Annotated in this window: 203 protein-coding genes and 3 tRNA genes; 90 read left to right on the forward strand and 116 right to left on the reverse strand. The window is 51.3% G+C overall.

Features of this window, described 5'->3' with window-relative positions; genetic code table 11:
- Positions 1–730: 730 nt before the first annotated feature.
- A complete protein-coding gene (locus PsAD26_RS15400) occupies positions 731–1753 on the reverse strand; it encodes a prolyl oligopeptidase family serine peptidase (protein ID WP_063311162.1) in 1023 nt (340 codons plus the stop codon).
- A gap of 520 nt (positions 1754–2273) precedes the next feature.
- Positions 2274–3233, reverse strand: coding sequence for a DMT family transporter (locus tag PsAD26_RS15405; protein WP_063311302.1), 960 nt, complete (start codon positions 3231–3233; stop codon positions 2274–2276).
- 65 nt (positions 3234–3298) lie between these two features.
- Here PsAD26_RS15405 and PsAD26_RS15410 point away from each other — a divergent pair, with 65 nt between their 5' ends.
- From PsAD26_RS15410 to PsAD26_RS15440, 7 genes are all read left to right on the forward strand, one after another.
- Positions 3299–4120, forward strand: coding sequence for a helix-turn-helix transcriptional regulator (locus PsAD26_RS15410; RefSeq protein WP_084403693.1), 822 nt, complete (start codon positions 3299–3301; stop codon positions 4118–4120).
- A gap of 446 nt (positions 4121–4566) precedes the next feature.
- A complete protein-coding gene (locus PsAD26_RS15415; protein ID WP_063311163.1) occupies positions 4567–4845 on the forward strand; it encodes a hypothetical protein in 279 nt (92 codons plus the stop codon).
- Complete coding sequence (locus PsAD26_RS15420) at positions 4845–5354, forward strand: hypothetical protein (protein ID WP_063311164.1); 510 nt, start codon at positions 4845–4847, stop codon at positions 5352–5354. The genes PsAD26_RS15415 and PsAD26_RS15420 overlap by 1 nt, the downstream gene beginning before the upstream one ends.
- Positions 5355–5460: 106 nt before the next feature.
- Positions 5461–5685 (forward strand): helix-turn-helix domain-containing protein, encoded by a 225-nt coding sequence (locus PsAD26_RS15425; protein WP_193757811.1) that lies wholly within the window; start codon positions 5461–5463, stop codon positions 5683–5685.
- On the forward strand, positions 5682–5999 hold the full coding sequence (locus tag PsAD26_RS15430; protein ID WP_063311165.1) for a hypothetical protein: 318 nt from the start codon (positions 5682–5684) through the stop codon (positions 5997–5999). Before PsAD26_RS15425 ends, PsAD26_RS15430 begins: the two co-directional genes overlap by 4 nt.
- A complete protein-coding gene (locus PsAD26_RS15435) occupies positions 5992–8106 on the forward strand; it encodes a DUF6371 domain-containing protein (RefSeq protein ID WP_063311166.1) in 2115 nt (704 codons plus the stop codon). The genes PsAD26_RS15430 and PsAD26_RS15435 overlap by 8 nt, the downstream gene beginning before the upstream one ends.
- 471 nt (positions 8107–8577) lie before the next feature.
- Positions 8578–8844: a hypothetical protein gene (locus PsAD26_RS15440; RefSeq protein WP_063311167.1), complete on the forward strand. Its 267-nt coding sequence runs from the start codon at positions 8578–8580 to the stop codon at positions 8842–8844.
- 78 nt (positions 8845–8922) lie between these two features.
- On the opposite strand, the gene PsAD26_RS15445 is transcribed toward PsAD26_RS15440, so the two are convergent.
- Both PsAD26_RS15445 and PsAD26_RS15450 read right to left on the reverse strand, forming a co-directional pair.
- Positions 8923–9969: a hypothetical protein gene (locus PsAD26_RS15445; RefSeq protein WP_063311168.1), complete on the reverse strand. Its 1047-nt coding sequence runs from the start codon at positions 9967–9969 to the stop codon at positions 8923–8925.
- 842 nt (positions 9970–10811) lie between these two features.
- Positions 10812–10887 (reverse strand) — tRNA-Lys (locus PsAD26_RS15450).
- 596 nt (positions 10888–11483) lie between these two features.
- Here PsAD26_RS15450 and PsAD26_RS15455 point away from each other — a divergent pair.
- The 6 genes from PsAD26_RS15455 to PsAD26_RS15480 are packed head-to-tail and all read left to right on the forward strand — an operon-like array spanning position 11484 to position 19198.
- Positions 11484–13691 carry a NosR/NirI family protein gene (locus tag PsAD26_RS15455; RefSeq protein ID WP_063311169.1) on the forward strand — a complete coding sequence of 736 codons (2208 nt, stop codon included), beginning with the start codon at positions 11484–11486 and terminating at the stop codon, positions 13689–13691.
- 35 nt (positions 13692–13726) lie between these two features.
- Complete coding sequence (gene nosZ / locus PsAD26_RS15460) at positions 13727–15634, forward strand: TAT-dependent nitrous-oxide reductase (RefSeq protein WP_057463908.1); 1908 nt, start codon at positions 13727–13729, stop codon at positions 15632–15634.
- A gap of 13 nt (positions 15635–15647) precedes the next feature.
- Complete coding sequence (locus PsAD26_RS15465; RefSeq protein WP_063311170.1) at positions 15648–16922, forward strand: nitrous oxide reductase family maturation protein NosD; 1275 nt, start codon at positions 15648–15650, stop codon at positions 16920–16922.
- A complete protein-coding gene (locus PsAD26_RS15470) occupies positions 16919–17839 on the forward strand; it encodes an ABC transporter ATP-binding protein (protein WP_063311171.1) in 921 nt (306 codons plus the stop codon). The genes PsAD26_RS15465 and PsAD26_RS15470 overlap by 4 nt, the downstream gene beginning before the upstream one ends.
- A gap of 4 nt (positions 17840–17843) precedes the next feature.
- Positions 17844–18674, forward strand: a complete 831-nt coding sequence (locus PsAD26_RS15475; RefSeq protein WP_063311172.1) for an ABC transporter permease subunit — start codon at positions 17844–17846, stop codon at positions 18672–18674.
- On the forward strand, positions 18671–19198 hold the full coding sequence (locus tag PsAD26_RS15480) for a nitrous oxide reductase accessory protein NosL (RefSeq protein WP_063311173.1): 528 nt from the start codon (positions 18671–18673) through the stop codon (positions 19196–19198). Before PsAD26_RS15475 ends, PsAD26_RS15480 begins: the two co-directional genes overlap by 4 nt.
- An 88-nt stretch (positions 19199–19286) precedes the next feature.
- On the opposite strand, the gene PsAD26_RS15485 is transcribed toward PsAD26_RS15480, so the two are convergent.
- Both PsAD26_RS15485 and PsAD26_RS15490 read right to left on the reverse strand, forming a co-directional pair.
- The gene (locus PsAD26_RS15485; RefSeq protein WP_153041511.1) at positions 19287–19583 is read right to left on the reverse strand and encodes a hypothetical protein; all 297 of its coding nucleotides are present in this window, start codon (positions 19581–19583) and stop codon (positions 19287–19289) included.
- Between the two features lie 676 nt (positions 19584–20259).
- Positions 20260–20679, reverse strand: a complete 420-nt coding sequence (locus PsAD26_RS15490) for a helix-turn-helix transcriptional regulator (protein ID WP_063311175.1) — start codon at positions 20677–20679, stop codon at positions 20260–20262.
- A gap of 339 nt (positions 20680–21018) precedes the next feature.
- Here PsAD26_RS15490 and speA point away from each other — a divergent pair, with 339 nt between their 5' ends.
- The 4 genes from speA to speB are packed head-to-tail and all read left to right on the forward strand — an operon-like array spanning position 21019 to position 26191.
- Positions 21019–22908: a biosynthetic arginine decarboxylase gene (gene speA, locus PsAD26_RS15495; protein ID WP_084403694.1), complete on the forward strand. Its 1890-nt coding sequence runs from the start codon at positions 21019–21021 to the stop codon at positions 22906–22908.
- Positions 22909–22929: 21 nt separating this feature from the next.
- A complete protein-coding gene (locus PsAD26_RS15500; RefSeq protein WP_063311177.1) occupies positions 22930–24141 on the forward strand; it encodes a saccharopine dehydrogenase family protein in 1212 nt (403 codons plus the stop codon).
- Complete coding sequence (gene nspC / locus PsAD26_RS15505) at positions 24086–25321, forward strand: carboxynorspermidine decarboxylase (protein WP_208985718.1); 1236 nt, start codon at positions 24086–24088, stop codon at positions 25319–25321. The genes PsAD26_RS15500 and nspC overlap by 56 nt, the downstream gene beginning before the upstream one ends.
- A 9-nt stretch (positions 25322–25330) precedes the next feature.
- The gene (gene speB / locus PsAD26_RS15510) at positions 25331–26191 is read left to right on the forward strand and encodes an agmatinase (protein WP_063311179.1); all 861 of its coding nucleotides are present in this window, start codon (positions 25331–25333) and stop codon (positions 26189–26191) included.
- Between the two features lie 86 nt (positions 26192–26277).
- Here speB and PsAD26_RS15515 read toward each other — a convergent pair whose 3' ends face one another.
- Positions 26278–26607: a hypothetical protein gene (locus PsAD26_RS15515; RefSeq protein ID WP_063311180.1), complete on the reverse strand. Its 330-nt coding sequence runs from the start codon at positions 26605–26607 to the stop codon at positions 26278–26280.
- A 259-nt stretch (positions 26608–26866) separates the two neighbouring features.
- Positions 26867–26956, reverse strand: a tRNA-Ser gene (locus PsAD26_RS15520).
- Between the two features lie 306 nt (positions 26957–27262).
- Between PsAD26_RS15520 and PsAD26_RS15525 the strand changes: the two genes are divergently transcribed.
- From PsAD26_RS15525 to wecB, 26 genes are all read left to right on the forward strand, one after another.
- Entirely contained in the window at positions 27263–28411 is a 1149-nt protein-coding gene (locus PsAD26_RS15525) for a septal ring lytic transglycosylase RlpA family protein (protein WP_063311181.1), read from the forward strand.
- Between the two features lie 211 nt (positions 28412–28622).
- The gene (locus tag PsAD26_RS15530; protein ID WP_063311304.1) at positions 28623–29738 is read left to right on the forward strand and encodes a D-alanyl-D-alanine carboxypeptidase family protein; all 1116 of its coding nucleotides are present in this window, start codon (positions 28623–28625) and stop codon (positions 29736–29738) included.
- Positions 29739–29792: 54 nt separating this feature from the next.
- A complete protein-coding gene (gene tmk, locus PsAD26_RS15535; RefSeq protein WP_063311182.1) occupies positions 29793–30458 on the forward strand; it encodes a dTMP kinase in 666 nt (221 codons plus the stop codon).
- Positions 30459–30478: 20 nt separating this feature from the next.
- The gene (locus tag PsAD26_RS15540) at positions 30479–31540 is read left to right on the forward strand and encodes a DNA polymerase III subunit delta' (protein ID WP_063311183.1); all 1062 of its coding nucleotides are present in this window, start codon (positions 30479–30481) and stop codon (positions 31538–31540) included.
- A gap of 74 nt (positions 31541–31614) precedes the next feature.
- A complete protein-coding gene (metG, locus tag PsAD26_RS15545) occupies positions 31615–33168 on the forward strand; it encodes a methionine--tRNA ligase (protein WP_063311184.1) in 1554 nt (517 codons plus the stop codon).
- Between the two features lie 145 nt (positions 33169–33313).
- The gene (locus PsAD26_RS15550; protein ID WP_063311185.1) at positions 33314–34096 is read left to right on the forward strand and encodes a TatD family hydrolase; all 783 of its coding nucleotides are present in this window, start codon (positions 33314–33316) and stop codon (positions 34094–34096) included.
- 49 nt (positions 34097–34145) lie between these two features.
- Positions 34146–34964, forward strand: coding sequence for an MBL fold metallo-hydrolase (locus tag PsAD26_RS15555; RefSeq protein ID WP_063311186.1), 819 nt, complete (start codon positions 34146–34148; stop codon positions 34962–34964).
- Positions 34965–35258: 294 nt separating this feature from the next.
- On the forward strand, positions 35259–37556 hold the full coding sequence (locus PsAD26_RS15560) for a bifunctional salicylyl-CoA 5-hydroxylase/oxidoreductase (protein ID WP_063311187.1): 2298 nt from the start codon (positions 35259–35261) through the stop codon (positions 37554–37556).
- An 11-nt stretch (positions 37557–37567) separates the two neighbouring features.
- Entirely contained in the window at positions 37568–38320 is a 753-nt protein-coding gene (locus tag PsAD26_RS15565) for an SDR family oxidoreductase (RefSeq protein WP_063311188.1), read from the forward strand.
- On the forward strand, positions 38317–38799 hold the full coding sequence (locus PsAD26_RS15570; RefSeq protein ID WP_063311189.1) for a MarR family transcriptional regulator: 483 nt from the start codon (positions 38317–38319) through the stop codon (positions 38797–38799). Before PsAD26_RS15565 ends, PsAD26_RS15570 begins: the two co-directional genes overlap by 4 nt.
- Positions 38799–39620, forward strand: coding sequence for an enoyl-CoA hydratase family protein (locus tag PsAD26_RS15575; protein WP_084403695.1), 822 nt, complete (start codon positions 38799–38801; stop codon positions 39618–39620). The genes PsAD26_RS15570 and PsAD26_RS15575 overlap by 1 nt, the downstream gene beginning before the upstream one ends.
- Positions 39621–40832, forward strand: coding sequence for an acyl-CoA dehydrogenase family protein (locus PsAD26_RS15580; RefSeq protein ID WP_063311190.1), 1212 nt, complete (start codon positions 39621–39623; stop codon positions 40830–40832).
- Positions 40774–42420 carry an AMP-binding protein gene (locus PsAD26_RS15585; protein WP_193758296.1) on the forward strand — a complete coding sequence of 549 codons (1647 nt, stop codon included), beginning with the start codon at positions 40774–40776 and terminating at the stop codon, positions 42418–42420. Before PsAD26_RS15580 ends, PsAD26_RS15585 begins: the two co-directional genes overlap by 59 nt.
- The gene (locus tag PsAD26_RS15590; RefSeq protein ID WP_063311191.1) at positions 42417–43556 is read left to right on the forward strand and encodes an ABC transporter substrate-binding protein; all 1140 of its coding nucleotides are present in this window, start codon (positions 42417–42419) and stop codon (positions 43554–43556) included. The genes PsAD26_RS15585 and PsAD26_RS15590 overlap by 4 nt, the downstream gene beginning before the upstream one ends.
- Positions 43557–43663: 107 nt before the next feature.
- Positions 43664–44584, forward strand: a complete 921-nt coding sequence (locus PsAD26_RS15595) for a branched-chain amino acid ABC transporter permease (protein WP_057463887.1) — start codon at positions 43664–43666, stop codon at positions 44582–44584.
- Positions 44571–45596 carry a branched-chain amino acid ABC transporter permease gene (locus PsAD26_RS15600; RefSeq protein WP_063311192.1) on the forward strand — a complete coding sequence of 342 codons (1026 nt, stop codon included), beginning with the start codon at positions 44571–44573 and terminating at the stop codon, positions 45594–45596. Before PsAD26_RS15595 ends, PsAD26_RS15600 begins: the two co-directional genes overlap by 14 nt.
- Positions 45589–46338 carry an ATP-binding cassette domain-containing protein gene (locus PsAD26_RS15605; RefSeq protein ID WP_063311193.1) on the forward strand — a complete coding sequence of 250 codons (750 nt, stop codon included), beginning with the start codon at positions 45589–45591 and terminating at the stop codon, positions 46336–46338. The genes PsAD26_RS15600 and PsAD26_RS15605 overlap by 8 nt, the downstream gene beginning before the upstream one ends.
- A complete protein-coding gene (locus tag PsAD26_RS15610) occupies positions 46338–47021 on the forward strand; it encodes an ABC transporter ATP-binding protein (RefSeq protein WP_063311194.1) in 684 nt (227 codons plus the stop codon). Before PsAD26_RS15605 ends, PsAD26_RS15610 begins: the two co-directional genes overlap by 1 nt.
- On the forward strand, positions 47011–47433 hold the full coding sequence (locus PsAD26_RS15615; protein ID WP_084403696.1) for a thioesterase family protein: 423 nt from the start codon (positions 47011–47013) through the stop codon (positions 47431–47433). Before PsAD26_RS15610 ends, PsAD26_RS15615 begins: the two co-directional genes overlap by 11 nt.
- Positions 47430–47849 (forward strand): RidA family protein, encoded by a 420-nt coding sequence (locus PsAD26_RS15620; protein WP_063311195.1) that lies wholly within the window; start codon positions 47430–47432, stop codon positions 47847–47849. The genes PsAD26_RS15615 and PsAD26_RS15620 overlap by 4 nt, the downstream gene beginning before the upstream one ends.
- A 1-nt stretch (position 47850) precedes the next feature.
- Complete coding sequence (locus PsAD26_RS15625; protein ID WP_063311196.1) at positions 47851–48663, forward strand: alpha/beta hydrolase; 813 nt, start codon at positions 47851–47853, stop codon at positions 48661–48663.
- 425 nt (positions 48664–49088) lie between these two features.
- Positions 49089–50228 carry a CaiB/BaiF CoA-transferase family protein gene (locus PsAD26_RS15630; RefSeq protein WP_063311308.1) on the forward strand — a complete coding sequence of 380 codons (1140 nt, stop codon included), beginning with the start codon at positions 49089–49091 and terminating at the stop codon, positions 50226–50228.
- 174 nt (positions 50229–50402) lie between these two features.
- A complete protein-coding gene (locus tag PsAD26_RS15635; RefSeq protein WP_063311197.1) occupies positions 50403–51872 on the forward strand; it encodes a glycosyltransferase in 1470 nt (489 codons plus the stop codon).
- Positions 51869–55561: a tetratricopeptide repeat protein gene (locus PsAD26_RS15640; RefSeq protein WP_084403697.1), complete on the forward strand. Its 3693-nt coding sequence runs from the start codon at positions 51869–51871 to the stop codon at positions 55559–55561. The genes PsAD26_RS15635 and PsAD26_RS15640 overlap by 4 nt, the downstream gene beginning before the upstream one ends.
- Positions 55539–56597: a DUF4434 domain-containing protein gene (locus PsAD26_RS15645; protein ID WP_208985720.1), complete on the forward strand. Its 1059-nt coding sequence runs from the start codon at positions 55539–55541 to the stop codon at positions 56595–56597. Before PsAD26_RS15640 ends, PsAD26_RS15645 begins: the two co-directional genes overlap by 23 nt.
- Positions 56598–56620: 23 nt before the next feature.
- The gene (gene wecB / locus PsAD26_RS15650; RefSeq protein ID WP_063311199.1) at positions 56621–57766 is read left to right on the forward strand and encodes a UDP-N-acetylglucosamine 2-epimerase (non-hydrolyzing); all 1146 of its coding nucleotides are present in this window, start codon (positions 56621–56623) and stop codon (positions 57764–57766) included.
- Positions 57767–57927: 161 nt separating this feature from the next.
- On the opposite strand, the gene PsAD26_RS15655 is transcribed toward wecB, so the two are convergent.
- Positions 57928–58767, reverse strand: a complete 840-nt coding sequence (locus PsAD26_RS15655; protein ID WP_084403699.1) for an SDR family NAD(P)-dependent oxidoreductase — start codon at positions 58765–58767, stop codon at positions 57928–57930.
- 163 nt (positions 58768–58930) lie between these two features.
- Here PsAD26_RS15655 and PsAD26_RS15660 point away from each other — a divergent pair, with 163 nt between their 5' ends.
- Entirely contained in the window at positions 58931–59395 is a 465-nt protein-coding gene (locus tag PsAD26_RS15660) for a MarR family transcriptional regulator (RefSeq protein WP_193758298.1), read from the forward strand.
- Positions 59396–59479: 84 nt separating this feature from the next.
- Here PsAD26_RS15660 and adhP read toward each other — a convergent pair whose 3' ends face one another.
- Together adhP and PsAD26_RS15670 are read right to left on the reverse strand one after the other, a co-directional pair.
- Complete coding sequence (gene adhP / locus PsAD26_RS15665) at positions 59480–60496, reverse strand: alcohol dehydrogenase AdhP (RefSeq protein ID WP_063311202.1); 1017 nt, start codon at positions 60494–60496, stop codon at positions 59480–59482.
- 507 nt (positions 60497–61003) lie between these two features.
- Positions 61004–61849: a CoA ester lyase gene (locus tag PsAD26_RS15670; protein WP_208985721.1), complete on the reverse strand. Its 846-nt coding sequence runs from the start codon at positions 61847–61849 to the stop codon at positions 61004–61006.
- 121 nt (positions 61850–61970) lie between these two features.
- On the opposite strand from PsAD26_RS15670, the gene PsAD26_RS15675 reads away from it, so the two are divergent.
- From PsAD26_RS15675 to PsAD26_RS15695, 5 genes are all read left to right on the forward strand, one after another.
- The gene (locus PsAD26_RS15675; protein WP_063311204.1) at positions 61971–63323 is read left to right on the forward strand and encodes an acetyl-CoA hydrolase/transferase C-terminal domain-containing protein; all 1353 of its coding nucleotides are present in this window, start codon (positions 61971–61973) and stop codon (positions 63321–63323) included.
- A 17-nt stretch (positions 63324–63340) separates the two neighbouring features.
- Complete coding sequence (locus PsAD26_RS15680; RefSeq protein ID WP_063311205.1) at positions 63341–64384, forward strand: MaoC family dehydratase; 1044 nt, start codon at positions 63341–63343, stop codon at positions 64382–64384.
- A gap of 67 nt (positions 64385–64451) precedes the next feature.
- Entirely contained in the window at positions 64452–65150 is a 699-nt protein-coding gene (locus tag PsAD26_RS15685) for a hypothetical protein (protein WP_063311206.1), read from the forward strand.
- Between the two features lie 183 nt (positions 65151–65333).
- Entirely contained in the window at positions 65334–65957 is a 624-nt protein-coding gene (locus PsAD26_RS15690; RefSeq protein WP_063311207.1) for a LysE family translocator, read from the forward strand.
- Between the two features lie 177 nt (positions 65958–66134).
- Positions 66135–66758, forward strand: coding sequence for a LysE family translocator (locus tag PsAD26_RS15695; protein ID WP_063311310.1), 624 nt, complete (start codon positions 66135–66137; stop codon positions 66756–66758).
- A 34-nt stretch (positions 66759–66792) separates the two neighbouring features.
- Here the strand turns inward: PsAD26_RS15695 and PsAD26_RS15700 are convergent, their stop codons facing one another.
- From PsAD26_RS15700 to PsAD26_RS15770, 15 genes are all read right to left on the reverse strand, one after another.
- A complete protein-coding gene (locus PsAD26_RS15700) occupies positions 66793–68004 on the reverse strand; it encodes an ArgE/DapE family deacylase (protein ID WP_063311208.1) in 1212 nt (403 codons plus the stop codon).
- Between the two features lie 139 nt (positions 68005–68143).
- Positions 68144–68680: a 2-oxo-4-hydroxy-4-carboxy-5-ureidoimidazoline decarboxylase gene (uraD, locus tag PsAD26_RS15705; RefSeq protein WP_063311209.1), complete on the reverse strand. Its 537-nt coding sequence runs from the start codon at positions 68678–68680 to the stop codon at positions 68144–68146.
- A gap of 4 nt (positions 68681–68684) precedes the next feature.
- Complete coding sequence (locus PsAD26_RS15710; protein ID WP_063311210.1) at positions 68685–69866, reverse strand: urate hydroxylase PuuD; 1182 nt, start codon at positions 69864–69866, stop codon at positions 68685–68687.
- 118 nt (positions 69867–69984) lie between these two features.
- Positions 69985–71058 carry a BMP family ABC transporter substrate-binding protein gene (locus PsAD26_RS15715; RefSeq protein WP_063311211.1) on the reverse strand — a complete coding sequence of 358 codons (1074 nt, stop codon included), beginning with the start codon at positions 71056–71058 and terminating at the stop codon, positions 69985–69987.
- Positions 71059–71489: 431 nt separating this feature from the next.
- A complete protein-coding gene (locus PsAD26_RS15720) occupies positions 71490–72419 on the reverse strand; it encodes an ABC transporter permease (protein ID WP_082827144.1) in 930 nt (309 codons plus the stop codon).
- Positions 72412–73500 (reverse strand): ABC transporter permease, encoded by a 1089-nt coding sequence (locus PsAD26_RS15725; RefSeq protein ID WP_063311212.1) that lies wholly within the window; start codon positions 73498–73500, stop codon positions 72412–72414. The genes PsAD26_RS15720 and PsAD26_RS15725 overlap by 8 nt, the downstream gene beginning before the upstream one ends.
- The gene (locus PsAD26_RS15730) at positions 73490–75082 is read right to left on the reverse strand and encodes an ABC transporter ATP-binding protein (RefSeq protein WP_063311213.1); all 1593 of its coding nucleotides are present in this window, start codon (positions 75080–75082) and stop codon (positions 73490–73492) included. Before PsAD26_RS15730 ends, PsAD26_RS15725 begins: the two co-directional genes overlap by 11 nt.
- Positions 75083–75133: 51 nt before the next feature.
- On the reverse strand, positions 75134–76117 hold the full coding sequence (gene xdhC / locus PsAD26_RS15735; protein ID WP_063311214.1) for a xanthine dehydrogenase accessory protein XdhC: 984 nt from the start codon (positions 76115–76117) through the stop codon (positions 75134–75136).
- Positions 76117–78462, reverse strand: coding sequence for a xanthine dehydrogenase molybdopterin binding subunit (gene xdhB, locus PsAD26_RS15740; protein ID WP_063311215.1), 2346 nt, complete (start codon positions 78460–78462; stop codon positions 76117–76119). The genes xdhC and xdhB overlap by 1 nt, the downstream gene beginning before the upstream one ends.
- Positions 78452–79939: a xanthine dehydrogenase small subunit gene (xdhA, locus tag PsAD26_RS15745; RefSeq protein WP_063311216.1), complete on the reverse strand. Its 1488-nt coding sequence runs from the start codon at positions 79937–79939 to the stop codon at positions 78452–78454. Before xdhA ends, xdhB begins: the two co-directional genes overlap by 11 nt.
- Positions 79940–79943: 4 nt before the next feature.
- Positions 79944–80297 (reverse strand): hydroxyisourate hydrolase, encoded by a 354-nt coding sequence (gene uraH, locus PsAD26_RS15750; RefSeq protein ID WP_063311217.1) that lies wholly within the window; start codon positions 80295–80297, stop codon positions 79944–79946.
- Positions 80298–80413: 116 nt separating this feature from the next.
- Positions 80414–81343, reverse strand: coding sequence for a LysR family transcriptional regulator (locus PsAD26_RS15755; RefSeq protein ID WP_063311218.1), 930 nt, complete (start codon positions 81341–81343; stop codon positions 80414–80416).
- A gap of 26 nt (positions 81344–81369) precedes the next feature.
- Positions 81370–82347: a quinone oxidoreductase gene (locus tag PsAD26_RS15760; RefSeq protein ID WP_063311219.1), complete on the reverse strand. Its 978-nt coding sequence runs from the start codon at positions 82345–82347 to the stop codon at positions 81370–81372.
- Positions 82348–82507: 160 nt separating this feature from the next.
- Positions 82508–83203: a CDP-alcohol phosphatidyltransferase family protein gene (locus PsAD26_RS15765; RefSeq protein WP_063296918.1), complete on the reverse strand. Its 696-nt coding sequence runs from the start codon at positions 83201–83203 to the stop codon at positions 82508–82510.
- A 38-nt stretch (positions 83204–83241) separates the two neighbouring features.
- Positions 83242–84147, reverse strand: coding sequence for a DUF2182 domain-containing protein (locus PsAD26_RS15770; RefSeq protein WP_063311220.1), 906 nt, complete (start codon positions 84145–84147; stop codon positions 83242–83244).
- Positions 84148–84418: 271 nt separating this feature from the next.
- Between PsAD26_RS15770 and PsAD26_RS15775 the strand changes: the two genes are divergently transcribed.
- Positions 84419–85681 (forward strand): UbiH/UbiF family hydroxylase, encoded by a 1263-nt coding sequence (locus PsAD26_RS15775; protein WP_063311221.1) that lies wholly within the window; start codon positions 84419–84421, stop codon positions 85679–85681.
- On the opposite strand, the gene PsAD26_RS15780 is transcribed toward PsAD26_RS15775, so the two are convergent.
- On the reverse strand, positions 85678–86628 hold the full coding sequence (locus PsAD26_RS15780; protein ID WP_063311222.1) for an AEC family transporter: 951 nt from the start codon (positions 86626–86628) through the stop codon (positions 85678–85680). The genes PsAD26_RS15775 and PsAD26_RS15780 overlap by 4 nt on opposite strands.
- Positions 86629–86829: 201 nt before the next feature.
- Between PsAD26_RS15780 and PsAD26_RS15785 the strand changes: the two genes are divergently transcribed.
- The 3 genes from PsAD26_RS15785 (at position 86830) to hspQ (ending at position 89507) form a co-directional block, all read left to right on the forward strand.
- Positions 86830–87723, forward strand: a complete 894-nt coding sequence (locus PsAD26_RS15785) for a lipid A biosynthesis acyltransferase (RefSeq protein ID WP_063311223.1) — start codon at positions 86830–86832, stop codon at positions 87721–87723.
- A gap of 201 nt (positions 87724–87924) precedes the next feature.
- Entirely contained in the window at positions 87925–88962 is a 1038-nt protein-coding gene (locus PsAD26_RS15790) for a CoA ester lyase (protein WP_063311224.1), read from the forward strand.
- Between the two features lie 212 nt (positions 88963–89174).
- Positions 89175–89507 carry a heat shock protein HspQ gene (gene hspQ / locus PsAD26_RS15795; protein ID WP_057466287.1) on the forward strand — a complete coding sequence of 111 codons (333 nt, stop codon included), beginning with the start codon at positions 89175–89177 and terminating at the stop codon, positions 89505–89507.
- A 114-nt stretch (positions 89508–89621) separates the two neighbouring features.
- Here hspQ and PsAD26_RS15800 read toward each other — a convergent pair whose 3' ends face one another.
- Positions 89622–90236, reverse strand: a complete 615-nt coding sequence (locus PsAD26_RS15800; protein WP_057466286.1) for an invasion associated locus B family protein — start codon at positions 90234–90236, stop codon at positions 89622–89624.
- Positions 90237–90536: 300 nt separating this feature from the next.
- On the opposite strand from PsAD26_RS15800, the gene PsAD26_RS15805 reads away from it, so the two are divergent.
- The 5 genes from PsAD26_RS15805 to PsAD26_RS15825 all read left to right on the forward strand — a co-directional run bounded on the left by PsAD26_RS15805 (position 90537) and on the right by PsAD26_RS15825 (position 96563).
- Positions 90537–92399, forward strand: a complete 1863-nt coding sequence (locus PsAD26_RS15805; RefSeq protein ID WP_063311225.1) for an extracellular solute-binding protein — start codon at positions 90537–90539, stop codon at positions 92397–92399.
- 116 nt (positions 92400–92515) lie between these two features.
- Complete coding sequence (locus tag PsAD26_RS15810) at positions 92516–94189, forward strand: class I adenylate-forming enzyme family protein (RefSeq protein WP_063311226.1); 1674 nt, start codon at positions 92516–92518, stop codon at positions 94187–94189.
- An 8-nt stretch (positions 94190–94197) separates the two neighbouring features.
- On the forward strand, positions 94198–95439 hold the full coding sequence (locus tag PsAD26_RS15815; protein ID WP_063311227.1) for a hypothetical protein: 1242 nt from the start codon (positions 94198–94200) through the stop codon (positions 95437–95439).
- Positions 95440–95544: 105 nt separating this feature from the next.
- Complete coding sequence (locus PsAD26_RS15820; protein ID WP_063311228.1) at positions 95545–96201, forward strand: DsbA family oxidoreductase; 657 nt, start codon at positions 95545–95547, stop codon at positions 96199–96201.
- Positions 96202–96275: 74 nt separating this feature from the next.
- On the forward strand, positions 96276–96563 hold the full coding sequence (locus PsAD26_RS15825) for a hypothetical protein (protein WP_063311229.1): 288 nt from the start codon (positions 96276–96278) through the stop codon (positions 96561–96563).
- 90 nt (positions 96564–96653) lie between these two features.
- On the opposite strand, the gene eno is transcribed toward PsAD26_RS15825, so the two are convergent.
- From eno to cysQ, 6 genes are all read right to left on the reverse strand, one after another.
- On the reverse strand, positions 96654–97928 hold the full coding sequence (gene eno, locus PsAD26_RS15830; protein WP_063296929.1) for a phosphopyruvate hydratase: 1275 nt from the start codon (positions 97926–97928) through the stop codon (positions 96654–96656).
- A gap of 190 nt (positions 97929–98118) precedes the next feature.
- A complete protein-coding gene (gene kdsA, locus PsAD26_RS15835; RefSeq protein WP_063311230.1) occupies positions 98119–98967 on the reverse strand; it encodes a 3-deoxy-8-phosphooctulonate synthase in 849 nt (282 codons plus the stop codon).
- 268 nt (positions 98968–99235) lie between these two features.
- Positions 99236–99754: a hypothetical protein gene (locus PsAD26_RS15840; protein WP_208985722.1), complete on the reverse strand. Its 519-nt coding sequence runs from the start codon at positions 99752–99754 to the stop codon at positions 99236–99238.
- Positions 99755–100043: 289 nt separating this feature from the next.
- The gene (cysN, locus tag PsAD26_RS15845) at positions 100044–101969 is read right to left on the reverse strand and encodes a sulfate adenylyltransferase subunit CysN (RefSeq protein ID WP_063311231.1); all 1926 of its coding nucleotides are present in this window, start codon (positions 101967–101969) and stop codon (positions 100044–100046) included.
- Positions 101970–102878 (reverse strand): sulfate adenylyltransferase subunit CysD, encoded by a 909-nt coding sequence (gene cysD / locus PsAD26_RS15850; RefSeq protein WP_057466276.1) that lies wholly within the window; start codon positions 102876–102878, stop codon positions 101970–101972.
- A gap of 71 nt (positions 102879–102949) precedes the next feature.
- The gene (gene cysQ / locus PsAD26_RS15855) at positions 102950–103759 is read right to left on the reverse strand and encodes a 3'(2'),5'-bisphosphate nucleotidase CysQ (RefSeq protein ID WP_063311232.1); all 810 of its coding nucleotides are present in this window, start codon (positions 103757–103759) and stop codon (positions 102950–102952) included.
- A 261-nt stretch (positions 103760–104020) separates the two neighbouring features.
- Between cysQ and galU the strand changes: the two genes are divergently transcribed.
- Genes galU through PsAD26_RS15870 form a run of 3 tightly spaced genes read left to right on the forward strand, consistent with a single transcriptional unit; the run spans position 104021 to position 107241 of the window.
- Complete coding sequence (gene galU / locus PsAD26_RS15860) at positions 104021–104905, forward strand: UTP--glucose-1-phosphate uridylyltransferase GalU (RefSeq protein ID WP_063311233.1); 885 nt, start codon at positions 104021–104023, stop codon at positions 104903–104905.
- A 17-nt stretch (positions 104906–104922) separates the two neighbouring features.
- The gene (locus PsAD26_RS15865; RefSeq protein ID WP_063311234.1) at positions 104923–105933 is read left to right on the forward strand and encodes an NAD-dependent epimerase; all 1011 of its coding nucleotides are present in this window, start codon (positions 104923–104925) and stop codon (positions 105931–105933) included.
- A 21-nt stretch (positions 105934–105954) separates the two neighbouring features.
- Positions 105955–107241 carry a nucleotide sugar dehydrogenase gene (locus PsAD26_RS15870; protein WP_063311235.1) on the forward strand — a complete coding sequence of 429 codons (1287 nt, stop codon included), beginning with the start codon at positions 105955–105957 and terminating at the stop codon, positions 107239–107241.
- A gap of 55 nt (positions 107242–107296) precedes the next feature.
- Here the strand turns inward: PsAD26_RS15870 and tgt are convergent, their stop codons facing one another.
- The 6 genes from tgt to gyrA all read right to left on the reverse strand — a co-directional run bounded on the left by tgt (position 107297) and on the right by gyrA (position 114606).
- Positions 107297–108478, reverse strand: a complete 1182-nt coding sequence (tgt, locus tag PsAD26_RS15875) for a tRNA guanosine(34) transglycosylase Tgt (RefSeq protein ID WP_063311236.1) — start codon at positions 108476–108478, stop codon at positions 107297–107299.
- Positions 108475–109560 (reverse strand): tRNA preQ1(34) S-adenosylmethionine ribosyltransferase-isomerase QueA, encoded by a 1086-nt coding sequence (gene queA / locus PsAD26_RS15880; RefSeq protein WP_063311237.1) that lies wholly within the window; start codon positions 109558–109560, stop codon positions 108475–108477. Before queA ends, tgt begins: the two co-directional genes overlap by 4 nt.
- 273 nt (positions 109561–109833) lie before the next feature.
- On the reverse strand, positions 109834–110295 hold the full coding sequence (locus PsAD26_RS15885; RefSeq protein ID WP_093521872.1) for a peptidylprolyl isomerase: 462 nt from the start codon (positions 110293–110295) through the stop codon (positions 109834–109836).
- Positions 110296–110350: 55 nt separating this feature from the next.
- Positions 110351–110857 carry a peptidylprolyl isomerase gene (locus PsAD26_RS15890; protein ID WP_063311238.1) on the reverse strand — a complete coding sequence of 169 codons (507 nt, stop codon included), beginning with the start codon at positions 110855–110857 and terminating at the stop codon, positions 110351–110353.
- 199 nt (positions 110858–111056) lie between these two features.
- Positions 111057–111560, reverse strand: coding sequence for a pantetheine-phosphate adenylyltransferase (gene coaD / locus PsAD26_RS15895; RefSeq protein ID WP_063311239.1), 504 nt, complete (start codon positions 111558–111560; stop codon positions 111057–111059).
- 256 nt (positions 111561–111816) lie between these two features.
- A complete protein-coding gene (gyrA, locus tag PsAD26_RS15900; RefSeq protein WP_063311240.1) occupies positions 111817–114606 on the reverse strand; it encodes a DNA gyrase subunit A in 2790 nt (929 codons plus the stop codon).
- A 335-nt stretch (positions 114607–114941) separates the two neighbouring features.
- On the opposite strand from gyrA, the gene PsAD26_RS15905 reads away from it, so the two are divergent.
- The 3 genes from PsAD26_RS15905 (at position 114942) to galE (ending at position 117689) form a co-directional block, all read left to right on the forward strand.
- Complete coding sequence (locus PsAD26_RS15905) at positions 114942–115574, forward strand: MarC family protein (protein ID WP_063311241.1); 633 nt, start codon at positions 114942–114944, stop codon at positions 115572–115574.
- Between the two features lie 111 nt (positions 115575–115685).
- A complete protein-coding gene (locus PsAD26_RS15910; protein WP_063311242.1) occupies positions 115686–116618 on the forward strand; it encodes a cation diffusion facilitator family transporter in 933 nt (310 codons plus the stop codon).
- Positions 116619–116699: 81 nt separating this feature from the next.
- Positions 116700–117689, forward strand: coding sequence for a UDP-glucose 4-epimerase GalE (gene galE / locus PsAD26_RS15915; RefSeq protein ID WP_084403701.1), 990 nt, complete (start codon positions 116700–116702; stop codon positions 117687–117689).
- Positions 117690–117753: 64 nt separating this feature from the next.
- Here galE and PsAD26_RS15920 read toward each other — a convergent pair whose 3' ends face one another.
- Both PsAD26_RS15920 and PsAD26_RS15925 read right to left on the reverse strand, forming a co-directional pair.
- On the reverse strand, positions 117754–118113 hold the full coding sequence (locus PsAD26_RS15920; RefSeq protein ID WP_244278247.1) for a DUF192 domain-containing protein: 360 nt from the start codon (positions 118111–118113) through the stop codon (positions 117754–117756).
- A gap of 194 nt (positions 118114–118307) precedes the next feature.
- Complete coding sequence (locus PsAD26_RS15925; protein ID WP_063311313.1) at positions 118308–118889, reverse strand: cold-shock protein; 582 nt, start codon at positions 118887–118889, stop codon at positions 118308–118310.
- A gap of 417 nt (positions 118890–119306) precedes the next feature.
- Between PsAD26_RS15925 and gloA the strand changes: the two genes are divergently transcribed.
- Complete coding sequence (gene gloA / locus PsAD26_RS15930; protein WP_063311243.1) at positions 119307–119747, forward strand: lactoylglutathione lyase; 441 nt, start codon at positions 119307–119309, stop codon at positions 119745–119747.
- A 191-nt stretch (positions 119748–119938) separates the two neighbouring features.
- Positions 119939–120013: transfer RNA gene (locus tag PsAD26_RS15935), tRNA-Glu, on the forward strand.
- A gap of 219 nt (positions 120014–120232) precedes the next feature.
- Here the strand turns inward: PsAD26_RS15935 and PsAD26_RS15940 are convergent.
- On the reverse strand, positions 120233–120664 hold the full coding sequence (locus PsAD26_RS15940) for a single-stranded DNA-binding protein (RefSeq protein ID WP_063311244.1): 432 nt from the start codon (positions 120662–120664) through the stop codon (positions 120233–120235).
- Positions 120665–121065: 401 nt separating this feature from the next.
- On the opposite strand from PsAD26_RS15940, the gene uvrA reads away from it, so the two are divergent.
- Positions 121066–123999 (forward strand): excinuclease ABC subunit UvrA, encoded by a 2934-nt coding sequence (gene uvrA, locus PsAD26_RS15945; protein WP_063311245.1) that lies wholly within the window; start codon positions 121066–121068, stop codon positions 123997–123999.
- Positions 124000–124665: 666 nt separating this feature from the next.
- Here uvrA and PsAD26_RS15950 read toward each other — a convergent pair.
- Positions 124666–125250: a hypothetical protein gene (locus tag PsAD26_RS15950; protein WP_208981903.1), complete on the reverse strand. Its 585-nt coding sequence runs from the start codon at positions 125248–125250 to the stop codon at positions 124666–124668.
- Positions 125251–125485: 235 nt separating this feature from the next.
- Here PsAD26_RS15950 and trmFO point away from each other — a divergent pair, with 235 nt between their 5' ends.
- Complete coding sequence (gene trmFO / locus PsAD26_RS15955; RefSeq protein ID WP_084403702.1) at positions 125486–126883, forward strand: methylenetetrahydrofolate--tRNA-(uracil(54)-C(5))-methyltransferase (FADH(2)-oxidizing) TrmFO; 1398 nt, start codon at positions 125486–125488, stop codon at positions 126881–126883.
- A 53-nt stretch (positions 126884–126936) separates the two neighbouring features.
- On the opposite strand, the gene PsAD26_RS15960 is transcribed toward trmFO, so the two are convergent.
- From PsAD26_RS15960 to yajC, 5 genes are all read right to left on the reverse strand, one after another.
- Positions 126937–127797 carry a phytoene/squalene synthase family protein gene (locus PsAD26_RS15960; RefSeq protein ID WP_063288807.1) on the reverse strand — a complete coding sequence of 287 codons (861 nt, stop codon included), beginning with the start codon at positions 127795–127797 and terminating at the stop codon, positions 126937–126939.
- A 20-nt stretch (positions 127798–127817) separates the two neighbouring features.
- Entirely contained in the window at positions 127818–128222 is a 405-nt protein-coding gene (locus PsAD26_RS15965; protein WP_057466261.1) for an Mth938-like domain-containing protein, read from the reverse strand.
- Positions 128223–128366: 144 nt separating this feature from the next.
- Positions 128367–129308: a protein translocase subunit SecF gene (gene secF / locus PsAD26_RS30200; RefSeq protein WP_063311246.1), complete on the reverse strand. Its 942-nt coding sequence runs from the start codon at positions 129306–129308 to the stop codon at positions 128367–128369.
- Positions 129309–129324: 16 nt separating this feature from the next.
- On the reverse strand, positions 129325–130929 hold the full coding sequence (gene secD / locus PsAD26_RS30205) for a protein translocase subunit SecD (protein WP_063311247.1): 1605 nt from the start codon (positions 130927–130929) through the stop codon (positions 129325–129327).
- Between the two features lie 95 nt (positions 130930–131024).
- Entirely contained in the window at positions 131025–131354 is a 330-nt protein-coding gene (yajC, locus tag PsAD26_RS15980; protein ID WP_057466258.1) for a preprotein translocase subunit YajC, read from the reverse strand.
- Between the two features lie 315 nt (positions 131355–131669).
- On the opposite strand from yajC, the gene PsAD26_RS15985 reads away from it, so the two are divergent.
- Complete coding sequence (locus tag PsAD26_RS15985) at positions 131670–132563, forward strand: ATP-binding protein (protein WP_063311248.1); 894 nt, start codon at positions 131670–131672, stop codon at positions 132561–132563.
- Positions 132564–132663: 100 nt separating this feature from the next.
- On the opposite strand, the gene PsAD26_RS15990 is transcribed toward PsAD26_RS15985, so the two are convergent.
- The 14 genes from PsAD26_RS15990 to PsAD26_RS16055 form a co-directional block, all read right to left on the reverse strand.
- Positions 132664–134412, reverse strand: a complete 1749-nt coding sequence (locus tag PsAD26_RS15990; RefSeq protein ID WP_063311249.1) for a M23 family metallopeptidase — start codon at positions 134410–134412, stop codon at positions 132664–132666.
- Positions 134413–134501: 89 nt separating this feature from the next.
- Positions 134502–135266 (reverse strand): rRNA adenine N-6-methyltransferase family protein, encoded by a 765-nt coding sequence (locus PsAD26_RS15995; protein WP_208985723.1) that lies wholly within the window; start codon positions 135264–135266, stop codon positions 134502–134504.
- A gap of 86 nt (positions 135267–135352) precedes the next feature.
- Positions 135353–136117 (reverse strand): 5'/3'-nucleotidase SurE, encoded by a 765-nt coding sequence (gene surE, locus PsAD26_RS16000; RefSeq protein ID WP_057466254.1) that lies wholly within the window; start codon positions 136115–136117, stop codon positions 135353–135355.
- Positions 136118–136201: 84 nt separating this feature from the next.
- Complete coding sequence (gene serS / locus PsAD26_RS16005; protein ID WP_063311250.1) at positions 136202–137479, reverse strand: serine--tRNA ligase; 1278 nt, start codon at positions 137477–137479, stop codon at positions 136202–136204.
- Positions 137480–137551: 72 nt separating this feature from the next.
- Positions 137552–138337: a twin-arginine translocase subunit TatC gene (tatC, locus tag PsAD26_RS16010; protein WP_057466252.1), complete on the reverse strand. Its 786-nt coding sequence runs from the start codon at positions 138335–138337 to the stop codon at positions 137552–137554.
- A gap of 12 nt (positions 138338–138349) precedes the next feature.
- Positions 138350–138838: a Sec-independent protein translocase protein TatB gene (gene tatB / locus PsAD26_RS16015; RefSeq protein ID WP_057466251.1), complete on the reverse strand. Its 489-nt coding sequence runs from the start codon at positions 138836–138838 to the stop codon at positions 138350–138352.
- 170 nt (positions 138839–139008) lie between these two features.
- A complete protein-coding gene (locus tag PsAD26_RS16020) occupies positions 139009–139254 on the reverse strand; it encodes a twin-arginine translocase TatA/TatE family subunit (RefSeq protein ID WP_057466250.1) in 246 nt (81 codons plus the stop codon).
- 82 nt (positions 139255–139336) lie between these two features.
- Positions 139337–140419, reverse strand: a complete 1083-nt coding sequence (locus PsAD26_RS16025) for an ABC transporter ATP-binding protein (protein ID WP_057466249.1) — start codon at positions 140417–140419, stop codon at positions 139337–139339.
- A 57-nt stretch (positions 140420–140476) separates the two neighbouring features.
- Positions 140477–141193 carry an SMC-Scp complex subunit ScpB gene (gene scpB / locus PsAD26_RS16030; protein ID WP_057466248.1) on the reverse strand — a complete coding sequence of 239 codons (717 nt, stop codon included), beginning with the start codon at positions 141191–141193 and terminating at the stop codon, positions 140477–140479.
- The gene (locus PsAD26_RS16035; RefSeq protein ID WP_063304013.1) at positions 141190–142062 is read right to left on the reverse strand and encodes a ScpA family protein; all 873 of its coding nucleotides are present in this window, start codon (positions 142060–142062) and stop codon (positions 141190–141192) included. Before PsAD26_RS16035 ends, scpB begins: the two co-directional genes overlap by 4 nt.
- Before the next feature lie 65 nt (positions 142063–142127).
- Entirely contained in the window at positions 142128–143141 is a 1014-nt protein-coding gene (gene nagZ / locus PsAD26_RS16040; RefSeq protein ID WP_063311251.1) for a beta-N-acetylhexosaminidase, read from the reverse strand.
- A 73-nt stretch (positions 143142–143214) separates the two neighbouring features.
- Entirely contained in the window at positions 143215–146034 is a 2820-nt protein-coding gene (locus tag PsAD26_RS16045) for an SPOR domain-containing protein (RefSeq protein ID WP_063311252.1), read from the reverse strand.
- Positions 146035–146114: 80 nt separating this feature from the next.
- The gene (argS, locus tag PsAD26_RS16050) at positions 146115–147869 is read right to left on the reverse strand and encodes an arginine--tRNA ligase (RefSeq protein ID WP_063311253.1); all 1755 of its coding nucleotides are present in this window, start codon (positions 147867–147869) and stop codon (positions 146115–146117) included.
- A 90-nt stretch (positions 147870–147959) separates the two neighbouring features.
- Positions 147960–149177, reverse strand: coding sequence for a deoxyguanosinetriphosphate triphosphohydrolase (locus PsAD26_RS16055; RefSeq protein WP_063304016.1), 1218 nt, complete (start codon positions 149175–149177; stop codon positions 147960–147962).
- 316 nt (positions 149178–149493) lie between these two features.
- Here PsAD26_RS16055 and erpA point away from each other — a divergent pair, with 316 nt between their 5' ends.
- The 4 genes from erpA (at position 149494) to mgrA (ending at position 152436) form a co-directional block, all read left to right on the forward strand.
- Positions 149494–149835 carry an iron-sulfur cluster insertion protein ErpA gene (gene erpA, locus PsAD26_RS16060; protein WP_063290856.1) on the forward strand — a complete coding sequence of 114 codons (342 nt, stop codon included), beginning with the start codon at positions 149494–149496 and terminating at the stop codon, positions 149833–149835.
- Between the two features lie 212 nt (positions 149836–150047).
- Positions 150048–150287 (forward strand): hypothetical protein, encoded by a 240-nt coding sequence (locus tag PsAD26_RS16065; RefSeq protein WP_063311254.1) that lies wholly within the window; start codon positions 150048–150050, stop codon positions 150285–150287.
- Between the two features lie 191 nt (positions 150288–150478).
- Positions 150479–151261 (forward strand): exodeoxyribonuclease III, encoded by a 783-nt coding sequence (gene xth, locus PsAD26_RS16070; protein WP_063288823.1) that lies wholly within the window; start codon positions 150479–150481, stop codon positions 151259–151261.
- Positions 151262–151374: 113 nt separating this feature from the next.
- On the forward strand, positions 151375–152436 hold the full coding sequence (gene mgrA, locus PsAD26_RS16075) for an L-glyceraldehyde 3-phosphate reductase (RefSeq protein WP_063311255.1): 1062 nt from the start codon (positions 151375–151377) through the stop codon (positions 152434–152436).
- Positions 152437–152483: 47 nt separating this feature from the next.
- Here the strand turns inward: mgrA and PsAD26_RS16080 are convergent, their stop codons facing one another.
- Positions 152484–152972, reverse strand: coding sequence for a hypothetical protein (locus PsAD26_RS16080; RefSeq protein ID WP_063311256.1), 489 nt, complete (start codon positions 152970–152972; stop codon positions 152484–152486).
- 198 nt (positions 152973–153170) lie between these two features.
- A complete protein-coding gene (locus PsAD26_RS16085) occupies positions 153171–153545 on the reverse strand; it encodes a carboxymuconolactone decarboxylase family protein (RefSeq protein ID WP_063311257.1) in 375 nt (124 codons plus the stop codon).
- A 284-nt stretch (positions 153546–153829) separates the two neighbouring features.
- Here PsAD26_RS16085 and PsAD26_RS16090 point away from each other — a divergent pair, with 284 nt between their 5' ends.
- From PsAD26_RS16090 to PsAD26_RS16105, 4 genes are all read left to right on the forward strand, one after another.
- Positions 153830–154957: an alanine racemase gene (locus tag PsAD26_RS16090; protein ID WP_063311258.1), complete on the forward strand. Its 1128-nt coding sequence runs from the start codon at positions 153830–153832 to the stop codon at positions 154955–154957.
- 680 nt (positions 154958–155637) lie between these two features.
- Entirely contained in the window at positions 155638–157929 is a 2292-nt protein-coding gene (gene pflB, locus PsAD26_RS16095; RefSeq protein ID WP_208985724.1) for a formate C-acetyltransferase, read from the forward strand.
- A gap of 308 nt (positions 157930–158237) precedes the next feature.
- The gene (pflA, locus tag PsAD26_RS16100; protein ID WP_057466240.1) at positions 158238–158972 is read left to right on the forward strand and encodes a pyruvate formate-lyase-activating protein; all 735 of its coding nucleotides are present in this window, start codon (positions 158238–158240) and stop codon (positions 158970–158972) included.
- A 142-nt stretch (positions 158973–159114) separates the two neighbouring features.
- On the forward strand, positions 159115–159447 hold the full coding sequence (locus PsAD26_RS16105) for a hypothetical protein (RefSeq protein WP_063311259.1): 333 nt from the start codon (positions 159115–159117) through the stop codon (positions 159445–159447).
- Between the two features lie 31 nt (positions 159448–159478).
- Here PsAD26_RS16105 and PsAD26_RS16110 read toward each other — a convergent pair whose 3' ends face one another.
- From PsAD26_RS16110 to PsAD26_RS16125, 4 genes are all read right to left on the reverse strand, one after another.
- Entirely contained in the window at positions 159479–160363 is an 885-nt protein-coding gene (locus tag PsAD26_RS16110) for a hypothetical protein (protein ID WP_153041512.1), read from the reverse strand.
- A gap of 160 nt (positions 160364–160523) precedes the next feature.
- Entirely contained in the window at positions 160524–161360 is an 837-nt protein-coding gene (locus tag PsAD26_RS16115) for a 3-keto-5-aminohexanoate cleavage protein (protein WP_063311261.1), read from the reverse strand.
- Positions 161360–162700: an aspartate aminotransferase family protein gene (locus PsAD26_RS16120; protein WP_063311262.1), complete on the reverse strand. Its 1341-nt coding sequence runs from the start codon at positions 162698–162700 to the stop codon at positions 161360–161362. Before PsAD26_RS16120 ends, PsAD26_RS16115 begins: the two co-directional genes overlap by 1 nt.
- Before the next feature lie 298 nt (positions 162701–162998).
- A complete protein-coding gene (locus PsAD26_RS16125; RefSeq protein ID WP_208985725.1) occupies positions 162999–164411 on the reverse strand; it encodes an MATE family efflux transporter in 1413 nt (470 codons plus the stop codon).
- 114 nt (positions 164412–164525) lie between these two features.
- On the opposite strand from PsAD26_RS16125, the gene PsAD26_RS16130 reads away from it, so the two are divergent.
- Positions 164526–165149 carry a TetR family transcriptional regulator C-terminal domain-containing protein gene (locus tag PsAD26_RS16130; protein ID WP_063311263.1) on the forward strand — a complete coding sequence of 208 codons (624 nt, stop codon included), beginning with the start codon at positions 164526–164528 and terminating at the stop codon, positions 165147–165149.
- A gap of 38 nt (positions 165150–165187) precedes the next feature.
- Positions 165188–165631 carry a type II 3-dehydroquinate dehydratase gene (gene aroQ / locus PsAD26_RS16135; protein ID WP_063304023.1) on the forward strand — a complete coding sequence of 148 codons (444 nt, stop codon included), beginning with the start codon at positions 165188–165190 and terminating at the stop codon, positions 165629–165631.
- 66 nt (positions 165632–165697) lie between these two features.
- Here the strand turns inward: aroQ and PsAD26_RS16140 are convergent, their stop codons facing one another.
- Together PsAD26_RS16140 and arfB are read right to left on the reverse strand one after the other, a co-directional pair.
- Positions 165698–166552 carry a methyltransferase domain-containing protein gene (locus PsAD26_RS16140; protein ID WP_063311264.1) on the reverse strand — a complete coding sequence of 285 codons (855 nt, stop codon included), beginning with the start codon at positions 166550–166552 and terminating at the stop codon, positions 165698–165700.
- A 226-nt stretch (positions 166553–166778) separates the two neighbouring features.
- Positions 166779–167213: an alternative ribosome rescue aminoacyl-tRNA hydrolase ArfB gene (gene arfB / locus PsAD26_RS16145; protein ID WP_057466233.1), complete on the reverse strand. Its 435-nt coding sequence runs from the start codon at positions 167211–167213 to the stop codon at positions 166779–166781.
- A 311-nt stretch (positions 167214–167524) separates the two neighbouring features.
- Here arfB and PsAD26_RS16150 point away from each other — a divergent pair, with 311 nt between their 5' ends.
- On the forward strand, positions 167525–168886 hold the full coding sequence (locus tag PsAD26_RS16150) for an aspartate aminotransferase family protein (protein WP_063311265.1): 1362 nt from the start codon (positions 167525–167527) through the stop codon (positions 168884–168886).
- Positions 168887–169018: 132 nt separating this feature from the next.
- Here the strand turns inward: PsAD26_RS16150 and PsAD26_RS29990 are convergent, their stop codons facing one another.
- Positions 169019–169180 (reverse strand): hypothetical protein, encoded by a 162-nt coding sequence (locus tag PsAD26_RS29990; protein ID WP_208985726.1) that lies wholly within the window; start codon positions 169178–169180, stop codon positions 169019–169021.
- Positions 169162–169413, reverse strand: coding sequence for a hypothetical protein (locus PsAD26_RS29995; RefSeq protein WP_208985727.1), 252 nt, complete (start codon positions 169411–169413; stop codon positions 169162–169164). The genes PsAD26_RS29990 and PsAD26_RS29995 overlap by 19 nt, the downstream gene beginning before the upstream one ends.
- A gap of 280 nt (positions 169414–169693) precedes the next feature.
- Between PsAD26_RS29995 and mazG the strand changes: the two genes are divergently transcribed.
- Positions 169694–170527, forward strand: a complete 834-nt coding sequence (gene mazG / locus PsAD26_RS16160) for a nucleoside triphosphate pyrophosphohydrolase (protein ID WP_063311266.1) — start codon at positions 169694–169696, stop codon at positions 170525–170527.
- Positions 170528–170577: 50 nt separating this feature from the next.
- Here mazG and PsAD26_RS30000 read toward each other — a convergent pair whose 3' ends face one another.
- The 11 genes from PsAD26_RS30000 to dusB form a co-directional block, all read right to left on the reverse strand.
- Positions 170578–170874, reverse strand: a complete 297-nt coding sequence (locus PsAD26_RS30000) for a hypothetical protein (RefSeq protein ID WP_208985728.1) — start codon at positions 170872–170874, stop codon at positions 170578–170580.
- The gene (locus PsAD26_RS30005) at positions 170858–171112 is read right to left on the reverse strand and encodes a YdcF family protein (protein WP_208985729.1); all 255 of its coding nucleotides are present in this window, start codon (positions 171110–171112) and stop codon (positions 170858–170860) included. The genes PsAD26_RS30000 and PsAD26_RS30005 overlap by 17 nt, the downstream gene beginning before the upstream one ends.
- A 280-nt stretch (positions 171113–171392) precedes the next feature.
- The gene (gene hflX, locus PsAD26_RS16170; RefSeq protein ID WP_063311267.1) at positions 171393–172868 is read right to left on the reverse strand and encodes a GTPase HflX; all 1476 of its coding nucleotides are present in this window, start codon (positions 172866–172868) and stop codon (positions 171393–171395) included.
- The gene (hfq, locus tag PsAD26_RS16175) at positions 172868–173125 is read right to left on the reverse strand and encodes an RNA chaperone Hfq (protein WP_008546823.1); all 258 of its coding nucleotides are present in this window, start codon (positions 173123–173125) and stop codon (positions 172868–172870) included. The genes hflX and hfq overlap by 1 nt, the downstream gene beginning before the upstream one ends.
- A 164-nt stretch (positions 173126–173289) precedes the next feature.
- Positions 173290–174168, reverse strand: a complete 879-nt coding sequence (locus PsAD26_RS16180) for a D-amino-acid transaminase (RefSeq protein WP_063311268.1) — start codon at positions 174166–174168, stop codon at positions 173290–173292.
- Between the two features lie 327 nt (positions 174169–174495).
- The gene (gene trkA / locus PsAD26_RS16185; protein WP_057466224.1) at positions 174496–175872 is read right to left on the reverse strand and encodes a Trk system potassium transporter TrkA; all 1377 of its coding nucleotides are present in this window, start codon (positions 175870–175872) and stop codon (positions 174496–174498) included.
- A 35-nt stretch (positions 175873–175907) separates the two neighbouring features.
- Positions 175908–177275 (reverse strand): sigma-54 dependent transcriptional regulator, encoded by a 1368-nt coding sequence (locus PsAD26_RS16190; protein WP_063301809.1) that lies wholly within the window; start codon positions 177273–177275, stop codon positions 175908–175910.
- Positions 177276–177293: 18 nt separating this feature from the next.
- On the reverse strand, positions 177294–179531 hold the full coding sequence (locus PsAD26_RS16195; protein ID WP_063311269.1) for a PAS domain-containing sensor histidine kinase: 2238 nt from the start codon (positions 179529–179531) through the stop codon (positions 177294–177296).
- A 239-nt stretch (positions 179532–179770) separates the two neighbouring features.
- Positions 179771–181210 carry a nitrogen regulation protein NR(I) gene (ntrC, locus tag PsAD26_RS16200; protein ID WP_057466218.1) on the reverse strand — a complete coding sequence of 480 codons (1440 nt, stop codon included), beginning with the start codon at positions 181208–181210 and terminating at the stop codon, positions 179771–179773.
- 4 nt (positions 181211–181214) lie between these two features.
- Entirely contained in the window at positions 181215–182363 is a 1149-nt protein-coding gene (locus PsAD26_RS16205) for a nitrogen regulation protein NR(II) (RefSeq protein WP_208860487.1), read from the reverse strand.
- Complete coding sequence (gene dusB, locus PsAD26_RS16210) at positions 182363–183358, reverse strand: tRNA dihydrouridine synthase DusB (RefSeq protein WP_063311270.1); 996 nt, start codon at positions 183356–183358, stop codon at positions 182363–182365. Before dusB ends, PsAD26_RS16205 begins: the two co-directional genes overlap by 1 nt.
- A 229-nt stretch (positions 183359–183587) precedes the next feature.
- Between dusB and PsAD26_RS16215 the strand changes: the two genes are divergently transcribed.
- From PsAD26_RS16215 to PsAD26_RS16230, 4 genes are all read left to right on the forward strand, one after another.
- Positions 183588–184802: a bifunctional 2-C-methyl-D-erythritol 4-phosphate cytidylyltransferase/2-C-methyl-D-erythritol 2,4-cyclodiphosphate synthase gene (locus PsAD26_RS16215; protein ID WP_193758299.1), complete on the forward strand. Its 1215-nt coding sequence runs from the start codon at positions 183588–183590 to the stop codon at positions 184800–184802.
- A 29-nt stretch (positions 184803–184831) separates the two neighbouring features.
- Positions 184832–185332: a CinA family protein gene (locus PsAD26_RS16220; protein ID WP_063311271.1), complete on the forward strand. Its 501-nt coding sequence runs from the start codon at positions 184832–184834 to the stop codon at positions 185330–185332.
- A 146-nt stretch (positions 185333–185478) separates the two neighbouring features.
- The gene (locus PsAD26_RS16225) at positions 185479–185961 is read left to right on the forward strand and encodes a hypothetical protein (protein WP_244278252.1); all 483 of its coding nucleotides are present in this window, start codon (positions 185479–185481) and stop codon (positions 185959–185961) included.
- 130 nt (positions 185962–186091) lie between these two features.
- Positions 186092–186544, forward strand: coding sequence for an NUDIX hydrolase (locus tag PsAD26_RS16230; protein WP_063311272.1), 453 nt, complete (start codon positions 186092–186094; stop codon positions 186542–186544).
- 93 nt (positions 186545–186637) lie between these two features.
- Here PsAD26_RS16230 and PsAD26_RS16235 read toward each other — a convergent pair whose 3' ends face one another.
- On the reverse strand, positions 186638–187090 hold the full coding sequence (locus PsAD26_RS16235; RefSeq protein WP_082597188.1) for a type II toxin-antitoxin system RatA family toxin: 453 nt from the start codon (positions 187088–187090) through the stop codon (positions 186638–186640).
- A 258-nt stretch (positions 187091–187348) separates the two neighbouring features.
- Here PsAD26_RS16235 and PsAD26_RS16240 point away from each other — a divergent pair, with 258 nt between their 5' ends.
- Entirely contained in the window at positions 187349–188302 is a 954-nt protein-coding gene (locus PsAD26_RS16240) for an alpha/beta fold hydrolase (protein ID WP_063311273.1), read from the forward strand.
- A gap of 63 nt (positions 188303–188365) precedes the next feature.
- On the opposite strand, the gene PsAD26_RS16245 is transcribed toward PsAD26_RS16240, so the two are convergent.
- Positions 188366–188947 (reverse strand): TetR/AcrR family transcriptional regulator, encoded by a 582-nt coding sequence (locus PsAD26_RS16245; RefSeq protein WP_063311274.1) that lies wholly within the window; start codon positions 188945–188947, stop codon positions 188366–188368.
- Positions 188948–189026: 79 nt separating this feature from the next.
- Here PsAD26_RS16245 and PsAD26_RS16250 point away from each other — a divergent pair, with 79 nt between their 5' ends.
- On the forward strand, positions 189027–189818 hold the full coding sequence (locus PsAD26_RS16250; RefSeq protein WP_063311275.1) for a crotonase/enoyl-CoA hydratase family protein: 792 nt from the start codon (positions 189027–189029) through the stop codon (positions 189816–189818).
- An 85-nt stretch (positions 189819–189903) separates the two neighbouring features.
- On the opposite strand, the gene lipA is transcribed toward PsAD26_RS16250, so the two are convergent.
- The 10 genes from lipA to hmpA all read right to left on the reverse strand — a co-directional run bounded on the left by lipA (position 189904) and on the right by hmpA (position 201157).
- Positions 189904–190899, reverse strand: coding sequence for a lipoyl synthase (gene lipA / locus PsAD26_RS16255; RefSeq protein WP_063311276.1), 996 nt, complete (start codon positions 190897–190899; stop codon positions 189904–189906).
- A gap of 152 nt (positions 190900–191051) precedes the next feature.
- A complete protein-coding gene (locus tag PsAD26_RS16260; protein WP_244278253.1) occupies positions 191052–191321 on the reverse strand; it encodes a hypothetical protein in 270 nt (89 codons plus the stop codon).
- 93 nt (positions 191322–191414) lie between these two features.
- The gene (gene lpdA, locus PsAD26_RS16265; protein ID WP_063311278.1) at positions 191415–192857 is read right to left on the reverse strand and encodes a dihydrolipoyl dehydrogenase; all 1443 of its coding nucleotides are present in this window, start codon (positions 192855–192857) and stop codon (positions 191415–191417) included.
- Positions 192858–192881: 24 nt separating this feature from the next.
- Complete coding sequence (locus tag PsAD26_RS16270; RefSeq protein WP_063311279.1) at positions 192882–193745, reverse strand: N-acetylglucosaminyltransferase; 864 nt, start codon at positions 193743–193745, stop codon at positions 192882–192884.
- Between the two features lie 118 nt (positions 193746–193863).
- The gene (locus PsAD26_RS16275; RefSeq protein ID WP_063288849.1) at positions 193864–195201 is read right to left on the reverse strand and encodes a pyruvate dehydrogenase complex dihydrolipoamide acetyltransferase; all 1338 of its coding nucleotides are present in this window, start codon (positions 195199–195201) and stop codon (positions 193864–193866) included.
- Positions 195202–195217: 16 nt separating this feature from the next.
- Positions 195218–196594, reverse strand: coding sequence for a pyruvate dehydrogenase complex E1 component subunit beta (locus tag PsAD26_RS16280; protein WP_063311280.1), 1377 nt, complete (start codon positions 196592–196594; stop codon positions 195218–195220).
- A gap of 17 nt (positions 196595–196611) precedes the next feature.
- Entirely contained in the window at positions 196612–197661 is a 1050-nt protein-coding gene (pdhA, locus tag PsAD26_RS16285; RefSeq protein ID WP_063311281.1) for a pyruvate dehydrogenase (acetyl-transferring) E1 component subunit alpha, read from the reverse strand.
- Between the two features lie 219 nt (positions 197662–197880).
- Positions 197881–199197: a hypothetical protein gene (locus PsAD26_RS16290; protein ID WP_153041513.1), complete on the reverse strand. Its 1317-nt coding sequence runs from the start codon at positions 199195–199197 to the stop codon at positions 197881–197883.
- Positions 199198–199236: 39 nt separating this feature from the next.
- Positions 199237–199554, reverse strand: a complete 318-nt coding sequence (locus PsAD26_RS16295; protein ID WP_208860485.1) for a septum formation initiator family protein — start codon at positions 199552–199554, stop codon at positions 199237–199239.
- A 349-nt stretch (positions 199555–199903) separates the two neighbouring features.
- A complete protein-coding gene (hmpA, locus tag PsAD26_RS16300) occupies positions 199904–201157 on the reverse strand; it encodes an NO-inducible flavohemoprotein (RefSeq protein WP_063311283.1) in 1254 nt (417 codons plus the stop codon).
- A gap of 63 nt (positions 201158–201220) precedes the next feature.
- Here hmpA and PsAD26_RS16305 point away from each other — a divergent pair, with 63 nt between their 5' ends.
- Positions 201221–201625, forward strand: a complete 405-nt coding sequence (locus PsAD26_RS16305; protein ID WP_063311284.1) for an Rrf2 family transcriptional regulator — start codon at positions 201221–201223, stop codon at positions 201623–201625.
- Between the two features lie 178 nt (positions 201626–201803).
- Here the strand turns inward: PsAD26_RS16305 and mfd are convergent, their stop codons facing one another.
- Both mfd and PsAD26_RS16315 read right to left on the reverse strand, forming a co-directional pair.
- A complete protein-coding gene (mfd, locus tag PsAD26_RS16310; protein ID WP_063311285.1) occupies positions 201804–205292 on the reverse strand; it encodes a transcription-repair coupling factor in 3489 nt (1162 codons plus the stop codon).
- 83 nt (positions 205293–205375) lie between these two features.
- Complete coding sequence (locus tag PsAD26_RS16315) at positions 205376–205681, reverse strand: succinate dehydrogenase assembly factor 2 (RefSeq protein ID WP_063311286.1); 306 nt, start codon at positions 205679–205681, stop codon at positions 205376–205378.
- A 177-nt stretch (positions 205682–205858) separates the two neighbouring features.
- On the opposite strand from PsAD26_RS16315, the gene recG reads away from it, so the two are divergent.
- Complete coding sequence (gene recG / locus PsAD26_RS16320) at positions 205859–207961, forward strand: ATP-dependent DNA helicase RecG (RefSeq protein ID WP_063311287.1); 2103 nt, start codon at positions 205859–205861, stop codon at positions 207959–207961.
- Position 207962: 1 nt separating this feature from the next.
- Here the strand turns inward: recG and PsAD26_RS16325 are convergent, their stop codons facing one another.
- Entirely contained in the window at positions 207963–208712 is a 750-nt protein-coding gene (locus tag PsAD26_RS16325) for a DUF502 domain-containing protein (protein ID WP_063311288.1), read from the reverse strand.
- 279 nt (positions 208713–208991) lie between these two features.
- Here PsAD26_RS16325 and PsAD26_RS16330 point away from each other — a divergent pair, with 279 nt between their 5' ends.
- Positions 208992–209345 carry a YbaN family protein gene (locus PsAD26_RS16330; protein WP_057466196.1) on the forward strand — a complete coding sequence of 118 codons (354 nt, stop codon included), beginning with the start codon at positions 208992–208994 and terminating at the stop codon, positions 209343–209345.
- A gap of 21 nt (positions 209346–209366) precedes the next feature.
- Here PsAD26_RS16330 and cueR read toward each other — a convergent pair whose 3' ends face one another.
- The 17 genes from cueR to PsAD26_RS16410 form a co-directional block, all read right to left on the reverse strand.
- Positions 209367–209762 (reverse strand): Cu(I)-responsive transcriptional regulator, encoded by a 396-nt coding sequence (gene cueR, locus PsAD26_RS16335; protein WP_063311289.1) that lies wholly within the window; start codon positions 209760–209762, stop codon positions 209367–209369.
- Positions 209763–209778: 16 nt separating this feature from the next.
- The gene (locus tag PsAD26_RS16340; protein WP_208985730.1) at positions 209779–212238 is read right to left on the reverse strand and encodes a heavy metal translocating P-type ATPase; all 2460 of its coding nucleotides are present in this window, start codon (positions 212236–212238) and stop codon (positions 209779–209781) included.
- Positions 212239–212358: 120 nt separating this feature from the next.
- The gene (locus tag PsAD26_RS16345; RefSeq protein ID WP_063311290.1) at positions 212359–215538 is read right to left on the reverse strand and encodes an efflux RND transporter permease subunit; all 3180 of its coding nucleotides are present in this window, start codon (positions 215536–215538) and stop codon (positions 212359–212361) included.
- The gene (locus PsAD26_RS16350; protein ID WP_063311291.1) at positions 215535–217043 is read right to left on the reverse strand and encodes an efflux RND transporter periplasmic adaptor subunit; all 1509 of its coding nucleotides are present in this window, start codon (positions 217041–217043) and stop codon (positions 215535–215537) included. The genes PsAD26_RS16345 and PsAD26_RS16350 overlap by 4 nt, the downstream gene beginning before the upstream one ends.
- A gap of 463 nt (positions 217044–217506) precedes the next feature.
- The gene (locus PsAD26_RS29395) at positions 217507–217722 is read right to left on the reverse strand and encodes a hypothetical protein (protein ID WP_063311292.1); all 216 of its coding nucleotides are present in this window, start codon (positions 217720–217722) and stop codon (positions 217507–217509) included.
- 396 nt (positions 217723–218118) lie between these two features.
- Positions 218119–221151, reverse strand: a complete 3033-nt coding sequence (locus tag PsAD26_RS16360) for a DUF6531 domain-containing protein (RefSeq protein WP_063311293.1) — start codon at positions 221149–221151, stop codon at positions 218119–218121.
- Between the two features lie 3 nt (positions 221152–221154).
- The gene (locus PsAD26_RS16365; protein ID WP_063311294.1) at positions 221155–221619 is read right to left on the reverse strand and encodes an SMI1/KNR4 family protein; all 465 of its coding nucleotides are present in this window, start codon (positions 221617–221619) and stop codon (positions 221155–221157) included.
- Positions 221612–221878, reverse strand: a complete 267-nt coding sequence (locus tag PsAD26_RS28880; protein WP_084403703.1) for an HNH endonuclease — start codon at positions 221876–221878, stop codon at positions 221612–221614. The genes PsAD26_RS16365 and PsAD26_RS28880 overlap by 8 nt, the downstream gene beginning before the upstream one ends.
- 79 nt (positions 221879–221957) lie before the next feature.
- On the reverse strand, positions 221958–222824 hold the full coding sequence (locus tag PsAD26_RS28885) for a PAAR domain-containing protein (RefSeq protein ID WP_084403704.1): 867 nt from the start codon (positions 222822–222824) through the stop codon (positions 221958–221960).
- A gap of 197 nt (positions 222825–223021) precedes the next feature.
- Positions 223022–223573, reverse strand: a complete 552-nt coding sequence (locus PsAD26_RS16375; RefSeq protein WP_063311295.1) for a hypothetical protein — start codon at positions 223571–223573, stop codon at positions 223022–223024.
- A gap of 61 nt (positions 223574–223634) precedes the next feature.
- Positions 223635–224144: an SMI1/KNR4 family protein gene (locus PsAD26_RS16380; RefSeq protein ID WP_063311296.1), complete on the reverse strand. Its 510-nt coding sequence runs from the start codon at positions 224142–224144 to the stop codon at positions 223635–223637.
- Positions 224145–224310: 166 nt separating this feature from the next.
- A complete protein-coding gene (locus PsAD26_RS16385; RefSeq protein ID WP_063311297.1) occupies positions 224311–224817 on the reverse strand; it encodes an SMI1/KNR4 family protein in 507 nt (168 codons plus the stop codon).
- A 130-nt stretch (positions 224818–224947) separates the two neighbouring features.
- Entirely contained in the window at positions 224948–225502 is a 555-nt protein-coding gene (locus tag PsAD26_RS16390) for an SMI1/KNR4 family protein (RefSeq protein ID WP_063311298.1), read from the reverse strand.
- A 37-nt stretch (positions 225503–225539) separates the two neighbouring features.
- Positions 225540–226244 (reverse strand): HNH endonuclease, encoded by a 705-nt coding sequence (locus PsAD26_RS16395; protein ID WP_063311299.1) that lies wholly within the window; start codon positions 226242–226244, stop codon positions 225540–225542.
- A 12-nt stretch (positions 226245–226256) separates the two neighbouring features.
- Complete coding sequence (locus tag PsAD26_RS16400) at positions 226257–227612, reverse strand: hypothetical protein (protein WP_063311300.1); 1356 nt, start codon at positions 227610–227612, stop codon at positions 226257–226259.
- Between the two features lie 10 nt (positions 227613–227622).
- Positions 227623–228468, reverse strand: a complete 846-nt coding sequence (locus PsAD26_RS16405) for a DUF4123 domain-containing protein (protein WP_193758300.1) — start codon at positions 228466–228468, stop codon at positions 227623–227625.
- A gap of 76 nt (positions 228469–228544) precedes the next feature.
- Positions 228545–229366 (reverse strand): phage baseplate assembly protein V (locus PsAD26_RS16410; RefSeq protein WP_244278250.1); only part of this gene is annotated, 822 nt, incomplete at its 5' end.

Here is a 229366-nt window from a genome sequence, read left to right on the forward strand (position 1 = left end):
TAATAACATTTCACGGTGCGTTCTGTTTTTAGATGGTTACAATCGGATAACTACGCCACGTAGATAAGGAAACGTGGTAACAACATAATCAAGCAAGAGTTGTTGGTAGAGTGCTCAGCAAATTATCAGAATCTATACTGGCACATAACGCAGAGAATAGGTAACTTGGTGAACATGACAGTTTCTGAAGACTTAAGACATCTCCAAAATGCTTGCATTTGATTAAATGAGGCATATTCAGGATACGTGTAAAATAGTCCAGACTTGTGCCAGAGTAATGAAGCCTCAAATTTGATAAGCGCCTATTGATCCCATAGTGAACTCTCTATGTAGCGCGCTTGAACAACTGTTCTGCAGACAAAGTAGGCATTGCTACGGTGCCGAAAATTGGAAATGAGCATGGCTACTACGAGGTGTCTCGAGCCAACAACAGACATTCGAGCGTTTCTTTCTGAGGTTGAGGCAATTCTTTTAGAAGTTACTGCTGGCGTTTTCATGAATGCTTTTCGGTTGGACCTATGTGCTCACTTTTGCTGGATATGTCACTGGTCGTTGAGCCCTCTTTACCAATTGCCGCGGTTTGCACCAATATCGGATGTCTCAGCTTGGCGTTGGGCATGGAACGTTGAATCAAGTCGGTAATGCTACGCCAATTCAGTAGGATCAGTGTGCTGCATTGAAAGATAGCAAGGACATCTGTACCCCCACGCCAGATGCCCCATGGAGTGCCTCAGTTTAATTCAAAGTGATCCGCCAAGGCGTCGATAATGGTGTTAAGCACTTGAGTTCGATCCGTCCCCACCGGGTCGGTGCAGACAGGATCGTCTTGTTCTTCGATCAGAAGAGCTTCACCTGCGGGCTTACACAGTCCAAGTGCTGTAAAATGCGTAGCGGGTGCGATAGTCTTAACAGAAGCTTGCGGCACCAAAGCCTCAAAATTGCTGCCCATAGCGCTCGTGTCTGTCGCATTGAGCCTATAGGCTCCTTCGCCCAACCCTATAAGAAGAAGCGGAACCTTTACATCCTGCACATCCTGCGGCGCAAGATCCCAAGTTAGACCAGGATCAATAGCCGCGACGCCACTGATACGTGGATCCCTGTAGGATGCCTCATACCTGTCTTGATCAATTGCCGTGATGTCGACGCCTTCAGCTGTCAGTTCAGCGCAAAACTGTGACCCTGCACCCGCAGCTTTGCAATAGTCGAAAAACCCGTCCCGATTGCCTTGTACGCCTGCAAGTGAAAGGGCAGTCCATCCCCCGTAGGATAAGCCTGTGGCATAGATCCGTGTTTCGTCGATGATGGGTGCGAAAATCGGATCTTGTAAAACATAGTCCAATGCAGCGGACATTTCTTCGGCGCGGGTCCAATGATTGAATGCGGTGTCGAAGTCCAAATCAAAAGTTGTACTGCTTGGATGGTTTACTGCCACAACGATTGCCCCTTTGGAAGCCAACCCCGCGCTGAGCCACGCCATCCGAGCGTAATTGCCACCCCAGCCATGAGAGAGAAGAACGACCGGATGGCGTCCCGGTACCGGTTCGGCATCTTTGAACACAGATGTTCCATAAAATATCGCATTTTCAGCAAACATGGTCTGGTGCTGACCCACGGCAGGGAATATGACAGCCATTTGCATATCTTGGTCATGATGGGGAACCGCTATAGTCAGCTCGTCGAGGCCGACATCGTGTGCTGCGATTTCAGTGTCAGCAGAGAGGATCGAAGCGAGGGCAAGGACAGTAGTTTTCATGGAGTGCCTATCGGTGAAGTGGTTTGAATGTTGACACCTTCATTCAAACGCTGACAGGATTTTATTCGACCTGAATCAGGTTTAAGGTCACGCAGATCTGGATTTAGGTCCTATTAAGTAAGGAAAAGGACCTCGCCTGATGCCAGTTCTACCAATACCCATGATTATCGCTCTGCTGCTATTGGGCCTTCTTTTGCACTGTGCATTAACTCGCGGGACGCGCACAACCAGAAATAGCAAGAACATAAAACCGGCGAGGCCCTGTACTGAGGAGAATGTCGGAAAATAGTCAGCTGCTACGTGTCGGGAATGTCAAAAAGTTCGGGCCAATCACGACCCTTCAAACACTTCAATCAAGGATTGAACAGCTCTCTTGAAAGATGCCATGGATGCTTTAGTGAGATTGCTTGTTTGTTTTTCCGGCTCCTTAGCCGACCTTCATTAGTGCTTTGCTCTCAACAGGGTTGCCTACGCAGCAGCTGTGAACGGGGCTTGAGATAAACCACAATGATATGGGCTTTCATGTGGTGATTTCCTGATCCTTTTTGGGGGTATGGTTAGTGTGAAGGATTCGCTCGATCCAAGGGCTGGCACTGACAATAATAATGCCAATCAGTACACCCACGGCTCCGGTCAAAAACCCTGTCGTCAGAGCATCTCCCAAGAGAAAATAGCCCAGTATGACCCCGATCAGAGGGGTCAGGAAGGAAAAGACACCCAACTGCGAGGCCTTGTAGCGCGTCAGCATCCAGAACCAACACAAGAAACTTGCGAATGCAACAATCACGCTCTGGAAAGCAAGGTTCCAGAAAAGTGGCGCTGACGGGATGATCCCAGCCTGTCCGGTAAGCGCAGCGATCATAATCAGAACGACTGCGGTGATCGCAAGTTGATAGAACAGAACATGGGTGGCGGACAACTCACTGAGGCGGGTCGTCCGGATTAGAACGGTTGTCGCTCCCCAAAGAACTGCGGCCAATAGAGCCAATGTATCCCCTAAAAGCATCGAGGCAGCAGCTGGTGTGCCAGATTGATCGGGGCCCGGAGTGAGGAAGGCATAAGCAATGCCAATGACGGCCACCAGAATACCGCCCCATTGAAGGGCGGAAAGACGCTCGGTTGTGAGTTTCAGATGAAGGCCCAAAGCGGCGAACACTGGAGCTGTGTAAAGGAAAACAACCACGTGAGATGCAGTGCTATATTCAAGTGCTTTCCCTATAAGGAGGAACTCAAGGGCGAAAAGAAGTCCCGCCAGTCCTCCGAGCAATGCAGTTCGTCCCGATAAGAGGGGGCGCTTTTGCCGAAACGCGGTCAGAGTATATACACAAGCGGCAGCTAGCCCTGAGCGAATGCCGATCTGAAACACAGAAGAAGCATAAGATTCAGTCGCCTTGAGGCCAATTTGTTGCATGGCCCAGATTGTGCAAATAACGACCATCAAGCCGATAGCTGTGATATCAAGTGGCTTGCGTTGATCCAAAACCATTCTCCTTGTTGTGTTCAAGGACAATAGCTTTTGTCATTTGGTCAGTATATATAGATTAAATGACAGTTGCTGTAGAAAATCTGACAAACAGATCCGGAGAAGTCTCTCGCATACATGAGGTTCCGTTTCGTGAACACTTGCCACAGCCGCTTTATTTCCGGTCGGCGCAGATGCCAAAGAATGCGATTTACCCACGTCATAGCCACCCATGGGGTGAACTGGTTTATTCCTATAGTGGTGTAATGGAAATCAACCTCAGGGATGGCCACTTCCTTGCTCCGCCACAATATGCCGTATGGTTGCCACCAGACGTGGAACATCAGGGATTGAACAGGCAGGCTGCTGTGCATTGCTCTCTTTATGTTTCCCTTGATCTCTGCGGACCTCTCCCCCAGCGGACCACAGCTCTCGAGGTTAACCCGATGCTTCGTACCATGCTGGAGCATCTGAGAGAGAAGGAAGGTACGTGCCCGTCCAATCCTACGCATCTTCGGTTTCTGCAAGTCGTGGTTGATCAATTCGCAGAAGGACAGCAGGTCGGTTCTTTTCTGCCCTCGACGACAGACCCCATACTAGGGCAGGTGCTTCAGCATCTACAAGATAATCCGCATGACAATCGGTCATTAGCGGAACTTGCCCGGCTCCATGATACATCGGAGCGCACGCTGATCCGTAGGTGCAAGAGTGATCTCGGGATCCCCTTTGCAGAATGGAAGCAAAGGTTGCGCGTACTCAAGGCGATGCCAATGCTGGAAGCTGGAGATCCCGTGCAAAGCATCGCTGATCAACTGGGCTATGGTAGCGCCTCATCCTTCATCGCCATGTTCGGGCGGATGATCGGGAAAACACCTGACGGCTATCGCAAGTCACTTCTCAAATAGGCATTCCAGAAAGTACCATCTAATTTGAGTGCCCGTCGTCGAATGAGTACAGAGTGTTTCTGCTAGCGAGTAGCAACTTCTTCCAGTCGAGCGTATCAATTCCCGATAGAGAAACTTGAATGTCTGTCCCTGGCCCAAGCTAAGGCCTGAGTAAATTCCGCTTTAGGTTGACGTTTCACAGTAGCTTTGATTTCGCCATGAGCAGCCTAATGTCCGCTGTTGGTCACTGAGTGATTGCATATCGCAATAAGAGCTACTGCAGAAGGCTCTGGGTAAGCGCGTCTTAACTTATGATCGAACTAGCTGAAAGTCGGCTTTTGGCTCTGCTTTTCGAGAGCAGTATTCCTTTCGTTCTAATCGTTACTAAGCAATTTTTTTCAGCAATGTCACTCCCCAATACGCGCTAGTCTACAGTGGTGTCCGTGATTGTTGGGTTAGAGGATCTGATGGGGGATATTGTAAAGTGTGATTTGGCACTCGTCGAAGGACTTTTCTTCAAAGATGCTTTCGGCAGATTACTGTTTGATCGAGATGAGGTGAGTGATGCAATCTATCGCGCGAGCGAGATTGCATCAGTTTACGATTGGACACTCGAGGGCATCTGCTCTTATTTTCCCGATCTCACACCTAATTGTTGGTCTGTAACTGCTGACTTTCGAACTTTAACTCAACACCACACCACAAGAAAACAGTTCTTCCCGAGTGGCTGGATGATCATGGGTTGATGGAAATCCTTGAGAGCGGCAAGGTTCCCAGGAGAGCTGAGGAAAAGCTTGCAACTCAGCTGATATTTGAAACGTATTTGAGTCTGATATCTGCGCTACAGCGTGGTGAGCTTATCGTGAAAGGCCGTGACAGAGCCTTAGCGGGTGCCCATGTGGTTCCTGCCTCTTATTGGCACTCGGAGCTTTCGTATGTCTCATGGCGGAGAAATGAACTCTTGCGTATTGATGGTGATCAGCGGCAGGTGCTGGCCGAAGATTTGACGGTATTTGTAGCTCAAAGCAGTAAGACAAAACGCGGCTCAAAATCTGATAATAAAGCCCGTTTTGTTGAGGCTGAAGTTATCCGTTTTCTGGAGACACTCGAAGACCAGCCACGGGCAAAGAAGGCGCATGTAAGAAAGGAAGTATTGCAGCGTTTTCCGGGAGTAAGTGGGCGTCAGTTTGATCGCCTGTGGGGTGATTATGCGCCGCAGTCGTTTAAACAAGCAGGCCGTATTCCCTCAAAATAATCAAAGACATAAATTAAAACACCCGCACTGATTAATCGTGTCGCCTATTTTTGCGGGTGGAATCCAATCAGCATTTCCTCATCGCAAATGAGCGGAGATGATGGTTATGAGGACGGAACTTAACAGCGTTGAGAACGCTTTGATTACAGAGGCGGCAGCGGCGGATTATCTTGGAATTTCTATAAGGACCATACAGGCGTGGCGGGTGCGTGGTGGTGGGCCGAAATATGTGAAGCTGGGTAAGGCGGTACGCTATCGGCCTTCTGACATACAGGTATGGATTGAATCTCATTTGACCAGCTCCACGAGTGAAGTGGGGGCGAGGTCATGAGACGGCGACACAATCCCCGCATTGATTTCCAGCGCATAGCCAGAGCTGCTTTATTGCATGGTGATACGATCTGCAGGCAGTGGCTCCCAGGTGGGCGGCTTTGTGGCTGCGAGTATACCGTGAAGAACCCGCGCCGAGTGGATCGGCGGGCTGGTTCCTTCAAGGTCAATGTAGCTTCGGGCTTGTGGTGCGACTTTGCCACCGGTGAAGGCGGGCGGGATTTTATCAGCCTTGGGGCCTATTTGTTTTCGCTCTCGCAAAAGCAAGCTGCATGCAATCTGGCGGATAAGATTGGAGTGGATGCTTATGAGTGATCCGTTTGCGCCAATCAAAATAGGCCAAGCAACCAAATCCAATCGAACGCAGCCACAAAAAGCGATTGTGATACCGGTGCCAGATGAGGCACCGGAGCCACCTGCTTTTCATCCTAAGTTAGGGGTGCCGTCGCATCGATGGACATACCGAGATGCGAATAGTGAGATGCTCGGTTATGTCTGCCGTTTTGATATCGAAGGGGAGGGCAAGAGCTACCGTCCGCTGTGTTTGTTCCAAGTTGGAGAGCGGTTGAAATGGCGATGGGAGACGTGGCGGCAGCCGAGGCCGCTATATGGCTTGGAGCTTCTGGCAAAAGCTCCAGATGCGTTCGTTGTTATTGTTGAAGGCGAGAAAGCAGCAGATGCTACAAGGCAGTTGTTACTGAAACATGTTTGTATCAGCTCTCCCGGTGGCTCCAACGCAGCTAAGAAAGCAGATTGGTCTGTGCTTAAAGGGCGTGATGTTTTTATCTGGCCTGATGCGGATGCGGCTGGGAAGAAATATGCGGATGATGTTGCCGGTTGCCTTGAGAAAGTTGGGGCTGCATCTGTAACGGTTCTTGTGCCGCCGGGTGATGTTTCCAAAGGTTGGGATGCTGCTGACGCCTTAGCTGATGGGTGGTCATCAGAACAAGCTGAAGCCTTCGTATTGTCTTCTCAGGTAGAGGACGAGTCAGAACCCGAAGCTAAGCCGCGTGCACGTGGTGTGAGTTTGCTTTCGGTCGCGCAGGATCTGGAGCTTTGGCATTCTCCGCAAAAGGATGCCTTTGCCACTGTGCTGGTGAATGGTCACAATGAACATTGGCCGGTTGAGAGCCAAAATTTCAAGCGTTGGCTGGTGGGGCGATATTATGAAAAGACCGGGCTTGCACCTTCAACGCAGAACTTAGGTGATGCCTTGCGGGTATTTGAGGTACGGGCGTTGGAGCAGGGCGCTTGCCATGCGCCCTTTATGCGTACTGGCTGGCAGGATGGGGAAAGCTGGCTCGATCTGGCAGATGAGAGCTGGAGAGCAATCCGTATCACCCGTGACGGTTGGGAGGTGATCAGCAATCCTCCCGTCAAGTTCATCCGCAAGCAGACTATGTCTCCCTTACCTTTACCTGAAAAAGGGCATGGGATTGAGGAGATGCACCATCTTATCAATGCGGAGGAAGAGGACTGCAAGCTTATTCTTGGGTGGATGGTGGCGTCGTTGTGGGGGCGTAGCCGTAGCTATCCAGTTCTTGCACTTGGTGGAGAGCAAGGCAGCGGCAAGAGTACTATGGCGCGTCTGTTGCGGTCGATTACAGATCCCTGTGCGGTTTCTGCATCCTCACTTCCCAAGGATGAGCACGACCTTATGGTGATGGCGCAAAACGGGCATGTGCTTAATTTCGATAATGTCTCGAAAATGGAAGGCTGGTTGTCTGATGCTATTTGCCGGATGGCGACGGGGAGTGGATTTATCTCTCGCAAGCTACATACAGATGGTGATGCCTATTGGTTTCAAGGGGCGCGGCCTGTGCTGCTTAATGGCATTCCTGCGCTGACTGAGCGGGCTGATCTGGCAGAGCGGGCGCTTTCTGTTCGCCTCAAGCGTATTGATGAGGTGGGTCGTCAGCCGGAAGAGGTGTTCTGGCAAGAATGGGAGCAGCTCAAACCGCGTATGCTTGGCGCTTTGCTGGATGCGTTGAGTACAGCTATCCGCAACATTGAGAGTGTGCATCTGGAACGCCATCCACGTATGGCGGATTTTGCACGGTTGATGGTGGCTGCGTCTTCTGGTCTTGGCTGGGAAGAGGGCGAGTTTCTGGAAGCTTATGAGAGTAACCGGCGCGGCACGGCGGAGGCTGTGTTTGAAGGTGATCCGGTTGCGGTGGCTCTCCATGAGTTTCTCATGGTTCGGCTAAGTGGTGAGAGCTGGGTGGGGACGGCAACTGAGCTGCTGGCAGAACTCAATATGACTGCGAGTGACCAGATCAGAGTTTCACGCTTCTGGCCAGCAAAGGTAAATGCTTTTGGCAGTGCGGTAGATCGAGCGGCTCCACTGCTGAGGCAAAAGCGTATTCAGGTGCAGAAGAAGGCGACGGGTTCAAAGCGGTTGATTTATTTGGGTGTGATTTAGGCGTTTCCCCTTCAAAATATCATGGGTCCTTCCTGGGCTTTTCCTTGCCTACGGGTAGTTCGAGGCCACGGCGCAAGCGGTTATGTGGTTTTCGCGAGGGCTTGGTGTTGAGGTTCTTGTTGTTGTTCTCCCTTTACATCGTCTAGTTTGGCCCAGTTAATCCTATGGGTTTGTGGAGGAATTCAGTTTCCCTGCATTGACACCTTGTCTCATACATCGCATGGTCATCTTGAGGCGTCAGAACCTCATTTACGAGCGGTCACCGCAACCGTTAATTCGCGGCTTTTTTGTGTCTGGAGTTGGTTCTCCAAACGCAAACTCTCGCTTATGGGCGGGAGGGCGGTGAATACAATACCCTTTGCGGGGGAATAAACCCGCCTGCCTCGTACAGGTTCTGAACCTCCCGCTCGCCAGTGGGCCATCAGAAGCCTTCTGTTGAGTGGTGTTCTAACTACTTACGAGGGTTTTTAGATGACTGATACTGGTAAAGAGAAATGTGCCCATACGTCCCTTCGCAACGAAGTGGATCAGCTCCACCTCACAGCCAACCACCTCAAAAATCTAGTTTATTCTATGAGTGTGATTCTGAGTGAGCGCATGGAGCACACACAGGAATATGAAGCGCTGCTGACACTGTTTGATACTGTGCGCAATCAAGTCGAAAATGTCGAAACCAGCGCAAACGCAATCTCTGAGTTTGTAGAGATCTGCGCCCCGGAAGCGCCTGCTTCCAAATAAGCGGAATGAAGGGGCCAAGCGCCTCTGATGGAATGATATCTGGCCTGAGAAGCGGAGTGCTTCTCAGGTCTTTTTGTGTCAGATGCTTGGTCGATAACCCACAATTATGTTTTGCTCATTGACGCTCTCGACACGAACGCGCAGCCAGTTTTCTACATCTGACAAGGCCCACTCCACGATTTTGGGATCTACCCGTTCAGTTTTATCAAAACTTGGCAATTTTTCCCCTGTCTCTAGATCGGTGGCCTGAATTTTAATCTCTGGTCTTAATGCGACCAGTTTGTCAGTAATTTGTTGTAGAGTACTTCGTTTATCGACGTCGTCTGCAGGGAAGGTAGCTCTCAACCAAAGTGTCTGATGTAGGCATTCATTGTCATAGCCAGCGATTTTGATGCTTCGACCTACATTCTCAAGCCGCTTGTCTATGTAATGGGATCTTGCGAACGTTGGTGGTGGGTACTGAAATCCTATGCAAGATAAGTCTACTACAAGTGAGTTAGAATATAGATCTTCAAGCCAGACATTTTGGGAAACTTTCGCAAGCTTGGATGCGGATGGTTTGACACCAAATATGATTGTGGGATCACTAGTTTCAAACTCAGCGGCTGTATTTCGTAAAACAGCCCCAACTATTTGATGATCATTATTTCTGATAGTCTCAACGAAGTATGCTTCTTCTAAAATGTTGTGCGCAATGGTAGCTGCATGTTTTGCAGTTTCTACCGTGCATTCCATATAGAAATCATAAAAACTTGAGGCGCCGCTTAAGTCCAACCAGCCGTTCTTACGCATTTCAGGAAGGCTTGGCATTGGTGGTTGCATGCCATTTATGGTTATTCCTGCAATGGAGCATAGTTGACCCAGTGACATCGCGCCGTGAAGTTTTGGTCCCAATCCTGCTACAAGGATTTGGTATCCATTGTTTAGTGGGTCTCCACCTGGTTCATTGCTTATCTCAACCCACAGACAGCCACCCCGGTACCTGCAGTAGATATTGTAGCCTTCCTGCGTTTTTCCTTCAAACTGTGATGGAGCCCAACCGCCACCATTCAAGCTTATGCAGTCCAAGTTCAGAGGTGTTACTTTGGGTGGAGTATGAAATTGGTCAGGGTCGAAATCGGGCATGTTTTACCTGTCAGATCGGATCGTTGGCGCCAAATAGAACTGGAGTTGAAGCTTGCAACTCCATCTAATATCAAACGTCTCTGAACTCAGGCTGATATGTTTTGATCGGCCCGGCTTCTTGCGAGGTTTGAAAATGTCGAGGTTGTGCCTTTCATATCCTGATTGAATATCTCGCAAAGTAAGATTTGCGATCATAAATAAGGATGGTGTTGAGTTTGACGGCTACTGACAACTGCTTGCCAACTCTTGCCTCTCCAAAACTCTCAGAATGACTTGCTTCTGACAGCTAGTGACGGCATTCACAGCTTTTCCAGTATTAAGTTGAAAGGGATTTTGGAGGGGGTAGGAGGGGCGAAATCCTGCTTACAAAAATGCCCTTTTGCTTACAATATGCTGACAAAAGCCAGAAAAGCAAAAAGCCTCCCGGAGGAGGCTTTGAAATTCCCTTGATAAATCAAGGAGAAGAGTGGTGCCGGCAGAAGGGATCGAACCCGCGACCCCCTGATTACAAGAAGGCGACAAAAATGGGGTTTAATCTAACGATATCTAGGCTTGACAGGTGCTCGGCTTGGTAAGCTTGCCTTGAGGCTCTGACGACTTATGACAGCTCGTTTTCAATTCTGCAATCTGTCAACCCAAGTGACTTGCTCGTCTGCTGACAACTATGACGACATTCACAGCTTTTCCAGAGCTAAATTAGAGAAGATGTTGAGGGCATTGTGAGAGCAAAATCGGCTTCTGAAACACTCTCATTCGTTGACATAGTGCTGACACGAGGCCCAAATGCAAAAAGCTCCCGGGAAGGAGCTTTGCTAAACCTCTTTATATACCATGAGGTTAAATGGTGAGCCCGCACGGGTTCGAACCGTGGACCTACTGATTAAAAGTCAGTTGCTCTACCAGCTGAGCTACGGGCTCTTGGGCGGGACCGTTAGGTCGCTGCCTGTGAGGGGTCTTCTAAGGATTGCAGGGGCTTAGCGCAAGCGGTTTTTTCGATTTTCCACACGGAGCCGCAATCGCACTCCGGAACCTTCTGAAAGCAACACGCTTCAAATACCTTCCCCTTCAAGATAGTGGCAATCGACCTCGCCTAAATTCAATCAAGTATCAGTGAGCACAGAAACACCCGCCAACGCGTCGTCCTCATCTAAACTGACGAGCAATCCGATTTACGTACTAGGGCAAATTGTCTCGATTTCTCAGTAGAACTACAACCTAAACACCGTCGCGCTACGTATTTTCACGTCAAGGTAAGAGCTCGCGTGTCTTGCTGACATCAACGCTTATTTCAAATAATATCAACAAAAACAATTATATAGGCAAGTTAAATAGACGACTTTTCAGAGCACATAAGCACAAAATCAATCAAAAGTTGTGAAATATCTAAATACTGTGGAGAGGATCGTTTTGATCGATTAGTGGAGTTGGCTTTTTGATCTGCCGCAAAGAACTCACCTCCGAATAAGCGCACCTACTTAATGTATATTTTTCATGCGAGATAAGGTTTCTCGGAAATGCGAGCTCTCAGGTTGCGCACTGTCTTCCTTCTAATTTTTACGTTCTTTCTCAGTGCGTCGAACTACGCGATAGCTGCGTCGGACTCTTCAAACCGTGTTCTCGACTTTGCCAAAAAAGTTGAGGTCACTAAGTTCTTCCCTAAGGCCGACAGGTATGGTGCGCTGCGCGAGGACATCGCAGTGTTGCCAGCAATGGCTGGAGATGACGTTCTAGGTTGGGTCTTTCTGACCACCGATCTCGTCTCCACAACAGGGTATTCCGGCAAGCCTATTGATACGTTGGTTGGTATCAATCCTGAAGGCATGCTTACAAGCGTTCAATTGGTAAAGCACGCAGAACCAATCGTTCTGATCGGCATCCCTGATAGCGAGATCAAAAAGATCACTGAGAATTACGCTGGTCTCGATATCAAGAAAGAAGCAGAGCAGGGCGGGTCTGCTCACGAGCTGGATATTATATCCGGCGCGACCGTCACCATTATGGTGATTGATGATTCCGTCGTGAGAGCAAGCCTGAAAGTGGCGCGCACCCTCGGACTTGGTGGCCTGAAAGGCGCTGTTGCTGACACTGGTCCAAAATTTGTCGTCGATCCAGACAAAGCAGAGGTTTCTGACTGGATGACAATGACTGGTGATGGTTCTATCCGTCGTCTGACGCTCGATGTGGGCCAGGTCAACGCCGCATTTGTAGAGCAGGGCAATCCTAAAGCCATCAAACGTCCAGAGAAGGGGCCAGAAACCGACTCTTACGTTGATATGTTTATGGCGCTTGCTGACGTCCCAACTGTAGGTCGTACGATCCTGGGAGACGCAGAGTATGCCAATCTGAAAAATCGTCTGAAAGAAGGTGAGCACGCAATCGTGGTCCTCGGTCGTGGTCGTTATTCTTTCAAAGGCACAGGCTACGTACGTGGTGGCATCTTTGATCGTATTCAGCTGATCCAGGATGACATTTCAGTCCGCTTCAGAGACCGTCAACACAAACGTCTCGGCGTTGTGGCTGCAGATGATGCGCCAACGTTTAAAGAACTGGACATGTTCACCATTCCTGCAGACTCCGGTTTCGATCCAAGTAAACCATTCCGGCTGCAGCTTCTCGTACACCGTACAATTGGTGCGATTGAGAAAACCTTCCTGACATTTGATCTGGGCTATCAGTTGCCGCAGCAATACCTGAAGAAGGTAGAGGATGCACCAGTTGCCGCAGCAGATGCAGGAAAGGGAGAAGGCGCAGTTGCCGCTCCTGCAGAAGAAGGCCGCGTAGAGCTTTGGCAGCGCATTTGGAATGACCGTCAGGTTGATATCGCAATACTAGGCATTGCTCTTACAATCCTGACAGGCGTTTTCTTCTTCCAGATGCAGGTTGCCAAATCAGAGAAGTTTACCTTCTGGTTCCGTATTGGCTTCCTAACCTTCGTCTTGGTCTGGTTGGGCTGGATGGAAAACGCGCAGCTCTCTGTTGTAAACGTTCTGGCGCTCTTCTCAGCGCTGACGACAGAATTCAGCTGGACCGCGTTCCTGATGGATCCACTCGTGTTCCTGCTGTGGTTTGCTGTTGCAGCAGCACTCATCTTCTGGGGTCGTGGCGCATATTGCGGCTGGCTCTGCCCGTTTGGTGCACTTCAGGAGCTAACCAATCGGATCGCGAAGTTCTTCAAAGTTCCTCAAATCTCATTGCCTTGGGGTTTGCATGAACGCCTCTGGGCCGTGAAGTACATGATCTTCCTCGCTCTGTTTGGCTTGTCACTCTACTCCTTGGCAGTTGCTGAGCATTATGCAGAGGTTGAACCATTCAAGACCGCAATCATTTTGAAGTTCCAGCGCGGATGGCCGTTTGTCCTGTTCGCCGTGGCACTCTTGACCGCGGGTTTGTTTATCGAGCGGTTCTACTGCCGTTACCTCTGTCCACTTGGTGCAGCGCTCGCCATTCCAGCACGCCTACGCATGTTCGACTGGCTGAAGCGCTACAAAGAGTGCGGCAATCCATGCGCACGTTGCGAGAAGGACTGCATGGTTGGAGCGATCCACCCAGAGGGCAACATCAATCCAAACGAATGCCTGAACTGCCTGCACTGTCAGGTTCTGTATCAGAGCGACGACAAATGTCCGGTCTGCATTAAGAAGCTTGCCAAGCGCAAGAAATTCGAAGCGCAGACGGGTATTTCAAAGACGGAAAAGGGCACTTCCGTCAAACAACCGGCTTAGGCCAAATCTACTAGAAAGTATCAAGGGAGACTTTCATGACTGATAGAAAAGAGACAGGTCTGTCACGCCGCGCATTGCTCGGTGGTACTGCTAAAACAGCCGCTGTTGCGGGTCTGGGCGCAGTGGCAGTTGCTGGCGCTACTGGTGGCATCACTGCTGCACAGGCAGCTGAAGGTAACGACTTCCACGTTGCTCCGGGCGACCTGGACGAATACTACGGCTTCTGGTCTTCTGGACAGGCAGGCGAGCTGCGCATTCTGGGCATCCCATCCATGCGTGAACTGATGCGCGTTCCTGTGTTTAACCGTTGTTCCGCAACCGGTTGGGGCCAGACCAACGAATCCAAAAAAATTCTGACAGAAAACCTGCTGCCAGAAACCAAAGAGTTCCTTGCAGCTCATAATATGGACACATATGACAACGGTGACCTTCACCACCCACATATGTCCTTCACTGACGGCAAATATGACGGCCGCTACCTGTTCATGAACGATAAAGCAAATACTCGTGTTGCACGTATTCGTCTTGACGTGATGAAAGCAGACAAGATCATCGAAGTGCCAAACGCGCACGACATCCATGGTCTACGCCCTCAAAAATGGCCTCGTACAGGTTATGTCTTCGCAAACGGTGAGCACGAAGCTCCACTCGTAAACGATGGTAAAATCCTTGATAAGCCGGAAGAATATACCTGCATCTTTACCGCGATTGACGGCGATACCATGGAAGTGGCATGGCAGGTGATTGTATCCGGTAACCTTGATAACTGCGATGCGGACTATCAGGGTAAATATGCATTCTCAACCAGCTACAACTCAGAAATGGGTACCAATCTGGCCGAGATGACTGCGTCCGAAATGGACCACTGCGTTGTCTTCAACATCAAGCGCATTGAAGAAGGCGTCAAAAACGGCGACTACGAAATGCTGAATGGTGTGCCTGTTCTTGATGGCCGTAAAGGCTCCAAGTACACCGCATACGTTCCAGTGCCGAACAGCCCACACGGCTGTAACACTTGCCCAGACAAAAAACACGTTATGATCGCTGGTAAACTGTCTCCAACAGTTTCCGTTATCGACGTGGACAAGCTGGATGCAGTGTTTGACGGTGCAGATCCACGTTCCGCAGTTGTTGCAGAACCTGAGCTGGGTCTTGGCCCTCTCCACACAGCATTCGATAACCGCGGTTTCGCATACACCACACTGTTCCTCGACAGCCAGATGGTGAAGTGGGACATCGACAAAGCGATCCGTCAGTACGCTGGTGAAGATATCGACCCAATCCATTCCAAGATTGATGTCGCTTATCAACCAGGCCACAACCACACTTCCATGGGTGAAACTCTGGACGCGGACGGTAAGTGGCTTGTTTCCCTGAACAAGTTCTCCAAAGACCGCTTCTTGAACGTTGGTCCTTTGAAGCCTGAAAACGAGCAGCTGATCGATATTTCTGGCGACGAAATGAAGATCGTTCATGACGGCCCAACATTCGCTGAGCCACATGACGTCATCATCGTTCACCGTTCTCTCGTGAACCCAGCATCTGTTTGGGATCGTAACGACCCAACATTCGCTGATGCAGTTGCACAGGCAAAAGCAGACGGTGTTGATCTGGAAGAAGCAGAACACGTAATTCGCGATGGCAACAAAGTTCGCGTTTACATGCACTCTGCAGCTCCGACTTTCTCTCTTGAGAAATTCACCGTGAAGCAGGGCGATGAAGTCACCGTTTACGTCACCAACATTGATGACATTGACGATCTGACACATGGCTTCTGTATCTCCAACTACGGTGTAGCAATGGAAGTTGCTCCTCAAGCAACTGCTTCTGTGACCTTCATTGCTGAGCGTCCAGGTGTTCACTGGTTCTACTGCCAGTGGTTCTGTCACGCACTGCACATGGAAATGCGCGGCCGTATGTTCGTTGAGCCTCGCGACGCATAAGGGAGCAGCGGGCATGACAAGGTTGTTCTGGCAAACATTGCTGGGAGCGACGGCTTTGATTGGCGTGAGCGTTTCTGCTCACGCCGCTGAAATCCCTGTTCCTGCACAGCCTGATGCCTTAGCCCGCGCCTTAGAAAAGGCGCAGGACGGAGACGTTTTGCGCCTTTCTGCTGGAATTCATCAGGGACCGATCATCATTGATCGGTCTTTGGTGCTTAAAGGAGAGCCAGGCGCAGAGCTTAAAGGCAATGGCAAAGGCTCAGTAATAACTGTCGAAGCACCAGATGTGGTCGTCGATGGACTGGTCATTACCGGTTCAGGTCTTTCCAACCAAACAATCGATTCAGGCGTGAAGCTGACAAAAAAAGCAGATCGTGCCCGAATTACAGGCAATAAGTTCCTCAACAATCTGGTGGGTGTGGATGCGCACGGCCCAGATGATGCTTACGTTGCCGATAACCTGATTGAAGGACGTCGCGATCTGCGCCCCAACGAGCGCGGAAACGGCATATATGTCTGGAACTCACCACGACTTGTCGTGGAGTTCAACACCATCAAATATGGCCGTGACGGTATTTTCGTAAACACCAGTCCAAACGATACTCTGAGAAATAATTATTTCGAAAACACACGCTTTGCTGTGCATTATATGTATGGCAACAAAGGGACTATCTCCAACAACGTCTCAGTAGACAATCACATTGGCTACGCTCTTATGTTTTCCGACAAGCTCACCATCACAAACAACATCTCTGATGGGGACCGCGACCACGGCTTGATGCTGAACTATGCAAACAATGCCGTAATCACCGGAAATCATGTGAAAGCATCGCCTGAGAAATGTTTGTTTATGTACAACGCCAATAAAAACAAAGTCGACGGGAACACGTTTGAGCGTTGTGAGATTGGAGTTCATTTCACGGCAGGTTCCGCTAAAAACAAGTTTTCCAACAATGCTTTCATCGGAAATAAAACTCAGGTCAAATACGTGGGCACACGTCACCTTGAGTGGACCTATGAAGGTCGTGGAAACTTCTGGAGCGATCATTCAGCCTTTGACATGAACGGAGACGGAGTAGCCGACACCGCCTACCGGCCAAACGACATGGTCGATCAAATTCTCTGGACGCAACCCGCGGCAAAACTGCTTACCGGAAGTCCTGCGGTTCAACTCCTCAGTTGGACGCAGTCTCAGTTCCCGGCGCTTTTGCCAGGTGGAATCGTGGACACAAAACCACTGATGCATGCACCAGAGTTAGCAAAGCCGAAGGTAGGAGCAAGAAGATGAATAATACAGTTCTTCGAGCTGAAAACGTCCGCATGACCTTCGATGGACGGGATGTTGTAAAAGATCTTTCATTTGAACTGGGAAGCGCAGAGAGGGTTGCGCTCCTCGGACACAATGGGGCAGGAAAAACGACATTCTTTAAGATGTCACTTGGTTTTCTAACCCCAACGGATGGACGGATTGAAGTTTTGGGTGCAGAGCCCGGCAGTGACAAAGCACGTGCATCCACTGCGTTCCTGCCTGAATCTGTTGCCTTTCAAAGAACATTGACAGGTGTCGAAGTTCTCAAATACTACGCACGACTAAAAGGCGAAGATGCAAAGAAAGCCATTGGTTTGCTCGAACGGGTCGGCCTTGCAGAAGCAGGACGCCGCCGCGTTGGGACATACTCAAAAGGCATGCGTCAACGCTTGGGTCTGGCACAAGCATTGATCGGGACACCGAAACTTGTCCTACTTGATGAGCCAACAAGTGGCCTGGACCCCATTTCTCGGCAGAATTTCTATGATCTGGTGACTGAGATCTCAGGAAATGGAGCAACAGTATTGCTGTCGTCTCATGCCTTAACGGAAATGGAAGCACGTACTGATCGCATCTTGATCATGTCCAAAGGTAAATTGGTGGCAAACGATACGCTCGACCATTTGCGGACTGCAGCAAGATTACCGATCCGCCTCAAGGTGAAGTCGAAAGAAGAGCCGGCAGAGCAACTGGCAAACCGCTTGGGTGGTACTCCGGTCAATTGTCGCTCAGTAGAAATCATGTGCGCGCACGAAGACAAGATCGCAAGAATTGCTGCGGTCACCAGCCTTGGCGCAATGATCGAAGACATCGATATCCATCTGCCAACTCTGGATGATGTGTATAAGCACTTCTCTGAAAAAGCAGATCTCGAAGATAGTGCAGGGGAGGCATAAAGGTATGTTCCAACGTATCCTCACTGTAGCTCACCAAGAATTCCGGATCGGTTTACGAAATCGCTGGATCTTGCTTTCTGTTGTGATCCTGAGCGCGTTCTCCATGGCACTGGCCTTGCTCGGTTCAGCTCCTGCGGGCACGCTTGATGTAAGCCGCATGACTATCACTGTAGCTTCTCTGTCCAGCCTGTCAGTCTATCTTGTTCCGCTGATCGCACTGCTGCTCGCTTTTGATGCTGTTGCAGGTGAAATCGAACGCGGGACCTTGCTGCTGATCTTCTCTTCACCAATGACGCGAAGCGAGTTCCTAATTGGCAAGGCTGTCGGACATATCTGCGTTCTAATGCTGGCTCTCACACTCGGCTACGGGTCAACCGCATTGATGCTGGCAGCCACCGGTGGCGGTGACACCAGTGGTTTCATCGACTTTGCGCGGCTGATCGCAACCTCAGCCATCCTCGGCTTTGCATTCTTGTCCCTTGGATACATCGTTAGTGCACTCGTGCGCCAGGTGACAACAGCAGCTGCAATGGCAATCGGAATTTGGTTAGTACTGATTGTGCTTTACGATTTGGCACTGTTAGGAGCATTGGTCGCTGATAGCGAAGGCTTCTTTGCTTCCAGTGTGTTCCCATTCGCTCTGCTGGCAAATCCAGCGGATGCCTTTCGCTTGTTCAACCTTTCAGCACTTGATGCCAACGCCATGGTCGGCGGTATGGCAGGTGTCGCTGAAAGCCTTCCATTCCCGCCAGTCGTTGCTCTTGCATCCATCTTTGTGTTTGCAGGTACTGCAATGTCTGGTGCAATCCTGCTGCTTAAGAGGGTTTCCCCATGATGAAGAAACTATTTGCAGTCGTTGGTGTCACTTTGCTTCTGGCAGCGTGTCAGGAGAAAGAAGAAGTCATCAAACCGGTCGCCATGGAACTCAATGTCGAAGCTGCGGGTTTCTACTGCCAGATGACTGTCTTGGATCACGAAGGACCAAAAGCTCAGATTCACTTGGCAGGTAGCCCATTTCCGCTGTGGTTCTCGCAGGTACGCGATGCAGTAGCCTTCACACGTTTGCCTGAAGAGTCCAAAGATTACGTTGCGATTTACGTGAACGATATGGACAATGCAGTCAGCTGGGAGCAACCAGGCAACAACAACTGGGTTGATGCCGATGCAGCATACTTCGTTATAGAAAGCACACAGAACGGAGGCATGGGGGCACCAGAGGCAATTCCATTTGGCACACAAGCAGGTGCTGAGAAGTTTTCCTCTGGAAACGGCGGTAAGGTTGTGAAGCTGACAGAAATTCCTGATGAGTACGTGCTCAAACCAGTTGAATTCGAACTCAGTGATGCGTCAAGCAACTAGCCCAGACTATAAAATCAAAAAATACAAAACGCTCCAGAAATGGAGCGTTTTTTGCGTCGAAACCAGTTTCACTGAATGGCAAGTTGCTTCAGTACTTGCAACGCTGCGGATAGCCAACCCTCAGATCCGGATCTCCAACCACAATCAGCTCATCAGGATCACACGTCACACTTTCCGTTGGAGAGCTATCAAAAGGTCTGAACTTGAGTGCACGATGCCCGCAAATGAGTGTAGTTTCACCACAAATAAACCCGACTTCTTCAGTGCTTCTATGCTTAACAATAGAACCAAGTTCAGGCTCACCAAAAGACATATCCGCAGTCAGCAAGTTCAAAAAATCAACTTCAGGAGTCCCATCCGCAGCATGCTTACTCGCCGTTTTCAAGAGATCCTCAAAAATATCATGCCGCGCAGTCGAATGTTGACTATCTACTTCGTTTGAATGTTTAGCGCGATTTAAGTCGATGGGCATAAGAGTTCTTTCAACTAGAGAACTAAAAGCAAATGTAAAAATACCAATTCAGACGAACAATCTGATTATGTCCAATCCTTATGCGCCTTTCACATAATCAGGAAAGGAGCACAAATTAGAGTTGAATTGGATAATAAATCCATATCGTAGATTTCAACAGCTGGAAAGGTAAATAAACTCAAGTTTTAAATAACCTGAGCAATGCACATTAAAAGTCGAAAAACAGAGGCACGACAAAAAAGCAATTTAACCTTTAAGATACAACACCTTAATTAAATAATACATGAGATCGAAAAGACACATTCATGACGTATGCACAATTATTAAGTCAAATTCACTAGGTCAAAAATTGGAGAGAATAACTTCATATCGGCAGATAGAAATTAGGTAATTTCCCCCAACAATAACTATGAAGCACTCACATTCACTGAGAAGATTAAACTGAAGGAAGTGAACTCGAAACGACATTGTCGACAAGAGATTGACACGATATTCAATTTAGAGCGTGATATAACAAGTTGTTTGGAAAAAGACTTTGAATTTCTAACAACAGCGCCAAAGTGTCGGCAAGGCCGCAAGTAAATGCGTCTTATTGCTCATTTCGTTTCAGCATCTCGTGATAAATACGAGCAAACATCATGGAAACGAAATTCATAGGTCCTTTGCTACCCGAGCCATACACCTGTGCTTCGATTTCTAATGCCTGGGTCCACGCCTGATCGATTAAATCCAGATCAGTCTGATTCACTTGCCCTTCCATCTCACTTAGAATCTCAGTGTCTTCTATAAAGTCGACATCATTAACACCGTGAATTCCGAAACGAAGAAACTGTTCGTTGACACCGAGTGCTAGTGCCAACTTACCCAGAGTATCACCACGCGGATTATCTATTAAACCTTTTTCGATCTTATAAAGATTGTCATAACCAACGTTTGCACGTCGAGCTAAATCTTTGACCGTCAGATCATTCTGTTTTCTTAGTTTTTGAAGCCGCTGTTGCCAAGTCATGGTTGCTCTGCAGTCGCTAAAAACATAGTCCCGTGGAGAGGTATTACAGTTAGTGCAATTAATCTATGACTAGATTGGTCGCAAATAAATAAGCAAATGAGATATCCGCAAGAAATAGGGGAGCTGCCTACTGCATTGTCTTTAGCCAATCTCCCTCCTCTTTAAAATTGCTGAAACAGCACTCCCACCAAGATTTTAGGTTGTAGTTTTAGTTTCAGCAAAAAGTGACTTGTGCACCTGTTCTCCCACCTCTGATGTTTAGAACACCAATATTGGGCTTGTCAGATGGGAAGACCATGAGTAAATGGGGCGAAATCAATTCTGGAAGGGGATAAATGGTTGCCAAATAATCAAGGTACTGCCCATGCCGTCTACGGTATGGGGCGCTGGGGTAAAGATCTTCTCTCTGTGCTGCCAAACGGCGATATAGCACTTAGTAATCCTTTGATGCCGGACGCTCCCAAGGTGAGTCTGCCGGAGATCGTTCACGACCTTGAACAACGTGGTATCCATTCTCCACTTTTGCTGCGCGTCAGTTCGTTCCTGCAAAACGAAATCGCTCACATCAACAATTCCATGGCAGATGCAATCAATCGCGTCGGCTATAAAGGCAAATATCGCGGTGTTTTCCCGATCAAGGTCAATCAGCAGGCGCAAGTCGTTGATCGTATCGTTGAGTTTGGCCGTCCTTACTCCTACGGTCTGGAAGCTGGTTCCAAGCCTGAGCTTGTCATTGCCCTTGCGCACCGCTTGCCAAAAGACGCTCTCATTGTTTGTAACGGCGTAAAAGACGAAGAGTTCATTCGCCTCGCAATTCTTTCTCGCAAACTGGGCTTTAACACCATCATCGTGCTGGAAAGCCCAAAAGAACTTGATACCGTCATTAGTGTGGTTGAAGAGCTCGGCGAAGAGCCTCTACTTGGTGTGCGAGTAAAGCTTACCAATCAGATTGGCGGCAAGTGGGAAGAAAGCTCAGGTGATCGGTCCACATTTGGCATGAACACCGATCAGCTGGTCGCGGTCATCGATAAGCTGCGCGATGCGAAACTGCTACATTGCTTGAAGCTACAGCACTCCCATCTTGGCTCACAAGTACCAGACGTCAACGATGTCCGCCGCGCTGTAGGTGAAGCCTGCCGCTATTTTGTTGAGCTGACGAGGGAAGGGGCCGAACTAACCCATCTGGATCTGGGAGGCGGCCTTGGTGTTGACTACACCGGTGAGAAAAAAGCGATTGAGAACTCAACCAACTACTCGGTCGAAGAATACTGCTCCAATGTGGTGGAAACCGTTGCCTATGCAATGGATGAGGCGGAACTCACGCACCCCACATTGATCACCGAAAGTGGCCGTGCCGTAGTCGCCACATCTTCAATGCTGCTCTTCAACGTGCTCGAAGCAACGCTGTTTGATGCACCAACCGCACCAAAGCCTGAAGAAGATGATCACCACATGGTCTCAGACCTTGCAGCTGTGGAAGGTTACCTCAATGCAGAGCGGCTTCAGGAATGCTTGAACGACGCTTCATTCTACCGCAATGAATTGCGCGCACTTTTCCGGCGTGGATATATCGATTTGCGTCAGATGGGCCGTTCTGAGCGCATTTATCTGCACCTCATGTCCAAGATTAAGGAACTGGCCCCGCCACGAGGTGTCGCTCCTGAGATCGACGAACAGCTGGAGAAGGTGGCAGATATCTACCATTGTAACTTCTCTCTCTTCCAGTCCCTGCCAGACGTCTGGGCAATTGACCAGCTCCATCCGATTGTCCCGCTACAACGTCTGAATGAAGCACCGGATCGCCGCGCCGTTCTTTCTGACATCACCTGTGACAGCGACGGCAAAGTCGACAAGTTCATTCTGGCAGATGGCATCTCACCATCACTACCAGTGCACACTCTGGAAGAAGGCAAGCCATATTATCTTGGCGTTTTCTTTGTAGGGGCCTATCAAGAGACTCTGGGTGACCTACACAATCTATTTGGCGACACCAATGTCGCAACAATTGACCTGAGAGCTGACGGTGGATTTGATCTGCTTCAGGAAGTTGAGGGCGATACGATTTCACAGGTTCTCTCCTATGTGGAGTATGATCCGCGCGACTGCGTAGATGCCTTCCGCAAACTCATTGATGAGGCGGTTTCCGCCGGCACACTAAAGAACGCTGATCGACGCACGTTGGTTGCCGCTTACCGCGACAGCATCAACGGCTACACTTATTACGAATAATCCAAGGACCGGGGAATAGACATGAGTAAGACTCTGGTAGTCGGCGCAGGCGGTGTTTCCTCCGCAGCCGTACACAAGATGGCAATGAATTCGGACATGTTCTCCGAAGTTACGCTCGCATCTCGCCGCAAGTTCAAGTGCGATGACATTGCAAAAAGCGTGAAGGAAAAGACCGGCGTTACCATCAAGACCGCTGAAGTTGACGCGATGGACGTCGCGGCTGTTGTCGCACTCATCAAAGAGAGCGGCGCGGAGCTGCTGGTGAATCTGGCGCTGCCTTATCAGGACCTGAAGCTGATGGATGCATGCCTCGAAGCAGGCATCAACTATCTGGACACCGCCAACTACGAGCCGGAAGACGAAGCAAAGTTCGAATACCACTGGCAGTGGGCGTATCAGGAACGCTTCAAAGAAGCTGGGCTGACAGCTATCCTCGGTTCTGGTTTTGATCCAGGGGTTACTTCCGTCTTTGCAACATGGCTTAAAAAGCACAAGCTCGAGACCATCCGTCAAATCGACGTTCTCGATTGTAACGGCGGCGACAACGGCAAGGCATTTGCAACCAACTTCAACCCGGAAATCAACATCCGTGAAGTAACGGCAGATGCGCGTCATTGGGAAAAAGGCGACTGGGTCAGCTCACCTGCAATGACCCACAAAGTTGCTTTCGACTTCCCAGGCGTTGGCGAGAAAAACATGTACCTCATGTACCATGAGGAACTGGAAAGCATGAAAACGCACTTCACCGAAATTGAACGTGCGCGTTTCTGGATGACTTTTGGCGATGCTTACATCAACCACGTACGCGTGCTTGAAGGTATCGGCATGACCTCTATCGAGCCAGTTATGCATGAAGGCAAGGAAATCATCCCTCTGCAGTTCTTGAAGTCTGTTCTGCCAGATCCGAGCGATCTGGGCGAGCTGACCAAAGGCAAGACCTGCATTGGTGACATTGCAACGGGTCAGGCAAAAGACGGCTCTGGCGAAAAAACCTATTACATCTACAACATCTGTGATCACGAAGAGTGCTATGCAGAAGTAGGTTCTCAAGCTGTTTCCTACACCACCGGTGTACCTGCGATGATTGGTGCCGCCCAAATCCTGAAAGGGAACTGGAATGAGCCGGGCGTGTGGAACATGGAACAGCTGGATCCAGACAACTTCATGGACATGTTGAATGAGCACGGCCTGCCTTGGCAGGTTCATGAGCTCGACGGTCCGGTTCAGTTCTAAGCTCATGGCAGAAATGATGCAGACACAGGCTGGTGATGCGGGGGCCTTCAAAGAGTTTGATCTCTCCCGTGTGCCAAGTCCCTGTTTTGTCGTTGATGAGGTTGCGGTTCGCCGCAACCTCTCTGTACTTAAGGACGTAGCAGACCGCTCAGGCGCTCATGTCCTCGCTGCACTGAAGGCTTTTTCCATGTTCGCGCTAGCGCCAGTGGTGCGCGAATATTTGGATGGCACCTGTGCATCGGGGCTTTATGAAGCACGCCTTGCCCGGCAGGAATACGGCGGAGAAGTTGCAACGTTCTGCGCTGGATATAAAGCAAGCGAGATTGATGAGATCATTGGCTATACCGACCACATGATCTTCAACTCACCAGCTCAAAAAGATCGTTTCCTTCCAAACATCTGCGCTGCTGAGCACAATGTAGACGTAGGCCTGCGTATCAATCCTGAGCACTCTGAAGGTGAGGTCGAGAAATATGACCCATGTGCTCCATGTTCTCGCCTAGGCTTTCCAATCTCGCAATTAAATGCAGAGGCGCTGAAGGGCGTTGACGGCATTCATATGCACACATTGTGTGAGCAGGAATTCGAACCGCTCCAGCGCACGTGGGAAGCGATAAAAGACAAGCTTGAACCATATTTCTCACAACTGAAATGGATCAACTTCGGCGGCGGCCACCACATCACCCGTGAAGATTACGACCGCGATGCGCTGATTGCCTTCATCAAAGATGTACGCAAAACAACCGGACTCGAGGTATATCTGGAGCCGGGCGAAGCTCTCGCGCTGGACGCGGGCATTCTGATTGGTGAAGTGTTGGACCTACCAATTAACACCATGAATCTGGCGATTGTCGATATTTCCGCAACTTGCCACATGCCAGATGTGATTGAGGCTCCCTATCGTCCGGCGATGCTGGATGAAGCGGAGGAGGGGCATACATACCGCCTTGGCGGCCCTTCTTGCCTCGCAGGTGATGTGATTGGCGATTACACCAGAGCAAAGCCACTTAATGTTGGTGATCGCTTTGCTTTCCTCGATCAAGCTCACTACTCCATGGTTAAGACCAATACCTTCAACGGCGTTCCTCTGCCAACAATCGCGCTCTGGAGCTCTGAAAGCGATGAACTCAAGATCATTCGCGAATTCTCTTACAACGACTTCCTGAACCGTCTTTCCTAAAGGTACGAAATGTCTGTTTTTCTTGACAGTGAGCTGACTGAAGCAGAACGCGAAGCAGAAGGCGCTCTCTTTACGATTATTCCGGTCCCACTGGAACGCACCGTCTCCTATGGTTCGGGTACAATAAAAGGCCCCGAAGCAATCATTGAGGCAAGCAATGAGCTGGAGCGCGGCTGTAATGGCGTTGAGCCATGCGCTTCCGGCATTGCAACGCAAAGCCCAGTCGACTGCGACGGACCTCTGCCAGAAGTTATGGAGCGTCTCGCTCAACGTACAGAAGACGCGGTTAAAGCAGGCAAAATTCCAGTCACTCTGGGGGGTGAGCATTCTTTGTCCTACGGCGCAGTCTCAGGCGTGGCCCGTGCTCTCGGCAAGCCAGTAGGCATTGTGCAAATTGATGCGCACGCAGATCTTCGCATCGCTTATCAGGGCGAAAAGCATTCCCATGCTTCTGTCATGAACCTCCTAGTAGAAGAGGGGAACTCTCTGGTACAGTTCGGCGTTCGCGCGCTTTGCCAGCAGGAGATGGACAGCCGCAAAGACAACAAAGTATTTTTTGTCGACGCAGAAGAACTGGTCACCAAAGGGCTGCACACTGTTGACCTGCCAGAGGATTTTCCTGAGCACATCTACATCTCCTTTGACGTAGATGGCCTCGATCCCTCTCAGATGCCAGCAACTGGGACCCCTGTGCCGGGAGGCCTTGGATATTACCAGTCACTGCACTTGGTAGAGCATGCACTAAAAGGCCGCAAATGCGTTGGTCTCGACGTGGTTGAACTGGCGCCAGATGGAAATGCCGCATGGGATTTCACGGCAGCTCAGATCACCTATCGTCTGATGACGGCCGCAATGATCTCACAAGACTAAAAGTTTGGTATTTTCAACAAACACAAAGAGCTGCAATCACACGATTGCAGCTCTTTTTTATTGCAGGCAAGCAAGACGCCTCTAGCTCACCTCACCACAAGACCCAGCTCTTTCGCTCGCTCGCTCAATTGGATGCACACAACTCCGCTTGCGTCTTCCTCTGCATCTTCCAGTGTGTGTTGCACTTCTCCTGCCAGACGAATGCTTTCCTGAACCAGCACAATATAATGCGGTGCCGCTTTGAGCTTGTTGTCTCGAATATAGTCCAACGTCCGCTCATGATTGATGCCGATATCGCAAAAGTTATCCATGGTATCGACCAGGAAGATCTCTTTGATCATTTCCTCAGTCGTCTGTGCAGCAACAGGCAACACAAATAAGCAGGTTAAAGCACCAGCTAAGCTCAATCGCTTCATGATAAAAATCCCCGCGGATAAAATGACAGTCTGGCGTAACCATATTCACCTGTCCATTAGGTAGATCTCGCTAAGGCATTCTTTGATTGCTACGAGCTAAACACTTCCAGCCGCTCGTTTATTGATGGCCAGTATAGAGAGTTTGATTGGGGAGGTTTAGCGGAAAACTACCTGAACTGGGAGCGTGCCTTCAGAAGCAAGACAACAAAAAACCCACCATAAAGGTGGGTTCTTTTGTATTACCTATCAATAAGATAGATGGCGGAGAGGGTGGGATTCGAACCCACGAGACGCTTCCACGCCCGCTGGTTTTCAAGACCAGTGCATTCAACCACTCTGCCACCTCTCCGGCTGTGTGGTGTGGGCTCTATTTGGTTCATGCGGCCTTCAAAGTCAAGCCAGCGAAAAACTTGTTCCACAGCATGAATTTAATTTTTTCACAGCGGAATCAAACAGCCCCGCCAAAACCGCCAATTCCCCTAAGGAAGTTAGCCTTGACAAAAATCTCCCTTTCTTGTGGAGACATTTTGATCGGATTCAGTTAAGGTTTATCGGCTATCTTTTTAATATTGGTTCAGTTTGTAGTGAGCTCGGGTGTTTTTGCTCAAGCAGACTGAAATCCGTCAGTGCCGAACATGTAGTGAGTAACAACGGTATGACTTCTTTACTGAATTGGGGCTATTCGGTGAAAGCGCCAGCTCCCGAAACGATCAAACGTGTAGCGACCAGCATATCTGTGGTTGCCTTGTGCGCAGGCATTGCAGCCTGTGGTGGCGGCACAGACAAAGTGAAGTTCAGTGAAAAGAAATATGGCGTAGCTGCAAGTCCTCGTGTGGTGAAGGGCACCAAGCCAGTTCCCAAAGGGGGCGGACGCGCCGTTGTCGGCAAACCGTATAAGGTGGCTGGTAAATGGTACTATCCCAAACGGGACGATAACTACAAGAAAACCGGCAAGGCATCATGGTATGGCCCAACCTTCCATGGCCGCAAAACAGCAAACGGTGAAATCTTTGATCGCAATGCTCTGACAGCAGCGCACCCAACAATGCCTCTGCCAAGCTATGCTAAGGTGACAAACCTGCAAAACGGCCGCTCCATGATTGTGCGCGTGAATGACCGTGGACCGTTCCACGATAATCGCGTGATTGATCTGTCTGAGCGCGTAGCAGGAATGTTAGGCACCAAATCCAGCGGCGTCGCAAAGGTTCGAGTTGAATACGTCAGCCGCGCACCTCTTCATGGACAGGACGAGAAGAAGCTACTGGCATCTTATTCTGGCAATGGCGGAAAGTGGAACGGCGGCAACTCTGCTCCGCGCACCATGTTTGCCTTTGCAAATCCTGTGAACCGAATTTCCGGCCCGGCTCCGATGCCAAAAAGCAGGCCGTACGATACACCAATTTATGCGGCACAAAACGTGTTGGCGTTCAATTCCAGCCAGCTTGATCCAGCTGTGGTGTACGAGCGCAACTTAAGCACGACACAGGTCGCGTCCGTATCCAACTTCAAGAACCGCATCAACAGCGCTCTTGCGACAAACGCAAACCCAAATGCGCCTAAACCTGCGATTGCTGTACAGCCAGTTTCAACATCCTTTGGCAGCTCAATCCTTCCACCGCCAAGTTCTGGTGTTTATAAAACACCAACAAGTGGCGGTGCACCAGCGTTCCAGAGCGGAAACGCAGTTTCCTCTTACTCGTCACAGCAAAGGCTCAACAGTGCACATGAGGCATTTAAGTCGTTTTCAGGTAGAACTGGGTTGAAGAACTTACTGCTGCAATCTCGTACTGGTCAAAAACACTAAGTCATTTAGTTTTAAACGGCTTTACCCAGTCTGCTGACCTGCGTTAGTGTTTGTTTTAGGGGATGGGGCGTAGCATAGCCTCTCTAAAAACATTCAGGGAGACACAGGCGTGCAGGTTGGGTGGCAGAAGTGCAAACAGCATAAATCTCTAAGCAACTTTAAGCGCTGGCTATCTCCGGGTTGCTGGAGATTTTCAGCGATAGCAGCAACGGTGCTCTGCGTACTACTCGCATCTCCAGCAGCTCATGCAGTTGAGATAAAAGCCAAAGCAGCCACTCTTTATGACTTCTCCAACAAGTCACTAATCTTCTCAAAAAACTCTCAGGTTCTGCTTGCCCCGGCAAATCTCACCAAGCTAATGACCGCCGTAACGGTGCAGCAGGCACTGCATGCCGGTGACATCACCCCGCAAACCACCTTCAAGGTCAGCGAACATGCCTGGCGGACAGGCGGCGCACCCGCACGCGTCACCACCATGTTCGCCCGCCTGAACTCCTCTGTTCCCGTGAATGACCTGATGTATGGCCTTATCGTTCAGAGCGCCAACGATGCTGCTATCATTCTGGCAGAGGGGCTCGCAGGCAGTGAAGCTAATTTTGCGCGGGAGATGAACAAGCTTGCCAAATCCATTGGCATGGAAAATTCCAATTTTACCAATCCGACGGGTTTTCCTGACGAGAACCACAAAACGACACTGGAAGACCTGACAATCTTGGCGGCGTATGTCCTGGAACATGAGCCTGAGCTACATTCTGTGTTTTCCATGGATCGCTTTACCTGGAACAAAATCACTCAGCGCAACAAGAACCCGCTTATTCGGGATATCGAAGGTCTTGATGGGTTTGGAGCCGGCTTCTCTGAGAGAGAAGGCTTTGCTGCGCTTGGAACGCTTGATAGCAACGGTCGACGCTATGTAGCCGCTATTGCAGCATCCCCGACGATGCAAGATCGCGTTCAGGACATGAAAACCCTGCTGTTGCCAACATTCTCCGGTCTTAAACTCGAACAGTTTTACCGCAAAGGCGATCTTGTCAGCGACGCACAAGTGTATGGCGGCAAGAGAACAACAGTCTCCTTGAAGACAAATGACGCAGTAGCAACGCTCATCAACCCCAACGAAAAAGACAAATACCAACTGCGCGTTGTTTACAACGGCCCCATACCCGCACCGATTAAAGAGGGAATGGAAGTTGGAGAACTGCAGGTTCTTTCCAAAAATGACGTGATTTATCGGGCAACACTGGTTACAGGAGAGGATGTAGCCATGGGAGACCTGCAAGGCCGTGCTTGGGACGCGCTAGGTGAGTTCTTCTACCAGTTGTTCTAGAGAACCGGATTTCAGATCTACTGACTTCCGAAGGTCTTGGAGGCCTGTTCGACGTTGCCGGGTATTTTTATCAGTTTTGAGGGTGGCGAGGGCGCCGGTAAGTCTACTCAAATTCAGCGTTTACGCGACAAGCTCGCGTCCAAAGGCATTGAAGCGATCACCACACGTGAACCGGGCGGCTCTCAAGGCGCAGAACTCGTTCGCGAAGTCCTGCTGTCCGGTGCTGCAAAAGGTTATGGCGTAACGGCTGAGGCAGTCCTTTTTGCAGCTGCCCGCGCAGACCATATCGACACGCTGATCAAGCCAGCACTAGATGATGACAAATGGGTCCTGTGCGACCGATTTGCCGACTCATCCCGCGTTTATCAGGGTGAATCCGGCGTGCCTCCGCAAACAGTTGAAGCCTTGCAACAGGTCGCAATCGCGGGCCATAATCCTGACATGACCTTGCTGATCAACGTGACACCTGAAGTCGGCTTGGCCCGTGTCTCGAAGCGTACTGCTCCTGTCGAATTTGATGGTCCGGATCGCTTTGAAACAGATACTTTGGAAACGCACCGTCGCAGACAAGAAATGTTTCTGGACATGGCCCGTAATGAACCAGAACGCATTGTTGTGATTGATGGTGATCAGTCTCAGGACAAAGTGACTGAAGATATCTGGCAGGCCGTCCAAAGCCGCTTTGAAGAGCAGATCAAACAAGATACGGCACGTCCGTAGGCAATCAGGGAAAAGAGAGTATGGCGAAAGCTCCCATAATCGAAGAAGTCCCTGAGTTCGACGAGGTCGAAGGCCTTCCGCTGCCGCGCGAGCAATCCCGCCTTTACGGCCACGAACTAGCAGAAACCGAATTGCTTGATGCTTACAGATCGCAGCGATTTCATCATGCATGGATCCTCGGCGGTCCCAAAGGCATCGGCAAAGCCACACTGGCGTTTCGTTTCGCACGCTTCATACTGGAGCACCCGGACCGCTTTTCTACGCCTGTGATGGCTGCAAACAGCCTGTACGTCCCGCCAGAAAGCCATAGCTCTCAAATGATTGCCGCAGGTTCTCATGCAGACCTTCTGCATCTGCGGCGTCCATGGGACTTGAAAGGAAAGCGTTTCAAGCGCGACCTTCCTGTTGATGAAGTGCGCAAGACCACAGGCTTCTTTGGATCAACGGCAGCAGGTGGAAACTGGCGCATCTGCCTTGTTGATTCCGCTGATGACATGAACCAGTCAGCAGCTAACGCTCTGCTTAAGATTCTCGAGGAACCACCAAAGCAATCGCTCTTCATCCTGCTTTCGCACAATCCCGGACGTCTTTTACCAACAATACGCTCCAGATGCCGCAAGCTATCCATGCGCAAACTGGAAGAGCAGACTATTGAGCAAGCGCTGACTGAAATGGGCTGCGCCCCATCAGGCAACACGCAGGCTCTTCACACGCTGGCAGATGGCAGTTTGCGTCAGGCTGCATTGGCAGCAAACGGCGGAGCACTGCAAATTGCGCAGGAGTTTACGGGCCTGGTCGAAACCGTCACCAATCTGGATATGATCCGTGCGCACAGCTTTGCAGATAAAGTTTCGGCACGCGGCGCAGAAGACGCATGGAACACATTTTTGGAGCTGACCCGCACATTCTTGAGCAATCAATTGCGTAAAGATGCAAGCACAAAGCCGGATGCGCTTGTCAGGTGGGCCGACTTGTGGGAAAAGGTGGGCCGCGCTGCCTCAACAGCAGATGCTTTAAACCTCGATCGCAAGCAAGTTGTATTGTCTTTTCTCGCTGACCTGCGGAAAGCAAGCACGAGCTGACCTACGTCTTTTTGGGCCACAAACCCAAAGAACTTTCCAGATTTAGATCCCGGATCAAAAGATCGCTTTAGGATATGACAGAAAAATCGCCTTTCTATATTACAACAGCAATTTCCTACCCAAATGGTGAGCCGCATATCGGCCATGCCTACGAGGCAATTGCAACTGACGTGCTGGCCCGCTTCCAGAAACTGGATGGCCGAGAAGTACACTTCCTGACAGGTACCGACGTACATGGTCAGAAGATGCTTCAGACCGCCGTCAAGGAAGGCATGTCACCTTCAGATCTTGCTGATAAGAACTCCAAGCTTTTCCGCGAAATGGTGGAGATGCTGGGCTGTTCTAATGACGACTTCATTCAGACCAACGAAGAGCGTCACTATAAATCCTGTCAGGCAATCTGGCAGAAAATGGCTGATTCTGGCGACATCTACAAAGACAGTTACGCCGGTTGGTACTCCGTACGTGACGAAGCCTACTATCAGGAAGGCGAAACCGAAGTTCGCGAAGACGGCGTTCGTTACGGCCCTCAGGGCACACCTGTCGAATGGGTCGAAGAAGAAAGTTACTTCTTCCGTCTCTCAGCTTACGAAGACAAGCTGATCGAGCTCTACGAGAAGAACCCGGATTTCGTAGGTCCAAATGCGCGCCGCAAAGAAGTCATGAGCTTTGTCAAAGGCGGTCTGAAGGACCTGTCCATCTCCCGCACCACCTTTGACTGGGGCATCCCGGTGCCAGGTGACGAGAAGCACGTCATGTATGTGTGGGTCGATGCGCTGACCAACTACCTTACTGCGCTTGGTTACCCGGATTTGGACGGCGAAATGGCCAAGTTCTGGCCTGCTAACGCTCATATCATCGGCAAGGACATCATTCGCTTCCACGCAGTCTACTGGCCAGCATTCCTCATGTCTGCAGGCGTACCTCTGCCAGAGCGTGTGTTTGCTCACGGTTTCCTGTTCAACTCTGGTGAGAAGATGTCCAAGTCTCTGGGCAACGTCATCGCACCACGCGATCTGGTAGAAACCTACGGCCTCGACCAAATTCGCTACTTCTTCCTGCGTGAAGTTCCATTCGGTCAGGATGGCAACTACAACCACGAAGCAATGGTGAACCGCATCAACGCAGACCTTGCCAATGACATTGGCAACCTTGCACAACGTTCGCTCTCCATGATCTTCAAGAACTGCGAGGGTAAACTGCCAGTTCCGGGCGAGTTCTCTGCTGAAGACAAGGCAATCTTGCAGCAAGCTGATGAGATGCTCGAAAAGTGCCGTGGTTTCATGGCTAAGCAAGAAATCCACCATGCATTGGCATGTATCTGGTCAACGGTTGGCGAAGCAAACCGCTACTTTGCCTCTCAGGAACCTTGGGCACTGAAGAAGACAGATCCCGAGCGCATGGCCACCGTCCTTTACACCACCGCTGAGATCATCCGTCAGGTTGGCATTCTCGCACAGCCAGTCATGCCGGGCTCCGCAGCCAAACTGCTGGACTTGTTGGTGCTGAACGAAGACGAACGCTCATTCGCACTGTTGGGTGAAGCTGGTCGTCTGCAAGGTGGTCGTGATCTGCCGAAGCCACAGGGTGTGTTCCCGCGCTATGTTGAGCCGGAAACAGCGGAATAAAACGCCAGATTATGTAGCTTAAAGGGGAGGCGCATATGCCTCCCTTTTTTATGAGGTAAATACGCTGGTATTTACCGCTGAGATAAAACAAGAGGTCTACAGGACCTATTGACAGAATCGCGCTGGAGGCGCTTTTGCTGTGACCATGTTAGTTGATAGTCATTGTCATCTGGATTTTCCGGATTTCGCAGAAGAACGCGACCAGATCATCGAGCGCGCCCACGAAGCTGGCGTCAAACTGATGGTCACCATCTGCACACGTGTCCGCAAGTTCGAGCAGATCAAAGAGATAGCTGAAGCCTACGACAGCGTTTACTGCTCTGTTGGAACCCACCCGCATCAGGCCGGAGAAGAAACCGACGTCACCACTGAAGAATTGGTGGAGCTTGCAAAGCACCCCAAAGTCGTCGCAATCGGAGAAGCTGGTCTGGATTACTTCTACGACAACGCATCTCCAGAAGATCAGGAAAAGGTGCTGCGCACCCACATCGCAGCAGCACGTGAAACCCAGCTGCCGCTGGTGATTCATAGCCGCGATGCAGATGAAGATATGATGCGCATCCTAGAAGAAGAAATGAAAGCTGGCAGCTTTCCAGCTCTGCTTCATTGCTTCTCCTCTGGCAAGGAGCTGGCAATGAAAGGACTGGAGCTCGGTCTTTACGTCTCCTTCTCCGGCATTTTGACCTTTAAGCGCTCCACCGAACTGCGCGAGATCGCAGCAGAACTTCCGATGGATCGCCTTCTTGTTGAAACAGATGCTCCGTATCTTGCGCCGCAGCCATGGCGTGGCAAGCGTAACGAACCAGCTTATGTGGCGCACACCAACAAGGTTTTGGCTGAAGCATTGGGTGTTTCTGAAGAGGAAATGGCCAAAGCCACGACACAAAATTTCCTGCGCCTGTTTTCCAAAGTGCCACATCCGGCTTAATTGGCTAAACTAACGCGGCTTGTACTGCCATTCTATTTTGAGAGGACCGATGACCAGCAATTTTAAGGTCACTATTCTGGGCTGCGGCTCATCTACCGGCGTACCAAGGATTGGTGGTGATTGGGGCGAATGTGACCCCAATGAACCCAAAAACCGCCGCCGTCGATGTGCTTTGCTGGTCCAGCGGTTCTCTGAAAAAGGCACGACAACGATAATCGTCGATACCGGGCCGGATTTGCGTGAGCAGATGCTGGCAGCCGGCGTCACACAAGTGGACGCAGTACTCTATACCCATGCCCATGCAGACCACTTGCATGGTATTGATGACCTGCGCTTTTTCGCACTCATGCAGCGTGCCAAAGTGCCGGTCTACATGGATGACTTCACATCAAAGCGCGTCCGCTCTGCCTTTGATTACTGCTTTGTTACGCCACCAGGTTCCGGTTATCCGCCCATCTTGAGCGAGAACCGCCTGACGGATAGAGTACCTGTCACCATCGACGGAGCAGGGGGCCCAATCACTGCGCTCCCATTTCTCGTTCATCACGGCGACATTGATGCACTGGGTTTTCGCTTTCAGGATCTGGCATACACACCTGACGTCAACGACATCCCGGACAGCAGCTTTCATGCATTGAAAGGGCTGGATACATGGATTGTAGATGCACTACGTCAGAAGCCACACCAAAGCCACTTCTGCGTCAACGATGCATTGGAGTGGATTGAGAGGATGAAGCCTGCCAAGAGCATCCTCACTAACCTGCATTGCGATCTGGATTATCGGCGCTTGCAGACAGACCTTCCAGAAGGTGTTTCACCCGCCTTCGATGGTCAGGAAATCGAGTTTCCAGCACATGCGACGGTCTGAGGCCGTCGCATTTTTTATGATACCTATACAGAATCATTGCTTGCCAGAACTCCGCATTTCGTGCTGATATAGATATATCAGCGACACCTGCGTGATAAATATATTTTCCTACCCATGTAAAACAGTTCGCTACAAATCAAAAATAAATTCATAAAATACAGCATGTTAAACCGAAAACCGGCAGCATTTCACATATTTTATGCTTAGATATTTTATGTTTGAAATAATTTAAAAAACCTGTCACGCTTATCTCAAGTTGGAATTAGGCAGTTGCAGCCTAAGGGGGAGAGAGCAATGAAAGTCGCATGTCTTGGAGGCGGCCCGGCAGGTCTTTATTTCGCAATCAGCATGAAGCTACGAGATCCTCAACATGAGGTCACAGTCATCGAGCGAAATAAGTTTGACGACACCTTCGGTTGGGGTGTTGTTCTTTCAGATGAGACACTGGACAACTTCAAGGTCAACGACGAAAAAAGCGCTGAAGCCATCCGCGCGCACTTTGCTTACTGGGATGATATCGCGGTTCACTACCGAGATACCTGCCACGTCTCCAGCGGTCATGGCTTCTGCGGTATTGGCCGCAAGCAGCTACTTCTGCTCCTTCAGGACCGGGCTAAAAAGCTTGGCGTAAACATGGAGTTCGAGCGCAACTACACAAGCGCAAAAGAGTTCATGGGAGATTATGATCTCGTTGTAGCAGCAGACGGCTTGAATTCCACCAGCCGCACCGAGTTTGCTGAGTATTTCAAGCCAGACATCGACACCCGCAAATGCAAATTCGTCTGGCTCGGCACTCACCAGAAATTCGACGATGCTTTCACCTTCATTTTTGAAGAGACAGAACACGGTTGGATCTGGGCGCACGCCTATCAGTTCGACAATGATACCGCGACTTTCATTGTAGAGTGTACAGAAGAGACCTATGAGGCGTTCGGCTTTGCTGACATGAGCCAGGCTGAATCGTGCCGGACTTGTGAGAGGATTTTCGAAAAGCATCTTGGCGGCAATGAGTTGATGACCAACGCAAACCACGTCCGTGGCTCTGCTTGGATCAATTTCCCGCGTGTGCTCTGCGATAAGTGGTCCCATGAAAACCTTGTTCTTATGGGCGATGCCGCAGCAACCGCACATTTTTCCATCGGTTCGGGCTCCAAGCTTGCCATGGAAAGCGCCATCGCACTGGCAGACTACTTGCACAGCGAAAACTCTATTCAAGACGCCTTCCAGAAATACGAGGATGAGCGCCGTCTGGAAGTTCTGAAGCTTCAATCTGCAGCTCGTAACTCCCTCGAATGGTTCGAAAATGTCGAACGTTACTTGCATCTGGACCCAGTTCAGTTCAACTACTCGCTTCTGACACGCTCACAGCGCATCTCTCATGAAAACCTTCGTGAACGCGATGCAGAATGGTTAGGCACAGCGGAAGGCTGGTTCCAAAATCAGGCAGGAGTGTCAGACACCGATAACGCTCCGCGCCCACCAATGTTCGCTCCGTTCAAACTGCGAGAAATGGACCTGATCAACCGCGTGGTCGTCTCTCCAATGGCGCAGTACAAGGCAGAAAACGGGACAGCCACAGACTGGCATCTTGCTCACTATGGCGAACGCGCCAAAGGCGGTGCAGGCATGGTTGTTGTTGAGATGACGTGTGTCAGCGCTGATGGTCGCATCACACCAGGTTGCCCGGGCCTTTACGCACCTGAACACCAAACCGCTTGGAAACGTATCACCAACTTCGTACACGAGCACAGCAACGCAAAGATCTGCTGTCAGCTTGGTCATGCCGGTCCAAAAGGCTCGACGCAACTTGGTTGGGAAGAGATGGATGCACCGCTGAAAGACGGCAATTGGCCACTTCTCGCAGCTTCTCCAATTGCTTGGTCTGAGCAAAATCAGACGCCAAAGCAGATGGACCGTGCGGACATGGACCGTGTGAAAGAAGAGTTTGTGAACGCGGCGAAGATGGCAGATGCATCTGGTTTCGACATGATTGAAGTCCACTGCGCACACGGATATCTGCTGTCCTCCTTCATTTCACCACTCACCAACAAACGTGAGGATGAATACGGCGGATCACTGGAAAACCGCATGAGATACCCGCTGGAAGTCATCAAGGCGGTGCGTGAGGCATGGCCAAAGGACAAACCAATGTCCGTGCGAATCTCGGCAACTGACTGGGTGGAAGACGAAGGCCTTACACCAGATGAGGCCGTAGAAATCGCCCGCATGCTGGATGCTGCTGACGTTGATATATGTGACGTTTCCGCAGGTCAGACCAGTACTCGGGCTCAGCCAGTTTATGGCCGCATGTTCCAGGTGCCGTTTTCTGATCGCATCCGCAATGACGCTGGCATGAAAACCATGGCGGTCGGCAACATCTACGAACCAGACCACGTAAACTCCATTTTGATGGCTGGTCGCGCAGATCTTGTCTGCTTGGCACGTCCGCACCTGTCAGATCCGTACTGGACGCTGCACGCAGCTGCTGATCTTGGCGACAAAGGTGTTTACTGGCCAGAGCCTTATCACCCAGGTCGTGACCAGCTATATCGTCTCGCTGAACGAGCTGAGACCATGAAAGTTCGGGTGTAAGGAAAAGCGGTTTGAAAAAGCATGCAATCATAACGGGTGGCGGGACCGGAGTTGGGGCCGAAATAGCCCGCCACCTCGCTGAGCTTGGAGTGAATGTAACCGTCGCCGGGCGGCGGCAGGAACCTCTGGACTTGGTGGCAAGTGCCAGCAGCCGTATTCGCGCAGTCACTGCAGACGTCACCGATGAAGGTTCTATAGCTCAGATGTTTGAAAAAGCATCAGAAGCAAACGGACCGGTCAACATCGTGATTGCCAATGCAGGGGCAGCAGAATCCGCTCCCTTTAGCAAGATCGACAAGAATGATTTTCAGCGCATGCTCGACATTAACCTGACTGGAACCTTCCTGACCTTCCAAAAAGGACTAGAAGCTCTGAAAGGGCAGGAGTACGGACGTATGATCGCCATTGCCTCCACGGCAGGCCTGCGCGGGTATTCTTATGTCTCCCACTATGCTGCAGCCAAACACGGTGTCATTGGCATAGTTCGTTCGCTCGCGCTGGAACTTGCCAGCAAGCCATTTACGGTCAATGCTGTGTGTCCTGGATTCACAGAGACCCCAATGCTGCAACGCTCGATCGAAAACATCATGCAAAAAACCCGAATGAACGAAGAGCAGGCCCGAGCTGCTCTTTACAAGGACAACCCACAGCAACGCTTCATCCAACCGGACGAAGTTGCTGCAACAGTGGCATGGCTCATCGGAGATGGTGCGCGCTCAGTGACAGGGCAAGCCATTTCGGTATCAGGAGGCGAGACCCAATGACAGCCTCACAGGAAATGCTCAAAGCTGACAAGACAACCGACGACAAGTCCCGCGTTCGCCTCTGGTTGAGGCTGCTCCGTGCCTCTCGTGCGATCGAAGGCGAACTGCGAGAGCGGCTACGGACAACCTACAACGTGACGTTGCCACGCTTTGACGTCATGGCAGCACTTTACCGGGAGCCAGAGGGCATGCTCATGTCCCAGCTCTCAAAATACCTGATGGTATCCAACGGCAACGTCACCGGCCTCATAGATCGCCTGACCACGGACGGACTGGTTCAGCGCACATTGAGAGACGGAGACCGGAGAACCTCTGTGGTTTTACTGACCAAAGAAGGCCGCGAGAACTTTGAGCAGATGGCAGCAAGTCACCGCGAGTGGATCAATGAGCTGCTCTCTCACTTTTCTCCTGATGAGGCAGAGAGTCTTGCTGAAACACTGAAGGTATTTGCAAGCGATTGGGAGGGGGAGACCCGATAATGCTGACAACTTACAAAATGGCAAATTTGCAGCCAAAGTATTTCATCTGGCGCATGGAAGGCGATGTCGCAGTCATCCAACTGGACCGCCCGGACCGCAAAAACCCGCTGACCTTTGAAAGCTATGCCGAGCTGCGTGATACATTCCGCGATCTCGTCTATGCAGATGACGTAAATGCCGTTGTGATTGCATCGAACGAAGGCAACTATTGTTCAGGTGGAGATGTCCATGACATCATCGGTCCACTTGTCGCCATGGACATGAAAGACCTGTTGAAGTTCACGCGCATGACAGGCGATCTGGTGAAAGCTATGATCAACTGCACCAAGCCTATCATTTCAGCTGTCGACGGCATCAGCGTTGGCGCTGGTGCAATCATGGCCATGGCATCAGATCTGCGCATCGGCACGCCACAAGCAAAGACAGCATTCCTGTTTACCCGTGTAGGGCTCGCAGGCTGCGATATGGGCGCCTGCGCAATTCTTCCGCGTATTATTGGACAGGGACGGGCTGCAGAGCTGCTTTACACAGGCCGGTCCATGAGCGCAGAAGAAGGGTACACTTGGGGCTATTTCAACTCCATGTCCACCACAGAAGCACTTGAGGCCGATGCCATTCGCATGGCACAGCGCATCACTGCAGGGCCAAACTTCGCGCATGGCATCACTAAGACCCAGCTCAACCAAGAATGGAACATGGGTCTGGAGCAGGCAATTGAAGCCGAAGCACAGGCGCAAGCCATCTGCATGCAGACCAAAGATTTTGAGACCGCCTACAAAGCTTTTGTTGCAAAAGAAAAACCGGTCTTTGAGGGGGCATAAATGGCTGACACCACCTTCCTCACATGGCCGTTCTTTGAAGAAAAACACCGAGAGCTGGCCGAAGCAATTGAGAACTGGTGCTGCGAGAACCTTCCTGCAGACCATTCAGACACAGACGCTGCGTGTATCAAGCTCGTCAATGATCTTGGTACCGCTGGTTTCCTGAAGCTCACTGCCGTTGATCCGGCAGATCCCAAACCTCTGGATGTTCGTAGCCTTTGCATTATGCGCGAAACACTGGCCCGTCACGACGGTCTGGGAGACTTCGCATTCGCCATGCAGGGTCTGGGAACAGGCGCCATCAGCCTGTTCGGCACGCCAGAACAGCAGCTGTGGCTCAATAAAACCAGAGCAGGCCAGACGCTTTCTGCGTTTGCGCTAACAGAACCAGACTCCGGTTCTGATGTTGCAAACATTGAACTTTCCGCCATCCGCGACGGCGATGAATATGTGCTCAATGGCGAAAAGACCTGGATATCCAATGGTGGCATTGCTGGCCTTTACGTTGTCTTCGCAAGGACGGGCGAAGCACCGGGCGCCAAAGGCATCAGTGCCTTCATCGTACCGGCGGATACTCCAGGCTTAACCATTGAGGAACGTCTGGATGTGATGGCACCTCATCCTCTGGCACGGTTGGGATTCAAACAACTGCGAGTTCCAGCTGCAAACCGCATTGGGGGAGCTGGAGAGGGCTTCAAGATCTCAATGTCAGTTCTGGATGTCTTCCGCTGCACTGTTGGCGCTGCTGCTTTAGGCTTTGCCCGCCGTGCCTTGGAAGAAGCCGTAGCCCGCGCAACAACCCGCAAACTGGGGGATGGCGTACTGGCCGATATGCAGATGGTGCAGGGCCATCTGGCAGAAATGGCAATCGACATTGATGCCTCTGCACTCCTGATCTACCGCGCTGCATGGACGAAAGACATGGGGGCTGCACGGGTATCTCGTGAAGCGGCCATGGCAAAGCAGTTCGCAACCGATCAGGCTCAGCAAGTTATTGATAAGGCAGTGCAAATCCACGGGGGCGAAGGCGTCCGTTCAGGCAATACTGTCGAAAAACTTTACCGTGAGATCAGAGCTCTTCGCATTTACGAAGGTGCATCCGATGTTCAAAAAATAATAGTAGCAAGGCAATTGCTTTCTCAGGAGGGGAGAAATGCTGGGACCAAGCGCGCACAAGGACACCTTCACAAGGGACAGGCTGCCACCAATTGATCAGCAGCCAGTTTTCCAGCTGGAGGGGTTTGAGTACCCAGACTACATCAACGCCGCAGTAGAATTGACCGACAAGATGGTTGAACGCGGATTTGGTGACAACATTGCTCTCATCGGCAATGGCAGAAAACGCACTTACAAAGAGCTTGCGGACTGGACGAACCGCATCGCTCGTGCCCTGCAGGAGGATTACGGAGTAGAACCGGGCGACCGCATTCTCATCCGCTCCGCCAACAACCCGGCAATGGTCGCCTGCTGGCTGGCTGCTACAAAAGCAGGCGCCGTGGTGGTCAACACCATGCCAATGCTACGTGCTGGCGAGTTAAGTCAGATCGTCGACAAAGCCGAAATCAAATTGGCCATGTGCGATCTACGACTTATGGAAGAGATGGAGCTTTGCCTTGAGCAAAACGACTATCTGACCAAAATCGTGAGCTTCGACGGCACGGCCAACTTTGCTGGCGAAATGGATAAGGTCGCACTATCAAAGCCTGTCCAGTTTGACGCTGTCCAAACAGGCCGGGACGATGTGTGCCTGCTGGGTTTCACATCTGGCACCACCGGACAACCGAAGGCAACCATGCACTTCCACCGCGATCTGCTTATCATCGCAGATGCATATGCAAAGGAAGTGCTGAACATCCAGCCATCGGACGTGTTTGTTGGCAGCCCACCATTGGCCTTCACATTTGGCCTCGGCGGCTTGGCGATTTTCCCGCTTCGGTTCGGTGCAACTGCAACCCTACTGGAAACGGCAGGACCCAAGCAGCTTATTGAGATCATTGAGACTTACAAGGCGACGATCTCATTCACAGCACCAACGGCTTACCGCGCCATGATGGCAGCAATGGAAGAGGGGGCAGATCTGTCCTCACTGCGCATCGCAGTCTCAGCGGGAGAAACATTGCCAGCACCAGTGTTTGAGCAATGGAAAGCAAAAACTGGCATTCCAATGTTGGATGGGATTGGCGCAACGGAAATGTTGCACATCTTTATTTCCAACCATTTGGAAGATGCCATGCCAGCAACCACAGGTCGGGAGATCAAAGGATACTCGGCAAAAGTGGTTGATGAGAACATGCAGAAGGTTCCACGCGGCACTGTTGGCAAACTTGCCGTAAGAGGACCAACCGGTTGCCGGTATATGCAAGATGATCGGCAGCAGAAATATGTACGTGACGGCTGGAATTTGACAGGTGATGCCTTTTATCAGGATGAAAAAGGCTATTTCCACTTCGCAGCCCGCGCAGACGATATGATCATCACGTCCGGTTACAACGTCGCCGGACCTGAAGTTGAGGCTGCTCTGCTAAGCAGCCCGGAAGTGTCCGAGTGTGCGGTTATAGGCGTGCCAGATGAGGACCGGGGACAGATTGTTGAAGCTCATGTGGTGCTGGTGGAGGACCACCCACAAGATGCAGATGTAATCAAACGTCTTCAGGACTATGTAAAATCTACTATAGCGCCTTATAAATACCCTCGTTCACTTAAACTGGTAGATTCTCTACCAAAAACCGCGACCGGTAAAATTCAAAGATTCCGCCTGAAGGAACAACTGGTCGAGGATAAATCAGGGGAACTTATATGAAAAAACTCGTTTCAGCCGGGGTAGCCGCCCTTCTGTGTTGTACAGCTGGCGTGGCGCAAGCCGAAGTTAAAATTGGCATGATCACCACCTTGTCAGGCGGTGGTTCCACCCTCGGTATCGACGTCCGCGATGGTTTTGAGCTCGCACTCAAACAGGCAGGCGCATCCGATGTAAAGCTGCTGGTAGAAGACGACGCCCGCAAGCCGGACGTCGCCAAAAAACTGGCAGACAAATTCACTCAAAAAGACAAGGTTGATATCCTCACAGGTATCATCTGGTCCAACCTGGCAATGGCTGTGGTTCCTGCGGCAACCCGCAAAGGCACGCTCTATATCAGCCCAAATGCAGGCCCATCTGCGCTGGCTGGTAAAGCTTGCCACGAGAACTACTTCAACGTGGCCTGGCAGAACGACAACCTGCATGAGGCAATGGGATCTCACGCCAACAAAGCAGGCTACAAGAAGACCTTCATTCTGGCGCCAAACTACCCAGCTGGTACCGACGCTCTGAAAGGCTTCAAGCGGATGTACCAAGGGGAGCTGACAGGTGAACTCTTCACCAAGCTCGGTCAGGATGACTACGCTGCAGAAATCGCACAAATCCGTGCGTCTGGCGCTGACAGTGTGTTCTTCTTCCTGCCAGGTGGCATGGGCATTGCGTTCATGAAGCAGTACGCGCAGTCCGGCGTTGATGTGCCTGTCATGGGTCCGGCTTTCTCCTTCTCACAGGACATTCTGCCTGCGATTGGTGACGCTGCACTCGGCGTGGCAAACTCCTCACAGTGGGGTAAGGACATTGAGAGCGAGGTGAACGCAAAGTTCGTCAAAGGCTTCAAAGAAGCTTATGGCCGCCTGCCTTCCCTTTACGCATCTCAGGGCTATGACGCTGCAAATCTGATCCTCTCCGCAATGGAAAAGGCAGATGTCAGTGACAAAGACGATTTCCGCGCAGCACTGAAAGAAGCTGACTTTGCTTCTGTGCGCGGTGACTTCAAGTTCGGCAACAACAACCACCCAATTCAGGACATTTATGTTCGCGAAGTGGTGAAAGAAGACGGCCAGATCACCAATAAAATTGTCGGTGTCGCAATCAAAGGCCATCAGGATGCATACGCATCCAAGTGCCGGATGAAATAAGCCAACGCGTTGAAGTAAAAAGTTAATCAGCGGTGAAACCCTAATCCTTCTCCGCTGATCCCCTATACTGATGTCACAATGAAAAAGAAGCCTCGGGAATATCATAAATGACGGCAGCTTTGATTTTTGAGCAGGTATTGAACGGGCTGCAATTCGGTCTCACTTTGTTTCTGATGGCAGCTGGCCTCACGCTGGTCTTCGGCGTTATGGGTCTGATCAACCTCGCTCATGGCTCGCTTTACATGGTCGGTGCCTTTTGTTGCGCTTGGATCACTCAGCAGACCGGCTCTTTCTGGCTTGGTCTTGGTGGTGGTGTCCTTGGAGCGGCGGCAGCTGGTGCACTCATCGAAATGCTTGTCATTCGCAGGCTTTATGACCGCGATCACCTTGATCAGGTACTGGCAACCTTTGCTCTTATTCTGATCTTTTCTGAAGGCACCCGCATGGTCTTCGGCTCCATGCCACTTTACCTCAACATTCCGGCAGCTCTGGGGGGCACCATGGCGTTGCCCGGCGTAGAAGCTTATCCGGTCTATCGCCTGTTTATCATTCTGGCAGCGCTGGCTGTTGCCCTGCTTCTCTACCTGCTTATTTCCAAAACGCGCCTTGGCATGCGGATCCGCGCCGGTGAAAGTGACCGCGAGATGATCGCTGCCTTAGGTGTTGATATCAAAACGCTTTACACCATCGTTTTCGCATTGGGCGCGGCGATCGCAGGTCTGTCGGGTGCTCTGGTCGGGGCATTGCGCTCCGTACAGGTCGGCATGGGAGAACCTGTTCTCATTCTGGCCTTCGTGGTCATTGTGATTGGCGGCATTGGCTCAATCAAAGGCGCTCTCATCGGCTCCATCCTGATTGGCCTCGTGGATACTCTGGGACGTATTTTCTTGCCCGTTATCCTGAAGTTCTTCATGGAAAATGCCAGTGCAAACAGCATCGGGGCAGCTCTGTCTTCCATGCTTATCTATCTGATGATGGCAGGCATTCTGGCAGTCAAACCAAAGGGGCTTTTCAATGCAACGAACTGATACAGCTCCAAAATCCATCAACATGCCAAAGCTGAGCCGCGAGACCGTCGTCAACATCGCAGTTATGACAATCCTGCTGGCTCTGCCGCTCTGGGCGTCTTCTATCGGAGAAGACTACTACGTCAACCTGGCAAGCCTGATCACCATCTTTGCCATTGCTGGCGTTGGCCTCAACTTTGCCATCGGGCAAGGCGGAATGGTCAGCTTCGGCCACGCAGCCTTCTTCGGTATTGGTGGCTACACCACTGGCATTGCAGCCTTTCACAGCTTTGAAGAAACACTCTTCATAGCCATGCCGTTTGCGATCTCCGGCACCAACCAGATGCTCATCATCTGGATCGTTGCAATGGTCATTTGCGGCATAGCAGCCCTGGCAATTGGCGCAATCTCGCTGAGAACCGAGGGCGTCTACTTCATCATGATCACACTGGCATTTGCCCAGATGATCTACTACTTCGCCATTTCCTGGCCGACATACGGCGGTGAAGATGGGCTCTCAATCTACTTGCGCAATGAACTGCCAATGGTAGATGCAGAAAGCGCGCTGACCTTCTTCCTCGTCTGCTTTGTCCTGCTCCTCGGTGCAATCTTTGTCTCAGCACGCCTGTCAGGCTCCCGTTTCGGAGCAGCACTCGGCACTGCTCGTATGAACGAGACACGGCTGGCAACCTCTGGCATTGACCCGTTCCCGATCAAACTCACAGGCTTTGTCATCTCCGCAATGATCACCGGCCTTGCTGGGGCACTGTTTGCCGAGTTGAATGGCTTTGTAGGCCCCTCAATGCTCTCCTGGCACCGTTCTGGCGAGATTATGGTGTTTGTCATCCTCGGCGGCGTCGGGCGCCTCTACGGTCCTGTAATCGGCGCAGCGCTGTTCGTACTGCTGGAAACCTATATCGGCGAGTGGACGCAGCACTGGCAACTGCTGCTTGGTCTGGCCTTGCTTGGCGTCGTTCTGTTCGCCCGAGGGGGCGTCATGGGCATGATCGCAGGGAGAGCACGTCATGACTAAACCAGTTCTTGAAGTCAAAGGCCTGCACAAATCCTTTGGTGCTCTGCAGGCGACAAAAAACGTATCTCTGGATCTGAAACCTAATGAGATTCATGCTCTTATCGGACCAAACGGTGCGGGCAAATCAACACTTATCGGCCAAATCGCAGGTTGGATCACGCCCGACAGCGGCAGCATCTATCTGGATGGCGAAGACGTGACCTCAGAGACGGTTGCCAGTCGCTCTCGCAAAGGCCTTGGAAGAAGCTTTCAGGTCTCTTCACTGGCTATGGAAGTCAGCGCACGTCGCAATGTGATGCTCTCTGTACAAGCCAGTCAGGGCTCCAGTTTCCGTTTCTGGAAGCAAACCAAGTCCGACGAGGAACTGCGCGAAACAGCCGGAAACTGGCTCAGAAAAGTAGGACTTAGCGGGCGCGAGGATATCGCTGTCTCAGAATTGTCTCACGGTGAGCGCCGGCAGGTGGAAGTCGCCTGTGCTTTGGCACTCGCACCCAAAGCTCTCTTGCTTGATGAACCCATGGCTGGTCTCGGTCCGACAGGCTCTGTCCAGCTCACTGAATTCCTTGAGGAAATTCGCCCGAAAATCCCAATCCTGCTCATTGAGCACGACATGGATGCCGTGTTCCGTCTGGCAGATCGCATCACGGTTCTGGTGGGCGGCGCAGCCATTCTGTCAGGCTCGGTCGATGAGATCCGCGCCAGTGCGCTTGTCAGAGAAGCCTATCTCGGGGAGGAAGCCTGATGCTGTTGGAAGTCAAAGGCTTGGAAGCCCATTACGGTGCCGCACAAGCGCTGTTCGGCGTAAACCTCTCCATCAATGAAGGCGAGATGGTAGCGATGCTTGGCCGCAACGGCATGGGCAAATCCACCACAATCAGCTCTATTTGTCAGATGGTTACGCCAACCAAAGGCACCATCGAATTCTGCGGACAAAGCCTGAACCGCATGTCCAGTCACAAAGCCGCACGTCTTGGTCTGGGGCTGGTTCCGGAAGGTCGCCGCTGTTTCCCCAACCTGTCTGTTTTGGAAAATCTGAGCGCGGCCGCCCGCAAAGGTGCGTGGACGCTGAACCGCGTCTATGACTTGTTTCCACGCCTCCAGGAGAGGAAAAGCCAAAGCGCAAACACGCTGTCTGGCGGAGAGCAGCAAATGCTTGCCATCTCCAGAGCTTTGATGACAAACCCAAAATTGCTGATCCTTGATGAAGCAACGGAAGGTCTGGCGCCTGTGGTGCGCGGGGAAATCTGGCAGGCGATCGCCAGGCTGAAGAAGGAAGGATTGTCCATTCTCATCGTCGACAAGACGCTGAAGGAGCTTCTTCCGCTGGCTGATCAGGCCGTCATTCTGGAAAAAGGCGAGTCAGTCTGGGCAGGGCGCCCGGATACACTCACCGAGGAAATGAAGGACAGATACCTTGGTCTTTGAACGCACGATCAAAGTGATCTTCCAGCACTGCGACCCCGCTGGAATTGTCTTTTATCCCCGCTATTTCGAGATGATCAATCAGGTCACCGAAGAGTGGTTCGAGCAATCGCTTGGCACGTCGTTCGTAGAAATTCATATAAAACAAGGGGATGCAGTCCCCACAGCCAAGATCGAAACAGAGTTCAAAAAGCCGAGCAAGCTTGGTGACGAACTCTTATTCACGCTCCAGGTCACAAAGCTGGGACGCTCCAGCGTCCATCTGGAGTTTACGGTGACATGCGAGGACGAGCTTCGTCTCACAAGCCGCTCGGTCATTGTCTACGTCAAAGGCGAGGACAAGAAGCCAGCGAGTTGGTCGCAAGTCATTAAGAAACAAATGGAATTTTTTCTGAAGGAAGAGGGACCTTCATGACAACACAACAAGCACTGTTCAAATTTCTCCAGCCGGAAGGTTGGAAGCCTGCTTCTGGATACGCCAATGGCATTATCGCAGAAGGCACACCCATCTTTCTGGGAGGTCAAATCGGCTGGAACGGCCAGCAGGTCTTCGAGAGCGATGATCTCATTGACCAGATCAAGCAAACGCTTGAGAACATTCGCGAAATTCTAGCCACTGCTGGCGCGAAGCCAGAGCATGTGGTGCGCCTGACGTGGTATGTGGTCGACAAGAAAGACTACACCGCTCGCCTGCGCGAAGTTGGCGAGGCCTACCGCTCTGTTTTTGGGCGCCATTTTCCGTCCATGACCATGATCCAGGTGGCTGATCTGGTAGAAGATCAGGCCAAGGTGGAAATTGAAGCAACGGCAGTACTGCCAAGAGCGGAATAACATGATGCGGGATTGGGACGCGGCCTATCATAACTCCGGTGCAGTGCCAAACGCACAAGAGCTGTTCGATCAATGGGTTGAGCGCTCCAAAGCGTTTCGCGAGAGCTCAAAAAACCAGCTGGATATCGCCTACGGAAGCGGGGAGAGAGAGAAGCTCGACCTGTTCTTCCCGCAAGGCACTGAGGCGTCCAAAGGGCTCGTCATGATCGTCCATGGCGGGTATTGGAAGGCCTTCGATAAGTCCGCCTTCAGCCATCTGGCGAAGGGGGCTATCGAGATGGGTTACACCGTTGCCATACCGTCTTATGACCTCTGCCCAGACACGAATATTATCAATATTACCAATCAGATGCAGCAAGCTCTTGAAGTTGCGTCTGAACAAGTTAAAGGCCCGATTCACCTGACAGGTCATTCTGCTGGTGGTCACTTGGTTGCACGGCTCGGCTGTAAAAATCGGATGATACCAAACAGTATCACTAGTCGGATCAAGCACATCCTCGGCATCAGTGGGGTCTATGATCTGCGGCCAATCCGCAGGACAGCAATGAACGACACTCTGCATATCGACGAAGCGGAGGCGCTGGCAGAAAGTCCGGTGCTGCACGAACCTCTTGATAATCTACGCTTTACAGGCTGGGTTGGCGCTGAGGAGCTGGCAGAGTTTCGGCGGCAAAATGCAGCCCACTGCGCAATGTGGGGTGGTTTTGAAACTCAGATCACTGCCTATGAGGACCCCGGCAAAAACCATTTTACCGTGGTAGAGGCACTGGAACAGCCAGACAGCCTACTCCTCACAACTATGTTGAATACATAATCACAACCTACTGAAATATATAGATATTACAAAAACCACGCAACTTTGCGTTCTTATGTGTAATTTTGCGTGGTTTAAGTGATTCATGCGTTACTTTAAGTTGCTATGTGACCACGTTGATGAATTCATTTCATCAGAAAGCGCCCATCACAGCAAACGACACAGCCCAGCGCATCAGATTGAAAATCTCCTCGCACTCTCCATCCATCTTAACCTATTGGATAGGCTATTCACCAAATGGAGAGTTGTGGAACCACCATCAGCCGCTCTAAGGTTGACCCAACAACGCAGACCGGAGTTATCCGCCCAGCGCGGCTTTCAGGTAATCTAATCTGACGAGCCAGCTCTGCAAGGCATCAACTCTGGAAACGGGCACTTTCTAAGATGTCCGCATGCGCAGGACTTGGCTGACTGGGGAGGCATATGTGACAGCAGCAAAAGCGGGACCACTTTCAGGACTTCAGGTGGTGGAGATGGCAGGCCTTGGCCCAGCGCCCATGGCCGGACAATTGCTTGCAGATCTGGGAGCCGATGTCATCGTCGTCGATCGCCGCACCGGCGAGCGGATCGATAAGGACGTCAACCGCAGAGGAAAGAAGTCCATCGCGCTCAACATGAAGAGCGAAGAGGCCGTCAAAGTCTTCTTCTCCCTCGTTGAGAAAGCCGACATCCTGATCGAAGGCTTCCGCCCTGGCGTAATGGAGCGCCTTGACCTTGGGCCGGACGAATGCCTCGCCAAGAACCCGGGCCTGATCTATGGCCGCATGACAGGCTGGGGGCAGGACGGGCCACTGGCTCATGCCGCCGGCCACGACCTCAATTACCTCGCCATGACAGGCATGCTCCACGCCATTGGTGAAGAAGGCCGACCACCCGTGCCACCACTCAACATGGCAGCAGACTACGGCGGCGGATCCATGTTTCTGCTGCTGGGAGTATTATCAGCCCTATTTGAACGCACCAGAAGCGGCAAAGGGCAGGTGATCGATGCAGCCATGGTCGATGGTGTACCAGCCATGATGGGCCTGATCTACTCTTTGCTGGGTCGCGGCCTTTGGCAGGACAAACGCCAGACCAACCTGCTGGATGGCGGCGCACCGTTCTATCAATGCTACGAAACCTCAGATGGCCGCTATCTGTCCGTCGGCTCTCTGGAACCTCAGTTCTTCGCTTTGCTGCTGAAAGGGCTGGACCTTCCGCAAGAGCTTTCCAAGATCCAGATGAACATGAAAGAGTGGCCTCAGCTGGAAGAACAAATCGGCAATGCCATCAAAGCAAACACACTGGATCACTGGACCGGTGTCTTTGCAGGTACCGACGCCTGCGTTGCTCCTGTACTCTCCATTGAAGAGGCAAATGCAGCCTCTCTCAACACCGAGCGCGGCAACCGCATCCGGCTCAATGGCGTCACACAGGCAGCACCAGCACCACGCTTCAGCCGCACAGTTCCGCAAACACCTGAACCAGCAGGAAGAACCGGAGACGATACTGCACAGGTTTTACAGCAGCTTGGTTTCTCTGAGGCAGACATCGATGAAATGCAGCAGAGCAAAACTTTGGCCTGAATCTGCGATAATTAACGATGCGAAATGAACTGTGAGAGGAGAGGGCCTCAGCACTCCCTCCCACGTCATAACTGCCTCAGCCCAATCCTCTGAGAACATCCCATGACTGAGGGCATTCTCTCGAATCTCCTAGGGTAACTTTAATCAGGTTACTGCGAAGGAGTGCACCAGAGTATGCTGGTAACAGATGCTTTTGTATTATTGTTTCTTGTTACGCAGGGCCTCTTTCTCGTCGCCTCATACGTTTTTGCTGTATCTGGCGCAGATGACCTGTTCGTTGACACCCTCTATTACACCTTTGTCGCCTGGTATCGCGGCCCATTAGTGGGCAGAACTGAAGAACGCCTGTTTGAAGAAACAGGGCACGTCCCACCCAGACCGCTGGCCATCATGTTGCCCGCGTGGGATGAAGCCGCAATCCTCTATCCCGCCGTCACAGGCATCATGCGCAGGCTGGACTATCCATCCTATTGGATCTTCATCGGTGTCTACCCCAATGATGAAGCCACACAGAAGGCTGCAAACCGTCTGGCAGCCGAACATGACAACCTGCGCGTCGTCACCACCAACAATCCCGGCCCAACTTGTAAGGCTGACTGCGTCAACACCATCCTTGCCGAAATCGAGAGGTTCGAACAGGAGCAGAACATCTCCTTCGCCGGCATCGTCATGCAGGATGCCGAAGACATCCTCAATTCCAACGCCCTGCACATCTTCAACGCCAGTCTGGAACTTGCCGATGTAGTGCAACTGCCTGTGCTCTCGTTACCTCGTAGACGCCGGGACCTGACAGCAGGCCACTACATGGACGAGTTCGCCGAGTTCCATTCCAAGGAAGTCCTCGTCAGGGGCTTCCTGACCGGAACAGTTCCGGGTGCTGGCGTTGGTACCTGCTATTCCAAGAAAACCATCGAGACAGCCAAATCCATTTCTGGGACAGATGAAAACGGCATACCGGAAATCTTCAACATCAGCTCCTTGACGGAAGACTATGACCTTGCCATGCGGCTCACAGGGAAGGGGCTCACCCACCGCCTGCTCTGGGTCCACCCGGCAAGGAAGAGCGAGCACACGGACTTTGCAGTCACGCAGGAGTTGTTTCCCTCCGGCTTCTGGCAAAGCGTACGCCAGAAAACCCGCTGGACCATCGGCATCGCGTTTCAGGGCTGGGCACAGCTGGGGTGGAAAGGAGGGCTCGCTGATAAATATTTTTATTGGCGCGACAGGAAGATGGTGTTCTTCAGCCATGCCATCATCATTGGGTACATCTCGCTTTTCTTCTACTGGGGCCTTCGCCTCTATGAGAAGCTGGCACCAGATGCCTACCGTTTGCCACCGCTTCTGCCAGAAGACAGCCCCTTCTGGTATGTGATCTGGTTCAACGTGCTGCTGCTCGCCCACCGCCTTATCCAGCGCCATATCTGGACAGGCTACCATTATGGCCTGCGCGCATTGGCACCTGTAACCCTGCGCTACTTCGTATCCATCATCATCAATTACATCGCCATGATGCGAGCCATCAAAACATGGATCCGGCATCTGGGCACTGGCGAAGTTATCGGTTGGGACAAGACCGCCCATGATTATCCAGATGAAGAAAGTCTGGAACTGGCAATTCCTGTAGAGCAGGAAGCGCAATCATGACTCGGCCCCAAACGCCCCACAATACACGCGGGAATGCCAACCGAAACTCGGCATTCTATCTGCTGTGGGTCATCATGTTTGCGCTTGGCTTATCCATCCCAACACAATCACAAAATCCAGTGCCGCCTTCAGAGCCAGTCAGCCCTGCGCCTTACACCCTCCAGCAAAAAGACGAGTACTACATCAGCTTGCTGAAGGACCGGCAGGACAGCCAATCCCTCCTGCAAAGCACGTGGCGCGATTATCGCTCCTATCCCTTGCTGGATTTGGCGTACCGTTTGCTGGCAAAAGGACGGAACGAAGCTGCCCTGAAAGAGCTGGATGAGCTGCTCAAGCAAGACCCCAATCATCTTGTGGCCCGTTGGCAAAAAATCCAGCTGCTCATCGGCCTCAATCGCCCAATCGCAGCAATTGACCAATTAGAAATCCTCCAATCTCAAGCCCCCGCCTTCAGCCGCGGCTATCTTTCGCTTGGCCACCTGCAAATGCTCACGGGCGAGTATGCGGAAGCCTTTGATGATTTCCGGCTGGCGATAGAGACTGGCAAATTACTGCCGAGCAACCGGGAAGAAGCTCTTGCAGGCGCCGCAGAAGCAGCCATCAAACTCGGCAAAACAAAAGAAGCTCTCCAGGCACTGAATATTCTGCGAGAGCTGGGCGCTGCCACCCCAAGGCAAAGGCTCATACGGGCCGACCTTCTGCGCAACTTCAATCAACTGGAAGAAGCCCGCAGCGAGTGGGACGAACTTTCCAAACTGGACAACGCCCCAAGAACCCAACGCACAGCCATCCTGAATGACGCCTTCCTGCTTCTTGAGCAAGGCAAAGACGAAGAAGCCTACCGCTTGCTGCTGCGCGGCGAAATGAATGGACTGTTTACTGGCCGCCAATCCTCCGCTTTGGAACAACGCACATTCGCCAGAGCTCTGGCCGCCAGTGCGCTCAATTCTGGTCATCTGGACGAGTTACTGACCTTCCTCAACCCCGGACGCATTGATCAACTGGGATTGTCCACGCGCGTTCAGCTGGCCTACGCTCTGGTGAAAAAAGGTTCCAGCGCTGAGGCCGAAATGGCACTTCTAACAGCGGATGGCAGGATCCTTGACACCAAAGCTTCGGGGCCGGAAGAAGCCGCCAACTACTATCTGGCACTGGCAGACATCGCCATTCGCGCCGGAGATGATGCCAGAGCGGTCACCGCAGGCCGATTGCTGATCAAGCTCACCCGCAGCCCGGAATACGGCCTGCAGCTCAGTAAGCTGGCCCTCAACAACGGCTGGGAGACGCAGGCCATCAACGCGCTTGTGGAACTGCGCGCCATTACCCAGTTTACCGACCAGCAGAAATCACCGGAAGCATGGGTAGAACTGCTGCAAACCCTATCGGATTTAGCACGACGGGCAGGGGATCTGGATCTCGCCAATCAGGTTCTCAAAGAAGCTGAAATTTTGATGCCCAACTGGCGCATTACAGCAAAAAGAGGGCAGATTGCCCTGCTCTCCAACATGCACCGCATCGCCTCCGCCGTTCTTCAGGATGCCCTTGCACGAGCTCAGAAAGCCCGTGCTGATGGTGCTTTCAATGAAAACGACAAGAAAGCCTATGCACGTCTTCTGTTTGATCTGGCAGCCGTCTCTGCAACCAATGAAGACTGGACCAGCACGCTTGATTATCTGATCACAGACTGGAAGCTGCAGCCAGACCCGACACTCGTTCTGCCAGCATATCTCATGCTCAAGGAAAGCACCGCAGAAGGTGTCACGGCCCGCATGTGGCTGAACTACGTTTTCAGCTACACCAACACAGCAAACCTGTCAGACGAAAACAAAAACAGGTTTGCCATGGCTTTCCTTGCACTGGCGCGCCTCCTGAAAACAGAGGGGCAGCTTCAGGAAGCCGTGAAAATGTACCGCCAGTCACTGCGAATGGCGCCAACTGCAGAAACCCGCCTGGAAGCCGCTTATCTTGCCTTGGAGCTCAATCACCCCAAAAGAGCTCTCATGTTGCTGCAACAACTGGACCAGACCAAAAACACCGATGCGATCCTGGCAATCAGATGCGAGGCTTACCGCGTACTCGACCGCAACCTGGAAGCTCTGACATGCGCACAACAGGAGCTTCAGGCCCAGCCCATGAACGCCGACAAGCACCTGACGCTGGCCAGCCTCTATCTGCGACTGGGAGACAAGGAGAAAGCCAGACAGGAACTGCAGCAAGCGTATGAGCTCAGCCCAAACCTCGCCACAGCAAGCCAGCTCGGCTTCCTCTATCAGGAGCTGGGAGAATATAACGCCGCACAGGACTGGTTTCAGGAATCCTTTGAGGCTCATGACGATCAGAGCGCTGGCATGGCGCTGCTCTATCTCAACCTGCGCCAGATGCAATATGACGAGGCTGCGCGCCTCATGGCCAAGCTTGATGTCTCCAAACTCTCTCAAGAGCAGATGGCGGGGTATTATGCTGCCCGGGCCCAACTCACGCTCCATAGGGGCAATCAGTCCCCGGAGGCACTGGCAAACGCTCTGGTGGACCTGCGCAAGGCCCAGTCCATCTCTTCAACCCCGGACATCCGTTTTTCTGTGGTTCAGGTTCTGTTCCAGCTGGATCAACTGGAGGAAGCAGAGGCCGCATACGAAAGCCTGCCAGCAAGTGACCATAAAAACCCGGCAACCCTCGCTTTGGGTGGATATCTTGCCCGTGCTCAGGGTGACACTGATCTGGCGATCACCCGCTTTGAAACCTCGCTGGAGGAAAAGCCAGATCAGGCGAACCTGCAGGAAGATCTGGCCTATACCTATCTGGCAGCCTTTGAAAACAAGAAGGCTGCTGAACTGTTTCGCAAGCGGATTGATGTGCTACACCAGCACCAGCGCAACATCTATGAACAGGACAAGCTGGAGCGCTTCCAACGGCAGCTCCGCATTCTGGAAATTCCGCTCAGCTTCCTGTTCTTTGACGGCATCAGCCCCTCACGGCAGAATGAAGAAGAAATAACAGGCGCTATCCTGGGTATCCCGTCCAGCAGTCCGTTCGGTACATTCGAAGTGGCATGGCGTCCGCCCGTCATCGGTTACCAGAATGGCCGCGTCTTCGAGATCATCGCCCGCGCCCAGTGGCTCAACCAACGCTACAGCTTCCGTCCGGACCCTGACACCTACCAGACCATCGTCGGCCTGCGCTTCAAGCCGTTTATGACGCAAAACCTGAAAATCGGTCTGGAGCGGTTCTTCAAAGGTGGCAGCATCACAGAAGACAACTGGCTGGGGAGGGTGCTTTGGTCTTTCACCCGAGGAAACGACTTCCTCCCGCTCTACGATTTTTACTCTGGCGAGCCTATCGACAAAGAACCCTACATCAGCCTGTATCTGGAAGGTGGCCGTTTCTTCGAAAAGGAAAAAACCATTCTGTTCTATGGAGATGGCCGACTTGGTTACACTTTTAGGCTCGATCCTAACCTGATTTTGTCGCCCTTTGCGTATTCCATAGGGAGCGGAAACTGGAACTCCCAAACCAGCGCTGTGGCGATTGAAGCAGGGCTGGGAGCATCTTTGAAGTGGAGAGGGTGGTACACCGAAGCCTATGGTGACCTGCTTCAGCTGGAAGTGTTCGGGCGTGTAGGACACGAAGTATTAAACACAGATGACAGTGAGACCAGCCGAGTGCTTCTTGGACTTCAAGCAAACTTCTAAACTCTTCGTTCTTGGGGTGTTCTGCCTCGCTCTCATCACATTCATGATGATCTTTAAAGCCTACGCGCGGCAAGATTCCGGAACTAAGGAATGTATTCCTATACGTATGAGCTTCGTACAACCCTGGGGCGATGAATATTTTCCTAACCCTAGATTATGGCGCAGCGAACTCCTTTCACATCAACGACTTGGCATAAACGAAGCCATCCTCCAGTGGACCGTATGGGGAAGCGATCTTCAGGGCGAAATCAAGCTGCCTATGTGGCTCGAAGCTGCAATCATGGGCGCGGATGAAGCCGGAGCCAAACTCTGGTTCGGCCTCAGGTATGATCCGACATTCATGGAGAAGCTGCAAAAGGATGGCCAGACCTATCTGGACAAACGCTTAGCGGAGACCGAAAAACTCGCCACTGCGATAAAGGCCCAGATCAGCTACACCGCTCATCCCACCGAGGTTTTTGCGGGCTGGTATATACCAGATGAAATTGATGGCAATCTGCTGTTGGATATCAAGCTCAAACAGCTCGTCACCGGATACACCACACAAACCCGCGCAATCTTGAACCGCATCCTCCCGGGGCCTGTTGCCATCTCTGGATACACCGATTTGAAGACCATTCCGCGAAAACTGGCCACCCAATGGAACAAGCTCATGGCAAAATCATCCATGGACATTCTGTTGCTGCAGGATGGGCTAGGGGCCAAGCTTATGGAACCTTATTCCAGCCGCAACCTGCAACGCGCCATCAGCGCCGCCTTCAGCACACAAGATCATACGGTTATTCCAGTGGTGGAAATCTTCGAGATTGATCCAAGAACAGCAGATTTCAGCACAATCCCAACCTCGCTCGGCACCATGAAAAGCCGTTTGAAGAACGCACGATTTTCGGCCACGCAGCCTTTGGCCTTGTTCTCGTTGTCCAGTCATATCCTGAAGTTCAACAACAAACACAGTCGCGAGATCAAAGAGTTTCTTACTGAAAACGCTCATGTATGCATTGCAAACGCATTGGCTAATGTAGAAGCTGCCGAATAATCACAAGGACCGTAGCGCAAAAGATGAAAGAACCAGAGATCATCGGAGCGGGGCCTAACAAAGTGCTGTGCATCATAGGCACCCGTCCAGAAGCTATAAAAATGGCGCCGGTCATCTCTGCAATCGCAAACTGCCCAATCCTGCACGCCCATATTCTAATGACAGGCCAGCACCGCGAAATCGCATCCAACGCTCTAGACTCTTTTGGCATTCACCAGATCAACTGGCTCGACGTATCCAGCACCAGCCACAGGCTGGCCGATCAGGCCGGCGAACTGCTCAAAGGCATAAACGCATACATTGCTGTGCATCATCCCAAATACGCATTGGTCCACGGCGACACCACAACAGGCTTCGTCGGCGCGTTGGCCAGTTTTTACAGCGCCATTCCAGTCGGCCACGTGGAAGCCGGATTGCGCAGTGGTGAGCTGCGGGATCCATTTCCCGAAGAAGCCAACCGACGATTGGCAGACCAGTTATGCCATAGGCTGTTTGCTCCAACATCCATCGCCAAAGACAACTTGCTGCGTGAAGGCCTGAGCAACGACAAAATCCTCACCACAGGAAACACGGTGGTCGACGCCGTTCGACATCTGGCACAGAAAATCAAACCAGCCCGTGAGCTGGACGAATTGAAAGATGTTCTGGGACCGCAAAAACGATTGGCGCTGGTGACCACACACCGACGTGAAAACTGGGGCGATCCCATGCGCCACATTTGCCAGGCCCTAAAACACATCACAGAAGCCCATGAGGATCTGCAGGTCGTATTGCCGGTCCATCCAAATCCAGTTGTCAAAGACATGGTCGAGTCCGTGCTCAAAAATGTGCCACGTGTACATCTGGTCACGCCGCTGTCCTATGAAGCGCTTATCGCATTGGAACGTGATGCAGACCTGATCCTCACAGACAGCGGCGGCATACAGGAAGAAGCACCGGAGTTTGGAACACCGCTACTAATCTTGCGCAAGACCACAGAGCGACCAGAAGCATTGACCAGCGGACTCGCAAAACTCGTTGGCACATGTGAGCAAACCATCACGGATGAAGCCGCGCACATCCTGAAAGGCAAACACACAAAGATCGATCGCAAAAATCCGTTCGGTGATGGCCACGCATCACAGCGCATTGCAACTGCCGTCGAAACCCACATAAACTCAGCGCACTAAGCTCAATCTGACCTTTTTCATTTTAGTTCCATAATCCACCTTATGCGTATTTTACATATACGGCCTGTGCGAAGGTATCTTTCCTCTAAAATGTCCGCTCACCATGTCTGCGAAATTGTCGTGATGCGGTTCTCAGGTCTGGTAGACAAACCTTCAGCCAATCAAACGTATGCTTCAATAAGCTGTTCGAGTTGATCCCAAAGCGCAGCTGATTTCTGTCGATCCATACTGACATCTCCATCAGGCAAATCCATAACTCCCCAGACGTTGTGCCAATAGGTTCCGCTAGGAACATCTTGCGTCGCCGCAATAAGCGCAGCTTGTGCCCCGAGTTCTTCCGATATCAGCAGTCTTTTGGCCAACCAGCTTCTAAGCCCGCCTTGCTCAGCAAACCCACCAAAACCGCTCAAAATGACCCCAGGGTGAATAGCATAGCTCTTGAGAGCCGGATAACGTTTCGCGAGCTCCCGCATCTGCCACAAATTGCCCAGTTTGCTCCCGCCATAAACCCGGTTGCTTGAGTAGTTCAACGGGTTCACATCACAGGTTTGAGCCATGACATAGGCATCTCCCGATGTCATCACAATGCGTGCATCCTCCGCAAATTTGCCTTGCTCCATCAGGAGTCGATACAACAGATGATGGCCTAAAACATTGACAGCAAAGGTCATTTCAACCTCGTCAGAAGCCATTTCATGGTCGTGCTGCAAAACACCCGAGTTGCAGATCAATATATCAATTTTCTGATCACCCACTTTGCCAACCGCATCCGCCACAGACTGCAAGCAAGATAGATCGCATTTAATTTGCCGGAGATCAGAAACTCCTCTCTTCCCCTGAGAAATGCCGCGGGACAAAGACACAACCTTGGCCCCCCGCGAAATCAATCCTCGGGAAACATACTCGCCCACACCCGCTGATCCGCCTGTTATCAGAACAGTTTTCCCGTCAAGTCGTGGTCCAGGAGGACAAATACGGGTTCTCGCCCCCTGACGAAACATACACCGTAAAAGACGCAAAACACTGGATTTTGGAGGTTTAGATGGGGTGAGGTCTATGGACACTTTTTTATCCTTGTTTACAGTCGGTCAAGATCGATTGACCATAATACTTGACTAGATTACTATTCTAGTCAAGTATTATCTGTAACACCTCGGATATATGATGACTCAGTTTGATTTCGCCCCAGAGTCCCAAAAGGCAACCATTCAGACAGCGCATCTGCTGTTACTGCAAGCCGCTCGCCTTAGGCAGAAGCTACAAGCGGCAGTGACAGAGGCATGTGATCTGACCTTGTCAGAAAAAGAGCTTCTTGGACGCGTCCAGCAGTCAGGAGGTGAAGTGCGAATGAGTGATATTTCCAGTGCCCTGATGTTCACCGAAGGTGGTGCAACGAAGATCATTGGCCGACTGGAGAAGCAAGGCCTCGTCACGCGTCATAGATCAGAAACGGATAAGCGGGTTATCCTGATCAATATTACGCAGGAAGGTGAAAGCAAGCTCAAGACTGCTCTTAACGCCATGGCAAATGTCGCCTATCCGCTTCTGACCAAAGTGTATTCTGAGGACGAATGCGCCGAGATGACACGTTTACTCAAGAAACTTGATGAGCATATTGACGAGGCTTGAACTCATTGAATGCGCCACCACCCAAATACACAAATGCCGCAGACTCCTATGCACAGTCTGCGGCACCAAAGCATTTCTCAGGCTCTAAAAGTCCATCACGATCCGGCCTTCAATCTTGCCGTTGCGCATACGGTCAAAGATGTCATTCACATTGTCGAGCGGCTCTGTGGTGTAATGCGCAGCGACCTGGCCTTCACCAGCAAACTCCAAGGACTCTCGCAGATCATTTCGCGTGCCCACAATAGAACCGCGTAAGGTTTTGCGGTTGAGCACCATATCAAAGATGTTGAGTGGGAAATCCTCAGGAGGCAAACCAACAAGGCTCATAGTGCCGCCGCGTGCCAACATGCCAACGCCTTGCTGGAAGCTCTTGCCAGCCACTGCCGTGACCAACACGCCCTCAGCACCGCCGCCAGCCTGCACTTCAGCCACCGGATCGCACTTGAATGCATTGAGCGTCATATCCGCGCCAAGTGATTTTGCAAGCTCCAGTTTGTCCTCTGCAATATCAACCGCAACCACATGCAAGCCCATGGCCTTGGCGTATTGAACAGCCAGATGCCCCAAACCGCCAATACCGGAAATCACAACCGTTTGTCCCGGTTTTGTCTCAGTTTCCTTCAGTCCCTTATATACAGTCACACCCGCGCACAGGATTGGTGCTGCTGGTGCAAATTCAAGTTCTTTCGGCAAATGAGCGACAAAATTCGGGTCTGCCAAAGCGTATTCTGCAAAGCTGCCATTGACGCTGTAACCAGTGTTTTGCTGGCTTTCACATAAGGTTTCCCAGCCATCGACACAGTGACGACAGCAGCGGCAAGCAGTGTGAAGCCAGGGAATTCCAACACGATCCCCCTCTTTCACCGAAGTGACATTCCGGCCTTTCTCAACCACAATTCCCACGCCTTCATGGCCCGGAATAAAGGCTGGTGTCGGCTTGACTGGCCAGTCACCTTCAACAGCGTGAAGGTCAGTGTGACACACACCAGTGGCCTCAATTTTCACCAGAACACTGTCATCATTTACTGTAGGCTTTTCAACTTCACACACGTCCAACGGTGCACCAAATTCGCGCACAACGGCCGCTCTCATCATAGACATGACGGGCTCCTTGACCTGTTCGGGCCGTAGCGGCCCAGATACATACAGGGAAAGCTAAATTTTGCAAATGCAGGTATGCAGCACCAGCATTCAACCCGAGCCTAACAAACCTCCTGCTAAGTATAAAAGAGATGATATTTCAAGGATGCCAGCGCGGTTAACAGCGTTATTCGCCAGTCATTCAAAGTTAAAAAGGCTTGTTCTTTAATACAAAACCCAAAGACTAAAATCAGGTGTATTCAAGGACATACATTTCCGTAAAGTGAAATATATTCATCAACTTAGGCTTGCTACGTAGCATTTCGGCGCATTCACCTGAGATCATTTCACTCTCGTGAGTCTAGCGAAGACCTGCCACCCCCCCCTGCTCCGTACACTGCGCAGAATGACTGATCCCACACAGTAATAACAAGTAAAAATCAAACTTATGCATAAGGTGGATTATGGAATTACTTATTATTATCACATTATAGCACAAACCATATAAGTATTCAATTATATAAATACTTACGGATGATCATCGCCATCACTCAGACCAAGCAAACGTCTCGCGCGCAGGATCACAGGAGCATCGACCATCTTGCCATCAACAACAAACGCGCCTTGTCCTGCCGTATCCTTTTGCTTTTCAAGCACATTCAAGGCCCACTGAACTTCTTCATCACTGGGTTCAAAGCACGAATTGACAACGCTGACTTGAGAAGGATGAATGGCGAATTTGCCGTTATATCCCATATCTCGCGCATTGCGGGCTTCATCCTCAAGTCCTTCAGGATCATTGAAATCCAGAAACACACCATCAATGGCCCAAAGATGGTTCTGCACGGCTGCATTCAGCAGCTGTCCACGTGGCCATACAAGACTGTTCCAGCCCATAGTACCGCCCGTCTCTGCCGTATAGTCCGCATACCCAAAAGCCAGTGCATGAAGCAGTGCATGGGTTGAGGCAATCGCTTCTGCGTTGGACAGTCCGGCTGGCGTTTCCAGCAATGCGCAAATCCGTACCATCTCTTTGCCAGGATGTGCGTGAAGGAGATGATCCAATTGCTCCAGGTCTCGCGGGCTTTCACATTTGGGTAGAAAAATCCAGTCTGGCAAATGCGCCAGTTCCAGCAGGCACAGCACATCCTCCAACCCGCTTGGCGTGCTCAAAGATGAGATGCGAACACCAATTTCACAGGTCTCATGTTCACGCAACTCATCTTGCAGACCGCGCAACAAATCACGCGCTGCAGACTTTTGCTTTTCACAAACACCGTCTTCAAGATCAAGCACCACACACCCTGCTCCCGATGCCGTCGCCTTCGGGAAAAGATGCGCTTTATCTGCAGGTAAGAATAACAGGCTCTTCACACCGGAACTCCAACTTAATCCATTGATGCCGCTCAGGCAGAATGTAGATCAGTAACAATTAATTTCCTGAAAATGGATAGGATCAACCTTACCCCTTTGACGATGAACTCCGGAAAACCGCATGCCTGCAGAAAACTACGATCAGCTGTATCAGCAGAAACTGACGAGCGCTGATGAGGCCATCAAAACGCTTGCAAGAGATACAAAGCTGATCACCTTCGGGTGTTATTGTGGAACCCCTCCTCGCCTTACGCGTGCCTTCTGCGAAGCCGCTGCTGCTGAGTATTTCACCGGAACACCAGATGTCTACTTGCTGCGCTCAGGGAAAGAAATTGTCGATCAGTACATCAATGTCGAAGTTCTCAAACGTATAAGGCTGCTCTGCCCGTTTTTAGGGGGAAGCGTGCGTCAACTGGCTGACCGCGCACAAGAGATGAGTGAGAGCCACCCTGAACTGATTATCCCGCATTACCTGCCAGAACACTTTAGCCTCTACGTCAGAGGTGTCTTAGCCCGCCGGGGCAAACCTGACGTACACCTCTTCCAGGTCTCGCCAATGGATGAGCACGGTTACTTCAGCTTTGGCGTGGATGGCAGCATGTCCATCCCCCTCGCATTTGCCGCAGAAAAGCTCATTGTCGAAGTCAATCCCAACATGCCCCGCACCTTCGGACCAGGCGTTATTCATGTCTCTCAGGTCTCCACGATCATCGAGCACACCAGTGACCTCACGGTGGTGCCGCAAAAAACAGAAAGCCCGGAAGACGAAATGATTGCTGACTTCGTTGCCGCGCTGGTACCGGATTACGCCTGCGTGCAACTCGGTGTTGGCGCAGTACCCAATGAGGTTGGCAAACGACTGAAAACAAAGAATGACCTTGGTGTGCACACCGAGGTGCTCGGCGACACCATGATAGAGCTGATACAAGCCGGTAACATCTCCAACCGGCACAAACAGCTTGATGTAGGCCACTCCGTCTTCAACGTCGCCCTGTTTTCCAACCCGGATTACTACGCCTTCATGGACAACAACCCCACCATGGCATGCCATCCGGCGCACTACGTCAACAACCCGCACATCATCGCCCAGAATGACCGCATGGTCTCCGTGAACTCCTTCGTTGAGATTGATCTGTTCGGTCAGGTAGCCTCTGAATCCGTCAACTGGCGCCAGATTTCCGGCAGTGGTGGTCAGTTGGACTTTGTTCGCGGTGCATTCCGTTCCAAAGAAGGCGTTGCTGTGCTGGCAGCTCATTCCACCACAAAGAATGGCAACATCTCCAAGATAGTCCCGCGCCTTCAGAACATCGTCACAACCCCGCGTAATGACGTCAGCTATGTGGCTACAGAGTACGGCTGCACCAACCTGTTTGGCATGTCCACCTCAGAACGCGCCCACGCCCTCATTGAGCTCGCTGCCCCACAATTTCGAGATGAGCTGCGCGAAGAAGCAAAGAAACTGACCATCTACTAGGCTGAGAGGAGCCCACCATGTATTCAGCGTACGCCCAAAGCTCGGAAAATCGTTTTTTGGAGATCTATGGCCTTAACTTTGAAGAGTTTTCCGTTGACCAAGTCTTCCACCATCGCCCCGGCATGACGGTTTCTCAGCAGGAAAATGCAGAGGAAGCGTTGGACACCTTCAATGCCGCAATGCTGCATTATGATGCCCATTACGCAGCGCAGACGGAGTTCAGGAAACCTCTCGTCGTCTCCACGCTGACACTGCAAAAGATCTTCGGCATGAGCTGGAAGACCTTTGCCAGAAAAGACCGCATCACAGCGTTTGAGAACATCTCCATGACTGCGCCCATCTACGGCGGCGACACGCTCTACTGCTGCAGCCAGATCATCGCGGCGCAGGAGAGTGAAGACAAAACCGGTAACGTCACCGTAAAAGCCTCCTGCACCAATCAGGAAGGCGTTGAAGTCGCCAACCTCACATACACCGTCAGCATCTTCAAAAAAGGCAAGCACCCGGTTTGGGGCAACCTTCCCAACTCCAGCAGTAATCCTTGGTTTTTAGCCTATTATCAACGTGAGGATGGGTCCTTACAGGAAACAACAGGCATCTACTTTGAGGGGTTCGCAGCAGGTCAGGTCTTCGAGCACAGCCCGGACATCACACTCCATTCGTCTTCCATGCTCCGTCACGCCGTCCAGACCATGCAATGGCACCCACTTTACCGTGATCATGAGTTCGCGCGGGAGGTCTACGGCAGAGACCGTCTGCCAGCATCAGAACTGCACGTCCTCTCGCTGGTCACCGCCGCCACCACAACCACCTTTGGCCGTGTGGTGGCCAATCTGGGTTGGACCGATACAAAATTGTCTCGTCATTTCTATGCAGATGACCGCTTCAAAGTGCAAAGCGAAGTCCTGTCAAAGCGAGAAAGCCGTTCCAGACCAGATCAAGGCATTTTGACCGTAAAAACCGTCGCTCACGATCAAACCGGCACCGAGGCCCTCTCCTACACCCGCACCCTGCTCGTCTACCGTCAGGGCGGAGGTCCATACGCAGCCGCTGGCTATTGATCCCACACCACATTCTCCTATGATGCTCTCTTGTGCAGAAGATGGATGATACGTGAGACCAGCTATCATGAGCAAAGCCGCATGGCAGTTGGAAGCCGCTGAAAACAATGCGGATCTTTATCAGCATATGTTTGAAGCCCATGGCATTCCCTATGAGCGCTCCAAGGAGCTGTTTCACACCACTGTGCCGCCCTCCAGCATCGTGACCTGCCTCCCGACAGCAAAACCTGCATTCATCAATGACCTCACGCGCACTGCAACCTTTGATGTTTATGTCAAAGACAGTTTTGCGGTCCTTCCACTGGAACAATCTGGTTTCAAAAAACTGTTCGATGCCAGCTGGTTTTATCTGACTGAAATCGTCAAAGCAGACACGGCAGGCTGGGAGCAGATAAAGACCGCCCGGCAGCTGGAGCACTGGCAGGCAGCATGGAAGACAAGCGGCAATCAGACAGACCGCAGCATGTTTCCACCTGCACTTCTCACGAACCCGAACATTGCCTTTTGGGGCTATGCTGAAGCGGGAAAGTACACCAAGGGCTTCATCGGCAACTGGTCTGGCAGCTCAATCGGCCTTTCCAACATCTTTGCAGGCACACTGTCCCCACAAGACCTCCAGCAAATGGCGGGCCTCTTGCAGGCATGGCAACCATCAACACCCATAGTCGGCTATGCACGAGGTGAAACTCTGCACAGCGCCATACAAACGGGCTTTGAAACTTCCGGAAACCTGACGGTCTGGATCAAACAACTCTCACCAAGCTGAGCTCTCATGCGAGCAACAGCATGCAATCGCTCAAACTTTCATCAAGCACCATTGCCTCCTGCAACAAAATGTGAGGCGTAAATAATTGTTTCCATTGTTGTATTTCGTCATCACACCCGCAGAATTTTGGTCACAATTCGCCCCTACCTCTCCTGTGCAACACATCGTTTCAGGAGAAAAGCCATGGCCATCGAGGTTTGGCTGACTTACGCCCTTGCCTGCATCATCTTACTCATCATCCCCGGACCAACAGTCCTTATGGTCTCCAGTTATGGCATCAGCCAGGGCTTGCGGGCGGTTGTCGCCTCAGCCCTTGGCGTTAGTTTGGGGAGTATCTTACTGATCTCGGTCGCATTGGCCGGACTTGGCGCCGTCATCTCAACCTCTGCATTGCTCTATGACATCCTGCAATATGCGGGCGCGACCTACCTCATTTATCTGGGCGTCAGCATGTGGCGCAGGAAATCTGTCCTCAAAGACCAAATGGAGATTGTGGCAACGACCCGCCTGCAAATATTCAGAGATACGTTTCTGGTCTCAGCATTCAACCCCAAAGACATGCTGTTCTTCGTTGCGTTTCTCCCGCAATTTGTAGATGACACGATTCCCGTCATTCCGCAGTTCATACTGCTGGGAACAACCTTCGTGCTCCTCGGTGGCATCAACACGATGTTCTGGACATCCATGGCAGGCAGTTGCAGTGCCATGCTCACCGGAGGCAAATGCGCAAAACGTCTCAACAGGATCGGGGGAACCGGTCTGCTGAGTGCCGGGCTCTTCATCGCACTGTCAGGAAAGTTTCCATAAAACTCACAGACAGTGGCAAGAACTCAAAGTCTCTCCAGTATTTCTCAAAGGCCTGCCTCTACCCAAACAGCATCTACATGGGTAAGCTTCTCATTTGCTGCACACTTTGAGACATCAGCTCAAAGCCTTTCAACTCATCACCTGTTCATGATCGATCAGGCCTTTCCGGAGAACATCATGGCGTTTGAAGCATGGATCGCGTTTGCCGCGGCAAGTATCCTACTGTTGATCATACCTGGCCCAACCGTCCTGATGGTCGTCAGTTACAGCCTCAGTCAGGGCAAACGCGCTGCAGTTGCCTCTGTCACCGGGGTGATGTTGGGGGACCTGTTTGCAATTACAGCAGCTCTTGCAGGCCTTGGTGCTGTTTTGGCGGCCTCCGCTATGCTCTTCCAGATCATGAAATACATTGGTGCAGCTTATCTGATCTATATTGGCATTAAGATGTGGCGCAGCAATTCCGGCCCATCTACACAAATTGAGATGCCACAGGTTCCGGCATTCCAGATCTTTAGAGACACCCTGCTGGTCACCACCTTCAACCCAAAGGGCATGCTGTTCTTCGTGGCGTTCCTGCCTCAGTTTGTTGACCAAACTCAGCCTGTGTTGACCCAGTTTTTCATTCTCGGCCTCACCTTCGTAACACTTGGCGGTGTGAACACAGTGTTCTGGGTGACCATGGCGGGCGGATTGCGCAAAGTTGTCAACGGACCAAACACACTCAAACGCCTCAATAAGGTTGGCGGAACAGGCCTTCTGGGCGCAGGCATTTTCACGGCCCTATCTGGTCGAGTGGGCTAATAAAAAAGCCCGGAATTTCCGGGCTTTTCTCACATTATCGAAGAAGTGTTTTCAAGGCGTCTGCGACAATAATCGTAGCCGCCTTTAAGTCCGACAGCTGCAAATGCTCATCCGCCCCATGAGCATTGGCTTCCAGAATGGAACGCGGTCCTGCACCATAAAGCACTGTTGGAATACCGGCCTCAGCATAATGGCGGGCATCAGTGTAAAGCGGAGCACCCGTGCTTTTCAGCTCAATGCCCAAAACCTCTTTGGCAGGCCATTTCAACGCTTCCACCAGTTTTTTCGCTCCTGGCAATTCGCGCAGCGGCTCAGCAATCATAATCCGTCGACACTCAACCTCAACACCGCAATCTTCCGGTACCAAAGCTTCAATCAACGCAATCAACTGCTCTTCTACCTGTTCGCCGTTCTCTTCGGGGATCAAGCGCCGGTCAACGCGAAGCGAGACACGCTCTGGCACCACATTGGTATTGATGCCACCAGATATGAGCCCCACGGTGATCTGAGGCGATCCGATACCGTCCTGATCACTCTGAATAGACTTGAGGCGATCACGTTCCTCATAAAGCGCAGCGAGAACAGGCGTTGCAGCTTGCAAGGCATCTGCACCACTCTCTGGCATCGCGGCATGCGCCTGACGGCCACGGAAGATCACCTCCATATGCAAACAGCCGTTGTGAGCCGTTGTCGCAGCATAGGAAAACCCAGCTGAGATCGCATAGTCCGGCTTGGTCAGCTCCTGCTCCAACAGCCACTTCGGCCCAACAAACCCACCAGCTTCTTCGTCATAGGTCAGATGCAGCTCAACGGAACCTTCCAGCTCATCCGCATACTCACGAAGAGCCAGCAACGCAAAAGCGTAGGTGGCAAAATCTCCTTTGGAAACCGCAGCCCCGCGCCCGTAAAGCGCGCCATCATCGATCTCGGCGCCATAAGGGTCTTTGGACCAGCCTTCCCCCGGAGGCACCACATCGCCGTGGGCATTAAGAGCAATCACCGGACCAAACCCATCGCCAAACGTTTCACGAATGATCAGATTGGTCACGGAGATCATGCCGTTCTGGCGCACAAATGGTTCTGGAACAGGGTGTTTTTCAACGGTAAAGCCAAGGCCTTCAAGCAGCTCAGCAGTCCGCAATGCGTGGTGCTCCGTATCCCCTGGCGGGTTGTCGCTTGGCACCTTGACCAATTCGCGCAGGAAGTCTACCTGCTCCGCAAACCGGTTTTCAATCGCGGCCTTCATGAATGCTCCCCTTGAATTTTACAGTAGCAGTAATCCAATAGATAAAGGTGATGGTTGCAAGCATCTTATAACGCAGCCCCCCATGTTCCAGTGGATTATTGCCCATTACGTAACTGTAGCAAGCACTTTCCGGCAGGGGTCAGGGACTGCAAGCACTCTGTTCGTCTGCCACCAGATCCTCCAGCCGAAAGCTGAAGATCCGGCAGATTTGACGCAATGCCTCCGCAAACTCATCCTTTGCAGAATTCTGCAAACGAAGCTGGAAAGCCTCCAGAATCTGATGCTTGGTCGCTCCCTTCACCGCAAAGATGAAAGGGAAGCCATAATTGGATTTGTAAGTGCCGTTAAGCTGGGTGAACTGCTCATATTCCGCATCACTCAGTTGATCCAATCCAGCACCAGACTGCTCATTCACCGAAGCATCCGCCATTTTACCCGCCCGCGCTGCTTTGCCGGCAAGGTCAGGATGCGCACGGATTAACGCCAGCTGCGCCTCTTCATCCGCATCATGAAGCGCCTTCGTGAAAGCGTCGATCAAAGCCTTACGAGTAGCGAACGGCGCTTCTCGCTGCGCAACAGCTGCAACCCATGGAGTATGCTCCGCAACCCCGCCAAACACCTCGACAAAGGCGTCCTGCGAGAACCGGTTCACCTCATCCAGAGAATAAGTCACCATCGCTTCAGTGCCCCTGCAACCAGGCGCCAAGGATCTCGCGCTCTTCTTTGGTCATCCCTGTCTCATTGCCAAGTGGCATGGCAGAGGACCGCACCGCCTGCGCCATGATCAGGCTGTCATAGCGCTGCAGATCAGCGATGCTGTCCAGCTCGATGTTTTTAGGCGCTTCTGTAAATGCCTCATTGGTTGGCGTCGCACTATGGCAGGCCGCACAATGGGTCTGCGCAATCTCCAGCACATCACTGTCTGGGATCGGACCATGTCCGCCACCAATCTTGGCTGGCTGTGTCACAATGAGAGCCACAAACAGACTGACGGCTGCGGTAGGCAAGGCCCACCAGAAATTGGCAAAGTTGTCATGCGCATCATGACGATTGATGAAGTGGCGCACCATACCGCCCATCACGAGGATCAGCGCAACAACCAGCACAGGCTGGCTATGCCCCGTCAGCAACGGATAATGGTTGGACACCATCATCAAAAGAACGGGCAATGTCAGGTAGTTGTTATGAACCGAGCGCTGCTTGCCAATCAGGCCAAGCGCTGCATCAGGTTTACGTCCTGCCAGCAAATCTGCGGTAATTTTCTTCTGGTTCGGGATAATCACCATAAACACATTGAAGGCCATGAAAGTGCCGATCAATGCACCAACGTGAATAAGAACCCCACGGCCTGAAAAGACCAGAGAATATCCATAGGTCGCACCTAGAATGATCACCAGAAGGCACACGGCCAGCAAAGGTGTATTCTTGCCAATCGCCGAACGGCACAGGCGATCATAAATGATCCAGCCAAGCCCAAGAGAGGCGATGGAAATTGCGACAGCCTCAACAGGCAAAAGCTTCATGACCTCAGGGTCAATGAGATAAACTGTTGCGTTGAAGTAGTACTGAACGCTCAAAAGAGCAAAACCTGAAACCCAGGTGAGATAAGCATCCCACTTGTACCACATCAGGTCTTTCGGCAGCTCTTTCGGTGCCACCATGAACTTCTCAACATGGTAGAAGCCGCCGCCATGGACTTCCCAGGCGCTGCCAAAAATGCCCTCTGCCTGCCCTTCCCGTTTGCGCAAGGAAAGGTCAAGAGCGATGAAATAAAAAGAGGTCCCAATCCAGCCCACGCCCACAATCAAGTGAAACCAGCGGAAAAGCAGATTGAGCCATTCACTAAGGAAGGTGGCTGTCATTGTCTTGTTCTTTTAAGTTCAATTGAAATAAGTGGGCAGCGGGAGAAAGCCCCCACTGCAGAAATCGGCGGAGAGCACCCTGAAAAAATGTGGCGCTCTCCGAAAATAAGCGAAAAGCTTATTTAGGCAGCTGGTCGTCGATGCCTTTAACGTAGAAGTTCATGGAAAGCAGAGCACCATCTTCAGCGCTCTCACCAGCTTTCAGGAACTCAGAGCCATCCTGCTTGGTGATTGGGCCGGTAAATGGCTTCAGCTCACCAGATTTGATCGCAGCAAGAGTTTTTGCAGCTTCATCTGCAACATCCTGCGGGATGTTGGTGAACGGCGCCATGTGAACCATGTCAACGTCCAGACCACCCCAGGTATCCTGGCCCTTCCAGTTGCCGTCCATCACTGCTTGCACGCGGGCAATGTAGTAAGCGGACCAATCGTCGATAATCGCAGTTGCCTGTGCCTTAGGCGCAAACTTGATCATGTCAGATGCCTGACCAAAGCCCATGATGCCACGCTCTTCAGCAACCTGCAGAGGCGCTGGGGAGTCAGTGTGCTGAACCATGATGTCAACGCCCTGATCGATCAGCGCTTTTGCAGCATCAGCTTCACGGCCCGGATCGTACCAGGAATTCACCCAGATGGTTTTGATCTTGAAGTCCGGGTTCACAGACTGTGCACCCAGCATGAAGGAGTTGATGCCACGCACAACTTCAGGGATTGGGAAGGAACCGATGTAACCAGCAGTACCGGACTTGGAGACCTTAGCAGCGATCTGACCAAGAACATAACGACCTTCATAGAAGCGAGCGCCGTAAGAAGAAACGTTCTTCGCCTGCTTGTAGCCAGTTGCATGCTCAAACTTCACTTTCGGAAACTTACGCGCAACCTTCAAGGTTGGGTTCATGTAACCAAAGGAGGTTGTAAAGATCAGCTCGTGACCGGAGCGAGCCAGACGCTCAATCGCGCGCTCAGCATCCGCACCTTCCGGCACGCTTTCAATGTAAGTGGTTTCAACTTTGTCGCCAAAGTGCTTTTCAATCGCCTGACGGCCCTGATCGTGCTGGTAAGACCAGCCATGGTCAGAAACCGGACCAACATAGATGAAACCCACTTTCAGTGGATCAGCAGCATTTGAAGCCCCTGCGGAAAGACCAAGTGCAACTGCAGCAGTTGCTGCCAGCTTGAAGATAGTGCGCATTGTGCGCTCCCCTTTATAGGTTAGAGCGTATCCCCGAAAAATGGTTCCGGTTTTCGGATAAGGATACACATAAGCCTAAGCCTGCACTCCAGCCGCGCAACACCCTAACAAGCGCAGCGGAGTACACCAATGAGAACCAGATGAACGAAAGCTCCAAACAAATGCGATAGGAACAGCCCCGAAAGATCTGTTCTGCGCATCTGTGCGCTCTCAAGTTGTTTCCTGCTTTGTTGTATCTCGCATGTATATGCGATCTTTTATTCGCGTGCGGGCAGGTTTCCGCGATCTGTGCAACGGTGAACCGTGTTATTTGCACTCAGAGATCAAGGTCTCTGCTATCTTCGTTCTCTCGCCTCCATGTATACGAAGGTCGAAATATTGGCAATTTGACCAATGTCTACTATGAGCGCATTGGCCAAATCAGGTTCTTCTTAGCGATCAGGCACAAAAGGCTTACCAAGACACGCAGGTGTATTCACCTTGGCAAGCGTCTTATTGCGCGAGATCATGATCAGCACAATGATGGTTGCCAGATACGGCAGAGCAGACATCAACTGCGTCGGCAAACCAATACCTGCGGCCTGCGCGTGGAACTGCAAAATGGAAACAGCACCAAACAGATAAGCCCCAATCAGCACACGTGCCGGACGCCAGCTTGCAAACACCACCAGAGCCAGCGCAATCCAGCCGCGGCCCGCTGTCATGCCTTCAACCCACTGCGGGGTGTAAATGAGCGACAGGTAAGCGCCAGCAAGGCCAGAACACGCCCCACCAAACATCACCGCAAGATAACGCACCTGAATAACCGAGTATCCAAGTGAATGTGCTGAGCCGTGGTTGTCACCAACAGCACGGATGATCAGACCCGTACGAGACCTGAACAGCACAAAGTAAACCGCAATCACAAGACCATAAGAAGCGTAAACCAGAACGTCCTGATTAAAGAGCAGCGGCCCAATAAATGGAATGCCCGACAACACTGGAATAGCAATCGGTTTCAGGCTGATACCCGGCTGACCGATGAAGGCTTCTCCAACCATGCCGGAAAGGCCAAGCCCCAGTATAGTCAGCGCAAGGCCTGTCGCCACCTGATTGGCCATCAGATTAAGCGTCAGGAAGCCAAACAGCAGGCTCATGGCAACGCCGGAGATCATGGCCGCCACAATCCCTATGTAAGGAGAACCGGTTGCCTGTGTCGCAGCAAAACCCATCACGGCGCCAACAATCATCATGCCCTCAACACCAAGGTTGAGCACACCGGACCGCTCCACCACAAGCTCACCAATCGCAGCAAGCAACAGTGGCGTAGACGCGGTGATGATGGTCAGAAGAACAGCTTCGATCATGGAAAGATCAGACATTGCCTGCCTCCTTCATGCTTTTCGCGCTGGAAGCAAACTTGAATCTGTAAAGAATGAGCGTGTCACACGCGAGCACGAAGAACAGCAGCATGCCCTGGAACACACGGGTCACCTTGTCAGTCAAACCAAGGCTGACCTGCGCAGATTCACCACCGATATAGGAAAGCCCAAGCAACAATCCGGCAAACAAAATGCCAATCGGGTTCAAGCGACCAAGGAACGCCACGATAATTGCGGTAAACCCATAACCTGGAGAAATAACGGGTGTCAGCTGTTCAATAGAACCGGAAACTTCCGCCATACCTGCCAGACCAGCCAAACCGCCAGAAACGAGGAAACCGAACCAGACAACACCATTGCTGGAAAAACCCGCAAAGCGACCGGCACGTGGGGTCTCACCCATCACCTTGATCTCAAAACCTTTGAGCGTGCGAGACAGCATCCACCAAACCACCAGAACAGCCAGCACAGCGAAGATCATGCCAATATGCAAACGCCCTTCACCGATTTTCGGCAGCACGTGTGCCGCATCAAAAATCCGGCTCTCCGGGAAGTTGAAACCATCCGGATCACGCCATGGGCCACGGACAAGAAAGTCGAGAATGTACTGGGCAATGTAAACCAGCATCAGGCTGGTCAGGATCTCATTGGTCCCAAACCGCACCTTCAAAAACGCCGGAATAGACGCCCACGCCATACCGCCTAAAATGCCCATCAGCACCATCAAAGGCAGCGCCAGTGGGCTGGTAAAGTCGAAAAACAGGACCGGAATGATAGATCCAGCCAGCGCACCCATGGTGAACTGACCTTCTGCACCAATATTCCACGAGTTAGAGAGGAAGCAGACAGACAGGCCAACCGCGATCAGCACCAGCGGACCTGCTTTCACCAGCAGCTCTTCGATGGACCAGCTGGTTGTCAGTGGCTCAATGAAATAGGCATAAAGCGCGTCAATCGGGTTGTAGCCCATGCTGACAAACAAAATAGAGCCACACACGAGGGTGAGACCAATCGCAATCAGCGGTGAAACAACGGTCATCAGCTGAGAGTGCTCAGCGCGTTTTTCAAGTTCAATGCGCATGGGTCTCTCCCGCTTTTACTGCAGGGGAAGCAGACTTGCCCTCACCCATACCCGCCATCAGAAGACCAATCTTCTCACGCGTCATTTCCGAAGCCGGTTCGGCTACAGAAAGCTCACCGCGAGAGATCACGGCAATCCGGTCAGAAATCTCATAGATCTCATCAAGATCCTGCGAAATCACCAGAACAGCTGAACCGCCTCGGGCCAGATCAATGATCGCCTGACGGATCAAAGCCGCAGCGCCTGCATCAACGCCCCAGGTCGGTTGATTGATCACCAGCACTTTCGGCACACGGTCCAGCTCACGACCAACCACAAACTTCTGCAGGTTACCACCGGAAAGAGACCGCGCCTCAGGATTGTCATGAGACATGCGCACATCGTAAGAAACGGTAATGCGCTTTTCCATTTCAGCTGCAAGCTTCTGGTTCAGCATGCCGTGCTTGATCAGTGAAGGCTCAGTTTTATAGCGCGTCAGTAAAATATTGTCGGAAAGCACAAAGCCCGGCACCGCGCCATGACCTAAACGCTCTTCTGGGACAAAGGCAGAGCCAAGCAAACGCCGGTCATTGATCTTGCGCTTGCCAACCGGCACACCGCAAATCTCAACCGCATAAGCATCTTTGACCTGCGTCTCACCAGAGATCGCATCAAACAACTCGCTCTGGCCGTTCGCAGCAATCCCGGCAACGGCAACAATCTCACCACCGCGCAAGTCTAGATTGACGTCCTTAAGCTCAATGCCAAATGCGCCATCTGATGGAATGGACAGATTACGCAGCTTGAGCATCACATCGCCCGGCTGAGCTTCAGTCGCACCAGCGGAAATATCATGAACATCACCACCCACCATCATACGAGCAAGGCTGGCTGGTGTTTCCTCAGCAGGATCACACCCACCCACCACACGGCCATTGCGCATGATCGTGGCGTTGTGGCAGATCTTCTTCACCTCTTCCAGACGATGAGAGATGTAAAGGATCGCACAGCCTTCAGAGGCAAGGCGCTGTAAGGTGACAAAAAGCTGATCCGCTTCTTGCGGGGTCAGTACAGACGTAGGCTCATCCATGATGATGAGACTGGGGTTCTGCAAAAGGCAACGTACGATTTCGATACGCTGACGGATGCCAACCGGCAGATCCGCAACCAGTGCTGCAGGATCCAGAGGCAGGCCATACTTTTGGGAAACCTCAGTAATACGTTTGGAAAGAGCCTCGATTTTCTCGCCTTTAGGCAAGGCCAGCGCGATGTTTTCAACCACACTCAGTGCTTCAAACAAGGAAAAGTGCTGGAACACCATGCCAACGCCCAGTTTGCGGGCAGCCGCAGGGTTCGAGATTGAAACCCGTTTCCCCTTCCAGAGGATCTCTCCCGCACCCGGTTCAAGAGCGCCGTAGAGAATTTTCACGAGCGTGGACTTTCCCGCTCCGTTTTCGCCCAGCAAAGCATGAATTTCACCTTGCTTAATGACGAGATCGACATTGTCGTTCGCTAGAATGTCACCAAATCGCTTGGTAATACCCTTGGCTTCTATGAGATCTACGCCCTCTGCCACCGGGCCAGACCTCTGTTCGTTTTCCATCGTGTTATCCGTTCCCCCAAGCAAAATTAGATCGAGATGTTCTCCCTGAACCTAAGAAGCAAAACGAAAACCTCCCTGAGCATTGCTCATTTGCTTTTCCTTTACCACTAGAAGTTGAGCAGCAATGGAAATTGCAATATCAGACGGTTTTTTGCTTTTAATCTCAGTAATTCCGACCGGACAAACAAGCTGTTTGCTCTGCGCCTCCGATACCCCGGAGTCTTTGAACCGTTTTAGTGTTCGCGCGCGCTTTGTTGCACTGCCTATCAATCCAATAAATGCCAGATCGGTTCTACGAACAGCGGCATCTACTATAGCATGATCACGCTTGTGATCATGGGTCATTACGATGACATAGTTTCCCGGTTCAAGGTTCTTTACGACGACTTGAGGCTCATTTAGATGAATGCAGCGAATATTGGAAGGTACATATTTAGGAAAAATTTCGCGTCGTTCATCAATCCAGCTGATCTGAAAGCCCAATGGGGCCATTGCAAGCATCAAAGCCTTGCCAACATGCCCTGCACCGAACAGATACAGATGGGGTCTATCCTCCCCGAACCTCTCCGTCAATTTGCCTTGATTTAAAACAATTTCAGCGGAATCTGCCCTGCACATTGCAGGGGGTAATACGTGCCTTTCAAGCGGCCCGGAACTGCAAGTATTTGCAGTCGTTGAAAAAATCCCCACCCCTTCTTGTGTGGAAAAATCTTGTGCACGACCACGATAATTGAGATCAAATTGCTCAAATGCGATTTCAACCCGCCCGCCGCAGCATTGTCCAAGGTCAGGACCAAGCGCGTATGAGCGTGTTTGGAAGGCGGCACCGCCCTCTTTCATCAATGAAACAGCTTCATGCAAAACATCGTATTCCAGACGCCCACCACCAATGGTTCCTTTAAACGACATATCGGGGCGTACGACCATCCGTGTGCCAGTCTCACGAGGAGAGGATCCGGCAACATCCAGTATGCTCACCAGCACACAACGGCCAGCAGCATCCAGAGCAGACAGAACTTCACCCCAAACCCGCATCAGCTCACCTCTCCCGCCTTGATCGCTTTAACAGCTTTCAAGATCGCTTCAGGCGTTGCTGGTGCATCCAGTTTAGGCAAAACACCCTTGTTCAGGCTCGCAACCGCATCGTTGATTGCGCAAAAAACAGAGATTGGCAGCATCAAAGGCGGCTCGCCAACAGCCTTGGAACGATAGATCGTTGGCTCAGGGTTCCCGTCACTCTCATAAAGCGCCACATTAAAAACCTCAGGAACATCCGTGGCCGTCGGTATCTTGTAAGTAGACGGAGCATGTGTCCGCAGTCGGCCAGCATCATCAAACCACAACTCTTCCGTGGTCAACCAGCCCATACCCTGCACAAAGCCACCTTCAATCTGGCCAATATCCAATGCCGGATTGAGCGATTTGCCAACATCATGAAGCACATCAACCCGTTCAACTTTCATTTCACCGGTCAACGTATCAATCACCACCTCAGAACAGGAGGCACCATAAGAGAAGTACAGGAAAGGCCGTCCCTTCACCCGCTCCCGATCCCAGATAATCTTCGGTGTCTTGTAAAACCCGGAGGAGGAAAGATGTATGCGATGCTCATAAGCAAGTTGAGCCAGTTCTTTGATAGAAAGCCTCAGTGTCCCATCTATCAGCATCTGATCGTCACAAAGCTCAATATCCCCCTCAGAAACCTCAAAATGTTGAGCGCCGAAGGCTTTCAGGCGACCAACAATCTCACGGCACGCAATCGCGGCAGCCATACCATTCAAGTCAGTACCGGATGAGGCTGCGGTTGGAGATGTATTTGCAACCTTAGAGGTATTGGTCGCGGTGATCTTCACTTTCCCAAGGCTAACACCCATCTCAGTCGCTGCGATCTGGGCAACTTTTTGATAGAGGCCCTGCCCCATCTCAGTGCCGCCATGGTTCAGATGTACTGACCCATCCCGGTAAAGATGTACCAGCGCTCCCGCCTGATTGAGATGTGTGAGCGTAAACGAGATGCCAAACTTCACTGGTGTAAGAGCAATCCCTCTCTTCAGGATCGTATTCTCAGCATTAAACGCTTCAACGGCTTTTCGGCGTGCACGATAGTCGGAACTTTGCTCCAATTCATCTACCAGCGCGGCCAGCACGTCGTGCTCATCAACCGACTGCCCATAGGGCGTGGTGTTCTCACCATCCCGATAAAAATTCGCCTTACGCACATCAAGCGGATCCTGCCCCATCTTGATCGCAATCGCATCCATCAGCCGTTCCGCAGCAAACATCCCTTGAGGCCCACCAAAACCACGGAATGCCGTATTGGAAACTGTATTTGTTTTCAGCCTCTTGGAACGGATGAGAACGTCTGGATAGAAATAGCTGTTATCCGCATGGAACATGGCACGGTCATTGATCCCAAGCGATAAATCCGCAGAGTGACCACAACGCGAATTCAAATCAATCTGAACCGCTTCAATCTTGCCCGATGCATCACACCCCGCAGCCACATCAACCAGGAAGTCGTGACGCTTTCCAGTCAGGATCATATCGTCATCACGATCCAATCGGCATTTACATGGACGCCCCGTTGCATATGCAGCCAAAGCCGCCAGCGCCGCCCATTGGTTCGCCTGAGATTCCTTACCACCAAACGCACCGCCCATACGGCGCACTTCAACGGTCACTGCCGCCTCATCAACACCCAGAACTTTCGCAATGGTGTGCTGAACCTCAGTTGGATGCTGGGTGGAGGAATGTACAGTCATGTCCCCATCTTCACCGGGAATAGCAAAAGCCATCTGTCCTTCAAGATAGAAGTGCTCCTGCCCGCCAAGCGCAAAACTGCTCGTTACCGTGTGCGCTGAACGTCCCAAAGTGCCTTCAGGTGTCCCCCGGCGAAACTCATAGTCCGGCAACACAGTCTGCTCAGCTTTGAGAGCGTCAGCAACGCTCACCAGAGGCGTTTCTGCCTCAACCTCAATCCGTGCCAGTTTAACAGCCTTGCGCGCCTGTAAACGGCTCTCAGCCACCACAAGAAACACCAGCTGTCCATGAAATGCGATGCGATCCGAAACAAGCACCGGATCATCTCCCATAGCGGGAGAGCAATCATTGACACCAGGAATATCCGCTGCTTCCAACACCGCAACGACACCGGCAGCTGCTCTGACAGCGCTCAGATCGACTGTCACCAGACGGCCACACGCTTCATGTGACGCATACCCCGGCGCCACATGAAGCGTGCCGTACGGCTCAATCATGTCATCAATGTACGTCGCAATGCCAGCTACATGTTTTTCCGCACTGTCATGCTTGTAGGATTTTCCAACAACCTGAGAGGCCGAGGTGCGTTCCGCTGTCTTTTCAAGAAGATCAGTTGACATGAGCGCCTCCCCCAACCAGTTCACGTTGCCCAAAGACACGCGTTTTTTGCGAGGATGCAGCAGAGATTTCCAGCAGGGCTTTTTCTAAAAGTCCCCGCACAATATCACGCCGATAAGTGCTAGAGGCCCGCATGTCAGTCAACGGAACGAATTCACCCTCAATAATATCCAACGCATTCTGCCAGCTGTCTGGATCGTCCAAGGATACCCCAACCAGAGCTGCTTCGGCCTCACTTGCACGTTTTGGGATGCCCGCAACACCACCAAATGCCATGCGTGCACTCTTCACCACACCGTCTTTGACTGTCAGACAGAACGCAGCCATTACCGCAGAAATATCCTGATCAAAACGCTTGGTGATCTTGAAGGCCCGGAACTGCTCATCAGCACTCAAACGCGGCACATTGATCGACGTCAGCACTTCGTTCTCAGCGATGTCCTGCTTGCCATAGTCAATGAAGAAATTCTCCAGCAGCAACGTGCGACGCCCACGATTGCTTTGCAACTCAATCTCGGCCCCCAACGCAATCAGCATTGGCGGCATATCCCCGATTGGCGATCCGTTTGCGATATTCCCACCAACGGTACCCGATGCCCGAACCTGCTTTGAGCCAATCCGGCTGACCACCAGATCCAGATCAGGATCAATGGATTTCAGGAACTGCTCTGCAACCGCATAAGACGCACCCGCCCCAAGCCGGATACCCTGCTCGTCCTCATAACAAGTGCTCAAGCCATTCACTCGCCCCAGATAAATGACCTTTGGCAGATCACGCAGATGTTTAGTGACCCAAAGCCCAACATCTGTAGAGCCAGAAACAAGGGTAGCCTCTGGATGCTCTCCATAGGTCTCCAGCAAACGCTGAAAACTGCTGGGTGCATAGAAAAAGCGTTCGCCATCGCCCACATGAACATCCTGCGCATCCTGAAGAGCTACAAGTTTGTGCTCTGTCTCTGTTGCTCGGGCAGAAAATGCATCATTCAAACCATTGCGACACGCATCCAAAGCAGCATCAACAATGGGTCTGTAACCCGTACACCTGCACAAGTTCCCAGCAATCCACCTATTCACATCCTGCCGTGTCAGACCCGGCGTATTTGCGTGGTAAAGTGTGAAGAGGTTCATCACGAAACCGGGCGTGCAAAACCCGCATTGCGAACCGTGTAGGTCAACAAGTGCCTTTTGGACCGGGTGTAATCCGTCAGGCCCTTCCAGATCTTCTACCGTTACAAGCTCACAGCCATCAATCTGGCCGAGCAGTAAGATGCAGCTGTTAACAGGCTCATATACGAGTTTGCCATCACGCGAACGCCCAAGCGCAATGGTGCAGGCACCACAATCCCCTTCACCACATCCTTCTTTGGTGCCCGTTGAGTGCTCACTCAGGCGCAGATAATCAAGCAAAGTCGCCGTTGGTTCAAAATTGTCCAACTCGATGACCTGACCTTTTCGAAGGAAGCGGATTGCTGTGCGCATCAACTCAGCTCCCCCTGTAGGTGGTGTAACCAAAGGGAGAAAGCAGCAGTGGTACATGATAGTGGCTGCTTACATCCGCAATACCAAAGCGGATCGGAACAACATCAAGAAACGCAGGCTCTGGGAGAGCAAGACCTTCGCCTCGCAAGTAGTCACCTGCATGAAACTGCAGTTCATAGGTGCCCACAGTCAGACTGTCACCTTCCAGCAACGGCCCATCCACACGCCCATCATTGTTGGTCGAAAATACACCGATTTTGGAAAAGCTGTCCCCATCGATGCGAACCAGCTCAACCTGCAGCCCTGCCGCTGGTTTCCCCTGAGCACTGTCCAAAACGTGGGTGGTCAATCGCCCCATAGTTGCCTCGTCTTTCAAATGGCAACTGCAATAGATGCCAGAATCTAAGTGAAACTACAGAGTGCACGACTATTCATGATAACAAAAGAACAAAAAAGTGTCATGCGTGATGCCATTTAGGCATCAATTTTAGGCAAAATCTTCTCCAATCTTGCCTCCGCTTGCTCAAGAAAAATTGCTGGCGCCAGTGCAAGCCCACGCAAAGACGAGGTGATGACGCAAAAATGGCCGCGTGTCAGCTGTTCATCAACAAGCGGTTTGAAAAGCAGCCGTTTGCTCGCCAATTCTTCTTCCAAACCAATGACCGTCTGAAACGCCACCATTTCACCAGAGCGCACCAGATGTTTCATAAAGCGCAGAGAGTTCGCCTCCACACTGCTGTGCCCACCAATAGAACTGTGAGAGAGCGCCACATCCAGCCGGGCACGAATAGAGATCCCGCGCGCTGGCATGGCAACCGGATACTCAAAGCACTGTGCAAGACTCAACTGTTCTTCGCCGGCAAGCGGATGCGTCGGAGCCATGATTGCCCCAATCTCCAATGCCTTCTTGTAGGTGATGTTAAGCGCATCGGTATCCGGTGGTTCAAATGTGAACCCTACATCCACCTCAGCCTTCTCAACAGCCTGCGCAACCCGCTCAGCCCCCATCACCTGCACATCCACATGAATGCCGCTGTAATCCTTGTGGAACTGCGCAATCACCTCAGGCAACAGCGCTTCGGTCACACTCTCAACCGTTGCAATCGAAACCACACCACGACGAAGACCTTTTAGTGCATCCAGCTCCGCACCGGTCGCTTCCAGATCAGACAGTGTCCGCCGAATATGTGCCAGTAGAATTTCCCCTGCAGAAGACAGACGGATCGTGCGCCCCACGCGCTCAAACAGCTCCATTCCCAACTGCTTTTCCAGTGTGAGAATTTGCCGGTTCACCGCAGAAGACGCCACATTAAGCTTGCGCGCCGCCGCCCGAATGGAATTCTCTTCCGCAGCTGCTGCGAAATAGCGAAGCGCTGGGCCGTAAAGATACCGCGACCGATCCATCAATCCTCCCAATCCCTCAAACGTGTTTAAGGGATAATCACTGTTGCACCGGTGGTTTTGCGCCCTTCCAGATCGCAGTGCGCCTGTGCAATGTCCTTCAGGCTGTAGCGTTGATTGATCTGAATATTGATTGTTCCGTCAGCCACAGCGGCAAACAGGTCCCCAGCCGTCTCTTCCAGCTCCCAGCGCTCCGCAATGTAATTGAACAGCGTCGGTCGCGTCGCAAACAGCGAGCCTTTCTGAGATAGGATGGCCATGTTGAACTCAGGGAGCGGCCCGGACGATTGACCAAAGGAACACCAAAGCCCACGTGGACGAAGGCAATCCAGCGATGCAGGATATGTATCCTTGCCCACACTGTCATAAACCACATCACAGCCGCGCCCATCGGTGATCTGACGCACCCGCGCTACCCAGTCCTCGCTCTTGTAATTGATCACATATTCATAACCATTGGTCTGAGCCAGCCGGGCTTTTTCTTCCGAGCTGACTGTCCCGATCACCCTTGCACCAAGGGCCGACGCCCATTGACCAACGATTAGCCCGACACCGCCAGCCGCTGCGTGGTAAAGCAAGGTCGTATCCGCTCCCACGTTGTAGGTCTCGCGCAGCAGGTAGCGTGCGGTCATGCCTTTCAACATTAAAGCCGCCGCCTGTTCATCACTCACACCTTCAGGGATCTTCACAAGCACGCTGGCGGGAATATTACGCTCTTCACTGTAAGCCCCCAGCGGTCCTGCATATGCTACACGGTCTCCAAGAGCGAGCCCGGTCACGCCTTGCCCAAGCGCAACAACAATCCCTGCCCCCTCATTGCCAGGAATAAACGGGACGCCATTCGGTGCCGGATAAAGACCAGAGCGAAAATAGGTATCAATAAAGTTGAGCCCGATCGCAGTGTGCCTGATCCGAACTTCACCATGCCCCGGATCAGGCAGGTCTACATCCACGAGTGTCAGAACGGACGGATCACCAGTTTTTTCAACGCGAACAGCAAAGACCATATGGATTTTCCCTTACAAAAGCTGGAGGCGGAGTTTGGACAGAATGCCGCTAACTTGCAAGCACCTTTGGGAAAACCATGCTCCACCCTGAGAAATGCAGGTACCAAAACAAAAAGCCCGACCAATTGGCCGGGCTTTTAAAAAACTCATTTATCGAGAATCACATCTTACGAAACAGCTGGTGAACAGCTCCAACGCAAAACAGATAAAGGCTCGTTGCCGTGATCAGCGCAAATAACCAGTTATCGATAATAAAATCCTGATAAAGGGCAACCGCAAGTGCAGCACTCCACACAATGAGAATGCCCAGGGTCAGCGGACGCCATTTGACGGTGCGCACCGGGTGGACGAACTCAACAGGAGCAAACGTCAGCACAGAACACAGCACCACCATGCCGATGATGATCCATGGCGGAGACTGCAGTGCAACCAGCACAACAATCACCATATTCCAGACACCAGGGAAGCCAAGGAAGCCACCGCTTTCTGTCTTCATGTTGCCGTCAGCGAAGTAGATCGCGCCGGTAAACACAATGACAGCACCAGACAAAAGTCCCCAGAACTCTGAGAGAAGGCCGCTTTGGTATAGCGCGAAAGCAGGCAGGAAAACGTAGGTCGCGTAATCAATCACTAAATCCAGAATAACGCCGCTCCAGCGCGGCAGGCGATTCTGAATGTCATATTTACGTGCTAAAGGACCATCCAGCCCGTCGACAACAAGTGCCACCCAGAGCCAGAAAAACATCATAGGCAGATTGCCGTTCGCTCCAGCGACAAGCGCAAGCAACGCAATGGGGGCCCCCAATGCGGTGAGGATGTGAATGAGGAACAGCCGGGAGTTGGTCTGACCGGTCAACTTTGGGTCCTTTGTTATTCTTTAAGTGAAGGTACCACTTAGAACAATCTATCGCCCAAAACTTCAATAAGAGGTAAGTCCGCCCGAGCGAAATAGATGTTTGCACCGCCCCATAGCAGAAGTGCGATACCTATTCCATAGCTTGTAAACGGTGTTTTGCTCTTTTTTTCAAGTGTCATTATGAGACCAAGCAGCGCGATCCAAATAATATTCATGATTCCCACTGCAAACATAAGCACCATGAGTGCCCAACAGCATCCCAAACAGTACAAACCTTGCTCGATTCCAAACTGGAAGGCACTTTGCTTTTGCTCACCGGAATGCAGGGCCAATGCAACATTGGGCGTCCGGCACCGGTCAAGACAAGCCTGCTTGGCAGGCGTAAATTGATAGATCGCGGCTGCAATAACAGTTGTAATCGTCAGTGTAGAAAACACCGGCATCATCATCGGGCTCATCACACCCAGCTCATGCAGCACGCCCTGAGCAACGGTCGCGACAACGGAAAACGCAACCCAGATAGCCAGATACCCGCCAGCCACCACATAAATAGCCTTGCCACCACGCGCTTCATGATAGGTCTGCAGCATCGGCATAGCAGTCGGCAACATCATGGCGAGCACCATCATGAACCACATCACAAACAGCAGAAAATAGTCGTAAAGGCCCATATTCACCAGCGCTGGCATCCCAAACGCTTCCTGAGCCAAGGGCAAACACAGCGAGGCAAGCTGAACACGCACATGTTCCGGTAGGCCCTGGAACATGTTGAACTGATTGAACAGCTCCATGCCCGGGCCCATCTCGCCCATATCCATGCGAGAGATCATGTCGATAACCATGGCCGCCAGATAAACCCAGCCCAAAACCACAGCACCACCCAGCACAATGTATGGGAGCCGATAGGACAACTGTAAATCCGTCTTCGGACTGGTAACTGACATAACCAACCTCAAAATCAATCAGGACAGGCCGAAACTCTGCGGTTCCGGAACCGGCGCAATTTATGCAGCTTCTCTAATAGACCAGTAATAGTCCCAATGCGACATTGATTTAGTTCAAATCTAAACTGGAACCTGCGACATGATGAAGCTGGCGCAACGAGACCTCTCCGCTTTCATTAGGGGACTATCCGCGTGCGGCACCTTGAAACCGATAGGTTTTATCCCCTAGATACTTGGGTAATAGAACGCAAACAAAATGCGGAACGAAAAAATGGCAGCCAATCTTGCAGCAGACAGCACCAAAGGCAAAAACAACGACCTCACGCCGTCGCAGGAAAAGAGCTACGATTGCGCTGTAATCGGCACTGGCCCGGCTGGCATGATCGCCGCCCTTGCCCTTGCCAGCAATGGACTGGAAACTGTGCTGATCGGCCCACCAGTCAACCTCAATGACGCCCGCACCACCGCCCTGATGGATGCCTCCCGCCAGTTTCTGGATAACATTGGCATCTGGAAAGACTTACGTTCAGCGTTTACACCGCTGGAAAAGATGCGCTTGATCGACGGCACAGATCGCCTTTTGCGCGCACCGGAAACCACATTCTCCGCCTCAGAACTGGACCTGCCTGCCTTCGGTTACAACATCCTCAACAAGGACTTGAACCGGGTGCTGTTTGATCTTGTGAACAACAATGAGCTCATTGAGCTTGTCGAAGACACAATCAAAAACGTCGCCAGTAATGACCACAAAGCCACCATTGAACTAAACAATACGCCAGACATCAGCTGTCATGTCGTCATCGGCGCAGATGGACGAAATTCTGTGGTTCGCCGCTCCGCTGGCATTGAGACAAAGAACTGGAAGTATCCGCAAGCGGCACTCGTTCTTAACCTCAAACACGACCTGCCGCATTACAACATCTCTACCGAGTTCCACCGCAACACCGGTCCATTCACCATGGTCCCGCTGCCAGGCAAGACGTCTTCCCTTGTTTATGTGGAAACGCCAGAACGCGCCGAAGAGCTGAACAACTATAAGGACGAAGCACTCGAAGCCGAGCTGGAAAAACTCAGCAAGTTCGTTCTGGGCTCGCTCAAACTGGCAAGCCCAAGGCAGGTCTACCCACTCTCCGGCCTGACAGCCGTTCACATGAGTGGCAATCGCTCACTGCTTATGGGCGAAGCAGCGCACGCCTTTCCGCCAATCGGGGCCCAGGGTCTCAACCTGTCTCTGCGCGATGTAGCCGTTGCGACAGAACTGCTGGCCAACGCAAAGCACACCAAGGCAGATATGGGGTCTGCTGAGTTGCTGCAGAAGTATGATCGCAGCCGCAAAGCTGACGTCATCAGCCGCACAACCGCCGTAGACCTGCTCAACAGATCTTTGCTGACGGATGCCTTGCCTGTTCAGATGCTGCGTTCTTTGGGGCTCTACACAGCCTCCAGAATCCCACTTGTACGCCGTCTGCTGATGCGTGAAGGCATCGCTCCATCCTGGAGCCTGCCAACATTGATGCGCGCGCAAAACGATTAAGGCACCAGTATTCCAGATTGAATGAGATAAATGAGCGTTGGCAACGTAATAACAGATGCCAACGTTCCATAAAGCACGGCTGTAGACGCGCGCTCGACATAGCTCGAGTAGTGCTGAGCTAGCACATAAACATTCGCAGCCGGCGGCAATGCCGCCATGAGAACAGCTGTTGAGACCCACAGTCCGTCAAAGCCACCAATCCACTCCAGCAGCACAAATACAAGGATTGGGTGCACCACCAGCTTGATAAGCAACAGGACCGGCAGTTCCTTCGCCGTTCTCCGGCTTGGCTGCAAGGCAATCGTCACCCCCATAGCAAACAATGCACAAGGTGCCGCAGCTTGTCGCAAAAACGAGATGGTCTGATCGAGTGCAACAGGTGGCTTGAACTCAATTGCAGCAGCCAGAATGCCCGCAAACACCGCAAGAATAAACGGGTGAGTGATGATCTTCCTGAAAATCTCAAAGGCCAAAGGCCCAAACTTAATGTTCCGCGCCCCGCCAATCGACATCATCATGGGAACGAGAATGAACAACAGGATTGTATCAAAACACAGGATCAAAGCCGTCGGCACCGCCGCCCCTGCCCCAAGAACAGCAAGCGTAACGCCCGGCCCCATATAACCAATATTGGAATAAGAACCAACCAGTGCCTGCACAGTCGCCTCACCAATGCTACCGCGCAATATGAAGCGTGCGAAAGCATAAGCCAGCACAAACATGGCAAAGGTGGAAAATGTAGTCGCAGCGACAAAATCAAACGTCGCAAGCTCTTCCAGTGGCGTTTCGGAAAGCAACTGAAAGAACAGCGCAGGCAGCGCCAGATAAATCACGAAAAAGTTCATCCATGCCAAACCCTCGCGTGAGAGTTTTGCGCCGCGACCAGAAACAAACCCTAGGAAGATGAGCAGGAAAAATGGCATTGCCAAATTAACAACATTGAGCATCTAAACCATTTCCCCATGCAATTTTTTAGTGTTCTCCGCATCCAACTGGAGAATGAGTTGCTTTTGAAATGCTGATTGGCTAATCACCATGTCCGAGTTGAGCGTATATAGCCATTCTACAGAGGTTGGCATACCGGCAACTACGACACTATAGTATGCGAGTAAACGGAACTGGAAAGCTCCATCCGCCCAAAGGCCAATATGAAAGCTAAAAAATCCCGTCGCCCACTGACACGTCGCGAGAAGCTCAGCTTTCGTGCTGAATGGCTAGCTCTAAGATTTATCGGCGGAATTCTGCGCTCTATGCCGCTGGATTGGTCCTCCGCTTTTATGGGAAACATGTGGCGTTTGATAGCCCCGATGACCCATAGGCATGCCCGAGCGAAAGCGCACATCATGGCCGCCTATCCGGAAATGACGCTCAATGAGGCGGATAAAATTGTCCGGGATATGTGGGAAAACCTTGGTCGGGTCTCTGCTGAAACCGTTTTACTCTCCAAAATCCACAAGGATCCGAGCCGCGTCACCTATGTAAACCCGGAGGTCTTTGAACCCTCAGTTGGTGAAGGCGCCGTACTTGTAACCATGCACTCCGGTAACTGGGAAGTTGTCTCCGACAAAGCCGAGGAACTTGGCCTTCCGCTCGCTGGTGTCTATCAAAAACTGAAGAACCCTTACTCTGAAGGGTATTTGGTCGAAAAACGTAATTTCCTCTATAAGCTTGGCCTGTTTTGCAAAGGCCACGACACCGGCACAAAGATCATTTCAATCCTGCGTAAAAAGGGTTCTGTTGCCTTCGTCGCAGACGTACGTGACCATCGCGGTGTCAAAATTGAGTTCTTCAAGCAACCGTCAGCAGCAACGCACATTCCAGCTGCGCTCGCCCGCACCATGAACAAGCGTCTCATCGCTGTGGTTGCTCGCCGCAAAAAAGGCTCCCGCTTCGACATCATTGCCAAAGAAATCCCAGTTGCTCGCACCAAAGACCGTGTACAGGATGCCATCACCACAACGCAGGCAGTGCACGATCAGTTCGAAGAATGGATCCGCGAAGAGCCCTCCCAGTGGATGTGGATCATGAAGAAGTGGATTTAGCCAGCTCCCCACGGTGTATCTCACAAATGCCAGAGCTGGTTTTGATTTAAGATACACTCAGGCAAAAGCTAAAGCCTACAGTCAGTTCTAACTAAAGACTGACCGCTTCAGGACTTAGCCCAAAGAGCTGATTTTGCACCGCACAATATTCTGTATACTCCCCTCTGAATTTCCATTTCGGCTCGGGAGGGAGCTAGCCAGATGAAAACCTATCGTTCCTTTTATAAACCTCTGGCCATTGGTGCTCCAACACCGTTTGCTGAGCCACCTGTCGCGCTGGAACGCATGATCCACTTCGTGCCCCCGCATATCGAAAAGATGCGTGCGAAGATCCCGCAGATGATTTCGCAGGTGGATGTAATTCTCGGCAACCTGGAAGACGCGATTCCAGCCGATGAAAAACTCAATGCCCGTGAGGGCTTCATCCAGATGGCCAATGACAATGACTTTGGCTCTACAAAGCTCTGGACGCGCATCAATTCACTGGAAAGCCCGTGGGTACTGGACGACATCACTGAAATCGTCACCCGCTGCGGCAACAAGCTTGATGTGATCATGCTGCCAAAAGTGAACGGCCCATGGGACATTCACTATCTGGATCAATTACTCGCTCAGCTGGAGGCCAAGGCAGGCGTGAAAAAGCCAATCCAGATCCACGCTATTCTGGAAACAGCTGAAGGCGTCAACAACGTAGAAGCCATTGCCACAGCCAGTCCGCGCATGCATGGCATGAGCCTCGGTCCAGCAGATCTTGCGGCCTCCCGTGGTATGAAAACAACTCGCGTTGGCGGTGGTCATCCTGACTATCAGGTACTGGCTGATTCCGACGGTGACGCACCGCGCGCACGTTACCAGCAAGACTTATGGCACTACACTGTAGCCAAAATGGTAGATGCATGCCTTGCTGCAGGCATTAAACCCTTCTACGGACCTTTCGGAGATTTCAGCGACCCTGCCGCATGTGAGGCTCAGTTCCGCAATTCATTCCTCATGGGCTGCCTTGGAACCTGGACCCTGCACCCAAGCCAGATTGGCATCGCAAAATCAGTTTTCTCACCAGAGCCAGATGAAGTGAAATTTGCTCGCAGAATTCTGGAGGCAATGCCAGACGGAACGGGCGCAGTCATGCTGGATGGGAAAATGCAGGATGATGCGACCTGGAAACAGGCAAAAGTTATCTGTGATCTGGCTGATCTGGTCATCTCAAAAGACCCGGATTTGGCAGAAACTTTCCAATAATCAATCCTGAAGAGTGGCCGGCGCCACTCTTCAACCCAGCAGATGTGCATATCAATGAAATGTGAGGAGCTATTCATCCCCAAACGTCACATTTTGATCGGTTTGTGCTGCCTCTCGCCTCTTTGCTGCGCTATATAGCTTGACAATACGCGCATGGCATGACCTTTAAGGCGCCCTGACAAGATACAGTATCTTCGAAAGCTTGGTGGATTATGGAGACAATTAGAACCGCGAAATTCAGAATTGGACAGGTCGTACGTCACCGCCTGTACCCGTTCCGTGGCATAGTCTTCGACGTTGATCCCACATTCGACAATACAGAAGAGTGGTGGGAGTCAATTCCCGAAGAAGCACGCCCAAGCAAGGACCAGCCTTTTTATCACCTTCTCGCTGAAAACGCTGAGAGTGAATACATTGCTTATGTCTCGGAGCAGAATCTGGAAAAAGACGACAGTGGCGAACCTGTGCGACATCCGCAGGTCGATGAGTTTTTTGATGAGACCACCGATGGAGACTACATCGTCAAGGATGTGGAAATTCATTAAAGCCGGTTCCTGAATTCTCTTCATGGAAACCGCGTCTTTTCAAGATCATCAGATCAATAAAAAACCCGAAGGAAAATTCCTTCGGGTTTTTTAATTCTTAAAGCAAAAACCAAATTACTGGTTTGCTTGACGCTGCTGCTCAATCAGCTTCTGACGAGCGGCTTCGGCACGCTTCTGAAGTTCAGACTGCAGGCGCTCCTGCTTTGCCTGGAGTTCTTCAGGCTTAATAGCTTCACCATCATAAATACGGGTGAACCCTTTCAAAGTAAGGTCGAATGGACGTGCCTTACCCTGCTGGTTCAACGTAGTAATGATCAGCTTGCCACCTTTTTTCAGGCCACCGATGAAGGTGTCATCAATAACCATCTCGGCAATACAAGCGTTTGGAAAACAAATTGTATATTTAGCTTCAGACTGTTTGCCACCATCAACCTGTACACGAAGACCAGGCTGAATCAGCATTCCTGGAGGAACAGCAAGGTGCAGCAACTTGCGGCTTTCACCGGTCACTTCACGCACAACAGCTTGAGCTAGGAACTGGCCTGTGTCCGTGCGCAGTTCTTGTGTGATAAGGCAAAATTCTTTCTTGGATTTAGGATCAGTGTTACAAACTTTCACCCAAGCATCGTCTGCCTGTGCATTCTGTGCAACACTGGTGCCTGCAAAGCCAACAGCGGCCATTGCTGCAATAATCCCACCAGTCAGAACGCCCTTAAAATTAACGGCCATCCCAAATTTCCTCAAAGTTTGATCCGGTGCAAAACGATGCCTCCGGCAATTACGCAGCAACCATTTTTTAAGTTCAACAGTGTTTTGACTGCTTGTTCGGCGCCAAGCATACTCAGAACAGAGCTGAAAAAAAGGCAACGCTTCTGTTAAATGTTACTTATGTACTCTTTAAACGTCTCGGAACCATTTTTCCACCTATAGATTGGGGTGGTTACTGTCCTTTTCCAAAGCCTCGTAGGCTGAATTTTCCTCAGAATCGTATTATTGCTAGTTTCTGCGGACGCCCTAGGAGAAATTCTAATGACTAAATTCCGATCCTATGTGAATGGAATAAACAATTTTACGAAAGGGCTTGTTGTCATTTCCGGTATGGCAACATTAGCTTGTTCAACTGCACTGGCTCAGGATACCGTTCCCTGGAGCCATGGCATTGCAATGCATGGGAAACCTGCGCTGCCAGCAGATTATACTCACCTGCCCTATGCAAACCCGGAAGCTCCTAAAGGCGGTCGTCTTTCTCTCGGCGTTCAAGGTACATTTGATAGTCTCAATTCCTTTGCTCTCAAAGGGGCATGGACATCCGCACGCGGCATGAAAGAACGTCAGATGGGTTCTTTCATTCTGGAGAGCCTCCTTCTTCGCACCAATGACGAAGCATTCACATTATATGCACACCTTGCTGAAGCTGTGCGCATGCCGGACGAGCGAAACTGGATCGAATTTCGCCTGAACCCTGCAGCAAAATTCTCCAACGGTGACCCGTTAACCGTTGAAGATATTATCTTTTCTCTTGAAACCATTCGCGATCATGGCCGCCCGCCTTATGCACGCTGGTATGGTAAAGTCGTCAAGTTCGAAAAAACGGGGGCACATTCCGTAAAGCTGCATTTTAAAGATGGCAGCGACCGTGAGCTTCCACTGCTCATTGCTCTGGCCCCTATTTTCAACAGCCGCACAACTGATCCTGAAACGTTCGGCAACACCACGCTAACACCGCCAATCGGAACTGGTCCTTATACTTTCTCTGAAATTGATCCCGGTAGACGCACCACCTACACTCGCCGGGACGATTATTGGGCAAAAGACCTGCCTCAAAAAATCGGCTTCGATAACTTCAGTGAAGTGACCGTTGATTATTTCAGGGATTACAACGCATTGCAGGAAGCGTTCCGCAAAGGGGACACAGAGGCACTCATCTATGGCAACCCAAGCTTATGGGAAAATGCAGGTGACTTTCCTGCGTTTGAAGAAGGCAAGGTTGTCAAAGACGTTTTTGAGCGCGGCACGCCACCAAGCATGACCGGCATTGCGTTCAATACCCGTCGCCCCCAGTTCTCTGACAAACGTGTCCGTCAAGCTCTTGGCATGCTGTTGGACTTTCAATGGATCAACAGAACCCTCTTCAATGGACTGTACAAACGCACAGACGGATATTGGGACAACTCTGACCTCTCCTCCATTGGCCGTCCGGCGAACGAGTTGGAAAAGAAGCTTCTTGAACCATACCCGAATGCGGTCACAGACGAGGTTCTGGCAGGAACATGGCGCCCATCCGAGGCAGATGGATCAGGACGTGACCGCAAGGTACTACGTGACGCACTAAGCCTCTTCAAACAGGCAGGCTACAATCTTGATCAAGGCAAACTGGTTAACGCAAAGTCCGGCGAGCAACTCAGCTTTGAAATTCTCGTTCGCGTTCAGGATGAAGAGAAAGTCGCGCTTGCATTACAGCGCACGGCCAAACTTCTGGGCATCGAAATCTCAGTGAGAACGGTCGACGCCGCCCAGTTCGAAGAGCGTCGCGCATCCTTTGGGTTTGATGCACTCTTCAACACTTGGTTTGCGTCCCTTTCTCCCGGCGGAGAGCAATATGCGCGCTGGTCATCTCAGGCAGCAGACACCAAAAGCTCCAGAAACATTGTCGGCGCAAAAGAACCTGCAATCGATGCATTGATTGACGCCATGGTCGCGGCCCGCACCCGTGAGGAGTTTGTAGCCGCAGTCCGCGCATTTGACCGTGTTTTAATCTCTGGCTTTTACGCAATTCCGCTCTATCACGCCCCTGCTGAATGGGTTGCACGATGGACAACCGTTGAGCACCCAGCCAAATCACCGCTGTACGGCATGCAGTTCGATAACTGGTGGGATGCACCTAAAGAGTAGATAAACACATAAAAAGTAGGCTGCGTTCTTGATGAAGGCAGCCTACTCAACAAAAGTGTCTATTAACCAAATTATCGAATCTCTAATTTCTCAGTCGCTTAGCGGACTTACCTTAAATGATACTGTCAAATACCGATGCCATTGCAAACCACAGCACAACTGGAGTTTGGGGCAATATCACTCTTGATATGCTGTTCCGCCGTGCTGCGCAAAAACATCCAAACCGCTTGGCATTGGTCGATGCACCCGACAGAGAAACATGGACTGGTGGAAAGCCACGCCATCTGACCTATGCCGAGGCAGAACAGGAAATCAGCAGAATTGCTGGCTTCTTCGCAGCTGTAGGGATGGAACCGGACCACATCCTGGGCCTGCAATCTCCCAATACAGTCGATAATGTTCTTTGCATCCTTGGCGCATTACGCGCTGGCCTGATTGTTTCCCCCTTCCCGCTGCATTGGCGCCACTCTGAGATTTTGCGCGCACTCAGCACAGTAGATGCCAAAGCCCTGATAACAGCAGACCGTGTTGAAACCCGTATGCTCGGTGAAGAAGCGCGCGACGCCGCCGCTGACTTTTTCTCTTTGCGTTTCGTTTTTGGCCTCGGCAGCGACATTCCCGACGGCCTCATCGATATGGCACCTATGCTGACTGAGAGCGGAGATTCCTTCCCGGAGCCGGTGGTAGATCGGGATGGCGCACCTGCCAATCATGTAGCCACACTCACCTGGGTTCACTCTGGCTCTGAAATCAGCCCAATCCCGCGCAGCCATAACCACTGGGTCTCCACAGGCCTTATGCCGTTTCTCGAAACAAGGCTGGAGCCGGGCGCGCGGATTTTACTGCCGTATATCTTGTGCGGAATTACCGGAATTGGGGCCGGTTTGGTCCCGTGGCTGCTGAGCGAAGGCACGCTGCATCTCCACCATCCACATGCTTTATCCACATTGACCGATCACGCACGCGCCATCGAGGCAAATTATATTTTGACCCCTGGACCGCTTGCTTCTCACATCGATGGAGCCTTGGAAGGTTGGAAAACAAACACAGTTGCCACATGGGCGATCACCTCTCCAAAGCCTGCCAAATACAAGGCTAAAGGTGTGGTGACAGACCTTCATGTGTTGGATGAATATGCACTGGTCGCACATCTGCGAGGAACCTCTGAAGAGCCTGTCCCGCTCATTCCGGGCAACCAGTTTGCACCAAGCACATCCACGCACGGCCCGTGCCTCATTAATATTGATCCTGTTGAAATAAATGAGGAAATTTCACAAGGATTTTCAACAACCGCGCCCGGATACCACCTCAAACTCAAGGGTGCAATGGTCCCGGATGCAGATTGGCCAACCAGCAAATCTCACCTGACATTCTTCAGCAATGAGCAAAATGAACATGGGCTCATTACTCAAATCCCTGTTGGCGTGCATGAGGTTACCGGAGCGATCCATGGCTTCGGAACGCCCGGTCAAAAAGCACCCGGATTACTCGAACTGGAACGTCTCGACGAAATATACAGTGAATTCTCGGGGGTAAAAGAAGCGGCTGCTTTTCTGGTAGAAGATGAATTAATGGGTGCACGCCTTATGGTCGCGGTGGTACCGTCAGAAGGTCTTCTCGTTGATGTAGAAGCCTTTTACGCCTACCTCGACGCATCACGCGTCAGCCTGACAATGATGCCACATAGAATTCTGTCGCTGCGCGCCTTGCCATTGACAGATGATGGCACTGTAGACCGACAAAAATTGACCAGACGCTCCCAGCCCAAACCGGTGGAAGCGGTTGCCTGAGAGGATGAATGGCCGATCATAGCCAACCATTAGAGACTGAAACGCACGATTCCAGTTGGGGTAAAATCCTGCTGATCGCACCGGTGCACAATCATGTCTTTGATATGTTGGAGCCTTTGACCGTTCTGTCTGATCGACTAGTCGCAGTGCGAACAAGCGCACAGCTTATGGAAGAGCTTCAGGGCGCAAGCGTCCTTCCCATCTGCATTCTTTTGCCATGGCAGGAAGATAACCCTCCTGAGCTTGATGAACTCACGCAAACCATTAGGGAATTTCGAAAAGGCCCGGGAGTTGAAGTTCCACTTCTGATTATTACAACTGGCAGTGCGCCCGTCCCGCTGGATTTAAAGCCAAGCGCGACCGTGAGTGATGCGATACCACCAGATGTACTGTTGCCACGCATTGCTGGTTTGAGACGCCTGGCCAATAGAGCAGAAGAAGCACGCCTGCGCCGCGGCCTGTTTGGCCCATTACCGGAGTATAAGATCGAGTTCGGCCCGCTAAAGTCCGCAGGTCTGCTGGTCGCTGGCTATGGAAAGCACTTTGGACGTACACAAGCTCTGCTGGATATGCCTGTAGAGATCGTGAGCGGGTTCTCCTCCGATATGACGGAGGATTATCTGACAGCACGCCGATTTGAAGCTGTTCTGATCGACATGCCCGCATGGCAGGCTTGCGAAGAGATTGAGCGGCTGCAAGCTGACCCGCGCTACTTCAACCTGCCTATACTTGCGCATAGCGTTGACGAAGAATCTGCACACCTTCTCTATTCAGCAGGTGCAACTGATGTCTTGCTCGGCGACGTTAGCGACAAAGCCCTCACGGGCCATATCATCAGCGCCTTGCGCGCAGGCAGACGCCAACGTCTGACAGATGCAATCCTGACTGTTTCCAGCCAATGGCTTGCACGTCAGGATAATGATGACTTTCTATCCGAGCAAAAATATCTCAACTACCTGAATCTTCTGGAAGAATCTACGAAACGGCGTGGTGAATCCATCTATGAACTCAATCTTCTTGAACTCATAGAACGTTTCACTGGCAGCAATCCTCAGGCATTTGCACAGCATCAAATGTATTGGAGCGGAACCGTTCTCTCCATAGCCATGGCCGTTTGCCGTGATGAAGACTTCGTCGCTAACATTGAAGGTCGTGGCCCGGTTGCTGTTCTGCGCAGTAAAAAAGGCATGGAACAGCTCTCCAACCGCGTGCTCGTCATGGTACGCACCACAGGCTTGGGCAACGGGTAAGCTCTTACACCTCCTCACGAAACTGTGAGAGTTTTCCTAGAAAACTATCGGATTTTCCTGATAGATTGTAGAGCTAACGCGACAAACCCATAACTGAGAATACAGATGTCTACTACTGCCCCGATTGTCATTGATGTTATCTCCGATGTCATGTGCCCATGGTGCTTCATCGGTAAACGCCGACTGGAAAAAGCATTGATGCTGCTGCCAGACAGCACCGTAAAAGTTCAGTGGCACCCCTACCAACTTGATGCGACACTTCCTAAAAAAGGCAAGGATCGCAAAAAGTATCTGGAAGACAAGTTTGGCGGAGCTGAACGGGCAAAAGAAATCTACGCTCAGGTAAGCAATGCCGGTGCAGCAGAAGAAATTGACTTCAAGTTTGAGGCAATCACGAAATCCCCAAACACAATCGACAGTCACCGGTTGATCCGCTGGGCGCGCTCTGAAGGCATGCAGGACGCGATGGTCGAAGAATTGTTCAGGCTCTACTTCACAGAAGGTGCTGACTTAACCGATAAGCAAGTGCTTATCAACGCCGCCGAACGCGCAGGGCTTAACAGTAAGCTCGTTTCTGATCTACTGAATACAGATCAGGACGTTAAAGAAGTTGAAGCAGATGTGGTCCGCGCTCATGAAATTGGCGTAACTGGCGTGCCCTTCTTCATCATCGATGGCCGCTTTGCGGTGGCTGGAGCAGAAAATCCAGAAACACTGGCAGCAGCAATCCGCCACGCCGAGGAAACAAAAACTGGCGAATAGCCCTCGTCTCCAAAATGGTCAATACTCAACGCAGTCTTAGTTATCTCAGCTTCGTTGTCGAAGGGCCGTTTTCAATGACCAAACGCAGAGTGCTACTCCTCATTTTTTCAGCACCAATCATCTTTTGGATGCTGTCTGTCGTGATTGTGTTGGGCGCAGGTGAAATTGGCAATTGCGAGATACACGAAGGCTATGTCAATTCCTGCTCACTGTCAGGCTATGACTTCGGCGAAGTCCTATATTCTCTTGGGCTATTTGCAGCTTGGGGGCTTTTGTTGGTCCCCCTTCTCTGGGGCTACATGTTTGTTGGTTGGGGGGCTTATGAGATTGCCGCCTATGCTTACCGGCGTCTCAAAAAATAAGTTACTAGACGCTCTAACCGCATGCTTAATGCACAAAAAAGCCGGCCCAATGGACCGGCTTTTTCTAATTCTCAAGCAATATTGAAGGTCTTATCCGCGCAGGATAGAACGACCAGCGAATACGCCCTGAAGACCCAGTTCTTCTTCGATACGGATAAGCTGGTTGTACTTAGCCATACGGTCAGAACGGGACAGAGAACCAGTTTTGATCTGGCCACAGTTGAATGCAACTGCTAGGTCAGCAATGGTGTTGTCTTCAGTTTCGCCGGAACGGTGAGACATAACAGAAGTGTAGCTTGCACGGTGCGCCATATCGACAGCTTCCATGGTCTCAGTCAGAGAACCAATCTGGTTCACTTTCACGAGAATGGAGTTTGCAGTGTCGTTTTTGATACCGCGAGCAAGGCGCTCGGAATTGGTCACGAACAGATCATCACCAACGAGCTGACACTTGTTGCCGATTGCCTGGGTCAAAGACTTCCAGCCATCCCAATCTTCTTCAGCCATACCGTCTTCGATGGAGAACACTGGGTACTTGGAAACCAAGTCTTCAAGGTAGCGAACCATTTCATCGGAACCAAGGATCTTGCCTTCGCCCTTCAGGTTGTACTTGCCATCCTTGTAGAACTCGGTGGAAGCTGCATCAAATGCAAGCATCACGTCGTCACCAGGGGTGTAACCAGCTTTCTCGATAGCGTTCAGAACAAAACCGATCGCTTCATCAGTAGAACCGATACCAGGAGCAAAGCCGCCTTCATCACCAACATTGGTGTTGTGGCCTGCTGCGGAAAGACCCTTTTTAAGGGTATGGAAGATTTCACAACCCATACGAACAGATTCACGCAGAGAGCTTGCACCCACTGGCATAATCATGAATTCCTGAAAATCGATTGGGTTGTCAGCATGCTCACCACCGTTGATGATGTTCATCATCGGAACTGGCAGCGTACGCGCACCGAAACCACCAACATAGCGGTAAAGTGGCATCGCAGCAGCTTCAGCAGCAGCTTTTGCAACAGCAAGGGAAACGCCCAAAATAGCGTTTGCACCAAGACGGCCTTTGTTTTCGGTGCCGTCAAGTTCGATCATAGCACGGTCAATTTTGATCTGATCTTCAGCGTCCATACCGCCGACAGCATCAAAGATCTCACCGTTTACAGCTTCTACAGCGTCCTCAACACCTTTGCCAAGGTAACGCTCACCGCCATCGCGGCGTTCAACAGCTTCGAATGCGCCAGTGGAGGCGCCGGACGGAACTGCAGCCCGACCGAAGGAGCCGTCTTCCAAAAGCACATCAACTTCAACAGTTGGGTTGCCGCGGCTGTCAAGGATTTCGCGACCAATAATGTCGATGATAGCAGTCATCTAAGAGTACTCCAATGTACTTGTAGAGTGTGGAATTTTGGCTCTAAGAGCTTTTACCCGAGGTACTGCCCCCAAGGAAGAGAAGAGACCATACCCTTCTGTAAATCCTTGGGAATAAACGAATGTATTTTGTCGCACCTCTACGTAAAAACGCAGTATTTTGTCATTTTCCTTAGGTGCCGTGAAATATCTAAAGCGTAAAACTTCCGTTTTTTGCGATCCGATCAAAATCCTGCAGCCACAGCAGCAAGTCTTTGAGTCGGTTTAGAGGGATCATATTCGGACCATCAGATGACGTGGTGTTGTCAGGATCGTCATGCGTCTCCACAAACAGGCCTGCAATACCAACGGCAACAGCAGCACGTGCCAGTGTTGCAACAAACTCGCGCTGCCCACCAGATGTGCCACCAAGGCCACCAGGCTGCTGTACAGAGTGAGTTGCATCAAACACCACAGGAGCACCCATGTCCGCCATAATCGGCAAAGCGCGCATGTCTGAAACGAGTGTGTTGTAGCCAAATGTTGCGCCACGCTCGCACAGCATCACATTGGAGTTGCCACTCTCAACCACTTTGGTCATGACGTTTTTCATGTCCCAGGGTGCGAGAAACTGCCCCTTCTTCACATTTAGCGCTCTGCCGGTTTTCGCAGCAGCAACGAGAAGGTCAGTTTGGCGGCACAGGTAAGCTGGAATCTGCAACACATCGCAGACTTCACTAACTGGCGCACAATGGTTTGGCTCATGCACATCGGTAATCACTGGCAAGCCGTAGGTTTCTTTGATTTCCGCAAAAACCTCCAGGCCTTTGGCCATGCCCATACCACGGCTGGCAGACAGACTAGTCCGGTTAGCCTTGTCGTAGCTCGCCTTAAAAACCAAACCTATGTTCAGCTCTTCTGCAATTTCTTTGACAGCCTGCGCCATTTCCATAGCGTGCGCGCGGCTCTCCATCTGGCATGGACCAGCAATAAGAGAGAACGGCTTATCATTTGAAAAGACAGCGGTTCCAACTGAAACTTCTGAATTTGGTTGAGACACGAAGAGATCTCCTTAAAGGCGTGAATATAATCCAAAAGTTGATTAGGCGTTTTGGCTCCAAATTACAAGAGCGGGAACGATGTGATGCGTTCCACCGAAACCTTTTGCATAGTTGTCGTCTGACGCTAATCTTTGCAGCCAGAATCCACAACTCCTGCGAGCTCTATACATGAGACCAGTTAGATCACATCGTGTTCTACCTTACTTGGTCCAATTTACCTCTTGCTCCTGCAGTTAAAAACAGAACGTCCTTAACGCTAAAGCAGCGTCACCCGATAACCATCGACATCTCAGCGGTCTTGCCCATAAGCACAACCAGGCTTTTCGTATCTGTCGTCAAGGTAACACCATAACTCTTCGCAATCTTATCACGTTCTTTTTGATAGTGTTCCTGAAACTGGGCAACTTGCTTTTCCAGAGCAGCCACCTGAGTAATTTTCTTCTCCGCAGCATCGTAACTCGTCTTTGCTGCATCCAGATGCTGGCGAAGTTTTTGATATTTTTCGTGCCCCCAAAGCTTTTTTTTATCTCCACCAGCACCATCTTCCAGGTCTTTCATTCCTTTGGAGATTTTTGCCACCAGATCGTGTGCTTTGATGTACTCATTCTGTGCTTTAGAAAGCGTTTTGAGAGCTTTTTCTGCCTTATCGATATCACTGTTAATTTTTAAGAGCTTAGGCTCCCCTTCCACAAGTGCCATGTAGGTCTTTTCGATACCCGCTTTGTCGCTCATCAATTTGCCATACTTAGTGACGTCCTTAGCCGGGAGCTTATGTTTCTTTTCCATTTCTTTCTAAAAAGCAGACACGCCACTCAAGAACTCTTTGACATTCTTATATTTTTTGAGAGCCTTTGGCATACGTTCCTCCAACTGTTTTTGGCCATGACGGCGCAAACGCAGCGAGAAACTACATGATATCGATCTTGCAAAAAATTACAGGGTCATACCTTAGTAAAAAAACATTAGAGCAATTAGGAAAGATTAACATAACCCAAGCTTGATAAAACCAGCATTTCAAACAGAAAAGCCGGGAATATTAATTCCCGGCTTTAAACTAAGCAATTTGGTTAGATCTTCAGATCACCCAAGTGTTATCCGACCCAATATAGCCATCTTTAAGCAGACGATCGACGATCTCATCAGCCAGAGCCTCAACAGTGCGCCCTGCCGTTTTCAGATGCAATTCCGGAGCCTCAGGTGCTTCATAAGCGCTATCTATCCCGGTAAAGTTGGAAATCTCACCTTTCCGAGCCTTGGCATAAAGACCTTTAGGATCACGTGTTTCACATTCTTCGAGCGTCGTATCGACAAAGATCTCGAAGAATTCATCTGTATCCAACAAATCACGAGCGAGCTGACGTTCGGCTTTAAACGGGGAGATAAAGGAAACCAGTGTGATTAACCCTGCATCCACAAAAAGTCTGGATGTTTCAGCAACACGCCGGATATTCTCAACGCGATCAGCATCAGTAAATCCAAGATCTTTATTCAGACCATGGCGCACATTATCACCATCAAGCAGATAGGTATGCCGTCCAAGGCTCAGTAACTTCTGTTCAACCGCATTCGCAATGGTAGATTTCCCAGAGCCGGAAAGGCCTGTGAACCACAGAACGGCAGGCTTTTGTCCTTTAAGGCCACCACGCGCTTTCTTATTCACATCCAAGGCTTGACGATGGACGTTAGTCGCCCGTCGCAATCCAAACCAAATCAGACCAGCAGCAACAGTCTCATTCGTCATTCTATCGATGAGAATAAAGCTGCCAGTATCCCGGTTTGCTTCATATGGGTCGAACGCAATAGCTTCAGAAAGTGCCAGATTACAGAACGCGATCTCATTCAGAGCAAGTTGTTTTGCCGCGTGATGATCAAACGTGTTCACATCTACCTTGTGTTTGATCTCAGTAACACTTGCCCCAATCGTTTTAGTGCCACACTTCAAGAGGTATGGACGTCCGGGCAGCATTGCATTTTCAGACATCCAGATCAGGTGGGCGGCAAACTGGTCACTTACATCAGGGCGTGAGTGCACAGGTGCCAGAACATCACCACGAGAAATGTCGATCTCATCAGCCAATGTCAGGGTGACCGACTGACCGTCATCAGCTCGCACCTGGTCACCATCCATGGTGACGATCTTTTCGACACGACTGGTTTTGCCAGATTGAGCAACGACAACCTCATCGCCTACATTAACAGAGCCACCACGAACAGTGCCGCTATATCCGCGGAAATCCAGATTCGGACGGTTCACCCACTGAACCGGAAAACGGAATGCAGCTTCACTGTGCTCCTCACCAAGTTCAACATTTTCAAGGTGTTCAAGCAAAGTCGGACCAGCAAACCAGCTGAGTTTCTCGCTACTGGTGGTTACATTGTCACCAAAACGCGCTGAAAGCGGAATGACTTCACTACTGTCGAAATCAAAACCAGATGAGAAGCTCTCAAAATCCGCCTTGATCTCTTCGAACCGCTTTTGGTCATAGTCAACAAGGTCAATCTTGTTGACCGCCAGAACCACATGACGCACGCCCAACAAAGATGCAATAAATGCATGACGACGTGTCTGAGTTAGTAATCCATTGCGTGCATCAACCAACAAAATTGCTAGATCTGCTGTTGAAGCCCCGGTTGCCATATTACGCGTATACTGTTCATGCCCAGGCGTATCAGCAACAATAAACTTCCGTTTTTCAGTCGAGAAAAAACGGTAAGCAACATCAATTGTGATCCCCTGCTCCCGTTCAGCTTCAAGGCCGTCCACGAGCAAAGCAAGATCAATTTCATCTGCAACAGTTCCGTGCTTACGACTATCTTTTTCAAGCGCTGCAAGCTGATCTTCAAAAATCAGCTTGGTATCGTAGAGCAAGCGACCAATGAGTGTGGACTTGCCATCATCTACACTGCCACAGGTCAAAAACCGCAGGAAACTTTTAGACTCTTGTGAGTTGATATAGGTGGACAGATCAAAAGCTTCTGCCACTGGCGCGATCTTGTTCATTTAAAAATACCCCTCACGCTTCTTCTTTTCCATTGAGCCAGAGCTGTCATGGTCAATCAGGCGACCACTGCGCTCAGAAGTTCGTGCGATGAGCATTTCACTCACAATATCTTCAAGAGTATCAGCAGTGGATTCCACAGCGCCTGTCAGCGGGTAACATCCAAGAGTTCTGAAACGTACATCCCGTTGTTCAACCTTCTCACCTGGCTCCAGACGAAAGCGATCATCATCCAACATCAATAAAGTGCCATCCCGCTCAACCACGGGTCGCTTGGCAGAGAAGTAGAGAGGTACAATTTCGATGCCTTCAGCCAGAATGTACTGCCAGATGTCCAGCTCAGTCCAATTGGAGAGCGGGAATGCGCGAATAGATTCACCTTTGGCAATCCGACCGTTATAAAGTGACCACAGTTCCGGGCGCTGGTTCTTAGGATCCCAACCATGGCTCGCAGAACGGAACGAAAAAACGCGTTCTTTTGCGCGAGATTTTTCTTCATCACGCCGCGCTCCACCGAAGGCTGCATCAAACTTGTATTGCGTAAGTGCTTCTTTCAGCGCTTCCGTTTTCATGATGTGCGTGTAATTGGAGCTGCCATGATCAAATGGATTGATGTTGTTTTTAACACCTTCTTCGTTCGTGTGAACGATCAGATCAAGCCCATACTTATCTACCGTATAGTCACGAAAGGTGATCATCTCCTGAAACTTCCACGTGGTATCCACGTGCAAAAGAGGAAATGGAGGTTTGGAAGGATAAAAGGCTTTAAGAGCAAGGTGCAGCATCACCGCGCTGTCTTTACCAATAGAGTAAAGCATCACAGGGTTGTCAAACTCTGCTGCTACCTCGCGAATAATATGAATGCTCTCGTTTTCTAGTCGTCGCAAATGCGACTGGCTATCAATGCCCATCACGGTCTCCAAAGGACGTGTCGTTAAGTCTTGAACCAGAGTTTAACGGTTGAGTATTGATACGCCGAAGCTTACCAACCCGTCCTTAAGCCATAATGGGAAATAATTTTTTCGTCCGCGACTGCTAAAAAGCACGGATTTGCGAAAGGTTTGTCTTGAGGTGTTTTGAGCTTGCCGTATGCAAGCGGCGCGCCCCCCTCGACAACGACGGCTCCTCCAGCTGCACAAAGGATCGCCTGCCCGGCAGCAGTATCCCACTCCATCGTAGGCTCCATACGCGGATAAAAATCGGCTTTACCTTCTGCTAAGCGGCAAAATTTCAAAGACGACCCAGCAGCAACAATCGACGAGTTCTCCAATTTCTCTAACAGAGCATTGGTCCGTTCACTGCGATGCGATCGGCTAGCAAGAACCCGCAGCTCTTCAGCAAAGGCAGAACAGCCCATTTCAACAGCATCTCCCAACTCAAGCCCTTTGACTTCCGCACGATAGGCACCTTGTCCAACGTCTCCCCAAAATAGCTCACCGGTCACGGGGGCATAGATAACGCCTTTGGTGGGAATTCCATTCTCAATTAAAGCGATATTGACTGTGAATTCGCCATTCCGGCTAATGAACTCTCGCGTACCATCCAGAGGGTCCACAAGAATAAAACGGGAACCGATTTCTGGCATAATTCCAGCAGCCATTGCCTCTTCGGCAATTACAGGCACATCTGGACAGAGAGTAGACAGGTGATTGAGGATAATTTCTTCGGCCTGCTGGTCTGCAATTGTGACCGGAGAACCATCCCCTTTTGTCTCTGACTGAAAGCCTTCCTCATAAATCCCCAGAATTCGTTGTCCGGCTTCCAGCGCCGCAAGCTTAAAACCTTCAATCACAATTACACCCTTGATAGCTTTCTGTTCATCTTGGAGTAACTTTTAAAACAGCATGTTCTGGAGAAACAAGAGAGCTTCACAATTTCGCGATAATTGACTGCGAATGAACATCTCTAAAGAATGAGTAATTCAAATTTCGGGCAATCGAAGCATTATGTCCTAGGACAAATTCATTTGGTACCATTGACGAGCCTAATTCGCTGCAGATAAGTGCTAAGAAAATGATTGTTTCGATCTCCTTGACCTAAGGAATTCAAATATATGACACGTGCGATACGAAAAGCTGTTCTCCCGGTTGCAGGTCTGGGCACCCGCTTCCTTCCTGCAACAAAAGCCGTTCCAAAAGAAATGCTGACCATTCTGGATCGGCCTATCATCCAATACGTGGTTGATGAAGCTCGTGCTGCCGGGATTGAGCACATCGTATTTGTAACGGGCAGAAATAAACAGGTGATCGAAGATCACTTCGACATTGCTTACGAGCTGGAAGAAACCCTGCGCCGCAGAAACAAAGACCATGCATTGGAACTTCTTGAAAAGATCCGCCCATCCGCAGGTACAACCAGTTTCACACGTCAACAGGAACCTCTCGGTTTGGGGCATGCGATCTGGTGCGCGCGCGACATCATCGGCAACGAACCCTTCGCTATTTTGCTGCCAGATATGCTCATGAAAGCGCCAAAAGGTTGCCTCTCACAAATGGTAGAGGCCTATGAGAACCATGGTGGCAACATCATCTCAGTTGAGGAAGTGCCGTGGGATCAGACACACAAATACGGCATTGTCGAGCGTGATACTCCACGCAATGACGACACCTTCTCCATCACCGGCATGGTTGAAAAGCCAGCAGAGGGAACTGCGCCATCAAACCTTTACATCAATGGCCGTTATATCCTGCAGCCAGAGATTTTTGGGCTTCTCGAAAAACAAAGCACCGGTGCTGGTGGTGAGATTCAGCTCACCGATGCCATGCTTACATTGATGGGCCAGCAAGACTTCCACGGCGTCGAATTCCGTGGAGAAACTTATGACTGTGGTTCTCGCTCAGGGTTCTTATCGGCAAATGTCGCTTACGCATTGGATGATTCGGAGCTGGCTGCACAGCTGCGCCCAATGTTGGACAAGCTTCTTGTAAAAACCAGCTGAGTATCGGGAAACGTGAAATGGAAAAAGTACTTGTAACAGGCACTGCCGGCTTTATCGGCAACGCTGTAGCCCTCCGTCTGTTACAAGATGGCTATCATGTCATCGGCTTGGATTGTGTCACAGACTACTATGATGTGACGCTGAAGGAAGAGCGACTGAAACGCCTCACATCCTCTAACCATTTCACAGAAGAGCGGATCAGGCTTGAAGATGCAGAGGCTGTTATGCGCATCTTCAAGCAACATGCACCGTCAAAGGTCATTCATCTTGCTGCTCAGGCAGGCGTGCGCTATTCGCTGGAAAGCCCTCAATCTTACGTCGATGCAAACGTCACTGGCTTCTTATCCATCTTAGAAGGCGCTCGCGCTCATGGTGTAAAGCATCTGGTCTATGCGTCCACCAGCTCTGTCTACGGGCTGGATGAAACGATGCCATTATCAACGCACCGTGGCGGCAATCATCCGGTTTCATTCTATGCGGCTACCAAAAAAGCCAACGAGGCCATGGCCCATTCCTATGCCCACCTCTTTGACATCCCTTGCACAGGCCTACGATTCTTTACCGTTTACGGTCCTTGGGGGCGCCCGGACATGGCTCTGTTCAAATTCACTAAAGCAATCTTGGAGGGTAAACCCGTTCCGCTGTTCAACCACGGCAACATGATCCGCGACTTTACATACGTGGATGATATTGTGGAAGGCATTGTGCGGGTTGCAAATCTCCCCCCAAAACGCACGGATGATTGGGACGGGAAAGCAGCTGACCCAGCAACATCAAGCGCGCCTTATCAGGTCTTCAACATCGGCAACAGCGATCCAGTACAGTTAATGGATTACCTTGCCGCTATCGAAGATGCGCTGGGCATGACCGCAAAGAAAGAGTTCTTACCATTCCAGCCTGGAGACGTTGCAGCCACCTTTGCTGATGTTACGGATCTAATTGAGACAACGGGCTTCAAACCGCAAACCTCCGTAAAGGCAGGGGTTGCAAACTTCGTCAAATGGTATCGGGATTACTACAATGTGTAGGACATCCCAAGGTGCCATTTTATGGAAGAAATCGTCTCAGTTGTCGGGCTTGGCTATGTAGGCTTGCCTGTTGCTTGTGCGTTGGCGCATGCAGGTATCAAAACCATTGGTTACGACATAGATCGTCACCGGGTCCAAGAGCTTCTCGAGGGAAATGATAGAACTGCCTCTGTCAGCAAGACGGCTCTTTCTTCCAAAAACCTGACGCTCACGTATTCCGCGCCTGATATCAGACAGGCGCGGATCCACATCGTTGCAGTTCCCACTCCAATAAACATCTCCAAACGCCCTGATCTCGGCCCAATCAAAAAAGCCTCCAAAATCGTTGGGGCATTCATGAAGCCCAACGACATCGTAGTGTTCGAGTCTACAGTTTATCCCGGCGCTACTGAAGAGATCGCGATCCCCCTTTTGCAACGAGAGTCCGGCCTGCGATTTCAAAAGGATTTCCAGATTGGATACTCACCCGAGCGGATCAATCCCGGCGACAAAAAGCACACGCTTTCTAATTTGCTCAAAATCGTCTCAGCCAGTTCAGAGGATGCACTTGAAACACTGGCCGAGCTATACGGAAAGATTGTCAAAGCAGGTGTTTACAAAGCCTCATCCATCAAAGTCGCAGAGGCAGCCAAGGTCATTGAAAATACACAGCGTGATTTGAACATAGCGCTCATGAATGAGCTCTCCATGCTGTTTCATGCCATGGATATCGATACTCGCGATGTTCTGGAAGGTGCTTCAACCAAATGGAACTTCCTGCCATTTCATCCCGGTTTGGTCGGCGGACACTGTATTGGCGTTGACCCTTACTACCTGACAGATAAAGCACACCAGCTTGGTTTCTCCCCGCAAGTCATCCTTGCAGGACGAGGAACCAATGAAAGTATGAGCAAGTTCATTGCAACAGAAGTCATTCAAGGCTGCGTAAAGCTTGCACGCCCCATGCCACCTCGTATTGCCATATTGGGCATCACATACAAGGCAGATGTGCCTGATACGCGAAATTCCAAAGTAATCGACCTGATCCGAGAATTGGAGCGCTTCGGAGCCCACATCTTCGCTGTTGATCCTTTAGCCGATCCGGAACACACGAAGGAGCACTTTGGCGTTGAGCTCTACCAGGAAACTCCGCCAGGTGACTGTGATGCGGTTATTCTGGCAGTCCCCCATCATGTTTTCTTCGAAAACGAAGAACCTTGGCATGTGATGGAACGGTACTTAAGTGCAGAAAAAGTCTTTGTGGCTGATCTTCACGGTCTTTTGGAAAGGGCGAAAACCCCAGAACATGTGCTTCTATGGCGCCTATAGAAAAGGCTTGGGCATTCTCACACCCAAGCCTTCGTAGTTTCATGTTCGCTGAAGCTTATGACCAAACATAAGGCTCAAGATCGCCACGCGCCCAGTCTTCTTTGGTCTGCTGGCGGAATTCCTCAAACCGACCTTCATCAATCGCATCACGGATGCCCTGCATCAGGTACTGGTAGTAAGCGAGGTTGTTCCAGGTCAACAGCATTGCCGCCAGGCCTTCATTCACGCGCACCAGATGATGCAGATAAGCGCGGGAGTATTTGGAGGTTGCTTCACAATTGGATTGCTCATCCAATGGGCGCGGGTCTTCAGAATGACGGGCATTCTTTAGGTTCACCTTACCAAAACGCGTGTAAGCCAAGCCATGGCGGCCAGCACGGGTTGGCATCACGCAGTCAAACTGATCAATACCACGCGCGACACTTTCCAGAATATCTTCTGGTGTACCAACACCCATCAGGTATCGTGGCTTATCCTTTGGCATCGCTGGCGTCGTAATTTCCAGCATCTTCAGCATAACAGCTTGAGGCTCCCCCACGGCCAGACCACCAACGGAATAACCTTCCATCGGAAGCTCACCGAGACGCTGAGCAGATTCAACCCGCAGATCCGGCACATCACCGCCCTGAACGATACCGTAAAGACCTTGCCCCTTTTCTGGTCCACCCATTTTCTCAAACTGAGCACGGGAACGTTCAGCCCAACGCAGAGACAATTGCATCGCACGTTCAACTTCGGCTCTCTCAGCAGGAAGCGCAATACACTCATCAAGCTGCATCTGGATATCAGAACCAAGCAGGCCCTGAATTTCAACAGAACGCTCCGGGCTCATGAAATGCTTAGACCCATCATGGTGAGACGAGAAGGTTACGCCTTCTTCCGTCATCTTGCGAAGACCAGACAGAGACATCACCTGAAACCCACCGGAGTCCGTCAAAATGGTATGATCCCAGCCCATGAACTTGTGCAGGCCGCCAAGCTTGGCAATCCGTTCAGCAGTTGGACGCAACATCAGGTGGTACGTATTACCAAGAACAACATCCGCACCCAAATCACGCACCTGCTGCGGATACATAGCCTTAACAGTCGCCTGAGTACCAACTGGCATAAACGCGGGCGTACGAACCTTACCATGCGGCGTTGTGATTTCACCGCGGCGCGCCATGCCATCTGTTTTCAGCAGCTTAAAGGAAAACGGTTTGGTGTCCTGCTGTGTTTCACGAGATGTTTCGGTCATTTTGAAGCCTTCTTGAACAGCAGCGAGCTGTCTCCATAACTGTAAAAACGGTAGCCAGTGCTGATCGCATGCTCATAAGCAGCGCGCATTTCGTCCATGCCACTCAATGCGCTCACAAGCATGAACAGCGTAGAGCGCGGCAAATGGAAGTTGGTCATCAGCGCATCAATGGCTTTGAACTGATAGCCTGGCGTAATAAAAATGTCGGTGCTCTGAGAAATCGGGTTGATCACGCCATCCTCAGATACTGAACTTTCCAGAATGCGCAGCGAAGTTGTGCCAACAGAAACAATCTTGTTGCCACGAGCACGTACAGCATTGAGCGCCGCAGCTGTTTCACTGCTGATCTCGCCATACTCGAAATGCATCTTATGGTCTTCAGTCTTGTCGGCTTTGACTGGCAAAAACGTTCCAGCGCCCACATGAAGCGTCACAAAGTGCTTCTCAATACCGCGCTTTTCAAGGGCAGCAAACAGCTGGTCCGTAAAATGCAAGCCAGCAGTGGGTGCAGCAACAGCACCCTCATATTTTGCGTAGATGGTTTGATAGTCTTTGCGATCCTGATCGTCTTCTGCACGTTTGGCTGCAATGTATGGCGGCAACGGAATGTGCCCTACCTGCGCAATCGCAGCATCCAACTCACCGGCAGAACGGTCAAACTCAAACAGAATGTCGCCTGCTTCGGATTTCTCAGTCACAACAGCAGAAAACTCTGCAGTATCTTTGCTTTCCTCATCAAAAGCAAAACGAACAGTATCGCCAACTTTCAGTTTCTTAGCTGGACGAACAAAGGCACGCCATTCCTTCGCGCTGGCACGCTGGTGCAATGTCACACCAACTTTTGCCGTCACGCCATCACGTGAGCGGAAGCCAAGCAGCTGTGCCGGAATAACTTTTGTATCATTAAAGACGAGTGCGTCACCCGGCTCTAAAAGATCAGGCAGAGACAGCACCTGATCATCTGTCAGCAGTTGCTCACCATCGGGGCGCACCACCAACAACCGTGAACTATCACGCGGAACTGCCGGGCGGAGCGCAATGTTTTCCGGCGGCAGATCAAAATCAAAATCATCAACCAGCATAGGGTATCCAGCTTTACAAAACAGCAACTCAGCGCCGCACAGTATGTGGTCGCCATCTCCGTGCTGTCTTATTGGAATTATTGCTAAATCCGTTTGTTCTCTGCAGGCCTTGCTGTCACCTGTCCCGCAGTCAAACGATTGAAGCCAGAGGGAGATACCCCCTGACGCGATTTAGGTCAACCTGTTTAGAATAGCGCTGCGTCCATTTGCATGGCCCTAACAAAAAGGCCCGGCAAAATGCCGAGCCTTTTATAATTCGCAGTGCGTTCGCTATTAAGCGTCTGCAGCAACCTTCAAAGATACGATCTTATCTGGGTTGGAAACAGGTTCACCACGTTTGATCTTGTCAACGTTGTCCATACCTTCGACAACCTGACCCCAAGCGGTGTACTGGCCATCGAGCCAGGATGCATCGCCGAAGCAGATGAAGAACTGGCTGTCGCCGGAGTTCGGATCCATAGAACGAGCCATGGAGCATGTGCCGCGAACGTGTTTCGCATCGTTGAACTCAGCTTTCAGCTTCTTGCCAGAACCACCAGTACCTGTGCCCTGTGGGCAGCCGGTCTGAGCCATGAAGCCGTCAATCACACGGTGGAACACGATGCCGTCGTAAAAGCCTTCACGTGCCAGCTCTTTAATTCGAGCAACGTGGTTAGGTGCCAGGTCAGGACGCAGTTCAATAACAACGTTACCCTGAGTGGTTTCCAGCAGCAGTGTGTTTTCTGGATCTTTGATATCAGCCACGGGACTGTCCTTTATCTTAGAATAAGTCTGAGTGCAGACATAGCCTCTACTTGGCGTCTGCCGCAACCTGCATTTTGATGATCTTATCAGGGTTACGAACAGGTTCGCCGCGTTTGATCTTGTCTACAGCGTCCATTCCGGAAACCACGTCACCAAATACGGTATACTGACCATCAAGCCAGGACCCATCATTGAACATGATAAAGAACTGAGAGTTCGCACTGTTCGGGCTGCGGGAACGCGCCATGCCAAGAGTACCGCGCTTAAACGGAGCCTTGGAGAACTCAGCTTTCAGGTCAGGCATTTCAGAACCACCCATGCCAGTGCCGGTTGGGTCACCAGTCTGCGCCATGAAGCCGTCAATCACACGATGGAACACGATGCCATCATAAAAACCTTCACGCGTAAGCTGTTTAATACGCTTCACATGCTCAGGTGCAAGATCAGGACGCAGCGCAATTTCGACGCGCCCGTCTTTCAGGTCCAGATAAATCGTGTTTTCAAGATCTTTCGCGTTGGCAGTGAATGGCATCATAAATGCGCCCACAACCATCGCACATGCTGTCAGGATACGTAGCAAGATTTCTGTCCTTGTCTTAGTCAAGGCGTACCTCCCAAACTCCCAATTGGCTTTCGAAAAGAGGTACGCATACAAAACAAAATTTAGCGGGTGTTACGTGATTGCACATAAACGCGACGCGCTAAAAAAGTCTAACCCTATCAAATAGGCAGTCTTTTCTGTTGCGTTGTTTTTAAGCAATCTCAAAGCGCTTTTTGAGCGCAGCCTCAACACACTTGGGGACAAACGAACTGTAATCTCCCCCCATCTTTGCAATCTGGCGTACCAGTGTAGCCGTAATGGGGCGCATCACAGGTGAGCTTAGAAAAAATACGGTCTTGATGTCAGGAGCCATCGCCCCATTCATTCCAGCCATTTGCATTTCATAGTTGAGATCGGTTGAATCTCTAAGTCCGCGCACCAGAATGTTGGAGCCATGCTCCCGTGCGGCGTCCACGACAAGCCCCGTAAAGGAGACAGTGCGAATACGAGCAGCATTCTCTGCTCCAAACTGTTCTTCACACGCAAGGCGGATCAACTCTACGCGTTCTTCAAAGGAAAACAACGGGGCCTTGGAAGCCTGAATACCAATGGCTACAATCACCTCATCAGCTAAAACCAATGATTGTTCCAGAATGTCCAGATGGCCATGTGTCATAGGATCAAAAGACCCCGGATAAAGTGCAATGCGCTTCATATAATCTCTCGCGTCACAAATGCCTCTCCCCATAAGCATCATAAATGACACCTACCTCTCGGGCGTTGGCGCGATTGAACCCATTTTCCCCATGCGTTTCAAGCTATTTCTGACAATGAGACCATAGCATTTAGGGCTGCTCCTGCAGAATTTGACCTATAGTTGGGACAAACTGCAGTGCCCTACTCACGGATCAAAGGACCAGAAACAAAAAAGGCGGAGCACATGCCCCGCCTTTTTCTAAAATCTACAGCACTTACTCAGCGCTTGGCGTTTCACCGCCGTCACCCTCAGGTGCCGGAGCGTCGCCAGCCTCTCCAGTGTCGCCACCAACCTCAACGACGTCCTCAGCTTCAGCATTCTCATCATCATCAGCTTCGCTAATGCGCTCCACCGCAACAACTTGCTCTTCAGCAGAGGTATTGAACACGGTCACACCTTGTGTCGAACGACCTGCAATTCGGATGCCGTTAACCGGGCAACGGATCAGCTGTCCACCATCGGTCACCAGCATAATCTCGTCGCTGTCCTCACTACGGAAAGACGCAACCAGGCGGCCATTACGATCATTCACCGTCATCGCCGCGATCCCCTTACCGCCGCGACCGGTAGTGCGGTACTCATACGAGCTGGTGCGCTTGCCATAACCCTTTTCAGAAACAGTAAGAATGACTTCTTCACTCTCGTCCATCTCTTTAAAGCGTTCTTCGGAGATGCCCGCGTCCTCAAAGGACACATTATCTTCTGCTTCCTCACCGCGCATTGCACGGGAAAGCTTCAGATAAGCCGTCCGCTCTTCGGAATCGCACTCAAAGTGACCAAGGATCGTCATAGAGATGACGTGATCACTCTCAGCAAGGTTGATCCCACGAACACCAACAGAGTTACGGCCAGAGAACACACGAACATCCGTTGCCGGGAAGCGAATACACATACCCGACGAGGTCGTCAGCAGAACATCATCGTCTTCCGTTGAAGTCATAACGTTGACGATGCCATCACCCTCTTCCAACTTCATGGCGATCTTGCCGTTTTTGTTGATCTGAGCGAAGTCTGAAAGCTTGTTCCGGCGGATGGTTCCACGCTTGGTCGCAAACATCACGTCCAGCTCTGCCCACGTTTCCTCGTTCTCAGGAAGCGGCAAAATAGATGTGATGCGTTCACCCTGCTCTAAAGGAAGCATATTGACCAAGGCATTACCACGTGCCTGAGGACTAGCCAAAGGCAGGCGCCAGACTTTCATCTTGTAAGCGATACCGCGAGAAGAGAAGAACAGAACCGGCGTATGCGTATTGGCAACGAACAGACGAGTTACAAAATCCTCGTCTTTCGTCCGCATGCCAGACCGGCCCTTACCGCCACGGCGCTGCGCACGATAGGTGTCCAGAGGAACACGTTTGATGTAACCGGTATGAGATACGGTCACGACCATATCTTCACGCTGGATCAGATCTTCATCATCCAGATCTCCGCCACCATCAGTAATTTCTGTCCGCCGCGGCGTCGCAAACTCATCACGTACTTGTTCAAGCTCGGTACGAACGATCTGAAGAATACGCTCACGGCTACGCAGAATATCAAGATAATCCTTGATCTCCGTCGCCAGCTTGTCGAGTTCATCGCCAATCTCGTCACGGCCCAGAGCAGTCAGACGCTGCAAGCGCAGATCCAGAATGGCGCGAGCCTGATCTTCAGAAAGTTTGAACGTACCATCTTCCTGAATAGCGTAGCGTGGATCATCAATCAGCTGGATCAGCGGCTCAATGTCTTTTGCTGGCCAGTTACGCTCCATCAGCTGACGACGCGCAGTCGCTGGATCAGGTGCTGTGCGAATAAGATGAATAACATCATCAATGTTGGCAGTTGCAACAGCCAAACCTACGAGAACATGAGCACGATCACGTGCTTTGTTCAGAAGGAACCGGGTCCGGCGACCAATAACCTCTTCACGGAAAGCAATAAACGCTTTCAGCATATCCTGCAGCGCGAGCTGTTCAGGACGCCCACCATTCAGAGCCACCACGTTACAACCAAAGCTCTGCTGAAGCTGAGAGTAACGATAAAGCTGGTTCAGGATAACATCAGGAACCGCATCACGCTTCAGCTCAATAACAACGCGCATGCCCCGGCGATCAGATTCGTCGCGAATGTCAGAGATGCCCTCAATCCGCTTCTCACGAACAAGCTCTGCGATCTTTTCGATCATAGAGGATTTGTTCACCTGATAAGGGATTTCAGTGACAATCAAAGCCATACGGCCTGAGCGGATTTCTTCCGTCTCAACCCGGCTGCGCATAAGAACGGAACCACGTCCGGTCTCATAAGCTGATTTGATGCCAGCACGGCCAAGAATAATACCACCGGTCGGGAAGTCCGGACCCGGGATAATTTCCATCAGCTCTGGCAGAGTGATTTCAGGGCGCTCGATCATTGCGATCGTGCCATCAATCACTTCACCCATGTTATGCGGCGGAATATTGGTCGCCATACCAACAGCAATACCGCCAGCACCGTTTACCAGTAGGTTCGGATAGCGTGCTGGGAGAACTTCAGGTTCCGTCTCTGAGCCATCGTAGTTCTCATTGAAGTTCACCGTATCTTTGTCGATATCGGAAAGCTGTGTCTGAGCAACTTTTTCGAGGCGACACTCTGTGTAACGCATCGCTGCAGCACGGTCACCATCAACCGAGCCAAAGTTGCCCTGCCCATTAATGAGTGGCAGGCGCATGGAAAAATTCTGCGCCATACGAACAAGAGCATCATAAATCGCACTATCACCATGTGGGTGATATTTACCCATAACGTCACCAACGACGCGGGCGGATTTACGGTAGGGCTTGTTCCACTCATATCCGTTTTCATGCATAGAATACAGAATACGGCGGTGAACCGGCTTCAAACCATCACGAACATCGGGAAGCGCACGGCTCACAATCACGCTCATTGCGTAATCGAGATAGCTGCGCTTCATTTCATCTGTGATAGAGACGGGCCGAATGTCGCTGGGTAGGCCACCTGGTGGTGTACTTAAGTCCTGATCTGCCAAGGATTATTCTCATCAATTTTAAGTCAGAATTCCTAGCCTTTATAGCCGATTCAAACCGCAGAACCAAACGCCACATGCCCTGAAAAGGCACCTAATAACAACTACCTTACCCCACGACCTTATTGGCAGCAGGTTACTAGGCCTTTCTACACAGTTTCGTTGCTCAAAAGCATCGCTCTTCCTCATAAAAATACTAAGCTATACGCAGGTTGAGCAAAATCCTATCAAACTCTTGCCAAATACAACTTTGTCTGGTAGCGCCCTCTCAAGAACCGCAGAAATGCGGGTAAAAGCGCCCAAAAGACGGGCTAACACCATATACAAGGTAAAGCGCAATGCTCATTGAGTTCCTCATCAATGCATTTGCCATGCTGTTTGTCACCATCGACCCGATTGGCCTGGCTCCAATTTTTCTGGCCGTAACCGCCGGGGCAAGCAGTGTTGAGCGCCGTCAGATCGCGATTAAAGCCGTGATCATTTCTGGCATCACGCTCCTGGCATTTTTCTTTGCCGGACGCCAGCTTCTGGAAGTTCTCGGCATTTCTCAAGCTGCATTTAAGGTTGCTGGCGGCCTTCTGCTATTCATCATCGCGACTGAGATGGTGTTTGAACATCGCCAAAAGCGTAAAGCTGAAAGTGCGGAAAAGGTTGTCGAACAGGAAGACCTGTCTCAGACAGCTGTGTTCCCACTGGCTATTCCGCTCATTGCAGGTCCGGCAACTATCTCTGCAATCATCCTGCTCGCCGGGCAGGCGCCGGGTTTCGCAGGCCAGATGAGCCTGATCGCAGTCCTCCTTTCTGTGCTTGCACTCAGCTTCTTTGTGTTTCTGCTGGCAGCGCGCATCGATAAACTGCTTGGCTCAACAGTTCAGCTCATCATCACCCGTCTGTTTGGTGTGATCCTCGCAGCGCTGTCCGTTCAGTTCGTCGCAGACGGCATCTTCTCTTTAATCGAGATGCATTCATAATTCAGGCGAGCGCCCATACCTCTTGTGGGCGCTCTTCTCTCTAAATGAGATAGAGCTTGCAGTCCCCAATCCCCTTCGTAAAGTCACCCTTGTATTATACGGAGGATTCGAATGGCTGCCCACGGCTCAAAAAAAGTGATTTTCGCCGCCCTTGCTGGCAACACACTCATTTCAATCACCAAATTTGCTGCCGCAGCCTATACCGGGTCTGCCGCAATGCTGTCCGAAGGCATTCACTCGCTCGTTGACACGGGAAATCAGGGCCTCCTGTTGCTTGGCATGAAGCGCGCTGAAAAACCTGCAGATGAAAAACACCCGTTCGGATACGGCTCAGAAATTTACTTCTGGGCATTTGTCGTCGCTATCATGATTTTCGCGGTCGGCGCAGGTATTTCACTCTACGAAGGCATTCAGAAAATCCTCAATCCTCACCCGATTGAATCTGCCCTGATCGCTTATATCGTTCTTGGACTCGCAATCATTTTTGAAGGCTGGGCCTGGATGGTCGCCTACAAAGAGTTCAAGAAAACCAAAGGCAAGCGCCCTTTCCTTGCGGCTGTGCGCGACAGCAAAGACCCTACAGTTTTCACAGTGCTTTTCGAAGATACAGCCGCAATGCTCGGCCTGCTCGTAGCACTTGTCGGCATCTACGGCGCTCAAGCTTTGGGCATCGCATGGCTTGACGGCGCAGCATCAGTCGTAATTGGTCTAATCCTCGCAGGCACGGCCTTTGTTCTGGCACTGGAGACCAAAGGCCTCCTCATCGGCGAAAGTGCTTCAGACGAGCTAGTCGCATCCGTGCGAGAAATCCTGCAAGCACCTGCAGCTGTAAAGGGCGTGAATGAAATCCGCACACTGCACCTGGGTCCGAATGACGTCCTCCTCGCAGCCTCTCTGGATTTCGAAGATGCCCTGACAGCAGGCGGAGTTGAAGAGGTCATTTTCTCACTGGAAGACACGATCAAACGAACGCAACCACTGATCGGACGCGTGTTCCTGGAAGTTCAAGCCGCCCGCGATCACCAGATTCTTGAGGGCGAATAATCAAGACTAATTCTTTTGCATAGAGATCAGCTCGTAAGCGCTCTATGAAACACACCTATTTTGAAAGTCTTGGAGCAGACAATGACCATACTTGTAACAGGCGGCTGCGGATATATTGGAAGCCACATGACGTGGTGCCTTCACGACGCTGGAGAGGATTTTGTCGTCATAGACAACCTGTCCACTGGCTTTGATTGGGCCATCCCGCAAAGCACAAAGCTTTACGAAGGCGAAATCACAGATCTTAATCTGCTCCAAACGATCTTTCGCAACCACGAAATCACTGCGATCATTCACTTCGCTGGTTCAATCATTGTTCCAGAATCTGTATCTAACCCATTGAAATATTATGAAAATAACACAGCAGCCTCGCGCACATTGATTGAAGCTTGCGTAAAAAATGGCATCAAGCATTTCATTTTCTCATCAACCGCAGCTGTTTATGGCGATCCAGAAGTTATCCCAGTTTCTGAAGATACGCCACTAACCCCCTTAAGCCCTTACGGCACCTCAAAACTTATGACAGAACTTATGCTGCGCGACACCGCCGCTGCGCACGAGTTTAAATACACGGCTCTACGCTATTTCAATGTGGCAGGCGCAGACCCTGAAGGTCGCACTGGCCAATCCACCAAGAATGCGACCCACCTGATCAAAGTGGCCTGCGAAGCTGCTCTCGGCAAACGCACCCATCTCGGCATTTTTGGCGATGATTTCGACACAGCAGATGGAACCGGAGTGCGCGATTACATCCACGTTTCCGACCTTGCAAGCGCACACTACCTCGCCCTAAAACGCCTGCGCGATGGCGGAGATAGCATTATCATGAACGCAGGCTACGGTGACGGCTATTCAGTCCTTCAGGTCATTGACGCTGTGAAAGCCGTATCAGATGTTGATTTTGAGGTGAAAAAAGAGCCGCGCCGTGCTGGCGACTCTCCAAAAGTTGTCGCAGACAACTCCAGAATCATGAGCAACCTGGATTGGAAGCCCCGCTTTGATGACCTGCCAACAATCGTAAAGCACGCGCTGGATTGGGAGAAAAAGCTCCAGTTCAAAAACAGTCTTTAAACGCTATTGTGCCGGCTGAACTCCTCAGTCGGCACATTTTCCTGCGAACCATTCGACACTTCATCTATGGGATACGAATAACGCGATCTCCGGGCTGTATGCCCAATTCAGCCGCGCGCCCAGCCACCACCTCTAAAACATATTGAGCAGGCAAACCGGAAGGAATAATCTCTTCCGAGTACGGCACTGTATTTGCAGCAATACTTTTAACTTTATAATCAGACCCGATGAAGATGATATCAAGCGAAGTCGGCGTATTTTTCATCCAGAAATATTGAAGACCCGACTGCGGGAAAATGAACAGCATCCCTTGATCAGCCGTCAGATCCGTTCGGCCCATCAAACCTTGAGCCCTGTCATCAGGCGTTTCAGCGACTTCAACCTGAAACTCATGCGTTCCATTGGCACTACGCACTTCAAGCATCTCAGTTCTCATACCCGCAGCAACCGCTGATGTCATACCCAGCACAACAAAAATGAATGCAATTCGAAGAACCGTCATATAGCCTTAAACCTCGTTTTCTTTAGCATTGAGCCAAAGAAAAACCCTTGGCAAGTCGCCAAGGGCTTAAAATCAGCAAATCTCAGGAATGTGATCTGAAAATCGTCAGACTCTCATCAGTGGGATGCCGGAATGTGAGTACCACTACCAACAGGCCGAACTTCTGCAGCCATCTTGCCTTTTGGCCCATCACCAAAGCGCACCTGCACCTTTTGGCCGGGCCGCAACTCCGTAATACCGAAGCGGCGCAATGTTTCCATATGAATAAAGATATCTTCCGTTCCCTCGCCGCGCGTTAGGAAACCAAAGCCCTTGACCCGGTTAAACCACTTCACTTCCGCGTCGATAAAGCTACCCTCTGGCGTCACCTGCACGTGTGTCCGGGAAGGTGGCAGCTGAGAAGGATGAACCGCATAACTCTCATCCATGGAAAGAATGCGCATCGCCTGCAATCCGCGCGGACGATTAAGCACCTCGCAAACAACACGCGCGCCTTCATACGCCGTCTGATAACCGTCTCGGCGCAAGCATGTAACATGCAACAAGACGTCAGGCAGATCGTCTTCTGGCTCTACAAAACCATAGCCTTTGCCAATATCAAACCACTTGATTGTTCCTGCCACCTGAAGAACATCTAAGGCTGTATCGTCAACCAGGTCCTCGACAGAGCCTACCTGAGGCGCCGTTTTTACCACCATGATGAATGCCCCGAAATTTGCCGCATCTGAAATGTAACGCTCGATCAAAACCGAACACCACTTGATTCCACAAAAAGAATATCATTACGCCCGACGGCAAAAAGGTAAAAAATTAACAAAGAGCTAAATGATCCCCCATTGATTTGGTTAGTGTTGTCCTATCAACACCATTTACCTGAAGTTTGGAGGGGGTATAGCTAACACTACTGAAGATTTTATCCCATGAATCCCCGCGTTACTTTCAAAGTCTCCGCTTGTCATCAGATACACACTATTGCGGAGCATACCTTGCATATCCTGAATTCAGAAATACTGGACACCCTTCCCTCTCAGCATTTTTCACGCTAGCTTCGCCCAACTTCAACCTCTGCTGGTTCTCACTTCACAGAGCCAATCCCATAAAAGAAAGAGTTCGACATGCGTTATCTACACACCATGGTCCGCGTCAAAGACCTTGATGAATCCCTGAACTTTTATTGCAGTATCTTTGGGCTGGAAGAAGTACGCCGCCACGAAAGCGAAGCTGGCCGGTTCACGCTGGTCTTCTTGGCCGCATCTGAAGATAAAGAGAACTTCAATGCATCCTCCGCCCCAACCCTTGAGTTGACCTATAACTGGGATCCGGAAGAATACGCCGGAGGGCGCAACTTCGGTCACCTCGCTTATGAAGTCGACAATATCTATGAGACCTGCGAGAAGCTGCAGGCAGCAGGCATCACCATCAACCGACCACCCCGTGATGGTCGCATGGCATTCATTGTTTCTCCAGATGGGATTTCCATTGAGCTTTTGCAAAAAGGTGGAAGCCTTGAGCCAGCTGAGCCATGGCTCTCTATGAGCAACACCGGCAGCTGGTAATTCCAGCACAAGCTTTTCAGCGTCTCAACTTCAATTGAGGCGCTGAAATCTAACAATAATTGAGAAAAGAATAGACCAAATCCATATTTGTGGATTGTTTGAATTATAAAATTTTAAGCACTAGACAATATCCTACTGAAAACTTATAAGCCTCCTCACACAGCGCGCCACATGCGCAGATGCTGTAGAGTGCGCCCATCGTCTAGCGGTTAGGACGCCGCCCTTTCACGGCGGAAACAGGGGTTCGATTCCCCTTGGGCGTACCAATTCTTTCCCTTTAATTTATTTCGTTTGCTAGCATTGCGTTTCTGCGCGTGCTGCTTCTCTTTTATTTTAAGAGTACACACCCAAGCAGACATTTCACCACACCTCAAGCCAGCACTTCTAGTCGCGCCCTCCCTTTAACAAGACTTCGCACCAGAGCACAAAAAAGCCCGGTAGTGAAACAATGCTCACTCCGGGCCATCTTGAATTGCCTGCTTGGCTTAGAACGGAATTTCGTCGTCCATTCCACCGCCGAAACCGCCAGATGGTGCTTGACCACCTCCGCCGCCACCGCCTTCGCCGCGACCATCAAGCATAGTCAGCGTAGAGTTAAAGCCCTGCAGAACGATCTCGGTGGAGTATTTATCCTGGCCGCTCTGGTCCTGCCATTTGCGGGTTTGCAACTGACCTTCGATGTAAACCTTGGAGCCTTTGCGCAGGAATTGCTCGGCAACCTTTGCAAGACCCTCATTAAACACAACAACACGGTGCCATTCGGTCCGCTCACGGCGCTCGCCGCTATTACGGTCACGCCAGCTCTCCGAAGTAGCGATACGCAAGTTGACGATCGGACGACCGTCCTGCGTACGGCGAATTTCCGGATCTGCGCCCAAATTTCCAACCAAAATGACTTTATTGACGCTACCGGCCATTGAATTACTCCTAAGTCTGAACTCGCCCCAAGTTTAAGCGAGTTAAGTTGGCAAGTAACCTATGCTCCGCGCTCTACAATTCAAACAGACTTTCTCAAAGCCGCAGTGGTTGTCCACATTTCCTAGGCTTTCAGTCGGAATATCAGGCGCCCGCAAGCAAGGCTCTCTGCTCGTTCTATTTTTGTTCCGACACATTGCCTTGCAAAACTGCCAAGTTCAACTCTCAATTTTTCTAAAAGACAATTTTACGCGAGCAAACTCAAAAAGGCTTGCTCCTTAAAATTGTTCCGTTTATGTTCCACCTGATTTCCAGCGCTCATTCTCCTGCATTTTGAGGATCGCGCCCAGACCTGTTTTGCTTTTTATATGCGAACTCGGTATCCGTGATAAAGGACAGTTCCATGGCGAAGTCGCCAACACATGACACACAAAATACTCCCGCGCGCGCAGACCTTATGAAGCAGATCACTGTACGTGGCGCTCGCGAACATAACTTGAAGAATGTGGACCTGGATCTTCCACGAGACAGCCTGATCGTCATGACTGGCCTGTCCGGCTCAGGCAAATCTTCGCTTGCCTTCGATACCATTTATGCCGAGGGGCAGCGCCGCTACGTTGAAAGCCTGAGCGCTTACGCCCGCCAGTTCCTTGAAATGATGCAGAAACCAGACGTAGATCAGATCGACGGCCTGTCACCTGCCATCTCCATTGAACAGAAAACCACCTCAAAAAACCCGCGCTCCACAGTCGGTACGGTCACCGAAATCTATGACTACATGCGCCTTCTGTTCGCGCGCGTGGGCATCCCATATTCCCCGGCAACAGGCCTTCCAATTGAAAGTCAGACCGTCTCCCAGATGGTCGACCGCATTTTGATGCTGGAAGAAGGAACTCGCCTGTACTTGCTGGCCCCAATCGTGCGTGGCCGCAAAGGTGAGTATAGAAAAGAACTCGCTGAGCTCATGAAAAAGGGCTTCCAGCGCGTAAAAGTTGACGGCGAGTATTATGAAATCGCCGATGCGCCCGCTCTGGATAAGAAGTTTAAACACGATATTGACGTCGTTGTTGACCGTATCGTTGTGCGCGAAGACATGGCTGGCCGCCTGGCAGATTCTCTGGAAACCGCACTGGAGCTGGCCGAAGGCCTCGCTACCGTTGAGTTTGCAGATCAGCAGGATGAAAAAGGCAAAGCAAAGCAGCTCATTTTCTCTGAAAAATTCGCTTGCCCAGTCTCCGGCTTCACGATCCCAGAGATTGAACCGCGCCTGTTCTCGTTCAACAACCCGTTTGGCGCATGCCCGACTTGCGATGGTCTCGGCACAAAACTGGCGTTTGAAGCCGAACTCGTTGTACCGGACCAAACCCTGTCCCTTCGAGGCGGCGCGATCCTGCCATGGTCAAAAACCGGTTCGACCTCTCCTTATTACACCCAAACACTGGAAGCATTGGCGAAGCATCATAAACAGCCAATGACCAAAGCCTGGAAAGACCTTCCTGAAGACTTCCGCAATGCAGTGCTGTTTGGAACCGGCAATACAAAAGTACAGTTCGTTTACGACGATGGTACCCGCTCTTACAAAACCGAAAAGCCATTTGAAGGCGTTGTCGGCAACATTGAGCGCCGCTGGCGTGAAACAGATTCTCAAATGGTGCGCGACGAGCTTTCACGCTACCAGTCAGACCATGCCTGCGATGCCTGTAAAGGCTACCGCCTCAAACCTGAGGCCCTTTGCGTCAAAATTGCAGACCGCCACATCGGTGAGATCACAGCTCTTTCCATCAAAACTGCACATGACTGGTTCTCCAGCATTGACGAAAAGCTCTCCGACAAACAGAACGAAATTGCGTACCGCATCCTTAAGGAAATCCGTGAGCGCCTGAAGTTCCTCAACGATGTTGGCCTGGAATACCTCTCCATGGACCGCTCTTCTGGAACCCTGTCTGGCGGTGAAAGCCAGCGCATTCGTCTGGCCTCTCAGATTGGTTCCGGCCTGACTGGTGTTCTTTATGTTCTGGATGAGCCATCCATCGGCCTGCACCAGCGTGACAATGCCCGCCTTCTGGAAACACTGAAGCACCTGCGCAATCTGGGCAACACCGTCATCGTGGTAGAACACGACGAAGACGCCGTTCTGACTGCGGATTACGTGGTGGATGTAGGCCCGGGCGCAGGTATCCATGGCGGACAGGTAGTTGCCAAAGGTACACCAGATGAAGTGATGGCTAATCCGGCCTCTCTCACTGGTAAGTATCTTTCCGGCAAAATGAGCATCCCGCAACCAGATGAGCCGCGCAAGATTGACAAGAACCGTCAGATCAAGGTGTTCGGCGCACGCGGCAACAACCTCAAAGACGTGAATGCAACCATTCCGCTTGGCACTTTCACATGTGTGACCGGTGTATCCGGTGGCGGTAAGTCAACATTCCTGATCGACACCGTCTACAAGGCAACGGCTCGTCGTCTCAACGGTGCACGCGACAACCCCGCCCCGCATGACCGGATTGAAGGTCTGGAGCGCCTGGACAAAGTCATCGACATTGACCAATCCCCAATTGGCAGAACGCCGCGCTCCAACCCGGCAACCTACACAGGCGCGTTCACTCCAATCCGTGAGTGGTTTGCAGGCATGCCGGAAGCAAAAACACGCGGCTACGCGCCGGGTCGCTTCTCTTTCAACGTGAAAGGCGGACGCTGCGAAGCCTGTCAGGGTGACGGCGTCATCAAAATCGAGATGCACTTCCTGCCCGATGTGTATGTCACCTGTGATGTCTGTAAGGGCAAGCGCTACAATCGCGAGACATTGGAAGTTCAGTTCAAGGGAAAATCCATTGCAGATGTGCTGGACATGACCGTTGAAGAAGCAGCAAGCTTCTTCTCTGCTGTGCCATCCATCCGCGATAAAATGGAAACCCTTGCTCGCGTGGGGCTTGGCTACATCAAGGTGGGCCAGCAGGCGACCACATTGTCCGGCGGCGAAGCACAACGTGTGAAACTGGCAAAAGAGCTTTCCAAACGCTCAACCGGTCGCACGCTCTACATTCTGGACGAACCAACAACCGGCCTCCATTTCCACGATGTCGCCAAGTTGCTTGACGTACTTCATGAGCTGGTCGATCAAGGCAACACAGTTCTCGTGATTGAGCACAATCTGGAAGTGATCAGAACCGCAGACTGGATCCTTGACCTTGGACCTGAAGGCGGAGACGGCGGCGGAACTATCGTCGCAACAGGCCGACCGCAGGACGTGGCGGAGGTACAGGAGAGCTATACAGGGCACTTCCTCAAGGAATTGTTTGAAAGGCGAAGCGCCAACAAGCTGGATGCAGCAGAGTAAAAACCAAATGGCCGGGCACTGTCCCGGTCATTTTTTTTTGCAAAGACCACACTCCACAGCAGGCGCTTTCCATGCAAACAACAGAAAATTCCAATTGATGCCGCTCCACCACAAAACCTGCCCAAAATGGCCGACACATTGAAATATGATTAAGTTTTGAGCGCCAACTGCCTAAAAATAGCGTTCTTAGCCCCTCAGGTATGCAGATTTGTGCCCTAAATCACAAAATTACCGCACTGCACAATCGTTAATTTTGGCATTTATGTCGTTTTAAAGAGTGGTAGCGCCATCATTCGCCATAATGCCATGCATTTTTTGCATATCGGACATGCGAAATGATGTGATGCACAATTGGAAAGTCTTTTGTATAAACCAACTCAAGGCCGCTGAGGAACTCCTCCCAATTAAACCTCGGCAGCCTAACATACAATCCTCAGGCAGCACCTCCTCCCAAGCTGCTTGATGGTTCTAAACAGAGATTTCCTCCCAGTTCTCTGTTTACTAGCTTCGCCCGTCGTTCCTCCCATCGACGGGCGTTAGCTGTTTTAAGGGCCTATTTCCCTCAAAACTACCCATTGCCCTCAGCAAACAATCACGCAAAAGAAAAGCGCACCAGCCTCGCTGATACGCTCTCCAAATCATCACTGCTTTACTCTGATTACCAGCTCACCCGCCTGATGGGTTTTCCAAATCAGCGCTGGTCATAGTCAGCCACTTAGTCATGTGCAGAATATCCGGTGGTTTGCCATTACTCAGGCGCCAGCTGTCTACCACCCATGGAATCTCTGTGGTCGTATCCACCACAACAGCTGAAGCATGCGGATATTTGCCATCAAGGAAAAAACCGCGAGAGGCAGGCCGCGCCGCACGGTGGTATTTAAGCCACCCTTGAGAACCCGCATAAACCAGCAGGCTTGTCGTGTTGGTCGCCTCGTCAATGCAGTCCATCTGCCCTTTAACGTTGCCATTACCCATATCCAGCCCACCAATATCATTGGATGACCCAACCACAGGCCCAACACGCTTTTCTTGCCACTGCACCGCTTTGGAAATTGCAGCGCGTTCTGCTTCAGGGCTTCGATGCCCTCGCTTCAAAATCGTGCGTAATCGCTGTTTGTCTTTCTGGCTAAACGTCACAGCCGTGCGATATTCGCAGCCGAAACCATGACAGATGTAAAGTGTGTCACCTTTGTTTTCGATGCCACCCATCTGAGTATACCAGGTGCTTGGCTTTCTATTAATTTGGCTCATGCACGCAGTTAGCCCAATTGCGCCAACTGCAATCACGAAGGCCTGAGAAATTTTCTTCAGTTTCTTATTTGAAAAATACATGTGTTTTTGTGAATCACTTTGCACAACCATGGAAGATTGATGGCCTAAATGATTGAACTGAGCAAGTTCAGAGGCTAAGCAATTCGCAAGCGATAAACACTTAGGCTTCATCAGACGCTTTGGCGCAACAGGAGCCCAGTCGATTGGATAGGAAATGACGAAGCAGACCATACACGTGGTTGGCGGCGGCCTGGCAGGCTCCGAAGCAGCATGGCAGATCGCAGAAAAAGGCCTGAAGGTCGTTCTGCACGAAATGCGCCCGACACGTGAGACCGATGCACACAAAACAGATGGCCTTGCAGAACTGGTGTGCTCCAACTCATTCCGTTCTGACGATGCTGAAAACAATGCCGTTGGCCTGCTTCATGCTGAGCTGCGTGCCGCTGGCTCCCTGATCATGAGATGCGCAGATGCCAACAAAGTGCCTGCTGGCGGCGCACTGGCCGTGGACCGCGATGGATTTTCCCAAGCTGTACAAGCCGCGCTGGAAGGCCACGAGAACGTAGAGATCCTCCGCGAAGAAGTGACTGAAATTCCATCAGCAGAAAGCGGTCAGGTTATTCTTGCAACCGGCCCGCTCACATCTCCAGCTCTTTCCGAGCAGATCCTGCAAGCAACCGGCGAAGACTCCCTCGCCTTTTTTGATGCGATTGCACCGATCATCCACACTGAATCCATCAATATGGACAAGGCATGGTTTCAGTCTCGCTACGACAAAGTCGGCCCGGGCGGGACAGGTAAAGATTACATCAACTGCCCAATGGATAAAGAGCAATACGAAGCCTTTATCGATGCACTGATCGGCGGCGAAAAGACCTCCTTCAAGGAATGGGAAGAAAACACGCCTTACTTTGATGGCTGCCTTCCAATTGAAGTGATGGCAGAACGTGGCCGCGAAACTCTGCGCCACGGCCCAATGAAACCAATGGGCCTGACCAATGCCCATCAGCCAGACATCAAGGCCTACGCTGTGGTGCAGCTGCGTCAGGACAATGCCCTTGGCACGCTTTACAACATGGTTGGTTTTCAGACCAAACTGAAGTACGGCGCACAGGCAGAAATTCTCCGCATGATCCCGGGCCTGGAAGAAGCTCAGTTTGCCCGCCTCGGCGGCCTGCACCGCAACACCTTCCTCAATTCACCGCGTCTTCTCGATGATCAAATGCGCCTCAAAGCTCTGCCACACGTGCGTTTTGCAGGTCAGATCACCGGCTGTGAAGGTTATGTGGAATCCACCGCCGTTGGATGTTTGACAGGTTTGTTCGCAGCTCATCAGGCACTTGGAACCGACATCGCACCTCCGCCAATCACAACCGCATGCGGTGCAATCGTCAACCATATCACGGGTGGTCACATTGATCGCGAAGATGGTTCCGGCCCGCGTTCCTTCCAGCCAATGAACATCAACTTCGGCCTTCTGCCTCCACTGGACGAAATGCCGAAGCATCCGGAAGGCAAGCGCCTGCGCGGCAAAGAAAAGACCCGCCTTAAAAAGCAGGTTATGGCCAAGCGTGGTCTGGATGACTTTAAAGCATGGGTCGCGAACGTCTAACGCGCACGCAACATGCTATTAGATACAGAAAAGGCCGGAAATTCCGGCTTTTTCTATTTCCGCGAGAGTTTGGTAAGGCGGCGAGACGTCCGCCACATATGCCAGACACGGCGCATATGCGGCGCCCCACCGCAAACCTGCAGCGGCTCAAAACTATCTTTGTCCGCCTCATTGAAAAACAGCTCCACCTGAAATACGGGCAAAAACGCAGGCAACACAGACGGGTCAATCCCCTCTAACGCACTCTCACAATCATCGAGATGCTTTTTGCTTAGCTCCACCATTTCTTCAAAAGCCGCCCAGACAGCGTCATTTGAACGGTTCCCTCGCAAGGCATTGGCATCCACACCATGTCGCTCCATCACATCTTTGGGAAGGAACTGCTGGTGCCGCGAGGCCTGCCACGCAAGCGTCTGCATCAAGCCAGAGAGAGCATACGCCACACCACCATGCCCGCTGGCATCAGAAAGCTGGCGATCAGCAGGTTTTCCGCTCAATATCATAGAGGCCAGCAAAACCACTGTAGAGTTAGTCTCCCCGCAATACCCTTCCAGATCATTGATGGTCGGCATCGGATCAGAATAAAGATCAAACCGGCGCGCAGAAATCAGGTTGAGGAACGGCTCTCTTGGCAGTTTATGATGTTCAATGGTCTCAATGATCGCCTGCGCGACAGGGTTGTGCATCACATCACCGTGGTCAGTGCCACTCAGCGCATCATGCCACCACTGCAGACGAATTTCTCCGGGCATCGGCTCATTCACCAGCTCTCGGATACGCGCAATCTCACAGGCAAAGGCGTAAAGGGCAATCAAACTCGGACGCGCAATGATCGGAGCATACAATGTGCTCAGGTAACGCTCGTAGGAGAAGCGTTTTACGAAATCATTACAGTGGTCATAGGCCTGGCTCATAGCTGAGTTCCACGCTTCTTTTAAACGTCTTCAACTGCAATAAACACGGCTGCTACGGCACGGTCTTCACCAAGAAGCACATTGTATGTGCGCACGGCAGCGCCAGTGGACATACTATCGACCATGATGCCCTTCTCACGAAACGGCCCCTTACGAGACTCTGGAAATGGCTTCAACTCGTCACCAGCACCGATTAGCAGCACTTCAATATCGTCAGATTCTGCAAGGATTTGCGCCAGTGCCTCATCCGTAACTTCGTCAAAGCTGGTAGGTGCCCAACCATAAACACCAGACGGCACACACATCAGCGATCCACGATGAGACATATCCGCAAATCGAAACCCGCCATTTCCGTAGGCATCGATCTGAACCATGCTTGGATAATGCGCATCCCGCACTTCCAAAGGCTCTCCACGTTTTCCCATAGTGTCCTCCAATGGCTATTTTCGCTCAGTGTACGCGCAAATTGATAGCCTCTGTTTAATTACACGCGAAAGAATGTCCAATAGAAAATGGGGCTGACCACAACTGTAGTCAGCCCCATCTAAAACATTAGCTGCTTCCGCTGATTAAGCGGATTTTGCAGGAGATGTTTCGTCGTCTTTCTTGTCAAACACGCTGGTGCGAAGCTTCATGAGCATCAGCAGCGGAGAGGCAAGGAAGATAGAAGAGTAAGTCCCGATCACGATACCGAAGATCATCGCCAGCACGAAGGACTGGATCACTTCACCGCCCAGGAAGTACAACGCAAACAGCGCGAGCAAAGTGGTCACGGATGTCATTGTTGTACGGGACAGGGTCTCGTTGATGGACTTATCAAGCAGCTCTTCCAGAGAAAGACGCTTATAACGACGTAGGTTCTCACGAATACGGTCATAAACAACCACCGTATCGTTAAGTGAGTAACCGATAATCGTCAGCACCGCCGCAATACTGGACAGCGTAAAGTCCAGCTGCAACACCGCAAACAATCCAACTGTCAGCAGGATATCATTGAAGGTGGTGATAATCGCGCCAACTGCGAACTGCCATTCAAAGCGGAACCAGATGTAAAACATGATCATCAACAAGGCAGACCCGACCGCCAGCGTTCCTGCATAAGCAAGCTCACCGGAGACACGAGGTCCAACCACTTCAGTTCTGCGGAATTCATATCCATCGGTAAAGGCACCACGGACACTGTCAACCACATCCTGCTGCGCGCTTTCGCCATCGCCCTGAGATTCAATGCGGATCAGAACTTCGGTAGGACTACCGAACTCCTGCACCTGCACATCACCCAGATCAAGACCACCAAGTGTCCGGCGAATTTCAGAAAGGTTCGCAGGACCGCTTGTGGACTGCAGCTCAATCAGTGTTCCGCCCTTAAAATCGATGCCGTAGTTCAGGCCGATTGTCAGGAACAGCACAACGGAAAGAACTGCCGTAATTCCAGAAAACGGAAAACTCAAAACCCGCCAATGCATAAAGCGGAAATTGGTCTGCTCCGGAACAAGTCTAAGAAGTTTCATAGGGTCATGCTCCGAGTTAGATTGGCAGTTTGGATGGACGCTTACGCTTCACCCATACAGAGATGAGGAAACGAGAGATAGTAAACGCAGAGAACACTGTGGTGAAGATACCGATCATCAGCGTTACCGCGAACCCTTTAACAGGACCGGAACCGATGAAGAACAGGATCACAGCCACAATCAGCGTTGTGATGTTTGCATCCAAAATGGTGCCAAGTGCACGGCTAAAGCCCGCATCAATCGAACCAATAGCAGAACGACCTGCGCGTGCCTCTTCACGAATGCGCTCATAAATCAGCACGTTGGCATCAACCGCCATACCAATTGTCAAAACGACACCCGCAATACCCGGCAGGGTCAGCGTTGCCTGAAGCGTGGTGAGCACACCAAAGATCAGGAAAACGTTGGAAGCAAGGGCAAGGTTCGCGATGATACCGAACTGGCCATAAGCCGCCAGCATGAAGATCACGACCGCTGCTGCTGCAACGATGGAAGCAACCTTACCGCTATCAATGGAATCCTGACCAAGGCCCGGACCAACAGAACGCTCTTCAACCACATCCAGACGCGCAGGAAGCGCACCAGCACGCAGCAGAACAGCAAGATCATTTGCACCATCAACAGTGAAGCTACCGGAGATCTGACCGGAACCGCCTGTGATTGGCTGACGGATAACCGGAGCGGTGATCACTTCGTCATCCAGCACAATCGCGAATGGACGACCAACATTTGCGCGGGTCACATCCGCAAAGACGCGGGCACCGGCAGTGTTGAAGCGGAAGTTCACAACAGGCTCGTTTGTCTGCTGGTCAAACGCAACAGAAGCATCCTGCAGCTCTTCACCCGTCAGCAACGGGTTTTCATCCAGCAGGTATGGCTGGCCATCAGAACCCTCAACAACCATCGTGCCTGCTGGCGGACGGCCTTGAAGTGCCTGTGACGCGCTCATTTCCTGACTGACAAGATGGAACGTCAGCTGCGCAGTCGCACCAATAATGTCCTTCAGACGCTGGGGGTTGGATTCACCCGGCGCTTCAACAAGGATACGGTCAGTGCCCTGACGCTGAATGGAAGGCTCAGTCGTGCCGAGTTCATCAACACGGCGACGGATAACCTCAATGGACTGCCTCACAACGGAAGCAAGGCGCATGTCCAGACCTTCCTCAGAGAAAGCCATGCGGAACAGGCCATCACCTTGAGGTTCAAGAACAAATTCGTTAACCGCTGCACCCCCGAAAACGCCGGAGTTAAGCGGATTTACCAGTTCTGCAAGGCGCTGTTCAGCTTCATCAAAGCGTGCATTATCACGAATACGAACCTGAACACCGTCTCCCTGAATACCCAGACCGGTGTAGCCGATACGTGGGTTCTCGCGCAGGGCCCGGCGGATATTTCCAACCAGCTGACGGAACTGTTTTTCTTTGTAATCTTCCTTATCAACCTCATAGAGCAGATAAGCACCGCCCTGAAGGTCAAGACCGAGAACAATCTGGCGCTTAGGCATAAAATCCGGCCAGGATTGAACGGTACTTGCCGGGAAGAAGTTCGGCAATGTTGTAAAGATACCGCCCAGCACCACGACGATAATCAGGGCGATTTTCCAACGCGCGAAATGAAGCATGAGTATATGCCCGGTCCTAGAATAGGCAGACCGCTCTCACTGCGGCAAAGGCCGAAACAGGAAAGCGGTCTGAAACTACAGGTATCAAGGCGCGATTATTCGCCGTCCTTAACAGGTTCACCTTTGGAGCGAACTTCCTGGATCATGGCACGAGCAATACGCACACGCGTACCTTCAGCAATGTCCACCTGCAGTTCAGCATCATCAACGATCTTAGCAACTTTACCAATCAGACCACCAGAGGTCACAACGGTGTCGCCGCGACGCAAATTGCTCACCATTTCCTGATGAGACTTCATTTTCTGGCGCTGAGGGCGAATGATCAGGAACCACATGATCACGAAGATCAGGACGAACGGCACAATAGACATTACAACGTCTGGCACGCCGCCTGCGGCCTGTGCATAGGCAGGGGTAATAAACATTAGTTTCTCCTTACCACAAATTCCCGAGGAACCTGATGGCGATCATTAAACAATTGGCGAGGTAAACCCCTCCAAAATTGACCTTGGCCCGAAAGAACAAGGATTTTGCGCTGGACTATACAGTCCACTCCAACCTTTTCAAGGCATTGACATGCTAACTGGGACTTTCCCCAAGAGTATTGGACATGATACAGCTGTAAATAGGGATACTTGGCCGCAGATCAAATAGCAGAACCGCCGCTGAGACAATTTTTCACCTAGTGCATTTTGCGTAAAGCCTATGCCAGCGCACCTGAGTTAATCACGTAGATACACATGACCACTAAAGAAAATACCTCTGAAGTCGCCCTTCTTACATCCAAGCTGGACGAGATTGTCGCCCTGTTAGCCAGCTCCCTTCCCAAGCCTCCAGTTACTGTCAATTTCGACGAAGCCGATGCCTTTGTATTCCACCCTTCCCCGTTTGAGCTTGCACCTGTACCCAAAGTCAATCGGGTTGATATTAGCCTGCTCAAAGGCGTCGATCACTCCAAGAAAATGCTGATGGAGAATACAAATAGGTTCGCAGAAGGTTTTCCGGCCAATAACGTGCTGTTGTGGGGCGCCAGAGGCATGGGCAAGTCGTCTTTGGTGAAATCTGCTCATGCTGCGATCAACGCAGCACACGCAAACTCCGAAGGCGTCCGCAAACTTGTTCTCATCGAGATTCACCGCGAGGACATCGAAGCCCTCCCAGCGTTGATGAACGAGCTGCGCGGCAAGCCTTACAACTTCATCATCTTTTGCGATGATCTCTCCTTTGATGGCGACGACACCAACTACAAGAGCCTGAAAGCAGCTCTGGACGGCGGCATTGAAGGTCGACCAGCAAATGTCCTGTTTTACGCCACATCCAACCGCAGACACCTTTTGCCGCGCGATATGATGGAGAACGAGCGGTCAACCGCGATCCATGCAAGCGAAGCGGTGGAAGAGAAGGTTTCACTTTCTGATCGATTCGGCCTTTGGATTGGCTTCCACAAATGCTCTCAGGATGAGTATCTGGATATGATCTACGGCTACACAGAGCATTTTGGCTTAAAGGTCGAGCAGGAGCAGCTCCGCGCGCAGGCTCTGGAATGGTCCACCACACGCGGCGCTCGCTCTGGTCGTGTCGCATGGCAATTTATTCAGGATCTGGCAGGCCGCCTCAGCCAAACGCTGTCCTGACAAGCAAAAGCGCTCATAAAAAAGCACGCCGCGTGAAGGTCATCAACGCGGCGTGCTCTACCTATGAAAAGAGTTCCAAGAAGAACCCTCCCCCTTTTTATTAGGAACGCGGTAGATGGTTCATAGGATCTACCGGCTTGTTATCCTTACGCAGCTCAAAATGCAGCTGAGGCTGTGTCACAGACCCCGTCGCACCAGCCATGGCAATAGTCTGTCCACGGCGTACGGCATCACCACGGCGCACCTTCAGCTCTTTGTTGTGCGCATAAGCCGAAACCCAGCCATTATCATGGCGGATCAGCACCAGATTTCCAAAGCCTTTCAGCTCATTACCGGCGTAAACGATGGTTCCGTCTTCCGCAGCTTTAATGTCTGTTCCTGATGGAACTGCCAGATTAATGCCGTCGTTTTTAGACCCACCCGGCTTCACGCCAAAGTCAGAGATAATCCGCCCACGCACCGGCCAGCGGAACGTCGCTTCATCTGCCACAGCAACCTTAGGAGCCTTCGCTGTCGCAACTGGCTGCACAGGCGCTGGCTTGGAAACTTCTGTCGGCTGCAAACGGACAACATCCGTCTCAGCTTCAGAGATAACCGGAACAATCGGTTTTTGCGGCTTCTGAACACTTGCGGTGTGAACTGGGGTCGGCGCAAGAGAATTGGCAAGCGTGCGCTGTGTCGCAACCGGAGCGGTCACGCGTTGCGGGTTCAACCCTGCCAAAGCGATTCTCTTCGGCTTCGGCACGGCTTGTGTCGCTGTAACACTGGCAACCGATGCCGGACGCTGTGCAACAGAAGCCCTGGGTTTACTTTTTGGCACAGCTGAAACGCGCAGAGGAGCAACGCTGCGCGCTGCCTGCCCCGTAACAGGCACACCGTAAGATGGCTGCGCAGTCGCAGACTGAGGAGCGACAATCGGTGTCAAAGACTGACTGCGATAGGTCGTTGGCTGTTGCTGTGCACGATAGACCTGAGAAGGTGCAGACTGCTGAATTGGCTGAAGCGAAGACGCAGGCACAGCTGCTGCTGGTGCACGCCTTTGCACCGGATAAGCTGCTGGAGGTGCATCACTGTAAACAGGACGCGATCGCTCTCCCACATTACCCGGAGGAAGCAACGCAGCCGCAATCTTGGTCGCAAACACATCACGAGACTGCCTGGAAGCAGAACCATTTGCATTCAAAGGCGCAACATACTGTGAAGGAATGGAGGCCGTTGTTTGAGGCTGCTGATTACTGGACGGCAACACACGAGCACTGGCCTTCGGCAAACGGTTCGGTTTACGAACCATCTTCACTGGAATAACAACAGAATCACCAGGCTGCAGCGCAGAGCTCACTGTCACGCGATTGGCATGAAGGATCTCGTTCGCCGGAACACGGTATTGCCACGCAAGACTATCAACACTCTCATTGGCTTTCAGCGTGACAACACGGCCACCAACCGCAGTCCAGCCAAGCGTGCCATCATTAGGCGCTTTAGCAAGTGCAGCAGGAACCAGAGCACTCGCGCGCGTGCGCTGGCTCACCGGAACAGGCTGTTTGGAAAATGTTGGCTGCCATGTTTGCGCCGGATACCCGCGCGATTGCGCAGAGCCAGTCACAATAGGAGCATTGCTTGATGTTGGCGCAGGCAGCAAAACGCCCCGCTGAACAACAGACTTTGTGCTTGATGATGGAAGTCCGGGCGTCACCACAACGGCAGTTCGAGCCGGAGACGTTGGTTCATCAACATATTCAGATTTGCCAAACCGGTCCACATTGCCACTACAACCAGCAAGACCTGCTGACAGCAAAAACAAGGCTACACCGCGCCGCAATCTGGCTTTCTCACGGGAATGAAACTGCATATCCGCCCTACCCAATACAAATAAAAGGCTAACTGGCGTAAGTTTACTGACAACAGAGTTGATAAAGACTTAATTAAAGCCTCATTCCCCTACAGTTTCGCAGCTATTCCCGGAGTGAGAGAAAGATAGCGGAAGCCACCAAGGTCAGTTTCATCAAGACCGCGGCCACCTTTGTCATATTGGATCAGGCGGCAAATACCGCTTTCGTGCTTAATTGGCGCCAACAAACGCCCTCCTGGCGCAAGACGATCGAACAAGAAGCCCGGCACACGGTCCAGCGCGCCATTCAAAATGATACGGTCAAACGGTCCACCATCATCTTCTTCATCAACAGGCGCCACAAGACCATCTGCATGAATCACGTCGACATTGTTGATCTTACAAGACCGAAGCCGCTCACGCGCCAGATCAGCCAGCGTCCGGTAGCGCTCCAATGAAACAATGCGATCACAGATTTTGGAAAGAACCGCGCACTGGTACCCGGACCCACTGCCAATCTCCAGCAAAGAATGATCCGGTTTCATCTGCAGGAAATCAGCAACCTTCCCAATTAAGGATGGCTGCGTGCTCATCTGCCCGCAATCAATTGGAAATGCACGATCTTCGAAAGCCAGAAATTGCTGGCTGGCTGACAAGAATATTTTACGTGGAATAGCTTCAAGTGCGCCCAGAACCTCAAGGTTCCGCACGCCCTCAGATCGCAGCTTCATCACCCATGCCGCTTGCTTGGCAAGGTTCTCATCAAAGCGACCATCTTCATCAGCAAACAGACTGTCTTCCATTTTAAACACTCCGTCTATCTGCAATGCAAAGCCTGCTGGCGGACCAGCAAGCTCAAAAGAGCGCGCCTTCAAAGGCCACTTCTGCCCTTTGAAGGAAACGCACATATAACCAAAGAACCTGACGTGAACCCGAAGGGCCTCGGTAGGTTCACATCAAATCAGGACTTTTCGAGTGTCTTTTCCAACTGCCCCATCAACTCATCAGCTGTCAGGTTCAGATGCAAAGGCGTGACTGAAATATAGCCCTCTTTCAAAGCATTGATGTCAGTCCCTTCACGCGCACTTGGTACACGGTTTTGGAAAGCAAGCCAGTGATATGGATTACCACGGCCATCCTTGCGGCTTTCAATGTAGAGCGAACCCGCATCGCGCTTGCCCTGACGCACAACCTTAACACCTTTAACCATGTCAGGCGCGTCTTTCGGGAAGTTCACGTTCAGCAGCGTATCAGATGGCAGATTGAACTCCAGCAGACTGCGGATCACACCAACAGCATGCGCTTCAGCCGTGTCGTAGCTCGGGCCGAACTCGGATCCAAAAGCATATGCCTGGGAAAGCGCAATGGAACGAACCCCCATCAAAGTGCCTTCCATAGCCGCAGCAATAGTGCCGGAATACGTCACATCATCTGCAATGTTCGCACCCCGGTTGATACCGGAAAGAACCAGATCAGGCGGTGTATCCATGATGGAACGAACCGCCATGATCACACAATCAGTCGGAGTACCGCGAACTGCGAAGTGACGACTGTCAATTTCACGAACGCGTAAAGGATCATTCAAAGACAGGGAGTGCGCCACACCGCTCTGGTCGGTTTCTGGCGCAACAACCCAAACATCATCTGAAATCTGCCGCGCAATGCGCTCCAAAACCTCAAGACCCTCAGCGTGGATCCCGTCATCGTTGGTTAGTAAGATACGCATATCGCAGCAATTCCTCATATAAGTCGCGCAGTACAGCAGAAGAACGCAACCGCCCTTCTGCTGAAAATACGCTTACATCAATTTTTAAGCGCCAATGACTTCAAGGCCATTCATGTACGGGCGAAGAACCTCAGGAACCGTAACTGTTCCGTCTGCATTCTGATAGTTTTCCATCACAGCAATCAGGCAGCGCCCAACAGCAAGGCCAGAGCCGTTCAAAGTATGAACGAATTTCAGAGCCTTCTCGCCTTCCACGCGGTAACGTGCATTCATGCGGCGGCCCTGGAAGTCACCACAAACAGAACAGGAAGAAATCTCGCGATAAGCATCCTGACCTGGCAGCCAAACTTCAATATCGTAGGTTTTACGAGCACCAAAGCCCATATCACCAACACACAGTGTGACGACACGGTAGTGCAAGCCAAGCAGCTTCAGAACCTTTTCAGCAGACTCACGCATCCGCTCCAGCTCTTCCAGAGAGCTGTTCTCATCCGTAATAGAAACAAGCTCACACTTCTGGAACTGATGCTGACGCAGCATACCAGCCGTATCACGACCAGCAGACCCAGCCTCAGACCGGAAACAATAGGTCAGAGCAGTCATACGCAGTGGCAGGTCCGCCTCAGCAAGCGTCTCACCAGCAACCACATTCGTCAGCGGAACTTCTGCTGTTGGAATAAGCCAGTGATCATTTGTCGTACGGAACAGGTCTTCAGCAAACTTCGGCAGCTGGCTGGTGCCGTAAAGCGCATTATCGCGCACCAACAGCGGAGGAGAAACTTCGGTATAGCCGTTTTCCTGAGTGTGCAGATCAATCATGAACTGACCAATCGCACGCTCCAGACGCGCAATCTGACCTTTCAGCAACACAAAACGGGAGCCAGACATTTTAGCAGCGGTTTCAAAGTCCATGCCGCCAAGTTGCTCACCCAGCTCGTAATGTTCTTTCTGCTCAAAGTTGTTACGCGGCTTTTCGCCATGCGTGTGAAGCAAAACGTTGTCAGCCTCATCCGCACCAAGCGGAACATCCTCATGCGGAATATTGGGGATAACAGCCAAAGCCTCTTCAACAGCAGCAGTTAACTGGCGCTGAACTTCTTCACCACTATGAATAAAGCTTTTAATTTCGGCAACTTCAGCCTTCAGGGCCTCTGCTTTTTCCTTGTCGCCCTGGCCCATGGCCATGCCGATTTCTTTGGATGCGGAGTTACGGCGCTGCTGCGCCTCCTGAAGCTTGGTGGTGTGGGAACGGCGCGCATCGTCCAGTTCAACGAGCAGCGCAGCGCGTGGCTCTTGGCCGCGTTTAGCGAGAGCTGTATCAAAGCTCTCCTGATTTTCACGAATCCACTTGATATCAAGCATAACTTAGTAACCCCGGCAGGTTTGCCTTCAAATAACCCGCCGGGAAACTCGTAAATCAGGGTGGAAGTGAGACTAGGCCTCTTCTTCCGCTTCCTTCTCTTTACGTTTCTTCTCGACGAGCCTTACACAATAGATGGAGACTTCGTAGAGAAGCAGAGTAGGAAGTGCAAGACCGATCTGCGAAATCGGATCAGGAGGTGTTAAAATTGCCGCAGCTGCAAACGCAGCAACCACAGCATATTTCCGCTTACCCTTCAAAGACTCAGAGGTCACAAGACCCGCGCGTCCCATAAGCGTCAAAACAACCGGAAGCTGAAAAACCAGACCGAACGCGAAGATCAGAACCATCACAAAGCTCAGGTACTCACTCACACGCGGAAGCATCTCAATGGACGCTTGCCCGTCCATGCCCATCTGCTGCATGGCTAGGAAGAAGCCCATCGCCATTGGCAGCACAAGGTAATAAACCAGCGACCCGCCAATCACGAACAAAATAGGTGTCGCGACCAGATACGGAATAAAGGCACTGCGCTCGTGCTTATAAAGCCCGGGCGCCATGAACATGTAAATCTGACTGGCAAGAACCGGGAAGGCAATAAACAGCGCTCCAAACAAAGCCAGCTTCATCTGCGTGAAGAACCATTCATGCGGAGCGGTGTAGATCAGCTTGACTTCAATACTTTCCCCGGCCGCTGCTGAAAACGGCTCGATCAGGAAGTTGAAGATGTCATTTGAGAAGTAAAAGCAAACCGCAAAGGCAATAGCGATCGCAATCACCGACTTCATCAGGCGGGAACGCAATTCGATCAGGTGCTCAATCAGTGGCGCACGCGAATCTTCAATTTCGTTATCACTCATAAAATAGCCGCCCTAGCTTTCATCTTTGCTGGAAGGAGTGCTTGCGGCACTTTCTTTTGCTTTTTGCGTGGAAGCCAGTTCAGCTGAAGAAACAACTTTCTGCGTCGGAACCTCTGCTTTCACAGGCGCAGCTTCTGGCGCACTGTCCGGCTTGCTCTCCGAAGACCCCTCACCGTTCAGCGAGCTTTTCACATCGCTCTCCGCAGTTTTCATGCTGTCCTGAAGCTTCTTCTTCTCGTCCGCCAATGTCTTTTTCAAGTCATCAAGTGGATTGAAGTTTTGTGCGGCATCAGCCTGCTTCCGCATTTCATCAATGCCGGTCTGCTTCTCCGCTTCTTTGACAGCGTCATTCAAACTAGACTGAAACTCGCCAGCCATACGCCGCACACTGCCGATTGTGCGCCCGATTGTGCGCAACATGCCCGGCAGTTCTTTGGGGCCAACCACCAAAATGGCAACCACAGCAACAAGCAGCAGCTCTGTCCATGCGATATCGAACATAAAGAAGCCGTTTCGTTAGTGTCTCAATGACAGCCCGTTGCCAGGCTCTCATCATAGACATGTCGTGCCGCCAACGGCACATTCACTAGGGAAAGGCGTAGATCACAAACTCTAAGCCAGAAAACGCCGACTTTCCCTAGGTAATTTACACAGACTACCTTAAAGGAGACTTAGTCCTTTTTCGCGGTGTCTTCAGTTTTTTCCTGCGCATTCACGGTGTCACCCGGCGCATGGTCGATCACTTTAGGATCTTCTTCTTTTTCTTTTGCTTCCGCAGCATCATCATTCAGCCCCTTTTTGAAGCTGTTGATGCCCTTTGCAACATCGCCCATCAGCTCGGAAATCTTTCCGCGACCAAACAGCAGAACTACGACAACCGCGATGATGACAATTTGCCAAATACCAATTGAGCCCATCAACCAAACTCCTTAAGAACCCTGAACTGTGTTTTGAGAGACACTACATCCCCCAGATACTAATAGGTAGTATCCAGAAGAATTACCCACTATGATTTACTGACGTCTCTCGCCCAAAAACCAAAACATTCTCTGCATTTATACACAAGTCTATGACATTTTCTGGGTAGAATTGTAATACATCCCTCGTACGAATACGTAGAAGACGCTCAATTCCATCAACTTGTACGTCCAGAAGATCTGTCTCACCTGCCATTGCGCGAGAAATTACTCTGCCTTTGAACTGTCCCTCACCATGGCATACCTTTAAGTGATGTGGTCTTACACATAAGGTCGCATGAGCCCCTTCTTCAAGGCCATTAGAGGAAAAATTCCCGATAGGCGTGACCACACGGCCACCAACAACTTTTCCGGGTATCTCATTGAGATCGGAAAAGAATTTAGCGGCAAACAAACTATTCGGGCGGAAGTAGATATCCTCTGGCGTCGCCAGCTGTACCACCTCCCCATTACGCATCAGCGCAATCCGGTCACCCACGCGCAAGGCTTCTTCAGGATCATGGGTCACCACAACCGCTGTCGCACCTTGCATTTTGATCATATCCAGCGTCTGCGTGCGCACATCATCACGCAAGCGACTGTCCAGTCCTGAAAATGGCTCATCCATCAACAAAGTATGAGGCCGCGGTGCCATTGCACGCGCCAGCGCAGCACGTTGCTGCTCACCTCCAGACAATCCATGCGGATAATCATCCAGATACTGGCCAAGTCCAACCATGTGCAGCGCATCACGCGCACGGCGCTCGGCCACTTCAGAAGAAAGGTCGGAAAGACCAAACTTCACATTCTCAAGAATCGTTAGATGCGGAAACAGCGCATAGTCCTGGAACATAAGCCCCACACCGCGCTTTTCCGGTGGCAGAAAAGTCCGCTCATCAGCAACCACAGAACCATTGATCCGGACGCTTCCCTGCTGCTGACGCACAACACCAGCTGCAATACGCAGCACCGTTGTCTTTCCGCAACCAGAATGCCCTAGCAAACACAGCACTTCTCCGCTTTTCAATGAAAGCGAAACACCGCGAACCGCAGGTAAGTCCCCATAATGATGGTAGATATTGTCAAACACCAGCCGTTCTGATGCTGCAACCTTCCCTGGCTCCATTCGTCCCTCATAAAACTTGCAAGGCGGCGAACACAACATCGCGCCCCTTGCATGTGTTTATTTTTCTCCGGCGTCTTCTTCAAGTGCGCCAGTTGCAAACATTTCACTTTCTTCCAGAGGATCTTCATCTTCTGTCAGATCAATACTGTCATCTGGTGCTGGCACATGGAAGCTGGCAGGGATCGCACTATCAAGCAGCCCTGCCCCTTTCAGCTCTTCCAGTCCCGGCAAATCCTTAATGTTCTCAAGACCAAAATGATCAAGAAAATCAAAGCTCGTTCCATAAGTTACAGGACGCCCTGGTGTTCTGCGTCGACCACGCATGCGCACCCAGCCCGTTTCCAGCAGCACATCAAGCGTGCCCTTAGATGTAGAAACGCCGCGAATATCTTCAATCTCTGCGCGGGTCACAGGTTGGTGAAAGGCAATAATAGCTAATGTTTCCAGTGCAGCTCGCGACAAGCGCCGCTGCTCAACCGCTTCCCGGTGCAAAATAAACGACAGATCTTCAGCAGTACGGAACGACCACCGGTCCTCGGCAGACCGCAGCTGCACGCCACGCTTGCGATAATGAGCACGTAAGCGATTGAGTGCGCCGCGAATATCCCGATCACCGGGAATACGCTTTGTCAGCTCGGTAAAACTGAGAGGCTCCGCACTGGCAAAGATCAAAGCTTCAACCATGCGCTCCGTTTCTAAAAGCTCCCCGGCATCCGCAACTTCAATCGCCTCATCTTGTGAGACTGTGTCGAGCAGGTCTGGCGTTTTACTCATGACAACTCAACCTCTTTTTCCTGAAGCTCTTCAGCAGGCTCACCCGCACCAATCTCTTCCGGCGTCCGCTGTGAGGCACGCACATAGATCGTCTCGAACGGCCCGGACTGCTGAATATCGATCACGCCTTCACGCACCAGCTCCAGACTGGCCGAAAACGCAGAAGCCATAGCCGTCGCCCGCTCCTGCGGATCTTCCAGATAAGCCGTCAAAAACCGCTCAATCGGCGTCCATACTGCGACCTGCCCCACAAGACGGGTCAGAATATCGCGCGCATCCTGAAGCGACCAAACCTCACGCCGTTTCACATGCACGGACGTCACCGAGTGGCGCTGGCGCTGAGAGGCATACGCCATCAGCAAATCATAAAGCGTGGCAGTCCAAACACTGCGCCGTTCAACCGACACAGTTTCAGGAGCACCACGCGCAAACAGATCCCGTCCAAGACGCGACCGGTTCATCAGCTTTGCAGAAGCATCCCGCATGGCTTCTAATCGTTGCAGACGAAACGCCAGCGCCGCTGCCAGTTCTTCACCCGTTGGCTCGTCGCTGTCTTTTTGCTGCGGAATAAGCAAACGGGATTTCAGATAAGCCAACCACGCTGCCATCACTAGATAGTCTGCAGCCAGCTCCAGCCGCAAACGGCGCGCTTCCTTTACAAACTCAAGATACTGCTCTGTCAGCGCCAGAATGGAGATCTTGGTGATGTCAACCTTCTGGCTGCGGGCCAGTGTGAGCAAAACATCAAGCGGGCCCTCAAACCCGTCCACATCCACAAGCAGGTTCGGGTCGCCAGTCGCGGGCTGCTCCACAGCCGCCGCGCCTGCCAACGCTTCCTCTATCTGCTCTGTGGCCTCAACGTCGCTCAAGCATCAATCCCTTTAAAGCGTATCTCTGAAGAGCATGTCCTGCACTCCGGTAAGACGACACCCTCTCAAACTTTCACACACAGCTCATCAAACTCCGCGCGCAATGCCGTTTCCTCCCCATCAAACATTTGGGTATTTCGCTGCATAGCTGCCTTGATGCGCTCAGCGCGTTTGCCATCTATCTCCGGCACAGCCGAAGCAACCACCTTCATCTCATCCAGCTCACCATTGCAATGCAGAACAAGATCACATCCCGCTGCAACAATTTTCTCAACCCGGCTCTTCAGATCACCGCCAAGCGCTTTCATGGAGATATCATCACTGATCAGGACACCATCAAAACCAATCGCTTCCCGGATAACCTTCTGAATAGCATAGGAAGATTGCGTAACAGGATGATCTCCATCAATCTCTTTAAACACGATGTGAGCTGTCATCCCCATCGGACAGTCCCGCAAGGATTTGAATGGCAAAAAGTCCCGCGCTTCAAGCTCCTCAAGTGGGCTTGTCACTTCAGGCAAGGAAAGATGACTATCAACCAGCGCCCGGCCATGGCCCGGCATATGCTTCATAACCGGCATCACACCAGCAGCAAGACAGCCATCCATCGCAGCGCGGCCCAGATCACTCACAAGCGCAGCATCAGAGCCATAAGCCCGCAGACCAATAATGTTGCTCGCACCTTCAATGGGCATATCAAGACACGGAATACAGTTGGCGTTCAACCCAAGATCACGCAGATCCAGCCCAATCAGCAAGGCATGCAAATAAGCAGCTCGTTTCGCCGCCTCAACATCCTGCGCATAAAGCCGCCCGATCGTCCCTGCCGCTGGATAGACTGGCACATGCGGCACACCAAAGCGCTGCACACGCCCGCCTTCCTGATCAATGAAAACAGGTGCATCCGCACGGCCAACAGCCTCGCGAAAATCAGCGCAAAGACGACGGATTTGCGTCGGCGTTTCCATGTTTCTAGCAAAGAGGATCAGACCAAACGGCTGCTGGTCGCGAAAAAAGGCTTTGTCCTCAGCGCTGAGCTCAGGTCCAAGGCATCCGGAAATGAACGATTTTAAAAACATGAGTAAAGCTGGTAGCTTGACGCTGTTACGGCGTCAAGCTCCAAAGCGTAGTCCCTGAAAAGGGAAAGCGTATTTAGTTGCGGCGAACGTAACAGTCACCACCAGCAGATTTAAACTCACCGCAGAAGGTGTTTGCACTGGTCGGACCATCAAACGGAACCTGAATGCGGTAGTAAATGCCTTTGTCGCCAAGATCAGCACGCGTAATAACCGGTGTCACCAAAGCCATCAGGTTTGGATAGCGACTGTTGTAGCGACGGATCTGACCACGTGCATCCTCAACAGTGCGCACAGACGCCACCTGCACGATGTAAGTTCCACCTGGGATCTCACCCACAACGCCTGCACCCGGTGTCGGAGTTGGAGCAATCGCCTGCGGATTTACAGCAGCTGTCTGCGTATTCTGGTTGCCAGTCAGGTTCAGCGGTGCGTTGCTGGCACGAGACGTCGGCTGCGGCTGCAGCGGCGTCAGTGTGTTGGAGCGAACAGTACTGCGGCCTGTATTGGCAGACGCCACAACAAACGGCTTGGACTGAGGCACAACACTCACACCCAGAAGCGTATTACGCGTCTCGGTCCGCGTTGCCACTGGAGCATTCGCAAACGCATCCTGCAAACTTGTCGCAGTTGGTACAGCTGCAGTCTGCTGGTTTGCGCTCTGGGTTTCACCCGGAAGTGGGTCCCACTGCCCAGACGTTGCCGCTGGTGTCGTGCTACCCGTATTCTGCGGATTGCTGTTGCGCACAGTGCTGCTTGTGACAACACGAGGCTGCGCAGACACATTTGCCTCTGCACCAGCCCGCTGAACGATGGTCCCGTCAGGACGAACAATAACGGTCCGCACCTTCTTCGTCGGGTTCACATCAAACACGCTGGACTTTGCAGTATCCGTTTCGCTGGATGCTGGCGGCAATGGTGTAACAGCTGCATCTTCACGCTGAATCATCTTCTCGCCAGTGACTGGCTGAGACGCTTCCTCCGGAGAAAAGACTTTTGCTGTGTCGTTCTTAGGCTGCGCAGAAGGAGATGGAACCTCCTTCATTGGAGAGGCATCAGCTCGAATAATTGGTGGTGGAGTTGCATCTCTGCCTGTTCCACCGAAGTCGAACAGGAACAGACCGGCACCGCCAACCACAACAATACCGCCAATGAGCGAAGCAGCCATCAGGCCTTTGCGCATACCGCCACTGCGGTTCTCTTCTGCTTCAATCGGAACATCAACAGAAACGCGTGGCACAGCTTGCGGAAGAACACCGCCATCAAGGCTCGGATCTTCTTTGCGCATAGCTTGCGCCACAGCGTCAAGATCATATCCGCCAGGAGGAGGAGATTGCTCTTCACCAGGCTTTTTCGCTGCATTCATTGCCTCTTGATGAGCAGCTTCCGTCTGCGCCAGCTTTTCAGCAGCAGCAGGCCAGGACATTTCATCCAAAGACGTATCGTTGGCAACGCTTTCGTCCAGCTGCCAGGCATCATCACCTTCAACGGCAAATGGATCGATTTCCTGAGCAACCTGTTCAAAACCGGCACTCATGCGCTCAAATTCATTCAGCTCTGCAGCCACTTCAGGACCGATTTCAACTTCCGGCTCTGGTTCTAGCTGCGGCTCCTGCGCAATTTCATCTGCAAAGATGTCATCAACGCTCGCTTCAATGTCCAGCGCAACATTTCGCACTGGCTGAGGCGCAACAGGTTCGGCAACAACGCTTGGCTGCGCTTCCTCGTCAAGACTGAACTCAGCCAACAAAGCTTCTTCAAGATGCTTGGCAGGAATAACCGTTTCCTGTGCAGACACTTCAGGAGCGCTGATGTGCTCACCCTCAAGCTCAGCACCGGTATCCATCGCAAACGCTGTCATATCCGGTTCAAATGAAACAGGATCAGCAGCAGGTGCCACATCATCATGCGTGCCGCGCAACTGAGGCGCGACAGGAGCTTCTTCAATCGCAGGCGTTGGTGCCGGCTGAACAGGCTTGGCAGCAGCTGCTGCGGTTGCACGCTCAGCAGCACGCTCGGCGCGCCAGCTGTCATAATCACTCTGGGAAAGCTCATCCAGAGCTCTCGGCGAAGCAGACGCCACATTTTGTACAGGCGCAGCAGGCTCAGCAACGCGCGGTGTTTCAACCACACGTGGAGCATCCACTGTGCGGCGTTCAAGGCGCTCACGCAAAGTCTGCTCAGGGCGCACATCCCGTGCGCCAACAGCATCCAGCGTCGGTGTCGCACGGCTCACGGACCGTTGAGGACGAGACGTCTGCTCACGCTCCACCTGAGACTGATTGAGAGAGGCAACAAGGCTCTCTTCAAGATCGCGCGAAAGAATATCATCCATTTCCGGCTCTGCAGTCACATCAGCAGCAGTCACAGACTGGCGCACAGGTGCAGGAGCAGGAACTGGCTTTGCTTCAGGCACAGCCGCCGCTTTTGGAACCGGTGGAAGGTCACTGACGTAGTCAACAGCCTCACTCGGCGCACCGGCGGACAACGCAGCAGCGCTCAAATCCGCAAACGGATCAGCATGTGCAGGTGACGCGGAGGTTTTTGGAGATGCAAAAACAGCATCCAGAGCCGCAAATGAATCTTGAGTTGATGCAGGCTCATTCACTTCAGCTGCACCCACTGAATAATCATCGGCCAACGTGGCGTCCTGAGAGCCATGCTGAGGAGCATGATCGGCAGTTACACTGCGCTCATCAGTCTTTGGAAACAGCGGACGGTCAGAGACTTCGCTTTCTACGCGAGAACTAGGACGGTACTGAGCAGCGCTCTCCCCGACAATTCTGGCAAGTTCTACGAGCGGATCTTGATCGCCTGCCCACTGTTGCGGTTCATCGCCTGCCGTTTGCCTAGCAGAAACCTCACCCGGACCCGGATACTTGGAGCGATTGGTCATTGCAGCGGTGTTTTCCCTTAAATAAGAGGCTCGCAATCCCCACCGCGAACCTCCAGTACTCTATCAACTATGCTCAGGCGCTAGCGCATTTCATTTGGTGCAGTGACACCCAAAACATTGAGGCCAGAAGCTATTACCTGTGAAACTGCGTAAACTAACGCGAGTCGAGCTTTGGTTAATTCTGGCGTTTTATCATTAATAAAGCGTAATTGCGGCTTTTCCTTGCCTCGAGACCAGTGGCTGTGAAGCGCATTGGCCAGCTCATAAAGATAGAACGCGATGCGGTGCGGCTCGTGATTTTCTGAGGCTCCGTCTACAATTCGAGGCCATTGAGCCATCTTCGCGATCAGTGCCAGCTCACCCTCATCTTCAAGTTGTGCAAAATCTACAGACTGCAACTCTTCAGGGGTATTGGAGTACCAATCCAGCTCTCCAGCAGCCTGACGCAGCACAGAATGACACCGAGCGTGACCGTACTGAACATAAAACACTGGATTGTCTTTTGACTGCTCTTTCACCTTGTCAAAATCGAAGTCCAGCTGCGCATCGTTCTTACGATAGAGCATCATAAAGCGTACCGCATCTACGCCCACTTCATCAACCACATCGCGAAGGGTGATGAAATTACCAGAGCGCTTGGACATTTTGAACTCAGCACCGCCCTTAAAGAGCTTCACGAGCTGACACAGACGCACAATCACATCCACATCACCGCCGGAGATCGCATTGCCGATCGCTTCCAGACGCTTCACATAACCGCCATGGTCCGCACCAAGCACAAAGATGATCTCTTTGAACCCACGCTCAATCTTGTCGCGCATGTAAGCAACGTCAGCGGCAAAGTAGGTGTAGCTGCCATCAGACTTTACCAGCGCACGGTCACTGTCATCGCCGTAGTTGGAGGAACGGAACAGGGTCTGTTCACGGTCTTCCCAGTCGTCAGGCACTTCGCCTTTTGGTGGTGGCAAAGTGCCAGTGTAAACCAGATCGCGCTGACGCAGAGCATCCAGCGTCAGATCAATGGCATTCCCCTGACCGTGCATGGTCTTTTCAGAAAAGAACACGTCGTGCTTCACGTTCAAAGCACTCAGGTCTTCACGGATCAGATCCATCATCTTGTCAACGGCATAGCCCTTGAGCATAGCGTGACGCTCGCCCTTGCCCATCTCTTTCAGGCGCTCACCATATTCCTCTGCCAGCGCTTTGCCGACGGGAATAAGGTATTCGCCCGGATAATAGCCCTCAGGGATCTGACCGATGTCTTCACCCAGTGCTTCGCGGTAACGCAGGAAGGCGGACTTCGCCAGAGTATCAATCTGGGAGCCAGCATCGTTGATCACGTATTCACGGGTCACATCATAACCGGCAAACTGCAACAGGCTTGCCAGCGCATCACCCACAACAGCACCGCGTGTATGGCCCACATGCATCGGTCCGGTCGGGTTCGCGGATACATACTCCACGTTCACCTTCAAACCGGCACCACGGCTGCCACTGCCAAACGCATTGCCCTTGGCAACAACATCTGCCAGCACGCGTTCCCAAATAACTTTGTTTACGCGGATGTTGATGAAGCCAGGTCCGGCAATATCAACAGCATCAACTTCACTGTCGGCGCGCAGGCCTTCTGCAATCTTTTCGGCAAGATCACGCGGCTTCATCTTCAGCTGTTTAGCCAGCACCATGGCAGCATTAGTCGCCAGATCGCCATGAGCAGCATCCCGAGGAGGTTCAACAGTCACTCGTCGCAGATCCAGCTCCGGCGCGTCAGCAGCAAGGTCGAGACCCTTGACTACACTGTTTACCCTTTCGGCGAAGTCTGCAAAGATGTTCATTTTTAATAGCCTAGTTTGACAGCTCACAGGGTTTTGCGAAGCCGCAGCCCCACATAAACTCCATGAATTAATAGTGTTTGAATTGGCGCATTACCCCAGTTCTGGGGTATCGTCAAATAATCGTCGGTGTTCGTCTATGGCATAACGGTCCGTCATGCCTGCAATGAAGTCACAAACCCTACGGGCCTTCACATCATCACCCTCGCCTTTCAGTCCCGTACACCATGGTTCTGGCATTCTTTCCGGTGCCTTAAAGTAGGCATGGAACAAATCCCGCACCACTTTGGCAACCTTCCTGCGAACCGCCAGAACACTTTCGTGTCGGTACAGATTGGCAAACAAAAACTCTTTCAACTCGCGCTCTTCTCGCGCCATTTCAGTTGAAAAGGCAATAACAGGACCATTTGCATCACGAATATCCCCGCATTTCTTGGGAGAAACCTGATTAATTCGCGAAATACTCTCCGCAATCACATCCTCCACCATGCCGGTGATACATCTGCGCCCGATCTCATGAATACGCCGCGCATCCTCAAGACCGGGATATTTCCCGTCCACCTCGTCTAAAATACGCTTCAGATACGGCACCTCTTTCATGGCCTCAAAGCTAAGCAACCCAGCCCGCAATCCGTCATCCAGATCATGCGCGTCATAAGCAATATCATCTGCAATCGCTGCAACCTGCGCCTCTGCACTTGGCCACGACCACAGCAGCAAATCCTGATGCCTGGCATATTCGCTCACAGCAAACGGCAGATGCTTGCCTTCAAGCTTGCCACAAGGCGCACCGGATCGATCCGTTAGCGGCCCATTATGCTTCACAAGCCCTTCCAGCGTTTCCCACGCCAGATTGAGGCCATCAAACTCGGCATACCGGCGCTCAAGGTCCGTCACAATGCGCAGAGACTGGGCGTTGTGGTCAAACCCGCCATAGTCCGCCATGCATTCATGCATCACGTCCTCGCCCTCATGCCCAAACGGAGTGTGTCCAAGATCATGCGCCAGCGCCAGACACTCGGCCAGATCCTCATCCAGCCGCAGCGCACGTGCAAGCGAACGCGCAATCTGGGAGACCTCAATGGTGTGCGTCAGGCGTGTGCGGAAGTGATCGCCCTCATGGTACACAAAGACCTGCGTCTTGTGCTTGAGGCGGCGGAAAGCAGCACTATGAATAATACGATCTCGATCACGCTGAAACGGCGTGCGTGTCGGGCTTTCCGGTTCTGGAAAAAGTCGGCCACGGCTGACTTCCGGATCAACAGCATACTCCGCCCGTGGCTGAGCACCGTATCCTAACGTCTTGACCATTCTTTATCCCCCGCCCCTTACAATCAGAAAATGCCCAGGTCATTCCCTGCGATTTTCGTATCACAGCAATGACATAACAGATGTAAAAGCCCTGTAAACAACCGCTTTCCCAAGCCAAATGTAATTTAGCAATAAAATACTATGGAAATTACCATGGAGACCACCTAAATTATAAGGCAATGCGCATTCCCGAAAAGTGGCTACCGGTTTTCGGATAAGAATACGCAGATAAATAATCTTTAAAGCTGTTTAAGCAGCCCAAACCAAAAGCAAACAGCTTTAAAGAAAGTACGCAAGCCGAAACAAGACTGAGCTTATGACCCAGACCCCTGAAAATACCGTCGGCTTGACCGACAAGGCCGCAAAACGCGTCGCCCAGATACTGGAAACAGAAACCAATGGCAGCATGCTCCGCATTTCTGTCGAAGGTGGCGGCTGCTCCGGTTTTCAATACAAGTATGACATCGTAAAAGAACAGGAAGATGACGACCTCGTCCTCGCCAAACTCGGCGCAACGGTTCTCATCGACAGCATCTCCCTGCAATATATGGCAGGCTCGCAAATTGATTTCGTAACAGATCTCATGGGCCAGTCCTTCCAGATCTCAAATCCTCAGGCCGCCGCCGGCTGTGGATGCGGCACAAGCTTCTCCATCTAAGATAAGCCAGTCGCACATCAGGGGAATAAGTTAAAAAGCGGGCGTGAATGCATCCCAAAGCAACCACGCCCTACCAGCCTCAAAGCCCCGCCCCATAAGAACGCAGTTTTCCCGCATTCCTTTCAAACCAACGCACATTTCAACGCAAACAAGTTATCCTCGTTCCGCGTAGAACTTGTTCCCTCCCATGCAAACACCCTCAGAGAAGCCTCATGCTGTCCTTTCAAAACGCACACAAGCTGGTTGTTTACGCGCTCTTGAGTATTGGCATACTGCAGATCGCAACATCACTCATAGCGAACTGGCATTTCGGCGTCTTTGCTTACACCGCTGATCAGTTTGTGACCCAGGCATCCGTCCTTATGAGTTCATTTGCAATCGGCGGGCAACTCATTGCGCTGGCCTTTATCCTTGAGTACCTCAAAAGGCTTTTGGATCAGAAAGCCAAGTAAAGCGGCCTCAGGATTACCCGATAACGCCCGACAAGGCCTCATCCACACACACTTGACCTGCCTGCCTTGCCCTCCTCGGGCACCGTGCTAGAACAAATCAAGACACATATAGACCAAGCAGCCAGAGCGACTGCTGCAAATGCATTGATGCGCAGAGCTCTGACCTCACTGCTTTCTCGAAGGGAAACCCGATGAAAATCGCAAGCTGGAACATTAATGGCGTCAAAGCGCGGTTAGAAACGGTTCTCAAATGGCTCGAAGAAGAACAACCGGATGTCGCCTGTTTTCAGGAAATTAAATCGGTTGATGAGAATTTCCCACGCGCTCCGTTTGAGGAGCTGGGTTACAATCTGGAAACCCACGGCCAAAAAGGCTTCAACGGTGTCGCAATCCTCTCCAAACGCCCGTTTGAGGAGGTTAACCGCCGCCTGCCGGGTGAAGATGAAGACGAGCAAGCCCGTTATATCGAGGCCGTTATCGCCGGCGACAACGAGCCGATCCGCGTTGGCTGCCTCTATCTACCAAACGGCAATCCGGTAGAGACCGAAAAGTTTCCATATAAACTGCGCTGGATGGATCGCCTTCACAAACACGCCGTTAAGCAGCTGGAAAAGGAAGAAGCCTTCCTGCTGGTTGGCGATTACAACGTCATTCCTGAGCCGGAAGACGCAAAGAAGCCAGAGGCTTGGGTTGGTGATGCTCTCTTCCGCCCGGAAAGCCGCCAGCGTTTCCGCGCCCTGCTCAACCTCGGCTTCACCGAAGCCGTCCGCGCCACCAACGGCACTGCCGGAACCTACACGTTCTGGGATTATCAGGCAGGCGCATGGCAACGCGACAACGGCATCCGCATCGATCACCTGCTGCTCTCACCGGAAGCCGCCCGCATCATGCAGGGCGTTGGCATCGACAAACACGTCCGCGGCTGGGAAAAACCATCAGACCACGTCCCGGTCTGGGTTGAACTCTCCGCTTAAATACCGCGCTCGTTTTGAGCGTACCCTCCAAAAGTTCTGGTGGCGACCGCGCCACCAGCCCTCCTTATTTTTTCCATCCAAAACAAATAAACAGAAGTCTGGGAGGACATCTGATGGCTTGGCAACCAGCTGAAAATCGCTATGACACCATGAAGTACAACCGCTGCGGGAAGAGTGGCCTCAAGCTACCTGCCATTTCCCTCGGTCTCTGGCACAACTTCGGTGAAACCACTCCACACCAGACCAAACGCGAAATGTGCCGCACGGCGTTCGATCTGGGCATCACCCACTTCGACCTTGCCAACAACTACGGCCCGCCTCCAGGCAGTGCAGAAACCGCCTTTGGTGAGATCTTGCGCACCGACCTTGCCGGATACCGCGACGAACTCGTCATCTCTTCCAAAGCAGGGTATGACATGTGGCCGGGACCATATGGCGAATGGGGCAGCCGCAAGTACCTTATGGCCAGCTGCGATCAGTCCTTGAAGCGCATGGGACTGGACTACGTCGACATCTTTTATTCCCACCGTTTTGATCCGGACACGCCACTGGAAGAGACCATGATGGCCCTCGACCAGATCGTCCGTCAGGGTAAAGCGCTCTATGTTGGCATCTCCTCCTACAACTCCAAGCGCACCAAGGAAGCAGCGAAGATCCTGAAGGAACTGGGCACCCCATGCCTGATCCATCAGCCAAGCTATTCCATGCTCAACCGCTGGGTGGAAGAAGACGGCCTGCTCGACACGCTGGAAGAAGAAGGCATCGGATCGATCGTCTTTTCCCCGCTTGCACAGGGCATGCTGACCAACAAATACCTGGGCGGCGTTCCGCAGGACAGCCGCGCGGGCAAACACGTCGGCTCCTTTCAGGAAAGCTTCCTCAACGAAACCACCCTGAACCACATTCGCTCGCTGAACGAGATTGCTGAGAACCGTGGGCAGACACTGGCCCAGATGGCTCTGGCATGGGTTCTGCGCAAAGGCCGCGTCACTTCTGCTTTGATCGGCGCAAGCCGTAAGGAGCAAGTGATCGACTGTGCAGCCACCATCAACAATCTGGAGTTCACAGAGGAAGAACTGACCGCCATCGATCAGTACGCCACAGAAGCCAACATCAACCTCTGGGCCCAATCCTCCGAACGCGAAGGCCCATCCCGCCCCGCGAAGAAGAATTAAGGATTAAGCGCGCGGAGCATCGCTCCGCGCGACCTCAAGATATCTGATCAGCAAGTAGCTGCTCGGCGCAGTTTAAACTTCTTAGGCGCTTTGCATTTTTGCAAAATATACGGCGCCTTTTTGGAACGACTAAGTCCATAAGGATCCCCCTTCAAAGAGGCAACGACACCTTTGGCGGAGAACTCCCGAGGTGTACAGCTCCACTTGCCGCCACGTTTATCGGTGACCGGATTGTAAGTGTTTGAACCATACTGGTAGCAAACCAACTTCCCGTCCACTTTCCATCTGCCGGGAAGAACCACTTTGTTTCCAGGGTACCAAAGGAAATTCGATTTATTCGACCCGAAGTACTCTACCTGGAAACCATGTAATCGATTGAAGCTCAGATAAGTCCGACCAGCTTTCGGGTATTCAGGAAAAAGGTTCTCCTGATACATGATGCGGGAAAATTCCTTTTGAGAGGAAACCCCAGAATTACAACCCGCCAAAATCGCCAGCACGCCAACCATGAGCGCGCGTCGCAGCAACACCTTCATACCCAATCTCCATATATGCAACTTTCACACAATTGGAGTAACAGCAGGAAATCAAACTTAGAAGTGCGCGCAAGCAAAACACAACTTATATCAAGAACAATCTGCCAAGCTATATCATTGATATTTAAATTAAAATATTATTTTAATAAAGGTATATAGAGGTTAGCTCATCACCCACCTCCATATCCAGACACTCTATCAAGACCGCGGATCCAGCCCCTTTTCTTCAAAATACGCGATTGCTGTATTCAGGCCATTCAAGGCGGCAGGCACGCCTGCATAGACCGCCATTTGCCAGATGATCTCAAGAATCTCGGAGGGCCGCGCACCTGAGTTTAGTGTGTGCTCAATGTTCATGGTCAATTGCGGCCCTGTATGGCCGCCCATCGCTGTCAAAGCCGCAATGCTGCACAACTGCCGGGTCTTTAGGTCAACCCCTTCCCGGCCATAATGCTTGTCGTAGGCCCAGTCCACCACACTCTCAGACATACCGGGCACCGCAGCATCATATTTATCAGCAAGCTTCTTCTTCAGTTCAGGATTTAAAATACTCAGGACTTTCTCCGCATTCATTAGCCAGTCTCCTCAAGCCGTAAACAATCGCCGATCAGACCTGCCTATCTGCCTCCTCTTGATAATCAGTGTGTTAATCATCGAGAAGTTGAGGAGATTACGGCAAGCACTCAGTCTGCTCACCCATCAGTGCAGCATGTATTGTAAGTTCATAAGATCCCTTAAGAGACTGAAATAGTGAGAAAATGTAGCTCTCTTGTAAAACCGGCAGCACCGACTGTTTATTCCGTCTCAGATCTGCTAGGCATTTTTACGAGGAACACACTGGACTGCGGAGCCGCTGAATGCTTGAAGACCTTCAAACCCCTTGCCTTTTGCTTGATGAAACCGCAATGCGCCGAAACATCAAAGGCATGGCAGACAGGTTCAAACAGATCGGCGTCCCGCTGCGCCCGCACCTCAAGACAGCCAAATCCATCGATGTCGCCCGGATACTGCAAGAGCACGGTGCAGACCGCTGGACCGTCTCCACGCTGAAGGAAGCAGAGTACTTTTCCTCCTTTGGCCTCCAAGATATCCTCTATGCCGTCTCCATCATCCCGCAGAAGATGGAACGCATCATGCACCTCAACCGCGCAGGCGCTCAAATGTCCATCTGTCTGGACAGCACCGAGATGGCAAAACACCTTGCTACCATGACACTGGATGGCCCAAAGCCGCGCATCTATCTGGAGGTCGATGTGGACGGACATCGCACCGGCGTGCAGGCAGATCAACAGCGCGTGGTAGATGTCGCCAGAATACTTGCAAACGCATCTAACGTGGAGTTCGCCGGCGTTATGGCCCACGGCGGCGGCGTGAGTTATGCAGCAAACGGCAAGCAGGAACTGGAAGCTGCTGCGGAACAGGAGCGCACCGCAACCCTCGCCGTTAAAGATGCCATTATGGAAGCAGGCCTACCCTGCCCGCAAGTCAGCATCGGCTCCACACCTACAGCCCTCTTCGGAACATCATTTGACGGAGTTTCGGACGTTCGCGCAGGCGTTTACGTGTTTCAGGATGTGTTTCAGGCAAACCTTGGCATGTGCGCAATGGAAGATGTGGCTGCCACCGTACTCACCAGCATCATCAGCCACGCCCCACACCTCAACCGCATTGTCGTCGATGCTGGCGGACTGGCACTCTCCAAAGACCGCTCCTGCGCAAGCCAAAGCAATGACTGCGGTTTCGGCCTGCTAAGCGATGCAGACGGACACATCGATCCGCTACTCTACGTGCAAGGTGTCAGCCAGGAGCATGGCTACATCACCACCAGAGACGGAAGCCCTCTTCCCTTCGAGCTGTACCCTCTGGGATCACAGCTCCGTGTTCTGCCCAACCATTCTTGCATGACTGTCGCCGCCTATGAGGGGTACCATATGATCGACGGAGACCATGAAGGAGAGTGGTGGCCGCGCTGTAACAGGTGGTAGGTCAACCCGTTCCATCAATTACATCGGTCACGTCTCATTGAGCCCTACAGATTGTCGCACTAGGAAATTGATTGGCAAAAGTTTTTTCCAATTCCAGCACTCTGAATCTCCCGTGGATATCACCGTTTACCAATCAAGATTTGTGGTGAAATTGAGTCTTTTTGGCCACCTCCAGGTGCTGCCCTGAACCGCAAAAGTCGATTTTCCACGCCCACCACTAATATTTCAAACTTCGCATATCAGCTATGCAAAATTGACCTACCTACATTATACTTACTATAATGTACTTAGACCGCACCTAAGTGAAAATGCGGGCGCCCTGTTACACTGTTTCGCAAACGCACAAAATCCACACCTCCTAACACGCAATTTCCTAAGCAAATTCATAGGACTAGAACCATTCCAGGCCTCCTTGCAACGCACACAACTTGAGCGAGTTATATCACCACCCACAACTGGTCGCCCAATATCCAAAATGTATGCATTTGTATAATGTTGCCTTGCATTTTTTGCAGGTCTGCCAGCCATTTCGGAATTGACATAAATCAAGATGCGGCCCCACTTGAGGCGTACAGTCAATGTCAACAAGCACTGGACGCAAGGAAGCGTAACTCACTGCAAGCCTTTGGAATTTACTTGTAGCACCACGCTAAATTGCTCAAATGATGAAGGACCTAAAAATGGGCGTTCACCAGAACATCGATAAAGCTACCTCCGACACTCTTCCTTTTCTGAAAGACGACGGGCCCAAGGCTTACGCAGGTTTCAAAAAGGGTGACTGGAACAAAGAAATTGACGTGCGCAATTTCATTCAGCTCAACTACACCCCTTATGAAGGTGCTGACGACTTCCTTGCTGGCCCAACCGCTGCAACAACCAAACTCTGGGACAACGTTCTTGAGTTGATGAAAGAAGAAAACAAGAAAGGCGTTCTCGACGCTGACACTGAAGTTGTTTCTTCTATCGTTTCTCACGCACCAGGCTACATCAACAAAGATCTCGAAAAGATCGTTGGTTTGCAGACCGATGCCCCATTGAAGCGCGCTTTGATGCCTTACGGCGGCCTGAAAATGGCAGCCGCCGCTCTGGAGAGCAATGGTTACAAACTCTCAGAAAAAACCGCTGAGGTTTTCTCTAAGCACCGCAAAACACACAACGACGGTGTGTTCGATCTTTACACTCCGGAAATTCGCCGCGCTCGTTCCGCTGGCATCGTAACCGGCCTTCCAGATGCTTATGGCCGTGGCCGCATCATCGGCGATTACCGCCGCGTTGCGCTGTATGGCATCGACAAGCTGATGGAAGACAAGAAAGCACAGCATGCTTCTCTGGACGGCAACGTCCTGAACGAAGAAACACTGCGCCTTCGTGAAGAAATCTCAGAACAGTACCGCTCCCTCGCTGAATTGAAGGAAATGGGCGCTGCACACGGCTGCGACATCAGCCGCCCTGCAGAAAACGCTCGCGAAGCTATTCAGTGGCTTTACCTTGGCTACCTTGCTGCGATCAAAGAGCAGAACGGTGCAGCCATGTCTCTGGGCCGCACAACCACCTTCCTCGACGTGTACATCCAGCGCGATCTGGACAAAGGCGTCATCACGGAAGATGAAGCACAGGAACTGATGGATCACTTCGTCATGAAGCTCCGTATGGTTCGCTTCATGCGTACTCCAGACTACAACGCGCTGTTCTCTGGCGATCCGGTATGGGTAACTGAATCCATCGGTGGCATGGGCGTCGATGGCCGCACACTGGTCACCAAAAGCTCCTTCCGTGTTCTGCAGACCCTTGTGAACCTCGGCCCTGCACCAGAACCAAACCTGACCGTTCTGTGGTCCGAGCATATGCCTAAGGGCTTCAAAGACTACTGCTCAAAGATCTCCATCGAGACCTCTTCTGTTCAGTACGAAAATGATGACCTGATGCGTCGTTACTGGGGTGATGACTACGGTATCGCTTGCTGTGTATCTGCAATGCGCATTGGCAAACAGATGCAGTTCTTCGGCGCCCGTGCCAACCTTGCAAAAGCAATGCTTTACGCAATCAACGGCGGCATCGACGAGAAAACTGGCAAACAGGTTGGTCCAAAAGCACACCCAATCACCGGCGACGTGCTGGAATGGGATGAGCTGGAACCACTTTACGACCAGATGCTCGACTGGATTGCAAAGGTCTACGTTCAGGCGCTGAACTGCATCCACTTCAGCCACGACAAGTACAACTACGAGCGCGTTGAAATGGCGCTGCATGACCGCGACATCCTGCGCACCATGGCATGTGGTATTGCTGGCCTATCCGTTGTTGCTGACAGTATCTCCGCAATCAAAAACGCGAAGGTCAACATCATCCGTAACGACGAAGGTCTCGCAGTTGATTACGAAATTGAGGGTGATTTCCCTTGCTTCGGTAACAACGACGACAGCGTTGATGTGATTGCAGAAGGCATCATGAAGAAATTCATGGGCAAAATCCGCAATCAGCCAATGTACCGCAATGCGACACCGACACAGTCTGTCCTGACCATCACATCCAACGTGGTGTACGGTAAGAAGACTGGCTCTACTCCGGATGGACGTAAAGCGGGCGAACCATTTGCACCGGGTGCAAACCCAATGCATGGCCGTGACCAGAAGGGCGCAGTGGCTTCCATGAAGTCTCTCTGCAAACTTCCATACGAAGACAGCCAGGACGGTATCTCTTACACCTTCTCCATCATCCCGGGCGCACTGGGCAAGGACGAAGCTGAACGGATCGACAACCTGTCCCACCTGCTCGACGGTTACATGCATGACATGGGTCACCACATCAACGTGAACGTGTTCGACCGCAAGACCTTGGAAGATGCGATGGAACATCCTGAACTGTACCCACAGCTCACCGTTCGTGTCTCCGGTTACGCAGTGAACTTCATCAAGCTGACCCGTGAACAGCAGATGGATGTGATCAACCGTACATTCCACGGTCAGCGCTAACAGCACTGGGCCAACGGTCAGCGCTGTTAGCGCTAACCTCTCAATCTCCAAGACAAGGCGCGGGATTCAGTCCCGCGCCTTCTTTGCTGCGACAAATCCGCTGAAACGTGCTCCAATTGCTCAAAATGAGTGCGACAGGAGCGCACATGCACCGAAAATGGATGGCTGCGTTGCACAATTTCATCTTTAAAAACAAGGTCAAAGGCCTTACTTTTAAAGCATTATAAAAAGTAGAAGCGGCTAGAGGAAAAATCCTCACTCCCTATCTAAAACAGGTCGCTCGCAAACAATGATAAAGGACGCCAGCCATGCAAGACACCATGGGCTATGTTCACTCAGTAGAAACAGGCGGAACGGTAGACGGTCCGGGCCTGCGCTACATTGTGTTCACCTCTGGCTGTCCGCTGCGCTGCCTGTACTGCCACAACCCGGACACTCTGAAGCTGAAAGCTGGCAAACAATCCTCCGCCTATGAGCTTTTGAAGGACATCTCCACCTACCGCACCTATTTTGAAACCGGTGGCGGCGGCCTGACCGTGAGTGGCGGTGAACCTATGGCACAAAAAGAGTTCCTCAAAACGCTTCTTTGGGGCTGTAACCAGATGGGCGTTCACACCACTGTGGACACATCCGGCTACCTGCACGCCAACCTCGATGACGAAACCATCGACATGGCAGACCTCTACCTGCTCGACATCAAGTCCTGGGTGCCAGAAACCTACAAGAAGGTCACCGGCGTTGAAGTTGGCCCAACCCTTGAGTTCGCAAAGCGTCTGGAAAAGATGGAAAAAGACGTCTGGATCCGCTTCGTGCTGGTACCGGGCCTCACAGACGCCCCTGAAAATGTTGAAGGCGTCGCAAAGTTCGTCTCCGAGCTTGGCAACGTAAAGCGCGTTGATGTGCTGCCCTTCCACAAAATGGGCGAACACAAATGGCAATCCATGGGCAAATCCTATCAGCTCAAAGACACCCGCGAGCCTTCAGCTGAAGAAACGGAAGCCGCAAAAGAAACCTTCCGCAAGTACGGACTGGACGTGCACTGAAGCCTAGGGCTTTTTAAAATGCCACGCTTCAGCCACAGGCGCCCCAAAGATACCTGTCGATTACATAGGTTCTCCTGAATTTCAGGAAAAAGTCGCCACAATACCTTCCCAGACTAACCCTCGAAAACACGGGGGCTTTTTCATGAAAAAACGAGTTATCCTCGGTGGGCTGGCTATGCTCACTGCAAGTGCATCAGTTGCAGATGCAGGCTTTAATCAAAGCAGAGCGGAAAAATTCGCCAGGAAAAACGAAAAACATATCATCTGCTACTACCTCTACGGCTTGACGAACCAGAGCAGCAAGCAGGACATCGCCAGAGGCGTCATCACAGCCATGGCCTATGCCAAAGGCATGAAGAAGCAGGAAGCCATCTACGCACTAGGTTACGGCTCCGGAAAGATCTCCGCCATTCTGGAAGCCGACTCAGACCACCGCGAAGACCTGATCCAAGAACACAGCAAAAACTGCAAATAATAGGATTAGCTAGTAGTTAGCTCTTTGGCTACTAGCTCTCCTTCCCGCACTTTTCTTTAGGACGAACATCAGATGATACTACCCCTTGAAGAAACACTAACAGAATAATAAGTGTGAGAAGTCCGATAGCCACATAACCCGCTATCGCATATCCTTCCTCGACACTGTCCATTGGCGTTTTTCGCGTAAGATCGAAATGCTCGGTAAGCATTTCAGTAAACTGGATAAAGAATGCTTTATCCCTGTAGTTAAAATCTGCATAGCGATAGTCATCGGCTTGCTTATAGCGATCTGCAATCTCTATAAGCAAATCAAATACAGGCTGCTCTTCACTAGCCTCAAAGGAACTATCTACTCCCGCATCGAAGGCGATATACCCCTTTCGATCATATACAATTACCTGAGCCTTGTTTATGAGCTGATCTGCCATTTTGAAATTATATGATAGGACAAAGTACTGTTTATTTTTCAGCAGTTTTGGGTGCACAATCCAATCTGAAAATGCGCAATTCTTCCCAATGGCAAAACAAGCTTTTTTTACTTGTCTTCGTAGGCTTGCTTCAATTTGTACAATTAGTTTTGGAGCAGTCTGGCTATCCCAATCCCCAAACTCAACAAAGCCTGAAGACTTGGCAGACGAAACAACCAGATCAGTAATACCGCTTAGAGGCTTGAGGATTACAGCATCAACACCATAACAGTTCGGAGAGAGTATCCTCGACCTTAAGTAGTCACAAACAAGAGCTGATTGCAAAATTTTGGTTTCATTATCTGGCACTCCCCAGGTACCCCTAGTCAACTCAAGTCGTCGAACACCATCACCATAGATAGCAGCTTGCCCAATTGAATAACTTGATTGCAAGATGAATGCGAACAGACATGCCAACGGGATAAGAAAAAATTTCAATTTCAACATTAATAGAACTTCACCACGATCAAAGGATGCAGATCGCATCTTTATGTGGAGCGCATGTGAGTCGCAACTATAGATTGCACCCATGAAAGTTCTTATTTTTGAAAAAGGCTGCTACCGGTGAGATAGCAGCCTTTTGAATTCTCAGTCTCGAAATCCCACTTTACTGCGGCTTTCCGAGCACTTTCAGCACATCACCCCTGGAAACAGCACCTTCATAACCCATTTCACTGCGGATATGAGAGACCACCTGAATGCGCTCCGCATTGTCCCTGGCAAGCTTGCCAGTACCGTGCCACAAGCTGTTCTCAAAGCCGATCCGCGCATGACCGCCATGACCAAAGGCCAGCGCACCACATGCTGTTTCAGCCCGCCCAAAGGCGCAAAGCATGAACGGGTTATCCTGAGCGATATGAGCTGCAGCATCGCGAGCGCTAAGGAAACCAAGCAAGTCACGCGGATCGCTCTCCTGATCCTTAGCATAACGCCCCAGCACATAAAGCTGGCTGCCATACCCGGCCGGAACAACGCCCTCACCCATCAGCAGATCGAGACGAGCCACATCTTCCGGAGCATACAGGATATGCTGAACCGCACGGCCCGCGTCCTTCGCTTCATGATAGAACCGGCGCGCCAGATCCATATCACCGCCCTCTGGCGCCATTTCACGCATGGCAACAGAAACAGCCTCAGGCTCCACAGCGGCAACAACATCATACTGTTCCTGCGCGCTGTACCGACCAACAGCTTCGGTGGTGATCTGAACAGCCAGTTCAGGGCACTTGGCCGTCACTTCAAGGATAAGCTCCTTGTAAAGGCCAGCATCTAGAACATGTTGCCCTTCTGCACCGCGCACATGGGCATGGAGGGCATCCGCGCCCTCCGCTTCCACGTTCACGGCGCAAGCAACGACATCTTCAATCGTCACCGGCAGCTGCGGATGATCCGCTTTGCCACGACGCGCGCCATTCGGTGCACTCATGATGAGCCGTTTTGTCATTAGACAGAAACTCCGACCTGCGTGAAACTCTCTTTCATTGCAAGGCTTAGCTTCTCAACGATCTCGCCGATATGACTGTCATCAATGATGAACGGAGGCGCGAGCAGAATGTGGTCGCCGATTTTTCCGTCAACCGTACCACCCATCGGATAACACATCAGACCAGCCTTCATGGCATTCTGCTTCACTTTCGCATGAAGCTTGAAAGATGGATCCAAAGGCTCTTTCGTGTCGCGATCCTTAACCAGCTCCAGCGCACGGAACAGACCACGCCCGCGAATATCGCCAACATGAGGATGCTGACCAAACTCGTCATGCAGCGCAGCGGAAAGCTTCTCACCCATGGTCCGCACATGCTCCATACGGCCCGGAGCCATCAACTGATCCATAACAGCAGCACCAGCAGCAGCAGCCAGAGAATGCCCCATGTAGGTATGACCATGCTGGAAGAAACCAGAACCTGTCGCGATGGTGTCGTAGATCTCTTTAGAGCACAGCATCGCGCCAAGTGGCTGATAACCAGCACCAATACCCTTCGCAACAGCAACGATGTCCGGGCGAACCTCATCTTCGTTACACGCGAAAATATGACCGGTGCGGCCCATGCCACACATCACTTCATCCAGCACAAGCAGGATGCCGTATTTGTCACAGATCTCGCGAATACGTTTCAGGTAACCCTTAACAGCCGGTACCGCGCCCATGGTTGCACCAACAACAGGCTCAGCAAAGAACGCAGCAACCTTCTCCGGTCCAACACGCAAAATCTCTTCTTCAAGAAGATTGGCGGAACGCTGCCCGTATTCTTCGAGCGTTTCACTCTCTTCCTTGTAGCGATAGGCGTAACAAGGATCGATATGAGACATTTCGATCAATAATGGGCCGAACATTTCACGGCGCCACTTGTTACCACCAGCGGAAAGCGCTCCCAGCGTATTTCCGTGATAGCTCTGCCAACGCGCAATCATATGCGAGCGTTGGTGTTCTCCCTTTTCAACAAAGTACTGCCGCACAAGTTTAACAGCAGACTCCATTGCCTCCGATCCACCTGAAACCAGATAGACACGGTCAATGCCTTCAGGAGCTTGGGCCACCAGTTTATCGGCAAGCTCTTCCGCCGGTTCACTGCCAAAAAAGCCAGTGTGAGCGAACGAAAACTTATCCAGCTGGTCCTTAATCGCGTCGATCACTTGTTCATTAGAGTGACCAAGGCAGGAAACCGCGGCGCCCCCACAGGCGTCAAGGTATCTCTTACCAGTGGAATCAATGAGGTAGCACCCGTCGCCTTTAGCAGCTGTTGGTAGTGTTACACGGGTATTTCTAGGAAAGATGTGGCTCATTTTACAGCCTCCGGGCTGTAGCTCTGTTGTTCGATTGACCGTCCTTAGACACGCAAAACTACGCGTGACATTTTGCACAGGCACCACATTGCCTACGTCAAAGTACTTGTCCATAAAAAACTATGAAATATCTCCAGATTGTGATCGGAGACACCCGCACAAAAGACAGTTGAGATATTTTACTACAAATTCCGGCAATAAAATTAGACGGAGCCACACCCAACTACGCAAAACCCCGTGCAGCTTACGTGAAAGTTACTTAGTCACCGAAAGACTCACTCAGTAAAATCTGAACGACCTAGAGCACGCCCGAAGCCGTACGCCGTGTCTGGCGAAGTATCCAGTGCGGCTTTTTCTGCGAAAACATCAAAAGCGTCATGACCAGCGTCAGCGCTTCAGCCACAGGCAGAGCATAAAACACGCTCATCGGGCCAATCACAAACCACAGGACGACAATCAGCAAAAGCGGCATAACCAGAGACCGGGACACAGCAATCAGTGCCGACTGGGTCGCACAATGCATACCTGTAAAATAGCCGGAAAACGCGATATTGACCCCGTTGAACAGGAAGACAGGCCAGATCACACCAATGATCTCAATCGTCAGCTCTACTGTCGACTGATCTGCATCTCCAACAAAGGCACTTGCCAGCAACATGGGTTGGAAAATCAAAAGGCACGCCAACAGCAAGCCAACAACAAAATTGGTCCCGACCCCAAGCGACAAAAACTGATAAATCCGCCGCGGTTTTCGTGCACCAAAATTGACACTCACCAGAGGCCCAAGCCCCTCACCCACACCATAAAACACCATGATACCGCTGAAGAACAGATAGTTCACAATGGTGAAAGCAGCCACGCCTTGCGCACCAATTTCAGTAATCAGGATCCAGTTGAACAGGAACACGACTATACCACCGGAGCTCTCATTGATGAACTCAGACAGGCCATTATAGGCAGCCGTGTACATCACTCGCCAGGATCCAAAGGGCCGTAGAAATCGCAACTTGGCGCTTTTATTGGCGAAATGCAAAAGCAGAAACAGCATGCCAGCCTGACTGGCCAGCCCCGTTGCCAGCGCAGCACCCCAAACGCCCCATCCCAGATACCCGATCATCCAGGCATCCAGCACAATGTTGACCACAGTGATCATCACCATGCCGGCAAGGGAAAAGTTGGGACGCCCGTCAACGCGGACGAAATGCGACAGCGCAACCGCAAGGCTCAAACCAGGAAAGAACCACGCAACGGTGAAGATATACGTCTCCACCATCTCAGCAGTTTCCGCGTTTGCACCAAGCATGCGTGCAGCTGTTGGTGTAAAAATAAGCAGCAATGCCGCAAACACCACGGAAAAGGCCAGGACGCTGATCAGGGCCTTCATAAAGATGTTGGAGGCATCTCTTTCCCGCTTTTCACCGATGAATTTGCCTGCCATCACGGCAGCGCCAACGGTCAGCATCACCACCACGCCAAAGTAAAGCGCAAACATAGGCGTAATCAGGCTGAGCGCAGCCAATGCCGTCGCACCAACAAAGTTTCCGACAAAAATGCCATCAACAATACTGGCAGAAGCAATGGAAATCATGCCAAGCACAGCAGGAACCGCAAACCGGAAAAATTCTTTCGCCGGATGTCCTTTGGTCATCTGCTCGTTTGCCATTGCCACTGACATGCTTTCACCTTTGCCTACGAGAGTGGTCTCCCGCATTTCCGATCAAAATTGATAAGAAATTGAATTTGAACGATCGATCAACTTGGACATATGCTCAATTTCATGCTATGTCAAGATTGACCAATTTAGAGAGCTAATCTGGAACGCTATATGGCCTATCTGGCGAAGGAAGAACGCCGCAAAGCAATCATTCTGGCAACGCTGGACGTTGTGAAGGAAAATGGGTTTGCTGGCATCACCACCCGCGCCGTAGCCAAACAGCTTGGCGCCGCAACCGGCATTGTTCATCACCACTTTAAATCACTCACAGACTTAAAATGCGAAGCCCTGCGCTACCTCTCTCAAAAGAACGGCGACAACTGCATCTCGGTCTCCAAAGATCTTCCACCGACACAAGCTCTGCTCCGCCTCATCAGCTTCAATGCAACCCCTCAGGAAAAGGCAGAGACCAGCATATGGATCAGTGCAGCAGATGAAGCCAACAGAGAACCGGAGTTTGCCCGTGTCTACGCTGAAGAAACCAACAAAATCCAGGAATGGATCTGCAACAACCTCAAGGAAGGCATCCGCACCGGCGAGTACGCCCTCACCTTACCCGCCGAACTTGCTGCATGGAAACTCATGTCACTGGCCTTTAATCTCTACGACGTGTCCAACCTGCCCGACACAGATCTGACACCAGACATGGCCGTCCAGATCCTTAAGGAAGAACTGAAGTCAACACTCGGCCTCAACAGCAAAGACCTTGCGTCTCAGCTGCTTTCAAGCCATTAAGGTGAGACTTGATCACCGCACAACTTCAGAGAGCTTTCATGAAGAAGATCCTCATCCTCAACGGACCGAACCTGAACCTGCTTGGAATGCGCCAGCCAGAAGTTTATGGCTCCACCACCCTTGCAGAGATTGAAGATCAGTGCCGCGCCCACGCAAAACAGCTCGGCCTAGACATAGAATGTAAGCAATCCAACCATGAAGGCGAGCTGATCGACTGGATCCACGAGACCCGCCAGACGCGGACCGCAATCGTGCTCAATGCAGGCGCTTACACTCACACCTCAATTGCAATCATGGATGCAATCGCCAGTGTGGAACGCCCGGTGATCGAACTCCACCTCTCAAACATCCACCAGCGAGAAGAGTTCCGCCACACTTCCTACATCTCCAAGGTCGCAAAAGGCATGATCTGCGGTCTCGGCGCGCACGGCTACACACTTGCCATGGACGCTGCACTTCGAATTTTGGAAGAAGAAGACTAGGCAACCGATAGGCGCAGCCACTTTGTCTCATCGGGCGAACTCAGAAAACACAAGCGCTCTCTGGGTTCATTTGCCGTTATACTGCGCAACAACAACAAGCCCCAGAACGGGTTTTCCATCCTCAAAACGCGGCGTAATTTCATCCAGCTCAATAAGTGTAAAGCCATTATCCGCCAGCACCTTGCGTAGATAATCAGCAGAATGAGCAAACCTTCCACGATTGCTCATCACATATGGTTTTTCTGAAAAAGCCTCGTTTGCCGCTGTTTCCGTTGTGAAAATGACTTTGCCATTAAGCTCAATGTTCTTCGCAAGGCCAGCGACAGCCTCCTCCAGTGCCCCAAGATAAATAAATGTATCGCCAGAGATGATTAAGTCCCAGCGCTCATCCCAGTCGTTCTGCAGGAATTCAGTCAGATCATTCAAATAAAGATCGTCATAAAGATTTTTCTGATCGGCCTTCTCAAGCATCCCTTCAGAAAGGTCTACTCCCGTCTTATGCAGTGCAAGATCGCCGATTACCTCAGTGCACAAACCAGTGCCACACCCCAAATCCAAAAGGCGTTTAAACCTGCCCTCTGTGAACCTGCTGACCATATCCTGAATAATCTGAGGCACCGCATAGTTGAGCTGTTTCGTCAGGTGCTGATCAAAGTTGTCTGCATAATTGTCAAAAGTCTTGCTCACACACTGCTCAGGCACTGTGTCAGGTGTGTAATTCTCATCGTTCGATCCAGATGCTAACTGCTCTTGCTCGATAGCGCTTAAATCTTGCTCTACATTTTTTAAAGCAAGCTGCTCAGCTTCCTCAGTCTTGCCTGCCTCTTTAAGGTCTTGTACCTGGCAGTCGATCAAGAACTTTTTGAGCGCAGCATGTATTGGATTATCTTCATCGTCTGAGTTGAAATTGATGTTCATCATCGTGACATGCCTCCGCCTAAAGCAAACAAGGTGTTTTTCATAAAAGGACTAGATCAAAAAAAACATGATGAAGACTTACGTTGCTTGATAAATATCTCTTTGTATTTTTGTCAGACAGTTTGGATGCGCTGTTGTTTTTTGTTCGTCCTGCGGGGCATGACAGGCTCACCCTTGCACTCATAAGCATATGGGCGATTAAACTTACCGGAAGAGCCAACCCTCCAAATCAGTCGTAATTCTTGGAACTACGCAGCTTCTTGATGTTGCCACGCTGCTTCTTCCCTTCCATTCGCCGGCGCTTGGAGGCCAGTGTTGGCCGTGTGGCTTTACGTGTCTTGGGCACATAAGCTGCTTTCCGAATAAGCTCCAGCAACCGCTCCAACGCATCTTCCCTGTTGCGCTCCTGCGTACGGAAGCGATCAGCCGTCAAAACGACCTCGCCCTTCAGCGTCAGGCGTGAGCCTGCGATCTTGCGCAAACGAGTCTTTAAGTCATCCGGGAGAGTCGCATTTCCATCCAGATTGAATCGCAATTGCACGGCAGAAGACACTTTATTCACGTTTTGACCGCCCGGTCCGGACGCCCTGATGAAGTCTTCTTTGATGTCGCGTTCCTCAATTGAGTAGCGCTCATTCACCTTTATTTTTTTGCGCTCACTCATCTGGCCCGCCCGTTACACCACGCATGCATAGCATTGATTGAAATAAGAAATTTTACTCTTTGGTCAAAAAACAACCAGTAAAGCAACAGTGCACGCTATAATACCAGCCCCTCAGATTTGCAAAGTTTTACGCAACAAAACTACGCTCCACCGCAGGTATAGGCGAACGTATAATGCACGTATATGTTTGATATCGCTTGATTTAGTCAGTTCTTCTACCTAGTCTCGAATCCATATCCTGCCAGAGGGTAAAATAATTAAGGCGCTCAGCCGAACAAGCAATATTCGTCTCAAGCGTTACTGGAGGGGAAATGACAGAGACTAACATATTGGCGCGGGACGAGATCCAAGAGATCACCGGCCTGACTACAAACAACCTTGATGCCTACTGGATGCCATTCACGGCAAACCGGCAGTTCAAGAAAGATCCACGCCTTCTCGTAAAGGCCAAGGACATGCATTACACCGCTGCCGATGGCCGCCAGATTCTGGACGGTACAGCAGGTTTGTGGTGCTGCAATGCTGGCCATGGACGCCAGAAGATCGTCGAAGCTGTGCAGAAGCAGGTCGCCGAGCTGGATTACGCACCAGCCTTCCAGATGGCACATCCAAAGTCCTTTGAGCTCGCTGCCCGTCTGGCAGCACTCATGCCAGACCCGCTGAACCACGTGTTCTACACCAACTCCGGCTCCGAGAGCGTTGAAACCGCCCTCAAAATGGCACTGGCCTACCACAAGGCCAAGGGAGAAGGCTCACGGACCCGCCTGATTGGGCGCGAGCGCGGTTATCACGGCGTCAACTTCGGCGGTATTTCCGTCGGCGGCATGGTTGCCAACCGCAAGCAGTTTGGTGCAATGCTCGCTGGTGTTGATCATATACGTCACACCCATGGCATTGCAGGCAATGAATTCAGCAAGGGCGTGCCGAAAAACGGCATTGAGTACGCTGAAGATCTCATGCGCCTCATCCAGCTCCACGACCCATCCACCATCGCAGCTGTGATCGTGGAACCAGTTGCGGGCTCTGCTGGCGTAATCCTTCCACCAGAAGGCTACCTAAAGCGCCTGCGCGACATCTGTGATGAGCATGGCATCCTGTTGATCTTCGACGAAGTCATCACCGGCTTTGGCCGTCTGGGGACTCCGTTCGGTGTCGATTACTTTGACGTCATCCCGGACCTCGTCACCACAGCCAAAGGCCTCACCAGCGGCGTCGTACCAATGGGTGCAGTGTTTGCCAGCTCCAAGGTCTATGATGCATTTATGACCGGACCTGAGCATCTGATCGAGCTGTTCCACGGCTACACCTACTCAGCTCATCCACTTGCCTGTGCAGCTGCCTTGGCAACGCTGGATGTCTACGCTGAAGAGGAGCTGCTCACACGCGGCGCCAAGATGGCACAGTACTGGCAGGACGCACTTCACTCCCTGCGTGATTGCCCGAATGTGATCGACATCCGTAACATCGGCCTGATTGGCGCGATCGAGCTGGAGCCGATTGCAGGTGAGCCGACCAAGCGCGCATTCACAGCCTTCCTGAAAGCTTATGAGAAGAACATTCTCATCCGCACCACAGGCGATACAATCGCAATGTCCCCACCACTCGTTATCTCTGAAAGTGAGATCGATGTATTGGTTGGCACGCTGCGCGATGTGCTCAAAAGTCTGGACTAACAGTTCAAAGCACAAATCAGAAAGGGCGCCATCAGCGCCCTTTTTTATTGCAAAAACAAACCATTAAAAAAGAAACATGAATCATTGCATGATGCACTTCGCTCATAACTGCACGCTGAGTGAGCGCCAGCCTTAAGCAGATCTGCGAAGCAGCTTAGAGCTCCCCGCCAACAAAGCCGTCACCAGAAGCGCAATCGTCACCGGCAACCCGAGTTGACGCTCCACGTCTGAAGATGTGGCAGCATTCCCAACCACGCTGAGCGTGCAAATAACAATCACAAGCCAATAGCCCACGCCGGCCATCTGAATGCAACCACTTCACCGCGCTTCAAGACAGAACAAGCCATGAAGACAGCAATAAAGGCCTGAAGCAGAGACAATGCCCTCATAGGCAACGGAAGACTACCTTCAACGAAACCTCCCATCGTCAAAGCATCCCAAGGCATCCCCAAAACCAGAGCCATATGAAAGAACACCAAATAGACCGCGATGCAGGAAAACAAAACGGCTAAAACCTTCGCAAGCATCTCAGATCACCCATCCAAATATAGAAAAAATCCGCCATCTTTCGTAGATCCCTGAAGCATAGTAAAGCAAAAAAACCCCAAAAGGCAACGTAACCACTCAACACTAAAATCATAATTATCAATATGTTACATACATTTATTAAAGTTAATAATCATTAACCTTAACCAGCGCCTCAACCCAGAAAAATACAAGTGAGAACAGTCACGCAAAACCCCTCGCCATCCTCTCGCCACCCTGATAATGTGCCGCCAATTTCAGGCATTACTCACCAGGACTCCCATGCTACCTTCCCGCGACATTTCCCGCCTCATCGAAATCATGAAAGCCCTCAGAACTCCTGAGACCGGCTGCCCGTGGGATCTGGAGCAGAACTTCAAGACCATCTCTCCCTACACAATTGAGGAGGCCTATGAGGTTGCCGATGCAATTGAGCGCGAGGATCTGAGCGACCTGAAAGAGGAGCTTGGAGATCTGCTTCTTCAAGTCATCTACCACTCCCGCATGGCCGAAGAAGAAGACGCCTTCGCCTTTGGCGACGTGGTTGAAGCCATCACCAAAAAGATGATCCGCCGTCACCCGCACGTATTCGGAGATGACGAACAAAAAGCCGCAGGCTTCCCAAAAGGCACGTGGGACCGCATCAAGGAAGAAGAAAAGCAGGAGCGCAAACAGCAACGCGCTGAGATGGGCCTCATTGATCAGATGCCACGCTTTCTGGATGAAGTTCCATCCGCATTCCCAGCACTGACAGAAGCTGAAAAACTCCAGCACCGCGCCTCAAAAGTTGGATTTGACTGGGGCGCCGCAGAGCCCGTCCTCGACAAGATCAAAGAGGAAGTGGAGGAGCTCACCGTTGAAGTTACTGCAAGCACGCCAGACCGCAGAAAAATTGAGGATGAACTCGGCGATGTCCTGTTCGCAATCGCCAACCTCGCCCGTCATCTGGAAATCCAGCCAGAAGCCGCCCTCAAACGCACCAATGCCAAATTCCGCCGCCGCTTCGCCCACATAGAAGACGCAGCAACAGCCGAACAACGCCCGCTAAAAGACCTTACCCTCGATGAGATGGAAGCCCACTGGCAAGCAGCCAAGAAGTTTGATCCGGCAAGCTGAAGAATATCATCGGGCGAGCAGACACCATGTTCGCCTGAAACTCAGTCCATTCACTCAATCAAAGGGCATGTCTCAGAGTTCAGCTCGCACAGGTGTCCAACCTTAAGATACGGCTGCATCTTGCCCCACTCCTCCAAAACCTCAGCTGCAAACTCTGGATGAACAGGCCAGTCCGCTACGTCCACCGGATACTTGTTTGCAGGCGCAATCATCTTGATTACCTCTGGCCAATGCCGCTCCAACGTCATTAGATAGCGACGCGACGCACTCGCGCTACCAACGGCAATCACGGAACCAACGGCATCATAAAGCCCAAGCCCCTTCAAACACTCAACTGAGAACTTCACATTTTCGCCCGTATTGGTCCGCACAGGTCTCCAAGATTACATGGCGCCCTGGCACACCGCCAGCAACAAGCGCCTCACACATCTCATGCGCCTCAAGCTGCCCTAACGCTGTGTACTCACCACCAGTAACCAAAACACGCCCAACAAGCCCATCACGCCATAGCCTCACCGTGACCTGAACCCGAGCCACAGCACTTCTGTGGGACCCAAACAGCAAACACAGATCAGCCTTTCGCATTTCAGTTCTGACAAGCAAGTAACGATTGATCTCAGCAACGAGCTCAGGAGTAAGCTTTAAATGCGAATTGGCTGGACAAGTCATGACACAACCAGACTAACGGCCAAAACAACAACCAGCAACGCTGCGCCGGGCGACACTCCTTCATTTCTTGCCCAAACAGGAAAGCTGGAAGACTGCACATAAAGCGAGTGAGTACGGCAAAGGTCCGCCCACCAACAAAAAAAGCCCCACTCATCCAAGCGGGGCTTTCCTGTATTTATCAGATTTTCAAAGACGATCAGATCGGTGAGTAACCACCGTCGTCATCCTCATCACCGTCTTCTGAAGTCGGCTCCTCAGCCAGCTCCAGCCCGGTCACGAAGTACTTCGCGAAGCGCTCACGGACGCGAGATCGATGGGCATCCGGGACGCGAACAGACAAGCGAATGCCGTCCTCTGTATCATCACGCGAGAGGATCTCGCAGTTCTGATAGAGCCATGCATGCCCCTGCCCGTCGCTGTGTGGCAGGATCATCGTCACGGTATCCAGCTGCTCAGCCAGACGCGTTTCGATGCGGGCAATCAGATCCTCGATCCCATCACCACTCAGCGCAGAAACCGCAACCGGCCCCTCATCAACCGAGTTACTTTCCAGCAACTTGGCACGATGTGCCTCATCCAGCATGTCGATCTTGTTGTAGACCTCAATGACACGATCACTCTCAGACACTTTAAGACCAAGCATCTCAAGCGTTTCATTCACATCCTGAGACTGCGCTTTGGTGTCTTCATGAGCAATATCGCGCACATGAAGCACAATATCAGCCTGAATAACCTCTTCCAGCGTTGCCCTAAAGGCAGCCACCAGATTGTGCGGCAACTCGGAAATGAAACCCACTGTATCAGACAGAATGACCTCACGGCCATGCGGCAGCTTCAGACGGCGCAAAGTTGGATCAAGCGTCGCAAACAGCAAGTCCTTGGCAAACACCTCCGCATTTGTCATGCGGTTAAACAGCGTCGACTTGCCCGCGTTGGTATAGCCAACAAAGGCAATAACCGGATGCGGCACTTTCTTACGTGCTTTACGGTGAAGCTTGCGGGTCCGTTGAACCTGCTCCAGGTGACCTTTCAGCAGCGTGATACGATCCTGAATGATACGCCTGTCGGCCTCAATCTGGGTCTCACCCGGGCCGCCAACAAAACCAAGACCGCCACGCTGACGTTCAAGGTGAGTCCAGGACCGCACCAGACGGGATTTCTGCCAACTCAGGTGAGCAAGCTCGACCTGCAGGCGACCTTCCTTGGTCTGCGCACGTTCACCAAAAATCTCCAGAATAAGACCCGTCCGGTCAATAACCTTGGTGTTCCAGTCTCGTTCCAGGTTTCTCTGCTGGATTGGGGTAAGCGGATGATCAACAACAACCAGCTCAATCTCTTCGACATCAATTCGCAAGCGGATCTCTTCCACCTTGCCTGAGCCGAACAGACTTCCCGGTTTTACATTTGCCAATCGAACCAGACTTGAGGAGACAATCTCCAACTCGATTGCAGCTGCTAGTCCAACAGCTTCTTCCAGTCTGGCTTGTGGGCTGCGCTCGGCACCAAAGGGGCGCTCAGGAGCACCTTTCCCTCTCGCCAGAGCTCTACTTTGAATAATCGGTACGATGACGAGTGACCGGGTTCCCCGGGTCACTTCGTCTTCGCCGGCCTCAACATTCGCATCGCGTTGCTTGCGGTTCAGACCGGCCTCTTTTTTAGATTGGGGCTTCATCAGCCTCCTGCTTTTTCGCCTTCTTCTTCAGCTGGTTCGAACAGCTGTATAGGGCTATTTGGCATGATTGTTGAAATAGCGTGTTTGTAAACGAGCTGGGAGTGCCCGTCACGACGCAATAATACGCAGAAATTATCGAACCAAGTAACTACACCCTGCAGTTTTACACCATTGATCAAAAAGATTGTCAGTGGCGTCTTCTGCTTCCTGACATGATTTAAAAATGTATCTTGAAGATTTTGAGCGCGGTCAGCCATAACTATTTTTTTCCTGTTCTCAGTGGACACGGCCGCGGCATCCACCATTTACTGTTCCCATCCTCGAAACGGCCAAGTGACACTCACAAACACAAGAGAGATGCCCCAACACTAATAAGGTGCGCCGTCTTTCCTAAGTTCCCTTCAGCAAACACCGGAGGCACTTAACCCCCGGCAACCGTCAGTTTAATCAACTCTGACGCTTCATGGAATGATTTTCTTAAGTCTTGAACGATTGGACCGGGCTTACCATCACCCAAAATTGTTCCATTTACTTTCACGACGGGCATGACAAGCCCCGATGCACTTGTTAAAAATGCCTCTTGCGCACTTTTTGCCTCTTCCAGAGAGAAACCGCGTTCTTCTACGGAAAAGCCTTTCATTTCCGCCAGTTTTAGAACGCCCGCTCTGGTAATTCCTTTTAAGATTCCGTGGGTAGCAGGTCGCGTCACCAAAGTGCCGTTCTTTAGAATTATCCAAGCATTGGTTGAACCGCCTTCAGTTATCAGGCCTTTTTTATCCACAAACCATGCTTCGCGGGCACCGGACTCCTTAGCCTTTTGTTTAGCAAGGACATTAGGCAAAAGACCAACAGTCTTGATATCGACCCGGTCCCAACGATTCTCTTCTACTGTAATGACCCCAACACCCTTGGCCGCAATTTGGTCCATTTTGTGTGACGGCACCGATTTTGCAGTCATCACAATAGACGGTGGAGTCCCAGCTGGCGGGAAATAATGGTCGCGCGGAGCCACGCCGCGCGTAACCTGCATATAGATCAAACCGTTCTTCACCCGGTTGAGCGAAATCACTTCCTTCATCACCAGCGTCAAGGCCCCGCGTGACATAGGGGCAGAAATCTGCAGCTCACTCAGCGACCGATCCAGCCGGTCCAGATGGGCGCTCATGTCCACAATCTGGCCTCTCCAGACTTCACACACCTCATAAACGCCATCAGAGAACTGGTAACCCCGGTCCTCCACATGCACGGCTGCATGAGAATGTGGCACATATTGTCCATTTACGTAGGCAACACGGCTCATCAGCCTCTCCTGTTCAGGATCATTCAACAGATTATATCTAAGGGCATTTACTGAATACTATCAAGTGGCTAACAGCAGATAAAACTAGATATTTCCAAGTGGGATCACTGAGAAAACCTGAGTTTACGCTTTGGGAAGACAAAACCAACCCACCACCTGGGCGCTTAAGACCAGATATCTTTAAAATCGCAGATTTAAAGGAGAGAGAAAAACAAAGGCTGCAGAGCCCTTATTGGACAGTCACGAACGCGTGCGCTGCAAACTTAGCAGTTTGATATTCCGGCACTTTCTTGCGCAAGCGCCGGAATTAATTGACATCAACAAGCTCTAGAAGAACTCAAGTGACACGCGGAACATCTGTTCCACCTGACGCACTTTGTCCGCAATAGCAAAAATCACAACGCGGTCGTGCGCCTGAATGCGCTCGTCACCACACGGTGTCACCACTTTCCCATCACGCAAAATGCCGCCGATACGGATACCTTCCGCAAGCTCAACCTCACGCAGCGGACGCCCAACAAGCGGTGAAGTATCCAGCGCCTCGGCTTCAATCACTTCAGCAGCGCCATTTTGCAGCGCATGAACAGCCCGAATACGACCACGGCGTACATGCTGCAAGATCTTGGAGATCGTCACCTGACGCGGGTTCACAAAGGCATCAATGCCCAAAGCATGCGCAAAAGCAGGATAGCTGGTATTGTTCAACAGCGAGAGATTCCGCTCACAGCCCATTTTCTTGGCCATCACGCAGGACAGGATATTGACCTCATCCTCGTTGGTCAGCGCAACCATCATATCGGAATCTTCAACATCCGCTTCCTGCAGCATCACCTGATCCAGTGCACTACCATGCAACACCACAGTTCTACGCAGTTCATCAGCAATGCGAATAGCCCGATCGCGGGAATGTTCGATAATTTTTACTTTGGTTCTGCTTTGCTTTTCCTCAAGGCGGCGAGCAACATAAGCACCAATGTTACCGCCACCAGCGATAAGAACACGCTTGGCCTCAGGCTCTTCGTGACCGAAGATGCTCAGCGTACGACGCACCTGACCGCGCTCACAGCACACATAAACCAAATCCCCTTCCCGCATCATATCAGAGCTGTGCGGAACAAAGACCTTGCCTTCACGCGCGATACCAACAACCACGGCTGACAGATCCGGGAACAACTCGGTCAACTGGCGCAGTGGCGTATCCAGCACTGGACAATCACCACCACAGTCGATCCCGACAATGATCATGTTATCATCCGCAAAGCGCACAGTTTCCATGGCACCTGGCAGCGACAAACGCCGCAGGATCATCTCACCCACTTCGATTTCAGGGGAAATGATCACGTCAATTGGCATGTTATCGCGCGAAAACAGATTGCGGTAATGGGACTGCAAATAGCTTTGCGCACGCACACGCGAAACCTTGATCGGCACGTTAAACAAAGAGTGCGCGACCTGACACGCGACCATATTGATCTCGTCATACAAGGTCACAGCAATAATCATGTCAGCCTGATCAGCACCAGCCTGCGCCAGCACATCCGGATGCGCACCATGGCCAATAAAGCCGCGCACATCCAGCGTGTCACGAATGGCATGAACCAACTGCGGGCTGGTATCAATCACAGAAACGTCGTTCTGCTCCGCTGCAAGTTTTTCGGCAATGCCGTACCCAACCTGTCCGGCGCCACAAATTACAACCTTCATAATTCAGTCCTTTGCTCCACCTCAAAGCTCACCAATCAGGTGAGACCAAGAGACTTGAGCTTTCGGTGCAATGCTGACCGTTCCATACCAATATATTCAGAGGTACGCGAGATATTACCGCCAAAACGCTTAACCTGTGCTTGCAGATATTCACGCTCAAACTGTTCCCGCGCTTCACGAAGTGGCAAGGACATCAACTCTTCACCACCAGAAGACCCCGGCATGCTCGGCACAGTCGACGCCACCTCAGCAGGCAGAAGATCCGCTGTAATCACAGCTTCTGAATCAGCCCGTGTCAGGATCATCAAACGTTCAACATTGTTGCGGAGCTGGCGCAGGTTCCCCGGCCAGTCATGCGTTTGCAGCACGGCCATCGCATCTTCACCAATCCGGCGCATTGGCAGGCCGGTGGAGTTGGAAATCTGCTTCATGAAGAAATGGATCAGCTGAGGAATATCCTCACGGCGTTCTTCAAGCGCAGGCACACGCAGCGGTACAACAGCCAGACGGTGATAGAGATCCTCACGGAACAAGCCTTCCGCAATCCGGTTTTCCAGATTGTAACCACTGGAAGACAAGAGACGCACATCCACCTTCACTTTGTTGTGGCCACCCAGACGGGTGAAGGTCTGATCCACCAGCACACGCAGAATTTTATTCTGCGTCTCCAGCGGCATATCGGCAATCTCATCAAGATAGATGGTCCCGCCATGCGCCTCTTCAAGCGCGCCCACCTTGCGCGGTGTGGAGTCAGTCTCTTCAATGCCGAAGAGCTCCTCTTCCATCCGCTCCGGCGTGATATTCGCCGCAGAAAGCACCACAAACGGAGACTTCGCCCGTGGAGAAGCCTCGTGGATCGTCCGTGCAACGGTCTCTTTGCCAGAACCAGACGGCCCGGTGATCATCACACGGCTGTTGGTCAGGCAAATACGCTCAATCGTCATGCGCAGGTTATTGATTGAGGACGAACTGCCCACCAGATTGGAAACGTCCCCAGCACGCTGCTTCAGTTCCTTGATCTCGCGCTTCATGGAAGAAGCTTCCAGCGCGCGCTCGGTGATCAGAACCAGCTTGTCTGCCTTAAACGGCTTCTCAATGTAATCGTAGGCGCCTTTTTTGATCGCAGATACCGCTGTCTCCACGTTGCCGTGACCAGAAATGATCACAACAGGCAGATCAGGGTTTTCTTTCTTGATCACCTCAAGCACCTCAAGCCCGTCAAGCTTGCTGCCCATGAGCCAGATATCAAGAATAATCAGAGAAGGACGACGGTCTGCAATCGCAGCCAACGCCGCATCACTGTTGCCAGCGGTGCGAGTATTATAGCCGTCATCCTCTAAAATTCCGGCGATCAGCTCACGAATATCTGCTTCATCATCAACAATCAGAATGTCACTTGCCACGGCTTATCACCACCATTCTTACGTTACATTTTCAGTGAAGGAAGGAACATCAAAACTGCGCAAAGTCAGCCGAACCATGGCACCATGCCCGCCCTCGGCAACAGATGGCGCATCCAGCAGTTCAATTCCACCCCCATGATCTTCCATAATTTTCCGCACAATCGCGAGCCCAAGGCCGGTGCCCTTTTCACGGGTCGTCATATACGGCTCCAAAAGCCGCGTGCGGTGCTCAGTTGGAAGGCCAATCCCGTTATCAATCACATCAATCGTGAGAACCGGACCTTCCCTATAAAGTTTCACCAGAACAGAGCCCTGCTCCGGGTTTTCTTCGCTCGCCAGATAAGCCTCAACAGCTTCCGACGCATTCTTGATCACATTACCAACAGCCTGCCCAACCAGGCGGCTGTCAAATGTTGCCCGTACAGCCTCATCCGGCACATCGGTTTCAAAGTGAACCTGAGAATTGGCAACAGAAACCATAAAGGTGGACTCTCGCACCACGGAGCGCAGATCAGCCTCTTCCATCTTTGGTTTTGGCATACGCGCAAACGAGGAGAACTCATCAACCATACGGCCAATATCCCCCACCTGACGAATGATCGTATCCACGCATTGGTCAAACACCTTACGGTCATCATCTTCAATACGCTTGCCATAGCGGCGACGGATACGCTCTGCTGAAAGCTGGATCGGAGTCAGCGGGTTCTTAATCTCATGCGCAATACGGCGGGCAACATCCGCCCAGGCCGAGTTACGTTGAGCTGCAACAAGGTCCGTGATGTCGTCCAGCGTCACCACAAAACCATGCTCAGAACGGGTCGCCTCTTCAGTCGTCACACGCACATTCACAGTGCGCTCACGCCCCTTACGCATAATGGCAACCTGCGCCACCTGCGAGCCACTCGAGCTTTCTTCAAGCGCTTTGGACACAACCTCTTGCACCTCTGGAAGATTGTCGTAGATCGGCTTTTCCAGAAGCTCGTTTTCATCCTGACTGAGAAGACGTGTTGCCGAGCGATTGACCATGGTCACATCGCCCTCATCATCAATCCCGATTACGCCAGAGGATACGCCGGACAGCACGGCTTCACTGAAGCGGCGACGACGGTCAATCTGATCATTCGCAGCCAGCAAAGCATCCCGCTGCCCACGCAACTGACCCGTCATATTGTTAAAGGTCCGCCCAAGGCTCTCAAGATCACCACTCGCTTTCGCAGCTTCCACCTCAACATAATAGTTGCCTTTGGAAACCTGATCTGCAGCGCCAATAAGATTACGGATCGGCAGCACAAGCTGGTTGGCAAACCCAAAGCCCACCCAGATGGAGGAGAGCAGCAGCACGAGCGCCACGCCCACATAAACAAGCGCAAATGCCAGCTGCACACCAAAGCGTCGCTGCTCCAACTCGGCATACTCATTAACGCCAGCCTCGGCCAGACGCTGGTATTCAACCACTCGAGGATCAAGCGCACGAGTCACATAAAGATAAAGATCATCAAAAGCAGAAAGCTTGATCACACCGCCGACGAGGTTAGAAACACCCGGCGCGATAAGAACAGGAGCCCCGTCTTTCGCCTGGTTCATAGCCACTTGCGGCGGCAACAACGGCTCCACCTTCGGATCACGCAACACACGCATCACAACGGTGCCGTCATTCTTCAGGACATAAGCCCCCAGCAATCCGCGAACCCAGGTCTGCGTCTCAAAAAAGCGGTCAAACCGGGTGGGATCGTAGAAATAGGAGTTCCGGTTCAGATCCACATCACTGGCCATACCAATCAACGTGGATCGCAGAGAATTTCCGTGCTCCTGAACATAAGCTGCCGCAACCGACTGAGCGTTGGTGATGATATTGCGCGTTCTTGTCTCAAACCAGCGATCAAGCCCCTGATCCAGCGTAATCGTTGCCACCACAGCAACAATAAACGCAGGCAGTGCGGCCACCAGCGAGAACATGGTCACGATGCGCACATGAAGACGTGCCGCTGCTCGTCCACGGCGCCGCGCCTGCAACAGCTTCACAAGCTCAAAGATGATCAAGCCGATAAGCAGGACCACCAGTGCGCCGTTAAAGCCAAGCGCAATGTAAACAACCGTTTCAGAGGGAACGATCGGCGTCACGCCCATCAGCACCAGAAAGGAAACCCCAATGGAGCACAGTGCCAGCAACACCACGGCAAGCCCAAACATGCGGGACTTGCGGCCTTTCGCATCAAGCTTTGGTGTATGTTCTTCTACTTTTGACTTGAAAATCATGAAACGCGAACCTGCGCACCTGCGATAACTTTATTAATATTGGAAACAGACTATTAGCACGAATTGTTGCCAAAATGCGACAATGGGTTTTATTAGTCACACTCTTGATGGGGAAAACCGAAAAGTCCACAGGTCAAAATAAGCATGCAGCGCACAACTCAAACGCATTCTCACCCCATTAAACGCAAAATGGCGCAAGAGATCGCGCCATTTTGAAAGTTTCACTCGATAAAAAACGATTATCTGGAGCTGCGGATCACCTGAACGTCCAGATCGCGGATTTTCTTGCGCAAGGTGTTGCGGTTCACGCCTAAAAGTTCAGCGGCCTTAATCTGGTTGCCACGGGTGGCTGCCAGCACTGCGCTGATCAAGGGGTACTCCACCTCACGCAGGATACGGTGATAAAGGCCCGGAGGCGGTAGGTCTTCACCAAACCCGCCGAAGTAATCGCCCAGATACCGCTCCACAGACCCACCCAGATCCTGAACAGACGGCGCATCCATGTCATTCACAGCCGTAGAAGGCTGAGAAAGTTCCAGATCGATCAAACTGGCGGTTATGTCATCTTGCGGATAGAGCGCTGCCAGACGGCGCACAAGGTTTTCCAACTCACGTACGTTGCCCGGCCAGCGATAACGGCGCAGCTTATCAAGCGCAGCCACCTCAATCTGCTTGGCAGGCAAACCTTCGCTCTCTGCAATAGAGAAGAAGTGGCGCACAAGATCAGGAATATCCTCAGTCCGTTCCCGCAAAGGCGGAAGGCGAATTGGCACAACATTCAGACGGAAATACAAATCTTCACGGAACAGCCCCTGATTGATCAGCTGACGCAGGTCTTTGTTCGTCGCCGCAATAATCCGCACATCTGTCTGGATCGGCGTACGACCACCCACAGAGGTATACTCGCCCTGCTGCAACACACGCAGCAAACGGGTCTGCGCTTCCATCGGCATATCACCGATTTCATCCAGCAACAGCGTACCGCCATCGGCCTGCTCAAACCGGCCAGAAGAACGCGCCTGGGCGCCTGTAAACGAGCCCTTCTCATGCCCAAACAGCTCAGACTCAATCAGATCCTTTGGGATCGCCGCCATGTTGACCGCAACAAACGGGCCATTCCGGCGTTTGCCATAATCATGCAGCGCCCGCGCAACAACCTCTTTACCAGTCCCGCTCTCACCATTGATCATCACGGTCAGATCGGTCTGCATCAAACGAGCAAGCACGCGGTAGATTTCCTGCATGGCAGGCGAACGACCCACAAGTGGAATGTTATCATTCCCCTCGCCGCTCATATCAAACTGCCGCCCCTTAGGTTCAGCAAGCGCTCGTCCGACAATGCCGGTCAGTTCTTTCAGATCAAACGGCTTGGGCAGATACTCATAGGCGCCTTGCTCAGAGGCCTTAATCGCGGTCATGAAGGTGTTTTGCGCACTCATGATGATCACAGGCAACTCTGGACGCAGCTTGCGAATGCGCGGCAACACGTCAAACGCGTTCTCATCCGGCATCACCACATCAGAAATCACCAGATCTCCTTCGCCCGAGCTCACCCAGCGCCACAAAGTGGTCGCGTTGGACGTCAACCGAACGGTATACCCCGCACGAGACAGAGCCTGATTGAGAACGGTACGGATCGCAGAATCGTCGTCAGCAACAAGAATGGTTCCACTCGGCATACTCTTAGTCCTCAATTCCAGAATGTACGTCAGGCCCGGTAAAAGCAGGCATCAGAATACGGAAGGTCGTGCCCCGATTGCCACTCTCACACTCCACCACACCGCCATGATCACCTACGATCTTGGCAACCAGCGCCAGTCCAAGACCAGAGCCATTCGTCTTTGTCGTAATAAACGGATCAAACAGATGCGGTCGCAAATCTTCCGGCACCCCATAGCCGTTGTCGCGCACACAAAACTCAAGCGGCAAGCTCACACGCTCCTGAACGCCAGGCACAGACAAACGCACACCGGGACGGAAGGCCGTGGAGACAACAATCTCCGGCTCATTCACGCCGCTCAGCGCTTCGCTTGCGTTCTTGATCAGATTGATAAAGATCTGCACCAGCTGGTCCCGGTTGGCATACACCGGAGGCAAGGAAGGATCGTAATCTTCGACAATCTTCACCTTGGAGGCAAAGCCATTTTCCGCAACACGTTTTACATGATCAAGCACCACGTGAATGTTCACCGGCTCACGGTCAATCGGGCGTTCATCGGAAAACACCTCCATCCGGTCCACCAACTTCACAATCCGGTCCGTCTCCTCCATGATGAGACGGGTCAGCGTGCGATCATCTTCACTGGCTGATTGTTCCAGCAGCTGAGCTGCACCGCGAATACCAGAGAGCGGATTTTTGATCTCATGGGCCAACATGGCTGCAAGGCCGGTCACTGTACGCGCTGCACCGCGGCTGGTCAGCTGTTTATCCAGCTTCTCCGCCATAGTGCGCTCCTGAAACAACAGCACAACACTGCCCGGAGCCTCACTTAAAGGAGACGCATGAATATCAACCAGTTTTTCCTGCCCAATGCGCGGCGTGCCAATGTCCACCTTATACTCATTGACCGCACCACCACGCTCACGAACCTGCGTAATCAAACCCAGCAGCGGACTACCAAACGGCACGAACCACGACACCTCACGGCGCTTCAGCATCGACAAACTGGCATGGAAAAAATCTTCCGCAGCACTGTTGGCGCCAGTGATTTTATCGTCGCCTCCAACCACCACAACTGGGTGCGGTAGAGAATCCAAAACGGCCTGTCCCGGCACACCTTCGCCCAAACCAGCATTAGCTTCCGTCAGAGTGTCTCCTCCCGTCTCCAACATCAGGCAGCACTCCTCATCGGTACTTGAACAAACCAGCCATAAAGGGTGTTTCGCACCAGATCTGCATCCAGACTGGTCATGAGCCCTCGCATAAATCCTTGCGGCGCATCGTCAAGCCGTCCTGCAGCTTCCAGATACCAGCCCATATGCTTGCGGAAGGCTCGCACGCCGATCTCAAAGCCGTATTGCTCCAACATGGCGTCGTAGTGCTCCACAACAAGCGCAGCCAGTTCTTCCCCATGCGGGTCAGCAAGCCGTTCACCAGTTTCCAGATAATGCGCGATCCGCCCCGGCACCCACGGGCGCCCATAAGCACCACGGCCAACCATCACCAGATCAGCTCCGGACTGTGCCAGCATCTCGTCAGCATCCTCAAACTTGCAGCAATCACCATTGGCCACCAACGGCACATCCGGAATAACATCCCGCACCTGCCGGATAGCCCGCCAATCCGCTTTACCCTTGTAAAACTGAGAGCGCGTACGACCATGCACGGTGATCATCTTCACGCCAGCATCTACCGCCCGTTTGGCAAGCTCTGGAGCGTTGATGGACGTTTCATCCCAGCCAAGACGCATCTTCAACGTCACCGGAACAGACACAGCATCCAGCGTCGCCTCAACCAGCGTCATCGCATGGTCCAGATCTTTCATGAGAGCAGAACCGGAATAGCCAGAAGTCACCTTTTTCGCAGGGCAGCCCATATTGATGTCGATTACATCCGCACCGGCTTTTTCAGCCATGCGCGCACCTTCTCCCATCCAATGAGGGTCTTTGCCTGCCAGCTGCACGATGTGAGGATCGATCCCCTCACCCTCGGCCCGCATCAGCGATTCTGGGTGTCCGGTACACAGCGCTTCACTGGCAACCATTTCACTCACCACCAAACCCACGCCATAGCGCAGGGCAATACGGCGAAACGGCAAATCCGAAACGCCGGACATTGGCGCAAGAATAACTTTGTTTTTGAGAGGGATATTACCTATCGTAAGCATTACGCATATTTCTTGAAAGAGCCCAGTTGCACATTTGATAAGCAGCATATGAAGTTGCACATATTCTAACCAAACTAAAAATTTAGGCAAGGGAATATTAAAGAGAAGAGATTGAAGTGTTGAGCTTCGCTCTTAAATCGAGCAAAACCCTCACCAACACGGTTTCCACGCAGCCGCTCACGCCTCTTGGCATAAGGGAGCAGCTTCAACTCAATCAGGTGATCCAGTTTTGCAGTCCACTGAAAAAATTGCATGTATCATAGTTGCAGCCGGACGCGGTTCACGCATGTCGACGCAAAATGACAGCAGCCCAAAGCAATACCGGGACCTCGGCGGAAAGACTGTCCTGCAAAGAACACTGGAAGCAATTTTATCCGCCTCACAGGTCGACATTGTCCTCCCTGTCATCCACGCAGAAGACGCTGAGGCCTATCAAGAGGCCGCAAGCACGCTGACAGACAATCGCCTGATCAAACCCGTCACAGGCGGAGCTACACGACAGGTATCTGTAGCCTGCGGCCTCAAAGCACTGGAAGAGCACGCCCCGGACTACGTCCTGATCCACGACGCCGCCCGCCCCTTCATCACACCCGCTGTGCTTGAAGATGCCATCACAGCCCTGCAAAATAGCGCGCAAGCCGCGCTCCCAGCTGTGCCGGTGGCTGATACATTGAAGCGAGCGAACGCAGACCAGCAGGTTCTGGAAACCGTCGATCGCACCCACCTGTGGGCAGCCCAAACACCGCAGGCCTTCCCTTATCAACTTATCTGGGAAGCTCATCAGCAAGCCATCAACCAAAACATCGACAGTTTCACCGATGATACGGCCCTTATTGAATGGCAAGGCAAACCTGTCACCATTACGGCAGGCGACCCGCAAAACATCAAACTCACCACACTCAAAGACATGACGAACGCACAGGAACAGATCGCCATGAAACAACTCGCAGACCTTGGCGACATTCGCGTTGGAACCGGCTACGACGTACACGCATTTGAAGACGGTGACGCCGTCATTCTCGGCGGCATTTCCATCCCGCACACCCAAAAACTCAAAGGCCATTCTGATGCTGATGTTGGCTTACACGCTTTGACGGATGCCATCTTCGGCGCCCTGGCAGACGGCGACATCGGCTCACACTTTCCGCCCTCCGACATGCAGTGGAAAGGCGCAGCCTCTGACCAGTTCCTAAAATACGCAATAGACCGGGTTCACAAGCGCGGCGGCATGATCGCACACTTGGATTTAACGCTGATCTGTGAAGCTCCAAAAATCGGCCCGCACCGGGAAGAAATGCGCCAACAGATCGCGCAGATCTGCGACCTGCCCATTGGCCGTGTGGCTGTGAAAGCAACCACCTCCGAAAAGCTGGGCTTCACCGGTCGCCAAGAAGGCATTGCCGCGCAAGCCTGCGCAACCATCCGGCTTCCGTTCGAAGACTGAACGCCGCCAAAAATCAATGGGAGAGAACCATGACCGACATCCTCAGCCTTAAGGAAAGAGCACGCGTTCTCGTCTCCAGATACGCTGAAAAAAATATCAAAATCACCACAGCAGAGAGCTGCACCGGCGGCCTGCTTGCAGGCCTGCTGACAGAAGTGCCCGGCTCTTCTGCTGTGCTTGATCGCGGCTTTGTCACCTATTCCAATGAAGCCAAGCACGAGATGATCGGCGTTCCGGTTGACCTGCTCATGAGCTACGGCGCGGTCAGCAGCGAAGTCGCCAAGGCCATGGCAAGTGGCGCCCTATTCTGCTCCAGCGCCAACGTGGCCGTTTCCATCACTGGCATTGCTGGCCCGGACGGCGGCACCAAAGACAAACCCGTCGGACTTGTCCACTTTGGCTTCGCTGCAGACACCGAGGAAACCAAGCACGTGCAATGCCTCTTTGAGAACACCGGACGCGAGGGAATACGCTTCCAGGCACTGGTACAAGCATTAAAATTATTAGAAAATTTTATTGAAAACAGCTAATCGAAATTTACCTTCTCGTTAAAAGGGCACCAGGTAGGCACTACTACTTTAAGACATTCTAAGAAAACTTAGATAAAATCTGTTTTAAATTTACAACGGAATGTCACGGTATACCCATGAGAATTATTGCTAGTTTGTTTTTGGGCATGTGCTTGAGCACTTCAGCATTTGCGGCATCAGATGTATTCCTCATTTCAAGAGGGCTCGATGACGAGTTCATCGGCTCTCACGAAGTACAGAAAATGCCACGCGGCGGCTATAAGGAGCTGCGCCTGTGCGGCCAGTCCTATTGGGTACGCCCTTACTCCGTTGCCTGGACAAAGTGGGAAGAACAACTCGGCCACAAGATCCGCCTTGAAGTAAACCAGGGCTATGGCTGGGTGGTTCTGTGCACCAAACCAACAACACAGCTAAACCTCAAAGACGTTGGTATTTACGCTTCTCTTGAAAAGACCATGGAGCACGGTGACCCGGATAAGGAACTCACCAACCGCTTTCAGGCAATTCGGCGCACTTTCGTCATGCGCAATGGCCTCACTCCTGAACAGGCTGAAGCCGAAATCTCCAAAAACTATGAGAACAGAGGCTCCCGCCTGAGCCAGTTCCTGAACAATCGCGACAAGAATTAAGCGGTTTCTCCGAGGTCTTTCAGCCAAAGAAATGCCGGAAGACCTGAAAACAACCGACTGATCAGCACCAATGCGTCCTATTCGGCTGCTCTTTGTACATGAATATTTTGCATGAAGGAGCAGCGGCGAAATGCATATTTGGCGACCAGCACAAACGATCAGGGTGAAATCTCTCGGCCTGCACTGGCGCAACAACCGCCTGCTGGCAGCAGAAGTCTATGATGACGCAGGCAACCTCAAAGGCGTCCGCCCTCTTGGCGGCACTGTTGAGTTTGGCGAAGATTGGCAGACCGCTCTGATCAGAGAGTTCAAAGAAGAACTGAACATCCAGGTCACCATCTCTGGCGATCCCGTTGTCATGGAAAACATCTATGAACACGAAGGCCAGACAGGCCACGAGATCCTATTCATCGCAAATGTAACATTCCCGCCAGAGGCATTCACCACACAGGAAGCGATCACATTTCAGGAAGACAGCGGAACAGAAATCACCGCACGCTGGTTCGATCCCGAAGAGCTCACCCCGGATGGCGTTGACCTCTTCCCTGCAGGATTAAAGCAACACCTTAAGACCTTACGATAGCCCACACGAGAAAATGGATCATCCTAGTAATTATGGAATATATTTAAATTATTCAGCAAAACCCGATTTTAGCTAGCATCAGATTTCAGATTTTTAGGTGCCGTAGATTTTATCGGCGCGGTCTTCAAAGGCGCTGGAGAATTTGCGGAAGGCGCGGTCGAACATAGCACCCATCATGGTGCCAAGTGTCCTGCTCTTAAACTCATAATTGATATAGAAGCTCACATCACATTCCTTCTCGGAAACCGGATCGAAGCTCCAGACATTTTCCAGATGGCGAAACGGGCCATCCAGATACTCAACCGTAATTTTACTCGCCTCACGATCAAGGGTCACACGGCTGGCAAACGTCTCTTTAAAAACCTTGTAAGCCACAGTCATATCCGCCACCATCATTTCACGGTGGTCATCAATCTTCCGGCGTCCACGCACACGTAATGCTTGACACAAAGGCACAAACTGAGGGTACTGCTCCACATCTGCAACCAGATCAAACATATCATCAGCACTGTGCTGAACCCGGTGTGTGCTTTCAAAAGACGGCATATGCTCGCGTTCTTTTTCTTCTAGTTTTTCAAAAATTCTTCAGGATGCTCTAAGCGACCTTTTTCGATTTGCCAAGAAATTTTTCAGGTTTCCTTTCATCAAGTAGGCCGCTGTGAGCCAAAAGCATCATAAATTTTCACGTCGCAAATATACCGCGACGATCTAACGCAACCGTTTCATTCTCAAAACTCAGGTCAGTACTTAAAACTCAATTCTACACTATGCGCTAATACTTAGCTCCTTTTGAAAGCAGACCCAATGCTTAGTCCTTTTAAAATTCCCCGCCTCGCCAAGGAAGGCGGAAAAGAAGATTACCTCAAAACCACTAATACTCTTACAGACACCCCTGTGCAGGTCATCAGCCGCGAAGAAACCGCCAAATATCATAAGATAACGGTGGTCGAAAACGGCATTGAACGCATCAGATACATTCCCCATCAAGCCAAGCACAAAACTCCGCTCATCTTCATTCACGGCATGTGGCATGGTGCATGGTGCTGGAAAAACTATCAGGAAAAACTCGCAGAATCCGGCTGGGAGAGTGTCGCCATCAGCCTGCCCGGCCACGGACATTCACCGGAGCAACGCCCCACAGCAGAAGCCACATTGGGCTACTACCTCCGTTTTGTGCACGAGGAGGTCGCCCGCCACGACCAACCAGCCGTTCTGATCGGCCACAGCATGGGTGGTGCTTTGGTGCAATGGTATCTGAAGCATGTCGGCGGACTAAAAGCAGCCGTTTTTGTCGCCTCATGGACAGCCATTGATGTCATGCAAGACTGCTTGAAAAACGCCATGTCCATCGATTGGCTCGGAACAGCGCTGTCTCCGTTCCTGGGATATAAGTTCCAGTTCAGATCACCCAAAGTCGTAGCAAAATGGTTCCTTGCAGAACGCTCAACCCCGGTTGCGCAGTACATTCAGAGCCAGCTCGGGCCAGAATCCGACGTCGTGCTCTTCCAACACCGCCCACCGCAATGGTTTCCACCGCTGGATGACGAAACACCCAAACTGTGGCTCACAGCCAGCGAAGACGCCATCATTCCGTTCAACCGTTCCCTGCACTCTTCAGCGCTCTATGAGGCAACTCACAAGATCGTGCCCCATGCCGGACACGACATCATGCTGGAAGACAATTGGGAAGAAAGCCTGTCCTACATCACCACGTGGCTGCAAAACATGCACACCACCAGAGCATTGGCAACCAACTGAGCTGAAGCAGGCTCCTGAAGGAGCGCCTCACATCATAAAGGGGGCGCTCATATGCCGATCCAACTAAGATGTCCCCTGCAACTCAACAAGGCATCTTGCCGTATCAGCCGCGTCCTCCGCATAAGCAGGGTCACGATGAATAAGCAGGGTTGAAAACGCCCCTTCCATCAGCAACACCACACGGCGCGCCAACACTTCAGGCTCCTTCACTCCAACAAGCTCATATCGCTGCGCCAGCCAGGCCTCAAACTTCTTCTTGTGCTTTGCCCCCACCACAACAGCTGGATGTCCCGGCATGTTGGCAAGTTCTGCAGCTGTGCGAATGAAACCACATCCCTTCCATTTTGGATGCCGGGCGTTTTCCGCAACACGCAGAAAAATCGCAGCCGTCTTGTCCGCAGTGCTTCCCTCCGCCTCATCAAACCACGTCGCAAAGGCTTCCAGATTGGGTTGGTCTCGGGAGATAAGGTATTCAGTCACCAGATCATCTTTGCTTTTGAAATGGTAGTAGAGCGTTTTCTTGGTGATACCCGCTTTCTCAGCAACAGCATCCACACTGACAGCACGAATGCCCTCACCGTAAAACAGCTTGTTTGCAGCATCTAAAATGCGATCGCGGGTCCCCTGAGGAGTTTTCTGAGCCATGTATACTAACCAGTGAGTTTACTGAAGAGTGCGGCACTCCTACCCTCAAGTCAATCCATAGTGAACCAAGGGAAAGACCATGAAAAAGCTCGTTCTGTTTGAAGTCAGAGACCGCATCGCCCTGCTCACCCTCAACCGTCCGCAAAAGCTCAACGCACTGAACTACCAGACCAACGACCGCCTTCTGGAGCTTCTGAACCGGATCGAAGATGACCCCAAAATCAGCGCAGTCATCCTGACAGGAGCCGGAGAACGGGCATTCTCCGCTGGTGGTGACATTTACGAATTCTCCCAGAGTGTCACCAAAGGGACAGATGTAGCCGTCAAAGAATTCGTAGGCCGCGGCCAGACCATGACCAGCCGCATCGAGAACTTCACCAAACCCATCATCGTCGCCGTCAACGGCATCGCGTTTGGCGGCGGCTGCGAAATCACAGAGGCCGCCCATCTGGCAATCGCCTCAGATCGCGCCGTCTTTGCCAAACCAGAGATCAACATCGGCATCCCCCCCACCTTCGGAGGCACCCAGCGCCTGCCCCGTCTGGCAGGTCGCAAGCGCGCACTGGAATTGCTGCTCACAGGAGATCCCTTTGGCCCGGAACGCGCCTACGAACTTGGCCTCATCAACAAGGTCGTCCCTCACGACGATTTGCTGCCAGAAGCCTTCGCTCTGGCAGAACGCATCCTGCGCCACTCCCCACTCGCCGCCGCCCGCATCCTCACCGCAGTCACCCGCGCCCTCAACACAACCATCGCCGAAGGCCTCCAAATCGAAGCCACCCAATTCACCCAAATGGTCACCACCAATGACATCCACGAAGGCCTCAACGCCTGGATAGAACGCCGAACCCCAGCCTATTCAGGCGACTAAAACGAGCTGTAGCCCCCCATAAACAAAAAAAGCGTCACACCATGTCGTGTGACGCTCTTAGAAACTCGTAGGTTGGAACCAGTGCTTAGTTGCCCTGTTTTGCCTTACGGGCTGCTTTCAGCTCGGCAAAGTCTTCGCCAGCGTGGTGGGAAGAGCGGGTCAGTGGGTTCGCGGAAACCTTCAGGAAGCCTTTTGCGTAAGCAATCTTCTCATAGGCCTTGAACTCGTCTGGTGTTGGGAAGTTCATCACCGGATGGTGCTTCTTGGTTGGCTGCAGGTACTGGCCAACGGTCAGGAAGTCCACATCAGCAACACGCAGATCATCCATCAACTGAAGCACTTCGTTGCGCTCCTCACCCAGACCAACCATGATGCCGGATTTGGTGAACATCTCAGGATCAATCTCCTTAACCCGCTGTAGCAGGCGGATGGAGTGGAAGTAGCGTGCGCCCGGACGAACCTTCAGATAATTGGAAGGAACCGTTTCCATGTTGTGGTTAAACACGTCAGGCTTGGCCGCAACAACAATCTCAACCGCGCCTTCCTTACGAAGGAAATCAGGCGTCAGCACTTCAATAGTTGTTTTTGGAGAGGCTTTACGGATCGCAGCAATCACGTTGGCAAAGTGCGTCGCACCGCCATCGTCAAGATCATCACGGTCCACAGAGGTGATCACAACGTGTTCCAGCCCCATGGACGCAACAGCTTTACCAATGCTTTCAGGCTCATTTTGATCAACTGGGCCAGGCATCCCGGTACGCACGTTACAAAACGCACAGGCACGGGTACAGGTATCACCCAGGATCATGAAGCTCGCATGCTTCTTGGACCAGCACTCACCGATATTCGGGCAACCAGCTTCTTCACAAACCGTAACGAGGTTGTTCTTGCGAACCAGCTCGTGGGTCTCTTTGTAGACAGGAGAAGTGGGCGCCTTAACACGGATCCATTTTGGCTTTCGCTGAACAGGATTATCCGGGCGATGCGCTTTTTCCGGATGGCGCGGACGCTCTTTTTCCTGCATTGCAGACGCCGTTTGGCTTTTATGATTAGGATCGAGTGTATTTACCAGTGTAACCATATCAGTTCCGTCAGGTCCGAGACTTTGCTGCACACTTGCCTTAAGGGTCAGTGTCGCTGTCTCTTATAAGTTTAGTGGTCCATAACAGGAAATGAAGCATCTCTCAATGCCAGACACTGGTGTTCAGTCAGTTCCGCGCCTCAGGACCACGCCTATTCAAAGCCAATTGCATCCCCACCAATCAGTGAGGCAATCAGAGCAAACGCAATGGCGCCAACCATCGCAACGACCGCCTGGTCGAGATATTCATTCCCCAGGGAAACTTCCACATCCGCAAATTCGAACAGGTAAACCCCTGAAATACCACCGAGAAATCCGGCTATAATCAATACAGCGAACTCTCCGCCAACTGTAGCCATCACCAGCACAGTAGCTACAACGGCACAAACGGCTGATGTCACCAGCCATATGATCGATTTCATAAAGTCCACGGCTCTTCTCCTTTTTGATAAGAAGAGTACCCGGGAAAAATTAAGTCCCTCTCACTGGTAAAATTCCAGTGAGAGGGATTTGATTTACATATTTAGAGCGCGTCCGTAGGCGTCAAGAACACTTTCCTTCATCATTTCGGAAAGGGTCGGATGCGGGAAGACAGTGTGCATCAGCTCTTCTTCGGTGGTCTCAAGACCCATAGCAACGACGAAACCCTGAATGAGTTCGGTCACTTCAGCGCCAACCATGTGGGCACCCAGCAGCTGACCGGTCTTCTTGTCAAAGATCGTCTTAACCAGACCTTCAGGCTCACCAAGAGCAATCGCCTTACCGTTACCCATGAACGGGAAACGACCAACACGCAGCTCATAACCAGCATCTTTCGCACGCTGTTCGGTCAGACCAACAGAAGCCACCTGCGGGTTACAGTAGGTACAGCCCGGAATCTGCTCGCTCTTCATCGGGTGAACATCAAGGCCGGAGATCTTCTCAATGCAGATCACGCCTTCATGCTCAGCCTTGTGCGCCAGCATTGGAGGACCAGCAACGTCACCAATCGCATAAACGCCAGGAACGTTGGTGCGGCTGAAGCCGTCAGTCACGATACAGCCACGGTCTGTCTTGATGCCAAGCGCTTCAAGGCCAAGGTTCTCTATGTTACCAACAACGCCAACAGCGGAGATCAGCTTCTCAGCGGTGATTTCCTGCGTCTTGCCGTCTTTGGTCTCAACAGTCGCAGTCACCTGACCGCTACCCTTAACAACCTTGGAAACCTTCGCTTCCATCACAAACTTGATGCCCTGCTTCTCCATCTGTTTTTTCGCAATCGCGGAGATTTCAGGATCTTCAACCGGCATAATGGTCGACATCATTTCAACAACGGTCACGTCAACGCCCATTGTCTTATAGAAAGATGCAAACTCGATACCGATCGCGCCGGAACCCATCACAACAATGGATTTAGGCATGCTTGAAGGAACCATCGCTTCGAAATAGGTCCAGATGTTTTCTTTGTCAGGCTCAAGACCCGGAATGACGCGCGGCTTCGCACCAGTTGCAACAATAACGTGCTTGGCGGAATAAGTGCCGTGGCCCTTCACACCCTTAGGTGTTGGGTGCTGTGGCTGCATAGCGTCTTTGGAAGAAGGCCCAACAGCGATCTCACCCGGTTTGGTGAGCTTTGCTTCACCCCAGATGATGTCCACTTTGTTCTTCTTCATCAGGAAGCCGATACCGCCATTGAGCTGGCCGGAAACACCACGGGAGCGCTTCACAACAGCAGAAGCGTCAAAGCTCACGCCTTCAGCGGAAAGACCGTAGTCTTTGCCGTGCTGCATGTAATGGTAGATCTCAGCAGAACGCAGCAGCGCTTTGGTTGGGATACAGCCCCAGTTCAGGCAGATACCGCCCATATGTTCACGCTCGACAATCGCGGTCTTGAAACCAAGCTGCGCGGAGCGGATTGCGGTTACATAGCCACCAGGACCAGAACCAATGATAATCACGTCGTAGGCGTTGCCACTCATCTCTTTAACCTCGCCAAATCGGCATCAAGGAGCTTGAGGCTCCACATAAAGGTGGGAGAACTTGGAAAAGTTCTCCAAAACGTAGTCGGGCAGTTCTCCGCTGTCCTTAGCGATCAGCTTTCCTCTGCCATCACCCGCATCCAGACGGTCCAGCGTTCTTTGCGCACGGCCCAGATAGGCATCATTCATGTGTTCGGTATGCGAGTAAGCCTCAAGTTTCGTAACCACCTTGTCCATGTCCCCCAAAAAGCTGAAGTGCCAGCTGGAAGACCTGATCAATTGACGTCGCATAAGCCGGCTGTGCCGTGTAAGAGCTTTCCATTGCCACAAAGCAGCCTCGAGAACAGGAGAGAGGCTTTTGCTCTGCAAGGCCCGCTCACGCCGCAAAGCCTGAGCACCTTTGAAAAACATCGCGCTGATCATTCGCGGGCACGAGGTGAAATCCGAGACATCATCTTTGAAATTCAGTCTGTATCGGAAAATATCTGCGCCAAAGAATGTCAGGCTTTTACAGCTCCTGGGGTCATTTTTCGCTCTGAGCAGCGCCTCCGGCTTTGGAATTTCATCCACGTCGGAAACAACGATCAGATCTTTCACCGCAAGATCTTTAAGGCCGCGTTCTATGCAATCGCGTTGGTGGTACTCCCTCGACCAGGCGTTCTGCGGTGCCTCTGGCATGTCCTCGACAATGATATGCCGGATCTTGCTCAAAAACGGTGCAAACCGCGACTTGTTATCAGCAAAATAGAGAGGCTTTTCGTGTCCCGTAAAGGTCTTGGTGGCCTCTACAAGAATGAACTCATCCACCACATCGAAAAGTTCGCCCAAGCGAATTTCCAGGGTATCGAGTTCGTTGAAAAACGTGAAGCCATCGACAACTTTGACCATATCATACGGTCTCCTTGCTCAAACGGTCTTCAGCTTACTCCACTCTATTTGCTCACACCTACCACTTGGATTTACCGGCAGAAAAGCAGGGGCTCCTGTTTCTGCCGGTAAGTCCTGATTAAACCAGCATGGACATCGGGTTTTCGATGTAGCCTTTGAAGGCCTGCAGAAGCTCTGCACCCAGCGCACCATCCACCGCACGGTGGTCAGTGGAAAGGGTCACAGACATCACAGTCGCAGGAACGATCTCATCGCCCTTCACAACTGGACGCTTCTGACCAGCACCAACAGCAAGGATGGTTGCGTGCGGAGGATTGATCACCGCTGCAAATTCCTTGATGCCGAACATGCCAAGGTTGGAAACAGAAGTAGTTCCGCCCTGGAATTCGGTTGGAGCCAGCTTGCGCTCACGAGCACGCTTTGCCAGATCTTTCATCTCGATGGAGATCGTGGAGAGCGTTTTCTCTTCAGCGCGGCGAATGATCGGAGTGATCAGGCCACCATCGATGGAAACAGCAACACCAACGTCAGCATGCTTATGCATAACCATGCCGCTCTCAAGGTAAGATGCGTTGGCAGCCGGAATTGCTTTCAGTGCCAAAGCATGCGCCTTGATGATCATGTCGTTGACAGACAGCTTGTAAGCTGGCTTGCCGTCGCCGTCTTTCGGTGCAGACGCATTGAGCTGAGCCCGCAGAGCCAGCAGAGCATCCAGTTCACACTCCAGTGTCAGGTAGAAGTGTGGAACAGTCTGTTTGGATTCGGTCAAACGCTTGGCAATGATCTTACGCATGCCATCGTGAGGAACCAGCTCGTAGCTGTCTTCATCAAACAACTTCAGGGTCTGTTCATCAGATGGACCAGACGCAAGCGCAGCTTTTGGAGCTTCAGCAGCCTTCGGTGCATCCGCAGCTTTCGGAGCAGCCTCAGCCTTGCCAGTGCCAGCAGCAATAGCCGCATCAACGTCACGCTTGACAACGCGGCCATGTGGGCCGGTGCCGTTGATCAGTGCAATGTCCAGACCATTCTGTTTCGCCAGACGGCGCGCCAGAGGGGATGAGAACACACGCTCACCAGAAGCTGCAACCGGAGCAGCAGGTGCAGGAGCTGCAACTGGTGCCGGCGCCGCTTCAGCAGCAGGTGCTGCAGGAGCCTGAGGGGCAGCAGCAGCGGCTGGTGCAGCAGGTGCTGCATCCATCGCAGAAGCGTCTTCGCCCTCTTCCAGAAGGATCGCGATCGGTGCATTCACCTTCACGCCTTCAGCACCTTCAGCAACCACGATTTTACCGATGGTGCCTTCATCGACAGCTTCCACTTCCATGGTCGCTTTATCGGTTTCAATTTCTGCAATCACATCGCCTGCAGAAATCGCGTCACCTTCTTTAACCAGCCACTTGGCCAGATTGCCTTCTTCCATAGTCGGAGAAAGCGCAGGCATCAGAATATTGATTGGCATACCACTTGTCTCCCGGTTAGGCGGTGTAGGTCACAGCCTTAACAGCGTCGATAACTTCCTTGGTGTTTGGCAGAGCCAGCTTCTCAAGGTTTGCTGCATATGGCATTGGAACATCTTTACCGGTCACGCGCAGAACTGGCGCATCCAACCAATCGAAGGCTTCACTCTGAACCTGATAAGCGATTTCAGAGGAAACGGAACAGATTGGGAAGGCTTCTTCTACAGTTACCAGACGGCCAGTCTTACGAACGGAGGCCAGAACAGTCTCCATGTCCAGCGGACGAATGGTACGCAGATCGATCAGCTCAACAGAAATGCCCTGCTTTGCCAGCTCATCAACAGCCTGCAGCGCGTAGGTCATGCCAATGCTCCAGGAAACCATGGTCGCATCAGTACCTTCGCGAACAACCTTCGCCTTGCCGATTGGCAGAACCAGATCTTCAACATCCGGCACATCGAAGTGCTGACCGTAAAGGATCTCGTTTTCAAGGAACACAACCGGGTTCGGGTCGCGGATCGCAGCTTTCAAAAGGCCCTTCGCATCAGCAGCGGTATAAGGCTGAACAACCTTAAGGCCCGGAATGGAAGCATACCATGCAGCAAAGTCCTGAGAGTGCTGCGCACCCACACGAGCAGCCGCACCGTTTGCACCGCGGAACACCATTGGTGCACCCATCTGACCGCCAGACATGTAAAGCGTCTTACCAGCAGAGTTGATGATGTGGTCAATCGCCTGCATTGCGAAGTTGAAGGTCATGAACTCAACGATTGGGTTCAAACCTGCCATCGCAGCGCCAACAGCAAGGCCGGTAAAGCCATGCTCGGTGATTGGAGTGTCGATCACGCGCTTTTCGCCGAACTCATCCAGGAGACCCTGAGAGATCTTATATGCGCCCTGATACTGAGCAACTTCTTCACCCATCAGGAACACGTTCTCATTGCGGCGCATTTCTTCCGCCATCGCGTCGCGCAAAGCTTCACGAACGGTCATGCTCACCATTTTTGTGCCCGCAGGAATTTCCGGATCAGCAGGTGCAACGCTTACAATCGGTGCCGCAGGAGCTGCCGGTGCTGCAGGCCTGGCTGGTGCTTCAGCAGCCGCCGGCGCAACAGGGGTAGCGCCCAGGTTGTCAGCAGCAGAGGCGTCTTCGCCCTCTTCCAGCAGAACTGCAATCGGTGCGTTCACTTTTACTTCTTCGGTGCCTTCAGCAACGAGGATCTTGCCAAGCACGCCCTCATCAACCGCTTCCACTTCCATGGTTGCTTTGTCGGTCTCGATTTCAGCAATCACGTCACCTGCAGTAACGGTGTCGCCTTCTTTCTTAAGCCACTTAGCAAGTTTGCCTTCTTCCATGGTCGGAGAAAGCGCAGGCATTAAAATTTCAACAGCCATAATGTATTATCCCGACCTTAGAGCACGATATCTGTGTAGAGCTCAGATGGATCCGGCTCAGGATCGTTCTGTGCATACTCAGCAGAAGCAGCAACAACAGCGCGCACTTCCTTATCGATAGCCTTGAGATCGTCCTCACTTGCCCATTCTTTTTCAAGAAGGCGAGCACGAACCTGTTCAATCGGGTCATGCTCAGAGCGCATCTTCTGGACTTCATCTTTACTGCGGTATTTTGCAGGGTCAGACATGGAGTGGCCACGGTAGCGGTAGGTGATCATCTCAAGGATGTAAGGACCATTGCCTTCACGACACCATTCCATCGCATAGTCGGTCGCAGCTTTCACCGCGCGCACGTCCATACCATCAACCTGAACACCTGGAATGCCGAAGGAAGCACCGCGCTGGCTAAGATCTGTCGTGGAAGAAGCACGTTCAATGGAGGTACCCATGCCGTACTTGTTGTTCTCAATGACGTAGATCACTGGCAGGTTCCAAAGCTTCGCCATGTTGAAGCTCTCGTAAACCTGACCCTGGTTGGCAGCACCATCGCCGAAGAACGCCATGGAAACTTTGCCGTTCTCTTTATAACGGTTCGCAAACGCAAGACCGGTACCAAGTGAGACCTGAGCACCCACGATGCCGTGTCCGCCATAGAACTCCTGTTCTTTGGAGAACATGTGCATGGAACCGCCCTTACCTTTGGACAGACCACCGCGGCGACCAGTCAGTTCGGCCATCACGCCGTTCGGGTCCATGCCGCAAGCGAGCATGTGAGCATGGTCACGGTAAGAAGTGATCATCTGATCACCTTTTTCCTTGGCCATCTCCATTCCAACGACAACAGCTTCCTGGCCGATGTAAAGGTGACAGAAGCCACCGATCAGACCCATACCGTAAAGCTGACCCGCCTTTTCTTCGAAGCGACGGATAAAGAGCATTTCGCGATAAGCGTTTAGCTCTTCATCTTTGGAGAATTCTACTAGTGCAGGTACGTTTTTCATCGCACCGCGGGCTTTGGTAGCACTTTTAGCGCGACCGCCTGAAGACTTGGATTGAGTTCCAGCCATGAGCCTCGTCTCTTTGTGACGTGAATTGGTGAAAGCACACTATCGCTCACAGCGCAGAATGCCAATATGAGCAGAAACACTTGGAGATTTATCTAAGATATTGATTTTACTGATATTTTCAAGTTAACTTAAATTAGGTTAATTCAATCAAATCAACCCAATTCAAGTTAATGCACGCTGATGTTTCAGTTGCGCATGATTGCAACTTCAAAAAACCGATTACCCTTCTCCGCGGAAATAGGCTGCTTTATCTAAAAGCAACAACTCTCTTTGTGCATCTTTTTTTCGTCTTTCCCTCTGTGCCTTATCATTTGGCAAACTGAGAAAATCCCAAAAATCCCTTTCAGATTTAAATGAAAACTCATTCAAAATTAGATGCTCCATAAAAGGTCCGATAAAATTCAGCATTTGATATGCCAACACCTCTTGATCATCAACTTTGACTGGGCGCCCATGAGCAATTTGGTTACGCCTATGCCTTAGGTGCTTACCGAGTAGTTTGTACTCAGCCTTATCTGCAAACACGTTAGAGACACGATCAATGAGATCATCAGTTTTCTCGCGATCTACTCCTGATACATTTTCAAACAACCTCCACCCCTCCAAGAACGACTCATTTAAGTCCGGATTTGAAAACGCGCGAAAATGTCTAATTAATGCACTTTTACAAAGATGCTTCCAATTCGACCTCTGAACTCCATTTTGCAATCTAAGAAAACTAGCTTCCCAAGCCTTTGCTCGTTCGGCGGTTTGAACGCGTGCTTTTGATCCCCCCTCCCAGTTTTCGAACCAAAACCCTTGGTATGCAAGCGCACCATTCTCATCATGCACAGTCGTATGCGGAGCAATTAAAACATCTGAAACGGGAAGTGTACCGGCTGTCCGAAATGAACGGCGAGATATCTTCGCTGTATCTCTTGCTAAGTTGACGGCACCCAACACTTCATACAAAGCATCTGATGCTCGCTCATATGCATCTCTAACATCATATGCACGCACATGAACAACACAAAGACTACACTTACTTAGATCTCTAAGACGGTCTTTAGTAAAAAACTTTGAAAGCCCACGTTCAGTGTACTGCTTTTTTCGTTCACCACAAGCTTTCCGAAAAAAAGAACTCTCATTTGACGGTGTAAAATTAATAGTTGCAAAACTAACCTTCTTTACACCTTTTAGAAATTTTGGAGCCCCCCAAATTGGGAAAAATACTTTGTATATATAGGAAGGATCATTTCTATATTTTTCAAATAACTTACATATGAGCCCTTCAAATTCTTTACGTAAAAAACCTTCTCTAAGCTCTTTTGATGACAACGCTTCGCTTACAATCCGACTTTTAAGTGCATGTGTTGGAGCTTGGAACTCGATCATTGACACTAAGACTGCTTGCCAGTCATCAATGGTTCGATATCCTCCACTATAAGAGACACCACTAGATGAAAGCGAGCGCATGGAGTTTATCTCATCTAAAACAAGCTCTATTTCTAGATAGCTGAACTCACCTCTCCAAATACCGTTAGATTTCTTAGGCAACTCAAACTCACATCAAATCTAGCGTTAAACAAAGATGTTTCAGTTGCGCATGATTGCAACTTCATTCACGTGCGCCAGATTAAGGGAAGCGCGAGCCCGCTCATCCACCATGTCTGGATCAAGGCTCTCCGGGTCAAGCAACATGACACGGCGTTGTAATTGCAGGCGTTCTTCCCGCAACTCATCAAGCTCCAATTCGAGCGCAAGAATCTCATGCTCAATCTGTGGTCGACCCACAAGACCCAGCTTACCGTTGAGCGCATGAAATGCAAAGTAGCAAAGCGCACCAATGGCAATACCCGGCACAAGGAGATTCTTTAGATAGGAGTGTTTTCGCTGACGTGTGGTAGCTAGCACTGACTGACCTACTCATTACAAAAATGGTCACATGCCCAGCACTATTTCACAACGCCCTTAACCAAGAGTTTCCGTAACAATTGAAAACTGTCTTTATCTGTTATTTTTTCTAAAACAGAGCAGTACCGTGTGCCCCCCCAAAAAAGGACATAACTTTTGGCATCTCATTAAAGTCAACCAGACTGCGCCCCACGAATGGGGCGCTCATCCATTTCAAACCAGTCGGTTCAATCACTCTATGGAGTGAAATTACAGCGTATCGCCGAAAAGTGGGAACCGATTTTCGGACAAAGAGACGCAAAAACAAAGGCTAAAGCAGTTCATTGCTTCAACTTAAATGCGAGCTGATTTAGGCCATCTCAACACGATGTTCATGTGACACCAGTAGATCTTCTTTTGGACCAAAGAACTCGAAATTGAGCTGTTTCTCAGGTACGCCGCGATCCTGAAGACTAGAGTAGAGACCAGCCATAAACGGCTTTGGCCCACAAAAGTAATAGTCCGCCTCAAGACCAGCATACAGATTCTCCAGAAAACTATGATCGACTAAACCTGTTGAACTATTACCCGTGCGGAACTGGCCATCAGCCTCTTCGTCACTATAGCGATAATAGACTTTCAGGTTCTGGTTCTGGTGCGCAAGCTCATTTATTTCACCTTTAAAAGCCTGGACAGTCTCGTTCTGACTGGCATGAACCAGAATAACCTCTCTGTCTCCATCTCGCACAAGCGCCGCTTTCAGAATGCTCAGGATTGGGGTAATGCCAACACCAGCAGCCAACAATACCAGCGGACGGTTTTCTTCCACTTCTTCGTTCAGAAAAAAGTCTCCGCATGGAGCCGCTAGTTCCAATTTTGCACCTGTTTCGACGCGACTGTGCAGCAAGTTGGAGACGTACCCAGCCGGGTGCCCCTCGCCTAACGCAAGCTCTTTCTTCACACTGATACGAAAACAGCCTGCATCTGGCCTGTCGGATAAGCTGTAATTGCGCATGGTGGTTTCTGTATTCGGGTCTGGTACTCTTATTGTGATGTACTGACCCGGCTTAAATTGGGGCAAAGCACCTTTGTCTGCTGGCTTGAGGTAGAATGACGTGATGTTGCTGCTCTCAGCCTGTTTCTTAACAACCTCAAAGTCTCGGAAACCATCCCAGCCACCCGGTTGATCAGCTTTTTCCTTGTAAATCGTGCTTTCTCGCTCAATCAAAATACTAGAGAGAAAACCATAAGCCTCTGCCCATGCATTGATGATGCTATCTGTTGCCGCATCTCCCAAAACTTCTTGAATGGATGCAAGCAGGTTCTCACCGACAATAGGGTAATGTTCAGCCTTGATTTGCAAAGCAGCATGCTTTTGCGCGATCAACTCAACCGCACCAGCCAAAACTTCCAAATTATCAATATGCAGCGCAAATGCAGTTACAGCACCAGCCAAAGCTCTTTGCTGAGTACCCTGCTCCTGATTGGATGTATTGAAGAAAGAGGCAACCTCTGGATTGCGCGAAAGCATACGCTTATAAAAATGCTGTGTTAATACCTCTCCATGCTCCTGAAGAATAGGTGCTGTAGATTTAACAATTTCGATGGTAGTTTGGCTGATCATTTGATGGGCCTCTTAAATGTGCATTTCAAATGCTAATTATTAACGAGAGCATACGGCGTCAAGATGCAATTGACAAAATTTACGGATTACGGCCTGAGAACACTCATGTATCTCGCCTCAAATCCCCAGCGTTTATGTAGTGTTAAAGAGGTTTCGGAATACCATGACATCTCCCGTAACCATTTAGTGAAGATTGTGTTACGCCTTGTTGAAGCGGGGTATGTTTCATCTTTCAAAGGCAAAGGGGGCGGTATGCAGCTGGCCAAACCAGGCAACAAAATCCAGTTAGGCGAGGTCATCAAATTACTGGAACCAAACATGACAATGGTGGAGTGCTTCGATCCAGCAACAAACACGTGCAGGATAACCGGTTCCTGCAACGTCAAGCACTACCTCTACGAAGCCTCTCAGTCATTCATTGAAACCATGAATAAGCATACATTGGAAGACGCCATATCAACCCAATAGTGCTCTTAAAGAAGCTGCATTGCTCCCATCGTCAGTTGAAGCGACAAAACTCAAGCAAAATTAATCAGCTCACAAAAAACTTTCACCTTAACGCTAAAAAACGCAAATCCGCGCACATAGCAACGCAACGCTGGGATTTCATAAAAACCCCAGAAAATGAGCCATTTAAGACGAAAAATCAGGCATTTTCAGCCAGCCTTGAGAGTTTAATCAACACAGCAGCGGTTCCCTTCAACCGATCATCCGCAGACGGCCAGTCACGGGTCAGCACCACCTTCTGATCTGGGCGGATCTTGGCGAGGATAGTTTGCTCCGCGATGTAGGATACCAGCCCCGCTGGATTGTTGAACTCGCCATTACGGAACGCGATCACGATGCCTTTCGGCCCAGCGTCAATTTTTTCAACGTTCGCTTTGCGGCACAGCCCTTTGATGTAGACAATCTTCAGAAGGTGTTGAACTTCCTCAGGAAGTGGCCCAAAGCGGTCAATCATCTCCGCCCCAAAGCCATCGATGTCTTCAAGCTCCATAAGGTCCGCCAGACGGCGATAAAGCTCAAGGCGCAACTGAAGGTCCGGCACATACGTATCGGGGATAAGAACAGGCGTACCGATAGCAATTTGCGGGGACCACTTGTCCTCCTGGAAGTCCTCACCACCAGATTTGAGCTGCGCAACCGCCTCCTCCAGCATCTGCTGGTAAAGCTCAAACCCAACCTCTTTAATATGCCCAGACTGCTCTTCCCCAAGCAAATTACCAGCTCCACGAATATCCAGATCATGCGACGCAAGCTGGAAGCCCGCCCCCAAATTTTCAAGACTTTGCAATACCTTAAGGCGCCTCTCAGCAGTAGGCGTCAGCGTCTTATTGGCAGGAACCGTAAACAGAGCGTAAGCCCGTGTCTTAGAACGCCCCACACGCCCACGGATTTGATAAAGCTGCGCCAGACCAAACATGTCTGAGCGGTGCACAATCAAAGTGTTCGCGTTTGGTATGTCCAATCCGGACTCAACAATAGTGGTCGCCAACAGCACATCAAACTTGCCCTCATAAAAGGCATTCATGATGTCATCCAGCTCGCCCGGAGGCATCTGCCCGTGAGCAGAAACCACTTTAACTTCAGGCACATTCTCTTCCAGGAACGCCCTCACCTCTGCCAGATCAGACACGCGCGGACACACATAAAAACTCTGCCCCCCGCGATAGTGCTCACGCAGCAAGCTCTCGCGGATAACCATCGGATCAAACGGGGATATAAACGAGCGCACAGCCAAACGATCCACCGGCGGTGTTGCGATAAGGGAAAGCTCCCGAACGCCCGTCAGTGCCAATTGTAGGGTACGAGGAATCGGGGTCGCAGATAGGGTCAGAACGTGAACATCACTTTTCAGCTCTTTCAACCGCTCTTTATGCTTCACCCCAAAATGCTGTTCCTCATCAATGATGAGAAGTCCCAGATCCCTGAAACCAATGGCTTTTCCCAGAAGCGCGTGCGTCCCGATCACAACATCGACGGAGCCTTCTTTCAGCCCCTTCTTGGTCTCAGACAGTTCCTTACCGGGGACAAGTCGCGATGCCTGACGCACTTCAATCGGCAATCCATTAAAACGATCTGCAAAGGTCCGGTAATGCTGACGCGCCAACAACGTGGTCGGAACCACAATCGCCACCTGCCTCCCAGACATGGCCGCCAAAAACGCAGCTCTTAGAGCAACTTCCGTCTTACCAAAGCCCACATCACCACAGATAAGCCGATCCATAGGACGCCCTGAAGCCATATCATCAAACACAGATTCAATGGCACTCATCTGATCATCGGTCTCATCATAGACAAACCGCGCAGTGAACTCATCATAAGCCCCCTCAGGAGCCGTAATCGCCGGAGCTGTTCGCAACGCACGTTCAGCAGCAATCTTGATCAAGCCATCGGCAATCTCAAGAATGCGCTTTTTCATCTTGGCTTTACGAGCCTGCCATGCCCCGCCGCCAAGCTTATCTAACTGAACTTCCTGATCTTCTGAGCCGTAGCGCGTCAGCAGCTCAATGTTTTCAACCGGCAGATAAAGCTTGTCCGAGCCCGCATATTGCAGCTCAAGACAGTCATGCGGCGCGCCGACAGCCTCAATCGTCTTCAGCCCAATAAACCGGCCAATACCATGCTCCACATGCACAACAAGATCACCAGGGGCCAGAGCAGAGGCCTCCGTGAGAAAATTCGCCCCTTTGGACTTCCGCCGACGCTGACGCACCAGACGGTCACCGAGGATATCCTGCTCCCCGATGAAGGCCAGATCATCAATCTCAAAGCCATGCTCAAGACCAAGCAGGATCAGTGCCGTCAGCCCAGCGGGTACCTTGCCCAACTCAGCAGAATTGCCTGCATATCCAGTGCGGTCCAATCCATGATCGCTCAGAACTTGGGTTAACCGTTCCCGAGAACCCTCACTCCAACAAGAAAGAACCGCCCTCTTCCCATCCTTGGCAAGAGCTGACACATGCTTTGAAAGCGCATCAAAGATGTTTACATCACCCGCAGCCCGTTCAGCCGCAAAGTTTCGTCCCTGACGGCCACCCATATCAATTGCGGTCTTGCCGGTGCCCGGAGGCATAGCGAACGGGGATAGCTGAGCAGAAGCCCTGTCAGCCACAAATGTGCTGAACTGGGTGTCCTGAAGATAAATGGCAACTGGTGGAATAGGTTTATACGGCACACCAGAGGAAAGCGCTTTGTTATTGAGCCCGTCCTGACGCGCACCAAAGTGCTCTTCAATCTGCTCAAGACGTTCCTTGATCATGTCCTCAACACTAGCATCCAGCACAACTGGCGTTTCACCAATGTAATCAAACAGAGTAGACAGGTTATCGTGGAACAGAGGCAACCAATGCTCCATCCCCGCATAACGCCGCCCCTCACTGATGGACTGATAGAGAACATCATCCGGCCCAGCGGCCCCAAAAGCAGTCACATAGTTACGGCGGAACCGCGAGATCGCTTCAGGATCAAGAATGATCTCGCTCATAGGAACAAGCGTTAGACCCTTCTTCTGGACCAGCGTTCTCTGACTGTCCGTATCAAAGGAACGAATGGACTCCAGCGTATCCCCGAAGAAGTCCAGACGGACAGGCTCTTTGGTCGCTGGAGAAAATAGGTCAATAATCCCACCGCGTACCGCATACTCCCCGGTTTCACGCACAGTTGGCGTGCGGGCAAAGCCGTTGACTTCCAGCCACTTAACGATCTTGTCAGGATTGATGCGGTTCCCCGGCATAAACGAGAGAATATGATTGGCCGTCCACTCACGAACAGGCATCCGCTGCAAAGCCGCGTTCACTGTTGTGATCAGAACAAACTTCTTTTTCTTCGGCAGCCCCTTTGCCAGCCGCAGCAACGTCAGCAACCTGCGCGCAACAATCGCCCCATGAGGCGAAACACGGTCATACGGCAAGCAATCCCATGCAGGCAGCTGAAGCACCTCCACATCAGGCGCAAAGAACCCTAAAGCCTCTGTCAACGCCGCCATACGGGTTGCATCCCGCGCAACATAAGTTAGCGCAAGGCCACCCTCCTCAACTTCAGCAAGCACCTTTGAAAGTACGTAGGCCTCGGCTCCATCAGGAACGGAAGCAAGCGTGATGTTTTCACTTTTCTTGAGCAAACTTTCAAACACGGGAGGGGCAACCTTATTATTTCAAATCGTCGGCGGGCAATAAAAAGCATCTGATTTGCAGCAAACCAGATGCCAAAGCGCGATCAGCTTCCAGCCTTGTCCTTGTAGTAATCGAGGATCTTGCGGAACAGGTCTGTGTTCGCTTCATCAGGGACTGGTTTCGTGCCAATAAACCATGAGAAGAGATCCTGATCGTGGTGCTGCAGAAACACTTCCAGCTCATCCAGTTCAGCATCGTTCATCTGCACAATATGCTTTTCAACATAGCCGCCAAGCATAATGTCCATTTCCTTCATGCCACGATGGTGACAGCGGAAAATGATACGTTTACGGCGGTTATCCAGCCCGATGTTCTTGTTTTGATCTTCGCTCTGCGCACTCTGATCCATCGTCGTTTCCTTAGAAGGTCGCTGATTGGTGTCACTATCTGCAAATAGATAGGGCCAAATTGTTTCGCCTGTATACAACCCTTATTTTCATCTGTCAGTGTTTTCTTAAGGGCGTTGCACAAATCACAAGAACATGCCACAGATCAGATCTGCTGTTCACGTTCTGGTCTATATGGTATGCGCCCTACTCGCCTTGATCCACTTTTCGCTTCGGTCACCAAACTTCCGGGTATCGGCCCAAAGATTGCGAAGACCATAACAAACCTGCTTGTCGGCAGCCCGGACCGCGATGCTCGCATCTCCGATCTGCTCTTCCATGTTCCGGTAAATGTGATCGACCGACGCTTGCGCCCAGGTGTCTCTGGCTCCCCGGAGGGCGAAATCGTAACGCTCGTGCTCCATATAGACCAGCACCGCGCGCCACCACACGGCAGCCGTGCTCCCTATAAGGTGCTCGCCCATGATGAAACTGGAACTATTGAACTAGTATTCTTCCACGCACGCGGGGATTTCTTACACCGCACGCTGCCCGAGGGCGAAAAGCGCATCGTCTCTGGTAAGGTGGAATGGTTCAACGACCGCGCCCAGATGGTGCACCCAGATCACATGGTTTCTGAGGAAGAAGCTGAGCATCTGCCACTTGTAGAACCAGTCTACCCAATGACAGCGGGCCTTGCCTCCAAAACGCTCCAGCGTGCAATGGGCACCGCTCTTGAATTCCTCCCGCAAATGCCTGAGTGGCAAAACCAGCCCTTTATAGAACAACGCGATTTCCCACCGTTTGATGTCGCCTTGCGGTCCATACATAAACCTGAGGATGCCAGAGATCTGGCACCAGAAGGCAAAGCCCGCGCACGCCTTGCTTACGATGAGTTTCTGGCAAACCAGCTAGCCCTAGCTCTTGTACGCAACTCTCTGCGCCACATGGGCGGCAAAGCCCGCAAAGGGGACGGCTCCCTGCGCCGAAAGATCCTTGCAGCCCTCCCGTTCGAACTCACAGACGGCCAGGAAGAAGCGCTGAAAGAGATCTTCGCTGATCTGGAAGAACCAACCCGCATGCTGCGCCTGCTTCAGGGCGATGTTGGGTCTGGTAAAACGGTCGTCGGCCTCTTGGCAATGGCAGCCGTTATTGAGACAGGCGCTCAAGCCGCTATGATGGCCCCAACAGACATTCTGGCCCGCCAGCATTATGCCTCTATGAAACCTCTGTGCGATGCAGCTGGCATCCGCACCGCTGTTTTATCAGGTAAAGACACGGCCAAAACTAAACGCGAGATTGGTGAAGCGTTGGAAACAGGCGAAATCGACTTGATCGTTGGCACCCATGCGCTCTTCCAATCAACGGTTAATTTCGAAGACCTTGGCATCACGATCGTAGACGAGCAACACCGCTTTGGTGTCCACCAACGACTGGCTCTGTCCTCCAAAGGCGCCCACGTGGATGTGCTTGTGATGACCGCAACTCCAATCCCACGCACGCTGGTCCTCTCTTACTTCGGAGATATGGACGTCTCCCGCCTGACTGATAAGCCTAAGGGCCGACAAGAAATCAAAACCGTCTCCATATCACTGGATCGCATTGGTGAGGTTGTTGACCGCCTGAAAGCAATGATTGCACAGGGGCAAAAGATCTATTGGGTCTGCCCGCTCGTGGAAGAGTCGGAAAAGATCGACCTTGCCGCTGCTGAAGAACGCTTCGACGATCTGCAAAACGCCCTAGGCCCAGTTGTTGCTCTCGTTCATGGACGCCAGAAGGCTGATGAGAAACAAGCCGCCATGGACGCCTTCAAAAATGGTGACGCCCGAGTGCTTGTAGCGACCACCGTGATTGAGGTCGGCGTAGACGTCCCGGACGCAACCATCATCGTAATTGAACACGCCGAGCGCTTTGGACTTGCTCAGCTGCACCAGCTCAGAGGACGTGTTGGCCGTGGAAGTCTAGCCTCTTCATGTCTGCTCCTCTTCAAAGCCCCTCTTAATGAGACAGCGGCATCTCGCCTCAACATCCTGCGCCAAACCAACGATGGCTTTCTTATCGCAGAGGAAGATCTGCGCCTGCGCGGTGAAGGGGAGCTCTTGGGCACTCGTCAGTCCGGTACACCCGGTTTCAGGCTTGCCTCCATTGAAGATCATGCAGACTTGATGGAAATCGCACGCGATGATGCAAAACTCATCATGGCCACAGACCCAGAGCTAGAAACAGAAAGAGGTGACGCCTTGCGCCACCTCTTGTATCTCTTCGCCAGAGACGAAGCTATCAAACTGCTCAGAGCCGGCTAATCTATTCAGCCGCGACGGTCTCGGGACCATCACCGCCTTTGCCAGCTTTCTTGCGTTGATGCGCCTCAACAGCCTTTTTATCCTCGCCCCCTAAAAGCTTCGGGTACTCTGGGCTGACAAGACCAGCTGAAATCACCAGCTTTGCGGCATCTTCAACGCTCATAGAAAGCTCAATGATGTCCTCGCGCGGCACAAACAGCAAAAAGCCAGAGGTCGGGTTCGGTGTAGTTGGCAAGAAGACAGAAACCGTATCCGCTTGCTCTTCCAGATGCGCAGCAACTTCGCCCTTAGTGTCCGTGGCAAGAAACACGATCGCCCACAAACCTTTACGCGGATATTCAACCAAACCTGCTTTGGTAAAGTTGCGGCCGCTGTCATTCAAAACAGTTTCAAAGATCTGTTTCAATGCAGAATAAAGGTTACGCACCAATGGCATACGGCCAAGAATGGACTCGCCAACGCTGATGAGCGAACGCCCCGCAATGTTAGCTGTCAGGAAACCAATCACCGTTATTGCCAGCAATGCAGCAAACAATCCAAAACCCGGAACTTCCACCGGCAGATAGTTATCTGGATTGTAGATAGATGGCAGGAAGGGCTTTACCCAACCATCAATCAATTGGATCAAGGACCAACTCAGATAAAGCGTAATACCAACCGGACCCGTGATCACAAGGCCAGTAAAGAAATAGTTCCGCAGTCGCGTCATAAACCCAACACGCTTCGGCTTTTTATCCCCGTCAGATCCCATCGGCCAAACTTTCTTAATTCGGGAACCCTCCGCTTTATATCAGCGACAAGGTGCAGGTATATCCGTGCTTCTTTACGAACTAGTGTATTTTGTCGGTTTTGCAAGTTCCCCTTGAAAAAGAATTCATGCTTCTCATCTAAGAGGGTGGATATGTTAGCCATGGTCGCCAGTTGATGCGCCAATAGCCAAACTCCCCCTATTGTCAGCACTCACCAACAAGGCGTATAAGGCATATCATGCTTGCCGGAAGTGGAGCTCTCTGTGAAGAAGCTATTCTATATGACGCTTGGATTAGCCTTAGTGGCCACAGGGATCGTTGGCATCTTTTTACCATTGCTGCCGACAACGATTTTCTTCATTCTTGCAGCAGGTTGCTTTGCCAAATCCAACCCACGTCTGGAAAACTGGATCCTGACACATCCAAAGATTGGACCAAGTGTCATCCAATGGCAGGAACATAAGGTCATCCCCAAAAGAGCAAAGTTTTTTGCCTTCACCGGACTGATCTTTGGCTACCTGATGTTCCTGAAAATGTCCCACCCAACAATTCTGCTGGCCGTCGCCGTAGCCCTCATGATGTGCGCCATAGCCGCCTACATAGCCAGCCGCCCCTCCAAACCACTGGCAACATGAAGTGTAATTAGCTAACCACGCTTATTTAGCCTTCCCGTTACTCAAATTATCAAGGATTGGGCAGTCGGGGCGGTGGTCGCCGGCGCAGGCGGTTATTAGGTGGGTTAGGGTATCGCGCATGGCGATGAGGTCGGCAATTTTGGCTTCGATTTCGTGCACGTGTTGTTGCGCGATCTTTTTGACATCAGAACTGCCGCGTTCTTTGTCCTCGTAAAGTGCCAGCAAGGCCCGGCACTCTTCAATGTTGAATCCGAGGGAACGGGCACGACCGATGAATGTCAGTTTGTGCAGCTCTGTTTCTTCAAAGATCCGGTATCCGTTTTCATTCCGTTTAGGATGAAGAAAGCCGATATCTTCATAATAACGGATAGTCTTGGTCGGGATGCCGGAGCGTTCTGCTACTTCACCAATATTCATCGTCGTTCCATCCCTTTTAGTGGGCTGTTGTCGCTTTGATCCAGCGTAACCGCAAAGCGTTGGTTAAGACAAACACGCTTGAAAGTGCCATGGCACCAGCTGCCAGAACAGGAGACAGAAGCGGGCCACCGAATGGATATAACACGCCTGCGGCAACCGGGATCAGCAGTGTATTGTAACTGAATGCCCAGAACAGGTTCTGGCGGATGTTGCGCATGGTTTGCTGGCTGATGTGGAACGCATTGACCACACCGTTCAGGTCTCCAGCCATCAGGACAACATCCGCAGCTTCAATTGCCACATCAGTGCCGGTGCCGATGGCGATGCCAACGTCTGCTGCGGCAAGTGCAGGCGCATCATTGATGCCATCGCCCACGAAAGCCAGTTTGCCGGAAGCGCTCTTCCGCAGGTCTTCCAATGCATGGACTTTGCCGTCAGGCAGAACTTCGGCAACCACGCTGTCGATACCAAGTTCGGCTGCAATGGCGTTAGCTGTCTTCTGGTTATCACCCGTGATCATCACAACTTTCAAGCCAAGCTCATGAAGGGACTTGATTGCATCTGGAGTTGTTTTCTTGATTGGGTCAGCAACTGCAATTACCGCTGCAATTTTTCCATCAATAGCGACGTAAAGCGGGGTTTTTCCTCTAGTTGCAAGTACGGTTGCATCAACAGAAAGCTGTTCCAGTGCAATGCCTTCACGGTCCATCAAGCGATCTGCACCAACCAGAACATCGTGCCCTTGCACAACCGCACTGACACCAAATCCAGTCAGAGAGTTAAAGCTCTCTGGTTTTGGAAGCGCAATGCCACGTTCTTCGACGGCCTGCACGATCGCCTTTGCGATGGGGTGCTCAGAGCTTTGCTCAACAGCAGCGACCAATCGCAGAACGTCTTCCTCCTCAAAACCTTCATGCAGGATAATATCTGTCAGTTCCGGATGTCCGGCAGTGAGCGTGCCGGTCTTATCCAAGGCAACCACCTTGGTTTCCTGAAGCATCTGCAACGCATCGCCTTTGCGGAACAGGACGCCAAGTTCAGCTGCGCGGCCTGTACCAACCATAATGGATGTTGGCGTTGCCAGCCCCATGGCACATGGGCAAGCGATGATAAGCACAGCAACACCGGCGACCAAAGCAAGACTAAGCGCGGAATCAGGGCCAAACAGGAACCACACAGCGACGGTGAGGATCGCAATGGTAATCACGGCTGGCACAAACCACGACGTGATTTTGTCGACCAATCCCTGAATTGGCAGCTTTGCACCCTGAGCCTGTTCCACCATCTGAATGATTTGGGAGAGAACGGTATCATTGCCAACTTTGCTTGCACGCACGCTTAAGGCACCAGTGCCGTTGATTGTCGCGCCGACAACATCATCACCAGAGGTCTTTTCAACCGGGATTGGCTCACCTGTAATCATGCTCTCATCCACGAAGGAAGAACCTGAGACAACGGCACCATCCACGGCGATCTTTTCACCTGGGCGTACCTGAATGACATCACCGACAATGATCTCTTCAATCGGGACTTCTGTCACCACACCATCGCGCTCAACACGCGCGGTTTTAGCCTGCATGCCAACGAGTTTCTGGATCGCCTCGCCAGTTCTGCCTTTGGCGCGTGCCTCCAGAAAGCGGCCTAGCAAGATGAGGACGACAATTACAGCTGCGGCCTCGTAATAGACGTTTACGGTTCCCGCCGGGAGCAACTGCGGCGCAAAAGTTGAAACGAGAGAGAATACATAAGCGGCGGAAGTTCCAAGCGCGACCAGAGAATTCATATCCGGCGCGCCTTTTAAGAGCGACGGAAAGCCCTTGGTGTAGAAATGTCGGCCCGGTCCAAAGAGCACAACAGTCGTCAGGACGAACTGCAAGTAATAACTGTTCTGCAAACCAAGTGAGTTCTCAACCAGCATATGGACGCCGGGAATGAAGTGACTTCCCATTTCGATCAGAAAAACTGGAAGTGCCAGCACGGCAGCGAGCAACACCTTGCTCTTAAGCTGACGGATTTCATCTGTTTTACGGTGAGCCGCTTCAGCAGGCTCGGTCTTGTCCAATGTAGCAGGATACCCTGCTGAGGTGACCAGCTCAGCAATCGCAGATGGTGTTGTCGCCCCCACTGCGTAATGCACTGTTGCACTTTCTGTTGCCAGATTAACATTGGCTTCCAGAACACCATTTCCGGCTCGCAAAGCCTTTTCAGCTCGTCCCACACAAGACGCGCAGCTCAGGTTCTCAACACCAAAGGTGATGCTTTCTGTGAGTGCTGGATAGCCAGCTTTCTGAAGCGCGTCGGCCACATCTTGCGGCGTGAGGGTCTCATCGTAATTGACCTGTACGCTTTCTGTTGCAAGATTGACAGAGGCGTTCGCCACACCCGAAATACTCTTGAGTGCTTTCTCGACACGACCGACGCAAGACGCACAATTCATGCCTTCGACTTGCATTTTCAGTGTTGAACTGTGGGACATAATTTCACCATTTCATTGTCTATTGAAGGCACCCTAAGGGTTCCAGCGACTGGAAGGTCAAGACTAAAATCATCAGGAAAATGAAAAGACTTTGGCCATCAGGTAAATGACAGCCAAACATCACTTAGTCTTTGTTTTCTCCAGACTTTCACTGGCTTCTTCTGCGGTGATTTTATTCAAGGCAGATAGTCGGGCTCTCTTCCAAAGCACATAAATTGCCGGAATAACGAAGAGTGTCAGCAATGTTGCGGTGATCATGCCGCCAACCATTGGGGCTGCAATCCGTTTCATGATCTCTGAGCCTGTTGCACTGCCCAGCATGATCGGTATCAACCCGGCAAAGATGGTTGCCACGGTCATCACTTTTGGCCGCAATCGTAACAGGGCACCCTCGACAACAGCATCAAGGATATCTTTTGCGGTGAGGACCTTGTGTTCTTTCCGGGCAAACGCCACGCGCTTATCCCAGGAAAGGTTCAGGTACAACAGCATCACGATGGCTGTTTCGACAGCTACGCCTGCCAGGGCAATGAAGCCGACCAGCACGGCAACCGACAAGTCAAACCCTAGAGCGAAAACAAACCAGACACCGCCTGTCAGCGCGACTGGCAGGGAGGTCAAGATGATTGCCACTTCACCCACACGGTTGAATGCGAGGAAAAGCATCAGAGTGATGATCAGCAATGTCACGGGCGCAACCAGTTGCAAACGTTCCTGAACACGCTCGATATACTCATACTGTCCTGACCATGTGATCGAGTAGCCAGCAGGGATTTTAACTTCGGAAGCAACCAGTTCTTGTGCTTCGCTGACATAACCGCCAAGGTCTCGTCCCTCGATATCAATGAAAACAAAACCTGTTGGTCGCGCATTCTCTGAGCGGATCATTCCAGGGCCGTCAACAATGTTGATATCAGAGACAGCTCCAAGCGGAATATGCGCACCTGATGGTGTCACAACAGGGAGTTTCTCAAGTTGATCCGGGCTACTTCTCCAATCCTGCGGATAGCGCAGATTGATGGGGTATCGCTCCAAACCCTCAACGCTTTCAGTGATATCCATTCCACCAATCGCGGTTTGCACCACATCCTGAACATCCTTGATATTCAGCATATAGCGAGCCGCGGCATTACGATCGATATCAATCTCAATAAAGCGCGCACCTCTTGGGCGCTCTGCGTAGGAGGAAAGTGTCCCCTCAACGCCTTTCACCAGGCCTTCAATCTTCACTGCAATATCTTGAATGACTTGTAAGTCAGGTCCAGACACTTTGACACCGACAGGTGTTTTCATGCCAGTCGCAAGCATATCAATGCGGTTCTTGATTGGTTGAATCCAGACGTTCGTCAGGCCGGGAACCTGTACTGACTTATCCAGTTCCTGCCGAATTTTCTCAAGCGTCATCCCTTCACGCCACTGATCTTGCGGTTTCAGCTGAATGGTGGTTTCAAACATGGTCAGTGGAGCAGGATCTGTTGCTGTTTCGGCCCGGCCAAGCTTGCCGTGAACGGTCTTTACCTCAGGCACCTGCATGATCATACGGTCTGTCTGCTGAAGCACCTCACGCGCCTTACCAATAGAAACACCGGTGTACAGCGACGGCATGTAAAGGAAATCACCTTCCTTCAATTCCGGCATAAACTCAGATCCAATCCGGTTCAACGGCACAAGAATGGACGCAACCAGAACCAGCGCAAAGATGATCGTTGTTTTGGGCCAGGCAATAACGCCTGCAAGTGCAGGCCGGTACAAAGCGATGCATAACCGATTGACCGGGTTTTTAGCTTCAGGATGAATGCGTCCGCGCACAAAGTAACCCATCAGCACTGGCACAAGCGTGATGCTGAGAATGGACGCTGCCGCCATGGCATAGGTTTTAGTAAACGCAAGTGGCTTGAACAGGCGACCTTCCTGCGCTTCCAGCACAAACACTGGCAGAAAGCTAATGGTGATGATCGCCAGCGAATAGAACAGTGCAGGCCCAACCTCGGAACAGCATTCGGCGACAATTTTCCAGCGGTTCTTATCGGGATTCGGTTCCTTCTCAAGTCGTCGATGCATGGCCTCAATCATCACAATGGCTGCGTCAACCATCGCACCAATGGCAATGGCGATCCCACCAAGGGACATGATGTTCGCATTCACCCCTTGCAGACGCATCACCAGCAGTGCCGTCAAAATGCCAAGAGGAAGCGAAATCAAGATGACCAGCGAAGACCTGAGATGCAGGAGAAACACTGCACACACCAGAACTACAACTAAAAACTCCTCTGAGAGTTTGGTGGTTAAATTGTCAATTGCTCGCTCAATCACCCCAGCCCGGTCATAGGTGGTCACAATCTCCACGCCTTCTGGCAGGTTTGGCTTCAGCTCCTCCAACTTGGCATGCACGCCCTCAAGTGTTCTAAGCGGGTTTTCACCCCACCGCATGATGACAACCGCACCGACGGAGTCGCCTTCACCGTTCAGGTCAGCCACACCACGGCGCATTTGCGGACCAAGGCGGATATCTGCCACATCGCTCAAAGTGAGAGCTGCCCCGCGCTCATTCACCTTGAGCGGGATTTGCTCCAGATCCTCAATAGATTGGATATAGCCCGTCGCACGGACCATGTACTCCGCTTCTGCCATCTCAATCACACTGCCGCTGGTCTCACGGTTTGCGTTCTGGATCGTGCTCATGAGTGCAGGCAATGTCACGCCATAGGCCCGCAGCTTGTTCGGGTCGACGACCACCTGATACTGCTTAACCATACCGCCGATGGTTGCCACTTCCGATACGCCGCTGACAGTTTGAAGTTCGTACTTCAGCCACCAATCCTGCAAGGATCGCAACTGCGCCAGATCATGTTGGCCGCTTCGGTCAATCAAAGCGTACTGAAAAATCCAGCCAACCCCTGTCGCATCTGGCCCCAGCTCTGGCGTGACCCCATCAGGCAGTTTGGCTCCAACCTGTGCGAGGTATTCCAGCACCCGGCTTCTGGCCCAGTAAAGGTCCGTACCATCCTTAAAAACCACGTAAACATAGGAATCGCCATAAAACGAGAACCCGCGCACATCGATCACATCCGGCACCGACAACATAGCCGTGGCAATAGGATAGGTTACCTGATCCTCAATGACTTGAGGGGCCTGTCCGTCGTAAGGTGTTTTGATAATGACCTGCACATCAGACAAGTCCGGAATTGCATCAACCGGCGTTTCTTTCAGCGCCCAGATGCCACCAAGCGTCAGCATCACAGCCGCCATGAGCACGATCACCCGGTTATTGATGGATGCACGTATGATGGAGCCAATCATTTTTCATCGGCCCCCACCGTATTAGCAGGTGTTGATGTTGAATTCTGATCTTTGGCATCTCGCAGATCGACAAGGCTAAAGCGCTTGTCAGATCCTTTGGCGATGGCAAATTCAATAGGCTTTTCAATCTGGAAAGCATAATTCTTCAGGTCTGCACGAACTGCAAACGTCGTTTCCATCGCTGGCCACTGCAGTTCTTCTATGGCGTCATGACGAATGGTGATGGAGTTTGTCTCTGCATCGAAATTTGTCACTGTACCATCGCCCCATATGGGACCATCTTGCGCAGAAGACATGCGAGCCAAACCAGCTGAAAGCGAACTCTCACTATCAATCAGAAACTGAGCAGAGGTTACAACTTCCTCCCCTGCTTCAAGGCCCTGTAAGATCTCAGTCCTGCTTCCTCCTCCAAAGCGGCCCGTCAGACCCGGAGTAACCATGCGTGGCTGAAACGTGCCATCTTCGGTCTGCAAGATAACTCTGTCAGACGATCCTGTTCGTATCAAAGCGCTGGCTGGAATTGTCACTGCACGTCGCATTTCAGATGGGATGATGGTTACGCGGCCAAACATATTTGGACGTAAAACACCCTCTGAGTTGTCAAAATGCAGACGGACCGGCAGTGTGCGCGTCACCGCATCCAGTTCCGGGTAGATATAATCGATGCGGCCCTCAAGCACTTGCCCGGGCAGATGCTCAAAGCTCGCAAGCACATCGCTGTTTTTGCTCAGACGGGCAATGTCCTGCTCAAACACATCCACCATCAACCACACAGAGGACATATCAGATAGGGTAAGCGCTATAGAATCCGGTTGCAGGTACATACCATCCGCCGCTTCCAACGTGGTCACCACGCCGGATTGAGGAGCGTACACCTTGAAGACCCTAGCCGGAGTATTCGCCCGAGCCATCTCGTCAATCTGGGCGCTATCAATACCGTAATTCTGAAGCTGGATTCGGATATTCTGCTCGGCTTGCTTATCATTCCGGCGCACGGCCCGGATCAGATCAGCACTCGCCACAGTCACCTCTGGCGCATAGACTGTGAAAAGCAGATCTCCCTTCTTAACGGGGTCACCAATTGCACGGATGTTGAGTTTCTTGATCCACCCCTCCGTGCGTAAATGAACCTGACTGGAGCCATACTCGTCATAGCCAACAAACCCAACACTTTCGATTTTCTCTGAGATAGGCTCAACGCTGGCGGTGGCCGTGCGTACACCGATGCTGTTAATCACATTTGGAGACAACACAACAGAACTCCCGGATTGCATCGCATCCTGCCCTGCATAAACGGGAACGAGGTCCATCCCCATAGGAGACTTTCCAGGTGCATCGCGCCGGAAACTCGGGTCCATCGGCGCAACCCAGTATAGAACTTCACTTTCAGCACTGCCTGATCCAGCAGAAGTCCAGTCCATCGAACTTCCAACAAAGATCCCTAGCCCAGCAGAAACACTCGCCACAATCGCAAGCCCAGCCACAACCGCGTATCCACGACGCATCGGTCCTGTCCTGATTTACCAAACACCAATCAGACTTGAGGTTGCTCTACGACCGCTGAGACACTCATCATCCCAACCACATCCCTCCAAGCCCTAACAACAGCACCACTTTTCCTTACTTCTTCCAGCACTGCTCAACTTAGTAACCGACATACTAACCCTTCCAGTTACTGGAAGGTCAAGTGTGTATGAAGGGGGCAACTTTTGCTAGGATTACTGCTTCATAACCAGTATCTTCGCTCTAGATTTTCAATCACCCGCGCATATTCCAACACTTCTTTATACTTCGTTTGGAGGGAAAATCTGAGTGTCTGTTCATCACTCGTATTACCAAGAAATCCGCAGACATATACTGGTCAACACCAGTTAGATTGAGGTGCTTGACCCCGGCTTCAAACGCGAGCATGCGCGTATTAGTTCTTTTAAGAGGAAACGGCTCACGGATTTGAGTAACTTGACTATGTCATTTAAGCAACAGGCACAAGGAAAGCTCGAAGTCAGACAGCGGATGATGAGTTCGCTTCGATTTATGACCAAAGACGTGATACTGCCTCCCAAGAGACAGCAAATCTCGAACCATTAGCCAGGGCTTGTATTCAGAATACTCAACGCTGCCTCGTCCTTCTTCGATAATTTTTGCAAATTTGGCGTCAGAAAACGCCTTATTCTTACCAGCCATGACAAAACCACTGGTTTAATGCTCCCCGTGCAAGCATTAAACCAGTGGTTTCTGTATGCAATACTGACTGCAGATCATAAACCGGAAATTCTTTTTAAGATTGGCGGACAACACCTCCAAACATCATTCAGAGATTTCGAATAAGTTTAAGTCTGGCTGGGCCAAAAGCTGCAATTCTCTAACCAACCATTCGAGTAGCATGGCGTTTTGCCTCATTTCTCACTCCAGTAAGCAAGATCTCGGGCCAAAAAACAAAATTGGAAGGCGGGGGCTGAACACCGGTTACAATAGAGCCATACAACATAGGCAATGATTTGAAGCAGAAATCGGTAGAGCTTGTAACAGATCGGAACTGAAGTCATAGTCCTCGCTTACTCATTAAAACTGCGGCCAGAGTTAACTTGATAGCACCCCGTAAGGCCCCTGCCAGAACGGTATTTGGGGCCATATCAGACCTTCAGGGATCAATTGACCAAAAGGAAAAAAGTTATCAAGAACCTGCAGCCGCGACAGGACATAAAACATACCACTAAACATTCCAAAGCTGTTCAGTTTCGACATACGTACGGCTATTCGCGAAGAAGCATCAGCACCGAAAAGAGCGTGATCAAAGGGAAAGGTATAGCGTGTCTTATCGTCAGTTCTGAGCAGCACCCCATTCATACAGGGTAGACACGAAACCGGTTCATTATCCAGCATCATAAACCAGCGATGTCCTGCAGCATAATAAGGGCTACAGAAGCGTCGTGTTCCCCCGATTTCCTTCATTCTGACATCACAAATCTGACCCGTAAGAGTATAATTCAGATCTACCTCATCATGAAGATTACTTGCCCTTGAGTTTTGCAAAAATCCTGGAAGCAAGTTGGAAAATCGAATGGACTTAACCCTACCAACAACATCACGATCAAATTCGTAGCATAGAATATCTCGGTCATCCGCAACGAGCGTCACGGTTTGAACAGCCCTAGCAGGATTATGCTGCGTAATAAATGCCACTTCTCGACCTTTGGACTCCAGAGCAAACCGGTCACCATGTTCTGTGATCAGCAGTTCCTGACCATTCAAGTCAATCCTCAAATAATCATCCACTTGGTTCACATTTAGGTAGAAACCCGCACTTTCGCAGACAAACCCATTTGCTCTTAATGTGTAGCGATCTGTTCCTGAAGCGTCGACGCATTCGCCTTCCTTGTCGGAAAATCTCCTTGAAAAACTGGTTTGAATGCCATGCTGATTATCAATAGTCCCCGATTGGACAATTCCGGTTACATAGTCAGTTTCGGTATTGAATCGAAAAATCGCATGGTCAGGATCGTCGATAACTTGCCAGCTTTGATCTGAATAGCATTTAAATTTTTGCCCATTCAGTTTTAGGATGTCGCAACCCTCGTCCCTCTCAATCTGAGCAAAAAAGTGATCACTTGTAACAGCACTTAAGCGACCAGTATCATCATAGGTGTAGCGAAAAACCCTGTCGTCAATCTGTTCCGTTTCAAGAAGTGTTCCCAAATAATTTCTTTTGAGAACCTGCTGACCATCGGTCAAACTGCAAAGGCGACCAACGCCATCAAACTCAGCATCCAGTGATTGCTGAGGTTGGTCAGTCAGGTTTGCATCCCATTGATGGACACTGGTTTTGATGTTTCCATTAGATTGTTCGGATCTTGCCATATGAGTTGTTCGGGCAATGTCAAACACATCAGCACCCGTTGAGGAAAAGGTCCATTCCTCGGAACCACTTGCAACTGTAAGATCATTTATAAACCCGGAACGACTGAAACCCACTTCAACGGAGCGACCCTCCAAACCGACCGGGCGACCAAAGACATCCCGACCAATAACTTCGGTTCCAATCTCGACAAAATCAGAGCGATTATCAGCATGGTAAAACTGAAGATGCGATACAGGCACGACATTAGAGGAAAAAGGGGACAACACAGGCTCAGATACCCCCAGAAAAGCCGCATGAAACAAACTGGACATACGGTCCAGAAGATTATGAGGCAGGTCTACATGAATACAAGAAGGATCCCCGGAAAGAGCTGCTCGCCAGGTGGTTCTTTCAACAGGAGCCGAAAGAATATCATGCATATGGGTAAGCAATATCTCAGCTCTACCCTCTTGAACAGACTGCGGCAATTCAATGAGACCAGCTATCGACAAAGACCTTTTTCGTACAATCTCAGCTAAAGAACCGAATAATTCTGATGGAGAATATGGGGCTAATCGATGTGTTTGTATAACTCCGTCTGTGAAGCTGAAGCTGGTATCTGGCGTTATAAGTTCCGACAGGGCTTTCGTATCTTGATCATACTTCAGCAACCATTCCAGACCCCGGAAATTCATCGAAAGCGGATTTCCGGCATCGTCATAACCAATTCTCAAAAGCTCCTGATCACCATCCCCTATTGACGCGAGCAGGCCCCATTCATCCTCATATGAAAATTCCAGACTTGTATCTTCACCTGCCTCCACCCGATGCAAGCGGCCATCTTGCCAGTGATAGGTGACGGTTCGCCCATCTGCCAACCTGAAAGAGGAAAGAACGGCTTGGTCGCAATCAATGCTGAATTCGGTTATTGCGTCTCCACCACGGCGGATTACCGTCTTGTCAGTGGCCGGATAGGCACACTCCAACGGCGCCATGCCATGCCTGAAGCGCCTGTTTAAAAGCCGGTTATCACTATCTAGCTGCAAGGCTTCAAACGCACCTGAAGGTCTCACCCGGTGGGTAAGCTTCCCGTCTTCATTATACATATATGCCCACTCTCCGGCATATGCCGAGCGAACCTGTACAAGCCTGCCATCATCATCATATCGATAGGAACCAACATCCTTTAGTTGACCGGTTACCCGATCCCGTTCGCTTATCCGATTGATCTGCAAATCATCACAATGAATATCAAGATGCAGCCCGTCACTGCGGGAAACACTGGTCAAATTTCCATATGCTGATCGTTTGAAACGGATTTCATCGCCAGATTCATTATATAGCCTGCGCAGAAAAACTTTTTTACCGTCCGACAAACCAAACTCGTAAAACAATCCCCCTGCTACCCGAAAGGTCGGGCGCACATTCAGGATTTCAAGCTTCCAGTCCTTTACAACAGGATTGGTGGAAATTCCCCCGGACCAGGGTATCTGGAAACGTGCTATCTCACCCGTGGGCAGGTGAAGGCTCAACCATTCCGGGCCAGGCAGAACATACAGGCTCCAGTTATCAATCCATCCCTCGCCAGTCTGTCCGCTGAAAAGTGACATGGACTGCCAGGTCGAGGTCAGAAAGAGGGGAATTTTTCCCGGATAATAAAGATCAGTTCTGGAAAAGGTCGCTTCACCAGAGACAGGATTGAAAATTGAATCCACAAGCCGGGTGTTTCCAGGCCTCTGCCCCCGATAATCATAAAGGTCATAAAGTATGGACATATGTCAGCCCTGAAAGCTGAAGAAACGTTCAAGGAAATGATCCAAGTTTTTCCCGATATAATTCAGATTGCTGTAATCAGCGTCCCCTTCATTTTCATGATCCCAGAAATATATCGCGCCTGCATCATCTCCAGACAAGGACAGCAGGATCAGATTACCGAACGGATCATGCGCAATGGGAAGCATATGGGATGGAACACGCTCCTCCTCAACATACATGGAATAATATTCCAGCAAATCCGACGGATCATCAATTCCAACTGACAAAAACCAGTCCACCAAAGAGTCGCTATACGGACCATCATCATCAAGAAACGAGAAGCATTCTGGTACCGGTCTGCCGCCATTTTGCTGAGACAAAAACGACCGATAATCTGCTGGTAGAGCGAGCCCCAGTTTCTTTTCCAAAGTTGCAAGACCTGCTTCATCAAGCCCGGTGGAAGCGTCCAATATCACTGCCTTAGCCATTCTTCAGTTGCTCCTTGATTACCGAAACACCACCGGAGTGAGGAAAGGCGTTATGCATGCTGGAATCGACAAGTTGCAATGTACCCGGATTGGCGCCATCATGGTGCCAGGTAAACCCCTTTGGAGTTCTGACATGCCCTGCATGCTGGTTTGCCATGTAACAGTCACGTACCCGACTGGGTTTAGCTGTCTTTGATACAGTCATATTTTTCTCTTTTAATCTCGCTTTGACAGATCTAATCCGACCTGCTTCTTGCATGCATGTTCGTGTCTGCACCCTTAAAATCAATTTGTGAAGGCGTGAAGACCGATTAAACTTCAACTACGTTCGGGCAAACTCAGAGACCACAGGCATTTGCCATGAGCTTCACACACATATCCGAGGCCTGCGGACGCAATACAGAATCCAGCTTTGCCGGGTTTCCGGATTGGGCCAGATCATGCAATCCCGCCACTAACGGATTATCGGGAATATTCGGTATGGTCGCAGACAATGGCTCCCCCAGTGATATCTCGGACGACACGGCATCGGAAAAATTTTGCGAAACACGGGAGACAGCCTGAGAGGTAACTTCCGGAACCTTCCCTTTCAGAGCACCAATCAGGGCGCCGCTGTGTAATGCCTTGGTTTTGAGCGTATCAAGAGCTTTATTCGTCAGGCCCTCCAGCCCAACTTTGGGAAGATGCGAGGCAACATGGTGGGACAGGATGTCTTGAATTCCACTTTCAAGAATTGAAGCGAGCTGATCCTGCACAAATGAACCAAGCTCAGGGACGGGCATCGACAGAGCCTCCTTGAAGGCGAGCAATTCGACCGACGCAGGATCTTCCAGCCTGCTCAAACCCGGATCCAGCAAGGGCGATGCATTATCCTTTGCGCCTTTCATGCAGCTCTTCAGAGGACCACCCATTCCCACATCACCAATGAAGGTATCACCTGAGCCGGCTGAAACAGAGCCGCCACAGCCGATACTATCCCCCACACGTCCTGCTTTTTTGCCATTGATGAACACGGTTGCAGACCCGGCAGACAGAGAACGTGGATGAGGAGGGCATTGGGGACAGCCATGCGGCGCAAATGCATCACCCAGCCTCACGGCCTTTCTGCCGTTGATGAAGGTATCCCCGGAACCGGCAATAGCCGGTGTCGGAGGAAAACAGCCATGACCTGCCCCAATATCTCCCAATCGTGCTGCTTTTGGCATTTCGCCTCTCCTTCAAAATCAAAAAATCAAAATCCGATGAAGCCCGCAACGAGCCCTGACAAAACCAAATCTAACGGGCCTGAATTCTCTCAAAATTTATAGTCCAAGCTTAAATCACCGAGAAAAAACACGTGACTTTTATTGCCCTTCTCGTGCTGGTATCCCCAGCTCCCCATCCCACCTGTTTGAACAGAAGGTTACTCACCAAAATCCTCTTTCCATTCCTCAATATCATCCTCATCTGCAGACAGAGCGTTGATAAATTCGTCAAAACTATCGCCGAGTTTGGTTATGCCTTCAATATCAGAGGGGATGTCATCCATATCATCATCAAGAACTAGAGGTTTGATATCCTCAAGCGCAAACACCTTACCAATACACTTGCCCCTGATAACCAATCCAATCGATAAATGAGTGCCATACGCAATAATAAGAGCATCATTGACATTGCCTCGTATCATCGAACCTTCAAGCTGTTTTGTACAAGAAACAACCGTGATCGCTGACTCAAATCCATACTCTGGATGCGGAGCAAGACGCGCAAAAAAATCAATATAAAGAGATTGATTATCCTTCTCAAAACAGCAGGGAAGAGGATCAGATCCTGTTCCATTTTCCTTGCAAAAGGTCAGATACTGCTTCAGGCTTTCATGATCCTGAAAACTGAACTCGAATGCCTTTTCATGATAGGCAATTCCTGCGCCCAACTGATCTTTTAAATCCGGATATCCATATTTTATAGCCTGCATACCTACTCCGAAATAAACCACCAACTAAGCACAGCAAACCCATCTCACAATCAACTTTCTATCAAACCCCATCAGGCAGATCATCAACAATTCGCGAGAAAAAGCTGCTAAAACTATCCGCCATGATGAAACATTCCTCAAGAAAATCTTCCGTCGTCTCTAGTTCTTCTTCAGTTTCATCGTCAAAACTAAAAACATGGCCAGTTTTCAGATCCATCAATATGTGTTCATGCTCTGCACCATTTGCAATTTTGATGTAATCATCAGGCGCAAAATAGTTATCTCTCAAGTCTTTAGTCTGGAATGCGACTGTAGAAGTGAAGAAAAATCTTTCAAATGTTTTATTAATACATTTATCTACTTCTTCAGAAATATGCATGAAGGTTGTAATAGCGGCCACCGTATGATCATCACTATTATAATAACATGCGCCACCTCCAGCCAGATATCCACCATTATACTTTCTCAAAAAAGCAAGATAATCATCAGGAACCGGATATTTAGCCCAAGTTTTAAAGGCTTCAATTTCTCTGTCATCAGCAGGCTGCGCGATCGGATCGATAAGAGGCATCATTTCTCATAATAGATATGCTTAATAAAGTTGCCGAAAGAAGAAGGCTAATTACGCTGCACCTTCTTTTTTTTTAAATTTCATGATGATGCTTAAAGAGCTAAGTAGCATCACTATCGACTGTAGTCATGCTTGTGTCACCATCGTAATGCCAGTCAAGTTTCAGTCAGACCCAATCAGGCAAGTCATCAGCAATCTGCGAGAAAAAACTATCGAAATTATCCGCAAGAAATGAGCATTCTTCCAAGAACTCTTCTGCTGTTTCTATTTCGCGATTATCATCAGTAAAGCCAATAACATGGCCAGTTTTTAGGTTGATCACTACATGTTCATGTTCAGCGCCATCGGCGATTTTAATGTAATGATCGGGAGCAAAATAGTCATCCTGTATATTACCAGTTTCAAATTTAACTGTATAAAAAGAGAAATTCTTTTCAAATATTTTATTTATACATTTATCTACCACTTCAGATATGTGCATGAAGGTCGTAATACTAGCTAACCGATGATTATCCTTGTTATAAAAACCGGGTCTAACTCCAGCCAGATATCCACCATTATACTTTCTCAAAAAAGCAAGATAATCATCAGGAACCGGATATTTTGCCCACGCTTTAAAGGCTTCAATTTCCCGTTCATCAGCAGGCTGTGCGATCGGATCGATATGAGGCATTATTTTTAATTCTCAAACCTCGCGGCAGTATCTTCAGGGACGCAACCAGTTATGGCTTCTCTATTATCGAGAAAATCTTCTGCAAGTCCTGTATTCCTAAACCAAACACCCGACGACATGACGATCCGCTTTATGAACCAGAACCAAATTTCTCTTTGATTTCATCAGGTAAGTAATCCATAGAATCTTCCCAATCATCAACGTCGTCTTCATCTGCGTGAAGGCCGTCAATAAACTCGGTGAATGTATCGGCAAGATGCAAGGCCCCATTTTCCAGCCTGATCCGATCCTCTTCCAGATAAACACCACTATCCACAAAGGCAAAAACCTTACCTCTATGCGGCCCTTTTACAGCAAGGACAAAGCTTAGATGACCTGCAGCTCCTTCAGCGAACATAACAAAATCATCACTTATCCAGTCTTCGCCAATAGCCCGATCAGTACTAGCTTGAATAGATGCTAAATTATCAGAAGGAGACAACCGAAGGAACGCTTCAATAATCAATTCTTCCATGTCGATTTTTCCATCAAACCGACAAGGAATAGGTTCTCTTCCAACACCATTACTATTTATAAAATCTATAAAATCTTCTGGTAACTTAATACCAAAATAATCTTCAGCCCATTTTTCAAACTCAATTTCAGATGATTGGTTCAATTTTCTTGTATAAAAAACCTTTTGCATAGATATCTCCACGTTAATACAGAAAGCTTAGATGCATTCACTTCCCAGAATGCCCGCCCGCATGCGGGAACAATTTGTGAACCCAATAATCCATTAATAACATTGATTTTCCATCTTCGTGATGATGCCATGTATATATAGGGTCGCCATTTTCATCTAGCTTGTTAGGATTGATTTTCTTGGCATTATCCCCTTTTTTATTCACAACACCAAGATCATCAGCTGTCTTTCTTTGTTCATCCATAAGGTTTTTGTTGGCTTTTTGATAATCATCTTTCCTTTTACCATTAAAGGAGTCTATTTTTGTTCTGTAGTCCGTAAAATCATCAAAAATCGGTTTGCCATTCACATAAGGAACCTCGACATCCATGTTCCCCTTGGTGGAAGTATTTATTTTCTTGCCATAGATCACGGCTCCAGTATCAGGATCATGTTTCAGCCAGCCGCCACTTTCCTCCCATTTCTTGAACTTAGGCGCGTTAGGGCCTGCATTGTGACTCCCGAGTTTTTCCTCAAGATCCTTAGCACTTATCGGTTTGGCATTTGGATAATCATCCAGCACACTCTTCTTAGGCGTTTCTGCCTTTTTAGCCGATGAACTATCAATGACATCGGGAGCTTTGCCATTCTTTTTGATATTGGTCATCCCGTTCAGCCTGGCGGCTTCTCCGCCTGCTTTTCGACCAGCGATCAAACCGGCCTGACCAGCATTTCGAGCTGCTGATGAAGGAGCTTTTGCCATATCTCTCTCCTTTTAGCTCGGCGCACTGGCTTGGAGTGCGGAGGCCGTTCCACCAGCCGCCGCACCACTAGCCGCAGCATTTTTAAAAATCTTCACCGCATCTTTTGTCAGAGCCCGGATCGTGTCTTCATCACGCAGATTACCAACTGCAAATTTGATGATCTTGCGAACAAATTCCTGAAACACATCGTCGAGCTTTCCGAGTGCTTTTTCGACCATACCAACTGCCTTGGATGCGAATTCTACAATCTTGCTAACTGCCAGTTCCGCTGCCTTGATCAACCCAGAGGTGTCACGCAATCCCCACAAGGTCCAGCTTGCCCGTGCTTCTGCCAGCGCTTTGCTGGCTTGTTGCTGCATGGTAGCCAGAAACTTTTTGAAGAGGCCCATAGCCTCCGTGATCAGTTTCTGAAAATCGGCCGCCAGATCCTGAAGCCATTTGACGGCATTGCCGGAAGAAAAGAAGCGCGCCACAGCCATGACGGAATTGATCATTTCTGGTGATGCGGCCTTCTTGAAGGATTTCAGGAAATCGCCTGTCGCCTTCAAAAACGGTTTGCAGGCATTGAAAATGGTTTTGAAAACCCCCTTGACGACCGATCCAACAGTAGGGACCAGCCCGATGGTGCAAATACCTAGCGATAGCCACAGCAACCAGCCTTCTTCCTCCCGCACCTTGCTATCACAAAGCTTGAGCACAATCGCAGAAACATCCCTGAGATCGCCAACCTGATCGATAATAGGAATAGCCGTCAGCGCTGCATCGAAGATAATCTGCCCGGTTGTCGGATTGTCATTCCACTCTCCTTGCAGCGCACCCCATATCCAACCAAACCAACTTTCATCATCAGCATCCAGTTTCCGTAGGGTATTTCTCGCGTTTTCCTCAATCCGTTTATATTCATTGACTTTTCGCTGTGTATCATCGTCCAGCCCACCAAACAGGCGACCAAGCGCAGTACCGTCAATCTCGTCGCGCATGCGCTCCGCTTCATCCCGCGCAAGACGCGCACGAACGATATCTTGGTTTTTCAGATAATCTGGATTCCGCTTCTGCTGGTTTTCCGGCTTGTATTCAATGGCATCCTCACCGGCCAGCACCATGGCAGCCTCGTTTGGCAGGCCATATATCGCCACCATGCCGTTGTCACCACAGGTGCCATTGGTCTCCGCCCCCCCCTCCAGGATCAAGTGAAACGGAGCCTCTGGAGACGGAAAAAAATCCTCATAATGAACAAATACGGCCAATGCATTCGGACAATGGTCACAAATCCTGTCCGGGTGTTCCTTGACTGTCGAAAAATCAAGATCGGCCAGGTCAATCACATCTCCGGTTGACTGACCGCCTGCTGTTTCTGCCTGTGTCATTGCCCCTGTCCTATGCTGCACCCAGCCTGGACGCATCCTTGCGCCTGGCCACCTGCGTCAATCGTTCGATTTTTGATTGCCCGGACATAAAATCTGGCCCGGAAAGAATGGACTTCGCCTCTGGCAGCGCGCCATTTTCGTGGAAACCTTCACCAAAAGCAGTCGTCAGGACAATGAACTTCACCTTGTCCCGTTCCATTTCAAATCCAAGCTTTTTGGCGGTCTTCTCCGATCTTGCAACGAGTGCCAGCAAGTCCTTGTCACCTCGGTCAATCAGCTTTTCGCCAAAGCCCTTACGCAGAAAATCCAAAATGCGTTCATGCCGAAGCTCAGTCTGCCTGCCCCGCAATGCTTCGAACTGCCTGGCACCTACCCGGTAGGGCGGAAGGCTGGCAATCCCGGCTTCTTCGGTGTGATTGATGCGATAGGTATAAAAGCGTTTGTCCTTGCTGTTCGGTGCGATATGAAAAGCCCCTAAATCACCACAGAAGGCTTGGGCCATTTCTGGCGTCATTGAGCTCAAAAATGTTTCAAGAAGGCGCGGATCGTAGAAACGGAAGAGAACAGTTCTGTTCCCTTTAGGCGGATAAACATTTACCCAATTCCGCCAATGCTGAACGAGATGGGACGTAGCAACCCTATCAGATGTCTCAATAAAGAAGCCCCAAGCATCATCACTTTGCGTCAGGCTAACAATATGCTCCCACATCTCGTCCTTGGGTCGGACAAGATGGGGCGCTTCCGTATTGTAATAATCCTCGGCCAGCTCCTCATAGAGACAAAAGCCATCCTCTTTCAGATCAGCCACATGTCCAGGAACATCCTTGTTCCCGCAGGCATCAACAAGAGCAAACAATCTGCCCTCATCACGAAGAGATGCCAGATCATCCCAGCTGACATGGTCAGGGATATTGGTATAGGACAACGCCATATCACCTGTATCCCCGGTCGGTTGCAAGCTCAGCAGCTTTCGGGTCCGTTGGCTCTTCAGGCGGTGGTGGGGCGGCATCCGCCGCCGTTCCCGGGCTACCACCCTGATTGATTTTTACCTTCTTGCCGACGATCGTAACCCCGCCGGAATCTATCTTGACGAAACCACCCGGCCCCTTGATGGTCAGTTCTTCGGTGCCTTCCAGAACAACATTGGGTGCCTTGACCGTGGTCTTGCCCAAAATAGTCGTCGTCGAGCCTCCTTCAACCTTGAGGCTGTCCGATCCCTTGATCATGGTGGAGCGGTTGGCACGAAAACTGTTTACAACAGCCCCGTAAACCGTTGTATGCAGGGCGTTATAGACCTTGAAAAGCAGTTTGCCGCCGAAGATCCAATTCGTCTCATTATCAATGCGACGATATTCATCTTTTGCTATGTGCTGATAGTGGTTGTTCTTGACCAGCAGGTGTCGGTTGTTCTCGACAATCTGATGCCGGTCATGCCGGATATGTTCACGCCGGTCATTCTCGACAATGATGTCCTGATCTTTTTGTGCATGAACATATACCTGTTCCATCCCGGCCTGATCTTCAAACCGCAACTCGTTCGAACCCACACCCTTGTGAGTATCCGACTTGATTGTCATAACCGTTTTAAAGTCCGGCAGTTGGTAGGGGGACTTGTTGTTATTGTGATAGGTGCGCCCTGTGATGATTGGCTGGTCTGGGTCGCCTTCGAGGAAGTCTACGATGACCTCGTGGCCAATGCGGGGGATGGCGATGTGGCCCCAGCTGGCGGCCTGGCTCTTATACACAACTGACGC

This window comes from Pseudovibrio sp. Ad26 (assembly GCF_001623285.1).
In the GTDB taxonomy this organism is placed as follows: domain Bacteria; phylum Pseudomonadota; class Alphaproteobacteria; order Rhizobiales; family Stappiaceae; genus Pseudovibrio; species Pseudovibrio ascidiaceicola.

Coding starts and splice junctions, on each gene's coding strand:
- PsAD26_RS15400 (WP_063311162.1), bottom strand. CDS start 1,753: ATGAAAACTACTGTCCTTGCCCTCGCTTCGATCCTCTCTGCTGACACT.
- PsAD26_RS15410 (WP_084403693.1), top strand. CDS start 3,299: ATGACAGTTGCTGTAGAAAATCTGACAAACAGATCCGGAGAAGTCTCT.
- PsAD26_RS15415 (WP_063311163.1), top strand. CDS start 4,567: ATGGGGGATATTGTAAAGTGTGATTTGGCACTCGTCGAAGGACTTTTC.
- PsAD26_RS15420 (WP_063311164.1), top strand. CDS start 4,845: ATGGAAATCCTTGAGAGCGGCAAGGTTCCCAGGAGAGCTGAGGAAAAG.
- PsAD26_RS15425 (WP_193757811.1), top strand. CDS start 5,461: ATGAGGACGGAACTTAACAGCGTTGAGAACGCTTTGATTACAGAGGCG.
- PsAD26_RS15430 (WP_063311165.1), top strand. CDS start 5,682: ATGAGACGGCGACACAATCCCCGCATTGATTTCCAGCGCATAGCCAGA.
- PsAD26_RS15435 (WP_063311166.1), top strand. CDS start 5,992: ATGAGTGATCCGTTTGCGCCAATCAAAATAGGCCAAGCAACCAAATCC.
- PsAD26_RS15440 (WP_063311167.1), top strand. CDS start 8,578: ATGACTGATACTGGTAAAGAGAAATGTGCCCATACGTCCCTTCGCAAC.
- PsAD26_RS15445 (WP_063311168.1), bottom strand. CDS start 9,969: ATGCCCGATTTCGACCCTGACCAATTTCATACTCCACCCAAAGTAACA.
- PsAD26_RS15455 (WP_063311169.1), top strand. CDS start 11,484: ATGCGAGCTCTCAGGTTGCGCACTGTCTTCCTTCTAATTTTTACGTTC.
- nosZ (WP_057463908.1), top strand. CDS start 13,727: ATGACTGATAGAAAAGAGACAGGTCTGTCACGCCGCGCATTGCTCGGT.
- PsAD26_RS15465 (WP_063311170.1), top strand. CDS start 15,648: ATGACAAGGTTGTTCTGGCAAACATTGCTGGGAGCGACGGCTTTGATT.
- PsAD26_RS15470 (WP_063311171.1), top strand. CDS start 16,919: ATGAATAATACAGTTCTTCGAGCTGAAAACGTCCGCATGACCTTCGAT.
- PsAD26_RS15475 (WP_063311172.1), top strand. CDS start 17,844: ATGTTCCAACGTATCCTCACTGTAGCTCACCAAGAATTCCGGATCGGT.
- PsAD26_RS15480 (WP_063311173.1), top strand. CDS start 18,671: ATGATGAAGAAACTATTTGCAGTCGTTGGTGTCACTTTGCTTCTGGCA.
- PsAD26_RS15490 (WP_063311175.1), bottom strand. CDS start 20,679: ATGACTTGGCAACAGCGGCTTCAAAAACTAAGAAAACAGAATGATCTG.
- PsAD26_RS15500 (WP_063311177.1), top strand. CDS start 22,930: ATGAGTAAGACTCTGGTAGTCGGCGCAGGCGGTGTTTCCTCCGCAGCC.
- nspC (WP_208985718.1), top strand. CDS start 24,086: ATGAGCACGGCCTGCCTTGGCAGGTTCATGAGCTCGACGGTCCGGTTC.
- speB (WP_063311179.1), top strand. CDS start 25,331: ATGTCTGTTTTTCTTGACAGTGAGCTGACTGAAGCAGAACGCGAAGCA.
- PsAD26_RS15515 (WP_063311180.1), bottom strand. CDS start 26,607: ATGAAGCGATTGAGCTTAGCTGGTGCTTTAACCTGCTTATTTGTGTTG.
- PsAD26_RS15525 (WP_063311181.1), top strand. CDS start 27,263: ATGACTTCTTTACTGAATTGGGGCTATTCGGTGAAAGCGCCAGCTCCC.
- PsAD26_RS15540 (WP_063311183.1), top strand. CDS start 30,479: ATGGCGAAAGCTCCCATAATCGAAGAAGTCCCTGAGTTCGACGAGGTC.
- metG (WP_063311184.1), top strand. CDS start 31,615: ATGACAGAAAAATCGCCTTTCTATATTACAACAGCAATTTCCTACCCA.
- PsAD26_RS15550 (WP_063311185.1), top strand. CDS start 33,314: ATGTTAGTTGATAGTCATTGTCATCTGGATTTTCCGGATTTCGCAGAA.
- PsAD26_RS15555 (WP_063311186.1), top strand. CDS start 34,146: ATGACCAGCAATTTTAAGGTCACTATTCTGGGCTGCGGCTCATCTACC.
- PsAD26_RS15560 (WP_063311187.1), top strand. CDS start 35,259: ATGAAAGTCGCATGTCTTGGAGGCGGCCCGGCAGGTCTTTATTTCGCA.
- PsAD26_RS15570 (WP_063311189.1), top strand. CDS start 38,317: ATGACAGCCTCACAGGAAATGCTCAAAGCTGACAAGACAACCGACGAC.
- PsAD26_RS15575 (WP_084403695.1), top strand. CDS start 38,799: ATGCTGACAACTTACAAAATGGCAAATTTGCAGCCAAAGTATTTCATC.
- PsAD26_RS15580 (WP_063311190.1), top strand. CDS start 39,621: ATGGCTGACACCACCTTCCTCACATGGCCGTTCTTTGAAGAAAAACAC.
- PsAD26_RS15585 (WP_193758296.1), top strand. CDS start 40,774: ATGCTGGGACCAAGCGCGCACAAGGACACCTTCACAAGGGACAGGCTG.
- PsAD26_RS15590 (WP_063311191.1), top strand. CDS start 42,417: ATGAAAAAACTCGTTTCAGCCGGGGTAGCCGCCCTTCTGTGTTGTACA.
- PsAD26_RS15595 (WP_057463887.1), top strand. CDS start 43,664: ATGACGGCAGCTTTGATTTTTGAGCAGGTATTGAACGGGCTGCAATTC.
- PsAD26_RS15600 (WP_063311192.1), top strand. CDS start 44,571: ATGCAACGAACTGATACAGCTCCAAAATCCATCAACATGCCAAAGCTG.
- PsAD26_RS15605 (WP_063311193.1), top strand. CDS start 45,589: ATGACTAAACCAGTTCTTGAAGTCAAAGGCCTGCACAAATCCTTTGGT.
- PsAD26_RS15610 (WP_063311194.1), top strand. CDS start 46,338: ATGCTGTTGGAAGTCAAAGGCTTGGAAGCCCATTACGGTGCCGCACAA.
- PsAD26_RS15620 (WP_063311195.1), top strand. CDS start 47,430: ATGACAACACAACAAGCACTGTTCAAATTTCTCCAGCCGGAAGGTTGG.
- PsAD26_RS15625 (WP_063311196.1), top strand. CDS start 47,851: ATGATGCGGGATTGGGACGCGGCCTATCATAACTCCGGTGCAGTGCCA.
- PsAD26_RS15635 (WP_063311197.1), top strand. CDS start 50,403: ATGCTGGTAACAGATGCTTTTGTATTATTGTTTCTTGTTACGCAGGGC.
- PsAD26_RS15640 (WP_084403697.1), top strand. CDS start 51,869: ATGACTCGGCCCCAAACGCCCCACAATACACGCGGGAATGCCAACCGA.
- wecB (WP_063311199.1), top strand. CDS start 56,621: ATGAAAGAACCAGAGATCATCGGAGCGGGGCCTAACAAAGTGCTGTGC.
- PsAD26_RS15655 (WP_084403699.1), bottom strand. CDS start 58,767: ATGTTTCGTCAGGGGGCGAGAACCCGTATTTGTCCTCCTGGACCACGA.
- PsAD26_RS15660 (WP_193758298.1), top strand. CDS start 58,931: ATGACTCAGTTTGATTTCGCCCCAGAGTCCCAAAAGGCAACCATTCAG.
- adhP (WP_063311202.1), bottom strand. CDS start 60,496: ATGTCTATGATGAGAGCGGCCGTTGTGCGCGAATTTGGTGCACCGTTG.
- PsAD26_RS15675 (WP_063311204.1), top strand. CDS start 61,971: ATGCCTGCAGAAAACTACGATCAGCTGTATCAGCAGAAACTGACGAGC.
- PsAD26_RS15680 (WP_063311205.1), top strand. CDS start 63,341: ATGTATTCAGCGTACGCCCAAAGCTCGGAAAATCGTTTTTTGGAGATC.
- PsAD26_RS15685 (WP_063311206.1), top strand. CDS start 64,452: ATGAGCAAAGCCGCATGGCAGTTGGAAGCCGCTGAAAACAATGCGGAT.
- PsAD26_RS15690 (WP_063311207.1), top strand. CDS start 65,334: ATGGCCATCGAGGTTTGGCTGACTTACGCCCTTGCCTGCATCATCTTA.
- PsAD26_RS15695 (WP_063311310.1), top strand. CDS start 66,135: ATGGCGTTTGAAGCATGGATCGCGTTTGCCGCGGCAAGTATCCTACTG.
- PsAD26_RS15700 (WP_063311208.1), bottom strand. CDS start 68,004: ATGAAGGCCGCGATTGAAAACCGGTTTGCGGAGCAGGTAGACTTCCTG.
- uraD (WP_063311209.1), bottom strand. CDS start 68,680: ATGGTGACTTATTCTCTGGATGAGGTGAACCGGTTCTCGCAGGACGCC.
- PsAD26_RS15710 (WP_063311210.1), bottom strand. CDS start 69,866: ATGACAGCCACCTTCCTTAGTGAATGGCTCAATCTGCTTTTCCGCTGG.
- PsAD26_RS15715 (WP_063311211.1), bottom strand. CDS start 71,058: ATGCGCACTATCTTCAAGCTGGCAGCAACTGCTGCAGTTGCACTTGGT.
- PsAD26_RS15720 (WP_082827144.1), bottom strand. CDS start 72,419: ATGTCTGATCTTTCCATGATCGAAGCTGTTCTTCTGACCATCATCACC.
- PsAD26_RS15725 (WP_063311212.1), bottom strand. CDS start 73,500: ATGCGCATTGAACTTGAAAAACGCGCTGAGCACTCTCAGCTGATGACC.
- PsAD26_RS15730 (WP_063311213.1), bottom strand. CDS start 75,082: ATGGAAAACGAACAGAGGTCTGGCCCGGTGGCAGAGGGCGTAGATCTC.
- xdhC (WP_063311214.1), bottom strand. CDS start 76,117: ATGCGGGTTTGGGGTGAAGTTCTGTCTGCTCTGGATGCTGCTGGCCGT.
- xdhB (WP_063311215.1), bottom strand. CDS start 78,462: ATGTCAACTGATCTTCTTGAAAAGACAGCGGAACGCACCTCGGCCTCT.
- xdhA (WP_063311216.1), bottom strand. CDS start 79,939: ATGCGCACAGCAATCCGCTTCCTTCGAAAAGGTCAGGTCATCGAGTTG.
- uraH (WP_063311217.1), bottom strand. CDS start 80,297: ATGGGGCGATTGACCACCCACGTTTTGGACAGTGCTCAGGGGAAACCA.
- PsAD26_RS15755 (WP_063311218.1), bottom strand. CDS start 81,343: ATGGATCGGTCGCGGTATCTTTACGGCCCAGCGCTTCGCTATTTCGCA.
- PsAD26_RS15760 (WP_063311219.1), bottom strand. CDS start 82,347: ATGGTCTTTGCTGTTCGCGTTGAAAAAACTGGTGATCCGTCCGTTCTG.
- PsAD26_RS15770 (WP_063311220.1), bottom strand. CDS start 84,147: ATGTCAGTTACCAGTCCGAAGACGGATTTACAGTTGTCCTATCGGCTC.
- PsAD26_RS15775 (WP_063311221.1), top strand. CDS start 84,419: ATGGCAGCCAATCTTGCAGCAGACAGCACCAAAGGCAAAAACAACGAC.
- PsAD26_RS15780 (WP_063311222.1), bottom strand. CDS start 86,628: ATGCTCAATGTTGTTAATTTGGCAATGCCATTTTTCCTGCTCATCTTC.
- PsAD26_RS15785 (WP_063311223.1), top strand. CDS start 86,830: ATGAAAGCTAAAAAATCCCGTCGCCCACTGACACGTCGCGAGAAGCTC.
- PsAD26_RS15790 (WP_063311224.1), top strand. CDS start 87,925: ATGAAAACCTATCGTTCCTTTTATAAACCTCTGGCCATTGGTGCTCCA.
- hspQ (WP_057466287.1), top strand. CDS start 89,175: ATGGAGACAATTAGAACCGCGAAATTCAGAATTGGACAGGTCGTACGT.
- PsAD26_RS15800 (WP_057466286.1), bottom strand. CDS start 90,236: ATGGCCGTTAATTTTAAGGGCGTTCTGACTGGTGGGATTATTGCAGCA.
- PsAD26_RS15805 (WP_063311225.1), top strand. CDS start 90,537: ATGACTAAATTCCGATCCTATGTGAATGGAATAAACAATTTTACGAAA.
- PsAD26_RS15810 (WP_063311226.1), top strand. CDS start 92,516: ATGATACTGTCAAATACCGATGCCATTGCAAACCACAGCACAACTGGA.
- PsAD26_RS15815 (WP_063311227.1), top strand. CDS start 94,198: ATGGCCGATCATAGCCAACCATTAGAGACTGAAACGCACGATTCCAGT.
- PsAD26_RS15820 (WP_063311228.1), top strand. CDS start 95,545: ATGTCTACTACTGCCCCGATTGTCATTGATGTTATCTCCGATGTCATG.
- PsAD26_RS15825 (WP_063311229.1), top strand. CDS start 96,276: ATGACCAAACGCAGAGTGCTACTCCTCATTTTTTCAGCACCAATCATC.
- eno (WP_063296929.1), bottom strand. CDS start 97,928: ATGACTGCTATCATCGACATTATTGGTCGCGAAATCCTTGACAGCCGC.
- PsAD26_RS15840 (WP_208985722.1), bottom strand. CDS start 99,754: ATGGAAAAGAAACATAAGCTCCCGGCTAAGGACGTCACTAAGTATGGC.
- cysN (WP_063311231.1), bottom strand. CDS start 101,969: ATGAACAAGATCGCGCCAGTGGCAGAAGCTTTTGATCTGTCCACCTAT.
- cysD (WP_057466276.1), bottom strand. CDS start 102,878: ATGGGCATTGATAGCCAGTCGCATTTGCGACGACTAGAAAACGAGAGC.
- galU (WP_063311233.1), top strand. CDS start 104,021: ATGACACGTGCGATACGAAAAGCTGTTCTCCCGGTTGCAGGTCTGGGC.
- PsAD26_RS15865 (WP_063311234.1), top strand. CDS start 104,923: ATGGAAAAAGTACTTGTAACAGGCACTGCCGGCTTTATCGGCAACGCT.
- PsAD26_RS15870 (WP_063311235.1), top strand. CDS start 105,955: ATGGAAGAAATCGTCTCAGTTGTCGGGCTTGGCTATGTAGGCTTGCCT.
- tgt (WP_063311236.1), bottom strand. CDS start 108,478: ATGACCGAAACATCTCGTGAAACACAGCAGGACACCAAACCGTTTTCC.
- queA (WP_063311237.1), bottom strand. CDS start 109,560: ATGCTGGTTGATGATTTTGATTTTGATCTGCCGCCGGAAAACATTGCG.
- PsAD26_RS15890 (WP_063311238.1), bottom strand. CDS start 110,857: ATGGTTGTGGGCGCATTTATGATGCCATTCACTGCCAACGCGAAAGAT.
- coaD (WP_063311239.1), bottom strand. CDS start 111,560: ATGAAGCGCATTGCACTTTATCCGGGGTCTTTTGATCCTATGACACAT.
- PsAD26_RS15905 (WP_063311241.1), top strand. CDS start 114,942: ATGCTCATTGAGTTCCTCATCAATGCATTTGCCATGCTGTTTGTCACC.
- PsAD26_RS15910 (WP_063311242.1), top strand. CDS start 115,686: ATGGCTGCCCACGGCTCAAAAAAAGTGATTTTCGCCGCCCTTGCTGGC.
- galE (WP_084403701.1), top strand. CDS start 116,700: ATGACCATACTTGTAACAGGCGGCTGCGGATATATTGGAAGCCACATG.
- PsAD26_RS15920 (WP_244278247.1), bottom strand. CDS start 118,113: ATGCTTGAAGTGCGTAGTGCCAATGGAACGCATGAGTTTCAGGTTGAA.
- PsAD26_RS15925 (WP_063311313.1), bottom strand. CDS start 118,889: ATGGTGGTAAAAACGGCGCCTCAGGTAGGCTCTGTCGAGGACCTGGTT.
- gloA (WP_063311243.1), top strand. CDS start 119,307: ATGCGTTATCTACACACCATGGTCCGCGTCAAAGACCTTGATGAATCC.
- PsAD26_RS15940 (WP_063311244.1), bottom strand. CDS start 120,664: ATGGCCGGTAGCGTCAATAAAGTCATTTTGGTTGGAAATTTGGGCGCA.
- uvrA (WP_063311245.1), top strand. CDS start 121,066: ATGGCGAAGTCGCCAACACATGACACACAAAATACTCCCGCGCGCGCA.
- PsAD26_RS15950 (WP_208981903.1), bottom strand. CDS start 125,250: ATGAGCCAAATTAATAGAAAGCCAAGCACCTGGTATACTCAGATGGGT.
- trmFO (WP_084403702.1), top strand. CDS start 125,486: ATGACGAAGCAGACCATACACGTGGTTGGCGGCGGCCTGGCAGGCTCC.
- PsAD26_RS15960 (WP_063288807.1), bottom strand. CDS start 127,797: ATGAGCCAGGCCTATGACCACTGTAATGATTTCGTAAAACGCTTCTCC.
- PsAD26_RS15965 (WP_057466261.1), bottom strand. CDS start 128,222: ATGGGAAAACGTGGAGAGCCTTTGGAAGTGCGGGATGCGCATTATCCA.
- secF (WP_063311246.1), bottom strand. CDS start 129,308: ATGAAACTTCTTAGACTTGTTCCGGAGCAGACCAATTTCCGCTTTATG.
- secD (WP_063311247.1), bottom strand. CDS start 130,929: ATGCTTCATTTCGCGCGTTGGAAAATCGCCCTGATTATCGTCGTGGTG.
- yajC (WP_057466258.1), bottom strand. CDS start 131,354: ATGTTTATTACCCCTGCCTATGCACAGGCCGCAGGCGGCGTGCCAGAC.
- PsAD26_RS15985 (WP_063311248.1), top strand. CDS start 131,670: ATGACCACTAAAGAAAATACCTCTGAAGTCGCCCTTCTTACATCCAAG.
- PsAD26_RS15990 (WP_063311249.1), bottom strand. CDS start 134,412: ATGCAGTTTCATTCCCGTGAGAAAGCCAGATTGCGGCGCGGTGTAGCC.
- surE (WP_057466254.1), bottom strand. CDS start 136,117: ATGCGTATCTTACTAACCAACGATGACGGGATCCACGCTGAGGGTCTT.
- serS (WP_063311250.1), bottom strand. CDS start 137,479: ATGCTTGATATCAAGTGGATTCGTGAAAATCAGGAGAGCTTTGATACA.
- tatC (WP_057466252.1), bottom strand. CDS start 138,337: ATGAGTGATAACGAAATTGAAGATTCGCGTGCGCCACTGATTGAGCAC.
- tatB (WP_057466251.1), bottom strand. CDS start 138,838: ATGTTCGATATCGCATGGACAGAGCTGCTGCTTGTTGCTGTGGTTGCC.
- PsAD26_RS16020 (WP_057466250.1), bottom strand. CDS start 139,254: ATGGGCTCAATTGGTATTTGGCAAATTGTCATCATCGCGGTTGTCGTA.
- PsAD26_RS16025 (WP_057466249.1), bottom strand. CDS start 140,419: ATGGAGCCAGGGAAGGTTGCAGCATCAGAACGGCTGGTGTTTGACAAT.
- scpB (WP_057466248.1), bottom strand. CDS start 141,193: ATGAGTAAAACGCCAGACCTGCTCGACACAGTCTCACAAGATGAGGCG.
- nagZ (WP_063311251.1), bottom strand. CDS start 143,141: ATGTTTTTAAAATCGTTCATTTCCGGATGCCTTGGACCTGAGCTCAGC.
- PsAD26_RS16045 (WP_063311252.1), bottom strand. CDS start 146,034: ATGACCAATCGCTCCAAGTATCCGGGTCCGGGTGAGGTTTCTGCTAGG.
- argS (WP_063311253.1), bottom strand. CDS start 147,869: ATGAACATCTTTGCAGACTTCGCCGAAAGGGTAAACAGTGTAGTCAAG.
- PsAD26_RS16055 (WP_063304016.1), bottom strand. CDS start 149,177: ATGGTCAAGACGTTAGGATACGGTGCTCAGCCACGGGCGGAGTATGCT.
- erpA (WP_063290856.1), top strand. CDS start 149,494: ATGACCCAGACCCCTGAAAATACCGTCGGCTTGACCGACAAGGCCGCA.
- PsAD26_RS16065 (WP_063311254.1), top strand. CDS start 150,048: ATGCTGTCCTTTCAAAACGCACACAAGCTGGTTGTTTACGCGCTCTTG.
- xth (WP_063288823.1), top strand. CDS start 150,479: ATGAAAATCGCAAGCTGGAACATTAATGGCGTCAAAGCGCGGTTAGAA.
- mgrA (WP_063311255.1), top strand. CDS start 151,375: ATGGCTTGGCAACCAGCTGAAAATCGCTATGACACCATGAAGTACAAC.
- PsAD26_RS16080 (WP_063311256.1), bottom strand. CDS start 152,972: ATGAAGGTGTTGCTGCGACGCGCGCTCATGGTTGGCGTGCTGGCGATT.
- PsAD26_RS16085 (WP_063311257.1), bottom strand. CDS start 153,545: ATGAATGCGGAGAAAGTCCTGAGTATTTTAAATCCTGAACTGAAGAAG.
- PsAD26_RS16090 (WP_063311258.1), top strand. CDS start 153,830: ATGCTTGAAGACCTTCAAACCCCTTGCCTTTTGCTTGATGAAACCGCA.
- pflB (WP_208985724.1), top strand. CDS start 155,638: ATGGGCGTTCACCAGAACATCGATAAAGCTACCTCCGACACTCTTCCT.
- pflA (WP_057466240.1), top strand. CDS start 158,238: ATGCAAGACACCATGGGCTATGTTCACTCAGTAGAAACAGGCGGAACG.
- PsAD26_RS16105 (WP_063311259.1), top strand. CDS start 159,115: ATGAAAAAACGAGTTATCCTCGGTGGGCTGGCTATGCTCACTGCAAGT.
- PsAD26_RS16110 (WP_153041512.1), bottom strand. CDS start 160,363: ATGTTGAAATTGAAATTTTTTCTTATCCCGTTGGCATGTCTGTTCGCA.
- PsAD26_RS16115 (WP_063311261.1), bottom strand. CDS start 161,360: ATGACAAAACGGCTCATCATGAGTGCACCGAATGGCGCGCGTCGTGGC.
- PsAD26_RS16120 (WP_063311262.1), bottom strand. CDS start 162,700: ATGAGCCACATCTTTCCTAGAAATACCCGTGTAACACTACCAACAGCT.
- PsAD26_RS16125 (WP_208985725.1), bottom strand. CDS start 164,411: ATGCGGGAGACCACTCTCGTAGGCAAAGGTGAAAGCATGTCAGTGGCA.
- PsAD26_RS16130 (WP_063311263.1), top strand. CDS start 164,526: ATGGCCTATCTGGCGAAGGAAGAACGCCGCAAAGCAATCATTCTGGCA.
- aroQ (WP_063304023.1), top strand. CDS start 165,188: ATGAAGAAGATCCTCATCCTCAACGGACCGAACCTGAACCTGCTTGGA.
- PsAD26_RS16140 (WP_063311264.1), bottom strand. CDS start 166,552: ATGATGAACATCAATTTCAACTCAGACGATGAAGATAATCCAATACAT.
- arfB (WP_057466233.1), bottom strand. CDS start 167,213: ATGAGTGAGCGCAAAAAAATAAAGGTGAATGAGCGCTACTCAATTGAG.
- PsAD26_RS16150 (WP_063311265.1), top strand. CDS start 167,525: ATGACAGAGACTAACATATTGGCGCGGGACGAGATCCAAGAGATCACC.
- PsAD26_RS29995 (WP_208985727.1), bottom strand. CDS start 169,413: ATGCTTGCGAAGGTTTTAGCCGTTTTGTTTTCCTGCATCGCGGTCTAT.
- mazG (WP_063311266.1), top strand. CDS start 169,694: ATGCTACCTTCCCGCGACATTTCCCGCCTCATCGAAATCATGAAAGCC.
- PsAD26_RS30005 (WP_208985729.1), bottom strand. CDS start 171,112: ATGCGAAAGGCTGATCTGTGTTTGCTGTTTGGGTCCCACAGAAGTGCT.
- hflX (WP_063311267.1), bottom strand. CDS start 172,868: ATGAAGCCCCAATCTAAAAAAGAGGCCGGTCTGAACCGCAAGCAACGC.
- hfq (WP_008546823.1), bottom strand. CDS start 173,125: ATGGCTGACCGCGCTCAAAATCTTCAAGATACATTTTTAAATCATGTC.
- PsAD26_RS16180 (WP_063311268.1), bottom strand. CDS start 174,168: ATGAGCCGTGTTGCCTACGTAAATGGACAATATGTGCCACATTCTCAT.
- trkA (WP_057466224.1), bottom strand. CDS start 175,872: ATGAAGGTTGTAATTTGTGGCGCCGGACAGGTTGGGTACGGCATTGCC.
- PsAD26_RS16195 (WP_063311269.1), bottom strand. CDS start 179,531: ATGATTTTCAAGTCAAAAGTAGAAGAACATACACCAAAGCTTGATGCG.
- ntrC (WP_057466218.1), bottom strand. CDS start 181,210: ATGCCGAGTGGAACCATTCTTGTTGCTGACGACGATTCTGCGATCCGT.
- PsAD26_RS16205 (WP_208860487.1), bottom strand. CDS start 182,363: ATGTTGGAGACGGGAGGAGACACTCTGACGGAAGCTAATGCTGGTTTG.
- dusB (WP_063311270.1), bottom strand. CDS start 183,358: ATGCTTACGATAGGTAATATCCCTCTCAAAAACAAAGTTATTCTTGCG.
- PsAD26_RS16220 (WP_063311271.1), top strand. CDS start 184,832: ATGACCGACATCCTCAGCCTTAAGGAAAGAGCACGCGTTCTCGTCTCC.
- PsAD26_RS16225 (WP_244278252.1), top strand. CDS start 185,479: ATGTGCTTGAGCACTTCAGCATTTGCGGCATCAGATGTATTCCTCATT.
- PsAD26_RS16230 (WP_063311272.1), top strand. CDS start 186,092: ATGCATATTTGGCGACCAGCACAAACGATCAGGGTGAAATCTCTCGGC.
- PsAD26_RS16235 (WP_082597188.1), bottom strand. CDS start 187,090: ATGCCGTCTTTTGAAAGCACACACCGGGTTCAGCACAGTGCTGATGAT.
- PsAD26_RS16240 (WP_063311273.1), top strand. CDS start 187,349: ATGCTTAGTCCTTTTAAAATTCCCCGCCTCGCCAAGGAAGGCGGAAAA.
- PsAD26_RS16245 (WP_063311274.1), bottom strand. CDS start 188,947: ATGGCTCAGAAAACTCCTCAGGGGACCCGCGATCGCATTTTAGATGCT.
- PsAD26_RS16250 (WP_063311275.1), top strand. CDS start 189,027: ATGAAAAAGCTCGTTCTGTTTGAAGTCAGAGACCGCATCGCCCTGCTC.
- lipA (WP_063311276.1), bottom strand. CDS start 190,899: ATGGTTACACTGGTAAATACACTCGATCCTAATCATAAAAGCCAAACG.
- PsAD26_RS16260 (WP_244278253.1), bottom strand. CDS start 191,321: ATGAAATCGATCATATGGCTGGTGACATCAGCCGTTTGTGCCGTTGTA.
- lpdA (WP_063311278.1), bottom strand. CDS start 192,857: ATGAGTGGCAACGCCTACGACGTGATTATCATTGGTTCTGGTCCTGGT.
- PsAD26_RS16270 (WP_063311279.1), bottom strand. CDS start 193,745: ATGGTCAAAGTTGTCGATGGCTTCACGTTTTTCAACGAACTCGATACC.
- PsAD26_RS16275 (WP_063288849.1), bottom strand. CDS start 195,201: ATGCCAATCAATATTCTGATGCCTGCGCTTTCTCCGACTATGGAAGAA.
- PsAD26_RS16280 (WP_063311280.1), bottom strand. CDS start 196,594: ATGGCTGTTGAAATTTTAATGCCTGCGCTTTCTCCGACCATGGAAGAA.
- pdhA (WP_063311281.1), bottom strand. CDS start 197,661: ATGGCTGGAACTCAATCCAAGTCTTCAGGCGGTCGCGCTAAAAGTGCT.
- hmpA (WP_063311283.1), bottom strand. CDS start 201,157: ATGATCAGCCAAACTACCATCGAAATTGTTAAATCTACAGCACCTATT.
- PsAD26_RS16305 (WP_063311284.1), top strand. CDS start 201,221: ATGCAATTGACAAAATTTACGGATTACGGCCTGAGAACACTCATGTAT.
- PsAD26_RS16315 (WP_063311286.1), bottom strand. CDS start 205,681: ATGGATCAGAGTGCGCAGAGCGAAGATCAAAACAAGAACATCGGGCTG.
- recG (WP_063311287.1), top strand. CDS start 205,859: ATGCGCCCTACTCGCCTTGATCCACTTTTCGCTTCGGTCACCAAACTT.
- PsAD26_RS16325 (WP_063311288.1), bottom strand. CDS start 208,712: ATGGGATCTGACGGGGATAAAAAGCCGAAGCGTGTTGGGTTTATGACG.
- PsAD26_RS16330 (WP_057466196.1), top strand. CDS start 208,992: ATGACGCTTGGATTAGCCTTAGTGGCCACAGGGATCGTTGGCATCTTT.
- cueR (WP_063311289.1), bottom strand. CDS start 209,762: ATGAATATTGGTGAAGTAGCAGAACGCTCCGGCATCCCGACCAAGACT.
- PsAD26_RS16340 (WP_208985730.1), bottom strand. CDS start 212,238: ATGTCCCACAGTTCAACACTGAAAATGCAAGTCGAAGGCATGAATTGT.
- PsAD26_RS16345 (WP_063311290.1), bottom strand. CDS start 215,538: ATGATTGGCTCCATCATACGTGCATCCATCAATAACCGGGTGATCGTG.
- PsAD26_RS16350 (WP_063311291.1), bottom strand. CDS start 217,043: ATGCGTCGTGGATACGCGGTTGTGGCTGGGCTTGCGATTGTGGCGAGT.
- PsAD26_RS29395 (WP_063311292.1), bottom strand. CDS start 217,722: ATGGCTGGTAAGAATAAGGCGTTTTCTGACGCCAAATTTGCAAAAATT.
- PsAD26_RS16360 (WP_063311293.1), bottom strand. CDS start 221,151: ATGTCCATACTTTATGACCTTTATGATTATCGGGGGCAGAGGCCTGGA.
- PsAD26_RS16365 (WP_063311294.1), bottom strand. CDS start 221,619: ATGGCTAAGGCAGTGATATTGGACGCTTCCACCGGGCTTGATGAAGCA.
- PsAD26_RS28880 (WP_084403703.1), bottom strand. CDS start 221,878: ATGCAAGAAGCAGGTCGGATTAGATCTGTCAAAGCGAGATTAAAAGAG.
- PsAD26_RS28885 (WP_084403704.1), bottom strand. CDS start 222,824: ATGCCAAAAGCAGCACGATTGGGAGATATTGGGGCAGGTCATGGCTGT.
- PsAD26_RS16375 (WP_063311295.1), bottom strand. CDS start 223,573: ATGCAGGCTATAAAATATGGATATCCGGATTTAAAAGATCAGTTGGGC.
- PsAD26_RS16380 (WP_063311296.1), bottom strand. CDS start 224,144: ATGCCTCTTATCGATCCGATCGCGCAGCCTGCTGATGACAGAGAAATT.
- PsAD26_RS16385 (WP_063311297.1), bottom strand. CDS start 224,817: ATGCCTCATATCGATCCGATCGCACAGCCTGCTGATGAACGGGAAATT.
- PsAD26_RS16390 (WP_063311298.1), bottom strand. CDS start 225,502: ATGCAAAAGGTTTTTTATACAAGAAAATTGAACCAATCATCTGAAATT.
- PsAD26_RS16395 (WP_063311299.1), bottom strand. CDS start 226,244: ATGGCAAAAGCTCCTTCATCAGCAGCTCGAAATGCTGGTCAGGCCGGT.
- PsAD26_RS16400 (WP_063311300.1), bottom strand. CDS start 227,612: ATGACACAGGCAGAAACAGCAGGCGGTCAGTCAACCGGAGATGTGATT.